The sequence below is a fragment of the Streptomyces sp. CHD11 genome (assembly GCF_018638295.1).
Lineage (GTDB): Bacteria > Actinomycetota > Actinomycetes > Streptomycetales > Streptomycetaceae > Streptomyces.
In genome coordinates this window covers 1-230,116 of record NZ_JABTTS010000007.1, presented here as the reverse complement: position 1 = coordinate 230,116, position 230,116 = coordinate 1, and the positions used below count along the sequence as shown (strand labels likewise).

Sequence of the window (230,116 nt, the reverse complement as noted above, 5' to 3'; positions counted from 1 at the left end):
GCAAGCACAGCCCGGTATCTCTGCTCGACAACCGACAACTCCACCAGAGCCAATCCCGGCCTCCTGCCACACGCCGCCACGACGTGCACAGAAAAGCCGATCACGGCCACCGTCAACCATCAGCTGGGATCGAAGTGTCAAGCATCTCCCGGGACCGGACAACAGCACCTCATCCCAATGGGATAAGACTTTCTCTCCTTCATCAAGGCCCGCGCACGGCGCGGGCGCGCGCCGCCTCTGCGGCGCGGCCTGCCTCCTGTCTTCGCCCCGGCTGGCCGCGCCCGGCGGCGCGCTCGGCGGCTGCGGGCACAAGTGGGAGACACCCTCTGTGGCTGGGGTGGCCGGCTCCACGGCTTTAGGCAGCCACTTTGGGGCGAGCCTCTAAGATCTTGGCCCCAACGTCGTGCTTTAACGGGCAGGTCCACAGACTGCCCGACGCGCGAAAGCTTACGGGGCCATAATCACTCGCCCCAAAGCAGCTCCAGCCCAAACCCGCTACGCCGACCTAACTCTGATAATGGCCCCGTTCTGCAAAGAAACTATGTCTCAATAAAGTGAAGATGCGGCGTGATCCATCACACCACCGATGACGGTCAGCGTTTGATGCGGGCACGCATGGCGAGGATTGCCAGACCCAAGAGGACCGGCTCAGTGAAGCGGCTGATCATTTCCGTATAGGTGCCAACGGTGGTGAGGTCCTGACCGCTGGACCGGAAGACCACGCTATTTAGGACCACTTGTATCGACTTGTCGAATCGCTCAGCAGTGAAGCGTTGAGCAGACGGCACGGTGAGCTCCGGTTCAGTCTTGTCCACTACCAGAGATACATGACCGCCACCAGCGGAGACGGCACCACTTGCGGTCTGCTTCGGAGATGAGTCAGGCAGTCCCCAACCCATCATCAGGAAGATCGTTACCAGCAGAGCGATAGCGAGCCAACCCAGTGCGCGGGAAGCCCGGAGTCCGTAACCGGAAAGGAGCCAGTACGCCCACAGCAGGCCCCGTTCGCCAGCCGGGGTGCTCGTGTGGTCATGGCGACGCATTTCCATCTCACCGTAGTAGAAGTCTGACGCCCCCGGCTCGTTCTTGCCGTCCTCGAACGCCTTGCGTAGCTGTCGATACAAGGCAGCGACGTCCTCCGGATCCGGAGAACGATTCGGATCAGAGTGATGTGGGCCAGTTCGCCACACTCGAGATGAAGGAAGTTGTCCTGTTGGCAAGGCGGGCTGGCCGGCTGCCACAGCGCGCCAATGGTGTTCCTCGGCAAGCGTCCGTCGCCGCGTCCATCGAACCGGGTTGAGGCCCATGCCAACAGGAGGCTGTCCGAAGACGGTGCGCCCTTCCAGACGGAGCTGGTCAAGGTGGAAGGCACCGAAAAACACGCATTCAGTCAGGTCCGTGTCGATGAGTACCAGGTGAGTTGCGTCCACTCCTTGAACTGATGTCACCCGTACCGAGGCGGAGTCGCTGGATAGCGATGACTCATCCAGCAGCTCCTCTTCCCCATGTTCATTATGAAAGTTGAACGGTGCAGGGTGAGCCGTAACAGCCACAGGGAAGGATAGGACCGCCTGAGTCAAATCTACGGACGCGTAACGAATTCGAAGTGTAGCCGTTGACTCCCACCGGGTACGCACAAAGCTTACGGCCCGTGCAGAAAGTTCAAATGTCACTGGTGCGGGAAAAACCGCCTCAGAGAGATCGAGGAGTCCACTGCATACTACCGGCCCAAAATTCGTCACTACGTCAAAGCGCGCCCCGACGAAATCTACTTCACCGGCAAATACAACACCATCAAACCGAGCGTTTCCATCGAAAGCAGCATTTCGGAAATCGGTCGCACCATTGAATTTTGATGCGTCAAACCCGGCTAGACCATTGAAAGTTGCCTCCGTGAACACGGCGGCACGCACGAAGTTCGCCCTAGAGAAACCAGCGTAGCGACCAAAGACTCCCTTACTAAATTCCGCGGTGTCTCCAAAATTTGCTCCTAGAAACGCGACGTTGCCCCTACACGTCACTCCATTAAAGAGTGCATCTCGAACGAAATCCGTCGCGGCGAAATCGGCACTACCTTGAAAGGTAGCCCCCCCAAAGTAGGCATTTGCAGTGAAGACTACTCGGGTGAAGCGGGCGTCACCATTGTAAGTCGCATCGACGAATCTTGCATTCTCACAGAAGGTGGCCATAGTGAATTCTGCGTGGCCATGGAAGATCACCCCGTCGAAACTTGCAACCCCAGAAAATGCTACTCCTTCGAAGTGCGCATCCTGGAAGTTCGCCCCATTGAGGCGAGCGTGACCGAAACGACATTCACCCGTGACGGGGTCGCGAAGAGAGCTCAGTAGAGAATTGAGCAAGTCCCTAGTAAAGGAGGTGCCGCGGTGATCGACGTCCGCACCCGGCACCAAAGTTGCCAGATAAGCGTCGCGGTCTGTCTCATTCAAGTGGGCAAGGCATGCAGTATGGCCGGGTACTTGTATGCCCTGACACGCCAGGGCCCGATCACATTGCGGCCACATCTGGGGATTGGCGCGGGTGGTGCTCGTCACGCAGCGACTCCTAGACTACAGAAAGTCAGGTAGGCTTACGGGGTAAACGGTAGTGTCTAACGACGGCCCGAATCCGCTCGCTGCGCAGACAGACCGTCCCATGAATGTGCAAGGCTAGAGCCGTGGCCCAGAATTAATCACCTGACGATTCCTAAGTCGCGACGAATGGCACGCCGGGCCTGAAGGTCCAAGTGCCGTACGGTTCCATGACCCATACCTAGGTGATAGGCGGCATTTTCAATGGAATAGCCATGGATGTGTACCAGTATCACGACATCATGCTGCTTTTCAGGGAGTGTCGTGATGGCCAGGAAGAGACGAAGGGTCTCCTTCACCTGCTTTCCCGGATCGACCGCGTCGCGCAGCGCTTCACTGTCAATGACAGACTGCATGAGCGCCTCGTCCCAGCCCCGGCCTTCGGCGAACTGGCGGATCCGGGCCTTCATCAGTTGCCAAGCACCTGCCTCCGGACTCGCCATTTTCAGCACGTCTGTCCAGTGTCTGAGCAGTTCCTCAAGCGCCAAGCTAACAGCGTCTGCGGCATCGGCCTCGGTGCCCAGGTAGGTACGCGCCCAGGCAAGATAGGCCGGGTAGTGCATGCGACAGAACGCTTCGAAGGCGCTCGGGCCAATCGGGGTTGAGACGCTTACCGCTGCGCTCGGCTCAGGGATGAGGCTGTAGCCAGCTTCGGAAGTGTTGTCCACCGTAACCTCCAAGGCAGGAGAGTTGTCCGGCGGGTTGTCCAGGTGGATCTCGGAGGCGAGCTGATCGAGTCGGTCAGCGCGGTCGTCCAAGTGCCGTGCAGCCTTTATAAGCGCCAGTTCGATGTCATCGGTAGTACCGCCCAACGCGTTCCGTAGGTCGGGTGCCACAGCCTGCGGAGGCGGGGAGCTATCCGTGTCCGGGCCGGGTACCTGACCACGGAGGCGTGCGAGTTCCTCCGTGAGAAGGTGAACTTGCTCGGCAGCCTCTTCGGCAAGTCGGTCGGCTTTCTCACGCTCGGCGCGAGCACGTTCTAGCTCGGCTTCCGCCGTGACACGCTGCTGCTCACTGCGCACCAGGTGCTCCTGCACCTCCTCCAACTCAACATGTACGGAGGAGGCATCGTGTATACGGTCGCGCTCTCGTACCAACGCGTCGATGTCCCGGTGCAGCTTGTCCACCATAGCCAGCAACACGAACACCATCTGGTTCGCTTCGTTACGCTCACGCTCAAGCTGTGACGCACGTTCCATCGCCCGCACCAGCTTGTCGGAGACCGCGATCGACCGTTGCTGCACGATGACAAGTTGGTTCTCAAGGGCAACGCCAGTGTCCGCCTCTTTAGGCGCATTGACGACCGCATGTCGACGGGCGGAATCCGCCTGAGCCAGGAGACGATCCCTGCCCACGGCATCCTGTGAGCAGACGTCAGCTATGGCCTCGATGAAGTCCCGGTGCAACCCGACGCCGGCTAAACGCTCGGACACCGTCGACCGGCTCGGGACCCGTCCGTCAGCGAAGTGCTCTGGAGTGAGCTTCCTGTGGACGTCGTCGACACGCATGCCCTCCCTGTCCAGCCACTGCCTCAGCACCTGAGCGACGGCGTTTGCCTCAACAGACGATCCCTTCAATGGCCCCCATGGCCGCGTCCGTCTGCCCCCACCGGCCACACAGTCCTCCTGTCCAGCGAACAACCCGGGTTATCCGGGCTTATCCCAGCGAAGCCCCGAACAAGTAGACCAGCCCTCAGCCACTCCAAGAACGTAAATCCGTCACCAACCATCCTGAACGCCCAGGAGCCCAGCCGATGAACACCGTCCAGCACCTCTTCGACCTCGCTCTCACGGGACTGCTCACAGAACTTCCCGTCCAGATCGTCACGGCAGGAGTAGCAGGAGCCACCACTCGGGCTTGGCGCAAGCGCCGCGCGTCGGCCGAAGCCGAGGGCGAGACGAGAGAGTAGCGGCTGGACCTCTGCTCGACGGCCGGCTTGCCCTGGATGCGGCCATCGTGATCACACGACGAATGCCAGGTAGTTCGGGGACGAAGGGATCGTGCCAGACACATGCCAGGTTGTACGGGGAGCGAAGGGGAAGAGCGGGGAATCAAGTGGCGCCCACCAGAGAGCCAGCGCCCATGGCCGCGGGCCAGCGAGGCGATGTGGGTAGGGAGACACGAGCTTCCCAAACTGATGGCTCAGGCTTCGTCGTGGCGGGCTGGCCGTCGTGGCTCTCTGGTCAACGGTGTTAGCAACGTGACTGAGGCCGGTGGGGTGCAGTGGAGCATACGCGTGCGTGGTCGGTCAGTGTTCTCGCCGTCGTGGCTGACTGTCGTCGGCTGAGGCACAGACGGGGCGCATCGCAGGTGCCGACCGTCAGTCAAGTGCGGCAGAGCTGGGCCGTCTCTGGGCCGTCCGAGGTCGCTCGGCAGTGGCCAATGACGACCAACGATGACCACCAAGCGCACGAGCCCACTGCCTCTGAGCAGGGAAAACGCAGGTCACCAAGATCCCCGGCAAGACCCAGGGCAAGAAGACACCTGTGAGCGAAGGGCCTTGACCACGTGTGGCCGCGCAGGTCACGAACAGCTGTCCAACAGCACAGCGTGTGCATCATGAGGCATGGGGATTGATCTGGAGCTGCACTCATCACGGCCGGCACGCAAGAACTGGCGTGCGACGCTCTTGCAGAGCTCCTACGGGCATGGCGACGCTCTGGCCGATGCGCTCGGCTCGCTTCAGCTCCTCGGCGTACCCGGGAGGCTCACTGCCGTCGATCTGTACGGGGATACGTTGATGAACGAGCAGGAGGCCGCAGCCGCCGTCCGTGAGATTGGCGATCTGAAGCAACGATGCAGTGACGAGCGTCAGCTCGCCGCATTGGACGACCTAGCGAGGATGCTGGGCGAGTGCGCAGCCACTCCAGGCAGTTACCTGTGGTTCGCGGGCGACTGAAGCTCGCATAGCGCCTGCTGGGTGAGTGTCTAATTGCGTGACAACCCCGACAGACAGCGGCGGACAAGCGCGGACGCCTGCGGACCATCGACGCAGGTGAGAGAGACACCAGCCCAAGGCAGCACCCCCACCCAAGTTGCTTCGGGACGAAGAGGTCATCAGTCAAGGTCTCACCGCCACGCTTCCGCCGGCGCGGCTCGCCCTGGTCGACGACATGGCAGCGTGGCTGAGGCCGGTGGGGGTGCGGCGAGGCATACGCGTGCGTGGTCGGTCGGTGCGCTCGCCGTCGTGGCTGACTGTCGTCGGCTGAGGCTCAGACACTCCGGGGCCCCAGCTCCGCCAAGGGACGTTCCAGGCGAAGGGACCGTGCCATTGGCAGCCAGATCCTGCGGGGAACCACAGAGAACAGCGGGGACTGGCCCCGGGTGCGACCAGGCTCCAACACCACTCCACCGCAGGTCGGCGCAGCAACCGCCGACAAGAAACTAAAGCTTCCAAGCTCAGGGCTCCGAGCTGGCACTACTGCTTCGTACTGCGCTAAGGCGGGCATCTATCCATCTATGGACCAGGGTTGGGCAGCGGTGCTCGGTGCTTTGACCGGAGCCATCGCCACCGGTACAGCAAGCACGCTGACTTGGTGGTCTCTGCGATGGCAACACCGAGCCCAATCGACTGCCGAACGGGATCGGTGGCTGCGCGAGAACCAACGGACCACCTATGCGCTTTATCTAGATTCCGCCCAAGCTGCTCTCGATGGTCTTGAGTCAGCAGGACGATGCCTGTCGCAAGCCGGCCCTGAAGTAGTGGACAGGGCGTACGAACAACTTAACGAAGACGTCGTCCCCCATGTCATTGCCGCCCGACGCACCCTCTGGTCAGTGCGTATCGACAGCCCAGAGACGGCGACAGCGGCCGCCGCCGAGCTATTCAACGCCGTTGACAGATGTCTCACTGCCGCAATGCAGTGGCGTTGGGCGTACGCGACCGAGAGCGCAGCACAAGAACTCCACCGCGCAAGCGAAACTTTCGATGCCGCCCTGAACACCGCTCACAGTCATGTCTACACCTTCACCAACGTTGCTCAGTCCGTTGTGCAGGGTGCGAGCAGTCTTGACGCCTCCTAACGACAAGACGCCCTTCGCCTCAACGTCGCACCACAAACGCAGCAGACCGGGCGGGCCGCGGCAGGGAATCACGGTGATAGCAACCTGGCCAGACGAGGGCCCAACACAGCCGTTCGCCCGGGGCATCGCCCCCACGGGGCACGCATAGAACGGGACGGGGAGGGGAGCCCGGGTCTGTGCTCGGGTTCCCCTCCCGCCGGGGAGGCCTGTCGAGGGCGGGCGCCGCTCACGCCCCCTCGTTCAGATGCTGCGTGGTTCGCTCGCTGCTAGGCGGTGACCGCGGCTGGTCGCGACGCGGAGGACATCTCGCAGGGCTCCGGTGAGTTCTTGTGCCAGGAGCTGCACTTCCTGCGGATCCGCGTCATCGTCGTCGAGGGTTTCGGAGGCCTCCTCTAACAGGTCTGCAGCCGAGTCGAGTTGGTCTGCCTCGATGCCGTCGGCCAAGCGGGCCATGAAGCCGCCCCAGTCATCGGTACTCAGGTAGCAGGGCTTGCCCTCCGATCCCGACCAAGGGAGGAGCCGCAGTTCATTACGTGCCGTCATCCTTGCCTCTGCCTTTCGTCGGTCGTGTGGTGGGTGGTGAAGACCACGTCGACGCGGTCCCCGGGGAACACCAGGTGGGCGGCTTCGACGATGCGGCCGGTGGGGTCGGTCGCGGCGCGGGTGATCGCGAGGACGGGTGAGGCTGAGCTGATCCGGAGGGCCGAGGTCTCGTCAGGTGTCGGCGGGCGAGCGCACACCGTCTCCCGGATGGTGGCCGGCGGTGGGCCGAGGACGGCAAATCTCGACACCGCCTCCCTACACACGGACTCGTCGTCGAACACCCCGGCCGGGACCAGGTCACGCGGGATGTAGATGTGGGCCATCCCGTGCGGGGCGTCTCCTTCGAGGCTGACGCAGAAGAACTCGGCGAGGAGGCTGCCCGTCGGCACCTTGAGCAGGGTCGTGAGGTGCCCGTGAGCCTGCACCGTCGTACTTCGGACCGAGACGCGCAGAGAGGCTTCGGCGGCGGTCCAGGGGTCCAGCGTGCCCCAGCCGCCGACGTACACCGTCTTGCGGTGAGGGCGGCGGACGAAGTTGCCCTTTCCGTGGATCTTGTCGACGAGGCCTTCGCCCTGGAGCACGGCCAGTGCGCGCCGCAGCGTGACCGTGCTGACCTTGTACCCGTCGGCCAATTCGGCTTCGGAGGGCAAGCGTTCGCCGGCCTTCAAGCCGCCCGCCGTGATCTTGCGTCTCAGTTCGTCGGCGATCTCGTGATGGCGGGAAGGCATGGCCTCCGTCACCGCCTTCTCAGCGGCCGTACGGCGAGGAGCCGGGTCCGCGTGTGGATGGTCAGCAGCTCGCCCGAGTCGAGGACCAGTTGCTTGGCTCCGCCCGGAAGCTGAAAGAGGTCGTGCACGCGGCAGGGCCGGCCGCCGAGTTGGATGATGTCGCCGCGTTGCACTGTGGTCGAGGTGATTTCGATGTGGGCGACCAGCATGCCGCCGGGGCTCCCGCCCTTCACCGGTTCACCTCCGTGGGGGCAGCCTGTTCCGCCACCAGGTGGCAAGGGCAGTCACAGCTCTCGTAGATGACGGGGAGGCCCACCGGGGGCGGAGCGGGAGCGAAGTCCGCACAGGCGAGGTGGGTTCCGATGCGGCAGTGGGCCGAGCGGTAGGGGACGGGCGAGGCGCTCGAAACGTGCGGTTGTCGGCGAGAAGACATCATCGGACCCCCGCGAGGGCCGACCAGGCTTCAGCCGACAGACGGGGAGAGACGACCACCGGACGGGGTCGGGCACGCTGCTCCCAGGCCAGAACGTACGGACGGACGAGCGCGACGTCCTCGCCCGCGAGCGAATACCGGCGCGGTGCGCTGTCGGAGGCGTCGGAGATACGGCACAGACTGAGCGTGGGCGCGTCCGGGGTGGTGGAGGAGCCTGGCAGGGGCGGTAACGAGCGGCGATGCCGGCCCTTTCGCCCTCTGGTGAGGGCGACAAGCTGGCGGATACGGTTGAGCACGCTGATCAGCTCCTATCGCTGATGGCCCGGTCCCCCGACATCGCCCGTCGTGGGGACCGTTTTGCGTACGACCGCCCAGAGGGTGCGGCCGTTCATGCTGGTGGCGAGGAGGCCGAAGCGGTCGGCTTCCGCCACCACGTCCAGGACCTCCCGCCATGACTCGGCGGAGAGCGCGTCCGGCACCTCCGCTTCCACCGACGTGTGCCGGGGGTGTTCCTCCACTCGCGTGAGCAGCCCGAGGGCGGACAGCCGGGCGGCGAGGGCCGCCGCGCTAACTCCCGAAGCGGGCACAGGGCAGCCTCCGTCACCAGCGATCACTTTGAGTGAAGCTAGTTAACTAGGTTAGAGCTAGTGGACTAGATTTTCCATATGTCTGAGCAGCCGCCCTATCTCCGCATCGCCGACGAACTACGGCGGCGGATCGCGGAGCACGTGTGGGAGCCGGGAGACCGCCTGCCCTCCCGCGCCCAGATCGGCGAAGAGTGCGGCGTGGGCGAGAACGTGGTCCGCCGGGCTCAGGAGTTGTTGATCTCCCAAGGCGTGCTGGAGGGTCGTGCCGGATCGGGCACGTATGTCGCCGAGCCGCGGCAGCGCGTACGGGTGGTCCGTTCCTCGGCGCGCGAGCAGCCCGACGGCTCGCCCTTCCGCGCGGACATGAAGGCCGTCGGCAGGCAAGGGGACTGGGAGAGCCGGACTGACGCCAAGGTGCCGGCGCCGGCGGAGATCGCGGCACGGCTCGGCATTGACGAGGGCGAGCTATGCGTCCGTACGACATACGAGTTCCTGGCGGACGGCAGGCCCGTGCAGCTGTCGACGAGTTGGGAGCCGTACGACCTTACGGCCGGCACTCTCGTCGTCCTCCCCGAGGGAGGGCCCCACGCAGGGGCGGGCGTCGTGAACCGCATGGCCGCGATCGGCATCACCGTCGGCCACGCAGTGGAGCAACCGGAGCCGCGGCAGGCGACCGCCGAGGAGGCGTCGCTACTCGGCATCCAGAAGGCCGCACTCGTCACGCACATCCGACGGACGTACTACAGCGACCAGGGGCGGCCCGTGGAGACGGCGGACATCGTCGTGCCCGCCGCTCACTGCGAGATCGTCTACGAGATCCCGATCAATCGCTAGCGGGACAAGGCCGCTGATGCCGTAACCCCTCGGCTCGTATCGTGGCCTCATGCGAAACGAGCGGCACGATGAGCGGCTGTCGGACGAAGAGTTGGAGCTGTTCCTCCAGTACCTCCACAGGTTCGCGAACCACGATCTTGACCTCTTCGCCCTCATGCAGGTAGGAGACCCTGAGCACCCCGCCTTCGTGTCCTTCAGCAGGAAACCGGAAGCGGGTGTCGAACCTTCGGCCTACCGGAGGCCGTAGACCGACTTCGGGCCCTGTCGAATGCGTGTCGACGGCAGGTGACGAGCTGCCAGGGGAAGGGGTTGCTGCCCAGGTCAGCGGCCGCTCGCGAGCGAACGCGCCAAGCGCCTTCTAAGCGCTTGGCCGCAGGTTCGAGTCCTGCCGGGGGCGCCCCACCTTCACCGGGGCCGTACAGGTCCGTTCCGGCGTTCACACGGAGCGCCGACAGCCCGGCATCCGGCACGGCCGTCGGGTCACCGGTACGACTGCCGGATCATCCGCCGGCACTTCCCTCCCTCCGTGCGCGTGATCGACAGCAATCCGCGACACGTCTCCCGAGCGCCGTGGACCGTGAGCACTTTTGACCGCATCGCCCATGATTGAGTGATTGCGTCCTAAATAGGTGGTTCCTGGTAATCATGGAGCGGTTCCCCGTCGCTGCGCCTTTCCCGGAGCCGCTCATGCGCACTGCCGTCATCGCCGCCCAGGACCCGCCCCGTACGGGGCACTCCGGGCCCCTTCCTCCAGCGCCGGAGCAGGCGGAGGAACACAGGCTCGTCTTCGGGGGATTCGCGTACACGTGCCGGATCGTCCGTCAACGAGCCCCGCGGACCGCGCCGTTGCTGCTGCTCGGCGGCTCGTCGCAGGACCGGTACTCCTGGCAGAGCCACGAGAAGTGGCTGGCGCCGCTGTGCACGCTGATCACCGTGGACCTTCCCGGCTACGGCGGTTCGGACTTCCTTCCGGCCGGCTACGACATCGACTTCCTCGCCGACGCGGTCCAGCACATGCTGACGGTCGTCGACATGCCCGAGGTGAACCTGTTCGGCGGCTGCTTCGGTGAGGTCGTCGGTCTGCGCTTCGCCCAGCGCCACCCGGAGTCCGTCCGCCGCGCCATCTTCGCCGCCGCGGCGATCCGGCTGCCCGAGCTCTACAGCGAGGCCGTGCCGCGGCTGTCCCGGACGCTCGCGCGGGGCGACATCGAGCAGGCCGCCGACGGGCTGGTGCGGCTGTTCATGTCCAACCCGGAGGCCGGCAGGGTCCGCAGGCACGCGGCCGTGGCCCGGCTGCTCCAGCACCAGTTCATGAACCAGACGCCGGACGACATCCGCAAGGCGGTCGAGCACAACACCCGGCTGATGACGCACGGCTGCTACCGGCCGCTGCCGGTCCCCGCCGTGCCGTCCCTGGTGTTCACCGGCGAGTACGACACCCTGTGCACCCCGCAGATGGGCCGGGAGCTCGCCGCGACGATGCCGGGGGCGTTGTTCACCACCGTCCGGGAGGCGGACCATCTGGTGACGGTCGAGCGCCGGGAGGAGTCGGCGGACCTGATCGCCCGGTTCTGTACCGACCGCCCCGTCGACGATCTGCCGTACTGCAACCGCGTCGAGGTCCCCCGCGCCCGCCGCGCTCCCGCCCCGGCCTGACGCCGGTCATGGATGAGGGCCGGAACCCGGTGTCGGGTTCCGGCCCTCATCCATGACCGGTACGACCGGCGAATACGCCAGAAGCGGCTGACGCGTCAGGACTTCTCGCCGGGAACGACCAGGGTGGACACGCAGGACATTCCGTGCGACCCGGTGCAGTTCTGCGCCGACTCGTTGTCGATGCGGAGCTTTCCGTATTCGTCGGTGGTGACCTGGTACTCGTGCTTCTGCACGCAGCGCGTGTCGCCCTTGCCGTCACCGGCGCACTGGACGGCGTTCTCGGCGCCCACGGCCTGGACGGCGCCGGCACCGAGCAGAGCGAAGCTTCCCAGGATCCCGACGGCCGTCGCGACGAACTTCTTCGAATTGATCATTTACCTTTTCCTCACGGTCGACCCCGCGGTCGGCGAAGTCTTTCTGCGTCCATATGCGGGCAGGCCCGGGGGCCCGGACATGACGCATCCGGGCCCCGGGCCTGCCCGATCACCTGATGGTGATCACTCGCCGCCCAGCGCGAGGCCGTTGGTGCAGTTCACGGCGTCGGTGTCGGAGTCCTCGACGTTGTTGAGACCCAGGATGGCCAGCGCGAGGTTGAGGTCGTCGATGTTGATGAGACCCTGAGTCGTGTTCTTCTGCGAGCACGCGTTGGTCTGCTTGTTGTTGAGTTCAGCGCTCGGCTCGTCGCCGGCGTGGCTGATACCGGCACCGAGGAAGCTGACGCTGCCGAGCATGGCCATCACGACGGCGGCCTTCTGGAACTTGCGCATTACCTCTCCATTTCTCGCGTTGACACAGTTCGAAATGAACCGGTCTCTGACAGTTGCCAAGATTAGGCGAATTCACTTCGTCAATCAGCGGGTGAAACGCCGAATCGCGGAGTTGCCTTGATTGGGCACGTGTGGCGCAATAGCGCGCCTAGGTGATCAGCGTAAAAGCTGACAATTCAATGGCGAGGGTCAGGACTTTCCGCGGTCCGTGGTCACGCTGGTCTCGCAGGAGATGCCGCCGGCCGAGGCGGAGCAGGCCGGCTCGGAGCCGCTGATGGCGTGGCGGACCGTCCCGTCCCGGTCGACCGTGAGCCGCTCCTCGGTCACCTGCACACAGCGGACGGTGCCCCTGCCGTCGTCGACGCACCCGCCGGGCCCCTCGGCACCGGCGGCCGGGCCGGCGCCGGCGCCGATCAGGGCGAAGCCGGCGAGGACTCCCGCGGCCGTGGACGCGATACTTCTCGACTTGATCATCTGTTGTCTCCCAAGGTCGCCCCCGGCGCCTGCGCGGCGGGCCGGTCATGGGCGTGCGGAACGGTCATGGAACCGGACAGGCCCGGGGCCCGGACATCTGCGTCCGGGCCCCGGGACCTGATTCGATCAGCTGAGCAGCGTCAGTCGTTGCCGCCGATGGCAAGGCCGTTGGCGCAGCTCACGGCGTTCGTGGTCTCGTCCTCGACGTTGTTGAGGCCCAGGAGCGCGGCGATCGGGACGTTGGCGTCGGTGACGTTGATCAGCCCCTGAACCGTGTTCTCCTGCGAGCACGCGTTGGCCTGCTTGTTGTTGAGCTCGAACTCCGGCTCGTCACCCGCGAAGCTGGTGCCGGCGCCGAGGAAGCCGACGCTGCCGAGCATGGCCATGACGACGGCGGCCTTCTGGTACTTGCGCATTACCTCTCCGTTTCTCGAGTGGACACGATCCGTAAGGGATCGGTCACTGACAGGTGCTAACGTAAGTGACCTTTGCGACTTTCGGTAGCCAAAACGCCCAAATGCGTATGTTTTCTGTGAAGACCCTGGTCAGAGCGGTATGGCGGCGCATCAGACGGCGGAATGGCGGCGCGTGGCGGGGTCAGCGTTCGCCACAAAGGTGGACCAAAGAGTGATCCCGGGACATACCCCGTGTCCCGGGCCGGTGTCCCGCGTTGATCGGAGAGTGCGGCCGCGCGTCATGCTGCCGCGCTTACCAGACCTAGTAAGGAGAACGTGATGTCTCGCATCGCGAAGGCTGCCACCCTGGCTCTCGGAACGGGCGCCGTGGTGCTCAGCGGCGCCGGAATGGCTTCGGCTCACTCCGGCGCCGAGGGTGCGGCGGTCCACTCGCCCGGCGTCGTGTCCGGCAACGTGGTCCAGGTTCCGGTCCACGTGCCCGTCAATGTGTGCGGCAACACCGTGAACGTGGTCGGCTTCCTCAACCCGGCGGCCGGCAACGTCTGCGTGAACGACTGACGCACCACCGGGACTTACGGCCACGGACGTCCGTCGTAGTACCCCGGGAGCCCCGGCCGCCTCGTGCGCCGGGGCTCTTCCCGTGCCCGCGTGTCATGGACCGCGAGCCTCCCTCCGAGGTCGAGCCTCGACCGTCCGAGCGGCACATCCGATTCCCGCCCGAGCGGCAAACGGAAATCGGCCCCCGGTGAGAACCGGGGGCCGAATTCCGCGGCATGGACTTCAGGCGCGCAGCCCCACATCACCGTGCACCGGCTTGGCCTCGTTCACGACGGCGGCCGCTTCCTTCGTGGTGCCGAGCAGCGAGTCCTGGTTGGAGTCGACGAGCGAGTCCGACTCGTACAGCGGCATGAGCTCGAAGGGGACCGCGGTGCGCAGGCCGGTGTCGAGGCCGGTGGACGCCAGGTCCGTGGAGTCCGCGGCATACGCGGGCGCGGCGACACCGGCGGCGATCAGGGACCCGGCAAGAACGGCGGCAGCCTTCAGGGACTTCATCGTGTTCCTTTCTTCGGCAACGCGGGGCGCCGGAGGGGAATTCTGTCGCCGTGCTCAACGATCCCCGGGCGGAGCGGAAACCGGGAAGCCGAAGATTGCCGAGTCCTCATATGAAATCCAAGAACGATTGATGGAACGATGGGCGCAGGGCTTGATGGGGTGCTTGATGGGGTGAATACCGCACCGTCACGGGTTTCAGGAGTTCGGCAGCAGAAGTGAGGGGAGTGCGGGGACCGTGGCCGGGCTGGTGCCGGCTGACGTGGCCGGCGCCGCTTCGACCGGTGCGGGCAGGGTGGTCACCTCGGTGGGCGTTCCCCCGGACGCCTCGACCGGCTCCTCGGCGGACGCCTCGACCGGCTCCTCGGCGGACGCCTCGGGGTCGGCGCCGAGCAGGGCGTCGAGAAGGTCGTCCACCCGGGTCAGCAGGTCGTCGGCCGCCGTCGGTTCCTGGGCGGGCGCGGACTCCTCGTCGGTCGCGGCCACCGAATCCTCTTCGGCGGCGGTCGCGGTTTCCTGGCCGGTGGTGGCCGCGGTGGCGTCCTTCGGCAGCAGCAGGTCGAGGAGGCCGTCGAGAGTCTCCCGTACGGCGCCCAGCGCCTCGTCCGCGAGACCGGTGGTCCCGGCGGCCGGCACGAGCAGGCCGGCCGCCGGGTCCGTGAGGGCCGGGGTGGTCGCGGGCGCGGCGGACTGTGCCGTCGACGACGAGGTGGCCGTGGTCACCGTCGTCATGGTGATCGAGGTCGAGGGGTCGTCGTCCGCCGCCCCGGCCACGGCGGCCCGCGCCGCCTCACCCAGCACCCTGGCCCGGTCGGGGGGAAGCTGGCCACCGTCCGCGGCGAGCACGGCCTTCACCAGGGCGACGACCGGGGAGAGGTCGCTCGGGTGCGCGTCGGCGGCCCGCGCCTGTGCGCGCAGCGCGGCGGCGGAGACCGTCCGGTCTCGCTCCGGTACCGAGTCGGCCGCCAGGGCGGCGGGGCCGGTGGTGGTGGCCAGAAGGGCGGCGCACAGGGTGCCGAGTGCGAGGCGCCGGGGCGGCAGAGCGCGCATGAAGGTTCCTTTCGCGGGGCTTCGGATCTTGTGCTCACCGTCAAAGCGCCGGAGACCCGCCGCAACCGGGGTGCGCCGTTCGGTGTCCCCCTTCACCCTCTTGCACGTTCTGCCAGATCAGGCGGTGTGCCGGGCTGGTTGCCACGCACCCCTCGCTTCACGATTCCAACACACTTGCCACCCTTAGCCGAATTTCGGTGAATTTGTCCGTTTGGTGACTAGAGTTGCGAACCTCCGAAGCACCCTCATGGGCGGACGCATCGCACTCGTCCCCGCTGCCTGGCGCCGCCACCTGTTCCGAAAGGCTCCGACGGTCATGCGCCAAACCCTGGGTCAGCTGCTTCGCCATGCGACGGTGGGCGTCCTCACCCTTGCCGCGCTGTGCGCGCCCTGCGGCCCCGCGGCCGCCGCGCCCCTCGCGCCCGCGCCGGAGGCGGACAGCATCGCCTTCGGCGAGCGCTACCGGGCCCTGCAGCACGGCAACATCGTGCGCGCCGCCAACTCCTCCGCCACCTGCCGTACCGCGGTCTCCTCGTGCCGCGGGGTGCAGGCGGGCACGGCGCACGGCGTGAACGGCGACTTCGACATGAGTTACATCGACGTCGACAAGGACCCGAACACCTACAACTCCTCCCGCGCGGAGGTCCGGCTGCCCGCCGGCTCGCGGGTCACGTACGCCCGCCTCTACTGGGGCGGCAACCTGCTCGTCGGCGAGCAGAAGCCGGCCGCGGACAACGAGCGGGTGCTGGTCGCCGAACCCGGCGGCGACTACAAGGAAGTGCTCGCGGACACCGTCGTGGGCCACCGCGTCGCGGACGGGGCGGACGCCTTCCAGGCCTCCGCGGACGTGACCCGGCTGGTGCGCGACAGCTCGCCGGGCATGTACACGGTGGCGCAGCTCAACGTGGCCGGCGGCAGGTCCGCGGCCGGCGGCTGGGGCGGCTGGACGCTGGTGGTGGCGTACGAGAACGCGGCCGAGCCGCTGCGGCACCTCAGCGTCTGGGACGGATTCGCGCCGCTGGGCTCCCGCGCGGGCGCGGAATTCCCGCTGCGCGACCTGCCGTTCGCCGCGGGCGCCGGGGGCCTGGTGGGAATGGTGGCGTACAACGGCGACCGCGGCGCCACCGGCGACTCCCTCGTCCTCACCGCGGGCGACGCCCCGGCCGTCGCGTTCGCCGACGGGGCCAATCCGGTCGACGACGTCCTCAACTCCAGCATCTCCGACCCCCGGGGCGCCGCCCCCGCGCGCGTGCCGGCGTACGCCAACACCCTCGGCTACGACTCCGATGTGTTCGACCTCGCGGGGGCCCTGCCGCACGCCGGTGACCGGGCCGTCTTCCGGCTGACGTCGCAACGGGACGCCGCGTGGGCCGGTGTGCTCTTCGCCGCCGTCGACGCCCGGCGGTGAGTGCGCCGCCCTCCGCCCCGACCACCTGCGTGAGTGAGGAAGCCGTGTTCGCGGACCTGTCAGTGCCCGGCCGCCGGCCGCGGGTCCTGCACCTCACCCAGCCCGTGGACGGCGGTGTCGCCCGGGTCGTGACCGATCTGGTCAGGGCCCAGCTGGCGGACGGTCTCGACGTCACCGCCATCTGCCCCGACAGCGCGCTCACCGGCCAGCTCCGGCAGCTGGGCGCGCAGGTACGGCACTGGCGGGCGAGCCGGTCCCCGGGCGCCTCGCTCGTCGGGGAGGTACGGGAACTTGCCCGGCTGCTCGACGACGTGTGCCCCGACCTGGTGCACGCGCACAGCGCGAAGGCCGGGCTCGCCGGACGGCTCGCGGTGCGCGGCCGGATCCCCACCGTGTTCCAGCCGCACGCCTGGTCGTTCGAGGCGGTGGGCGGCACCACCGCCGCCCTGGCACTGCGCTGGGAGCGGTGGGCCGCCCGCTGGGCCTCCCGGGTGGTGTGCGTGAGCGACGCGGAGCGCGCCACCGGTGTCCGCGCCGGCATCACCGGCCGGTGGACCGTCGTCCCCAACGGCATCGACCCCGAGCACTTCCGTCCCGCTCCCGCGGCCGCCGTAAGGGCCCGGCTCGCGCCGCTGGCCGGACTGCCCGCGCAGGCGCCGCTCGCCGTCTGTGTGGGCCGGCTGTGCCGGCAGAAGGGGCAGGACGTCCTGCTGCGGGCCTGGAGCGGCGTACTGCGCCGGGTGCCCGACGCGCGGCTCGTCCTGGTCGGCGACGGACCGGACCGGGACCGGCTGCGCGCGGCCGCCCCCGGGTCGGTCCTCTTCGCGGGCGCCGTCGCGGACGCCTCGCCCTGGTACCAGGCCGCCGATCTCGTCGTCCTGCCGTCCCGCTGGGAGGGCATGGCGCTGGCCCCGCTGGAGGCGATGGCCTGCGGGCGGCCCGTGGTGGTCACGGACGTCGACGGCGCCCGCGAGAGCCTGCCGCGTTCCTTCGCGGCCCCGTGCGTGGTGCCGCCCGAGGACCCCCGGGCCCTGGCGGAGACGGTCGGCGCGCTGCTGCTCGACCCGACGCTGCGTACGTCCCTCGGCGACCGGGGCCGCCGCCATGTGCTGTCCCTCCACGACGTGCGGCAGACCGCGAGGGCGGTCGCCGACGTCTACCGCGATCTGCTCGGCACCTGGCCCGCCGGGGCACGGGCGTGCCCGCACCGGACGGTCATCGGGGACGCCGAGGCCGACCGGACGACACAGCGCGTCGAGCCCTCCGAGCACAGGGAGTCCATCCACTCGTGACCGCCGAACGTACCGTGCCCTCCCCCGGTGTACCGCCGCGGGAGCACGGATCCTCGCCCGTCTCCGTCATGCCGCAGCGCGGCACCGACACCGACACCGGCCCCCGGCTGCCCGCCTCGCGGCCCCCGGCCCGGCCGGCCTCCCCCGTTCCGCTGCTCGTCGCGGACGGCGCCGCCGCCCTGCTCGCCGCGGGCCTGCTCGCCGGTACGCGGCCGCACCCCTCGCTCCTCGCGCTGCTGGTGCTGGCGTCGCTGCTGCTCCGGCCGCGCGCCGCCCGGCCACCCTGGCCGGGGCTCCTGGACGAACTGCCCGCCGTGTGCGGCGGTGCGGCGGTCGCCTGGCTGGCGACCGCCGCGCTGTGGGCGGCGTACCGGCCGGAGCAGACACTGTCCGCGTCCGCCGTGCTGAGCGGCCTCGCCGCGCAGGTGGCGGCGGGCTGCGCGCTGCGCGCGGCGGTGCACGGGCGGCGGCGCGCCGCGCTGCGGCGGCATCCGCAGGCCGCGCTCGTCGTCGGGCCGGTGGCGACCGCGCAGCGCGTGGCCGCCGCCGTGCTGCGCCATCCGCGGTGCGGGGTGCGTCCGGTCGGGATCGTCGCCGGTCAGGCGGACGGCGGCGAGGGCGTGCCGGTGCTGCGCACGGACGAGGAGGTCGAGCGGGCGGTCATCCAGAACGGCGTACGGGCGGTGCTCGCCGTCCATCCGTCGGTACGGGCCGAACAGGCGCCGCTGCTGCGGTCGCTGGCCGGTGCGGGGTGCGTGGTCTGGGAGGTCGACGCCGACCAGGCGCTCCACCCGGCGCGGGAGCGGCTGGCCGGGTTCGCCTGCCGCCGGCTGGACCTCGATCCGTCGCACGGGGGCGGCGCCGGCAAGCGGATGCTCGACATCCTGGTGTCGGGGACGCTGCTGCTGCTGGTCAGCCCGCTGCTGCTGGTGTGCGCCGTGACGCTGCGGATCTGTGACGGACCCGGTGTGGTGTTCCGGCAGGAGCGCATCGGCCGGGACGGACAGCCGTTCACGCTGCTGAAGTTCCGTACCCACCGCCCGGTCGACGAACACGAGTCGGCGACCCGGTGGAGCGTGGCCAACGAGAACGAGATGCGCCGGTTCTGCCGCATGCTGCGGCGCACCTCGCTGGACGAGCTGCTCCAGTTGTGGAACGTCCTGCGCGGCGACATGAGCCTGGTCGGCCCCCGGCCCGAACGTCCGTACTTCGTAGCCCAGTTCAGCCAGACGTACCCCGGTTACGCGGCCCGGCACCGGATGCGTACCGGCATCACCGGACTCGCGCAGATCCACGGGCTGCGCGGCGACACCTCCATCGAGGACCGCTGCCGGTTCGACAACGCCTACATCGACGACTGGTCGCTGTGGCAGGACGTCTGCATCCTGCTGCGCACCGCGGCCGCGCTGGTCCGGCCGACGGGGAGCTGACGCCACGTGAGCTGTGTCCCGCCGTCGTCCCCGCCGTCCCTGCCGTCCCTGCCGTCCCTGCCGCACCGGGCCGCCGCGCTCGGGCCGGTGCTGCCGCTGGTGGCGGTGGTCGCCCTGCTGGCGCTGCCGCCGACGGGGGACGGCGCGGGGCCCGCGGACGTGGTGTCCGCGCTGGTGGTGGGGTACTGCGTGATCCGCCTGGTGCGGGAACGCCGGCGGCCGCTGCCGCCCCGCGCGGTGGTGGTGCTGGGACTGCCCGTCGTGGGGCTGGCGTTCGCCGCCATGGGGGCGAGCTCGGCGGCGGCGGGTATCGGCGGCATGTGCCGCTATCTGCAGGTCTTCGTCCTGGTCCCGGTGGCGGTGCTGGTGCTGCTCCGGGGGCGGGCCGACGTCCGGGTGCTGGCCTGGTCGTTCACCGGACTCGCGCTGTGGCAGGGGGCGGTGGGGGTGCGGCAGTACGTCACCGGGACCGGCGCCTCCTACCAGGGCGAGACCATCCGGGCGGTCGGCACCTTCGGGGCGCAGGACGTGATGGGCATGGCGACGGCGGTGTCCCTGGGCGTGGTGTGCGCGGCCGGTCTCGCACTGGGCCGGGCGCCGCGGTGGCAGCGGACGGCCGCGGCCGGCTGTGCGCTGCTGCTCCTCCTGCCGCTGGCGCTGTCCTTCAGCCGGGGCGCCTGGATCGCGACCGTGCTGACCTGCGGTGCCCAGCTGGCGCTGGCGGGGCTGCGGCGGGCGCTGAAGGTGGGGGCGGCCGTGATCGCCTCCGCGGTGATCCTCATGGGCGGGTTCGGGGTCGGTACGGCGATGCTGCAGGAGCGGATCGACAGCATCACCCAGGTCGCCGACACCCCGGACCAGTCGGTGGTCGACCGGTACACCCTGTGGGCGGCGGCCGCCGGCATGTGGCGCGAACACCCATTCACCGGAGTGGGGTTGAAGGGCTTCCCCGAGTACCGCGACGGGCACGCGACCCTGGCGCTGTCGTCGGGCAGCGATATCGAGGGCGCGGGCGAGACGTACCACAGGCAGGCGCTGCTCTCGCCGCACAGCATGTATCTGCTGGTCCTGAGCGAGCAGGGGCTCGTCGGGCTGCTCACCCTCGCCGGCAGCTGGCTGGCGCTGCTGGTGTGCGCGGTACGCGGGCTGCTGCGGGCGCGCCGCCGGGACACCGGCCTCGACTGCGGCCTGATCGCCTGCGGCCTGCTGCTGTGGCAGCTGACCGACTTCGTGTACGGCGACATCGGCGGCCCCTCCACGGTGCTGACCGGTGTGGCCCTCGGCCTGACGGCGTGGTGGGCCTTTCCCCTCGGCGAACGCCCGGACACCGTCCACCCGGGCGAGGTCCCCGGGCGGCTCGAGGAGGCGGTGGCGCGATGACGGTCCTGCCCTCGCAGACCCCCGGCCCGCCCGCCCTCGGTCCCGGCGGCCTCAGGACCGACGGCCCTCCGTCCGACGGCCCCCCGCCCGCCGGTCCCGCCCCGGGCGCGCCCGAGCCCCGGGATCCCGCGCCGCCGCCCGGCCCGGCGGCGTCCCGGGGGTTTCTCGCGCGGGCCGCTCTGGTCACCGCGGCGCTGTCCATCGCCGGGTCGGTGCTGGGGCTGGTGCGTGACCAGTCGCTGGCGCGGCTGTTCGGCGCCGGGAGCGACACCGATGCCTTCCTCGTCGCGTGGACGGTGCCGGAGATCGCCGCCACGCTGCTGATCGAGGACGGGCTGGCGATCGCGCTGATCCCCGCGTTCAGTGTGGCGCTGGCGCGGCGCGCCCGGGGCGTGCCCGGGGATCCGGTGCGCGATCTGGTCAGGGCGACCCTGCCCCGGCTGTGCCTGGCCCTCACCGCGGTGGCCGCGCTGGTCGCCGCCGGGGCCCCCTACCTGGTCCGGGTGCTGGCGCCCGGTCTGTCCGATCAGCGTCTCGCCGTGGACTGCACCCGGCTCACCGCGCTCAGCCTGCTGGCGTTCGGCCTCGCCGGGTACTGCAGCGCCGCGCTGCGGGCGCACCGCCGCTTCTTCGCGCCGGCGGCGATCTATGTCGCCTACAACACGGGCATCGTCGCGATGATGTTCCTGCTGGGCGGGGAGTGGGGGGTGCGTTCCGCCGCGGTCGGGGTCGCGGTGGGCGGCGCTCTGATGGTGGCGGTGCAGCTGCCGTCGCTCTGCCGGCAGCTGGGCTCGCGCGCGCCCCGGCCCGCCGCCGCCGACGGGCCGGCCGGGGAGCCGGAGCGGCAGGTGCGGTTCGCCCTGATCGCCGCCGTGCTGCTGTTCGCGCTGTGCCGCCAGTCGCAGGTCCTCGTCGAGCGCTTCCTGGCGTCCTCCCTGCCCGCCGGGGCCATCTCGCACCTGAACTACGCGCAGAAGGTCGCCCAGATCCCGATGACGCTGTCGCTGATGGTGTGCACGGTCACCTTCCCGGTGGTGGCGCGTGCCCTCGCCGACGGTGACACCGCGCGCGCCCGGGCCCGTGTGGAGCGGGACCTGGTGCTGGCCTCCTGTGTGGTGCTGCTGGGCATGTGCGCGGTGGTCGCCTGCGCCCCCCAGATGATCTCGCTGCTCTTCCAGCGGGGCGCGTTCACCGCCGCCGACACCGCCGCGACGGCGGACGTCATGCGGGTGTACGCGCTCGGTCTGCTCGGCCAGACCCTCGTGGGGGCCTTCGTCCGCTGCTACTTCTCCGCGGGCCGACCCAGTTGGTACCCGGTGGGGGTGATGGCGGCGGGCATCGTCGTGACGTCGCTGGCCGGTGCCTCGACCGTGGACCGCTGGGGGGTGGCGGGGATCGCCGCCGCCAACGCGCTCGGTATCACCGTCACCGCCGTCCTGCTGCTGGCGGGCCTGCGGACCGGCCGCCGGGAGGCCGCCACCGGCGTCTCGGTGGGCGTCCGGGGGGTCCTGGCCGGGCTGACCCGGCCGGTGCTCGCCTCCGCCCTCGCCATCGCCGCCGGCACGTACGCCGCGAGCCGGTTCGCGTCACCGGCGGCGGCGCTCGCGGCCGGCTCGCTCACCGTGACCGCCGTCTTCGTCCCGCTCGTCCTGTCCGTCCTCGGCGCGTCCGCGACGCGTTCCGTACGCACCGTCACACGAAAGCTCACACATGGCCGCTCCCGTTGACTCCCCCGACACCGGCAGACCCCCGGCGCCCCGGCCCGGCCCCGTCCCCTGGGTGGCGATGTACCACTCGGTCGGCGACTGCTCGGACGACCCGTACCGCATCACCGTCACACCCGAACGGTTCGAGCGGCAGCTGGCGTGGCTGCGCCGGCGCGGACTGCGGGGCGTGTCCGTCGCCGACCTGCTCGCCGCGCGCGCCCGGGGCGAGGGGCGGGGCCTGGTCGGTCTCACCTTCGACGACGGGTACACCGACTTCCTGACCGCCGCCCTGCCGCTGCTGCACCGCTTCCACTGCGGCGCCACCCTCTTCGTCCTGCCGGGACGGCTCGGCGGTGACAACGAGTGGGACCCGATGGGCCCGCGCAAGCCGCTGCTGACCGCGGACGGCATCCGGCGCGCCGCCGAAGCGGGCGTGGAGATCGGCTCGCACGGCCTCACCCACGTCGACCTCACCCGCGCGGACGACGCCACCCTCGCCGCCGAGGTCATCGAGAGCCGCGCCCTCCTCACCGAGCTGACCGGCGCCCCGGTGCACGGCTTCTGCTACCCGTACGGCACGGTCGACGCCCGCGCGGCCGAGGCCGTCCGGAAGGCCGGCTACGCCTACGCCTGCGCCATCGACCCCGGCCCGCTGACCGGCCCGCACGCCCTGCCCCGCGCGCACGTGGGGCAGAACGACACGGCGCCGCGCCTGTATCTCAAGCTCCGGCTGCACCGGCTGCGCCGGCGCCCGGTGGAGGGCGTGTGATGAGGGCGCTGCACATCATCACCGGTCTCGGTGTCGGCGGGGCGGAGCAGCAGTTGCGGCTGCTGCTGCGTCATCTGCCCGTCGAGTGCGACGTGGTGACGCTGACCAACCCGGGCCCGGTCGCCGAAGGGCTGGGCGCCGACGGGGTCCGCGTGGTGCATCTGGGCATGGGCGGCAACCGTGACCTGTCCGCCCTGCCCCGTCTGGTGAAGGTGATCCGCTCCGGCGGTTACGACCTGGTGCACACCCACCTCTACCGTGCCTGCGTCTACGGCCGGCCGGCCGCCCGGGCCGCCGGGGTCCGCGCGGTCGTCGCCACCGAACACTCGCTGGGCGACTCGCAGATGGAGGGGCGGCGGCTGACCGCGGGGGTGCGCGCGCTGTATCTGGCGAGCGAGCGGCTCGGCTCGGCGACGGTCGCCGTCTCCCCGACGGTGGCCGACCGGCTGAGGCGCTGGGGGGTGCCCGCCCCGCGGATCGAGGTCGTCCCCAACGGCATCGACGTGGACCGTTTCCGTTTCGAGCCGGAGCGCCGCGAGCGCACCCGGCGGCGCCTCGGTCTGCCGCACGGCGCCTTCGTCGTCGGCGGCATCGGCCGGCTCGCCCGGGGCAAGCGGTTCGACGTCCTGATCCGGGCGCTGGCCCGGCTCCCGGAGGACCACTGGCTGCTGCTGGTGGGCGGCGGCCCCGAGGAGCACGTACTGCGCCGCACCGCCCATGAGGCCGGGGTGGCCGGGCGGGTCCTGTTCGCCGGGGAACGCCCCGCCGTCCCCGACGGCTCCCCCGGCCCTGATCTGCCCTCGCTGACCTCGGCGATGGACCTGTTCGCCTCCCCGTCCGCGGAGGAGGCCTTCGGGCTCGCGGCCGTGGAGGCGCTGGCGTCCGGACTGCCCGTGCTCTACGCCTCCTGCCCGGCGATCGAGGACCTGCCGCCGGCGGCCTCCCACGGTGCCCGGCGGGTGCGCGGCGGTCCGGAGGCGTACGCCCGCGCGATCACCGAGGTCCGGGCGGCGGGCCCGGTCCCGCGCACGGCCGCGGAGGCCGCCCGCCACTACAGCATCACCCGCAGCACAGCCCGCCTCATGGACGTGTACGCGGCGGCCGTCGCCGGCACGTCGACGTCTGCCGCACCTTAAGGGAGCAAGCTCGTCATGACCGACACCCCGACCCGTCGGCGCCTTCCGTCCCTGGACCGCGTCAAGAAGCTGCCGGCCTGGTCCGCGCTGGTGGCGGGCACGCTCGTCGGCGGACTGATCGGCGGCGCGTACGGCCTGCTCACGCCCGCCTCGTACTCGGCCACCAGCTATGTCGTCGCCGTGCCGACCGAGAACGCCACTCCGGACGCGGCCCGCGGTTTCGCCCAGGCGTACGGGCGGGTCGCGACGCAGCTCGCGGTGCTCGGTGACGCGCAGGTGTGGGCCGGGGTGCCGGTGCGGACGCTGCGGGACAGCGTGCGCACGGCGACCTCGCCGGACGCGCCGATGGTCTCCGTCACGGCCACCTCCGCGCGGGCCGAGCAGGCCGTCGACATGGCCAACGCGGTCTCGCGCGCGCTGACCCGGCACGCGGAGGACACCAAGGGCAGCACGCAGGTGCGGCTGGTGCAGTTCTCCCGCGCGGTGAAGCCGAGCGGGCCGGCGTCCGCGTCACCGGCGATCACCGTGCTGGTCGGGGCGAGCGGGGGCGGCCTGCTGGGCGGGCTGGCCCTGCTCGTGCGGCCGGGACGGGCCGGCCGGGAGGCCGACGATCCCATGCCCGCCGCCTCGGTGCCCGGCCCGGCCACCGCCGCCGACGTGCAGCGGTGACGGCGGTGAACCCGGCCGGGGGACGTCCCCGTCTAGCGGGTGCGCGACCACCAGTCGAAGCGCAGGCAGAGCTTCCCGCCGAGCCAGTGCTCCACCCAGCGGCCCAGGTCCAGCGGCGCGCAGTTCCGCGGCGGCAGCGGTCCCTCCGGCGCGGTCGGTGCCGGGGTGGCGTCCGGGTCGGCGTCATGGGTGCGGCCGTAGAGAAAGGACCGGTAGACGCGGGAGGAGTCCGGATTGTCGTCGCACTGCCACACCCCGTGCGGGCAGTAGTCGGTCACCGTGTTGTAGAGCGGCCGGTGCTCCTCCATCCACTCGAGCATGCGCCGCATGTACTCGGGATTGTCACCGTTGCGGAAAAGCCCCCACTCCGGATAGGAGATGGGCTTGCCGTGCGCCTTGGCGAAATCGACGTGGGCCTGGAGTCCGTAGGGTTCCTCGATCTGTTCGTCGAAGGACATCCCGGACGGCTGGTCGTAGGAATCCATTCCGACGATGTCGACCGTGTCGTCCCCCGGGTAGCACTCCGTCCAGGGGACGGCGTCCCGGCCCCGGCTCGGGGTGAAGTCGAACGTGAAGTTCTGGCCGGGTACCGCGCGCATGGTCCTGACGATGCGGTTCCAGTACTTCTTCCAGGATTCCGGGTCGGGACCGCAGCGGTGGGTGTACGTGACGCCGTTCATCTCCCAGCCGAGGACCAGGATCGTGTCCGGCACCTTCAGTGCGACCAGCCGCTCGGCGAGGGCACGGAAGTGGTGGTCGAACTCCCCGGCCGCGCCCCGCCGCAGCAGGGTGCGGACCTCCTCGTCGGAGACGCCCTCCTCGTTGCGCTCCTGCAGGGGGACGTTGAGGACGAGCATCCGGTCGTCCTCGGCGTTGCGCCAGTCCGCCCACGACTCGAGGAACTGGATGTCGCCCTCGATGTCGCTCCAGCGGTTGCCCGGCAGGTAGGTGTGGCCGACACGCAGCTCGGCGCCGCCCAGCCAGCGGCTGAGCTGCTGCATGCGGGCCACACCGCGGTCGTCGGAGGCGAGGAACGCGCCGAAGGCCGGGACGTCGCGGTCCTGCTCCTGGCCGGGCGGGGTGACCGACGGCGGGGTGAGCGAGGGCGGGTGGACGGGCGGGACCACGGGGGCCTCCGGTACGGGGACCTCCGGTGTGGAGATGTTCGGTGTGGGGACGGTGGGTGCCGGGACGGCCGGCGCGGCCGGGGGCTCCGTCGGGGCCGGCCGTGCGGGACGGGAGTCCTCGGCTCGCACCGCCCCCGCCGCGGGGCCGGCCGCCAGGGCGGCCGACACGATGACCGCCGCCGCGCCCACGGCCATTCCGCGGGCTCGGACCCGCCTGTGCTGTGGGGCCATTGGCTGTTCCTCTTTCTCGCTCGTCCGCCTTCTGCCTGACGCCTGACGCCTGACGCCTGAATCCTCGTTATTGACGACCAGTCATATGAAGTCAGTCATAAGAAATCCGACGGTGCCACTGTCACTGCGGCTTTCGAGTGCCGGAGTGACCCGTGCGGGTGAGCCGGTACCTGAAGAAAGTGAGAATGCGTGTCGCTGCTTGACACCGGGATCCCCGCCGTAGTGCTGCGGATCGACCGGAATCCCTTTCACCACGGAACGCTCGGGGCCGTACGGTCGCTCGGCCGAGCCGGCGTGGAGGTGCATGTCGTCGCCGACTGCGCGGGAAGCCCCGTGCGGCGCTCGCGGTACGTGCGCCGTCTGCACGCCCCGCCGGCCCCGGGGGCGAGCGCGGAGGAGATCCTCGCGGTGCTGCGCCGGGTGGCCGCACAGGTGGGGCGGCCGGCCGTGCTGGTCCCCATGGACGACGCCACCGCGATCGCCGCGGCACGGCTGCGCGGCGACCTCGCCCCGTCCTATCTGCTGCCCGCGCTGCCGGCCACCCTGCCCGAACGCGTCGCCGACAAGGCCCAACTGGCCACCCTGTGCGCCGCCGCCGGAGTCCCGCACCCCCCGACGCTGCTGCCCGACAGCCCCGGCCGGGCGGCCGAGGACGCGGGGCGCCTCGGGCTGCCGCTGGTCGCGAAGTGGAGCCGCCCCTGGCTGCTCCCTCCGGGCAGCGGACTGCGCAGCACCCAGCTCGTCCACTCCCCCCGGCAGGCCCGGGAGCTGCACGCGCGCACCGCCGAGGCGGGCAGTGCGCTGCTGCTGCAGTCGTATCTGCCGCCGGGCGAGGACCGGGACTGGTTCTTCCACGGCTACGCCGACCGCTCGGGGACCGTCCGCGCGGGCGGCTCCGGCCGCAAGCGGCTGTCCTGGCCGCGCGGCGCGGGACTGACCGCGGTCGGCCACTGGACGCCCAACGCCGAGGTGTGCGCGCTCGCCGAGCGGCTCACCTCGGAGCTCGGCTACCGCGGCGTCCTCGACCTCGACTTCCGCCGCTGCGCCGCGTCGGGCCGATACCACCTCCTCGACTTCAACCCGCGCCCCGGCGCCCAGTTCCGGCTGTTCGCGGACAGCGCGGGACTGGACGTCGTACGCGCCCTGCACCTGGATCTGACCGGCCGTCCGGTGCCGGAGGGCGAACCGGTGGCCGGGCGGGCGTTCGTGGTGGAGAACTACGCGCCGTTCGCCGCGCTGCGCACGCCGCCCGCCGGACGCGAACTGGCCTGGTACGCGGGCGACGACCGGGCCCCCGGCCGGGCGATGTGGGCCCTGTGGGCCCGCCATGTGTCCGGCCGGCTGCGCCGGCGACTGGTCGCGCCGGCTCCGGTACCGGCGCCGCGCCCGGTCCCCCGGGCGGCCACACCGCACCCGGCCTCCCCGACCTCCCCGACCTCCCCGACCGACAACGAGAAAGCGAGCAGCTGATGATGTACGACCTCCTGGTGGTGGGCGCGGGTCCGTACGGACTGTCGATCGCGTCCCACGCCGCGGCCGCCGGACTGAGCCTGCGCGTCTTCGGCCGTCCCATGGCGTCCTGGCGGGACCACATGCCCGCCGGCATGTTCCTGAAGTCGGAACCGTGGGCGTCCAACCTCTCCGACCCGTCCGGGCGGTGGAAGCTCGACGCGTACTGTGCCGAGCAGGGCCTGACGGCGCGTCACGCGGAGCCGATCCCGGTGGCGACGTTCGCCTCGTACGGCCTGTGGTTCGCCCGCAACGCCGTGCCTGCGGTGGACGAGCGCACGATCACCCGGGTCTCCTCCGGCGCCGACGGATTCACCGTGGTCACCGAGGACGGGGAGTCGCTGCAGGCGCGGACGGTGGCGCTGGCGGTCGGGGTGATGCCGTTCATCGAGGTGCCGGCGGCCCTGCGCGGACTGCACCCGACGCTGGTGACGCACAGCAGCCACCACAGCGACCTCGGCGGCTTCCAGGGCAAGGACGTCACGGTGATCGGCGGCGGCCAGGCGGCGCTGGAGACGGCCGCGCTCCTCGCCGAACAGGGCACGCGGGTACGGGTGCTGGCGCGCGCCGAGCGGCTGCGGTGGAACGATGTGCCGCCGGCCTGGGAGCGGTCCCGGTGGCAGTCGTTCCGGTCGCCGCACAGCGGGCTCGGCCCCGGCTGGCGCAACTGGTTCTACTCCGAGCGCCCCGGCCTGTTCCGGCGGCTGCCCGAGGCGACCCGGTCACGGATCGCGGCCACGGCGCTGGGTCCGGCCGGCGCGTGGTGGGTGCGGGACCGGGTGGAGCGGACGGTGGACCTGCTGCCGGGCCACGAGGTCACCGCGGCCTCGGCGGTGCCCGGCGGCCTGCGCCTGGACCTGACCGACAACGCCGGCGCCCGGCGCAGCCTGGAGACCGAGCACGTCATCGCCGCCACCGGTTTCAAGGCGCACCGCGAACGGCTCGGTCTGCTCTCCGCCGAGCTGCGCGGCTCACTGGCGGCGCTGCCCGACGGCTCCCCGGCGCTCGGCCACACCTTCGAGTCCTCGCACCACGGCCTGTTCTTCGCGGGTCTGGTGACCGCCTCCGGCTTCGGCCCCGCCATGCGCTTCGTGCACGGCGCGACGTTCACGGCGTCGACGCTGGTCCAGGGGGTGCGCCGGCGGCTCGGGGCGGCCCCGGTGCGCGGCACGGTCCCCGTACCGGGAAGCGGCAGCCGCAGCGGTGCGCCGTCCCCGGTGCGCGGCTGAGCCGGGCGGACACGTCCGTACGCGGTGGCCCGGCCGCGTGCCGTACGCGGCCGGGCCACCGCGTCCCGCGCGCCGAGCGGCCCCGTACAGACCACGACCGAGCAAGCCCACACGGACCACAGCCGAGCAAGCCCGCACGGACCGTGGCCGGTGAGCCCGCACGGACCGTGGCCGGGTGAGCGCGTACGGACCGTGGCCGGGTGAGCGCGTACAGCACAACGTCCCCCGGACCGGTGAGGTCCGGGGGACGTTGTGTGCGAGGGGTGCCGGGTTGGGCGTTCCGGCGGGACTCGGCCGGCTGCTAGCGGCGGGAGGCGACGCGGGAGCGGCGGTACAGCATCGCGCCGCCCGTGAGCAGCGCGGCACCGGCGGCCGAGGCCGTCAGCAGGCCGTCGCTGCCGGTCTCCGCCAGGTGCGGCGGGTTGCCGGGCTCCTCCACGGCCGGCGGCTCCTCCAGGGTGGGAGGCGTCTTCACCTTGGCGGGAGGCTCCGGCTTCTCCTTGTCCTTCTCCTTCTCCTTCTCCTCCTCCTCGTGACCCGACTCGTTGACGCAGGTGTTGTCACTGGCGTCGTTGAGCAGGGCGACGAGGTTGACGCTGTTGCCGCACGCGTTCAGCGACAGGTCGATGGGCGCCTGGATGACGTTGCCGGACAGCACACCGGGCGATCCCTCGGCGGCGCCCACCGCGTGCGCGCCACCGGACTCGGTGTGCGAGACACCGGACGCCGACTCCTTGTGCGAGGGTTCCGCCGAGCGGTCCGCGGACTTCTCCGACGCGTGGCCGCCGTCGGAGAGGTTGGCGCAGGTGTTGTCCGTCGCTCCGTTGAGCGCGGCGGCGCCGTTGACGCTGTTGCCGCAGGCGTTCACCGGCACGTGGACCGGGGCCTGCACGTTGTTCCCGGAGCCCACACCGGGCGAGCCCTCGGTGCCGCCCACCGCCTGCGCGCCGCCACCGGCGTCACCGTGCTTGCCGGCGTGGGAACCGCCGGAGCTGTTGACACACGTGTTGTCGTACGCCTCGTTCATCGCACCGACCGCGGTGACGGTGTTGCCGCACGCGTTCACCGGCACGTGGACCGGGGCCTGCACGTTGTTCCCGGACAGCACACCGGGAGAATCCTCGGCACCGCCCGCCGCGAACGAGTCGGCGAGGGCGGGCGTTCCGTACAGGGACAGGATGCCCGTGGCGGCCGCGGCCGCCGCGAACACTCCCCTGCTCAGGTTCTGTCGCAATGTGGTTGTCTTCCTGCTTGAAGAAATCGGGAGCGGCCACGCGTTCTGGCCCTCCGCTGCCGCATGGCCTACTCCTTCATCAACCCGACTCGGCGGAATCGGTTGCGCAGGTTCACCCGGTTGGCCCGCACACGTGCCCGGAGTCCGGGCTCGCGCGCGGCACCGTCAGGACACCACGTCCTTGCGCACGAACCCGCGGAACGCCAGCGCGAACAGCACCAGCGCGTACGTCACGGACACCGCCGCGCCCTGGATCATGCCGGACCACTCCGGGGTCGGCTGGACGGCGTCCGCCCAGGCGAACTGCCAGTGCGCGGGCAGGAAGTGACGCCAGTCGCCCAGCGCGGTGACGGCGTCCAGCACATTGCCGACGATGGTGAGCCCCACCGCCCCGCCGACCGCGCCGAGCGGTGCGTCGGTGCGGGTGGACAGCCAGAACGCGAGGCCGGCGGTGACCAGCTGCGACACGAACAGATAGGCGACGACGATCACCAGCCGCTGGGCCGCCGTGCCCGGGTCCAGCGCGCCGCCGGTGGGGATCCGCAGCGGCCCCCAGCCGTAGGCGGCCGTACCGACGGCGAGCGCCACCACCGGCAGCAGCACCATCGCGGAAAGGCTCAGCCCCAGTCCGACGATCAGCTTGGACCACAGCAGCCGCATACGGGGCACCGGCGCGGCGAGCAGATAGCGCAGGGAGGACCAGCCGGCCTCCGAGGCGACCGTGTCCCCGCAGAACAGGGCGACGGGGATGACCAGCAGGAAGCCGGCCGACACGAAGAGGTTCACGGCGGCGAAGTTGGCGCCGGACTCGGTGGCCGTGTCCATCAGGTTGACCCGGCCGCCCGGGCGGTCCGGATCACCGCCGATGGCGAAGGCGACCACCAGCACGAACGGCAGGAGGGCGAGGATCGCGCCCATGACGTAGGTGCGGCGGCGCTTGAGCTGGCGGGCCAGCTCCACCCGCAGGGGCAGGGTGCGTCCCGCGCGGTAGCCGTCGGCGACCTCGGCGGGGCCGGCGGCCGGGGCGGCGGGACCGGCGGGTTCGTCCCGCTCGCGCTGGGTGAGCGTGCTCATGCGGAACCTCCGATCAGGGTGAGGAAGGCGTCTTCGAGGCGCCGGTGCGGGCCGACCGACGCCACGGGCACCTCCAGCCGGACGAGTTCGGCGATCAGCAGCGTGGCGGTGCCGCCGGCGTCCAGCCGGACCAGCAGCCCCTCGTCGGTACGGACGGCCGAGGCGACGCCCGGCAGCGCGGCGATCTTCTCGGCGACCGGCTCGTCCACGGGCTCCTGGGTGCCGACGAGCAGCGTGTCGCCGGAGCCGATGATCTCCTGCACCGGGCCCGCCTGGACCAGCCGCCCGCGGTCCATGACCACCAGATGCGTGCACGACTGCTCGACCTCCGCCAGCAGATGGCTGGAGACGATCACCGTGCGTCCGGCGGCCGCGTACCGGATCATCACCTCGCGCATCTCGCGGATCTGCGGCGGGTCGAGCCCGTTGGTCGGCTCGTCGAGGATGAGCAGGTCCGGAAGGCCGAGCATGGCCTGGGCGATGGCGAGGCGCTGCCGCATGCCCTGGGAGTAGGTGCGCACCGCCCGGGAGAGGGCGTCCCCGAGGCCGGCGATCTCCAGGGCCTCCTCCAGGTGCGCGTCCCCGGGCGGGCGGCCGGTGGCCCGCCAGTACAGCTCCAGGTTCTCCCGCCCGGACAGATGCGGCAGGAAGCCCGCGCCCTCGACGAACGCGCCGACCCGGGAGAGCACCGGCGCGCCGGGACGGATGGCGTGCCCGAAGACCCGGATCTCCCCGTCATCGGGCCTGATCAGCCCCATCAGCATGCGCAGGGTGGTCGTCTTGCCCGCGCCGTTCGGCCCGAGCAGCCCGAGCACCTGTCCCTTCTCCACGCGGAACGACAGGTCCTTCACCGCGTACCGGTCCGAGGAGCGGGCGTACCGCTTGCTCAGGCCGGTGATCTGCAGCGGGACGTCGGCGAGTGCGGGGTCGGGGGCCGGGGCGGTGGTGCGCCGGCGGCCGGTCAGCAGCAGGAGCGCGGCGATCAGCGCGCCGCCGGCAGGCAGCCACACCACCCATGCGGGCAGCGGCGCGGCGGCGGTGCTCACGCCCGGCGCGGTGGGCACGGTGAGGTCGCTCCTCAGGGAGACGGTGTACGTCGCCGGGGCGGCCGGGGAGGCGAAGCCGAGGTCGGTGGAGGCGAGGACCAGGCGCAGCCGGTGCCCCTTCTCGACCTCGTGGTCGACGGCGGGCAGCGTGAGGGTGACGTCCTTGCCGGCCCTGGCGTCCTCGACCCGGACCGGGGCGACCAGCTGCGAGGGCAGCACCTGCTGACCGCCGTCCGGGCCGATGTCGTACACCTTGCCGAACAGGACGGCGTCGTCGCTGGTCGAGGTGACGTTCACGGTGACGGTCGGCGATCCGGTGATCCGCAGATCGCTGGTGAGGGGGGCGGACTCGAAGCGGGCGTACTGGCCGGGGAAGTCCAGCGCGATGCCGACGCCGAGCGCGGACAGCTGGGCGAGTCCTCCGGAGTCACCGAGGCCGGGCAGGGCGGAGATGGCGGGAGGACTGGCTCCGGCCGGGTTGTCGAAGCTCTGCTCCGCACGCCCGGTGAGGGGGAGGGGCCGGCCCTCGCCGGCCAGTCCCGGGTAGCGGTCGGCGCTCGCGCCGTTCAGCACGGCCTGTCCGTCGGTGGAGTCGACGCCTCCGGTGCGGGTGACGCGGAAGGCGGGCCCGGTGCCGACGCCGTCGTCGCCCTTCAGATGGCGGTCGAACCAGGCCCGGACCCGCTGTTCCAGCCGTTCCTTCTCCGGGTTGCCGCCGTCGTGCCCACCCGCGATCCAGTCGACGGCGACCGGAGCGCCATGGGCACGGATGGCCCGTGCGGCGGCATCGGCCTGGCCGAGCGGGAAGAGGGAGTCCGACTGGCCCTGCATCAGCAGTGTGGGCACGTCGATGCGGTCGGCGACGGCGGCCGGCGAGTGTGCCCGGAGCAGCTCGCGGGCCTCGTCGTCCGGTACTCCGGACTCGGCGACCCGCTGGTACATCTCGCACAGCGCCGGCTCGAACTTCTCGCATCCGCCACCGGTGTTGATGAAGAGTCCGGCCCACACCTTCTTGAACACACCGTTGGGGAAGAGCGCGTCGGCGAGGTCGAAGTAGGTGATCGAGGGCGCGATGGCGTCGACCCGGTCGTCGTGTCCGGCGCCGAGCAGCGCGATGGCGCCGCCGTACGATCCGCCGGCCATCCCGACCCGGGGGTCACCGCTCTTGTCGAGCCGCACCTCGGGCCGCCCGGCCAGCCAGTCGATCAGCCGGGAGACGTCGGCGACCTCCCCCTCCGGGTCGTTCAGCCCGATCTTCCCGGTCGACTTCCCGAAGCCGCGCGCGGACCAGGTCAGCACCGCGTACCCGTCCCGCGCGAGCTTCTCGGCCTGCTCCCGCACGTCCTCCTTGCTGCCGCCGAAGCCGTGTCCCAGCAGGACGGCGGGCCGGCGGCCGTCGGGGCCTGCGGTGAAGTAGGAGGTGTCGATCCGCACCCCGTCGCCCACCGCCATGACCCGGTCGGCGCGGCGCACCGCGGGTGCGTCGTCGGAGGCGACAGCGGTCCAGGTGCCGGCCCCGGCGAGCACGACGACGGCGGCCGCGGCGGCGATGACCCGTCGCGGCCGCCGTGACCACGGCGGTGATGAGAGCGGCCGTCGTGACCGCAGCCACCGCGATGGGGGCAGTCGAAGATCCATGCGTCAACCGTACGGGGTCCGCCTGTCCCCGAGTTGTCGACCGGAGACCGAACCCGGGGACCTCCCAGCGGCGTACGGAAGATCTTCCGTATACCGCGTCCGTGGTACACGGACGCGGATGAGGTGCCCGGGACGGCCGAGTCCGCGCAGCTCAGGTCACCACTCCCCGGCCGGGCCGGATTCCGGCCGGGCCGGCCGTAGTGCGGACGCACTAGAACAGGTGAGCGGCTGGTCCGGGGACACCAGGCCAGGACGGCTGCGGGGGACGATGCCCGCCGGGGCGCCCTGAAGGAAGTGTGGGAGGCGCGCGGGATCCCGCGCATTCCTCTTCGCAGTGGTGTCTGGAGTGATCAGCAGGTGGCGACTTTTCTCTACCGGGCCGGACGGTGGGCCTTCCGGCGGCGCCGGCTCGTGGGCGGTCTGTGGCTGGGTGTCCTGGTACTGGCCATCGCGGCCGGCGCCATGGCGCCGGCCGCGGAGGAGGAGGAATTCTCCATGCCCGGCACCGAGTCCCAGCAGGCGTTCGACCTGCTGGACGAGCGCTTCCCGCAGGGCAACTCCCAGGGCGCCGAGGCCCGCTTGGTGTTCCGGGCCCCGGACGGGCAGCGGGTGACGGCCAGGGAGAACAGGGCGGCCGTCGAGGAGACGGTCGGCTCGCTGGACGGGGGCGGCCAGGTCGCGTCGGCCACCGACCCCTATGAGACCGGTGCCGTCAGCGAGGACGGCACCATCGCCTACTCCACGGTCACCTACACCGCGGACGTCACCGACCTGACCGAGGCGACGAAGAGCGCCCTCGAGGACGCCGCGGACCAGGCCCGGACCACGGGGCTGACCGTCGAGATCGGCGGCTCGGCCCTGGACGCGGAGGAGGCGATAGGCGGTACGACGGAGATCATCGGCGTGGCGGTGGCCGCGGTGGTGCTGGTCCTGGCCCTGGGGTCGCTGGTCGCGGCCGGACTGTCGCTGCTGACCGCCTTCACGGGCGTCGGCATCGCCTTCGGCCTGGTCGCCGCGCTGGCCGTTCCGCTGGGCCTGACCTCCACCGTCGCCATCCTGGCGCTGATGCTGGGGCTGGCGGTCGGCATCGACTACGCCCTCTTCATCACCTCCCGCTACCGGGACGAGCGCGCCGAGGGCCGCGAACCGGAGGAGGCCGCCGGCCGGGCGGTGGGCACGGCCGGGTCCGCCGTCGTCTTCGCCGGCGCGACCGTCTTCATCGCCCTGGTCGGCCTGGGGGTCGTCGGAATCCCCGAACTCACCAAGATGGGCATGGGCGGCGCGGGCGCCGTGGCCCTCGCCGTACTCGTCGCCCTCACGCTGGTCCCCGCGCTGTTCGGCTTCTTCGGCCGGCGGGTCCTGCCCCGCGCCGTCCGCAAGGCCGCCCGGCCGGGAAGCGAGCACGCCCGCACCGCGGCCGGCCGGCCCGGACTCGGCACCCGCTGGGCGCGCTTCGTGCTGCGCCGGCCGGCCGCCGTGCTGCTGGTCGCCGGACTCGGCCTCGGAGCCGTGGCCGTACCGGCGCTGAGCCTCGAACTCGGGCTGCCCGGTGACGAGTCCAAGTCGGTGGAGACCACCCAGCGCCGCGCCTACGACCTGCTCTCGGAAGGCTTCGGCCCCGGGTTCAACGGCCCGCTGACCGTGGTGGTGGACCTGTCGGAGTCCGCCGACACCCAGGCCGCCGCGGACCTGGTCGTCGAGACCGTGGAGAGCGTGGACGGGGTGGCGTCGGCCGGTGATCCGGTGCTCAGCGAGAGCGGGGACACGGCCGTCCTCACCGCCGTGCCGGAGACCGCGCCGAACAGCGGCGAGACCAAGGACCTGGTGCACGCGCTGCGCGGCACGGCCCCGGGCATCGAGGCCGAAACGGGCGCCGGCGTCCTGGTGACCGGTATCACCGCGATGAACGTCGACATCTCCGAGGCGATGTCCGACGCCCTCATCCCCTATCTGATCGTGGTCATCGGCCTGGCGGTACTCCTGCTGATGGTGGTCTTCCGCTCGGTCCTGGTCCCGGTCAAGGCCGCACTGGGCTTCCTGCTGTCGGTGGGCGCCGCCTTCGGTGTCCTCGTCGCCGTCTTCCAGTGGGGCTGGGCGGCGGACCTGCTCGGTATCGAGCAGACCGGACCGGTCATGTCGCTGATGCCGATTCTCATCATCGGCATCGTCTTCGGCCTCGCCATGGACTACGAGGTCTTCCTCCTGAGCCGGATGCGGGAGACCTACGTCCACGGCGCGTCCCCCGGCGAGGCGATCGTCAGCGGATTCCGGCACAGCGGCCGGGTGGTGGCCGCGGCGGCGATCATCATGATCAGCGTGTTCGCCGGATTCATCGGGATGAGCAACCCGACCATCCAGACGATGGGCGTCGGCCTGGCCGCCGCCGTCGCCTTCGACGCCTTCGTGGTCCGGATGGCGATCGTGCCCGCGGTCCTGGCCCTGCTCGGCCACCGGGCCTGGTGGCTGCCCCGTATCCTGAACCGCGTGCTGCCGAATGTGGACATCGAGGGTGAGGCACTGGACAAGGCCGTCCCGGCCTCCTCGGCCGTGCCGGACACGACCGTGCCGGACCCGGCTCCCGGCGGCGGGCGCGTGCGGCGGCTCCCCGTCGGCCGTGACTGAGCGGGCCGTGAAACCGGGGGCCGGTGCTCCGCGACCACGCGCCGCGTGGTCGCGGGAGGCGGCGGTCACGGCGACGGCGTTCGCGCTCTGCCTGTTCGGCGGGGCGGTGCGGCTCGACGACACCCTGTCGGCGCCGCCCGCCGTCGCCTACGCCATCGCCGTGACGTCCTGTGCCGTGCTGCCGCTGCGGCACCGGGCGCCCCTGGCCACCCTCGCGGCCACGACCGCGATCGGCGTGCTGGCGCCGCTCCTGGACCTCCTGCTCACCCCGCTCGTCGTGGCCCCCGCCCTGATCACCTCCTACTCCTACTCGCTCGCCGCGCGGACCGAACGCCGCGCGGCGGGCGCGGTGTTGCTGGTCTCCGTGGCACTGGCCGTCTTCACCTCCCTGTCCGGGGACTTCTCGTGGAAGGACGCGAGCAGGATGGGGGTGATGGCGTTGCTTCCCCCGGTGGCCGGCGTGCTCGGTTACTCGGTGCGGAACCGGCGGGCCTACCTGGCTGCCGTGGAGGAGCGGGCCCGGCGGGCCGAGCAGAGCAGGGACAGCGAGGCGCGCCGGAGAGTCGCCGAGGAACGGGTGCGTATCGCCCGGGAGCTGCACGATCTCGTGGCCCATCAGATCACCCTGGCCAACGCGCAGGCCACGGTCGCCGCCCACCTCTTCGACACCCGCCCGGAGCAGACCCGCAAGAGCCTCGGGGAGCTCGTCGAGACCACCTCCGACGCGCTCGACGACCTGCGGGCGACGGTCGGCCTGCTGCGTCAGACCGGGGACGCGGCGGAGCCCGCCGAACCGGCGCCCGCGCTGTCCCGGCTCCCCACGCTTCTCGCCTCCTTCCGCCGCGCGGGTCTGGAGGTGTCGGTCCACCAGGAGGGCACGGCCAGGCCGCTTGCGCCGGGAGTGGACCTCACCGCCTACCGCATCGTCCAGGAGGCCCTGACCAACGTGACGAAGCACGCCGGCACCGGTAACGCCCGGGTGAGCCTCGTCTGGGACCGCGACCATCTGACCCTCACCGTCGCCGACGACGGGGGCAAGGGCTCCCGGACGACGCCGGCCGCGTCCACGCGGCCCCGTACGTTCACGGCGCCGGACCGGCCGCCCGGTTACGGTCTGATCGGCATGCGCGAACGTGCCACCGCGGTCGGCGGACTCCTCTCCGCGGGCCGGCGTCCGGAGGGCGGTTTCCTCGTCTCCGTCCAGCTGCCCCTCCCGCCCGCCAAGGACCACGACGCGGGGAACCGGCGACGGAGCGGCGACCACCGAGGGGCGGACGAGCCACGGAATGACGGAGTGACGGAGTGACAGACGGACGGACGAACGGACGAACGGGCGACAGTGAGGCCGGGGGCACTCCATGACGTACCGGGTGCTCCTCGCCGACGACCAGGCCCTGTTGCGCGGCGCCTTCCGCATGCTCCTCGACAGCGCCGACGACATCACCGTGGTCGGCGAGGCCGCCGACGGCAGGGAGGCGGTGGGACTCGCCCGGGAACTGCGTCCGGACGTGGTGGTCATGGACATCCGTATGCCCGAGGTGGACGGGCTCACGGCCACGGCGCAGATCTGCGCGGACCCGGAGCTGCGGGCCACCCGCATTCTGATCCTCACCACCTACGAGACCGACGAGTACGTCGCCCAGGCGCTGCGCGCGGGGGCCGGCGGCTTCATCGGCAAGGGCATCGGCGCCGAGGAACTGCTCGACGCCGTACGGACGATCGCCGACGGCGACACCCTGCTCTCTCCCACCGCCACCCGCTCCCTGGTGGCCCGTTTCCTGGCCACACCGGAGGCGGCCCCGCAGCACCACTGCGAACAGCTCGCCGCGCTCACCCCGCGCGAACGCGAGATGGTGGCCGCGGTCGCGACCGGCCTGTCCAACCAGGAGATCGCCGAGCGGATGTTCCTCAGCCCCTTCACCGTCCGCGCCCACGTACAGCGCGCCATGACGAAGCTGGAGGCCCGCGACCGGGCGCAGCTCGTCGTCATCGCCTACCGGACGGGCCTGGCCCACGCCGCCCCTCCGCGCTGCCCGCATCAGGTCACGGCGTCGTGGGGAACGCCGGCAGCGTCAGGGCCGAGTGGGCCGGTCGTGCCGTCGCGGACGGCAGGGTCACCAGGCCACGCAGCATCGCGTCGCGTTGCTCCAGGGCCCGCGCCGTGGTGGGGAAGAGGGTGGCCGCACCGTGGTCGACCAGTGCCTGGTTCATGGTGACGAACGCGCGGAGGTCGCGCTCGTAGGCGGCGAAGGCCGCCGTGTGGTCGCGGTTCGCGGCCAGGGCGCCGGCCAGCATGTAGGCACCGACCAGCGCGAGGCTCGAACCCTGCCCGGTCAGGAACGAGGGTGCGTGGGCGGCGTCCCCGACGAGCGCGACACGGCCGCTGGACCAGTGGGGCATACGGATCTGGCCCACCGTGTCGAAGAACAGGTCGTCCGCGTCCCGCATCGCGCCGACCATCCGGGGGATCTCCCATCCCGCGCCCGCGAAGACCGCGGCGACCAGGTCGCGCTGGACGCCGGGGTCCCGGAGGGCCGCGCGGGCCGGCGGCTGCGGCCGGTGGAAGGTCAGGAAGGCGTGCAGCTCGTCGTTGTCCCCGACGGCGTAGAGGGCCCCGGCCTTCCCCGGGGCGTTCCACAGCACGACCTCCCGGGAGAGCCCGAAGGTGTTCGGCAGGGTGAAGACGGCGAAGCAGTACCCGAGGTAGCGGTGGAACTGCTCCTCCGGGCCGAACAGAGCCTTCCGGGTGGCCGAGTGCATACCGTCGGCGCCGATCACCAGGTCGAACGTGCGCCGCCGCCCGCTGCGGAAGGCGACGTCGATCCCGTGCCCGGACCGGTCGAGGGTGTCGATGGAGTCACCGAACAGGAACTCCACGTCGTCGCGGACCGTCGCGTAGAGAATCTCGGCCAGGTCACCGCGGCGCACCTCGAGGTCCTGGCCCTCGACACCGCCCGCCACGGCACCCGGGGGGAGCGAGGCCACCTCGCCCCCGTCGGCGTCGAGGAAGGTGAGGCGACGCGAGTCGACGTGCGCGTCCCGCAGCCGGGGCAGGATGCCCATCCGCCGGACCACCTCCAGCGCGGTCCCGCGGATGTCGACCGGGTAGCCACCGCCGCGCAGTGCGCCCGCCTTCTCCACCACGGTGACCGCGCATCCGGCCCGGTGCAGCCAGTACGCCAGCGCGGGTCCGGCGATGCTGGCCCCGGAGACCAGGACCGTGCGCTGCGGACCATTGCGCTGCAGACCATGAGGTGTCATGCCTGGACTCCCTTTTCCCTCGTACGGACGAAAAGCAGTGCCGACGCCGCGACGAGGCCGGAGACGACGAACCCCGCGACGAACGCCGATTCGGCCGGCAGGCCCGTCACCGGCTCGCTCCCGGCGTCGAGGATCGCGCCGGCGACCTGGGCGCCCAGCGCGACACCGATCACGCGGGTGACCACGAGCAGACTGGTGGTGATGCCGATGTCCTCGGTCTTGATGGCGGTGGCGGTACCGGCGAGCAACGCCGTGGTGCCCAGTCCCGCGGCGAACGCGATCAGCACCTTCGCGAGGACGAGCTGCCACTGCGCGGAGTGCAGCGACGCCAGCGCGGTCATCGTGGCCGCGGCGACGACGGCGCCCACGACGACCACGGCACGGGGGCCGAAACGCCGCGCCGCGATCCCGCCGACGGAATCGCTCAGCACCCCGGCGACGGCTCCGGGCAGCAGGAACAGTCCGATGTCGGTGGTACTGGCTCCGAAGCCGTACCCGTCGGCCGGTGCCGCGAACATCTGCGGGAGCAGAAGGAGCACCATCCCGGTACTGGCGCTGATGACGAACGTGAGCACACAGGCCCGCCAGACCGCGGACTGCGCCAGCACGCGCAGATCGACCATCGGCGAGGCCGCCCGGCGCTCGACGACGACCCACCCGGTCGCGAGGGCGGCCACGACCAGCGCGACGGCACCGACCGCGAGCGGCGGCATGCCGCCGTCCCTCGTCACCGTCACGAGCCCGAGCATGAAGACGAGCAGCGTGCCGCTCAGCAGGACCGTGCCGGGCCAGTCGATCCCGTGGTCCGACCGGACCGGCGGATCATGCGGCACCAGCCGGGCCACGGCCGACGTCGCCACGATGACCGCGATCGTCGGCAGCCCGAACATCCACTGCCAGGACAGTCCTTCGGAGATCGGCCCGGCGAACAGCATCCCCACCATGCCGCCGCCCGTGAACAGCGCGACGACCAGCCCGATCGCCGCCTGAGACTCTCCTGCCGTGAGGTGCTTGCGCACCAGGATGAAGGAGAGGGGCAGCGCGCCCACCATGACGCCCTGCAGCACCTGACCGAACAACAGCACCGGCAGGCCCGGCGCCAGAGAGGCCATCAGACCGCCCACCGAGACCACGGCCATCAGCCGGACCAGTACCCGCTTCCCGCCGTAGCGGTCGCCGAGCTTGCCGGCGACGGGTGTGACGACCGCGCCGGTGACGAGGAGCGCATTGCCGATCAGCGCCCCTTCGGCGGCGCTGACACCCAGCTCACGTTGGAGCAGCGGCAGCGCGGGCTCCACCACCGACTGCAGGGTGCCGAGGGCGAGGGCCAGGACGCCGAGGGCACCGATCGCCGCCCACCCGATCCGGACCGGCGGAGCCACGACTTCGGGTACGGACGTCGTACTCACCGGCGCCCGCCCAGCAGCTCGAACACCTTCCGCGACGCGCTACCGCGTAAGAAGAGCCGCGGACCACCCACGAGCGGGCGCCGCCGAAGGGCCCACCGTCCGGTCCGGTATGGAAAAGTAGCCACCTGCTGATCACTCCAGACACCACAGGACATGAGGAACGCGCGAGATCCCGCGCGCCTCCCACACTTCCCTCCGGTGCCTCCCGCGGACATCGTCCCGCGCAGCCGTCCTGCCCTGGTGCCCCCGGACCAGCGACTCCCCGGCCCTGGTGCCCCCGCACTAGTCCCGCCCCGGCCCGGGACCGGACCCGGCGGCACGCCCGTGCCCCGCCTCCACGGAGCGTGGGGGCGGGGCACGGAAGGCCGGTGTGGCTCAGTGGTTGCGGGGGAAGCCCAGGTCGACGCCGGTGGGGGCGTCGGCCGGGTCGGGCCAGCGGGTGGTGACGACCTTGCCGCGGGTGTAGAAGTGCGTGCCGTCGTTGCCGTAGATGTGGTGGTCGCCGAAGAGGGAGTCCTTCCAGCCGCCGAAGGAGTGGTAGCCGACGGGGACCGGGATGGGGACGTTCACGCCGACCATGCCGGCCTCGACCTCCATCTGGAAGCGGCGGGCGGCGCCGCCGTCGCGGGTGAAGATCGCGGTGCCGTTGCCGTAGGGGGAGGCGTTGATGAGGTCGAGGGCCTCTTCGTAGGTCTCGGTGCGCAGGACGCACAGGACGGGGCCGAAGATCTCGTCCTGGTAGGCCGCGGCGGACGTCGGCACCTTGTCGAGCAGGGAGATGCCGATCCAGTGGCCGTGCTCGTGGCCGTCGACCGTGTAGCCGGTGCCGTCGAGGACCACCTCGGCGCCCTCGGCTGCGGCGCCGGTGACGTAGGAGGCGACCTTGTCGCGGTGGGTCGCGGTGATCAGCGGGCCCATCTCGGAGGCGGGGTCGTTGCCGGGACCGATCTTGATCTTCTCGGCGCGCTCGCGGATCTTCTCCACCAGGGTGTCGCCGATCGCGCCGACGGCGACGACCGCGGAGATCGCCATGCAGCGTTCGCCGGCCGAGCCGTAGGCGGCGGAGACGGCCGCGTCGGCCGCCGCGTCGAGGTCGGCGTCGGGCAGCACCAGCATGTGGTTCTTGGCGCCGCCGAGGGCCTGGACGCGCTTGCCGTTCGCGGAGGCGGTGGTGTGGATGTAGCGGGCGATGGGGGTGGAGCCGACGAAGGAGACGGCCTTGACGTCGGGGTGGGCGAGGAGGCGGTCGACGGCCACCTTGTCGCCGTGCACGACGTTGAACACGCCGTCGGGGAGTCCGGCCTCGGAGAGGAGTTCGGCGAGGCGGACCGAGGCGGAGGGGTCCTTCTCGGACGGCTTCAGGACGAAGGTGTTGCCGCAGGCGATGGCGAGCGGGAACATCCACAGCGGCACCATCGCCGGGAAGTTGAAGGGGGTGATGCCGGCGACCACGCCCAGCGGCTGGCGGATCGACGCCACGTCGACGCGGGTGGCGACCTGGGTGGACAGTTCGCCCTTGAGCTGGACGCTGATCCCGCAGGCCAGGTCGACGATCTCCAGGCCGCGCGCGACCTCGCCGAGGGCGTCGGAGTGCACCTTGCCGTGCTCGGCGGTGATCAGCTCGGCGATCTCGTCGCGGTGGGCGTCGAGCAGCGCGCGGAACCTGAACAGCACCGTGGTGCGGGTGGCGAGCGAGGACTGGCCCCAGCTCAGGTACGCCTCCTGGGCGGCGGCGACCGCGGCGTCGACCTCCTCGGCGGAGGCGTACGCGACCTTGGTGGTGACCTCGCCGGTCGCCGGGTCGGTCACCGGGCCGTGGTTCCCCGAGGCGCCTTCGGCGGTCTTGCCGCCGATCCAGTGGTTGACGATCTTCGTCATGACCGAGAACTCCTTCGCAGATGGCGGCGTCGGGTGGAGACGTGCCGTTCGTACAGCTCGTGCGGCTTGCGCGGGTCGTTCGTGCAGCTCCTGCTGCGTGCTCATGCGCTCAGGTCGCGGCGGTGGGCGCGGCCCTCGGGGCATGTCCTCATCCCACCAGTTCCGGGGGTCCGGGCGGGCCCGACACAGTGTCGGCCGTTCGGGTCTCCGAGTGGACAGGTGAGAGGCCGGGGGAACCTCCGGCGCGGGGCCGTGGCGGGCGGGGAGTCGTCGCTCGCACCTCGCTCCTGCCAAAGCGAGGCGGCTTTCCGCGCCGGAGGCGTTCAGTGGGGTGCCGGCGACGGGACCCCGGGGTCGAGTCGTGCGCCATCGCGGTCCCTCCTCCGGCTGGTCGGGCTCTGCCGCCGCTGCGGCGGCTCTCCCCGGTTTCTAGCCGGGGCGCGAAGCCCTGTCAATACTTTGTCCAGACATACGGACGATAACGTGACCGTATCTCGGTCAGCGGGAGTCCCGCGCCTCGCAGGGACGGACGACGGCTGACGGCTGACGGCTGACGGCCCGCAGTCAACGCGCCCCGCCGGAGAGCCGTAGTGCGCCCGTGCGTCACTCGTGTCACAAAAACGCCCGTGCTGTCACGGTCGTCACATCCGGGCGGGTCTTCCGTCACACCCGGCACACAACCCCTGCCCCGGCGTCCGGCGGTCTCGTTCACCGGGCACAACGCATGCCTGATCACCAGCGCGTCGCCCGGCTCCCCCTGACGGCCACCCCCGGCCGCCGCCGCGGTGCGCGCGGGGAGGTGCAACCATGACCGACCGACGGCTGTGGTCCTACAAGGACATCGCGGCACACATCAAGGTGCAGCCGGACACCGTCCGCTCCTACCGCAAGCACGGACTGCTGCCTCCGCCCGACCACGTGGAGGGCGGCAAGCCCTACTGGTACGCCGACACCGTCCGCGCCTGGGTCGCCGCCCGACCGGGCAACCGGGGCCGGAGAGGCGACTGACCTCCGTCGGGCCACCGGAAAACCGCTGTGCCCCGCCCGCCCTGGTGGGGCACAGTGCTGGGCATGAGCTTCGCCGTCAAACCCACCCTCACCGGCACCTCGACCGTGCTGCGCCCCTTCACCGGGGCCGACGCCGACGTGATGGGGGAGATCCTCGGGGACCCGGACGTCATCAGGTTCACCTTCGAGCCCTCCGACGGCCCGCTCACCCGCCAGGACCTGCGCGCCTGGTACGGCTCGCGGTCCGCGCAGCCGGACCGCCTCGACCTCGCCGTGACCGACCGGGCCACCGGCGAACTCGTCGGCGAGGTCGTCCTGAACGAGTGGGATCCGGACGCCCGCAGCTGCAACTTCCGCACGCTGATCGGATCGCGGGGCCGTGGCCGGGGGCTGGGCACCGAGGCGGTCCGGCTCATCGTCGGGCACGGTTTCGAGCAGCTCGGCCTGCGCCGTATCGAACTGGCGGCCTACGGCAACAACGTCCGCGCGCTGCATGTGTACGAGAAGGTCGGTTTCGTCGTCGAGGGTGTCCGGCGGGAGGTCCGGATGCGGGAGGGCGAGTGGACCGACGAGATCCTGATGGCGGTCCTCGACCGGGAGTGGGCGGCGCTCAGCTCCACGGCTCGATGACGGTGACGCCGGCGCCCCGGGCCGTGTCCATGGCCGCGAGGGCCGAGGGGGCGGTGTCCAGGCCGATCGTGGAGGTCACCAGGAGGTCGGGGCGGAGCACGCCCGCGCGGACCAGTTCCAGCATCGGCGGGTAGCTGTGGGCGGCCATGCCGTGGCTGCCGAGGAGTTCGAGTTCCAGGGCGACGGCACGGGCCATGGGGACGGGCGTGGTGCCCGTCGGCGAGGGCAGCAGGCCGACCTGGACGTGGCGGCCCCGGCGGCGCAGGCCGTTCACGGAGGCGCCGCAGGTGGCGGGTGCGCCGAGAGCGTCGAGGGAGAGGTGGGCGCCGCCGCCGGTGAGGTCGCGGACCGCCTCGGCCGGGTCCCGTACCGCCGAGGCGTTCACACCTTCCGCCGCGCCGAACCGCCGCGCCAGGGCCAGGGCTGCCGGTGACACGTCGACGGCGACGACCCGGGCGCCCGCGGCGGCCGCGATCATCACCGCCGACAGGCCCACCCCGCCACAGCCGTGCACGGCGACCCACTCCCCCGCCGCCACCCGGCCCCGCTGCACCACCGCCCGGTAGGCGGTGGCGAAACGGCAGCCGAGGGAGGCCGCGGTGGCCTGCGACATGCCGTCGGGGACCGCGACGAGGTTCACGTCCGCGTGATCCAGCGCCACGTAGTGGGCGAAGGACCCCCAGTGGGTGAAGCCGGGCTGGGTCTGCCGCTCGCAGACCTGCTGGTCGCCGGCCGCGCAGGCCGGGCAGGACCCGCAGGCGCAGACGAACGGGACGGTGACCCGGTCCCCGGCCCTCCAGCCGGTGACCCGCGCGCCGACCGCTTCGACGACTCCGGCGAGTTCGTGGCCGGGGACGTGCGGGAGTGCGATGTCCGGGTCGTGGCCCTGCCAGCCGTGCCAGTCGCTGCGGCACAGACCGGTGGCCTCGACGCGGACCACGACTCCGTGCTCCGCGGGTTCCGGGTCCGCGACCTCCCGCACCTCGGCCGGTTCCCCGTACCGCTCGAACACCACCGCCCGCATGACCGGTCCCGCCCTCTCGAAGATCGCCGCTTCCGGCCGAACGGTATCCCCGGGCGGGCGTACGGTCACGAGGGAGCCGGGGACGCCGCCGCGGGGCCGCGGCCCCGCGTCGTGGATTTCATACCCCCTAGGGGTATAGTCTGGAGACAGTGGCCCTCCGGGGCCCCTTCAGACAACCCCATCCCCCGCACCCCCACCCCCGCACCCGACGAGGAGCAATGACATGACCTCCCAGACCGAGACCCAGGGTTCCGTCACCACCGTGTACAAGGTGAGCGGAATGAGCTGCGGGCATTGCGAAGGCGCCGTCTCCGGTGAGATCTCCGAGCTCGCCGGTGTCAGCTCCGTGGCGGCCGTCGCCTCCTCCGGCGAGGTGACCGTGGTCTCCGCGGCCCCGCTCGACGAGGCGGCCGTGCGCGCGGCCGTCGACGAGGCCGGTTTCGAGCTGACCGGAACGCTCTGAGCAAGGCGCCGGCGCGGCCGTCCGAACCGGGGCCGCGCACCCACCCGGCGTGAAGCGGGCCGTACCGGCCACCCGTTCCCCGTGGCCCGCACGCGACGGCCCGCACGCCGGGGCCCGCCCGCCCCCTCCCGCACCGGTTCCCGGACGTCCCAGGAGTACGGACATGACCAGCACCACCACAGCCCCCGAGGCCCCGGCCGCCGCCGAGCAGCCGGCGGCCTCGGAGGTCGAGCTGCTCATCGGCGGGATGACCTGCGCCTCCTGCGCGGCCCGCGTCGAGAAGAAGCTCAACCGCATGGACGGCGTCACCGCCACGGTGAACTACGCGACGGAGAAGGCCCGGATCACCTACCCGCCGGGCGTCGAGGTCGCCGACCTGATCACCACGGTGGTGCGGACCGGCTACACCGCCGAGGAACCCGTGCGGGAGGCGACCGAGGAGGGTCCCGACACGCAGGCCGATCCCGAGACGGCCGTCCTGCGCCACCGGCTGGCCGTCTCCGCGCTCCTCGCCCTGCCCGTCGTCCTCCTCGCGATGATCCCGCCCCTGCAGTTCGACAACTGGCAGTGGCTCTCGCTCACCCTGGCCGCGCCGGTCATGGTGTGGGGCGCCGCGCCGTTCCACCGGGCCGCCTGGACCAACCTCCGGCACGGCGCGGCCACCATGGACACCCTGGTCTCCGCCGGCACGCTCGCCGCGTTCGGCTGGTCCCTGTGGGCACTGTTCCTCGGCGACGCGGGCATGCCCGGCATGCGGCACCCCTTCGAGTTCACCGTCTCCCGCGCCGACGGCGCCTCCATGATCTACCTGGAGGTGGTCGCCGGCGTCACCGTGTTCCTCCTGCTCGGCCGCTATCTGGAAGCCCGCTCCAAGCGCCGCGCGGGAGCGGCCCTGCGGGCGCTGATGGAGCTGGGCGCCAAGGAGGTGACCGTGCTCCGCGAGGGACGGGAGGTGCGGATCGCGGCGGACCAGCTGGTCGTGGGCGACCGCTTCGTCGTACGGCCCGGGGAGAAGATCGCCACCGACGGCACGGTCCTGGAGGGCTTCTCCGCCGTGGACGCCTCCATGCTGACCGGCGAGTCCGTGCCGGTGGACGTCACCGTCGGCGACACCGTCACCGGTGCCACGGTCAACGCGGGCGGCCGGCTCGTCGTCGAGGCGACCCGGATCGGCTCCGACACCCGGCTCGCGCGGATGGCGAAGCTGGTGGAGGAGGCGCAGAACGGCAAGGCCGAGGTGCAGCGCCTCGCCGACCGGATCTCCGGCGTCTTCGTCCCCGTGGTGCTGCTGATCGCGGCCGGCACCTTCGGGCTGTGGCTCGGCTCCACCGGCGACACGGTCGCCGCCTTCACCGCGGCCGTCGCCGTCATGATCATCGCCTGCCCCTGCGCCCTGGGGCTCGCCACGCCGACCGCGCTGATGGTCGGCACCGGGCGCGGCGCCCAGCTCGGCATCCTCATCAAGGGCCCGGAGGTCCTGGAGTCCACCCGGCGGGTCGACACCGTGGTCCTGGACAAGACCGGCACCGTCACCACCGGGCGGATGTCCCTCCAGCAGGTGTACACCGCCGAGGGTGAGGACGAGACGCAGTTGCTGCGGCTCGCGGGGGCCCTGGAGCACGCCTCCGAGCACCCCGTCGCGCAGGCGATCGCCGCGGGCGCCGAAACGGGGGTCCCCCCGCTCGAGCGAAGCCGGGAGTCGGGGAGGGCCGGCGCGCTGCCCGCGGTCGAGCGCTTCGAGAACGTCCCGGGGCGGGGCGTACGGGGGCGGGTGGAAGGCCATGAGGTGGCCGTGGGGCGGTTCTCCGGGCTCTTCGGCGGCGAACTGCCGCCCGAGCTGGCCCGGGCGAAGGACGAGGCCGAGCGGGCCGGGTACACGGCCGTGGTGGCGGGCTGGGACGGGGCGGCACGGGGTGTCCTCGCGGTCGCCGACACCGTGAAGGAGACCAGCGCCGAGGCGGTGCGCGCACTGCGCGCCCTCGGACTCGCGCCGGTCCTGCTCACCGGCGACAACCGGGCCGTGGCCGAGGCGGTGGCGAAGACCGTGGGCATCGACCGGGTGATCGCCGAGGTACTGCCCGAGGACAAGGCCGAGGTCGTACGGCAGCTCCAGGCCGAGGGGCGCTGCGTGGCCATGGTCGGTGACGGCGTCAACGACGCGGCCGCACTGGCTGTCGCTGATCTGGGTCTGGCCATGGGCACCGGCACGGACGCGGCGATCGAGGCGGGCGACCTGACCCTGGTGCGCGGCGATCTGCGGGTGGCGGCGGACGCGATACGGCTGTCCCGCCGGACCCTCGCCACCATCAAGGGCAATCTGGTCTGGGCCTTCGGCTACAACGTGGCCGCGCTGCCGCTGGCCGCCGCGGGACTGCTGAACCCGATGATCGCCGGTGGCGCCATGGCGTTCTCCTCGGTGTTCGTGGTGACCAACAGTCTGCGGCTGCGGGCGTTTCATTGAGGTCTCAAGTTGGGGTGTACCCCTGGAGTACGGTAAGACCCTCACATAAGCTCTTCACACGGCTCGCGCATCTTCCTTACGCTTGGGTCCCGTGAGAGCTTTGCGGCTCTTGCGTACCTTGAGGGGATGCGCAAGAGACGCAGATCACAGTGATCTGAACGTAACCATCGAAGGGGTTCGAAGGTCTAAGTTGGCGATGTCAGGCAACGTCTTGGGGGGCGTTTCCTGACGGTCCGGGGATGTCTTGGGGGACTTTTCCGGAGATTGCGTTGCCGGGGCACGTACCAGCCGGGGAGCTTTGAGCGGCCCTCCCGAACGTGCGTTGTCCCGGCAGACCGCACACCGACGAGTACGACGGGTTCAGGTCCGTCCGTGCTCACACAGCGATTCAGGCGCTGTTCTCACAGACGCCCGGCCGGATCCCGTGGGGGGAATCCGTACCGGGACATGGGAAGGCGCCCCGGTACGTCGGCCCGTGGGGGGACCGGCGGCCGGGGCGCCTTTCCTTTGCTGCGGTGCAACCCGTCCGAAGGGTCGTGGGCGACCGTACCCGCAGGTGTCAGCGCTGCTCGACCGGGACGAAGTCGCGCTCGACGACGCCCGTGTAGATCTGGCGCGGGCGGCCGATGCGGGAACCCGGCTCCTTGATCATCTCGTGCCACTGGGCGATCCATCCCGGGAGACGGCCGAGGGCGAACAGGACCGTGAACATCTCGGTCGGGAAGCCCATGGCCCGGTAGATCAGACCGGTGTAGAAGTCGACGTTCGGGTAGAGGCTGCGCGAGACGAAGTAGTCGTCGGAGAGCGCGTGCTCCTCCAGCTTCAGCGCGATGTCCAGCAGCTCGTCGGACTTGCCGAGAGCGGACAGCACGTCGTGCGCGGCGGCCTTGATGATCTGGGCGCGCGGGTCGAAGTTCTTGTAGACCCGGTGGCCGAAGCCCATCAGGCGAACGCCGTCCTCCTTGTTCTTCACCTTGCGGATGAAGGAGTCGACGTCACCGCCCTGGGCCTGGATGCCCTCGAGCATCTCCAGCACCGACTGGTTGGCGCCACCGTGCAGCGGGCCCCACAGGGCGGAGATGCCGGCGGAGATCGAGGCGAACATGTTCGCCTGCGAGGAGCCGACCAGGCGCACGGTGGAGGTCGAGCAGTTCTGCTCGTGGTCCGCGTGCAGGATGAGCAGCTTCTCCAGCGCGGCGACGACGACCGGGTCGAGGTCGTAGTCCTGCGCGGGGACCGAGAAGGTCATGCGCAGGAAGTTCTCGACGTAACCGAGGTCGTTGCGCGGGTAGACGAACGGGTGGCCGACCGACTTCTTGTACGCGTACGCCGCGATCGTCGGAAGCTTGGCCAGCAGCCGGGTGGTGGAGAGGTTGCGCTGCTGCTCGTCGAACGGGTTGTGGCTGTCCTGGTAGAACGTCGACAGCGCGGAGACCACCGACGACAGCATCGCCATCGGGTGGGCGTCGCGCGGGAAGCCCTTGTAGAAGTTCTTGACGTCCTCGTGCAGCAGGGTGTGCTGCGTGATGTCGCCCTTGAACGTGGCCAGCTCGTCGACGGTCGGCAGTTCGCCGTTGATCAGCAGATAGGCGACCTCCAGGAAGGTGGAGCGCTCCGCCAGCTGCTCGATCGGGTAGCCGCGGTACCGGAGGATGCCGGCCTCGCCGTCGAGATAGGTGACCCCGGATTTATAGGCGGCGGTGTTGCCGTAGCCGCTGTCCAGCGTCACCAGACCGGTCTGGGCGCGGAGCTTGCCGATGTCGAAGCCCTTGTCACCGACCGTGCTGTCGATCACCGGGTAGGTGTACTCGCTGCCGTCGTACCGCAGTACTACAGAGTTGTCGTCGCTCACGTCTTCCCTCACCGACGTTGTGCCTCATCTTCGAGGTGCCCTGACTGTCTCTACCATCCCCCACTTGGCTCAGGAGAGTGCACTCGGGGTCGACCATCGGGCCTATCGGCGGCACTGAGTGCCGCCAACTTCCCCATCCTGCCCGCTGCGTTCCGCTTCCGGAAGGCCTCTGTGACCTTCGTGACTCATTTGATCGATCATTTTTTGGTGACGGACCGCTCACGGCGGTGATTCACCCGTCCGTGAGGCGGGAACCGGCGAGCCGGAAGTCCAGCGCCGTGCACCGGCGGCCCGCCGAGACCGTGCGCACCGCCTGTCCGATCGCCTTGCGGGAGCCGACCAGGACGACCAGCTGTCTGGCCCGGGTGACCGCCGTGTAGATCAGATTGCGCTGGAGCATCATCCAGGCGCCCGTCGTCACCGGGATGACGACCGCCGGGTACTCGCTGCCCTGGGAGCGGTGGATGGTCACGGCGTAGGCGTGTGCCAGTTCGTCGAGTTCGTCGAAGTCGTACGGCACCTCCTCGTCCTCGTCGGTCCGCACCGTCAGGCGCTGGTCGACCGGGTCGAGCGCGGTGACGACGCCCACGGTGCCGTTGAAGACTCCGTTCTCCCCCTTCTCGTAATTGTTGCGGATCTGGGTCACCTTGTCGCCGACGCGGAAGACCCGGCCGCCGAACCGCTTCTCGGCGAGGTCGGGGCGGCCGGGGGTGATGGCCTGCTGGAGCAGCCCGTTGAGCGTGCCCGCGCCGGCCGGTCCGCGGTGCATGGGCGCGAGGACCTGCACGTCACGGCGCGGGTCGAGGCCGAACTTCGCCGGGATGCGGCGCGCCGCGACGTCCACGGTGAGCCGGCCCGCCTCCTCGGTGTCGTCCTCGACGAAGAGGAAGAAGTCCTTCATGCCGTCGGTGACGGGATGCTGCCCGGCGTTGATCCGGTGCGCGTTGGTCACCACGCCGGACTGCTGGGCCTGGCGGAAGACCCGGGTGAGCCGGACGGCGGGGACGGGGCTGCCGTCGGCGAGGAGGTCCCGCAGCACCTCGCCGGCGCCGACGCTGGGGAGCTGGTCGACATCGCCGACGAAGAGCAGGTGGGCGCCCGGGGGCACCGCCTTGACCAGCTTGTTGGCGAGCAGCAGGTCCAGCATGGACGCCTCGTCGACCACCACCAGGTCGGCGTCGAGCGGGCGGTCCCGGTCGTAGGCCGCGTCCCCGCCGGGCCTGAGCTCCAGCAGGCGGTGCACGGTGGAGGCCTCGGCGCCGGTCAGCTCGGCGAGCCGCTTCGCCGCGCGGCCGGTGGGAGCGGCGAGGACGACCCTGGCCTGCTTGGCGCGGGCCAGCTCCACGATCGAGCGGACCGTGAAGGACTTGCCGCAGCCGGGTCCGCCGGTGAGGACGGCGACCTTCTCGGTCAGGGCCAGCCGGACGGCGGCCTCCTGCTCGGCGGCCAGGTCCGTTCCGGTACGGCCCCGCAGCCAGCCCAGCGCCTTCTCCCAGGCCACGTCCCGGAACGCCGGCATCCGGTCCTCGTCCGCGCGCAGGAGCCGCCGCACCTGGGCGGAGAGGGCGACCTCGGCGCGATGGAAGGGGACCAGGTAGACGGCGGTGACGGGATCGCCGCCCTGGGGGTCGGGGACCTTCTCCCGCACGACTCCGGGGTCCTCCCCCTCCGCGGGTTCGGCGGCCAGCTCGGCGAGGCACTCGATGACGAGCCCGGTGTCCACCTGGAGCAGCTTCACCGCGTCGGCGATCAGCTTCTCCTCGGGGAGATAGCAGTGCCCCTGGTCGGTGGCCTGCGACAGCGCGTACTGCAGTCCGGCCTTCGCCCGGTCGGGGCTGTCGTGCGGGATGCCGACGGACTGGGCGATCCTGTCGGCGGTGAGGAAGCCGATGCCCCAGACGTCGGCGGCGAGGCGGTACGGCTGGTTCTTCACGACGGAGATCGAGGCGTCGCCGTACTTCTTGTAGATGCGCACGGCGATGGAGGTGGACACCTCCACGGTCTGGAGGAAGAGCATGACCTCCTTGATCGCCTTCTGCTCCTCCCAGGCGTCGGCGATCTTCCTGGTCCGCTTGGGCCCGAGCCCGGGGACCTCGATGAGCCGCTCGGGCTCCTCCTCGATGACGGTGAGGGTGTCGATGCCGAAGTGCTGGGTGATCCGGTCGGCGAAGACCGGGCCGATGCCCTTGACCAGTCCGGATCCCAGATAGCGCCGGATGCCCTGGACGGTGGCCGGCAGCACGGTCGTGTAGTTCTCGACGTGGAACTGCTTGCCGTACTGCGGGTGCGACCCCCAGCTCCCCTCCATCCGGAGGGACTCCCCGACCTGCGCGCCGAGCAGCGCACCGACCACGGTGAGCAGATCACCGGCGCCTCTGCCGGTGTCGACCCGGGCGACCGTGTAGCCGTTCTCCTCGTTGGCGTAGGTGATCCGCTCCAGTACACCTTCGAGGGTGGCGAGGCGGCGCTCTGGGGGGGCTGCGGCCCCGGCCGGGGACTGGTTGGGCATGATCCGACGGTACCGGTGCGGTGTGACAGGGGGTGTCCGGTCCGCAAACCCCGCGGACGGCCGGCCGGCGCGACCCGGGAAGGACCGCACCGGCCGGCTGCCGTCCGGCGCCGCTCAGGCGGGCACCCTCGAGAGGGCGCCCACGATCTCGTCGACCCGGGTCTTGGCGTCGCCGAAGAGCATCTGGGAGTTCTCCCGGAAGAACAGCGGGTTCTGCACCCCGGCGTAGCCCGCGGCCATCGACCGCTTGAAGACCACCACGTTCCCGGCCTCCCACACCCGCAGCACCGGCATCCCGGCGATCGGCGAGTCCGGGTCGTCGGTCGCCGCCGGGTTGACGGTGTCGTTGGCTCCGATGACGAGCACGACGTCGGTGGCGGAGAGGTCGTCGTTGATCTCGTCCATCTCCAGGACGATGTCGTAGGGCACCTTCGCCTCGGCCAGCAGCACGTTCATGTGGCCCGGCAGTCGGCCGGCCACCGGGTGGACGGCGAAGCGCACGTCGACGCCCTTCTCCTGCAGCAGCCGGGTCAGCTCCGCGACCGGGTACTGGGCCTGGGCCACCGCCATGCCGTAGCCGGGGGTGATCACGACGGACGAGGCCGACAGGAGGAGTTCGGCCGTCTCCTCGGCGGAGACCTCCCGGTGCTCACCGTGGTCCTGGTCGCCGGACGGGCCGGCCTCGATCCCGAAGCCGCCGGCGATCACCGAGAGGAAGGAGCGGTTCATCGCCTTGCACATGATGTAGGAGAGGTAGGCGCCGGAGGAGCCGACCAGCGCGCCGGTGACGATCAGCAGGTCGTTCTGCAGCAGGAACCCCGAAGCGGCGGCCGCCCAGCCGGAGTAGCTGTTGAGCATCGAGACGACCACGGGCATGTCACCGCCGCCGATGGAGGCGACCAGGTGCCAGCCGAGCGCCAGCGCCAGCACGGTGACCGCGATCAGCAGCCCGAGCGCGGGAGTGACGACGTACAGCACGGTGAGGACGACGAAGGCGGCGAGCGCGCCGACGTTGACGGCGTTCTTGCCCGGCAGCATCAGCGGAGCGGACTTCATCCGCGCCGACAGCTTGAGGAAGGCGACGACCGAGCCGGTGAAGGTGACCGCGCCGATGAAGACGCCGATGAAGACCTCGGCGTGATGGATGCCGTCCGCGTGCGAACCCGCCTCCAGGTGACCGTTCCAGCCGATCAGCACCGCGGCCAGACCGACGAAGGAGTGCAGCAGCGCGATGAGTTCGGGCATGCCGGTCATCTCCACCCGTCTCGCGGCCCACAGTCCGACGACCGCGCCGACCGCGACCGCGGACACCAGCACGATGACGGAGGCGGCCGGAGCGACGTCGGTGACCCGCAGGACCGTGGCGGCGAGCGCGAGCGTCATGCCCGCGACACCGTAGCCCCAGCCCTGGACGGCGCTCTCGTGCCGGGAGAGCCCGGCCAGCGCGAGGATGAACAGCAGGGCGGCGACCAGGTACGCCGCGCCGGAGGCCGAGAGGATGTCCATGTCGTGTCAGGCCTTCCGGAACATCGAGAGCATGCGGCGGGTGACGGCGAAGCCGCCGAAGATGTTGATCGAGGCGAGCAGCGTGGCGACGCCGGCGAGCACCAGCACCACGTTGTCGGACCCGGTCAGCTGCAGCAGTGAACCCACCACGACGATCCCGGAGATGGCGTTGGTGACCGACATCAGCGGTGTGTGCAGCGCGTGGTGCACGTGCCCGATCACGTAGAAGCCGACCACGGTCGCCAGCGCCAGCACGGTGAAGTGCTGGGTGATCTGCGACGGCGCGAACGCGTTGATCAGGAACAGCGCCAGCGCACCGGCGCCGACCAGGGCCGTCCTGACGGCCGGCGAGAGCTTCTTGCCCGCCTTCTGCTCCGCCCTCCTCTCCGGCGCCTTCGCCGTCGCGGCCGGGGCCGCCGACACCTGCACCGGGGGCGGCGGCCAGAGCACCTCCCCCTCGTGGACCACGGTCAGCCCGCGCTGCACGGTGTCCTCGAGGTCCAGTGCGACCTGGCCGTCCTTGGCGGGGGTGAGCAGCTTCATCAGGCTGACCAGGTTGGCGCTGTACAGCTGGGACGACTGCGCCGGCAGACGCGCCGGCAGGTCGGTGTAGCCGATGATCGTCACGCCGTTGTCGGTGACGACGACCTCGTCCTTGACCGTGCCCTCGACGTTCCCGCCCTGGGCTGCGGCCATGTCGACGATGACGCTGCCCCGTTTCATGGCGGCGACGTCGGCGGCCGTGATCAGCCGCGGCGCGGCCCGTCCCGGGATCAGGGCCGTGGTGATGATGATGTCCACCTCCGCGGCCTGCTCGGAGTAGATCTCCGCGGCCCGCCTGTCGTACGCCTCGGAGGTCGCCCTGGCGTACCCGTCGGCCGACTCCTCGACCGCGACGTCCACCGGCAGGTAGGCACCGCCGACCGACTTCACCTGGTCGGCGACCTCCGGCCGCGGGTCGGTGGCCCGGACGATCGCCCCCAGGGAGGCGGCGGCCCCGATCGCGGCCAGGCCCGCCACACCGGCTCCGGCGACGAGCACCTTGGCCGGCGGCACCTTGCCCGCCGCGGTCACCTGCCCGGTGAAGAAGCGGCCGAAGTGGTGCGCCGCCTCGATGACCGCCCGGTATCCGGCGATGTTGGCCTGGCTGGAGAGGATGTCCAGCGACTGGGCCCGGGAGATGCGCGGGACCACGTCCATCGCGAAGGCGTCGATCTTGCGCGCGGCCAGCGCCGTCAGCAGGTCGCCGCGGGCCGCCGGAGCCAGCGGGGCGACCAGCGTCGCCCCCTCCTTGATCCGGTGCACTTCGGAGAGTTCGGGGCCGTTCACCCGGAAGACCAGGTCGGCACCCCACGCCTGCCCGGACGTACCCACCGTGGCACCGGCTCCGGCGTACGCCTCGTCGGTGAACCCCGAGCCCTCACCCGCCCCGGCCTCGACCACCACCTCGTATCCCAGCCCGGTCAGCTGCTTGACCGTCACAGGCGTGGCCGCCACCCGGGTCTCTCCGGGTTTGGTCTCTCGTATCACTCCGATGAGCATCTTCGGCTCTCTTGTCTAGGGAGTCAGGGACACTGCTGTACAGATGCGCGAGGGACCGAAGTATTCCGGGTTCACCGGACGTACGACACGTGTGCCGTGCCACAGCACTCGCTGCCGGGGCAGGCAGGCGGCTGAAGAAGGCGCGCTGCCAGGGAAGCGGTGAGTGCCCTGGACGGTGGCCTGCAGGTCCCCATGGCTATCGCGGCGCCTGAGGCTTTCGGTGCCTGCCGGTCCCATGGCCGGGCTCGGTCAGCGGAACCGGCCTCGGGGCCGGAGTGGGCTCGGGGCTGGGAAACAGGATGCGCTTGGCCTCCGCGAGGTTGACCGTGAGGGCGTACGGCTCCCACAAGTACCCGTTCCACCACGGGATCACTCGTGGGGCGTCAGGAGTCAGATGTGCTCCCTGTGGACCGTCACCCCCGGTCAAGGGGACGGCACGGAGCCGTCCGACCTTGGCGGCACGGCGCTCGGCCCACCGCGACATCGGTTCGTCATCGGACAAGGCGATGCTCCCAGCGCAGCGACGGACTGCCCTCGACCCAGTACACGTGCGATCTGTCGGTGACGCGGAGCCGCACAGCCTCGATTCCCGGACTGCCGTGGTCCTGCCAGACCACGAGGGCGCGCTCGATGTCGTCCCAGAGGGCGACCGGGCCGCCTTGGCGTACGGTCCAGATCCCGCCGTCGACGATGAACTCGGCGAACGATTCCCGCTCGGCGTCGAAAAGGAACCGCAACGGTGCGCCATCGCTGCGAGTGGCTCGAACGAACTGAGCCCCGGGCGCCACAAGCTGTGCGAGGAAGGCGGGCATCCACTCCTCCAGGACATGAGGAGACAGCCGCGCCAAGCGGTCGGTGTCGGCGTAGGCGGTGCGGGCGGTGAGGTCTCCGGCCAGGGGTGTCATCGCCTGAGCCCGGGCCTGCATGAAAGAGGCGCGAGCGATGATCGCGCCTTCGGCGGTGCCGTCCTCACCGACGGTGACCTTCGCCAGGCCGGTTCCCCAAGGCCAGGAGCCGACCGTTCCGAGAATGACGCCACCGTGCTTCGTCTGCCGGACCCACGTGTACGGAATGCGGCGGACCGCGCAGGTGGCCACGACCCTGTCGTACGGTGCCCGCTGCGGGTGACCGAGGAGCCCGTCGCCCGTCACTGTCCACGTCGAGTGGCCGGCGGCTTCGAGGGCGGCATCGGCACGGGCCGCCACCTGGGGGTCGACCTCGATCGTGGTGACGTTGTCCTCACCGACGTAGTGGCACAGGAGGGCCGTCGAGTATCCGGTGCCCGTGCCGATCTCCAGGACGCGGTGTTCCGCCATGAGGTCCAGGGCCTCGATCATCCCGACGACGGTGGTCGGATCGGTGGAGGACGACGTGGGCACACCCGTGACGGGTTCGCCGGTTCCGTCGGCGGTGAGGTGGCCGTCGAGCTGGGTGGTGAGGGTATCGAGGCCGTACACGATCCTCAGCCACTCCTCCGGGTCGGTGTCGAGCGCGGTGACCGGCCGCCAGGTCCGCCCCTCGTCGATGAAGACGCCAGGGCGCAGGAACCGCTCACGGGGGACGGCCTCCACGGCTGCGCGCAGCCAGGGCGATTTCAGGACGCCGCTGTTCACGAGACTCACGGCCATACGACGCCGCTCGAATGCCGCGTCCGTCATCGGCGGTCTCCTTCCATGAGCAACCCGGCGAAGGCGGCGGACATCCCGAGGCCGGTCTCCGTCTCCAGCCATCCCCACTGGCCATTGGGATTCAGCTCCAGCCACCAGTAGTTCCCCTCCCGGTCCACCGCGAGATCGAAGCTCCCTGATACCAGCTCCAGGGAGTCCAGACAGGCGTGCAGTGCCTTGTCCACACGATCGGGGAGGCGTTCGACGGCATAGGTCAGGCTGCTGTAGTCCTGGCGCCAGTCCAACAGTTCGGAATCGATGCGCACGGCGAACGTGTGCCGGCCCGCGATCACGACGCGGACATCGGCTGCCTTGTGCACGCGAGCCTGGAACAGGTGCGGGGTGACCCGAACGCTGTCGTCGATCTCGTCGGCGGTGACGGGGGTGGCCCATCCGGTCACCGGCACTCCCTCTCGTCTGTACGGGGTCCACCGTAGCGTCTTGAAAATCGCATCCCGCTGGGCGCGGACGAACTCACGCGCTGCGTCAGGGTCGTTGGTGACAAGGGTCGGTGGGACCCTGAAGCCGAGCCGCCGGGCGAGCGCAAGCTGAGCAGGTTTGTAGTCGGCCGCGGCGATCCGCAACGGGTGGTTGACCCAGAGCGGGCCGGCCAAGGCGTAGAGAACACCCCCGAGTCCGTAGCGGACCTGCGCCGCCGCGAAGTGGGAGTCGTCAGGAGTCAGGTGGGAGAACGACGGCCACTGCGGACGGCGCCAGTACACCGACCGGACGCGTTCCAGATCGATAGTTCTCGACGGAGTGCGTACCTGCCCGGCCAGAGGGGCCGGACCAACACCGAACCGAGCCGAGACCGTGAGGTCTTCACCGATGTCGGCGGGGTTGAACCGGACCACCGGCACACCGCGTCGGTTCAGCTCCGTAATCACCATGTCGGCGGTGATGTCGTCCACCTCGGTGACCACCAGCACCGGCCTCGTCTCGGTCATGGTCATCAGTCCTGATTGCTGTCCTGGTCGTGCCCCTGGTCGTTCCGGGAGTCCGAGTTCGTCGTCGTGGAGGTCTCGGTACCGGAGCTGGTGCCGTGCTTACCCATCTCGACCACGTGACCGTCGCGGTCACGGAACACTCCGAGCTGGGTGGCAGGGTCGACAGCAACCGTGGCATGGGGCCTGCGGATGGTGGCCGGGTAGGGCGCCAGCCGGCTGACCCCCCACGGCCGCGCGAGGCAGGGAGGTGCGACGGAGGTGGGCATGGAACTACTCCTTCTGTTGCAGGGGGGGTTCTGCACAACATCGAGTGAGCCGACCATTGGGTTCCGGCCGTCGGACGGTGTGTGACCAGTGAATGACGATCCGTTACCTTCTTCCAGAGCGGACCCCGTGCATCTCCCTGGCGTTTTCCGGGCGCCAGCAGCGCGTTGGGGAGGTCGATCTTCCCTGAGAGGAGACCAATGCCATTGAGACGTCAGCGCTTGGCCGCTCTGCGGACCTCGCAGGGTTACTCCCAAGAGGAACTCGCCGAAGCGCTCGCGGTGGCCCCGTCCACCGTGATTCGGTGGGAAGGCGGCCGTGCCGCACCGCAGCCGCACCAACGGCCCAAGATTGCCGCCGTGCTGGGAGTCACCCTCTCTGAGCTGGAAGGGCTTCTCTTTGAAGGACAGCCGACCGGAAACGCCATGCTCCCTGACGCCCCGCTGCGCGGGAACGAGGACGATATGAAGCGCCGCGACGTCCTGGGTCTGCTCGCCGTCACGAGCGCGCTGGTCACCTTGCCCGGCCCGGACGACGCGTCCCGAGGACACACGGCGGCAGCCCTGCTGGAATCAGGGGACGACCTACACCGAAGCCTGTGGCGGGTCTACAGCCTCTCGGACTCCAAGCAAAGTGTCCTCCCGGCAGTCCGCAAGCAGCTCGACACCCTGACGACGGGGCTGGCCGAGGCGCGTACCGCGGCGGACAAGGTGAGACTGTGCGCGATGACGGCCGACGTCTATCAGCTCGCCGGCGAACTCTTCTTCGACGCCAACCGGTACACCGACGCCGCCCGGTGCTACACGCTGGCCGCCCAAGCGGCTCAAACCGGCGGTGATGACGACCTCTGGGCCTGCGCCATGACCCGGCACGCCTACGTCGAGCTCTATGCCCGCCGTGCGCCCGCTGCGCAACCTCTGTTGGCCGCCGCCGCCCGGATCGCCCAGCGGGGCGACAGCACCTTGTCCACTCGCCACTGGGTCGCCGCCGTCGAGGCTGAGGCGCACGCCGCCGTGGGAGACTTCGACGCCTGCACTCGATCCCTCGACGAAGCCGAGAAGGTGCACGTTCTCGACGGTTCCTCCCACAACGGCGGTTGGCTCCGCTTCAACGGCTCCCGTCTCCCCGAGGAGCGAGGAGCCTGCTACCTCCAGCTCGGCCGGCCCGACCTCGCAGAGAACGCGCTCACCTCTGCCCTCGCCCAGCCACTGTCGCTGCGCCGCCGAGCCGCCGTACTGAGCGACCTCGCCCTTCTCGGAGTCCAGAGGCGCGACATCGACCAGGTCGTCCACTACGCGGAGGCTGCGATCGGCTTGGCCGACCAGTCGAACTCGGGATTCATCGGTAAGAAGCTGGATGGACTCAGAGAGCGTCTTGCCCCGCTCGTGCCCGACGACCGCATCTCGCATCTTGATCACCGAATCGCGGCGCTTTCGCGTACCGCCTGACGAGAGGGACACACACATGAGTGACGGTCGAGTCTTCCGCGAGGCATGGATCGCCGGTGTGACCAAGCATTACCCGGGTGAACCGAAGCCCGGCTACGTCACGCCGTGGGAGGAGACGCCCGAGTGGGAGCGCGAGGCCGCCGCAGCCGTGTACGGGCAGGTCCGCGACTTCATCGAGGTCAGCGCAGGGCACGCCACACGGCTCACCCGTGAGCAGAAGGGCCGCTTCGTGGCGACCTGCTGGACCGCACAGATGTTCAAGCACTTCGAGAATCCGAAGCCCGGCTATGTCGCCGACTGGGCCGATCTACCGGGCTGGCAGCAGGAAACGGACGCGGACATCTTCGAACGCATCGAGCGGATCGAGTGATCCCTGAGGCGGCCCTCGGATCCCTTCACGTTCACCTTCCCAAGCGGCGCCGCGCTCTCGTCAGGGCTCCCCTGCGGCCGCTTTGCGGATCGGGGCGTGGGACGCGGACCCCGAACCGCCGCAGCCGCCACGGCCGTTCGCGGCAGGGGACGAGTCGGAGGACGGGCGGGGCCTCGCCCTGGTGCGGGCGTGCGCCGATGTGTGGGGGTGGCAGCCCCTGGCCAGGGACGGCAGCCGGGGCAAGTACGTGCGGTGCGAGCTGGGTGCCGCCTGAGGGCGGGCCTGTTCGGCGGAGCTGCCGGACAGGCCCCGAGCCGGTTTCCGTGCGGGCGCCCACACCCTTGCTACTGACCGGTCGGTCTGGTTTCGTACCGCCCTACGAGTGCGTGATCACGGAGACGCGAGGAGCAACGAGCGGCGTGGACCGGGGAACACAGACGAGGACCGGGGACTCCCTGCCGGAAGGACTCGGCCGGGCGATACGGGAGACCGCCAGTGCCATCGCCGTGCTCCTGGACGGCGCGACGGACATGACCGTTCCCGTACCGGGGCTGGAGTGGACCGTCGGCGAGACGGCCGCCCACCTGGCACTCGCCAACGGCCTGATGGCCGATGTCGCGTCCGGTCAGGAACGCGTCTACGGAGACGGCACACCGCAGAGTCTCGCGGCGGCCAACGCACGCAGTCTCGCCGAGTTCCCCCAGCGCGCGGCGGAACCGCTGGCCGCGATGATCGTGGAGCAGGCCGACGCGTTCCTGGACGCGATGGGCCGAGCCACGGCGGAAGGGACCGCGGGCCGGACGTTCCTGACCCCACTCGGTCCCATGGACCAGGACGTCTTCGCCTCGTACCTGCTGACCCACATGTTGGGCCACGGTTACGATCTGGCCCGTGGGCTGCGTCGGCCGCACATGATCGACGAGACGCGGGTCGGGCTGTGCCTGCCGTTCCTGAAGACGGCGATGCCGCGCGTCGCCGCCGCCTCCGCGCTGACGGCCCGTTACACCGTGCGCGTCCGGGGCGGCGAGACATTCGGCGTCACGTTCACCGACGGCACGGTCGAGGTGCTTCCCGACCCGCCGGAGCGCTCGGACTGCACCATTCTCACCGAGCCGGTCGCCTTCCTCGTCATGGCGCTGGGGCGTATGGGCCCGTGGCAGGCCATGGCACGCGGAGCCGTGTTCGCCCGGGGCCGCAAACCCTGGCTCGCCCTTCGCTTCCCCACTCTGTTCCACGTGCCCTGATCAGGGCGTTCCCTGTTCAGCCCGGCCGCTTCGCCGCGCGCCCGGTCGCTGTCCTCGGCTTCCATGAAACGGCGGCAGCGGAAGAAGCTCTCCCGGCGTCTCTTCGATGCGACTCCCGCAGGTGACATCGCCGGGGTGAAGGCCGCCCTGCGGGCCGGAGCCGACCCGGAGCGGAGGGACGGCGAGGGCGCCACCCCGCTTGCGAAGAGGGCGGGGACCACCCGCCGGTCACGATTCGGTTTCGGCCACCGGGTACCCCCTTGCCCTCCCTCGTGTAATCGATTCCAATCCTCCGTGTAATCGATTCCACGAGGAGGTGGAGCGGCGATGGCGAGCATCAAGGACGTCGCTGCCGAGGCAGGGGTGTCCGTCGCCACGGTGTCGCGGGTGCTGAACGGGCATCCGTCGGTCAGCGAGGACGCCCGCCGGCGTGTGACGGCCGCCGTCGAACGGCTGGGGTACCGGCCGAACGCCGTCGCCCGGTCGCTGCGCACCGATCAGACCCGCACCCTCGGCCTGGTCATCAGCGACGTGATGAACCCGTACTTCACCGAGCTGGCCCGCTCCGTCGAGGAGGAGGCCCGCGCGCTCGGGTACAGCGTGATCATCGGCAACGCCGACGAGCGGCCCGATCTCCAGGACCACCACGTGACGACGCTGCTGGACCGCCGTATCGACGGGCTGCTCGTCTCCCCCACCGACGGCGGGTCGCCCCGCATGCTGGACGCCGCCCGCACGGGCACGCCCATGGTCTTCGTCGACCGGTGGATTCCCGGCGTGGACGTGCCCGTCGTCAGGTCGGACGGGCGGGCCGCCGTACGGGATCTCGTCGCGCATCTGTACGGGCTCGGGCACCGGCGGCTCGCGATCATCGCCGGGCCGGCCGCCACGACCACCGGGCGCGAGCGCGTGGACGCCTTCCGTGAGGCGCTCGGCGTGTACGGGCTCGCCCTCCCCGACGCCTACATCGGCCAGGGCGACTTCCAGGCCGACAGCGGGCGCCGGGTCACCGAGGGCTTCCTCGATCTGGCCGAACCGCCCGAGGCCGTGTTCGCCGCCGACAACCTGATGGCGCTCGGCGCGCTGGACGCCGTACGGGCACGCGGGATGCGCGTCCCCGACGACATCGCGCTGGCCGCCTTCGACGACATCCCCTGGTTCGTGCACACCGATCCGCCGGTCACCGCCATCGCCCAGCCGACCCGGGAGCTGGGGCGGGCCGCCGTGTGCGCGCTGGTCGACCGGATCGGGGGGCGCACCGGTGCGTCCGTCACCCTCCCGGCCCGGCTGGTCGTCCGCCGTTCCTGCGGTGAGGCGGGCCCCGGGGGATCCCCGTCCACCCCGTCCCCCGTACGAAGGAGTACGCCGTGAGCAGCCGCAGTCCGGACGAGTTGCTGCGCATCGAGGGCATCCGCAAGACCTTCCCCGGCGTGGTCGCGCTCGACAGCGTCGACTTCGACCTGCGCCGGGGCGAGGTGCATGTGCTCCTCGGTGAGAACGGCGCGGGCAAGAGCACACTGATCAAGATGCTCTCCGGCGCCTACACGCCCGACGCCGGCCGGATCGTGGTCGGCGGCGAGGAGGTGCGCGTCCAGGGCGCGCAGGACTCCGAGCGGCTCGGGATCGCCACCATCTACCAGGAGTTCAACCTGGTCCCCGAGCTGACGGTCGCCGAGAACATCTTCCTCGGGCGGCAGCCGCGCCGCTTCGGGATGATCGACCGGAAGAAGATGGACGCCGACGCCGAGGTGCTGCTCGAGCGGGTGGGGGTCACGGTCTCTCCCCGTGCGCGGGTGCGTGAACTCGGCATCGCGCGGCTGCAGATGGTCGAGATCGCCAAGGCGCTCAGCCTGGACGCCCGGGTCCTGATCATGGACGAGCCGACCGCCGTGCTGACCTCCGAGGAGGTCGAGAAGCTGTTCGTCATCGTGCGGCGGCTGCGCGAGGACGGGGTGGGGATCGTCTTCATCACCCACCACCTGGAGGAGATCGCCGCCCTGGGAGACAGGGTCACGGTCATCCGGGACGGCCGCAGTGTCGGGCAGGTGCCCGCCGCCACCCCCGAGGACGAGCTCGTACGGCTCATGGTGGGGCGGTCCATCGAACAGCAGTACCCGCGCGAGCGTGCCGGCGCCGGGGACGCGCTGCTGACGGTGGAGGGGCTGACGCGGGACGGTGTCTTCCACGACGTGAGCTTCGAGGTGCGGGCCGGTGAGGTCGTCGGCATCGCGGGCCTCGTCGGGGCCGGACGGACCGAGGTGGTCCGGGCGGTGTTCGGGGCCGATCCGTACGACGCCGGGTCCGTGCACGTCGGCGGTGAGCGGCTGCGCGGTCACGACGTGAACGCCGCCATGGCGGCCGGGATCGGACTCGTGCCCGAGGACCGCAAGGGGCAGGGGCTGGTGCTCGACGCCTCCGTCGAGGAGAACCTCGGGCTCGTCACGCTCCGCTCCACCTCCCGCGCGGGCCTCGTCGACCTGAAGGGGCAGCACGAGGCGGCGGAGCGGATCGCCGGGCAGCTCGGCGTGCGGATGGCCGGGCTCGGGCAGCACGTGCGCACCCTCTCCGGCGGCAACCAGCAGAAGGTCGTCATCGGCAAGTGGCTGCTGGCCGACACCAAGGTGCTCATCCTCGACGAGCCGACGCGCGGTATCGACGTCGGCGCCAAGGTCGAGATCTATCAGCTGATCAACGAACTGACGGCCGCCGGTGCCGCCGTGCTCATGATCTCCAGCGACCTGCCGGAGGTGCTCGGCATGAGCGACCGGGTCGTGGTCATGGCGCAGGGGCGCGTGGCGGGCGAGCTTCCCGCCGAACGGGCCACCCAGGACACCGTGATGGCACTCGCCGTCAGCACCCCCCACAGCACCGACAGCAGCAAGGGAACGGAGGCCGACGGTGGCCACTGACACGCTCAAGAGCAAGCCGGGCGCGCAGGGCGGCGCCTCGGGCGGCCTGCGCCGCCTGCTCCTCGACAACGGCGCGCTGACCGCGCTGATCGTCCTCGTGATCGCCATGTCGGCGCTGTCCGGGGACTTCCTGACCGCCGACAACCTCCTCAACGTCGGCGTGCAGGCCGCCGTGACCGCGATCCTCGCCTTCGGCGTCACCTTCGTGATCGTCTCGGCGGGCATCGACCTGTCGGTCGGCTCCGTCGCCGCGCTGTCCGCGACCGTGCTGGCGTGGAGCGCGACCTCGGCCGGGATGCCGGACGTGCTCGCGGTGCTCCTCGCCGTCGCGACGGGCATCGCCTGTGGTCTGGTGAACGGTTTCCTCGTCTCGTACGGGAAGCTGCCGTCCTTCATCGCGACGCTGGCGATGCTGTCGGTGGCCCGCGGGCTGTCGCTCGTCATCTCGCAGGGTTCTCCCATCGCCTTCCCCGACCCGGTCTCCCACCTCGGGGACACGCTCGGCGGCTGGCTGCCGGTGCCGGTGCTCGTCATGGTGGTGATGGGGCTGTTCACCGCCTTCATCCTCGGGCGGACCTACATCGGCCGTTCCATGTACGCCATCGGCGGCAACGAGGAGGCCGCGCGCCTCTCGGGTCTGCGCGTGAAGCGGCAGAAGCTCGCCATCTACGCCTTCTCCGGCCTCTTCGCCGCCACCGCGGGCATCGTGCTCGCCTCCCGGCTGGCCTCCGCGCAGCCGCAGGCCGCGCAGGGCTACGAACTGGACGCGATCGCCGCCGTCGTCATCGGCGGTGCCTCCCTCGCGGGCGGCACCGGCAAGGCGTCGGGCACGCTGATCGGCGCGCTGATCCTGGCGGTGCTGCGCAACGGGCTCAACCTGCTGTCGGTCTCCGCGTTCTGGCAGCAGGTCGTGATCGGTGTGGTCATCGCACTGGCGGTGCTGTTCGACACACTGCGCCGCAAGGCGGGCGCGACCACCCCCGCGGCCGGGGCGTCCGGCGGCGGGAACCGGGGCAAGCAGGCCCTCACCTATCTCGTCGCCGCCGTGGTCGCCATCGCGGTCGTCGGCGCGACCTCGCTGCTGCACAACGGTTCCACGGCGGGCGGGACACAGAAGATCGGCCTGTCGCTGTCGACGCTCAACAACCCGTTCTTCGTACAGATCCAGGCCGGTGCCAGGGCGGAGGCGAAGAAGCTGGGCGTCGACCTGACGGTCACCGACGCGCAGAACGACGCCTCCCAGCAGGCCAACCAGCTGCAGAACTTCACCAGCGGCTCGCTCTCCTCCGTCATCGTCAACCCGGTCGACTCCGACGCCGCCGGGCCCGCGGTGAGCGGCGCGAACAAGGCGGACATCCCCGTCATCGCCGTGGACCGCGGGGTCAACAAGGCGGACACGGCCGCGCTGGTCGCCTCCGACAACGTCGAGGGCGGCGCGCTGGGCGCCAAGGCACTCGCCGAGAAGCTCGGCGGCGAGGGCACCATCGTCATCCTCCAGGGCCAGGCCGGCACCTCCGCCAGCCGGGAACGCGGGGCGGGCTTCGCGGCCGGGCTGAAGGAGTACCCGGGCATCAGGGTCGTCGCCAAGCAGCCCGCGGACTTCGACCGCACCAAGGGCCTGGACGTGATGACGAACCTGCTCCAGGCGCACCCCGACATCAACGGTGTCTTCGCCGAGAACGACGAGATGGCGCTCGGTGCGATCAAGGCGCTCGGTTCCAAGGCCGGGAAGTCGGTCCAGGTGGTCGGCTTCGACGGCACGCCGGACGGGCTGAAGGCGGTCGAGGCGGGCTCGCTGTACGCCTCTGTCGCGCAGCAGCCGAAGGAACTCGGCCGGATCGCCGTGCGCAACGCGTTGCGCGCCGCCGACGGCGAGAAGGTGGAGAAGATGGTGAAGGTTCCGGTGAAGGTGGTCACGGAGGAGAACGTGGCCGGCTTCGAGGGCTGACGCCGGGCGCGGAGGCGCGTGGAGGCGCGCGGCGGCTCCGGGGCGGCTCCGGGGCGGGCGGGTCGATGTGACCGCCCGCTCCCACACTCGGACCCACTCGGACCCACTGGGACTCACTGGGACTCACTGGGACTCACTCGGATCGGGGAGCGATTCATGTACGACTACGACCTGCTGGTCGTCGGCTCGGCCAACGCCGACCTGGTGATCGGTGTCGAGCGCCGGCCGGACGCCGGGGAGACGGTGCTCGGCTCCGACCTGGCCGTCCACCCGGGCGGCAAGGGCGCGAACCAGGCGGTCGCCGCCGCCCGGCTCGGCGCCCGTACGGTCCTGCTGGCCCGGGTCGGTGACGACGGGCACGGGCGGCTGCTGCTGGACTCGCAGCGGGCGGCCGGGGTGGACACGGTGGGCGTGCTGGTGGGCGGGGCGCCGACCGGGGTCGCGCTGATCACGGTGGACCCGTCGGGCGACAACAGCATCGTCGTCTCCCCGGGTGCCAACGGCCGGCTGACGCCTGGGGACGTACGGGCGGCCGCGAGCCTCTTCCACGCCTCCCGGGTGGTGTCCACGCAGTTGGAGATCCCGCTGGAGACGGTCGTGGAGGTGGTGCGGAGTCTGGTGCCGGGCAGCCGTTTCGTACTGAACCCGTCCCCGCCGCGGCCGCTTCCGGCGGAGGTGCTGGCGGCCTGCGATCCGCTGATCGTCAACGAGCACGAGGCGAAGGTCATTCTGGGCGACAGAGCCGGCGTGAGCGACCGACCCGAGGACTGGGCACGGCTGCTGCTGGCGAAGGGCCCGCGTTCGGTGGTGGTGACGCTGGGCGGCGAGGGCGCCCTGGTGGCGTCCTCGACAGGGATCACGAGGGTCCCGTCGGTCAAGGTGCACGCCGTGGACACCACGGGCGCGGGTGACGCGTTCACCGCCGCGCTGGCCTGGCGCCTCGGCGCGGGCGAGTCGCCGGCCGAGGCGGCGGCGTACGCGGCCCGGGTGGGAGCGGCGACGGTAACGAAGGAGGGGGCGCAGGTCTCCTTCCCGACGGCGGCGGAGGTCGCGTCGCTGTGAAGAAGCACGGGATCCTGAACCGGCACCTCTCCGGCGCCCTGGCCGAACTCGGGCACGGCGACGGGGTGCTGGTGTGCGACGCCGGCATGCCGATACCCGACGGGCCGCGCGTGGTGGACCTGGCCTTCCGGGCCGGGGTGCCGTCCTTCGCGGAGGTGCTGGAGGGGCTGCTGGCCGAGCTGGTGGTGGAGGGCGCGACGGCGGCGGCCGAGGTACGGGACGCCAATCCGGCGGCGGCGGAACTGCTGGCGGGCCACTTCCCCGCGCTCACCCTGGTCCCGCACGAGCGGCTCAAGGAGCTGAGCACCGGCGCGCGACTCGTCGTCCGCACCGGCGAGGCCCGGCCGTACGCGAACGTGCTGCTGCGGTGCGGGGTGTTCTTCTGAGCCGACCGTCGGACGCGAGGGCGGACGGACTTCGAAGGGGCCCGGTCCATCGACCGGGCCCCTTCGCTTCCCTCCCCTGCCAGGATCCCTCGAATCCCCCCGGATCCCCTCCCAGAAGTCCTGACACCGACTACGACCCGCGAGGCGGGGGAAGGGTTGCACGGCACGGCAACTGATTTCACCCGCGCGCGACGCATGTGGTGGAGTGCCGCGCGTGGGTCGGAGTGGGAGGGCCGGCCCGGGAACGCGGCTCATAGGCGCTGACGCAGCCGTCGCGTTACTGCCGGCGTGCGGCTTCGACCGCGCGGAGAACGGCGGCGCGCATCTCGTCACGGTGCGGTGGGTTTCTCCGCGACCAGACCGGCGCCTTCCAGTCGGCGGCAACGCCGAAGACCCGGTGCTTGCCGTCCAGCGTGGTGACGCGCATCGACGAGGTCCGGATGGCGGTCACGGACGAGACGCTGGACAGCGGCACGGTCCGTGCCTTGTTCGTCCAGTTGACGAACAGGTCGATCAGTTCGCCGCCGCCTGCCGGCCCGGCCGCGTCGACGAACCGGGCGAGCCATTGACCGAGAAGACGGGTGTCCAACGGGCCGTGGTACAGCCGCCTGTTCGTGAGGACGAGTATCCCGCCGACCAGCGCCAGTTCCGTACCGGGCACGAGAACTGCCCCCGTCTTCACGCACAGCACTTCCTCGCCGTCCTCCGGCGGCAACCTCACCCACAGCCCCATGGTCCCCCCTGACATCGACGTCGTCCCCATGACAACGCTGCCAAGGTAGCTCCCGCCAACCGCTGCGCGATACAACTCCGCGCACCGTAAGTCATGTTGACCGCAGAGTCGGTCAGGGGTTGCCGGGTGGCGCCTTCCTCCCGGTCATGTCCGGATCGCGTCACATCGCGATCAACAGCGTTGCGTCCGCAATGTGTTGTGCGACAGCATGTTCGAGCAAGGGTGTGATGTACGGGACGCACGGGGGTGGGACGCGTGAAGTTCGACATGGGGTCCACGACGCTGTCGGATCTGGGGCGGAACACGGTCGGTTCGAGTACCGACCTGGGCACGCTGATCCGGATGCTGATCCAGGCGGCGGAGCCGCTGGAGGGCAAGTTCAACGGGTCGGGGAAGGTCGCCTTCGACTCGTTCAAGACGCGTGCGGACGAGATCACCGCCGCGCTCAACGGGTCGCTCGCCGCGATCCTCGAGGGTCAGGGCGGGATGGACACCGCGTTCACGACCGGTGAGGGCGAGCAGCAGGACAACGCGCAGAAGAACATGGGGGCCGCCAACTTCGACGCGGCCCGCTTCGGCGCGCGCTGAGACACCGGCCGGACTGACGACACGAGACACAGGGGGATTTGAGCATGGGACAGAATCTGGACCGCCGTTCCTACGACACCGGTGCGTCGAGCGAGGTGCAGGGCGGACTGCAGGGAATCGTCGGACAGTTGGAGCGTGTGCTCGCCGACCGCGACAAGGCGGTGAAGGCGGCCATGGCCGACTTCCAGGCCGACGGGGTCTCCGAGGAGTACCACGGCAAGGAAGCGCGCTGGAACCGTGCGGCCACCGAGGTGCGCCAGATCATCCAGCTGGTGCGTACGACCCTTGAGGACAACGACGGAACGGCCCAGTCCACGATGGCCAAGGCGCGCGCGGCAGTCGACAACATCGGCTGAAGCGGGGCGGTGCGGAAGTACGGAAGTACGGGGAAACGGGGTCCGTATGACGGGGTGGGACATCTCGCCGTCCGGTGTGCAGGGCGTGCTGAAGAAGACGGCGACGGCGGCCGAGGGCCTGTCGAACACCGGGAAGGCGCTGCAGAAGACCATGCCGAGCGCCGCGAAGTCGGCCGGCACGATCCAGCAGGGCGGCGTGGAGCGCAGCGGCGTCCAGGGGCCGGTCGCGGCGGCGCTGGGTGAGTTCTTCACCGCTTACCAGGAGAAGTTGATGTACGTCGCGGTGCGGACGTCGAACTCTCTCAGCGGGGCGGCCGGTGCGACCAACGCGTATGTGAAGGGTGACCTGGAAATGGCCGCGCGGGCGCAGGCGAACGCGTTGAAGGAACCGAAGATCGACCTGCCGGGGGCTGATGGCGGGCAGCAGGGGGGCCGGTGAGCGCGACCCCGATCGACCCGCAGAACATTCCGCAGTTCACCGGGGATCTGGAGCAACTGACCACGGATCACATGCTGTTGACGGCGGAGGCCATCGCGTTCCGCCAGTCCGGCTCGGATGTCCATACCCGGTTCCAGGGATTGTCGGCGTGTTACACGGCTCCGGAGGCGGAGCAGTTGTTCGCGACGACCGCGCCGGTGGCAGCCAAGGCGGACGAGTTCGCCGATGACCTGGAGAAGGTCGCGGCGGCGCTCAGTTCGTACGAGGCGGAGATCCAGCCGCTCGTGGCGAAACTGAAGAGCCTCAAGCGGCGTGCGGAAACCTTCCGGCAGCAGATAGCGGGCGACGACGACTGGCGCGAGGACGAGGACAACGTCGAGCTCAACAACGACCTCGTGCACGACGTCAACACCACTACGGCCGCCTTCTGGCAGGCGGAGATCACCTGCCACAACACGATCACCGCCCTGGTGGGCGGTTCGACGCTGATCGTGGAGGACGGCGCGGAGAAACGCCTGCTGGAACGGGGCACCAAGGTCTACGGCTTCACCGCCGACCTGCTGAACCAGTCCGGGGAACTGCCCTGGGGCAGCACCGTGGAGAAGGAACGGCACGGGCTGGACTGGCTGGGCCACCAGGTGTGGGAGTTCGGCAAGGGCTTCGTCGTCGACGGGGTGTGGGGCACGATCCGGGGTCTGGGCACCCTGGTCGGTGTCGACGGCTGGGACGCGGCGGGCGAGGCGTGGAAGGGGCTCGGGAAGCTGGCGACCGGTGTGCTCATCACCGCCGTTCCCGTGGTCGGCGTCGCCTACTGGGCGATGCCCGAGGACAAGCTGCCCTCCTATCTGCGGGACTCCCGCAACACGGTCAAGGAGGCGGGAAAGGCGCTGGTGGCCTGGGACCAGTGGGGCGAGAACCCGGCACGGGCCAGCGGCGCCGTCACCTTCAACGTCCTGACGACCGTGTTCACCGGCGGTGCCGGAGCCGCCGCGAAGAGCGGCGCGGTGGCCCGCACGGTCGGCGCGCTCGGCAAGACGGCCCGGTTGGTCGACCCGATGACGTACCTCGGCAAGGCCGCCAAGTTCGGCACGGTCAAGGTCGCCGACCTGTTCGCCGGCCTGCGGGGCGTGCACGCGGGCGCGTACGACGACATCCTGTCCGGCGCGGGACGCGTCCAGCCCGACGGCAGCGTCGTACGGGCCGCCGACGACATGCCGGTCATCCGCGACAACATCGTGGAGTGGCCGGACGGCACCCGCCTGAACCTGGACGACGGCTCGGTCGTCCGCGCGGACGGGACGGCGGCGCCGGCGAAGGTCGAACTGTCGGTAGCCGACCGGAACCTGCTGGAGCAGAACCTGCGGCACGAGGAGCCCGCGCTCGTCGGGGCAGGCGACCGGGCGGGTGCGCATGCCACCGGGGGCACGGCGGCCCACGTCGGCGGCGACGCGACCGGGCGGGCCGGCGGGAACACGCCGGCCTCCGCCCACGTCGGCGAAAACACCGGGGCACGCGGCACGGACACGCTTCCCGCCCGCGACACGGGTGGGAACGCGACGGGAGGCGACGGGCCTTCGGGCAGCGGCGGGAACGACGGTGGCACGATTCCCGACCGGCACGGAGGGACCGGCGGCGGCCGCACGGGTGGGGACGGCTCCGGCGGATCACCCTCCGGCAGCCGCGATCCGCTGGATGTCGAACGCGAGGTCATGCACCGGCAGGTGGAACGGGCCAACAGCGACCCCGAGTGGTTCAAGGAGCACTACCGCGAGAACGGGTACCGGCGGGACACATCTGCCGAGGGTGGATACGGCCAGGCCGTACCCCAGCTCACGCTCAACCCGTTCGCGCCGCCGAAGTGGATCGCGGCCAGTGACATGCCTCCGGCGATCAAGGAAGACTATGTGAGCCGGGACCCGATCAAGGGCAAGCCTGCGGATCTCCCCGACACCACACGGGAGTACCTGGACGGCCAGGCCGCCAAACGGGACACGGCGGTGAAGGCCGACAAGGCGGCGGAGGACGCCCTCAAGGAGGCGGAGAAGGCCTATGCCGCCAACCGCACGGACGAGCTGGCCGCAGCGCGGGATCTCGCCGACAAGACGCACTCACCGCTCCACGGCGACGCCAACCGGCAGAGCGAACTGCTCGGCGAGTACGCGGCCGAGCGCCACGCCATCCCGGAGCACTACGCGGGCGCGGTGCGCCTGGACGACGGGGCGTTCGGCAACAATCGGTTCGACCAGGTGTACCGGACGACGGACGGCCGGTACGTGGTGGTCGAGGCGAAGGGGTCTACGACGGCCGCTCTGGGAACGCGTAAGGGGCACAGTGGGCGGTTGGTGACTCAGGGGACGAAGGAATACTTCGAGACCATTCTCCAGGAAATGAACAAAAGAGCCGAAAGGAGCGAAAAGAGAGGAAAGAGAACCGGAGATTCAAATCTGCTGGACGCAGCAAGGGCAGAACGCCAGCTTGCCGACGAGTTGGACACAGCTCTCAACACGAAGAAACTGGACTACGTCCTCGTAAAGGCTAAGCCCGACGGAGCCGACTACGGCGGCTATGAAATGCTGCGTTTCAAGGTCACAAAGTAAGGAAACTGCACGTGCAGACGAGGATTTCACGACCAGAACTAGAGGGCACCCACACAATTCCAGACACGTTCCGAGAGGAACTGAACACCCGTACGGTCGCGAAGGTTGAGGATCTCGAGGAGTATCCAGACAGCTTCGGCCGGGTCTTCAGCAAAGCCCTGAGCACGGCCAAGTTGCAGACTCTCGACGATCCCACCGCAGCCAAGCTGGAGACGTGGGAAGCGTGGGTCATGGCCATGCAGGTCGGGTCTGCCCTGTTCGCGTCGGCGACCGCTCCTGAGGGCTCGACCGTCGAGTGCGTGATTGCGCACCAGGTACGCAACATCCCGGCCGTGGGGCCCGCACACTTCACGGATGCCGGAACCTGGCTGGAAGCCTTCTGGCTCGCGGTCGTCTGCCGGGACCAGACGCGGATGACGCAGTTGTGCGAGGTGCCGGTCGAGACGCTGCGGGCCTCCGGCGCGGTCTTCGAGGAGTACATCTACCACTGGGTCGACGCCCTCCAGACGTACTGGCTGGAGCGGCCGGGGCTCGGGGAGAAGCTCGTCGCCGCGTTCGACGGGTCCGATCCGGACCAGCTTCGGTTCATGGACCGCGAGATGATGCTCAAGGTCCTGTATCCGCCGATCAATCTGTTCTACCGCTTCGCCGGCCGGGACGCGGAGCAGTTCAACGAGGCCCTGGTGCGGGGACTGGAACTGCACAAGGAGTACTGGACGGCGAGCGAGGAACGCCAGGAGACCGGCGACGGTGACATCCCCCTCGCGATCCTCGCCCTCGCCTGCCTCGCCCACGACGCCGGACTTCCCATCGAGGTCGAGTCGGAGTACCTGCCCGAGCACCTGCTCAAGCGCACCTGGCTCGGCGAATTCCCCACCTGACCCGACGTGAGGTGAATGATCAGCGTGTCCGCTCAGGAGTACGACAGTCAGCTGCTCGAATCCGTTTCCGTGCGGCGGCGGCGGTTGCGGGACGCCCTGTTGTTCGGGGCGCAGCGGCAACGGCGGGCCGTGGACGAGCGGTTGGGGAAGATGGTCGCCGGGATGGTGATCGCGGCCGTGCTGTGTGCGGGATGCGTGGGGTGGTCGTTCGTGTCGCATCGGCTGATGGGGCAGGACAGCCCGTACTCCCCAGGTGTTTCCACGCCCTCCAGTGGTCCTACAAGCCGGTGATAGGTTCGCGAACGTGATGTCTACGGGGGCCTTGAGCAGGGAAACGGCCAGTGGGCCCGCGGTGTTGAGCCGGGTCACGCTGGTCGGTGAGCGGCGGCGTGTCGACCTGGTGCTTCCGGCGCGGGAGCCGGTCGGACTGCTGCTGCCCGAGATCATGCGGGTGCTGGACGACCGCGCGGCGGGGCGGCCCGCCGTACGTCACCTCGTCACGGTGGACGGTTCCGCGCTCGATCACGACAGCACACTGGAGAGCGCGGGCATTCGTGACGGGGCCGTGCTGCGTCTGGTCCGTGCGGAGGACGCCCCGCCCGCTCCCGTCGTACACGACGTCACCGACGAGGTGGCCGAGGATCTCGGTCACCGGGCGTGGGTATGGGGGCCGGCCGCTCGGCGGGTCACGGCCGGTGTCGCGTGCGTGGGCTGGGTGGTGGTCGCCGCTCTGTTCGCGCGTGCGCAGTACGACCGGTCGGTCGTCGCCGGTGCCCTGCTCGCCGCCGCCGGTGCGGCAGCCGTCGCCGGAGCGGTCCTGGGTCGGGTGCGCAGGCACGCTCTCGCCGCGACCCTCCTGTGTGCCGGTGGCGCGCTCGGTGTACTGGGCGTGTGGAGCCTGGTCGACGACCTCGGGGGGTCCTCGGCGGGCGCTCTGCGGCTCGGTGGGGTAGCCGTCGTAGGTGTGCTGTTCCTGGCGCTGCTCGGGCTGTTCACGCCGCTGGGGCGGGGCGGGATCGTGGGCGCCGGTGCCGTGGCCGTGACCGCCGTCGGCTGGGAGGCCGCGATCGCCGTGCAGTCCGGCGCCGGGACCGCGCCGGAGCAGGCGCGGGTCGGGGCCGTGCTCGGCGTCGTCTGTGTGGTGGCGCTCGGGGTGCTGCCGCGGCTCGCGCTGATGGTGTCCGGGTTGTCAGGGCTCGACGACCGCCGGGCCGGAGGGGTCTCCGTCAGCCGTTACCAGGTGTCCGCCGCCCTGGCCGCCGCCCATCGCGGTCTGGTGCTCGCCACGGTCACGCTGGCCGGGTCCGCCGCCGCGGCCGCCGTACTGGCGCTGCGGGATCCCTCCGCGTGGACGGTGTCGCTGGCCGCGGTCGTCGCGGTGGTGCTGGCCCTGCGGGCGCGGGCGTTTCCGCTGGTCGCCGAGGTGGTCGTGCTGCCGGTCGCCGCGGCGTTCGTCGTCGTACGGCTGCTGCTGGTGTGGGCGGAGCGGGCCTCGGCCGCCGCACCGCTGGCCGTCCTCGTCGCCCTGGCGGTCCTGCCGCTCGCCGTGCTCGCTGTGGAGCCGGCCGAGCATGTGCGGGTGCGGCTGCGGCGCGCCGGTGACCTGCTCGAATCGGTGGGGGTCATCACGTTGCTTCCGCTGCTCGTCGGCGTGTTCGGTGTGTACGGGCGACTGCTCGACACCTTTGCCTAGGGAGCACGGCGGCATGACGCAGGGGCAGGACGGTCAGGGGCAGGAGCGGCCGCCGGCACGCGGCGCGGGCGGTGGCGACGGTGGCGACTGGCAGCGGGATGTGCTGCGGGAGCTGAGCGGGGGTGGCGGCTTCGGGAACCACGGGAACTCCGAGACCGCCGAGGGCTCGGAGCGCTCCGGGGACTCCGGGGACTCCGGGAGCAGCCACCCGGGCCCGGAGGCCCGGCCCGGGGAGTCCGCCTCCCCGCAGGCCGTCGGCGCCCCGCTCCCGGAGCGGCCCGTGGCACCGGCTCGCCCCGCCCCGGGTGCCCGCCTCCCGGCGGCCCCCGCCCCCGAGTCCGCACCCACCCTCGACCCCCGTCTCCTCCTCGCCCTGGGGCGTCCCCTCCACGGCGACTCCGTGTCCCGCCGCACCGGGAGGGTGCTGCGAGGGCTCACCTCGTCCGCGGCGCAGGACGTCGCCGAGCAGACCCGGATCGCCCGTGAGGTGCAGCAACCCGTCACCACGGGCCGGGTGGTGGCCGTCACCTCCATCCGGGGCGGTGTCGGTAAGTCCACCGTCTCCGCGCTGCTCGGGCGCACCCTCAACCACTACCGGCACGACCCGGTGCTGACCCTGGAGGCGGACACCGCGCTGGGCACCCTGCCGGTGCGCATGGGCGCCGAGGCGGTGCGCTGGACCTGTGCCGATCTCGCGCCGGTCCTCCAGCCGTCCATGAGCCTGACGGACGTGACCGGCTACCTGGTGCCGGTGTCCGACGGCGGCTGGCTGCTGCCCGCGAGCCGGGGCCAGGTCGGTCCGCCGCTCGACATGACGGCGTACCGCAAGGTGACGCTGGCGCTGCGCCGCTACTTCGCGGTGATCGTGGCCGACTGCGAGACGCTGCCCGGCGAGGTGGCCCGCACGGCGATGGACACCGCGCACGCCCGGGTCGTGGTCGCGCCGACCACGGCGGAGGGCGTCGACGCCACCCGTCAGGTGCTGGACTGGCTGGCCCGGCTCCCGCACTCGGCGCTGGCCACGACGGTCGTGGCGCTGATGTCGAGCACCCCCGACACGCTCCTCGACGAGAAGACCGCCGCCGGACATCTCAAGGAGGCCGGTGTCACCGTCGTCACCGTGCCGTACGACCGTCATCTGGCCGGCGGCGGCCCCATCCGTACCGATCTCCTGGCGCACGCCACGCGACAGGCCGCGCTGCGGCTGGCCGCCGAGGTGATGGAGCGCGCGGTGAGGGTGCGATGAGTACCCGGCCGGTCCTGCCCCGTCCCTCCTCCGTTCCGACCCGCTCCGGAGAGGTCCGTCCGTGACCCTGAGAATCGTCCACCGGCCCGCCCGCAGCACCCGGCCCGCCGGGCCCGCCCGGCCCCGGGCGGTCGAGGCGCCGCCCAACCTGCCCGAAGGGAAGATCGGCAACGCGGCCACCGCGCTGCTGCCGATGGCCGGCGTCATGGGTTCCGTGATCATGATGACCGTGATCCGCAACAGCCGGTTCGCGGTGGTGGGCGCGGTGGTGCTGGTCTTCGCGCTGCTGGGGGCCGTGGCGCTGTTCCTGTCGCAGCGCGGCAAGGCGCAGCGCACCCGGCGTACGCAGCGGGAGCGGTATCTGGAGTACCTGGAGGAGCTGCGGGAGGAACTCGGTTCCGCGCAGCGCCGGTTGCGCGACGCGCAGCGGGAGCTGAACCCTCCGCCGGCGGCCCTGTACGACCTGGTGCGGGATCCTGCCCGGCTGTGGGAACGGCGCCGCCGGGACACCGACTTCCTGCGGGTGAGGGTCGGTGTGGGGGACGTGCCGGTGCCGGAGCCGGCGATCGAGCAGAGCGGTTCCGGCGGGGTGCTGACGCCGCCGGACCCGTTCATGCTCAACGAGGCGCGTGCCCTGCAGCGCCGGTTCGCGACGGCCGCCGACATGCCCCTGACGGTGCCGTTGGACCGGGCGGGGAACGTCAGCGTGGTCGGCGACCGGGAGGACGTACTGCGGGTCGTACGCGCGCTGTTGACGCAGACGGCGGTGACGCACGCTCCCGACGACGTCGCGCTGGCGCTGGCCGTGCCCGGGGAGCGGATCGCCGAGTGGCAGTGGGCGAAGTGGCTGCCGCACGTGCTGGATCCGCGGGCGCACGACGGCCCGGTGACCGCCCGCCGTATCGCGCCCGACCTCGGGCAGCTGGCCGACCTGCTGCGGCACGAGCTGGGCCGGCGCTCCGCCTACGCGGCGGAGGTGCGGCGCGGGCTGGCCGACCGCGGCGCGCTGCGGCTGGCGGACCGGCTGCTGGTGGTGGTCGACGCGCACGGTGAGCCGGCGGCCGAACTGCCCCGCCCCGACTCGGCGGTGGGGCTGGCGGACATGGGCATCACGGTGCTGCACCTCCTGGGGGAGCAGGTGGACGAGCCGGACGAGGTGAGCGTGCGCATCACCGTCGACGGGGAGCGGGTGACGGTCGAGGACCTGCGCGCCTCCGCCGCCGAGGACGCCGCCGCACCGGCCCGCACCGCGGAGGGCACCGTCGACCCGGTCGGTGCGGCCGGGGCGGAGGGCATCGCCCGGCTGCTGGCCCCGCTGCGGCTCTCACCGGAGTCGGTCGCCGAGGGCAGCCCCGTCACCGGCCCGGTCGACTTCCCCGTGCTCCTCGGCATCACCGACCCCGCCCGACTCGACCTGTCCGCCCTGTGGAAGCCCCGCGGCGAACGCGACTTCCTCCGCGTCCCCATCGGCCTGACGGACCGCCACGAACCCGTCCTGCTGGACCTCAAGGAGTCCTCCCAGCTCGGCATGGGCCCGCACGGGCTGTGCGTCGGCGCGACCGGCTCCGGCAAGAGCGAGCTGCTGCGCACCCTCGTCCTCGCCCTGGCCGCCACCCACTCCCCCGAGGATCTCGCCCTCGTCCTGGTCGACTACAAGGGCGGCGCCACCTTCGCCCCCTTCGCCGAACTCCCCCACACCGCCGGCATGATCACCAACCTGGAGAACCAGGCCGGTCTCGTCGAACGCGTCCACACCAGCCTCGCCGGTGAGGTCAAGCGCCGCCAGCAGGTCCTGAAGGACGCCGGCAACGTCGCCGACATCGGGCACTACGCCGTGCTGCGCGCCACCGAGCGGCCGGACCTCGAACCGCTCCCGCACCTGTTCGTCGTCATCGACGAGTTCGGCGAACTCCTCACCGCCAAGCCCGACTTCATCGACCTGTTCCTCTCCATCGGACGCATCGGCCGCTCCATCGGCGTGCATCTGCTGCTGTCCAGCCAGCGCATCGAGGGCGGCAAGCTGAAGGGGCTGGACACCTATCTGTCGTACCGGCTCGGTCTGCGGACCTTCTCCGCCGACGAGTCCCGTACGGTCCTGGACACCACCGACGCCTTCCACCTCCCGCCCTTGCCCGGCTTCGGCTACCTCAAGGTCGACACCTCCACCTACGAACGGTTCAAGGCCGGCTACGTCTCCGGCGCCCACCGCGGCCCGGTGGCCCGGGAGCAGGGGGACGCCGAGCCGCTCGCCCTGCCCTATCCGGCGTACAACACCGGGGAGCGGCAGGAGGAGCCGGAGGAGAGGCCCGCGGCCACCCGGCGGGAGACCGGCCCGACCGTGCTCTCCCTCATGGTCGACGGGCTCGCCGGGGCCGCGCCCGCCGTACGGCGCGTGTGGCTGCCCCCGCTGCCGGACGCCGTCGCCCTCGACACCGCCGCCGGACCGGTCCGGGTGTCCGAGCACGGACTGCGCCTGGCACGCGCCGAGGGCGGGATGCGGGTGCCGCTCGGCGTGCTCGACGACCCGGCCCGGCAGTGGCAGGGCCAGTGGGTGGTGGACCTGACCACGGCGGGCGGTCATCTGGCCGTGATCGGCGGCCCCCAGTCCGGCAAGACCACCCTGCTGCGCACCCTCGTCCTGTCCCTGGCGCTCACCCACACCCCCCGCGACGTCGCCGTGTACGGCCTGGACCTGGTCGGCGGCGGGCTGTCGGCGCTCGCGACCCTGCCGCACGTCGGCGGGATCGCCGGACGGGCCGACCGGGAGCGCGCGGCCCGCACCGTCGCCGAGGTGCGCACCATGCTCACCGAGCGCGAGGAGCTGTTCCGCGAGCACGGCATCGACTCCGTCGACCAGTTGCGCCGGCTCCGCGACCGGGGCCGGCTGCCTCAGCTCGGCTCCACCGATGTCGTCCTCGTCGTCGACGGGTTCGGCGCGCTGCGCGACGACTTCTCCGACCTCGACGAGCCGGTCGCCGACCTGCTGAAGCGGGGCGGCGGCTACGGCATCCACGTGGTGGCGGGCATGCTGCGCTGGAACGACGTCCGGATCGCCACCCAGTCGCTCTTCGGCACCCGTATCGAGCTGCGCCTGAACGACCCCGCCGACTCCTCCGTCGACCGCAAGCTCTCCCAGACCCTCTCGCCGGACGTGCCCGGCCGGGTGCTCACCGACGGGAAGCTGTTCGCACAGGCCGCCCTGCCCCGTATCGACGGCTCGGCGACCACCGGTGATGTGGGCCCGGCCCTCGACACGGCCGCCCGGACCGTCCGCGCCACCTGGCACGGCGAGCCCGCCGCCCCGGTGCGGGTGCTGCCGGCCCGGCTGCCGGTGACCCGGCTGCCCTCGCCGGCCGCCGAACCGCGGCGGATACCCCTCGGCCTCGACCAGGACGCCCTCGCCCCGGTCACTCTGGACCTGTTCGGTGGCGACCAGCACCTGATGGTCCTCGGCGACAACGAGTGCGGCAAGACGAACCTGCTGAAGCTGATCGTCGCCGGGCTCGTCGAGCGGTACTCCGAGGAGGAGCTCGTCTTCGGTGTCTTCGACCCGCGTCGCGGCCTGCGCGGCGTCGTCCCGGAGCCCTACCGGGGCGGCTACGCCCACAACGCCACGCTCGCCGCCGCCCTCGCCACGGGCATCGCCGCCGAACTCGACAAGCGGCTGCCCGAGACCGCCGACCCGGACGCGCCAGAGACCGGCGAACCCGCCTTCAGCGGCCCCCGGATCGTCATCCTCGCCGACGACTACGACATCCTCACCACCGCCGGGCAGCAGCCGCTCGCCCCGTTCCTGCCGTACGTCTCCTCCGCACAGGACATCGGCCTGCACTTCGTCCTGGCACGCCGCACCGCGGGAGCCTCCCGCGCGCTGTACGAACCCCTGCTGACCACCCTGCGCGAGACGGGCACCACCGCCCTGGTGATGACCGGCGACCGCACCGAGGGACAGCTCTTCCCCGGCCTGTACGCCTCCCAGCAGCCGCCGGGCCGTGGCACCTTCGTCCGCCGCGGCCGACACCACCGACTCGTCCAGACCGCACTGACCGGTGAGGAAGGGGACACGCCGTGACCAAGGACCTCATCGCCCTCACCCCGAGGATGCCGGACGCCTGGGCCCTGCTGGCCGGCCTGTACGCGGGCGGACCCGAGGCCGAGGTGAGCCCGGCGTCCGGGGGTGCCGTACTGCGCCTGTGCGCCCCGGACGGCCGGCCCCTGGTGTCCGTGGAGGCCCCGCAGCTCGTCCAGGTCCCCGGGGAGGCCGAGCGGCTGCTCGGGCGGGACGTGCCCGTGCCGTTCTGGTGGACCGAGGTCAGGGCCTCCGGCGCCGTGCCCGGGGCCGAAAGGCTGGCGGCGTCGGTGTGCGGCCGGCTCGCCCTGCTGCTGGGCGGCGGCACCTGGCCCGGGCGAGCGGCGGGCACCGAGGTCGTGGACGTACGCGCGACCGCCGGGACCGGCGGTGGTGCACCGGTCACCGGCGGGACGGACGCGCGCACGACCACCGCACCGGACGGCGGGCGGCCCGCCACCGACGGGACGGCTGACGTGCACGCCGTCGCCGTACCCGAGGACGAGCAGCCGGTCGTCGACGTCCTCACCGCGACCACATCCGTCGTCCTGGCCGACCGCCCGGTCCTGGCCCTGACCACCTGGCTGTCCGAGGTACTGCGCGGCACCTCCGAGTCGGACCGCGCCCTGCAGATCGTCACCCCGCCGCACGTCCGGCTCAGCGCCCCCGCACGCGCCACCCTCCTCCAGGTGCCCAACCGCTGGGTCGTCCAGGACCCCGCACAGGGCTACTACGACGGGCTGTCCGGGACGGTACTGCGCTGGCGGGACGGGACGTTCACGCCCGCGCTCGGGGCGGACGGCACCGCCTCGGTCGCCGAGGCGTTCGGCCGGACGTCCCCGTCACGGGACCGGCAGCTCGTCGTGGCGTTCCGTACGGCGCTCCCCGCGCACGAGGACATCGTCCTGGGCGAGGCCCTGGAGGCGGCCTGGCGGGCACTCACCGGTTCCGCACCGGCCGGCTGGGGCACCGCGGAACCCGTCAATCTGCCCTGGTCACCGCGCCGGCTCACCGAACTGGCCCGCGACCGGGCCCCCGAGCCCACCCATCTGCTCGTGACGGGACATCCCGGCCGGCCGGCGCTGGCGTGGATCCGGGTCACGCGGACCACCGCGGGCGTCGAGCAGGACATGACCCTCACCATCGGATACGGGCAGGACGAGGAACCGCCCCTGGAGGCGATCACTCCGCTCGCCGAAACCCTCGTCGGGGAACACGGCCTGACGACGATGCTGGCCTCGGTGCGGCGGGGCCCCCGCGACCTCACCACGGCTCCCGTGCTCCAGGCGCCGCCCGTCCCGGTCGCCTTCACCCTGGGCGCCCGGGACGTACGGGGCATCGGGCTCACCCACGCCCGCCGCCCGCCCGTCGAGGTGCGGCCCGTCGTCCTGGGGCCCGCCTCCGCACCCGCCCTGCACTACCCGCTGGGCGACGGGTCCGACGCCGGTGCGCTGGTCGTGCTGCGTCATCTGGGGGCGCATCTGCGGGCCGGTGTGCCGGAGGCGGGGCCGGAGGTCTGAGGGTGCGCTCCGCGCGCGGCCGCTACCCCGCGTGCTCTGCGAACCGTGCCGCCGTCTCGGCGAGGACCTCGCGGCCGTCGCGGGCCCACAGGCCGTCGTTGAAGAGTTCGACCTCGATGGGGCCGGTGTAGCCGGCCGCCTCCACGTACGCCTTCCACTCCCGCATGTCGATGGCGCCGTCGCCGATCTGGCCGCGGCCGTTGAGGACGCCCTCGGGCAGCGGGGTGGTCCAGTCGGCGAGCTGGAAGGTGTGGATGCGGTCCTGGGCGCCCGCGCGGGCGATCTGGGCGGGGGCCTGGTCGTCCCACCAGACGTGGTACGTGTCGACGGCGACGCCGACCTGGTGGGCGGGGAAGCGTTCGGCCAGGTCGAGGGCCTGGGCGAGGGTGGAGACCACGCAGCGGTCGGAGGCGAACATGGGGTGAAGGGGCTCGACGGCCAGCTTCACTCCGTGTTCCCCGGCACAGGGGGCCAGTTCGGCGAGGGCGTCGGCGATGCGTTCGCGGGCGGCGCGCAGGTCCTTCGAGCCGGGCGGGAGTCCGCCGGAGACCAGGACGAGGGTGTCGGTGCCGAGGGCGGCCGCCTCCTCGACGGCGCGACGGTTGTCGGCGAGGGCGGCGGTCCGCCCGGCGGGGTCGCTCGCGGTCAGGAAGCCACCGCGGCAGAGGGTGGTCACCGCCAGAGAGGCGTCGCGTACGAGCTTGGCGGCCGCCTCCACGCCGTACGCCCGGACCGGCTCGCGCCACAGGCCGACGCCCGGTACGCCCAGGTCGCGGCAGGCGTCGACGAGTTCGGGCAGGGTGAGCTGCCTGACCGTCATCTGGTTGATGCTGAAGCGGGAGAGGTCCGCGGTCGTCATGGGGTCGCTCCGTACAGGTGCAGCAGGGTCCTCATGCGGTCCTCGGCGAGCTTGGGGTCGGGGAACAGGCCGAGGGTGTCGGCGAGTTCGTAGGCGCGGGCGAAGTGCGGCAGGGAGCGGGCCGACTGGAGGCCGCCGACCATCGTGAAGTGGGACTGGTGGCCGGCCAGCCAGGCGAGGAAGACCACGCCCGTCTTGTAGAACCGGGTGGGCGCCTGGAAGAGGTGGCGGGAGAGTGCGACGGTGGGGTCGAGGAGGGCGCGGAATCCGTCCGTGTCGCCCGTGTCGAGGACGCGGACCGCCTCGGCGGCCAGCGGGCCGAGGGGGTCGAAGATGCCGAGCAGGGCGTGGCTGAAGCCCTGGTCGTCGCCGGCGATCAGCTCGGGGTAGTGGAAGTCGTCGCCGGTGTAGCAGCGCACGCCCCGCGGGAGCCTGCGGCGCAGGTCGATCTCGCGTTGGGCGTCGAGGAGGGAGACCTTGATGCCGTCGATCCTGTCGGGGTGGGCGGCGATCACCTCCAGGAAGGTGTCGGTGGCCGCGTCGAGGTCGGCGGAGCCCCAGTAGCCCTCCAGCGCGGGGTCGAACATGGGACCGAGCCAGTGCAGGATCACGGGTTCGGTGGTCTGGCGCAGGAGGTGTCCGTAGACCTCGAGGTAGTCGTCGGGGCTCCGCGCCGTCGCGGCGAGCGCGCGGGAGGCCATGAGGATGGCCTGGGCCCCGGACTCCTCGACGACCGCGAGCTGTTCCTCGTACGCCGCGCGCACCTCGGCGAGGGTGCCCGAGGTGAGCTGGTCGGTGCCGACGCCGCAGGCGATGCGGCCGCCGGCCGCCTTCGCCTCGGCGGCGGAGCGGCGGATCAGCTCGGCCGCGCCCGCCCAGTCCAGGCCCATGCCGCGCTGCGCGGTGTCCATGGCCTCGGCGACGCCCAGACCGTGCGACCACAGGTGGCGGCGGAAGGCGAGGGTGGCGTCCCAGTCGACGGCGGCCGGTGAGTCGGGGGACACGTCCGCGTACGGGTCGGCCACGACGTGCGCCGCGGAGAAGACCCTACGGGAGGTGAAAGCGCTTCCGGGAGTGACGGTGCGGGGCTCGGTGCGGGGCTCGTAGGCGCGCAGGGTGCCGTTCGCGCCGGGCAGGTGGAGGGTCACAGGGCCACCTCCGGTACGTCGAGACGGCGGCCCTCCGCCGAGGACCGCAGGCCCAGTTCGGCGAGCTGGACACCGCGGGCGCCGGCCAGCAGGTCCCAGTGGTAGGGGGCGTCGGCGTGGACATGGCGCAGGAAGAGTTCCCACTGCGCCTTGAAGCCGTTGTCGAACTCGCCGTTGTCCGGGACCTCCTGCCACTGGTCGCGGAAGACCTCGGTGGCGGGGAGGTCGGGGTTCCAGACCGGCTTGGGGGTGGCGGAGCGGTGCTGGGCACGGCAGGTGCGCAGGCCGGCGACGGCCGATCCCTCGGTGCCGTCGACCTGGAACTCGACCAGTTCGTCGCGGTGGACGCGCACCGCCCAGGAGGAGTTGATCTGGGCGATCGCTCCGCCGTCGAGTTCGAAGACGCCGTAGGCGGCGTCGTCGGCGGTGGCGTCGTAGGGCTTGCCGTTCTCGTCCCAGCGCTGCGGGATGTGGGTGGCGGTGAGGGCGGTCACGGACTTCACTCGGCCGAACAGTTCGTGCAGCACGTACTCCCAGTGCGGGAACATGTCGACGACGATGCCGCCGCCGGCCTCCGCGCGGTAGTTCCAGGAGGGGCGCTGGGCGTCCTGCCAGTCGCCTTCGAAGACCCAGTAGCCGAACTCGCCGCGCACGGAGAGGATCCGGCCGAAGAAGCCGCCGTCGATGAGCCGCTTCAGCTTGAGCAGGCCCGGGAGGAAGAGCTTGTCCTGGACGACGCCGTGCTTGATGCCCGCGGCGTTGGCCAGGCGGGCGAGTTCCAGGGCGCCGTCGAGGCCGGTGGCGGTGGGCTTCTCGGTGTAGAGGTGCTTGCCGGCCGCGATCGCCTTCCTGAGGGCCTCCTCGCGGGCGGAGGTGACCTGGGCGTCGAAGTAGATGTCGATGCTGTCGTCGGCGAGGACCGCGTCCAGGTCGGTGGAGACGTGGTCGAGGCCGTGGCGTTCGGCGAGCGTCCTCAGCGCGTGCTCGCGGCGGCCGACCAGGACCGGCTCCGGCCACAGCACGGTGCCGTCGCCGAGGTCGAGTCCGCCCTGCTCGCGCAGGGCCAGGATGGAGCGGACGAGGTGCTGGCGGTAGCCCATGCGCCCGGTCACACCGTTCATGGCGATTCGCACCGTCTTGCGTGTCACGTCGTTCCCTTCGTACGCGGACCGCGCGCCGCGTACGCCCCACCTGTCACGCGGCGGGGCCGTCGCGGGGCGGGTGACTGGTGAACGTCACAGCAAGCGCTTTCTATACAGGGAGAAGTTAGCCCTTGGGCGGCGGTCGGGACAAGACCGTCGCGCGGCCGACTTGTTCGAGGGGGCGAACAAACGGGCGTGGAGCCGTAGGGTCTGCTCGGAACGACGACGAGACGCGCGACCGGAGGACGAGACATGACGGTGACCCTGGCGGACGTGGCGGCGCGCGCACAGGTCTCACCCGCGACGGTGTCACGCGTGCTCAACGGGAACTATCCCGTGGCCGCGTCCACCCGGGAGCGGGTGCTGAAGGCCGTGGACGAACTGGACTACGTGCTCAACGGACCCGCGAGCGCCCTGGCCGCCGCCACGTCCGACCTGGTCGGCATCCTGGTGAACGACATCGCCGACCCGTTCTTCGGGATCATGGCGAGCGCCATCCAGGGGGAGATCGGAGGGCCGGGTGGACGCGCGGGCGGGGAGAGACTCGCGGTCGTGTGCAACACCGGGGGCTCGCCCGAGCGTGAACTGACCTATCTCACCCTGCTCCAGCGGCAGCGGGCGGCGGCGGTCGTACTGACCGGCGGCGCGATCGAGGACGCCCCGCACCGGGCGGCGACGGAGGCGAAGCTGCGGAAACTGGCGGAGGCCGGGACGCGGGTGGTGCTGTGCGGGCGTCCGCAGGCGCCGGAGACCGGGGCGATCGCGCTGACCTTCGACAACCGGGGCGGGGGGCAGGAACTCACGGAGCATCTGCTCGGGCTGGGGCACCGGCGGCTCGGGTACATCGCGGGGCCCCTGGAACGCACGACGACACGTCACCGGCTCGAAGGGCATCGGGCGGCGCTGGCGGCGCACGGGGTCGAGGAGGATCCCCGGTGGACCGTGCACGGGCAGTACGACCGGCGGTCGGGGTACGAGGCGACGCTCGAGCTGCTGCGGCGGGATCCGTCGCTGACGGCGGTGGTGGCGGCGAACGACTCCGTCGCGCTGGGGGCGTGTGCGGCGCTGCGGGAATCGGGGAGGCGGATTCCGGACGATGTGTCGGTGGCGGGGTTCGACGATCTGCCGTTCAGCATCGATGTGGTGCCGGCGCTGACGACGGTGCGGTTGCCGTTGGCGGAGGCGGGGGGTCGGGCGGGGCGGATCGCTATGGGGCGGGAGGAGGCGCCGCCCGGGGGGATCGCGGTGGTGCGGGGGGAGTTGATGGTGCGGGGGTCTGTGGCGGGGCCTCGGGGGTGAGGGGTGGGGTCGCGGGTGGCGGGTGCGGGATGCGCAGTTCCCCGCGCCCCTGGATCCGTGCGCGGCGTTGTGGTGAGGTGCGCAGTTCCCCGCGCCCCTGGATCCGTGCGCGGCGTTGTGGTGAGGTGCGCAGTTCTTCGCGCCCCTGGATCCGTGCGCGGCGTTGTGGTGAGGTGCGCAGTTCCCCGCGCCCCTGGAGGGGCGTGGTGAGGTGTCGCGTGGATGCTGGCGCCCCCGGCGGTGGTGTGAGGGCGGGTGCGGGTGGGTTGCGGCTTGGCGCGCAGTTCCCCGCGCCCCTGGAGGGGGCTTGGTGAGGTGTCGCGTGGATCCTGGCGCCCCCGGCGGTGGTGTGGGGGCGGGTGCGGGTGGGTTGCGGCTTGGCGCGTAGCTCACCGCGCCCCTGGAGGGGGCTTGGTGCGTGGTTTCCCGCGCTCACGGAGTCGCTCACGGAGTAATGAGGGGGAGTCGGCCCGGGTGGTCGCGGGTAGTGTCCGTTTTTATGAAGCTGGCGTTCTCCACCCTCGGTGTCCCCGGCCTGCCCCTCGCCGACGTGCTGGGTCTCGCGACCGCGCACGGTTACCACGGCGTCGAGTTGCGCGCCCACCCCGAGGAACCCGTCCACCCGGGCCTCACTCCCGTACAACGCGCCGATGTCGCCGCCGGGTTCAAGGCGGCCGGCGTCGAGATCCTGGGCCTCGCCGGATACGTCCGGGCCGCCGCGCCCGGTGAGGACGATGCCGTCATCGGGGAGATCCGGGCCCTCCTCGACCTCGCCCGGGACATCGGCGCGCCCTTCGTCCGGGTCTTCCCCGGCGGTGGCGACGAGCAGACCGCGGAGGAGGCGGACGCGACGGCCGCCCGGCGGCTGGGTACGGCCGCCGAGTACGCGGCCGACCTGGGGGTACGGATTCTGCTGGAGACGCATGACTCGCACCGCACCGGGGCCGACGCGATGCGGGTGCTCGGTCTGGTCGGGCACCGGCAGGTGGGTGCGCTGTGGGACGTGATGCACACCTGGCTCGGCGGTGAGCAGCCCGTGGACAGCTTCGCGGCGCTCTCGCCGCACCTCGGCTATGTCCAGGTCAAGGACATCGCCTCGGCCGACGACACGACCCCGCTGCCGCTCGGTGCGGGGGTGCTGCCGCTGGCCGAGTGCCTGGAGGTGCTCTCCCGGCACGGCTGGGACGGCTGGCTGTGCTGGGAGTACGAGAAGCGGTGGTACGCGGACGCCGCGCCGCTGCCCGGACTGCTGGCGCCCGGGCGCGAGCATCTGACGCGGCTGCTGACCGAGTCGGCGTAGTCCCTCCGGGTCGGGGCGGGTGCGGGTTTCGGCGTGGCCGGTCGCGCAGTTCCCCGCGCCCCAGGGGTTTCACCGCCCCGCGTCCGGGTTGCCGCTGCTCGCTCCGGCCGGGATTCCCTTGTGACGGAGAGCCGGCGGCGGTGTGGCCGCGGGCCGGCGTGGTGTCACCGAGGCCAGGGCCACCCCGCCCACCAGCAGGGCCGCCGCCCACCATCGCAGCGGGGTCATCGACTCGCCCAGGAACAGGGCGGCCGAGGACATGCCGAAGACGGGGACGAGGAGGGAGAAGGGGGCGACCGTGGAGGCGGGGTGGCGGCGCAGCAGCCAGCCCCAGGCACCGAAGCCGAAGACCGTGGCGACCCAGGCGACGAAGAGCACCGTGCCCGCGCCCTGCCAGTCCAGGGAGCGAAGCGCGTCCAGGTCTCTGGACGGGCCCTCCAGGAGGAGGGAGAGGGCGAGGAGGGGGAGGACCGGGACGGTGCTCACCCAGATCATGAAGTTCAGGGCGTCCGGGGGCGCCGCCTTGCGGGTGAGGATGTTGGAGACTCCCCAGCAGGCGGCCGCCGCGACGACCAGGGCGAACCCGAGGAGCGGGCCCGAACTGCCCTCGTCGACCGCCGCCACGCCGATACCGGCCAGCGCCACGGCCATGCCGGCCAGACGGACGCGGGAGAGGCGTTCACCGAGGAGCGTGAAGGCGAACAGGGCCGTGAACACCGCCTGGATCTGGAGCACCAGGGAGGACAGTCCGCCCGGCATGCCCGCGTCCATGCCGACGAACAGCAGCCCGAACTTGGCCACCCCGAGCGCCAGCCCCACCCCCACGATCCACTTCCACGCCACCTTGGGCCGTCCCACGAGGAACACCGCCGGCAGCGCGGCGACGAGGAAGCGCAGGGCGGAGAAGAGCAGCGGGGGGAAGTGGTCGAGCCCGACCTCGATGACGGTGAAGTTCACTCCCCAGACGGCGGCGACGAGGACGGCGAGGAGTATGTGGGCAGGTCGCATGCATCGAGGATCACCGCCGACCACAGTTCAGCACCATCGATGATTCCTGCATGGTTGGATGAAGCATCGCTAATCTGTGAGGCGTCGCCGATCGACGGTGGTGACGCGTCGCCGGCCATCGACGGGGAGCCGCCGCCATGCTCGACCTCCAGCGTCTGCGCGCCCTGCACGCCGTCTCGGTGCACGGCACCGTCGGTGCCGCCGCCGTGGCGCTCGGGTACACCTCGTCCGCCGTCTCCCAGCAGATCGCCAAGCTGGAGCGGGAGACGCGGACGGTGCTGCTGGAGCGGGAGGGCCGGGGCGTACGGCTGACCGACGAGGCGCATCAACTCGTGCGTACCGCGCGGGAACTGATCGCGATCGTGGAGCGGGCGGAGACGGAGCTGGAGGAGCGGCGCGGGGTGCCGGCCGGGCGGCTGGCCATCGCCGCGTTCGCGTCGGCGGCGCGCGGGCTGATGCCGTCCGTGCTGGCCGACCTGGCCCGCAGGCATCCCGCGCTCGACACCCGGCTGACGGAGATCGACCCGCACCTCTCCGTGGACCTGGTCGCCAAGGGCGCGGTGGATCTCGTGGTCGCGCACGACTGGGACATCGCGCCGCTGCCCGCCCCGGCGGGGGTGGAGCAGGCGGTCATCGGGGACGATCTGTGCGATCTGCTGGTGCCGGGAGATCATCGCTTCGCGGGGCGTACGGCGGTGCGGCGGGAGGAACTGGGCGGGGAGCGGTGGATCTGCCAGCCGCCGGGGCGGGTCTGTCACGAGTGGCTGATGCGCACCCTGCGCACGGCCGGGCACGAACCGGAGATCGTCCACCAGGCCGACGAGAACCCGACACTGGTCGCCCTGGTCGCGGCCGGGCTGGGCATCGCGCTGATCCCCCGGCTGGGGCGCGGCCCGATGCCCGAGGGGGTGGTGGAGGTGCCGCTCGACCCCATGCCCGTACGGCGGCTGTACGCGCTGTGGCGCACCGGGGCGGCGCGCCGTCCGGCGATCGCGGAGACGGTCCGCACACTGGGCGAGCACTGGCCCGCCGCGTCGGCGCACTGACCGCGGCCGACCCGTCGGCTCCGCGGCCCACCGCAGGGGCCGGCCGTCGTCCACGCCACACCGGTCCGGACGCGGTCGCCCCGCGTCGGCGTCGGCGGGGCGTCACGATGGGACTCGAGGGGCTCCTGGCGGTCGGCGGCAGAGGCGTCGGCGTGGCGCCCTCTCTGCCGCCGACCGCCAGGAAGCCCTCACCGGTTGCTGCGCATTCCCTTGACTGGCAGAAACTTCCCGGATATTGGTGACGTCCTGGCAGTTTCCTTCAGGGAAGCTTCCAGAGGATGCCCTTCAGTGAATCCCGGTCCCCCCGCGGATCACCTTCCAAAGGAGCGCACGTGCCCGACAGCAGCACCGGAAGCACGGGAAGCACCGCACGTCCGTCCAGACGTACCGTTCTCGCCGCGACGGCGGGCGTCACCACCGCCCTGGCGGCCGGCGGCACCGTCCACGCGGCCACCGGCCCGCACGGCCCCGACGACAAGAGCCTGCGCGCCCTGATCTCCCGCATGACGCTGGAGGAGAAGGTCGGGCAGCTGTTCGTGATGCGGGTCTACGGGCACTCCGCCACCGATCCGGACCAGGCCGACATCGACGCCAACCTCGAGGAGATCGGGGTCCGCACGGCAGCCGAGCTGCTGGCCAGGTACCGGGTCGGCGGCATCATCTACTTCGCGTGGGCGCACAACACCCGTGCCCCGCACCAGATCGCGGATCTGTCCAACGGCATCCAGAAGGCCTCCCTCGGCCTGCCGCGCGGCCTGCCCGTGCTCATCTCCACCGACCAGGAACACGGCATCGTGGCCCGCGTGGGACAGCCCGCCACCCTGCTCCCGGGGGCGATGGCCGTCGGGGCGGGCGGTTCACGGGCCGACGCCGGCGCCCTCGGCCGGGTGGCCGGCCGCGAACTGCGCGCGCTGGGCATCCGGCAGAACTACTCCCCCGTGGCCGACGTCAACGTCAACCCGGCCAACCCGGTCATCGGCGTCCGCTCCTTCGGTTCGGACCCGGAGGCGGTCGCGCGGCTGGTCACCTCGGAGATCAAGGGGTACGAGACGTCCGGCGTCGCCTCGACGGCCAAGCACTTCCCCGGCCACGGCGACACGGTCACCGACAGCCACGACGACCTGCCCTACATCCACCACACCCGCGAGCAGTGGGACGAGCTGGACGCGCCGCCGTTCCGGGCGGCGGTCGCCGCCGGCATCGACTCGATCATGACCGCCCACATCGTGGTGCCGGCCCTCGACGGCTCCGAGGACCCGGCCACCCTCTCCCACCCGATCCTCACCGGCATCCTCCGCGACGAGCTGGGCTATGACGGGGTGGTGGTCACCGACTCCCTCGGCATGGAGGGCGTACGCACGAAGTACGGCGACGACCGGGTGGCGGTGCTGGCCCTGAAGGCGGGCGTGGACCAGCTGCTCAACCCGCCCTCCCTGGACGTCGCGTGGAACGCGGTGCTGAACGCCGTGCGGGACGGTGAGCTGACCGAGGACCGGCTGGAGGAGTCGATCCTGCGGGTGCTGCGGCTGAAGGCGCGGCTGGGCCTCTTCAAGGACCCGTACGTCTCCCACGCAGGCGTCGACCGCACCGTCGGCACCCGGGCGCACCTGGCCACCGCCGACCGGATCACCGAGCGCACCACGACCCTGCTGGTCAACGAGGGCGGCCTGCTGCCGCTGTCCCGGCGCAGGCAGCCCCGGCTGCTCGTGGTCGGCGCGGACCCGGCCTCCCCGTCCGGCACGACGGGCCCGCCCACCGGGGTCCTCGCGGACGCCCTGACCGGGCTGGGCTTCACGGCCACCGCGCTGTCCACCGGCACGGCACCGTCCGGGGCGACGATCGCCAAGGCGGTGGCGGCGGCGCAGGACGCGGACGCGGTGATCGTCGGGACGTACAACGTCAGCGCCTCCAGCAGCCAGAAGACACTCGTCGAGCAGCTGCTGGCCACCGGGAAGCCGGTCGTCGCGGTCGCGATCCGCAACCCCTACGACGTGGCCCATCTGCCCGGGGTGCAGGCGTATCTGGCCTCGTACTCCTGGACGGACGTCGAACTGCGGGCGGCGGCACGGGTGATCGCCGGCAGGGTGAACCCGCGCGGGACCCTGCCGGTGCCGGTGCAACGGGCGGACGACCCGGCGGCGGCGCTGTACCCGGTCGGGTACGGGCTGAGGTTCTAGTCCCGTACGGACGAGCCCCACCCGTACACAGCCGGGCGTAGCACCCGTACGTCACACACCCGACGCACTGCACCCAAGGTGCGCAAACCACACCACATCGCTGGCGTGATCCGGTCCGCCGGGTCACGCTGGTCGGGGGTGTGCGGGGGATGACGATGCACGTGAGAACCAGGTGGTGGGGGTCACCGGCCGTGTGCGCGGTGGCGTGCGTGGCGGTGGTGTGCGCGGCCCTGCTCACCGGCTGCCAGCGCGCGCCGGGCGGTGGAGTCGACGGGGAGGGACGGCTGGGCGACCGGACCGCCACGGGGCCGCCGGTGCCGGTGCGGACGTCCGGGTACGGGGCGGTCTTCCTCGCGGTCGGCGAGTGCAGTTCCTTCGGCCGGACCAGCTTCACCGAGGTGTCCTGCGCCGGTGAACGGGCGGCGGCCCGGGTCGTCGCCCGCCACGACGGGACGGCGCGGAACGGGCCGCGCTGCCCGGCGAGGACGGATTTCGTGCTGCACATCAGCGAGCAGCGCCCTGCCCGTGAGGACGGCGACGGGGCGGTGCCGCGCGGCTACGCCTGCATGCGTCACCTCCAGCCGCCGCACCCCGGGGATCCGGGCGGCGGGGGCGGACCGCGCACCATCGTCGGCGACTGCGTCTACGGTTCGGGCGACGGCAAGGTCCGCGAGACCGCCTGTGACGGCAGCGGCGTGTACCAGCCCGAGTTCGAGGTGACGAAGGCCGTGGACGCCCGGTCGAAGTGCCCGGCGTCCACGGCCCTCTACGTCCGGCTCGGCGGAACAGCACCGGTGGGCTGCGCCCGCCGGGTCTAGTCCCGCCCGGTCCAGACCCGTCCGGCACAGGTCCCGTCCGCGTCCTACGGCCGCAGCGTCCGCTGCTGTTCGACGTCCCGCTTGTCGAGCTTCGCGTCGAACTTCGCCAGCGGCTTCGCGGCCGCCGGGTTCTCCTGGACCGCGGTCGGGGCGACGTCCGCCCAGTCGAGGATGCGGGCCGTGGCGAACGCCTTCTCCTTCGCGACCAGACCGGCCACGTTCGCGCCGTGGTTCATGCCGGGCGCGGTGAACACGTACGAGTCACGCGCGCCGTGACCGACCCGGAACGGCTCGGCGCCCCACGGATCGTTCTCGCCGTAGACGAACAGCATCTGACGGGCGTTGTGGCGGACCCAGGTGTCGACGTCCCGCATGACCCACGGCTGGAACTTCATGTCGATGGAGCGGGGCACGAAGTTGCGCGGCGGCTGGTAGCCGTAGCGGACGTACTTCCTCTCGATGTGCGGGAAGTGGATGGTCGGCGCGCCCAGCTGCGTACCGGCCTGGTAGTAGTACGGCGTGTACGGGCTCAGGCCCTGGTCCGTGTAGAACGAGAAGCCGGAGATCGTGTCGACCGAGGTCCAGATCTCCTCGTCGGTGGCGTTCTTCGCGTCCGCCGGGATGTCCGCGCAGTCGGCCACCGTGCTGTACTGCCAGAAGCCCCACACGTAGTCCAGGACGACGGCCTCGTAGGCCCGGTCCAGACTGCCCACGGTGTCGAAGGTGTAGCCGTTCTCGGCGGCGGCCGCTTCGTACTTCTTCTTCAGCGGCGCCCGGCGCACCAGCGCCTCGCGCTGCACCCCGTTCAGCCGGTCGCGGCACTCCTTGGTGCCGACCGTGCGGAAGAAGCGGTCGTAGGCGGAATCCTCCCTGTTCACCACGTCGTTGGGGGCGACGTAGGCGACCACGCCGTCCATGTCACGCGGGTAGAAGCGCTCGTAGTAGGTGGCGGTCATGCCGCCCTTGGAGCCGCCGGTGGAGATCCAGTTCTCGGAGTAGATCTTCTTCAGGGCCTTGAAGATGCGGTGCTGGTCGCCGGCGGCCTGCCAGATGTCCAGCTTCGACCAGTCGGCCGGCTCGGGCCGGGACGGGGTGAAGAAGCGGTACTCCATGGAGACCTGGTTGCCGTCCACGATCTGGGTCGGCTCGGCGCGCCGCGGCGTCGTGGAGACGCTGTAGCCGCCGGTGTGGAAGACGGTCGGCCGCGCGGTGTCCTTGTGCAGCACGGTGATCCGCTGCTGGAAGGTGCCCTTGGCGGGCCTGCGGTGGTCGACCGGCTGGGTGTAGTTGAGAACGAAGAAGCGGTACCCGGCGTACGGCTTCTCCTCGATCAGGCTCATGCCCGGAACGGAGAGCAGCCTCTCCTTGATGTCAGCGGTGCCGGCCTCCGGCTCGGCGGCTGTGGCCGCCCCGGCCGTACTCAGTGTGCCTATGAGCACCGTGAGCGCCAGCAGCCATCTGAGCGCCTTGCGCATGCGCACTCCCCTGTGAGACGGATGTGCGCCGGAAGGTATCGGACCAACTCGCCTCAGCAACAGGGGACCTAGGGATAACCCTCGATCGGCGCGGTGTCCGTCAGCAGAGGATCCAGCCGGAGCTGACCGACACCTTGCCCACGCTGCCCTTCACCCACACACAGCGGCGTCCGGCGTGTACGGTCACCGGGCCCGCGTGGTACTTGTAGCTGCCCTGGTCGACGACCGGCCGGCCGCCGCGCGCCCGTACGCTCACCGACATCTTCCGCTTGGCGCCCGGCTTCCCCGCGACGGTGACGGCGCAGACATAGCCGCCCCGTTTGTAGACGGCCACGGACCCGGTGGAGATCGACAGGGTGCGCATCTTGCGGCCGGGGCAGTTGGCGGCGGCCTGGGCCCCGGCGGGCGTGGCGACGGCGAGCAGCCCGGAGGCGGTCAGCACCGCGAGGCCCAGCGCGAGCCGCCGGTGTATCGCTCCACTGCCCACGGTCGTCCTCCCGTACCGCGCCCAACTGTGTACGCGTGTACGGACGCTTGGCGTAGCCCCGATGGTTGCGCGGGGTACTCGCCCCACCTGCGCGGGGCCCCACCTGCGTGCCCGCCCCGCGCGCCGGGGGCGCTCCTCATGCCGGCGCGGGCACGTCCTCGCCGACGAACGTCCGCCACAGCGCGGCGTACGCGCCACCGAGCCGGAGCAGTTCCTCGTGGGTGCCGTCCTCCGCGACCCGTCCGTCGTCCATGACGATCACCCGGTCGGCGCGGGCGGCGGTGGTGAGGCGGTGGGCGACGACCAGCGTCGTGCGGCGGCCCGCCAGGCGGTCGGTCGCCTGGTTGACCAGGGCCTCGGTGGCGAGGTCCAGCGCGGCCGTGGCCTCGTCGAGGAGCAGGACGTCCGGGTCGACCAGCTCGGCCCGGGCCAGCGCGATCAGCTGGCGCTGGCCGGCGGAGAGGTTGCGGCCGCGCTCGGCGACCTCGTGCAGGTAGCCGCCCTGCAGCGTGGCGATCATCTCGTGCGCGCCGACCGCGCGGGCCGCCGCTTCGACCTCGGCGTCGGTGGCGTCCGGGCGGCCGTAGGCGATGGCGTCGCGGACGGTGCCCGGGAAGAGGTACGCCTCCTGCGGGACGACGCCGAGCCGGTGCCGGTACGCCGTGAGGTCCAGGTCCCTGAGGTCGGTGCCGTCGGCGGTGACCCGCCCGCCCGTGGGGTCGTAGAACCGGGCGACCAGCTTGACCAGGGTGGACTTGCCCGCGCCGGTCTCGCCCACGAAGGCGACGGTCTGTCCGGCGGGGATGGTGAGGTCGATGCCCTCGAGCGCCGCCTCGCCGTCCCCGTAAGCGAAGCGCACGTCCTCGAAGGCGATGTCTCCGCGCAGGGAGGGGACGGGGAGCGGCTTGTCGGGCTGCCGTGTGGAGGTGGGCTCCCGCAGCAGCTCCTGGATGCGGCCCAGCGAGACGGACGCCTGCTGGTAGCCGTCGAAGACCTGGGAGAGCTGCTGCACGGGCGCGAAGAACAGGTCGATGTACAGCAGGTACGCCACCAGTGAGCCGATCGCCAGCGTGCCGTCGTCGACCCGGCCGCCGCCCACGACCAGCACCGCCACGGCCGCGACCGACGACAGGAACTGCACGAACGGGAAGTACACCGAGATCAGCCACTGGCCCCGGATACGGGCGCTGCGGTAGCTCGCGCTGCGCTCGGCGAACCGGCGCCCGCCGTCCCCCTCGCGGCGGAACGCCTGGAGGATCCGCAGCCCGGACATCGACTCCTGCAGATCGGCGTTGACGCCGGAGACCCGCTCCCGCGCCAGTTCGTACGCCTTCACGCTGGACCGGCGGAAGAAGTACGTGCCGACGATCAGCGGGGGCAGGGTGGCGAAGACGATCAGGGCGAGCTCGATGTCGATGACCAGCAGGGCGCCCATGATGCCGAAGAAGGTGACCACGGAGACGAACGCCGTGACCAGGCCGGTCTGCAGGAACGTCGACAACGCGTCGACGTCCGTCGTCATCCGGGTGGTGATCCGGCCGGTCAGCTCGCGCTCGTAGTAGTCGAGCCCGAGCCGCTGGAGCTGGGCGAAGATCTTCAGCCGCAGCGAGTACAGGACGCGTTCGCCGGTTCGTCCGGTCATCCGGATCTCGCCGACCTGCGCCGACCACTGGACGAGCACGGTGAGCAGCCCCAGCAGGGCGGCCGCCCAGACCGCGCCGAGGGCGGCCTGCGTGACGCCCTGGTCGATGCCGTGCCGGATCAGCACCGGCAGCAGCAGCCCCATGCCGGCGTCCACGGCGACCAGGCCGAGGCTGACGAGGAGCGGTGTGCGGAAGCCGCGCAGGAGGCGTCGAAGGCCGTAGGAGTCCTCGGCGCGGACCGCGCGGGCCTCGTCGACGTCGGGGACGTCGTCCGCCGGGGGCAGCGCCTCGACCTGGGCGAGGAGTTCCGGGGTCGCGGGGGCGTCGGCCAGGGCGGTGTCCCTGGGTTCACGGTCGCCGGTCCACAGCCGGGGGGTGACCCCGCGTTCGGCGTCGAATTCGGCGTCCAGCTCCGCGCGGACGGAGGTGTCCTCCTCCTGCGGCCCCGCGGGCGGTGTGTGGCCGGGCGAGACGCCGCCGAGCTCGTCGGGGTCGGTGAGCAGCCGGCGGTAGAGGGCGGAGCGCCGCTGGAGCTCCGTGTGGGTGCCGATGTCGGCGAGCCGGCCGTCGTCGAGGACGGCGATGCGGTCGGCGAGGTTGAGGGTGGAGCGGCGGTGGGCGATCAGCAGCGTGGTACGGCCGCGCATCACGCTCTTCAGCGCCTCGTGGATCTCGTGCTCGACGCGGGCGTCCACGGCGGAGGTGGCGTCGTCCAGCACCAGCAGGCGCGGGTCGGTGAGGATCGCGCGGGCCAGGGCGACGCGCTGGCGCTGGCCGCCGGAGAGGGTCAGTCCGTGCTCGCCGACGGTGGTGTCGTAGCCGTCGGGCAGTTCGCTGATGAACCGGTCGGCCTGGGCGGCGCGGGCGGCGGCGGTGATCTCCTCGTCGGTGGCGTCCGGGCGGCCGTAGGCGATGTTGGCGCGCACGGTGTCGGAGAAGAGGAAGGAGTCCTCGGGGACCAGGCCGATGGCCGCGCGCAGGGACTCGGTGGTCAGCTCGCGGACGTCGTGGCCGCCGACGAGGACGGCGCCGTGCGTGACGTCGTAGAAGCGCGGCAGCAGGAGGGAGACGGTGGACTTGCCGGAGCCCGAGGCGCCGACGACGGCGAGGGTCTCGCCGGGGCGGATGTCGAAGCTGAGGCCGTCGAGAACGGGCCGGGAGGGTTCGTAGCCGAAGGAGACGTCGTCGAACTCGACGGTCGCCGGGGCGTCGGCGGGCAGTTCCCTGGTGCCGTCGGTCAGGGACGGCTCGGTGTCGATCAGGTCCAGGACGCGTTCGGTGGCGGCGCGGGCCTGCTGGGCGACGGTGAGGACCACGGCGAGCATCCGGACCGGGCCGACCAGCTGGGCCAGGTAGGTGGAGAAGGCGACGAAGGTGCCCAGCGTGATGTGACCGCCCACCGCGAGCCAGCCGCCGACCGCCAGCATCGCCACCTGGCCGAGCGCGGGGACGGCCTGGAGGGCCGGGGTGTACCGGGAGTTCAGGCGGACGGTGCGCAGCCGCCCGGCGAACAGCCGCCGTCCGACCTCGCGCAGCTTGCCGGTCTCCTGGTCCTCCTGCCCGAAGCCCTTCACCACGCGGACGCCGCCGACCGCGCCGTCGACGACTCCGGCCACGGCGCCGGCCTGTGCCTGCGCGTACCAGGTGGAGGGGTGCAGCCGGACGCGGCTGCGCTTGGCGATCCACCACAGGGCGGGGGCGACGGCCAGGGCGACGGCGGTCAGCGGCAGGGACAGCCACGCCATGATGACCAGGGAGATCAGGAACAGCAGCAGGTTGCCGATGGTCATCGGCAGCATGAAGAGCAGGCCCTGGATGAGCTGGAGGTCGCTGGTGGCACGGCCGACGACCTGCCCGGTGGACAGCTCGTCCTGACGTCTGCCGTCGAGCCGGGTGATCGTGTCGTACATCTCGGTGCGCAGGTCGTGCTGCACGTCGAGGGCGAGCCGGCCGCCGTAGTAGCGGCGGATGTAGGTGAGGACGTAGACGACGAGCGCGGCGCCGACGAGCAGGCCGGCCCAGGTGGTCATGTTCCTGGTCCTGTCGCCGATGACGTCGTCGATGATCACCTTGGTGATCAGCGGGACGAGCGCCATGACGGCCATGCCGCCGAGGGAGGAGCCGAGTGCGAGGACGACGTCCTTGCGATGACGCCAGGCGTACCCGGTCAGTCGTCCTGCCCATCCCCGTTGCGGTGTCACTCGGGTGCCCTCCGATCGTCCTGATCTGCCGCAAGGCACCAACGCGGGCCGCGGCGGATTTCATCCCTCCGCGACAGCACGGGATGTACGCGCAGAGCGTAGTGACAGGTTCTCGTCACGCAATCGCCACGCTCCCTCCACTCACCTGACCGCATGTGCATGCCACTCTCGCGGGTATCTCCCCTGTGCAACCCGCGTAGATCGGACACCCCACATGCCCGCGATCCGCATACGCCGCCGCAACGCGGTGGCACTCGCCACGGCCGCCGTCCTCGCCGGCCTCACCGCCCCCGCCCTGACCCCCGCGGCCACGGCCAGCACCACGGCCACCACGGCCACCACGGCCACCTACGACGACGCGTACTACGACGGCGCCGCCGGCAAGACCGGTGACGCCCTCAAGAACGCCCTCCACACGATCATCAGCGACCAGACCAAGCTGTCGTACTCGGCGGTCTGGGACGCCCTGAAGGTCACCGACCAGGACCCGGGCAACAGCGGCAACGTGATCCTGCTGTACTCGGGCCTCTCCCGCGGCAAGTCCCTCAACGGCGGGGACACCGGCGACTGGAACCGCGAGCACGTGTGGGCCAAGTCCCACGGCGGCTTCGGTACCTCCACCGGCCCCGGCACCGACATCCACCACCTGCGTCCCTCGGACGTCCGCGTCAACGGCGTCCGGGGCAACAAGGACTTCGACAACGGCGGCAGCGCCTTCACCGACAGCGGCGGCAGCCTCACCGACTCCGACTCCTTCGAGCCCCGGGACGCCGTCAAGGGCGACGTGGCCCGCATGATCTTCTACATGGCGGTCCGCTACGAGGGCGGCGACGGCTGGGCGGACCTGGAGGTCAACGGCCAGGTCGACAACGGCAGCAACCCCTACATGGGGAAGCTCTCCGTCCTCAAGTCCTGGCACCAGGAGGACCCGCCGGACGCCTTCGAGCAGCGCCGCAACGACGTCATCCACGACTCCTACCAGCACAACCGCAACCCGTTCATCGACCACCCGGAGTGGGTCGAGTCGATCTGGTAGGCCCCGCCGGGGCTGAACTCCTCCACTCGGAGAGGGGGAGTTCAGCCCGCCTTACCGGACATCACCCATCCAGAGCCGCCGCCCCAGCTCGTCGAGGTCCGCCCGCCGTTCCTCGTACTCGGGCAGCGCGGTCCGCAGCAGCCGCCAGAAGTCCTCCCGGTGCCCGGACACCTTCACATGGGCCAGTTCGTGGGCGATGACGTAGTCGATCAAATGCATGGGCAGCTGGAAGAGCGGCCACCCGAGACTCATCAGACCCTTGGCGCCCGCCCCGGCCTGCGGCGGCCGGTAGGAACCCCATCGGTTCCCCAGGTCCCGCACGTCGAGTTCCGGCTCGGTCACCCCCATGCGGGCCGCCCAGGGCTGAGGCTCGGGCCCTACCGAAATCAGCGCGTGATCATGGCCGAGAAGGGTCAGTAGCTGTCGATGTGCAGCGCCTTCTCCACGAACTCGTGCACGTCCGTGTAAGGGTCCCTGTCCCACTTGCCCACATGCGCCGCGTGCCGGCCGTTCATCCGCTCGGCGTTCTTCCGAGCCGCCTTGTAGCGGCCCAGGACCTGATCCGGCAGGACGACCTTGGGGGTCTTGGCGTCCTGGGAGCCTCGCTGGAACGGGAGCCGGCCGGCCGCCCCGTCGCACACCCCACCGAACGAGCCGCTGACCGGTTTGTAGTGCGCGAGGCGCCACACCTCGAAGCACGGATGGGAGAAGGCGACGCCGATGCCCGCCCTCTCCGCCTCGTCCAGTGCGTCGCGGACGTACGTGTAGTTGTCGTGGTCGAAGAGACACCAGAACTGAGGCAGGTACTTGGCCGCCAGATTGGCCCGCTTCGCCTTGCGGTCCTCGTCACGCTTCAGCCTGATCGCCTGCTCGACGAGGTCGAGCGGCTTACGCCCGCTGTCCGCCTTGCGGTTGGCGATGTGCATCTCCACCGGGACTTCGTCGGCGAGTGGGACGCCCCGGTCCTTGAGGATGTCCAGATACGAGGGTTCGGTCACCTTGCCCTCGGTGAAGATGAAGACCTGGCGCTTACGCTGCCCGCCCCGCCGGGCCGGACGCTCCCACGAGTCCCTGCCCTTCTGCGCCCGCCCCATCAGTCGCGCCCCGCCCCGTCCGCTCGCTCGCCTGTCCCGTCGTACGCGCCGGCCTCACGCGCCACCAGCAGCCGCCGCGCGATCTGCCCCTCCAGGAGAGCCGGAACCCCGCCGAAGGCACCCGCGAGATAGGACTGTGTGAGGTCCTCGTCCTCGCCCGGTTCCGCATCGGTGAGCGGATACAGTTCGGTCGCCCCGTCCTTGTCCTTCTCCGTCAGCCACACCTGCGCCGGGTCGAGGAGCCGCTCGCCGCTCGGGGTGGTGAGCACCGTCGCGTCGTGCGACGTGAAAACCAGCTGGGCGCCCTCGGGGTTCGCGTACGGGTCGTGGAAGAGCCGGACGACCTCGGCCGCGAAGCGGGAGTGCAGGCTGGCGTCGAGTTCGTCGACGAGGAGGACCGCGCCCTCGTCGAGGGCGAGGAGCAGGGGGCCCAGGAGGGCGAACCAGGACCGGGTGCCGTAGGACTCCTCCCGCCAGTCGAAGGACACGTCCCCGGCACCCGAGTGGTGCGTCAGCTTCACCGTGTCCCGGCCCGGCCCGTCCTTGACGACCGTCGCTCCCGTGATGCCGAGGTCGGCGACCCTCAGAAGCTCCTGGATCCTGGTGGCCCTCGGGCCGGACAGCTCCTTCGTGGTGTATCGCGCGCGCTCGTCCCGCTCGACCTCCGGGCTGATCATCCAGAAGTTGCGGCGGAACCAGTGGAACAGCGGGGAGAGCTGCGGGTGGTTGTCCGTGCCGGCCGTGGAGAGCAGCAGCGCGTTCGGCCGCGTACGCCGTACGAGCTGGGCCCGGTCCTTGACCCGTCCGCCGGGCCACTTGAAGACGTCCGGCCGGGAGGCGTCGCGGTCGAGCCATTCCTGACGGTGGCCGCGCGGGTAGCTGTGCAGCCATTCCGACTCGACGCGCTTGGCGCCGAGCTCGAAACCGTACGTCCAGCGGACCCCGTCGATGACGACATCGACCTCGAAGAACGAGGGTTCGCTCTCGCTCTTGGGGTCCAGGGAGAAGACGTGACGCGGAATACCGTCGTAAGAGGCCCAGTGCGCGTAGGAGTTGAGGACCGCCTTGCTCATGTCGGTCATCGCGCTCAGCACATTCGACTTCCCGGAGGCGTTGGCCCCGAAAATGCCGATCAGCGGGAGCACCGAGAGGGATCCGCCGCCCGCGAGTTCCACCGGTTTCCCCGATGCGTCCTGTCCGTCGCCGGACGCGACGAAGGACAGCTCCTGCTCGTCCCGCAGGGACCGTACGTTCGCGACGCGGAATCTCAGTAGCAAGCCGCCCTCCTCTCCGTGGTCAGGGTAGTCGCCGCGCAGGACGACAGCCCGGCCGGGAAGCCCGCGACCTCACGGAACATACCGTCGGCAGGATCGCTTCCGCAGCCGATCGAGTGATCGACATCGTGCGCACCCCGCTCCCTCAGAGCGGGAAGAGCGCTCCGGAGGACAGGCGCAGGTGTCGTCGACGGCGGGGGTCAGGGTGGCTGCCGACCGCCCTGACCGACGTCCTCCCGCCGTCCTCACGCCGGGTAGGGGGCCGCCTCGCGGGCCGTGCGCAGTGCACCGGCCCACCAGGACAGCTGCTCCAGCAGGCTCTTGGCGTAGCCCGGGGCCTCCGGGTCGAGCGGGCGGCCGTCCTGCCAGTTGGCGTAGTACAGCGGGAAGGCGAGACCGTCGCGGATGGTCACCGCGTGCAGTTCGGTGAGCACGTTCTCCAGGTGCAGCACCGCGTGCCGGCCGCCGGCCGCGCCGCCGTAGCTGACGAAGGCGACGGGCTTCGCCGCCCACTGGGTGTAGTGCCAGTCGATGGCGGCCTTCAGGGACGCCGGGTAGCTGTGGTTGTACTCCGGTGTGACCACGAGGAACGCGTCGGCGCCCTGCAGCGCCGCCGTGAGCGGGGCCATGGCGGCGGGGCGCGGATAGGAGTCGGCCGCGAGCTTCGGGTGGGCGTCCGGCAGCGCCGTGGGGATGTCGAAGTCCGCCAGATCGACGATCTCCACCTCGAAGCCGCCGTGCCGGCGGGCCTGCTCCGCGACCCACGAGCCCACGACGGGACCGAACCGTCCCTCACGGACGCTGCCGACGACGACCACGAGCTTGTGCTGGGTGTTGTTGTCCATGCCCTCCACCCTGGAAGCAGGACGCGGACGCAACCAGACCGTGCTCAGGCTGGCCCCGACAGGGCCACCCTGAGCCCTCCGCCAGGGGCGGGGTGCCGTCCTATGCTCGGGGCCATGGGGACACCGCTGGGCGACTTCATCCGGGTCAAGCGCGACAGCATCCAGCCGGAGCAACTGGGGCTGCCCGATCACGGCCGCCGCCGCTCGCCGGGACTGCGCCGCTCGGACGTCGCCGCGCGGGCCGGTGTCAGCGTCGAGTACCTGACCCGTATCGAGCAGGGCCGGGACCGCAACCCCTCGGTGGCCGTGCTGCACGCCCTCGGTGACGCGCTCGCCCTGAACACGGCGGAGCGCGAGCACCTGCGCTACCTCGCGAAGGTCACCGGCGACGAGTGCACCGGTCATCTCGGCCCCGAGCCGGCCCGCCGTGAGGTCCGCCCGTCCGTGCGGGAGACCCTCCGCCTGCTCGAACCGGGCATCGCGGTGGTGACCAACCGGCTGGGCGACCTCCTCGCGTGGACCGGGGCGTACGAGGCCGTGACGGACGGTACGGGACTGCTGGACGGCGACGCCCCGAACCTCACGCGGTACGTCTTCACCGACGCCCGTGCGCAGACCTTCTTCGACGACTGGGACGCCGTCGCCGACGAGCAGGCGTTCGACCTGTGGCTCGGCCCGAGGATGGAGAACGCGGAGCGGCTCGCCGCCGAGCTCGCCCCCGCGGCCGGCCCCGAGTTCACCCGGCGGCTGAACTCCCACGTGGTGCCGCCGCGCGGAGAGCTGCGGCTCAGCCACCCCGCCGGGTACGCGCTCCGGCTGCGCCGGCAGACGCTGGACCTCCCCTCGGACCTCCAGCAGCTGCTCGTCCTGCTGCCCTTGGACGAGGAGACGGCCCGCGCCGTCGGCCTGCTGCGCGAGCGTTCGGGTCACGGCAGGCTGCGGGCCATCTCGTAGGCCCCGCTCAGTCCAGGTGCGTCGGCGCGAACATCCGCAGGACGGCGGGAAGGACGACGACCGACGGACCGGGGGCGGACAGGGCCTTCGCGAGGTCCCGCTCCAGGGATTCCGGGGTGGTGCGCAGGCCCGGGACGCCGAAGGACTCGGCGAGGGCCACATAGTCGGGGCGGGTCAGTTCCGTTCCCGTGGGCTCGCCGAACGCGTCGGTCATGTACTCGCGGAGGATGCCGTAGCCGCCGTCGTCGACGATCAGCCAGGTGACGTCCAGGTCGTACTGGCGGGCGGTGGCCAGCTCGGCGATCGAGTACAGGGCACCGCCGTCACCCGAGACCGCGAGGACCGGGCGGGTGGGGTCGGCGACCGCCGCGCCGAGGGCGGCCGGGAAGCCGTAGCCGAGGCCGCCCGCGCCCTGGGCGGAGTGCACATGGTTGGGGCCCATGGCGTCGAACGCGGACCAGGCCCAGTAGGCGAGGATCGTCATGTCCCAGAAGGACGGCGACCGGGTGGGCAGGGCGCGGCGGACGGCCGTCAGCACCTGCTGTTCCAGGGTGAGTTCCTGAGCGGCGATCCGTTCGCGCACGCGGTCCAGCAGGTTCCGTACACGCTCGGGGGCGTCCGCGTCCTCGCGGGGTTCCACCGTCTCCAGGAGCGCCTGGAGGGCCAGGCGCGCGTCGGCGTGGATGCCGAGGCCCGGGTGGTTGGACTCCACCTTGCCGAGGTCGGCCTCGATCTGGATGACCTGACCACGGGGCGTGAAGGTGTGGTAGTTCGAGGAGAGTTCACCGAGACCGGAGCCGACGACGAGGAGGACGTCCGCGTCCTCGAGGAAGTCGGTGGTGTGGCGGTCCTCCAGCCAGGACTGGAGCGACAGCGGGTGGGTCCAGGGGAAGGCACCCTTGCCGCCGGGGGTGGTGACCACCGGGGCCTGGATCCGCTCGGCGAGCTGCCGCAGTTTGCCGGAGGCGTCCGCACGGACCACTCCCCCGCCCGCGATGACCGCCGGACGGTCGGCGTGCGCCAGCAGGTGGGCGGCGAGGGCCGTGAGTTCGGGGCGCGGGGGCAGTTCGTCGGGGGTGGCGTCCACCGCCGTCACCACCGGCAGGACCGTCTCCGCGGCGAGGACGTCCTGCGGGATCTCCACCCACACCGGCCCGTGCGGCACGGTCAGCGCCGACTTCCACGCCTCCGCGATCGCCGAGGGGATCTGGGACGCCGCGCGCACCGGGTGGACGGACTTGACCACGCCGCGGAACGACGCCGACTGGTCGGGGAGTTCGTGCAGATAGCCGTGACGGCCACCGCCGAGGCCCGGCGTCGGGACCTGGCTGCTGATGGCCAGCACGGGCGCGGAGGCGGCGGCGGCCTCCTGGAGCGCGGCCAGGGAGGTCAGGGCGCCCGGCCCGGTCGACAGCAGCAGCGGGGCCGCCTCACCGGTGATCCGGCCGTACGCGTCCGCCGCGAAGGCGGCGTTGTTCTCCATCCGCAGGCCGACGTAGCGCAGGCCGGAGCGGCGCAGGGCGTCGAACACGGCGAGGGCGTGCTGGCCGGGCAGGCCGAAGACGGTGGCGGCGCCGAGCCCGGCCAGGGTCTCCACGACCAGGTCTCCGCCCGTGCGGCCGGGGGGAGGGTTCAGCGCGGCCTCCGTCTGTGCGGCGGTCGGGCGGAGCTCCAGGTCGTGGTCGTGAGTCACTTGGCGCGGGCCTCTGCAATCTGGCGGGACATGATCGTGGTCAGCTCGTACGCGGTGTGCGACGCGGCGACCGAGGTGATCTCGGCGTGATCGTACGCGGGCGCCACCTCGACGACATCCGCGGAGACCAGGTTGCAGGAGGCGAGTCCGCGCAGGATCTCCAGCAGTTCGCGGGAGGTCATGCCGCCGGCCTCGGGGGTGCCGGTGCCGGGGGCGTGGGCGGGGTCCAGGCAGTCGATGTCGATGGAGATGTACAGCGGGCGGTCGCCGATGCGCTGCCGCAGCTGGTCGGCGACCTCGTCGGCGCCCCGGCGGTAGACGTCGGCGGAGGTGACGATGCCGAAGCCCATCTTCTCGTCGTCGGTGAGGTCCTGCTTGCCGTACAGCGGGCCGCGTGTGCCGACGTGGGAGAGGGCGGAGGTGTCGAGGACGCCCTCCTCCACGGCCCGGCGGAAGGGGGTGCCGTGGGTGTACTCGGCGCCGAAGTAGGTGTCCCAGGTGTCGAGGTGGGCGTCGAAGTGGAGCAGGGCGACGGGGCCGTGCTTCTTCGCGACGGAGCGGAGCAGCGGCAGGGCGATGGTGTGGTCACCGCCCAGGGTCATCAGGCGGGCGCCGGTGCCGAGCAGGTCGTCGGCGGCGGCCTCGACCGTCTCCACGGCCTCGTTGATGTTGAAGGGGTTCACGGCGATGTCGCCGCCGTCCGCGACCTGCGCGAGGGCGAAGGGGGAGGCGTCCTGCGCGGGGTTGTAGGGGCGCAGCAGCCGGGACGCCTCACGGATGGCGTTGCCGCCGAAGCGGGCGCCCGGCCGGTAGGAGACGCCCGAGTCGAACGGCACGCCCACGACGGCGACGTCGGCGCGGCCGACCTCGTCGAGGCGGGGCAGCCGGGCGAAGGTGGCGGGCCCCGCGTACCGCGGCACGCGGGAGGAGTCGACGGGGCCGCGGGGCGTCTCGTTGCTGCTCATGGGGTGCTGCCTGCTTTCCTTCGGCTTCGCCTTGCGTACGTTCCGACCATAAGAGGGCGGGAAGCCTCTGCGAAGTGTACGTTTCATCCATTCGTGCCGCACGGAGTGGAGGAAGTGTCCAGCATGCCGGATCCCATGGCCCCGCCGACGCCGCCCGTGCCCCTGGAGGCGCTCCTGGCACGCGAGGACCTCGGCCTGCGCCGGGTCGCCGGACCCGACGATCCCGGCACGGTGGTCCACTGGGCGCAGACCTCGGAGATGGCGGACCCGTACCCGTATCTGCTGGGCGGGGAGCTGCTGCTGTCGGCGGGTGTGCACATCCCGGAGGGGGCGGGTGCCGGCTACTTCGACGCCTATGTCTCCCGGATCGTCGCGGCGGGCGGGGCGGCGCTCGGTTTCGGTCTGGCGCCGGTGCACGAGAAGGTGCCGACGGCGCTGGCCGAGGCCTGCGAGATGCGCGGGCTGCCGTTGCTGGAGGTGCCGCCGGGGGTCACCTTCTCGGGGGTGGCGCGGGCCGTCTGGCAGCTGATGGCGCAGGCCCGAACGGCGGAACTGCGCCGGGTCACCGAGGCCCAGCAGGGTCTCGCCACGGCAGCGGCCCGCCCCGACCCGGTCCGCCCGGTGCTCCACCAGCTTGCCCAGCGCCTCGGCGGCTGGGCCGTGCTCTACGCCCCGGACACCACGGAGGTCGCCCACGCGGGCACCGCCCCGCCACCGCAGGCGCGGGCCGCCCTGACCGCCCTGGCAGGGGTGGTACGCCCCGTTCCCCGACCGGCTGCGGGCAGCAGTGCCTCCTCCGTGGCGACGGGGGTCCCCCCGCGCGAGCAAGGCCGGGAGCAGGGAAAGGCGGGCGGTGGGGGCGGTGGGGGGCCCGCCGCTCCGGCGGAACCGGAAGCGGGCAGGACAACCTCCGATCGACCGCGCCCCACACCGGCCGGTGAAGGCGGCCCCGCCACTGCGCCGAAACCCGAAGCAGGCAGGGTTCCCGGCGACCGCCGGCCGGTGGCGCCTCCCGCCTCCCCCGCCCCCGCCTCGGCCAGTGACACCGCCGCCGGCAGCCACCTCGCCACCTACGCCCTCGGCTCCGGGAACGGCTTCGTCCTCGGCGTGGCCTCCCCCCACCGCAACCCCGGCGACCACACCATCGCCTCCGTCGGGGCCGCCCTGCTCTCCCTGCTCACCGGCCGGCAGCCGAGCGGCGCCGCGGCCCGCTCCTCCGCGCTCGTCCGGCTGCTTCTGGGCACCCCGCCCGAGGACGTGGTCCCCCTGCTCGGGGCCGAGCGGTGGCACGTCGTGCACGCCCGGCCGGACGGCCCCACCGGGCCGGACCCGCTCGCCGTCTCCGCGCTCGGCACGGCACTCGGCTCGGACCTGGTGGACCCGTCGGGCGAGGCCGTACGGGTCCTGGTGCCGGCCGGCCGGCCCGTCGGCCCGCTGCCCGGCTGGACCCTCGGTGTCAGCCCCGCCGCCCCGCCCGACTGGCCCGCCGCCGACACCCGGGCTGCCCGCGCCCTGGCCCGGGCCCGCGCCACCCGCGTCCCGCTGGTCCGGCACGGTGACCGCCCCGCCCTGACGGACCTGGTCCCGCCGCCGGACGCCGACGCCCACGCCAGGGCGCTGCTCGCCCCCATAGCGGACGCCCCCGCCCTCACCGACACCCTGCGCACCTGGCTGTCCCTGCACGGCAGTTGGGACCGCACGGCGGTGGCGCTGTCCGTGCACCGCAACACCGTGCGGCAGCGCATCGCGCGGTGCGCGGCGCTGCTGGCGGCGGACCTGGACGACCCGGACGTACGCATGGAGCTGTGGTTCGCGCTGCGCCGCACCTGAGAGCGGCGCGCTGAGTACCGGTACGCAGTCGTGTGAGTACGTGACGCACATCCCAGCGCGCGATGCGCCAGGGACGCCCACGGGGCGCTGCTTCACAATGGGGGCATGCCGATACCCGGGACACCCAGCCGCGCCGAACTCGTCGAACACCTGGTCGCCACCCGCATCGCGGGCGATGTCGCCACGCCGCGCGAGAACAACCTCTCCCACTACCGCAAACTGGCGAACGGCGACCGCCACTTCTGGCTCGGCCTGGAGCTCGGTGACCGCTGGACCGACGAGCAGGACGTGCTCGCGGTGATGGCGGAGCGGGTCGGCGTGAACGACGATGCCGAGCACCGGTACGGCCAGGACACCATCGACCCGGAGCTGACCGTGTCCGGCCTCGAACGCATGGCCGGACGGCTGCGCAAGGCGGCGGAGGGGAAGCAGCGGGTGCTGTTCGCCACCGGGCACCCGGGCGGTCTCCTCGACGTGCACCGCGCGACGGCCGCGGCGCTGCGGGCGGCCGGCTGCGGGATCGTGGTCATCCCGGACGGGCTGACGACGGACGAGGGCTATGTGATGCAGTTCGCGGACGTGGCGGTGCTGGAGCACGGTGCCACGCTGTGGCACACCCATTCGGGGGAGCCGATGAAGGCCATCCTGACCGCGTTGGAGCGCGAGGGCCGCCCGCTGCCCGACCTGGTCGTCGCCGACCACGGCTGGGCGGGCGCCGCGGGCCAGTACGGCGTGGACTCCGTCGGCTACGCGGACTGCAACGACCCGGCGCTGTTCCTCGGCGAGGCCGAGGGCACCGTGCAGGTGACGGTCCCCCTCGACGACCATGTCACCAGCCCCCGCCACTACGACCCGATGACGGCGTATCTGCTGGCGGAGGCCGGCCTGGCGCGGTGAGACGCCTCCGCCGGCCGGGTGCGGGGGACACACCCGGCCGGCGGGGGCAGCCGGTGGACGCGCGGATCAGTTGACGAACGGGACGGCGTCGGCGGCGTCGGCGTGCCAGTTGGTGGCGATGGGCCGGTCGACCGTGGCGGTGTCGGGCAGGCGGAGGGTGACCGCGTTCTCCTCGTCACCGGCGACCGAGAGGTGGAGCCGGTCGAACTGGATGCCGTGGTTGTTGTTGGTGCTCTTGGGGCTGATTCCGGCGTAGGCGACGGTGGAGCCGGCCAGGACGACGTCGTCGCTGACGCTGTGCTCGGCGGGCGAGACCGCGGTGTCGGGGGAGGAGCCGAAGGAGGCGGAGGGGAACACGCCCGCCAGGTGGCAGATGATGCCGGGCCTCGCCTTGGCGGTGATCAGGTAGTAGCCGCCCGCCTGCGTCTCGCTCGTGACGGTGAAGGTCAGGTCGCTGGTCGCGCAGGGCTGGGTGCGGTGATCGCCGCTGTCCGCGGCGGCCGTGGTGGTGGCGGTGGCGCCGAGGGCGAGCGTGGCGACGGCGGCCAGGGCCAGGCGGGCGGAGCGGGTGGCGATGCGCGAACGCATGGTGGTCTCCATGGTGTGACGTGGTGGATCTGCCGGCGGGCTGCCGGGATGACCGCAGCTTGTGCCGTGATCCGTCCCACCCGCCACATCGAACGCCCGGCACGGGACGCCGGAACGCTGGAACAGCCTCTGACCAGCATGGATACCGACCGCCTGGAACGCTCCACCGGGACACGAACCGGCCGTTCGAGCCCGCGCGGGACACCCGCCGGACAGAACGGGCGACACGCGCCCGGCGCCCGGGGATCACACGATCACACCCTGGCAGCGGCCCGCCGGTCCGGAACGGATGGCCCCGCACGGGGTGCACGGCGCCACTCACCCGGGGCGCCGCTTCCGTGCCTCGTGAAGTGAGGAGAACGCCGGGGCCGGGTCAGGGGCGCGGGACCCGGACCACGCCCTCCTGGATGACCGACACCGCCAGACGGCCGTCCTGCGTGTAGATGCGGCCCTGGCCGAGGCCCCGGCCGCCGTGGGCCGACGGGGACTGCTGGTCGTACAGCAGCCACTCGTCGGCGCGGAACGGGCGGTGGAACCACATGGCGTGGTCCAGGGACGCCCCGACGACATCGCCGACGGCCCAGCCACCGCGTCCGTGGGCGAGGAGGATGGAGTCCAGCAGCGTCATGTCGGAGACGTACGTGGCGAGGACCACGTGCAGCAGGGGGTCGTCGCTGTCGAGCTTGCCGCTGGTGCGGAACCAGACCTGGGAGTGCGGGTCGCGCGGCTCGCCGAAGCGGCCGTAGGGAGGGTCCTCGACGTGGCGCAGGTCGACCGCCGCGCGGGCTCCGAGGTAGCGGTGCACGATCTCGGAGGCGAGGTGCGGGTAGCCGCGCAGCCGTTCCTCGGACGTGGGCAGTGTGTCCGGGTCCGGTGAGGCCGGCATCGGCGCCTGGTGGTCCAGGCCCTCCTCGTACGTCTGGAAGGACGCCGAGAGATGGAAGATCGGCTTTCCGTGCTGGACGGCGACCACCCGCCGCGTGGTGAAGGAGCGGCCGTCCCGGATCCGGTCGACGGTGTAGACGATGGGCGCGCCCGGATCGCCGATGCGCAGGAAGTACGCGTGCAGCGAGTGGGCGGGCCGGTCGGCGGGGACGGTGCGTCCCGCGGCGACCAGTGCCTGCGCCGCCACCTGCCCCCCGAAGACGCGGGGGACGGCGGAGGCGCGGGACCGGCCGCGGAAGATGTTCTCCTCGATCTGCTCGAGGTCGAGCAGATCGAGGAGATCCTGAAGTGCCTGACTCATGGAATCAGTTGTATACGGCAGGGATTTCCGGGGCCTTACAGACCCATGTCCTTGGCGATGATCGACTTCATGATCTCGCTGGTGCCGCCGTAGATGCGGTTGACCCGGTTGTCCGCGTACAGGCGGGCGATCGGGTACTCGTTCATGTAGCCGTAGCCGCCGTGCAGCTGGAGGCAGCGGTCGATGACGCGGTGGGCGACCTCGGTGCAGAACAGTTTGGCGCTGGCGGCCTCGGCGGGGGTGAGCTCGCCGGCGTCCAGGGCCTCGGTGGCGCGGTCGGCGACGGCTTCGGCGGCGTCCACCTCGGCCTGGCAGGCGGCCAGTTCGAACTTGGTGTTCTGGAAGTGGGCGACCGGCTTGCCGAAGACCGTGCGCTCCTGTACGTACTGCTTCGCGAAGCGGACCGCGGCCTTGGCCTGCGCGTAGGCGCCGAAGGCGATGCCCCAGCGCTCGGAGGCCAGGTTGTGGCCGAGGTAGGAGAAGCCCTTGTTCTCCTCGCCGAGGAGGTCCTCGACCGGCACCTTGACGTCGACGAACGCCAGCTCGGCGGTGTCGGAGGTCTTCAGGCCGAGCTTGTCGAGCTTGCGGCCCACCGAGTAGCCCTCGGACTTGGTGTCCACCGCGAACAGGGAGATGCCGTGGCGGCGGTCCTCGGCCGTCGGGGCGTCGGTGCGGGCGCAGACGATCACCTTGTCGGCGTGGACGCCGCCGGTGATGAAGGTCTTGGCGCCGTTGAGGACGTAGTGGGAGCCGTCCTCGCTCTGCCTGGCGGTGGTCTTCATGCCCGCGAGGTCGGAGCCGGTGCCCGGCTCGGTCATCGCGATGGCCCACATCTCCTCGCCGGAGGCGAACTTCGGCAGGAAGCGCTTCTTCTGCTCGTCGGTGGCGAGCATCTTGAGGTAGGGCAGGGCGAGCAGCACGTGCACGCCGGAGCCGCCGAACTGGACGCCCGCGCGGGCGGTCTCCTCGTAGAGGACGGCCTCGAACTTGTGGGTGTCCATGCCCGCGCCGCCGAACTCCTCGGGCACGCTGATGCCGAAGATGCCCAGTTCACCGAGCTTGTAGTAGAAGTCGCGGGGCGCCTGGCCCGCCGCGAACCACTCGTCGTAGACCGGGACGACCTCGGCCTCGATGAAGGCGCGGATGGTCTCCCGGAACGCCTCGTGATCCTCGTTGAAAACCGTACGGCGCACGGGCGCCCACCTCCACGTACCTTTGGCATGTCTAAGCGCTTGCTCAGATCAAAGGTACCGGCGGGTATCCACAGCCGTCCAGAGCGGGAACCCCGTAACGCTCGTCACTCCGCCGGGCGGGACGGGTCCGACACGGCGAGTGACGGGCCGGTGCCCGTCCGGCGACGGGACGGCGCGCACCGCCGCCGGGTCAGCGCGCCCCCGCCGCCGCGAAGGCCCCCCGCGCCATCCGGTGCAGCAGTTCGGCGGTTCCGGCGCGGCCGGGCAGGGACCCGGGGCGGGTGAGGTGGGGGGTGGAGTTGAGCAGGCCGAAGACCGAGTGCACGGCCGAGCGGGCGGCCGGTTCGGGCAGCTCCGGGTACAGCTCGCGGACCACCCCCACCCACAGCTCGACGTACTGCCGCTGCAACTGGCGCACCAGCTTGCGCTCGCTGCCCGGGAGGCGGTCCAGCTCACGGTCGTGCAGGGTGATGAGGGGGCGGTCGTCGAGCGCGAAGTCGATGTGTCCCTCGATCAGCGAGTCGAGGACCGCCTCGGGGGCCGGCTCCTCCCCGGCCTCCTTCAGCCGCTGCTTCGCGCCGGTCAGCAACTGCCCGCTGATCCCCACCAGCAGCTCCGCGAGCATCGCGTCCTTGCCCGCGAAGTGCCGGTAGAGCCCGGGGCCGCTGATGCCGACCGCGGCCCCTATCTCGTCGACCCCGACACCGTGGAAGCCGCGCTCGGCGAAGAGCCGGGCGGCCTCCTTGAGGATCTGCTCACGGCGGGTGGGGGCGTCGGTTCTGGTGGCCATGAAGACGATTCTAGACAGGGAGGTTAGCGGTCGTTAACCTGGAGGAAGTGCGTTAACGCTCATTAACAAGGTGAGGGGACCCGCAGGATGCATGAGGCACCGGAGCTTCACAGCGATGGGGGTGCCCCCGCGCGAGTTCCTTCGAGCGTGGGGGACGATCCCGCGTCGGAGGCCTTTCGGGCCAACGAGGAGGCGCACCGCGCCCTCGTCGGAGAGCTGCGCGGCAAGCTGGCCGCGGCGGCGCTCGGCGGCGGCGAGCGGGCGCGGGCACGGCACACCGCGCGCGGGAAACTCCTCCCGCGCGACCGTGTGGACACCCTCCTCGACCCCGGCTCGCCCTTCCTGGAGCTGGCCCCGCTGGCGGCCGACGGGATGTACGAGGGGCAGGCACCGGCGGCCGGTGTGATCGCCGGGATCGGCCGGGTGAGCGGCCGGGAGTGCGTGGTCGTGGCCAACGACGCCACCGTCAAGGGCGGCACGTACTACCCGATGACGGTGAAGAAGCACCTGCGCGCCCAGGAGGTGGCCCTCGACAACCGGCTCCCCTGTGTCTACCTGGTGGACTCCGGCGGCGCGTTCCTGCCGATGCAGGACGAGGTGTTCCCGGACCGGGACCACTTCGGGCGGATCTTCTACAACCAGGCCCGGATGTCCGGCGCCGGCATCCCGCAGATCGCGGCGGTGCTCGGCTCCTGCACCGCGGGCGGGGCGTACGTCCCGGCGATGAGCGACGAGGCGGTGATCGTCCGGGATCAGGGCACGATCTTCCTCGGCGGCCCGCCGCTGGTGAAGGCGGCCACCGGTGAGGTGGTCACGGCGGAGGAGCTGGGCGGCGGCGAGGTCCACTCCCGGGTGTCCGGCGTGACCGACCATCTCGCGCAGGACGACGCGCACGCGCTCAGGATCGTGCGCACCATCGTCTCCACGCTTCCCGCGCGGGGTCCCCTCCCCTGGTCCGTCGAGCCCGCCGTCGAGCCGAAGGTGGACCCGGCGGGGCTGTACGGCGCGGTGCCGGTCGACTCCCGCACGCCCTACGACGTGCGCGAGGTCATCGCGCGGGTCGTGGACGGCTCCCGTTTCGCGGAGTTCAAGTCGGAGTTCGGGCAGACCCTGGTCACCGGCTTCGCCCGGATCCACGGCCACCCGGTGGGGATCGTCGCCAACAACGGCATCCTGTTCTCCGAGTCCGCCCAGAAGGGTGCCCACTTCATCGAGCTGTGCGACCAGCGCGGCATCCCGCTGGTGTTCCTGCAGAACATCTCGGGTTTCATGGTGGGCCGGGACTACGAGGCGGGCGGTATCGCCAAGCACGGCGCCAAGATGGTCACCGCGGTCGCCTCCACCCGCGTCCCGAAGCTGACGGTGGTGGTCGGCGGGTCCTACGGGGCGGGCAACTACTCGATGTGCGGCCGGGCGTACTCGCCCCGCTTCCTGTGGATGTGGCCGAACGCGAAGATCTCGGTGATGGGCGGCGAGCAGGCGGCCTCCGTCCTCGCGACCGTCAAGCGGGATCAGCTGGAGGGGCGCGGCGAGGAGTGGCCGGACGAGGACGAGGACGCTTTCAAGGCCCCGATCCGTGCTCAGTACGAGCGTCAGGGGAACGCCTACTACGCGACGGCCCGTCTCTGGGACGACGGCGTGATCGACCCGATGGACACCCGGCAGGTGCTGGGCCTGGCCCTGACCGCGTGCGCCAACGCGCCGCTGAGTGACCCTCAGTTCGGCGTCTTCCGGATGTGAGGGGACCCCTGACGATGAGCCTGACGATGACTGAGCAGATGTTCGAGACGGTGCTGGTGGCCAACCGTGGCGAGATCGCGGTCCGTGTCATCCGCACGCTGCGGTCGATGGGCGTGCGCTCGGTGGCCGTGTACTCCGACGCGGACGCCGACGCCCGGCACGTCCGGGAGGCCGACACGGCGGTACGGATCGGACCGGCGGCCGCCGCCGAGAGCTACCTGTCGGCGGAGCGGCTGACCGAGGCCGCCGCCCGCACCGGCGCGCAGGCGGTCCACCCCGGATACGGGTTCCTCGCCGAGAACGCCGCCTTCGCGCGGGCGTGCGCCGAGGCGGGTCTGGTGTTCATCGGGCCTCCGGCGGACGCGATCTCCCTGATGGGCGACAAGATCCGCGCCAAGGAGACGGTGAAGGCGGCCGGAGTACCGGTCGTGCCCGGCTCCAGCGGCAGCGGGCTGACGGACGGGCAGCTCGCCGAGGCCGCCCGCGAGATCGGTGTGCCGGTGCTGCTGAAGCCGTCCGCGGGCGGTGGCGGCAAGGGCATGCGGCTGGTGCGGGACGCCTCGGCGCTCGCCGACGAGATCGCCGCCGCGCGGCGCGAGGCCCGCGCCTCCTTCGGTGACGACACCCTGCTGGTCGAGCGGTGGATCGACCGCCCCCGGCACATCGAGATCCAGGTGCTGGCCGACGGACACGGGGGCGTGGTCCACCTGGGTGAGCGCGAGTGCTCCCTCCAGCGGCGCCACCAGAAGATCATCGAGGAGGCGCCCAGTGTGCTCCTCGACGAGGAGACCCGGGCCGCGATGGGCGAGGCGGCGGTCCAGGCGGCCCGCTCCTGCGGCTACCGGGGCGCGGGCACGGTGGAGTTCATCGTCCCGGGCAGCGACCCGTCGTCGTACTACTTCATGGAGATGAACACCCGCCTCCAGGTGGAGCACCCGGTCACCGAGCTGGTCACGGGGCTGGACCTGGTGGAGTGGCAGCTGCGGGTGGCGGCGGGCGAGCGGCTGCCGTTCGGCCAGGAGGACGTCCGGCTGACCGGTCACGCGGTGGAGGCCCGCATCTGCGCCGAGGACCCCGCCCGGGGTTTCCTCCCCTCCGGCGGCACGGTGCTGAGGCTCCGCGAACCGCAGGGCGACGGCGTGCGCACCGACTCCGGGCTGAGCGAGGGCACGGAGGTCGGCAGCCTCTACGACCCGATGCTGTCCAAGGTGATCGCGTACGGCCCCGACCGGGCGACCGCGCTGCGCAGGCTGCGTGCCGCGCTCGCGGAGACGGTGACGCTGGGCGTGCAGACCAACGCGGGATTCCTGCGGCGGCTGCTGGCGCACCCGGCGGTGGTGAGCGGTGACCTGGACACCGGACTGGTGGAGCGCGAGGCGGAGGGCCTGGTGCCGGCCGGGGTCCCCGAGGAGGTGTACGAGGCCGCCGCGGCGGTCCGTCTGGAGGCGCTGCGGCCGCGGGGCGGGGGCTGGACGGACCCGTTCTCGGTGCCGAGCGGCTGGCGCATGGGCGGCACCCCGAAGCCGGCCGTCTTCCACCTGCGCGTCACGGACCCGGTGGAGCACACCCCGCGCGGCGCCCACACCGTCACCGGCGACCGGGTGTCGGTGACGCTGGACGGCGTCCGGCACACCTTCCACCGTGCCGCCGACTGGATCGGCCGGGACGGCGACGCCTGGCATGTACGGGACCACGATCCGGTGGCCGCGTCCCTCACCCGGGCGGGTCAGGCGGGCGCCGACTCGCTGACCGCGCCGATGCCGGGCACGGTGACGGTGGTGAAGGCCGCCGTCGGGGACGAGGTGGCGGCAGGACAGAGCCTGCTGGTGGTGGAGGCGATGAAGATGGAGCACGTCATCTCCGCCCCGCACGCCGGCACGGTCACCGCGCTGGACGTGGCCCCGGGCACGACGGTCGCCATGGACCAGGTGCTCGCGGTCATCGCACCCCTGGAGGAGGAGACGGCGTGAACACCCCCGAACTCGGCCTGCCCATGCCGGTACCGGCGCGGGGACTGCCCGCGCGGGTGCGGATCCACGAGGTGGGCGCCCGCGACGGCCTGCAGAACGAGAAGGCGACCGTCCCGACGGCCGTCAAGGCGGAGTTCATCCGCCGGCTGGCCGCCACCGGTCTGACCACGATCGAGGCGACCAGCTTCGTGCACCCCAAGTGGGTGCCGCAGCTGGCGGACGCGGAGGAGCTGTACCCGGCGGTGTCCGGCCTGCCGGTGTCGCTGCCGGTCCTGGTGCCCAACGAGCGCGGCCTGGACCGCGCGCTGGCCCTGGGCGCCCGGCGGGTCGCGGTGTTCGCCAGTGCCACGGAGTCCTTCGCCAAGGCCAATCTCAACCGCACGGTGGACGAGTCGCTGGCGATGTTCGAGCCGGTGGTGCGGCGGGCGAAGGCGGCGGACGTCCACGTCCGCGGCTATCTGTCGATGTGCTTCGGCGACCCCTGGGAGGGCGCGGTCCCGGTCCCCCAGGTGGTGAGGGTGTGCCGGGCCCTGCTGGACATGGGCTGCGACGAGCTGAGCCTGGGCGACACCATCGGGGTGGCCACCCCGGGCCATGTCACGGCCCTGCTCACCGCGCTCACCGCGGCGGACGTCCCCGTGTCCGCACTCGGTGTGCACTTCCACGACACCTACGGCCAGGCGCTGTCCAACACCCTGGCCGCGCTCCAGCGGGGCGTCACCACGGTCGACGCCTCGGCCGGCGGCCTGGGCGGCTGCCCGTACGCGAAGTCCGCCACCGGCAATCTCGCCACCGAAGACCTCGTGTGGATGCTGCGGGGTCTCGGCATCGACACCGGGGTCGATCTCGGCCGTCTGGTCGCCACGAGCGTCTGGATGGCCGCGCACCTGGGCCGAACCAGCCCGTCCCGCACCGTACGAGCCCTCTCCCACCAGGAGTCGTGAAGGACCATGGACCACAAGCTCTCCCCCGAACTGGAAGAACTCCGCCGCACGGTCGAGGAGTTCGCGCACGACGTGGTGGCGCCGAAGATCGGCGACTTCTACGAGCGGCACGAGTTCCCCTACGAGATCGTGCGGGAGATGGGCCGGATGGGCCTGTTCGGACTGCCGTTCCCGGAGGAGTACGGCGGCATGGGCGGGGACTACTTCGCCCTCGGAGTGGCCCTGGAGGAACTGGCGCGGGTCGACTCCTCGGTGGCCATCACCCTGGAGGCGGGTGTCTCGCTCGGCGCGATGCCGCTGCACCTCTTCGGCACCGAGGAGCAGAAGCGCGCGTGGCTGCCCCGGCTGTGCTCGGGCGAGATCCTGGGCGCGTTCGGTCTGACCGAGCCGGACGGCGGCAGTGACGCGGGCGCGACCCGTACGACGGCCCGGCTGGACGAGTCGACGGACGAATGGGTCATCAACGGCACCAAGTGCTTCATCACCAACTCGGGCACGGACATCACCGGACTGGTCACGGTCACGGCGGTCACCGGCCGCAAGCCGGACGGCAAGCCGCTGATCTCGGCGATCATCGTCCCCTCCGGCACGCCGGGCTTCACGGTGGCGGCGCCGTACTCGAAGGTCGGCTGGAACGCCTCGGACACCCGGGAGCTGTCCTTCGCCGACGTCCGCGTCCCGGCAGCCAACCTCCTCGGCGAGACGGGCCGCGGCTACGCCCAGTTCCTCCGCATCCTGGACGAGGGCCGGATCGCCATCGCCGCGCTGGGCACGGGGCTGGCGCAGGGCTGTGTGGACGAGTCGGTCAAGTACGCCAAGGAGCGGCACGCGTTCGGGCGGCCGATCGGGGCCAACCAGGCCATCCAGTTCAAGATCGCCGACATGGAGATGAAGGCCCACACCGCGCGCCTCGCCTGGCGCGACGCGGCGAGCCGGCTGGTGGCCGGTGAGCCCTTCAAGAAGGAGGCGGCGCTGGCCAAGCTGTACTCCTCCACGGTCGCGGTGGACAACGCCCGTGACGCCACGCAGATCCACGGCGGCTACGGCTTCATGAACGAGTACCCGGTGGCCCGCATGTGGCGTGATTCGAAGATCCTGGAAATCGGCGAGGGCACGAGCGAGGTCCAGCGGATGCTGATCGCACGGGAGTTGGGTCTCACGGACTGACCCCGCAGCACGCCGTCGAGCGGCCCGTGTCCACGGCGGCGCGGGCCGCCGGTCCGCTCACGTGACCCGAATCACGGCGCAGGACCGGCATTTCGACCGTGCGGGACGGGATGCGTACCGGCCGACCCCTGGACAGATCATGAGGTTAGGCTAACCTAAGCCTGATTCCAGCCAAGGCCGGCTCCGTACGCACGAAAGCAGACCCTGTCATGTCGAACGCCAGAACCGCCCGCTTCTCCCGTCGGGGACTGCTCGCCGCCGGTGGCGCACTCGGTCTCGGTGCCGTGCTCACCGCCTGTGGGGACGACGACGCGAAGGACGGCGGCTCCGACGCGAAGGGCGCCGGCGACGCGAAGTCCGGTCCGTGGTCCTTCGAGGACGACCGCGGCACCACCGTGAAGCTCGACAAGGTCCCGACGAAGATCGTGGCGTTCACCGGTGTCGCCGCCGCGCTGTACGACTACGGCGTCGAGGTGAAGGGCGTCTTCGGGCCGACGAAGACGACGGACGGCAAGGCCGACGTGCAGGCCGGCGACATGGACGTCAGCAAGCTGACGATCTTCGGCAACAAGTTCGACAGCTTCAACGTCGAGCAGTACGCGGCCTTCGGGCCCGAGGTGCTCATCAGCACCACGTTCGACGAGGCCGGTTCGCTCTGGTACGTCCCCGAGGCGTCCAAGGACAAGATCGCCAAGCTCGCCCCGAGCGTGGCCGTCTCCGTCTACGACCTCCAGCTGCCGCAGCCGCTGCAGCGGATGGCCGAGCTGGCCGAATCGCTGGGCGCCGACATGAAGGCGGCCAAGGTCGTCGAGGCGAAGAAGAAGTTCGAGGCCGCCGCCGAGCGGCTGCGCAAGGCCGCGAAGGCCCGCCCGGAGATCAGGGTGCTGGCCGGTTCCGCCGCACCGGACGTCTTCTACGTCTCCGGCTCCAACTTCTCCATCGACCTGGAGTACTTCAAGGCCCTCGGCGTGAACATCGTCGAGCCCCCGGAGGACGCCAAGAAGTCGACCGGCGGCTGGTTCGAGACGCTGAGCTGGGAGAACGTCGACAAGTACCCGGCCGACGTCATCATCATGGACGACCGCGCCTCGACCATCCAGCCCGCCGACATCTCCGAGGCGACCTGGAAGAAGCTCCCCGCGGTCAAGGCCGGCCAGGTCATCCCCCGCTCCCCCGAGCCGATCCTGTCCTACGACAAGTGCACACCGCTGCTGGACAACCTCGCCGAGGCCATCGAGAAGGCCAAGAAGGTCGGCTGACCCCGTCCTCCCTCTCTCCCCGGAGCCCACAGCCGTGACCACCGCCGTAGCCGCCCCGTTCCGCTTCTTCGCCCTTCAGGTCGCGCGGACGAGGCGGCTCGGTCCGTCCCTGGTCCGGGTCACCTTCAACGGCCCCGAGCTGCGCGACTTCCGCTCCGACGGGCGCGATCAGTCCCTGTCGCTGTTCCTGCCGCACCCGGGCCAGAACGAGCCGGCGGTGCCACTGGAACTAGGCTGGGGGTCCCCCCGCTCGAGCGAAGCCGAGAGTGGGGGAGGCTGGTGGCAGGGCTGGCGCGAACTCCCCGACGACGTCCGGGCGGTGATGCGCTCGTACACGCTGCGGGAGCTGCGCGCCGACGCCGGGGGGCACACCACCGAGATCGACATCGACTTCGTGCTGCACGGCGTCACCGGGGAGGGCGAGGTGTCCGCCGGGGCGGGCCCGGCCTCCCGCTGGGCCGCCCGCGCCGCCGCCGGTGACCGGGTGCTGCTGCTCGGCCCCGCCCTCCCCGACAACCGGGCGATCCGCTTCCGGCCGCCCGGGGACACCGACCTGGTGCTGCTCTGGGCCGACGAGACCGCGCTGCCCGCCGCCGCGGCCGTCCTGGAGACCCTGCCGGCCGGTACCCGCGCCCGGGTCTGGCTCGAGGTTCCCCGCTCCGGGGACATCCAGGACCTGACGACCGGCGCCGACGCGGAGATCACCTGGTTCGTCCGGGACGAGGCGACGGACGCGGGCGCGGACGCGGCCCCGGACGCGGGCGCGGGCCCCATGGCCCTGGACAGTCTCCGCGCCGCCGAACTCCCTTGCACCGAGAGGCCGTACGTCTGGATCGCCGGGGAGGCCGGCTGCGTGAAGCAGCTGCGGCGGCACTTCGTCGGCGAGCGCGGGATCGACCGCCGGCGGGTGACGTTCGTGGGGTACTGGCGTCGCGGGCTGACGGAGGAGCAGCTGCGCGAACAGGGTTGACGAGCGCGTGACTTGACGCCTGGTCACTTCCGCGACGGAAGTGACCACAGTCACGTCCGAGGCGGGAATACCCGCGTGATCATTAGGTTAGGCTAACCTAAGTTCCGCACTTGGTCAGCTCCCCGCACCGGACCGTCCCCACCGGAGGACCCCCACATGCGCTCGCACCTGCTCAACGACACCACCGCGGAGCAATACCGTCGCTCCGTGACCGAGGGAGTCGAGCGGGTGGCCGCCAAACTCGCCACCGCCCAGCGGCCGTTCACCGGCATCACGGTCGACGCCCTCGCTCCCCGGATCGACGCGATCGACCTCGACCGGCCCCTGCACGACACCGCCGCGGTGCTGGACGAACTGGAGGACGTCTACCTCCGGGACGCGGTCTACTTCCACCACCCCCGCTACCTCGCCCACCTCAACTGCCCGGTCGTGATCCCGGCCGTGCTCGGCGAGGCGGTGCTCTCCGCCGTCAACTCCTCCCTGGACACCTGGGACCAGTCGGCCGGCGGCACCCTCATCGAACGGAAGATCGTCGACTGGACGACCGCCCGCATCGGCCTCGGCCCAGCCGCCGACGGCGTGTTCACCTCCGGCGGCACGCAGTCCAACCTGCAGGCGCTGCTGCTGGCCCGTGAGGAGGCCAAGACCGGCGACCTGGCGGCGCTGCGCGTCTTCGCCTCCGAGGTCAGCCACTTCAGCGTGCAGAAGTCCGCGAAGCTGCTCGGCCTCGGACCGGACGCGGTGGTGCCGATCCCCGTCGACCACGACAAGCGGTTGCGGACCGTCGCCCTCGCCCGCGAACTGGAGCGCTGCGCCGAGGCCGGCCTGGTCCCCATGGCCGTCGTCGCCACCGCCGGCACCACCGACTTCGGCTCCATCGACCCGCTGCCCGAGATCGCCGGGCTGTGCCAGCGGTACGGCGCCTGGATGCACGTGGACGCCGCCTACGGCTGCGGACTGCTCGCCTCGCTGAAGTACCGCGACCGCATCGACGGCATCGAGCGTGCCGACTCCGTCACCGTCGACTACCACAAGTCCTTCTTCCAGCCGGTGAGTTCGTCCGCCGTGCTGGTCCGCGACGCCGCCACGCTGCGGCACGCCACCTACCACGCCGAGTACCTCAACCCGCGCCGCATGGTGACCGAGCGCATCCCCAACCAGGTCGACAAGTCCCTGCAGACCACCCGCCGCTTCGACGCCCTCAAGCTGTGGATGACCCTGCGCGTGATGGGCGCGGACGGAATCGGCGAGCTCTTCGACGAGGTCTGCGACCTGGCGGCCGAAGGCTGGAGACTGCTGGCCGCCGACCCCCGCTTCGACGTCGTCGTCCGGCCGAGCCTCTCCACCCTCGTCTTCCGCTACATCCCCGCGGCCGTCACCGGCCCCGCCGACATCGACCGCGCCAACCTCTACGCCCGCAAAGCGCTGTTCGCCTCCGGCGACGCGGTGGTCGCGGGCACCAAGGTGGCGGGGCGCCACTACCTGAAGTTCACCCTGCTGAACCCCGAGACCACGACGGCCGACATCTCCGCCGTCCTCGATCTGATCGCCGGCCACGCCGAGCAGTACCTGGGAGAGTCCCTTGACCGCGCTTGCTGAAGCCCCGGACACCACCTACGACTTCGTGGGCATCGGGCTGGGCCCCTTCAACCTCGGCCTCGCCTGCCTCACCGAGCCCATCGACGAACTCAGCGGCGTCTTCCTGGAGTCCAAGCCGGACTTCGAATGGCACGCCGGGATGTTCCTCGACGGAGCCCACCTCCAGACCCCGTTCATGTCGGACCTGGTCACCCTCGCCGACCCGACCTCCCCGTACTCCTTCCTCAACTACCTGAAGGAGAAGGGGCGGCTGTACTCGTTCTACATACGCGAGAACTTCTACCCGCTGCGGGTCGAGTACGACGACTACTGCCGCTGGGCCGCGGAGAAGCTGAGCAGCATCCGCTTCGGCACGACGGTCACCGAGGTCACGTACGACGAGACCGACGGGGTGTACGCGGTGGCGACGGCGACCGGGCGCACGTACCGCGCCCGGCATCTGGTGCTCGGCACCGGAACCGTGCCGTTCGTCCCGGAGCCGTGCCGCGGCCTCGGCGGCGGCCTCTTCCACACCGCGCAGTACATGCGGCGCAAGACGGATCTGCGGACGAAGAAGTCGGTCACGGTCGTCGGCAGCGGGCAGAGCGCCGCCGAGATCTACTACGAACTGCTCTCCGAGATCGACGTCCACGGCTACCAGCTCAACTGGGTCACCCGTTCCCCGCGGTTCTTCCCGCTGGAGTACACCAAGCTGACCCTGGAGATGACCTCCCCGGACTACATCGACTACTTCCGCGCCCTGCCCGAGGAGACCCGCTACCGGCTGGAGAAGCAGCAGAAGGGCCTGTACAAGGGCATCAACTCGGAGCTCATCGACGCGATCTACGACCTGCTGTACCAGAGACACGTCGAGAGCGGCGACCGGCCGGTCCCCACCCGCCTGCTCACCAACTCCAGCCTCACGAACGCCCGGTACGAGGACGGCGGCTACACGCTCGGCTTCCACCAGAACGAGCAGGGCAAGGACTTCGAGATCCGCACCGAGGGCCTGGTGCTGGCCACCGGCTACCACTACGAGCCCCCGGCCTTCCTCGACCCGGTGCGCGACCGGATCCGCTTCGACGGCCACGGCCGCTTCGACGTGAGCCGTGACTACGCCGTCGACGTCACCGGCCGCGGCATCTTCCTGCAGAACGCCGGCGTCCACACCCACAGCGTCACCAGCCCCGACCTGGGCATGGGCCCGTACCGCAACGCGACCATCATCCGCGAGCTGCTGGGCACCGAGTACTACCCGGTCGAGAAGACCATCGCCTTCCAGGAGTTCGCGGTATGAGCGGGACGAGCATCGGCACGTTCACCGTCCGCCCCCTGGACCCGCTGAAGGACGCGGAGCTGCTGCACCGCTGGGTCACCGACCCCAAGGCGGCGTTCTGGATGATGCAGGACGCGGGGCTCCAGGACGTCGAGCGCGAGTACACGCGCATCGCCGCCCACGAGCACCATCACGCCCACCTGGGCCTGCACGACGGCGAACCCGCCTTCCTGATGGAGCGCTACGACCCCCGGTACGTCGAACTCGCCGGCCTGTACGACCCCGAGCCCGGCGATGTCGGCATGCACTTCCTGGTCGCCCCCACCGACCGCCCGGTCCACGGCTTCACCAGGGCGGTCATCACCGCCGTGATGGAGGAACTCTTCGCCGACCCGGCCACCCGGCGCGTCGTGGTCGAACCGGACGTGGGCAACAAGGCCGTGCACGCCCTGAACGAGGCCGTGGGCTTCGTCCCCGAACGTGAGATCGACAAGCCGGAGAAGCGCGCGCTGCTGAGCTTCTGCACGCGCGAACAGTTCGAGGCCGCCCGAGGAGTTTCCGTATGACCCTGTCCGACGCCGTGGCGCACCTGTCCCCCCACCGCTGGGCGCGGGCCAACCGCCTGCTGATCCGCAAGGCACTCGCCGAGTTCGCGCACGAGCGGCTCATCACTCCGGAGGCCACCGGCGACGGCCGGTACGCCGTCAGCAGCGACGACGGCCGGACCCGCTACACCTTCACCGCGACGCTCCGCGCCCTGGATCACTGGCAGGTCGACGCCGGCTCGATCACCCGCCACCGGGGCGACGCCGAACTCGAGCTCGCCGCCCTGGACTTCTTCATCGAGCTGCAGAAGTCCCTGGGCCTGAGCGACGACATCCTGCCGGTGTACCTGGAGGAGATCTCCTCCACCCTCTCCGGCACCTGCTACAAGCTCACCAAGCCCGAGATCACGTCCGGTGAGCTGATCGACGCCGGGTTCCAGGCCATCGAGACCGGCATGACCGAGGGCCACCCCTGCTTCGTCGCCAACAACGGACGGCTCGGCTTCGGCGTCCACGAGTACCGCGCGTACGCGCCGGAGACGGCGCGTCCGGTGAGGCTGGTGTGGCTGGCCGCCCACCGCTCACGGGCCACGTTCACGGCCGGCGCCGGGATCGAGTACGAGTCGTTCATCCGCCAGGAGCTGGGTGAGGAGACCGTCGAGGGCTTCCACGCCGTCCTGCGCGAGCAGGACCTGGACCCCGCCGACTACCTCCTGATCCCCGTCCACCCCTGGCAGTGGTGGAACAAGCTCTCGGTCACCTTCGCCGCCGAGGTCGCCCGCCGGTATCTGGTCTGCCTGGGCGAGGGTGACGACGCGTACCTGGCCCAGCAGTCCATCCGTACCTTCTTCAACACCTCGCACCCCTCGAAGCACTACGTGAAGACGGCGCTGTCCGTCCTCAACATGGGCTTCATGCGCGGACTGTCCGCCGCGTACATGGAGGCGACCCCGGCGATCAACGACTGGCTGGCGCGGCTCGTCGACAGCGACCCGGTGCTGCGGGACACGGGACTGACGATCATCCGTGAGCGGGCCGCGGTCGGCTACCGGCACCTGGAGTACGAGCAGGCCACCGACCGCTACTCGCCGTACCGCAAGATGCTGGCCGCGCTGTGGCGCGAGAGCCCGGTGCCGTCCCTGGAGGGCGGCGAGTCGCTCGCCACCATGGCGTCCCTGGTCCACGTCGACCACGAGGGGGCGTCCGTCGCGGGCGCGCTGATCGAGCGCTCGGGCCTCGCCCCCGCCGAGTGGCTGCGGCGCTACCTCCGGGCCTACTACGTCCCGCTGCTGCACAGCTTCTACGCCTACGACCTGGTGTACATGCCGCACGGTGAGAACGTCATCCTCGTCCTGGAGGACGGCGTGGTGAAGCGCGCGGTCTACAAGGACATCGCCGAGGAGATCGCGGTGATGGACCCGGACGCGGTACTGCCCCCGGAGGCCGGCCGCATCCGCGTCGAGGTCCCGGACGACACGAAGCTCCTGTCGATCTTCACGGACGTCTTCGACTGCTTCTTCCGGTTCCTGGCCGCGAACCTCGCCGAGGAAGGGGTCCTGGACGAGGACGCCTTCTGGAGCACGGTCGCGGAGGTCACCCGCGACTACCAGGCGTCGGTGCCGGAGCTGGCCGAGAAGTTCGCCCGGTACGACATGTTCGCCCCGGAGTTCGCCCTGTCCTGCCTGAACCGCCTCCAGCTCCGCGACAACCAGCAGATGGTCGACCTGACGGACCCGTCCGGCGCCCTCCAGCTGGTCGGCACCCTGAAGAACCCCCTCGCGGGGTTCTGACCCGCGAACAGGCGAGCGCCCCGGAGACGGTCCTCCGGGGCGCCCGCCGGCACGGGCGGGCCGCCTTCCCCGACGGCCCCGGAGGGTGGGCTTCGCGGCCCGTGCGGAAGGCGCGGGCGTCGGCATGCGCGCGCGTAGTACTCCTGTGGGTGTCGGACCCGTCCGCTCTCTTCCGGAGCCACCGACGGCCGTTCGCCGTCGATGTGCTGGGACACCGCTGACACCTCGCCGAAGTGGTATAGACCGCCCTTCCGCGGTGGCGATGAAACAATCCCCCCATGGCGGAAATCATCCAGAAGGACGGTACGTGGACCTTCGACGGGGAAGCCCTGCGGCTGACTCCCGGCCGGGACAAGAATGTCGGCCTGCTGCGCGAGACTTTGGGTGAACTGGTGCTGCCCCTCGGGGCGTTGGCGGGAATATCGTTCGAGCAGGGCAAGAAGGCGGGGCGGCTCAGGCTGCGGCTGCGCGAGGGTGCCGACCCGCTGCTGCAGGCGGCCGGCGGCCGGCTCACCGAGCCGCACGACCCCTACCGGCTGATCGTCGAATCCGACCGCTCGGGGGTCGCCGAGTACTTCACGGAGGAGGTGCGCACCGCCCTGCTGCTGGAGCAGGTCCCCTCCGACCCGGTCGGCGCGTACCTGCTGCCCGGCCCGTCCGTGCCGCTGTCCGCCTCCGCCGGGGACGGCACGGTGAGCTTCGACGGCGAGCGCGTCCGGCTGGAGTGGAACTGGAAGACGGAGGACGCGAAGGCCGCCGCCGGCACCCGCACGCTCGCGCTGACGGATCTGACCGGCGTGCAGTGGCAGCCCGCGTCCGGATGGGAGAACGGCCACCTCCGCTTCAGCGTGCGCAACGCCCCCACCGACGCGCCCGCCAAGTACGACCCCAACTCGGTGGAGCTGTGGGGCTTCAAGAAGGACCCGCTGATGGCTCTGGTCGCCGCCGCCGTCCAGGCCCGCCTGCCGCATCCCGCCGCACCCGCCGACGAGCGCCCGCAGGAATCCGGGGCCGGGCGGCAGCCGGCCCTCCCCTCCTCCGAGGACGACCACGACGCCCTGTTGCGCAGACTGCGGGAGCTGGGCGAGCTGCACCACTCCGGGGTGCTCACCGACGAGGAGTTCACCCTCGCCAAACAGGCGATCCTCAAGCGCATGTAGCACCCACCCGCCAGGGCCTGCCCGATATCGGGCACGATTCTTGCGATTCGGCCGCCGGTACCTCAGGATCATCGGGTGCACGACGAACTTGTTGATCACCTGACGCGGTCCACGCCCCTCAGCCGGGGCGAGGCGCTGCGGGTGGTCCAGGACGTGCTCGCCTACTTCGACGAGACGACCGAGGAGTACGTCCGTCGCCGCCACCGCGAGCTCCAGGCCCAGGGCCTGGTGAACGCGACGATCTTCGAACGGATCGAGGCGGACCTCAGATACCGAGCGGTGGCACCGCCCGAGCTCTCGCTCCGGCAGCTGCGCCGCATCGTCTACGGCTAGGAACTTACGTATGTGCGGAATCGTCGGATACATCGGCAGGCGTGAGGTCGCTCCGCTGCTGCTCGAGGGCCTGCAGCGCCTGGAGTACCGCGGCTACGACTCGGCGGGCATCGCCGTGACGTCCCCGAAGACGGCCGGCCTGAAGATGGTCAAGGCCAAGGGCCGGGTGCGCGACCTCGAGGCCAAGGTCCCGGCGCGCTTCAAGGGCACCACCGGCATCGCCCACACCCGCTGGGCCACCCACGGCGCCCCCTCCGACGTGAACGCCCACCCGCACCTGGACGCCGGGGGCAAGGTCGCCGTCGTCCACAACGGCATCATCGACAACGCCTCCGATCTGCGCCGCAAGCTGGAGGCGGACGGCGTCGAGTTCCTCTCCGAGACGGACACCGAGGTCCTCACCCACCTCATCGGCCGCTCGCAGGCGGAGAAGCTGGAGGACAAGGTCCGCGAGACCGTGCGCCTCATCGAGGGCACCTACGGCATCGCCGTCCTGCACGCCGACTTCCCCGACCGCATCGTCGTCGCCCGCAACGGCTCCCCGGTCGTCCTCGGCATCGGTGAGAAGGAGATGTTCGTCGCCTCCGACATCGCCGCGCTGGTCGCCCACACCCGGCAGATAGTCACCCTCGACGACGGCGAGATGGCCACCCTCAAGGCCGACGACTTCCGCACCTACACCACCGAGGGCACCCGCACGACCGCCGAGCCGACCACCGTGGAGTGGGAGGCGGCCTCGTACGACATGGGCGGCCACGACACCTACATGCACAAGGAGATCCACGAGCAGGCGGAGGCCGTGGACCGCGTGCTGCGCGGCCGGATCGACGACCGCTTCTCCACCGTGCACCTCGGCGGCCTCAACCTGGACGCCCGCGAGGCGCGCCTGATCCGCCGCGTGAAGATCCTCGGCTGCGGCACCTCGTACCACGCCGGCATGATCGGCGCGCAGATGATCGAGGAGCTGGCCCGCATCCCCGCCGACGCCGAGCCGGCCTCCGAGTTCCGCTACCGCAACGCGGTCGTGGACCCCGACACCCTGTACATCGCGGTCTCCCAGTCCGGTGAGACGTACGACGTGCTCGCCGCGGTGCAGGAACTCAAGCGCAAGGGCGCGCGGGTGCTGGGCGTGGTCAACGTCGTCGGCTCCGCGATCGCCCGCGAGGCGGACGGCGGCGTCTACGTGCACGCCGGCCCCGAGGTGTGCGTGGTGTCCACCAAGTGCTTCACCAACACCACGGTCGCCTTCGCGCTGCTCGCCCTCCACCTGGGCCGCACCCGTGACCTGTCGGTGCGCGACGGCAAGCGCATCATCGAGGGGCTGCGCCGCCTCCCGGGCCAGATCGCCGAGATCATGGAGCAGGAGGAGGAGATCAAGAAGCTGGCCCTGGAGTACGCCGAGGCCCGCTCCATGCTCTTCATCGGCCGTGTCCGGGGCTACCCGGTGGCCCGTGAGGCCTCCCTGAAGCTCAAGGAGGTCTCCTACATCCACGCCGAGGCCTACCCGGCCTCCGAGCTCAAGCACGGCCCGCTGGCCCTGATCGAGCCGGCCCTGCCCACGGTCGCGATCGTCCCGGACGACGACCTGCTGGAGAAGAACCGCGCGGCGATGGAGGAGATCAAGGCCCGCAGCGGCCAGATCCTCGCGGTCGCCCACCAGCACCAGGAGAAGGCCGACCACACCCTCCTCGTCCCCAAGAACGAGGACGAACTCGACCCCATCCTGATGGGCATCCCCCTCCAACTCCTCGCCTATCACACGGCGTTGGCCCTCGGCCGCGACATCGACAAGCCCCGCAACCTCGCCAAGTCGGTCACAGTCGAGTAAACCACCTCAAAATACCGGCGTCCCGCTGCGCTGCCCCACCCCGGGAGCAGCGCAGCCCCCGCCCACCCGACCCCAGAGGCGCGGAGAACCGCGCGCCCAGCCCCCACCCACCCGCACAAGCCGGACCCCGGGCATGGGCCTCCACATACCGCCCGACCTGGCCGACACCCCACCCCCTGACCGACACGGCCGGCCCAACCCCCCAGGGACGCGGGGAACTGCGCGACCAACCCCCACCCACCCGCACGGACCGGACCACGGCCACCGCCCTCACGTGACACACGCGGGCCCCGTGGACGACCTACGGGATGACGACCACCGGCCGCTGCGCCCGCTTCGCCAGCCTCCCCGCAACCGACCCGAACAGCCGCCCCACGAGACCGTGGGTGGAGCCCACGACGATCGCGTCGGCGGAGTACTCCCGTCCCACCTCTTCGAGTTCATGGCAGATGTCCCCGCCACGCTCGACCAGGATCCACGGCACCTCGGCCAGATAGTCCGCACAGGCCAGCTCGAGTCCGAGCACCTCCGTGCGGTGGTCCGGGACGTCCACGAAGACGGGGGGTTCGCACCCCGCCCAGACCGTCGTGGGCAGCCGGTTGGCGACATGGACGATGATCAGGCCGGAGCCGAGCCGCCGCGCCATGCCGATCGCGTACGCGAGGGCCCGTTCACTGGAGGTGGAACCGTCGAAGCCGACGACCACTCCGTGCCGGAAGGCGGGGTCGCAGGGGTGGCGTGGCTCCTCCGCCGCCAGGGGTTCGGCCGCCGTCGGATCGGCGACCGGCCGCTTGCGGTCCGCTGGTTCGAAGAATTCGTGACCGGCCATGGCTGTCTCGGGGGTGTGATCCTTCTTTGGGGACGACAGTGTGCGGCGGAGCTGTGTCCGGGAATGGTCTTCCCAACCCCATACCCCCAAGGGTACGGCGCCACGCCTCCTCAGCCCAGACCCGCGCACACCGGCGGACGGGTTCCCCGGAGCATGCCCGAGGGGCCGCCCGTCACGCAATGGTTGCTGCCCTGTACAGATGGTTCGCGCGCGGTCCACGCGGGCTTCGCTCGGCGGCACCGGCGACACTCGGCGACGGGAACGGCCCCGTTCCAGGCCGTTCCGCCGGATACGCAGTGACCGACGAGCGGGCCGTGCGTTGAACCCCGTTAACCGCACCACAGGGAGCATCCCATGTCCGGACCGGGCCCCGCCCCCGAGCGGAAGTGTGCGGCGCCGCCCTCCGGGGACCCGGCGGGCGAGGTCGTCCGCTGGGCGGCGTTCGGCTGTCTGCTGGTGCCGGTGGTCCTGCTGTGGTGCGGCTCCCCCCTCGGGGGCCCTCGGCGCGGCTGCCGGCCCGGCGGCCGTCACGGGCGCCTGCCTGCTGTTGATGCGACGCTCCCAGCAGGCCGCCGCCCGGCCGCCGTCCGGGGAGCCGGTGCGCCGGCGGGGCGCGCCTGGACCGAGCGGAACCGGGACCCGGGCGGGCCCGTCACACCATGGCGGGGACACACCGGTCGACTGACCGGTTTCCGTGCTCGCGCCCGTATCTTTTCAGCCAACTTCCGGCCGGTGCGCATCCCCTGGCGCGACCACCCCCCAACCCCCGTTCGACCTGCACGGAAAGGGTCCCACAAGCCCCGCGCACCCTACGGGGATTGGCCACCGCGACGAGGCGCACTTCCCTGCACGCCCCGCGAGTGCAACGCTTCGTGATCGAATGCTTTACGCCAAGTTGCCAAGTCGACAATGTGCCGAGTGACGAACTCGCCACCCGAGCACAACCGGACACAGTAGATTCGATCTTGACGTCGTACGGCGGGGGACTCGTGCAGGACCGAGGGGAAACGTGCAGGAGCGACACAACCGAGGAGCCGCGACCACCGAGGGGGGCTTAGCAGTATGAGCCACGACTCCACTGCCGCGCCGGAAGCCGCGGCCCGGAAACTCTCCGGGCGACGCCGCAAGGAGATCGTCGCGGTGCTGCTGTTCAGCGGCGGCCCCATCTTCGAGAGTTCCATTCCGCTGTCGGTGTTCGGGATTGACCGCCAGGACGCCGGCGTACCGCGCTACCGCCTGTTGGTGTGCGGGGGCGAGGACGGCCCGCTGCGGACCACGGGGGGCCTGGAACTCACCGCGCCACATGGCCTGGAGGCGATATCCAGGGCGGGCACCGTCGTGGTGCCGGCCTGGCGGTCCATCACCTCGCCGCCACCCGAGGATTCGCTCGACGCGCTGCGCCGGGCCCATGAGGAGGGCGCCCGCATCGTCGGGCTGTGCACCGGCGCCTTCGTCCTCGCGGCGGCGGGACTGCTGGACAGCCGGCCCGCCACCACACACTGGATGTACGCGCCGACGCTGGCGAAACGCTATCCGTCGGTGCACGTCGACCCACGGGAGCTCTTCGTGGACGACGGGGACGTCCTGACGTCGGCGGGCACCGCGGCCGGCATCGACCTGTGCCTGCACATCGTGCGCACGGACCACGGCAACGAGGCGGCCGGCGCGCTCGCCCGCCGCCTGGTGGTACCGCCGCGCCGCAGTGGCGGTCAGGAGCGCTACCTCGACCGGTCTTTACCGGAGGAGATCGGCGCCGACCCGCTCGCGGAGGTCGTCGCCTGGGCGCTGGAGCACCTCCACGAGCAGTTCGACGTGGAGACGCTGGCGGCACGCGCGTACATGAGCCGTCGTACGTTCGACCGCCGCTTCCGCTCGCTGACCGGCAGCGCGCCGCTGCAGTGGCTGATCACCCAGCGGGTGCTCCAGGCGCAGCGACTGCTGGAGACGTCGGACTACTCGGTGGACGAGGTGGCCGGGCGTTGCGGCTTCCGCTCACCGGTGGCGCTGCGCGGGCACTTCCGGCGTCAGCTGGGTTCGTCCCCGGCCGCCTACCGGGCCGCGTACCGCGCGCGGCGTCCCCAGGCCGACCGGAACCAGGACAGCGAGGCCGCCGCGCACGGCCAGGGGCCCGTCCCGTCCGGCCAGCCGGGACACGCCGGGCACTCACTGCCGCCGACGCTGCACCCGGACAGCCCGCTGCCGCACCAGTCCCGCCGCACGGCGGCGGCCAGCGCCCTGGGCCCGTCCCTGACGGCCTCGGCGCACGGCGTCCCCGGGCAGCGCAGCGCGCCGTGAGGTGACAACGTCACCCGACGGGCCGGAGACCCCTGGTCTCCGGCCCGTCGCCGCGTACAGCCCCGGCCGCCGCGCCCGGCGCCGGACGCGCACCCGCACCCGCACCCGCACCCGGCCGCTCCACGCCGTCGCGGTCACCTCGGCCCGCCCGACGCAGGGGGACATGGCCCCGTCCGGTCCGGTACAGCCCGGTCCGGCCCGGCCCGGCCGCAGCGCCCTGTGATGTTCACACCGACATCGTTGGCATGACCACCGGGTCCGCGCGGCGAGCCGAGCCTTAAGGTGAGACATATGAACGATCGCATGGTGTGGATCGACTGCGAGATGACCGGCCTCTCGCTGTCGGACGACGCACTCATCGAAGTGGCCGCCCTCGTCACCGACTCCGAGCTGAACGTGCTCGGCGAGGGCGTGGACATCGTCATCCGCCCGCCGGAGCGGGCCCTGGAGACGATGCCGGAGGTGGTGCGGGAGATGCACACCGCGTCCGGCCTGCTCGACGAGCTGGCGGACGGCACGACACTCGAGGACGCCGAGCGGCGCGTCCTGGAGTACGTGAGGGAACACGTCAAGGAGCCCGGCAAGGCCCCCCTCTGCGGCAACAGCGTCGGCACCGACCGCGGCTTCCTGCTGCGGGACATGCCGACCCTGGAGGACTACCTGCACTACCGCATCGTGGACGTGTCCAGCGTCAAGGAGCTGGCCCGCCGCTGGTACCCGAGGGCGTACTTCAACAGCCCGGACAAGAACGGCAACCACCGCGCCCTCGCCGACATCCGCGAATCCATCGCGGAACTGCGCTACTACCGCGAGGCCGTCTTCGTACCCCAGCCGGGACCCGACTCGGACACCGCGAGGAAGATCGCCGCCAAGCACGTACTGCCTGCTCAGTAGCGGCATCGCAGGGCCCCGGAAGGCACTCGCGAAAAGCCGTGCGCGAGCACCCCTTCGGACCCTGTACACTTTTTCTCGGCCGGTCGGAGAAGTCACTGACCTCGACGACAAGGCCATGGTGGGTGTAGCTCAGCTGGTAGAGCACCTGGTTGTGGTCCAGGATGCCGCGGGTTCAAGTCCCGTCACTCACCCTCACCGTTCAGCCGGTGGCCTTCGCGGAGGTCACCGGCTGAACTCGTTCCCGCGCCGGGCGCGGCGGGCCGGCACCCTGGCGCCGGGCATCCCGCGCGTCACGACGACGCGCGGCCCACCAGTTCCGTGGCCAGCACCATCTGCCGCCGCTCCAGCCCGCGGGACACGGCCGGCCGGCGGTCGGCGACCTCGGCGAGCAGCAGGTCGATCATCGCGCGGCCCATCTCCACGATCGGCTGGCGCACGCTGGTCAGCGGCGGATCCATGTGGCGGGCGATGGCCGAGTCGTCGTAGCCGACCAGCGCCACGTCGTCGGGGATGCGGCGGCCCGCCTCCCGCAGGGCCTGACGCGCGCCGGCCGCGGTGACGTCCGAGGCGGCGAAGACGGCGTCCAGACCCGGCCGGCGCTCCAGCAGCGCCGCCATCGCCCGCCGGCCGCCCTCCTCGGAGAAGTCACCCGGCTCGATCAGCAGCTCGTCCGCCTCGTGGCCCGCCTCGCTCAGCGCCTCGCGGTAGCCGTCGATGCGCCGCTGGGCTCCGTACACATCCAGTCGGCCGGTGATGTGGGCTATGGTGCGCCGGCCGCGGCCGATGAGATGCTCGACCGCCTGACGGGCGCCGCCGTAGTTGTCGGAGTCCACCGAGGCGAGGGTCTCCGCGGCCGAGCGGGGTCCGCTGATCACCGCGGGGATCTCCAGCCGGGACAGCATGTCCGGCAGCGGGTCGTCGGCGTGCACGGAGACCAGCAGCACCCCGTCCACCCGGTGGGCGGCCAGGTAGTCGGCGAGCCGCTGCCGCTCCCGGTCACTGCCCGCGAAGATCAGCAGCAGCTGCATCTCGGTGTCGGAGAGCGCCGCGCCGACACCCCGGAGGATGTCGGAGAAGTACGGCTCGGCGAAGAAGCGGGTCTCCGGCTCGGGCACGACCAGGGCGATGGCGTCCGTACGGTTGGCGGCCAGCGCGCGGGCGGCCGTGTTCGGGACGTAACCGAGTTCGGCGACCGCCGCCTCCACGAGGGCACGCGTGGCGTCGCTCACCCGGGGCGAGCCGTTGATCACCCGGGAAACCGTGCCCCGGCCCACCCCGGCGCGCGCGGCCACCTCTTCGAGGGTGGGTCGGCCGCCGCTTCGGCCCCGCGCTCCGTGGCTTGCCATCGGCTCCGCCTTCCTTCGTATGTCACGCTGGCCTGGAATGTAACAGCCCCGGTGAAGGCGGTGACCGCCACCGGAAGGCCGGCGAGCGGACCGCGAGGTTCCGAACGGGGGACCGCGGCGGCAAGTTAACAGGCAGATAACTGAACGCACTTTGCCTCGTCTGCTCCCTTGACACCCCCGCCCGGACCCGCGACTCTTCAACACATCACATGTGGGAGCGCTCCCACGGTACCTGACACATACACAACCCGCACGTTCCCCGCCCGAGCCGCAACGCGCAGAATACGGTCCAACAACGCCGTTGGCCGGGGGGTCGGCACGTCAGGGCAACAGGAGGACGCAATGCGAGCACGTACCCTCCCCTTCTCCCGTCAGCGGTCGGGCGGGGGGAAGCCCATCGCCCGCAAGGCACTGGCCATCGCGGCTGTGGTGTCGCTGGGCACCGGGCTGCTGGCCGGCTGTGCCGACGACGGCGGAGACGACTCCGAATCCTCGTCGGGCGGCGGCGAGGGCAAGACCACGATCACCCTGGGGCTCTTCGGCACCATGGGCTTCAAGGAAGCCGGACTCTACGACGAGTACGAGAAGCTCAACCCCGACATCAACATCGAAGAGAACGTGATCGAGCGCAACGAGAACTACTACCCGGCGCTCGTCAACCACCTGACCACCAACAGCGGCCTGATGGACGTCCAGGCGATCGAGGTCGCCAACATCGCCGAGGTGGTCGGCACCCAGGCGGACAAGTTCGCGGACATGTCCAAGGTCGAGGGCGTCAAGAAGGACGGCTGGCTGCCCTGGAAGTGGGAGCAGGCCACCACCAAGGACGGCCAGACGATCGGTCTCGGCACGGACGTCGGCCCGATGGCCATCTGCTACCGCAAGGACCTCTTCGAGAAGGCCGGCCTGCCGGCCGACCGCGAGGAGGTCGGCAAGCTGTGGGCCGGCGACTGGAACAAGTTCATCGCGACCGGCGAGAAGTACAAGAAGGCGGCCGGCGAGGACACCGTCTTCATGGACTCCCCCGGCGGCCTGCTCAACGCCGTCCTCAGCAGTGAGGAGGAGAAGTTCTACGACGCCTCCGGCGAGGTCATCTACAAGACCAACCCGGCCGTCAAGGACGCCTTCGACCTGACCGCGGAGGCCGCCGAGAAGGGCCTGGTCCAGTCGCAGACGCAGTTCCAGCCGGCCTGGGACACGACCATCGCCAAGAGCAAGTTCGCCACCGTCGCCTGCCCGCCGTGGATGCTCGGCTACATCAAGGGCAAGTCGCAGCCGGACTCCGCCGGCAAGTGGGACGTGGCCGTCGCGCCGAAGTCCGGCAACTGGGGCGGCTCCTTCCTCGGCGTGCCGAAGAGCGGCAAGAACGTCGAGGAGGCGCAGAAGCTGGTGGCCTGGCTGACCGCGCCCGAGCAGCAGGCGAAGCTGTTCAAGGTGCAGGGCAGCTTCCCGAGCGCCCCGGCCGCGTACGAGAGCGCCGAGGTGACCGGTGCGAAGAACGAGATGACCGGTGACACCCCGATCGGCACGATCTTCTCCGAGGCCGCCAAGCAGATCCCGGTCCAGGTCATCGGCCCGAAGGACCAGATCATCCAGCAGGGCCTGACGGACAACGGCGTCATCCTGGTGACGAAGGGCAAGTCCGCCAAGGAGGCCTGGGACACGGCCACCAAGACCATCGACAACAACCTGGACAAGTGACCCGAATGGCCACCCGCTCCGACTCCGCCGCGTCCCCCGTCAAGGGGGGCGCGGCCCCGGGCCGTCCGCCCGGCGGCTCCTCGCCCGACAAGGAAGCGAAGCGCCGGGCGAAGCAGTCCCGCCGCTGGCAGCGCGACGCACGCTGGAGCCCGTACACGTTCGTCGCGCCGTTCTTCCTGCTGTTCGCCGCCTTCGGCCTGTTCCCGCTGATCTACACGGGCTGGGCCTCGCTGCACCAGGTGGAGCTGACCGCCCCGACCGACATGGACTGGGTCGGGCTGAGGAACTACACCCGGATCTTCGACGACGACTTCTTCTGGAACGCCGCGCAGAACACGGTGACCATCGGCCTCATCTCGACGGTCCCGCAGCTGATGATGGCCATGGGCATCGCCCACATCCTCAACTACAAGCTGCGCGCCTCGACCTTCTACCGGGTCGCGATGCTCGCCCCGTACGCCACCTCGATCGCCGCCGCCACCCTGGTGTTCGTACTGCTCTACGGGCGTGACTACGGCATGATCAACTGGGCGCTGGACCTCGTCGGCATTGATCCGATCGGCTGGCAGGACGACAAGTGGCCCGGCCAGTTCGCCGTCTCGAGCATCGTCATCTGGCGCTGGACCGGCTACAACGCGCTGATCTACCTGGCCGCGATGCAGGCGATCCCGCAGGACCTGTACGAGTCGGCGGCGCTGGACGGCGCCAGCCGCTGGAAGCAGTTCCTGCACGTGACGCTGCCGTCGCTGCGCCCGACCATCCTGTTCACGGTGGTCGTCTCGACGATCGGTGCCAGCCAGCTCTTCGGTGAGCCGCTGCTGTTCGATCCCAACAAGGGGGCGTCCGGCGGCGCGGAGCACCAGTTCCAGACGCTCGGCCTGTACCTGTACGAGCAGGGCTGGGTGAACCAGCACCTGGGACGCGCCTCGGCGATCGCCTGGACGATGTTCGCGATCCTGATCGTCATCGGCATCATCAACCACGTCATCTCGCGCCGGCTGCGCGCCAGCAGTTAAGGAGTTGTGGCCGTGACGACGACTGTGACGCCCCCCGACAACACGCCCGCCACCAAGCAGAAGCGTCCGCGTCTGCCGAAGTCCGCGCGGGCGGGAGGCACGCTGCACGGCGGTCCGATCGCGTACGCGATCCTGATCGTGTTCACGCTCGTGTCGCTGTTCCCGCTGTTCTGGACCGCGGTCGCCGCGTCCCGGGACAACCAGCGCCTGGCGGACACCCCGCCGCCGTTCTGGTTCGGCTCCAACCTGTTCAAGAACCTGGAGATCGCCTGGACCGAGGCCAACCTCGGTGAGGCGTTCCTCAACACCACGATCGTGGCCGGCACCTCCGCCGTGACCATCGTCGTGCTGTCGACGATCGCCGGGTTCGCCTTCGCCAAACTGCGCTTCAAGGGGCGCAACATGCTGATGCTGATCGTCATCGGCACCATGATGATCCCGCCGCAGCTCAGCATCATTCCCCTGTACATGGTGGTCGCCAAGCTCGACTGGACCGACCAGTTGCAGGCCGTCATCTTCCCGTCGCTGGTGAGCGCGTTCGGCGTGTTCTTCATGCGGCAGTACCTGATCCAGGCGCTGCCGGACGAGGTGATCGAGGCCGCGCGGGTGGACGGCGCGGGCAGCTGGCGGGTGATCTGGCACGTGGTGTTCCCGGCCGCGCGGCCGGCGATGGCCGTGCTCGGCATGCTGATGTTCGTGCAGGCCTGGAACGACTTCCTGTGGCCGTTCCTGGTGCTGACCCAGACCGGCAATCCGACCGTGCAGGTCGCGGTAGCGGGCCTGGGCCGCGGTTTCACCCCGGACCAGTCCCTGATCATGGCGGGTGCGCTGCTGGGCACGCTGCCCCTGCTGCTGGTCTTCGCGATCTTCGGCAAGCAGATCGTGGGCGGCATCATGCAGGGCGCCGTCAAGGGCTGACGTCCACTCGTCCCCGTATGTGTCGCGGGGGCCGGGTCACCGCCGCCCCGGCCCCTCCCTCACCTTCCCCTGCCTTGCGCAGTGGTCCGTCTCACGTATCCGTCGGTCCTCCACGACCATCTATGGGAGCGCTTCCATGTCTGACTCCGCAACGCCGGCGACCCCGGTGACCTTTCCTCCCGCCTTCCTCTGGGGCGCCGCGACCTCCGCGTACCAGATCGAGGGAGCGGTGCGGGAGGACGGGCGCACGCCTTCCATCTGGGACACCTTCAGCCACACACCGGGCAAGACCGTCGGCGGCGACACCGGTGACATCGCTGTCGACCACTACCACCGCTACCGCGACGACGTGGCGCTGATGGCGGACCTCAACCTGGACGCCTACCGCTTCTCCGTCTCCTGGTCGCGGGTGCAGCCGACCGGCCGCGGCCCGGCCGTGCAGCGCGGACTGGACTTCTACCGCAAACTGGTCGACGAGCTGCTGGCGAAGGACATCAAGCCGGCCGTCACCCTCTACCACTGGGACCTGCCGCAGGAGCTGGAGGACGCGGGCGGCTGGCCCGAGCGTGACACCGCGTACCGCTTCGCGGAGTACGCGCAGATCGTGGGCGAGGCGCTCGGCGACCGCGTGGAACACTGGATCACGCTCAACGAGCCGTGGTGCAGCGCCTTCCTGGGCTACGCCTCCGGGGTGCACGCGCCCGGCCGCACCGACCCGGCGGCCGCGCTGAAGGCCGCCCACCACCTGAACCTGGCACACGGCCTGGGCACCAGGGCGCTGCGCTCGGTGATGCCGGCCCGCAACCAGATCTCGCTCAGCCTCAACACCTCGGTGGTGCGGCCCCTCTCGCCGAGCGACCCGGCGGACCGGGCGGCCGCGCAGAAGATCGACGACCTGTCCGGCGGCATCTTCCACGGCCCGATCCTGCACGGCGCATACCCGGAGACCCTGCTGGAGGCGACCTCGACGCTCACCGACTGGTCCTGCATCGAGGACGGCGACCTGGACCTGATCCACCAGCCGCTGGACGCCCTCGGCCTCAACTACTACACGCCCACCCTGGTCTCGGCGGCCGATCCGGACGCCAAGGGTCCGCGGGCCGACGGGCACGGGGCGAGCGAGCACTCGCCGTGGCCCGCCGCGGACGACGTCGCCTTCCACCAGTCGCCGGGCGAGCGGACCGAGATGGGCTGGTCGGTCGATCCGACCGGTCTGCACGAGCTGATCATGCGCTACCAGCGTGAGGCACCCGGGCTGCCGCTGTACATCACCGAGAACGGCGCCGCCTTCGACGACAAGCCGGACGCCGACGGCAGGGTGCACGACCCCGAGCGCGTCGCGTACCTGCACGGCCACCTGTCCGCGGTGCGCCGGGCCATCGCCGACGGCGCCGACGTGCGGGGCTACTACCTGTGGTCCCTCCTGGACAACTTCGAGTGGGCCTACGGCTACGACAAGCGCTTCGGCGCGGTGTACGTCGACTACGTGACCCAGCAGCGCACCCCGAAGTCCAGCGCCCTGTGGTACGCGCGTGCGGCCGAGGCGGGGCAGCTCCCGGACCCCGAGGGCGTCTGATCCGCTTCGGATCCGGAGCACCTGACCTGCTCCGGGTCCGGAGGACGGGGGACGCGGGTACGGGGGGCGGGGCGCGGTGCCCTGGGGGGGGTGCCGCGCCCCGTCCGCCTGTCCGGGCCGCCCTGCCCTGCTCGCCCGGGGGAGTGCCGCGCCGCCCCGTCCGCGTGTCCGGCTGCCACCGGACGCACGGGTGCCCCGGCCGGGTGGGGAGTGGACCGGCCGGGGCACCCGCATCGCCGTTCTTCGTGACGGCTCGTCGCCGCACCGGTTCCCGGCGGTCAGCCTGCCTCCGGGAGACGGCCGGTGATCCCGGGGTGCGCTCAAGGAAGGGATCGGGACCGGTTGAAGGACACGCCCAGCCGGCCAGGTCTGCGCCGTCGCACGGTCCCCCGGTGCCCGCGCCGCCGGGGTGACCGCTCGCGCGGGTCGAGCTGGATCCAGATGCGCACCTCGGTCCCGCCGAGCACCGACGAGCCGATCCGTACGTCCCCGCCGGTGGCCTCGGCGAGCCGGCGCACGATGTCCAGGCCGAGCCCGGTCGAGCCGTCGCTGCCGGAGCCCTTGCCGCGGGCCATCGCCGCGTCGGGGTCGGGTATGCCGGGGCCCGCGTCGGAGACCAGCACGATCACCGCGTCCTCGCCGTTGTGCACGTCGACCGCGAACGCGGTGCCCTCGGCGGTGTGCCGGAAGACGTTCCCGAGCAGCGCGTCGAGGGCGGCGGCCAGGTCGGAGCGGGCCACGGGTATGCGCACCGGCCGGTCGGCGCCGGCCATCCGCCATTTACGGCCCTCGTCCTCGGCGAGCGCCGACCAGAACTCCATCCGCTCGCGGATCACCTCGGCCGCGTCGCACCCCGCGCCGGGCCCCGCGGCGGCCGTCTGCGGCTTGGCGTCGCGGGCGGTGCGGATGATGGTGTCCACCTCGCGCTCCAGCTGCTCGACCGCCGCCCGGGTCTGCTCGGCGGCCGGACCCTCGCCGAGGGATGCGGCGTTGAGCCGCAGCACGGTCAGCGGTGTCCGCAGCCGGTGGGAGAGGTCGGCGGCCAGCTCCCGCTCGTTGGCCAGGAGTTGGACAACCTGGTCGGCCATGGAGTTGAACGCCACTGCCGCCAGCCGCAGTTCGGTCGGCCCCGTCTCCCGGACCCGCGCGCCCAGCTTCCCCTCCCCCAGTTCGTGCGCCCCCTCGACCAGCCGCTGCGCGGGCCGCACCATCCGCACGCCCAGCCGGTCGGCGACCGCGACCGAGCCGAGGATCAGCGCGACCCCGACGGCGGCGAGCACCGCCCAGGCCGTACCGACTCCGTTGGTGACCTCGGACTCGGGGACGAACACCTCGACCACGGCGATCTCGCCGCTGCTGAGCGCGACCGGCTGGAGCAGCGTCGAACCGCCGGACACGGTGGAGGTGGAGGCGCGGCCCAGCTCCCGCACGGCCGCGATGTCCTCGGGGGCGGCCCGCCGGCGCCCCATCTCGAGGGCCTCGCTGCCCTCCTCGGCCGGTATGTGCACGGCCATGCCGGTGTCGGATCCGGTGGACGCGACGACGCGTTCGAGCTGGTCGCGGTCGGTGGTGATGGACAGCGCGGGGGCGACGGCCGCCGCCTCCCGCTCGGCATTGGAGAAGGCGCGGTCGCGGGCCATCTCCCGGATGACCAGACCGAGCGGCACCGCGAAGGCCACCACGACCATCGCGGTCACCGCCAGCGACACCTTGACCAGGGCCCACCTCATCGCGGCGGCTCCGCTCCGGGCATCCCCGGCGCCTGCGGCGTCTGTGCGGCGGGCGGCTCCAGCTTCACGCCGACACCGCGCAGGGTGTGCAGATAGCGGGGCCGGGCGGCGGTCTCCCCCAGCTTCCGGCGCAGCCAGGACAGATGGACGTCTATGGTCTGGTCGTCGCCGTAGGACTGCTGCCACACCTCGGCGAGCAGTTCCTTGCGGGCGACGACCACGCCGGGCCGTCCGGCGAGGAAGGCGAGCAGGTCGAACTCACGGCGGGTCAGGTCAAGCCGGGCGCCGTCCAGTTCGGCCTGGCGGCGCAGCGGGTCCACGGTCAGTCCGCCGACCCGGATCACCGGCGAGGGAGCGCTCTCACCGCCGCCGGAGCGGGCGCGGCGCAGCACGGCCGCCATCCGGGCCGACAGGTGTTCCACCGAGAACGGCTTGGTCAGGTAGTCGTCCGCGCCGGCGTTCAACAGCCGTACGACCTCCGTCTCGTCGTCCCGGGCGGTGGCGACGATCACCGGGACATCGGTGATGCCGCGCAGCATCTTCAGCGCCTCGGAGCCGTCGAGATCGGGCAGCCCGAGGTCCAGCACGACCACGTCGAAACGGATGTGGGCGACCTCGCGCAGCGCCTCGAGCGCCGTGCCCACACTGCGCACGGTGTGCGAGGCGTCGGTAAGCTGCCGGATCAGCGCCGAGCGGACGAACGGGTCGTCCTCGACCACGAGAACACTTGCCATGGGCGGCACCGTACGCCACGCCGGGCGAGGTCCGCCGGGGCCTGTGGACAACTCCGGATACCTCCGCGGGCACGACACCCGCGGGGCTCGTGGGGCAGTATGGGCCGACGATGCGCAGAGGACTCGTACACGTACTGGCCTGGCTGCTCGCCACGGGCGCGGCGGTCACACTGTCGTGGTGGGGTGTCAGCACCGTGATGGAGGGCACCGCCTACGACCCGCCCCGCGCCCTGCCCATCGCGGCGGCGGGCCACGATGACGCGGACGGCTCGGACGGCTCGGACGACGAGAAGTCGCAGGCGCTGTCGTCGTCGACGCGGCGGCCGTCCCCGGCATCCTCGAAGGACGCGGAGCAGTCGCGCGAGCCGTCGGCCGGGCCCGACGCCCCGTCCCGGAAGCCGGAGCCGGAGTCCTCCCGGACCACCGCGCCCGCGAAGCCCCCCGCCCCGCCCCCTCCGGCGGCCTCCGGTGAGGTCAAGGGCTATGACACCAAGGGCGGCCGGGCGGTCTTCGACCTCGGAGAGACGTCCGCTTCACTGGTGTCGGCGACCCCGGGGGCCGGCTGGTCGATGCAGGTGTGGAAGACGGAGACGTGGATCCGGGTGGAGTTCTCGGCGGGCGCGGACCGGGTGTCGGTCTTCTGCACCTGGCACGACGGCCCGCCGCGGGTGGAGATCGGAACGTACTGAGCCGCCGTCGCCGACGGGACCGTGGCGGCGGCGTTCGCGTCGGTCGGCGGCGTTCGCGTCGGTCACCGGCGGAAACGGAACGCGGTCTCAGCGGAAGACGGACGCGGGCGGTGCCGGTGACGCGACCGCTGCGGCATCCGTCACCGGGTTCGCCCCGCCGGTGAAGTCGAGAAGTTCCCGGCCGTGCAGGACCCGGCCCGGTTGCGGATCGGAGGCGGCACGGCGGGTCAGTTCGGCGACCGGCAGGGGTGCGTCGGAGGCGACCAGGACGGCGTTGCCGAAACGCTTGCCGCGCAGCACCGCGGCGTCCGCGATCAGCGCGAGTTCCCCGAACCGCGCGGCGGCGGTGGCGATCTGACCGCGCAGATGCGCGAGCGGCGGCCCGTCGGCGAGATTGGCGGTGTAGACCCCGCCGGGGGCGAGCGCCCTGCGGACCTCGTCGAGGAACTCGGCCGAGGTCAGATGGGCGGGGGTGCGGGCCCCGCTGAAGACATCGGCGACGACGAGTCCGGCCCAGCCGTCCGGCACCTTGGCGAGCCCTTCGCGGGCGTCCGCCGAACGCACCCGTATGCGCGCCCTGGCGTCCAACGGCAGTTCCCGCCGCACCAGTCGCACCAGCGCCGCGTCCCGCTCGACGACCTGCTGGGTGGAGCGGGGGCGGGTGGCCGCGACGTACCGGGCGAGGGTGAACGCGCCGCCGCCGAGGTGCACGGCCCGCAGCGGCTTTCCGGGCGGTGCGGCGAGATCGGTGACATGGCCGAACCGGCGCTGGTACTCGAAGGAGAGGTACGCGGGGTCGTCCAGGTCGATGTGGGACTGCGGGGCGCCGTCGATCAGGAGGGTCCAGGCCCGCGGCCGGTCCCGGTCGGGGATCAGCTGGGCGAGTCCGCCGTCGACGTTCTCGATGACGGTCCGCGCACCGCCACCGCCACCGCCGTCGCCCTGCCCACGCCCACCGCTCCTGGCCCGTCCCATTCCGCCATTGTCCCAGGTGCCGGCGCACGGCCCGGGGCCCCCGCCCGTACGACAGGACAACGGCCACCCGCCGACGCCGACGAACCGGCTCCCCGCAGGCCCTCGGCAAACCCACCCGGGAGGCGGGCCCGCACAGTGTTGTCCGGAGGCCGTCCGCACACGTACTCCGGCGGCCCGGACGGGCTCACGCGCAGCCGTCGGCCGCCTCGATCATGCGCTGCGCCTCGCCCAGCGCCTCCCGCAGCACCGCGGGGTCCGTCGCCAGATCCGCGTCGCCGGGCGGCAGCAGCCAGTCCGCGCCTTCCACCGGCGGCTGGGGCTCCGGGTTCAGCCGCAGCCCGCGGCCGTCGGTCTCCGTACAGGTGCTGCCCGGTACGTCCCAGGCGGCGGCCGTCCCCGGCGGCACCAGGAAACCGAGGGTGGCACCGCCGTCGTCGTGCAGCACCGGGCCCATCCCGTCGGCGGCCGCGCGCCGCAGGATGTCGACCGCCTCCAGGCCCTGCCGGGCCGGCACCGTGACCACGTCACAGTCGGCAGGCAGCGGATCTAATGGGTCATCACTCCGACTGGTCATCATCATCCCGGCCTCCACCACACACACGATCCCTGCTTGGACGAGCGGGTCGGGAGTCGGGCGGCTCCCGGTCCACAGAGTCCAACGACCCGGGATGTCAACGGCTACGGCGAAAGTGCGCCGCAAAGGATGGCAGTTCATGGCAGATCGTGGATGACATATCCGTTTTGTAGCCAAACTCTGCGTGGTGACTCCGTCACAGCAGGTACGTTCTAGCCCGCCGGAAACAGGGTGGCACACGGACAACCCACCCCATTCCGGCATGGTTCGACGGTTCGCAGAGAGGACCCGGCCATGGCGTCGTCAACGGTGCCCTCGTCCACGCCCGACCGGCCCCCGCGGCCGAACCTCGTCTTCCGGCAACTGCGCGGAGCGCGCTCGCCGGCCGAGTTCGCCGCAGCGGTACGGCGGGCCGCCCACGAGATCGACGAGCGGGTCAGCTGTGACGCGCGTTACGTCTACAGGGTGGAGGCGGGCGAGATCCGCTGTCCCAACTACGCCTATGAACGGGTGTTCCTGCACATGTTCCCCGGCCGCACGCTGACCGACCTGGGCTTCGCGCCCCGCTCGTCGGTCCGCGGACGCCGGACCGGGACCGCCGGGGACCTCCCGGCGGCCCGCACCGAAGGACCGGCGAACGCCACGGGTGAGACCAGCGGGGCGTGCGAGCCGTATGAGACGCAGAACCGGTACGACACGTACGACCCGCACGACCACGAGGAGAGCGACGTGCTGCGTCGCGCATTCATGACCAGCGGCGGCGCCACGATGGCCGCCGCCTCGCTGAGCCCTTACGGGTTCGCCTCCGACGCCTCGGCGCCGCAGCGCGCCGTGCGCCGCGCGGGGGCGAGCGACGCGGGCGCCCTGGAGGAGGCCGTCCGCCGGATCCGGCTGCTGGACGACCGGCACGGCGCGGACGGTCTCTACCGCCGCGCGGCGGCCCCCCTGCGCGCCGCGTACGCGCTGCTGGACGCCGGGGTGGCCCGGCAGCGGACGGCGGACCGGCTCTACTCCGGCGCCGGTGAGCTGGCCATCTCGGTGGGCTGGCTGGCGCACGACTCCGGCCGTTTCGACGACGCCCGCTCGCACTATGCGGAGGCCCTGGCGACCGCGCGGGTGACCGGTGATCCGGGCCTCGAGGCGCACGCCTTCTGCAACACGGCGTTCCTCGCGCGGGACGCGGGCCGCCCCCGGGAGGCGGTACGGGCGGCGCAGGCGGCCCAGCGGGTGGCGCGATCGCTCGGCTCGCCCCGGCTGATGTCACTGCTCGCCCTGCGCGAGGCGGGCGGCTGGGCGGGCCTCGCCGACCGCACCGGGTGCGAGCAGGCGCTGGTCCGCGCGGGGGCGTACTTCGAGCGCGGGGCGGCGGAGGCGGACCCGGAGTGGATGAGCTTCTACGGGGAGGCCGAGCTGGAAGGCCTGGAGGCGCAGTGCTGGTCGACCCTGGGCGACTGGCCGCGGGCGGCCCGGCACGCACGCCGTGCGGCGGAACTCCAGGACCCCCACTTCACCCGCAACATCGCGCTCTACACGGCCGAGCTGGCGGACGACCTGGCCCGCGGCGGCTTCCCGGACGAGGCGGCGGCAGCGGGCATGCGGGCTCTGGACCTCCTCGCCGAGGTCCAGTCCTCCCGCGTCCGCACGATGCTGGCAGGCACCTCCCGCGTCCTCCTCCCCCACCGCCGGGCCTCAGGAGTCTCGGCCTTCCTCGACCGCCACGCTTCCCTCCCCCGAGCAGTCTGACCCCCACGCCACCGCGACCCCCCGCACACAACCACGCACTCCCCGCCCCACCGCGGGCAGTCGTGCCTCCCCCAGTGCCTTGAAGGCCTGGGAGGTACCCCCAGGGCGGCACGGGTGGGCGCGGCGGCACCCCGCAGACGCCGGGCCGCGCAACACCCCCGCCCAGCACCAACACCGGGCACCGGGTAAGCACCAGCCCGACGGCCGGGCAGCTCACGCAGCCAGATGCCCCTGCTCGTTCCACGTCTCGATCGCGGGCTCCCCATAAGCCCACCCCAAGATCGACAACGACGTCGGATTCAGCCGCACCCGCGCCGCGAAGTCCAGCGGCAGTCCCAGCCACCGCGCCCCGATCGACCGCAGAATGTGCCCGTGGGCGAACACCAGAACATCCCGGTCGGCCGACCGCGCCCAGCCCACCACCTCGTCCGCACGCGCGGTGACCTCCGCCAGGCTCTCCCCCTCCGGCACCCCGTCCCGCCAGATCAGCCACCCCGGCCGCCCCGCCCGTATCTCCTCCGGCGTCATCCCCTCATACGCCCCGTAGTCCCACTCCATGAGCGTGTCCCACACCACCGCCCGCTCCCCGAACCCGGCCAGCTCGCACGTCTCCCGCGCCCGCACCAGCGGACTGGTCCGCACCTCGACCCCCGCCAGCCCGTCGAACGGCGCACCCCGCAGCCGCTCCCCCAGCAGCTTGGCCCCCCGCCGCCCTTCCTCCAGCAGCGGTACGTCGGTCCTGCCGGTGTGCTTGCCGGACAGCGACCACTGCGTCTGTCCGTGCCGGGCCAGCAGGATGCGCGGTGCCATGGGGAGACCTTCCTGACATTCACGTAATTCGCAAGCGGAGTCCCTCCATCATCGCGCACCCTGGTCAGGGGCAACCCGGCGGGAGATCTCTGCGTCTATGAGGGCCGAGGGCGTCTCACGGGGGACGTGCAGGACACCGTAGAGTGACGGGCCGCCGAACGAGCGGCGTACGGAGACGAAGGGGGAGCGATCGGATGCCGCACACCGAGACACCGGGCACCGAGGCGGTCCCGGCGACCCGGCTGCGCTGGTGGACGGAGCTGCCGCTCCTGGTCCTCGTGTACGCCTGCTACTCGGCGGGGCGGCTTGTCGTACGAGGTGACGTCTCCGACGCCGTGGACCACGGCCTGGGGATCCTGCGCATCGAGAAGGCGCTGTTCCTCAACGCCGAGAGCCCGCTGAACCGTCTCTTCACCCGGGAGCCGTGGATCGGCATACCCGCGGACTTCTGGTACGCCTCGCTGCACTACATGGTCACCCCGGCCGTCCTCGTCTGGCTGTTCCGCTCCCACGCGGTGCGCTACCGGGCGGCCCGCACCTGGCTGATGACCTCCACGTTCATCGGCCTGATCGGCTTCACCCTGCTGCCCACCTGCCCGCCCCGGCTGCTCGACGCGAGCCACGGCTTCGTCGACACCATGGCCCACTACAGCTCGTACGGCTGGTGGGGCGGCGAGGCGAGCGCCCCGCGCGGACTCGGCGGGATGACCAACCAGTACGCGGCGATGCCGAGCCTGCACGTCGGCTGGGCCCTGTGGTGCGGTGTGATCCTCTGGAAGTACGGCCGCACCCGCCTGACGAAGACGGCCGCCGTCGTCTACCCGCTGGTGACCACGATCGTCGTGATGGGCACCGCGAACCACTACTTCCTCGACGCGGTCGCGGGCGCCGCCGTCATGGGCGCCGGCCTGCTGCTGGCCCCCCGCGTGATGCGCTGTGCCGACCTGGCGAAGGCCCGCTACCTGCCCCGCGCCGCGACCGTCCCGGTGGCCTCGTCCGCCACACATTCCACGATTGTCAGTGCCGGATGCCAGACTTCCGCGGGTGAGCGAATTCCACGGCAGCGGCACCCCGAACCGCGGTACGGACGAGAAGCCGGACCGGGTGCCTCCCCCTCGGACGCGGACGAAGACGCTCCGGCACCGGCTCGCTGAGCTGCGCGGCCCGGAGGTGCAGGCCAAGGCGCTGGACGCGCGCGCCCTGGCCGCCCTCGCCGCCAACCCGGGCTGCAGACGGCGCGCGATCCTGGACGGCGCCGGGGTGGACAAGGGGGCCCTGGCGAGCGCGCTGGGCTCCCCGTCGGTCTTCGGCCAGTCCCAGTTCGCGTTCGTCCGGGGCAACGCGTTCGAGGCGAAGGTCAAGGCGGACGGCGGTACGGAGCTGCTGCGCCTCGCCCACGAGAAACTCGACCGCGCGGCCGAGCCCCCCACCGAAGCGCGCGTGCCCGACCTGACCGCACAGGGCCCCCAGGGCCGGACGGCCCGTACCGAGCTGGCCCTGCGCGAGGCCGCGACCGAGGCACCCGGCGCGTGGACACTGCTCGACCACCCCATGCTCGCCCTCGACGTCGCGGGCTCCCCCGCGTTCCTGGAGCCGGACGCGGTGGTGGTCCACCCGGACGGCAGCTGGACGGTCGTGGAGATCAAGTCCTTCCCGATGCTGGACGGCGCCGCGGACCCGTCGAAGGTCGGCGCGGCGGCCCGACAGTCGGCGGTGTACGTGCTGGCCCTGGAGCAGGTCGCCGCGCGCCTGGACCCCGCCCCGCGCGTCCGGCACCGCATCCTGCTGGTCTGCCCCAAGGACTTCTCCAACCTCCCCACCGCCTCCGCCGTGGACGTCCGCAAGCAGCGCGCGGTGACCGCCCGCCAGCTGGACCGGCTCACCCGCATCGAGGAGATCGCCGACACCCTCCCCGAGGGCACCTGCTTCTCCCCGGAACTGCCGGCCGAAGAACTGACCGAGGCGGTGGAGACGGTCCCGGCGGCCTACGCGCCGGAGTGCCTCTCCGCGTGCGAGCTGGCCTTCCACTGCCGGGACCGCTCCCGCGCGGACGGCGCGGTGACCTCGCTCGGCCGCCCCGTCCGGGCGGAGCTGGGGGGCCTGACGACCGTCGAGGACGTACTGGCCGCGGCCCGCGGGGAGGCCGGCGACCCCGACGACCCGGCGGTGGCGGCACTGCGGCGCGCGGCAGCCCTGCGCGCGGAAGCACTGAGCGGTGCGCGCCCGGAGGTGGCCCCTTGTCCCTGATCACCACCCTCGCCCGCCTCGAGGCCGTCAGCACCGGCCGCGCCCGGCCCACCGCCACCGTCCGGCACCGGCACCTCGCGGAACACCCCCTGGTGTTCGTCCCCCTCACCACCGCCGGCGAGGCGGGCGCCCCGCTGGGCGCACTGGTGGGCACCGACCGGCACGCACCCCGCCTCCTCGCCGTCCCTCAGCCCCGCGACCGCGACCTGCGCTTCGCGTTCCTCGCCGAGCTGGCCGACGTGGTCCTGCCGTACGTCGACGGCTTCGCGGACACCGTGGAGCCCGCCGAGCGCTCCGAGACCGACCCGGAGACCGGCAAGCGCGTCAAGGTCGAGGTCGAGCTGTGCGCGGACGCACCCCAGCTGATCGTGCCGAGCAGGGCGGGCATCGACCTCGTACGCCTGCTCGGCCGCTCGATGCGCTTCCGCCGCACGGCGGAACAGGACCCGGAGACCCCGTACCCGGCACCACCCCGCGTACCACTGCTGGGCCGCTGGCTGACCCACTTCGGCGAACGCGCCCGCGTCCCCGGCTCGTCCCTCCTCCTCGCCATGACGGACGTCCTGGGCCGGCACTGGGCGACCGGCCAGTCCACGCTGGAGGACCAGCACCTGGGCGCCCTGCTCGCCTGGATCGCCCCACCCGAGGGCAGCTCCGGCGCGGAAGCCGCACAGCGGGCCGAACTGGCGCGGGACGCGTCCGGCCAACTCCTCTGCCCACCCGCGGGCCCGGCAACCGACCCGGCCTTCGACAACAAACTCCTCGCCCCGGCGATCGAACGCTACGACCGCGCCCGTACGGCACTGGCGGCGGCGGAGGACGGCCTGGAGGCAGACGACCGCCTGGCCGCCCTGACCACCGCCGAACAAGAAATCCGCGCCCTGGTGGAAAGCCGCACCCTGCCCACCTGGAACGCGGTGTGGCAGGGCCTGGACCTCCTCCGGCACCTCCCGGAGGGCACACGCGTCGAGGAACGCTGGACCCGCGACCGCTGGTCCTTCACCAGCCACCGCGACCGGGTGACCGCGGGCGAACCACCCCAGCCCCGCCGCGACGACGCGGTCACCGCCGCGAACAAGCTGGCCACACGCGAGCGCGAACAGTCCCGCCTGGAAGCACAGGAAGCATTGGACGACCCACTGGTGATGGCATCCCGACGCCTGTCCGGAGAAGCGTTCGCCGGCGAGGTGGTCGACGTGGTGATGACGTACACCGAGACCAAACGCCCGAGCCCCCGCCCTCTCCTCACCCTCCGCACGGACGACACCCCCCACCTCGGCGAGCGCGCGAAGGCCTACCGCTCCCTGAACGGAAAGCCACAATCCACGGAATTCGTAGGCTACGAGGACGGTCCCGAACCCGGTCTCCTCACCCTCCGCATCCTGGACAAGATGGGCCGGGGCAAGGAGCCGGAGGAGGGATCGGTCCCGGAGAAGGGCGACCGCCTCTGCTTCACCCTCTTCGAACACGAACCGCGCGGCGGAGCCAAACTCCCCGACCCGGAGGAAACCCCGTGGACCCACGGCGGCCCACCCGGCGAGGAGCCCGTGCCCGAGCCCGCCGACGCGATGACCGAGGAGGACGTACTGTGACCGCCCCTGTCGAGGAAACAGCGTTCGACCCCGGCTCCGCGGCCACCCGCGCCACGGACGCGATCCTCCACGACACGCTCCACGGCACCGCGCGCGGTGTGGTCGTCGACTCCCCACCCGGCGCCGGCAAGTCCACCCTGGTCGTACGCGCGGCCCTGGAACTGGCGGAGGCGGGCCGCCCGCTGATGGTGGTGGCGCAGACTAACGCCCAGGTCGACGACCTGGTCCTCCGCCTCGCCGAGAAGAACCCCGACCTCCCGGTGGGCCGCCTGCACAGCAGCGACACCGACCCCTACGACAAGGCGCTCGACGCCCTGGACCACGTCCGCAAGTCCTCAAAGGCCGCCGACCTCACCGGCCTGCCCGTCGTCATCTCCACGGCGGCGAAGTGGGCCCACGTCAAGGGCGTAGAGCCCTGGCAGCACGCGATCGTGGACGAGGCCTACCAGATGCGCTCCGACGCCCTCCTCGCCGTAGCCAACCTCTTCGAGCGAGCCCTCTTCGTAGGCGACCCCGGCCAGTTGGACCCCTTCTCCATCGTCGGCGCGGAGCAGTGGGCAGGCCTCTCCTACGATCCCTCGGGCTCAGCCGTCACCACCCTCCTGGCCCACAACCCCGCCCTCCCCCAACACCGCCTCCCCGTCTCCTGGCGCCTCCCCGCGTCCGCGGCCCCCCTGGTCTCCGACGCCTTCTATCCCTACACCCCGTTCCGCAGCGGCACGCAGCACATCGACCGCGCCCTCTCCTTCGGCGTCCCGTCGGACGGCTCGCCCCCCGACCAAGTGATCGACGAGGCAGCGCAATCCGGCTGGGGCCTCCTCCAACTCCCCGCCCGCCACACCCCCCGCACGGACCCGGAAGCAGTCCAGGCGGTAGCCCTCACCGTCCGCCGCCTCCTGGACCGCGAGGGAGCATCAACCTCCGAACGCTCCCCCACCCCGACCCCTCTCACCGCGGACCGCATCGCCGTAGGCACCGCTCACCGCGACCAGGCAGCGGCAATCCGCGCGGCACTGGCGGAACTCGGCGTACCGAACGTGACGGTCGACACGGCAAACCGCCTCCAGGGCCGCGAGTACGACGTCACCGTCATCCTCCACCCCCTCTCCGGCCGCCCCGACGCCACCGCCTTCCACCTGGAAACCGGCCGTCTCTGCGTCCTGACCTCCCGCCACCGCCACGCCTGCATCGTCATCTGCCGCGAGGGAGTAACCGACCTCCTGGACGACTACCCGTCCACAGAACCGGTCCAGCTGGGAACCCTGGTCAAATTCCCGGACGGCTGGGAAGCCAACCACGCGGTGTTGGCGCACCTGGCGGAGCACCGGGTGGACTGGCAGCCCTGACCGTCCACACGATCTCTATGCCGTCGCTTGCGTGTGGCGCCGGCCGCCGAGGTCAATCAACCGGACCTGCCCTACTGAAGGCCAACGCAAAAAAAGCCCCTCCTACTCCGCACGAAAGGCTCCATCGCAGAGCGCTCGTCGCGCCAGAAATCCCGATAAACAATCCTAAAAACACCACAATGGCGATCACTATCCGCACCGACTGGGCAAGGGCCAGGTAACGAACAATCCCGTCACTCAGCCAGACGGAAGGCCGATTTATTCGCACTTCTCCTCCAGCTTGCCCTCGAAACGTAGCTGGCGGGAGCCAGCCCCATCAGCGGACTTCCGCGGCCTCATAAACTGCCGTTGAACTGCAAAAATACAAGTGTTTTGCCGTCACGGCAGCAATGTGAGAGCCCGGACGTGTTTGGCACGAACGACGCTGAAGTGTCGGCGATCCAGGGTCGCGATCCGCTCCACCCCGAAGCGTTCGGCCACGGCGATCACCGAGGCATCAACGCCGCCGAGAGGGAAGTCCGCGTACTGCAGGACGAGCTCACCCATCCGCTCCAGGTCGGCAGGGGTGAGGTGGACCAGCTCGAAGGTTCCCTTGGCGACCTCGGAGAGGAAGGCGGCTTCCAGCTTGGGCCAGCGTTCCAGCAGCCAGCACACCTCGGTCAGCACAGGGCTGGGGAGCAAGCGGCGGCCGGTCATCGAGACCAGTAGCGACGCACTCTCCGCGTGGCGGCGGTCGCCGGCGTTCAGGGCAGCGGCGAGAGGGCCGGTGTCGAGGACGATCGCGCTCACGCCTGGTCGCCGAACCGCTCACGCATCCGTTCGCGGATATGGTCGTCGTGACGCTCGGCCAGGTCCTCCGGCCCGTTGACCGCCCCAATCAGCGCCAGCAGGCCCGCAGGGACAGCCTGCCCCTCAGCAGGGCGCGGTGGGAGCCCTTCGGCGGCCTGGGCAAGCTCCTCGTCCTGCGTGACGAGCAGGCGTAGGCGACGTACCTGGTGCGGCGTGAGCCGGTCCACCAAGTGGTGCATGTCCTCATAGTCGAATGCTGCGGTCACCTGGCCAGTCTAGACGCGGGAGCACCCGTCGCGCCGCTGCCTCCCAGAGCTTCACCCTGCCCCGGCCCACTGGCAGAGCGCCGACCGACCCGGACGGCCCCGGCTCAAACTCCCGGATGGCTGGTCTGCTCCACCACGTGTCGGCCGCATCGGGCCCTCCGGCCGCTCAGCTGTTCAAGGGTGCTGTCTCTACGCGGCCAGGGGGCGAGGTCGGACACGCGGGCAGACGTCGGCAGCTGTCCTCACTCGGCGGGTGTGCCCAGCCGATCCGGCTCGAAGGCCACCGCACCGAGATCGACGCCTTCACCGGCGAGGTCGGCACTGGAAACACGTTGTCCGGGAAGACGAGCTGGCGCCGTACGAACTCGCCTTGCGCACCGGCCTCCGCAAAGGCGAACTCGCCGGCCTTCACTGGGAAGACCTCGCCCTCCCCACCGCAGCGGAAGGCGCGAGTGCTATCGGCAAGGGCGAGCTCCCACCAGCAGAACGTCGGCGGGGAGCTCACAGCAGTACCCCTTTCAACACTTCCTCCGGTTCCACGTCCACAGAGCGAGAGAGCACCCACGAGGTGCGAGCGCACACGCCGACAGCGATCTCTGCTGCGTTCGATGACACGAGTCTGGTCGCGTATGCACGGCCTCTCGTAGGACCGCGAAGAAGATGTCCGGGCGGTCGACAGACGCTGCCGCTGCGTCAGTTGCCTCCCGGAACCTCGGTGGGTATGCCTGGCATACCGACGCACAACCTCGCGATCTGGGACGAGCTCAACACACCCTGGAAGGCCCACACAGCGGACACTGTGCCGGGCCAGTACTGTCCCCATGTGCGCGGCCCCGTCATGGCCCGGCTGAGCTGCATCGGCTGTGCCGACTTGACCGAGCCAGCGCTACCGCGTTCCGCTTGAATTCTTTGAGCAGTCCTTCCGCTTCGCCACCTTGAATACCTTCCCCTGGATACGAAAAACCCAGCGTACAGGTGTCGGAATTTTGGGGGTCGCTACATCGCCCGAGCCGCCCTCATCGTCCCGCAAATCGAACACGGCCGCACCGCCTGAACGAAGATCATCAAACGTCGCGAGGCGTTGCCGAAAAGGACTCAATCACTCCACTGGGGAATCAAGAATAGACCCATTTCGAAGGTCCACGCGCACTCCTGGACTGTCCATTTGGAATATCATCACACTTTCGTCCGCCCAGTGCACATCAGTGACAACATCTAGACTCACATGCCAATCAATCTCGCCACTGCCACACACAGCAAACAGTCCGATTTCAGCAAGAACGATCAGCCTATCCAGGTGAGAGATGTACCTGAAGCTGTCGAATTTCGAACCGAGATCGATCTCCCGATCGATGGTCATACTGGACGAAATGCGATAAAGGTTCGAGTTGCAGCCGATCCAACGCGCCCGACCCCATTCGTTACCTAGGATCGTAGGGGATTCGAATTCTGAATCCATTTGAATCCCTACAGTCGACCTTTTGACACCTTTTCCGGATTCATCAGCCAAGGAGAATACGTACACGAACCCCGATCCAGATCCATACTCGTTCGCAATGTCCAAGTCGGCAGACAATGCGGCGCGCGCTTCTCCTGGACTGGACCAGACTGAGCATTCCATTGCATCTTTAGCGAACGCAATCGTGAACATCGACACGGCCACCACTTACCTTCTGTATCTCGAATTTGATCCGTACAACTGCCCAGTGATCAATTTATTGCCGTCCCAGATGGTTTCCGTTTTGAGCATTCCGTCGGGCCCCTGCAAGAGGCCCTCTCTCACGGTGCGCCCATTCTCCTGAACCCGCACCACAGAGCTGGAATCGCTGAACACATCGTCAAGATGCTGCGAGAATAGTGTACGCCCCCCGACGTTATCTCTGATCCCAATCCGATTCAGCTGACTGGCCATGTCACCGCTTCGCTGAATGTTGTGAGCATTCCCGGTAGCGTTCCCGAAAAAGTACTCCAGCTTGGTGCCAATTTCAGGGCCGGCGAGTCCCTCGAGTGTGCCACTGATCGATTTCCCAGATGCGGCTGCTCTGGTGGCGGCTGCTCTTGCCGTTAGGCGCCCCCAGCCTGCGCCAACGAGGTAGAGAACATCCGTGACGACGGCTTCTATGCAGTCACCCTTTCCGCTGAAGCAGTTAATGTTCGCTTGGACGCCGAACGGATCGTTGCCGGTCGGCTCAAGCAGGCCTGCATCGTGAGCGACACCGCAGAAGTTTGCATAGTTGGAACCGTCACTTCCGGTAACCTGGCACAGCCCGACAGTCCACTTGTGCAGTGCTTCGTCGTAGGTATCACCGGGGAACATAATACCCCTGGCCACCATCTCCTTTTCGGTAGGAATGAGAACCCCCTCGACAAGGAGGTGGCCGCTGTTGTCTGTAGTAACGGGATCGGTTCCGCCATCGCAGTTGCTGGTGCAGGGGTGCTGCGTTTCTGAATAATCTGCGGCTTCGTTGGGGCGTCCGTTGCCTTCGGTTCCGTCGTTGCGTTTCGGACAGCCTGTGCCGTCACCATTGCCACCACATGCCAGGCCAAGCCCGGTCGGGTCGGTGAAGGCCAGTGGGTTCTGGGCTGCGTAGGTGTAGCCGTTGAGGGTTTGTGGTTTGTCGAGTTCCAGGAGGGGGTCGACGCTGATGAAGCGGCCGGTTGACGGGTCGTATTCGCGGGCGCCGAGGTGGGTCAGGCCGGTGGTCTTGGTGTCGTCGGTGCCGCCGACGAAGCCCTTCGTGCCTGGCCAGTCCGTCGGTGCTGTGCCGCGGACGCCGCCGAAGGGGAGGGTGCGGCGATGGGTGAGCTGCTGGGTGGCGGTGTCGATGGCGAGCTGGGCGGTGCCGTGGTGGTCGGCCAGGGTGATGGAGACGCTGCCGTCGTCCTGCTGGACGGCTTGGTGGCCCCCGCCGAGGTCGAAGTAGCGCGTGGCTTTCGGGGTGGTGGATCCCTTGGCCAGGGTGATTTCGGTGGCGCCCAGATAGAGCGTCGTCTCGGTCGGTGTCCGGGCGATGAGGCGGTTGCCCTCGGTGTCGTAGAGGTATTCGGTGACCTTGTCGCTGCTTCCCTCCACCGGCTCGGTGACCTTGGCAAGGTGTCCTTCGGCGTCCCAGGTGAGCTTCTGGGTATCGCCGGCAAGCGTGCGAGTCGCGGTGTTGCCGGCTTCGTCGTAGGTGTAGGTGTCCTTCGACTCTCCCGTCGGACCCGCTGTGGTGACCGAGGTCAATGTGTGTGGCTGAGCATTGGACGCGCCGGGGTAGGTGTAGGTGCGGTTCGTGTCCGCGGCCGTGTTGCCGGTGACATCGTGGATGACTTCGGTCTGGCGGTTGCCCGCTTTGTCATACGTGTACGAATGCCAGTAGGGAGCAGGACCGCCCAAAGAAGTGCCCCTGGGGGCGGTGGAGCAGGTCGGAACGGCCTCGGTCCAGGCTTCGGTCAGGCGACGCAGTCCGTCGTAAGTGAAGCACTGGGTGTCGGTACCGGACCGGGACACGTCCGATACGGACAGGACGTTGCCGGCTTCGTCGTAGCGGTAGGTGTTGTGCTGGTCGACGCCGTCTATGCCCTGACGGTCGACGCGCGAGGTGGCCAGGCGCTGTGTGCCCCACTCGTAGGTGTTGTTGGCTTCGACATTCGTACTGCTCCCGTGGGACAGTTCGTAGGTTTTGGGCTTGCCTGTGGGGCTGTAGCTGACGGTGGATCCGATGCTCTGACTGTTGCTCGTACCGACGAGGCGCAGGGTCTCGTCCTCGTATGTGTACGAGGACGTGGCAGCGGGCAGGCTGCCGGCTTTGGGGTAGCCGGTGGCTTGCACCTTCCCCGAGACGTTGTAGGTCGTGCCACTCAGATAGGTGCCTTGCAGAGCCCCTTCGGCAGCGGGGATCGTGATGGAGGTGCGTTGCGGGCGGTAGAGGCGGTCGTAGGCGACGACCTTGCTGGTGTAGGCGTTTCCGTCGTCGTACCGGGTGGACTCGGCGAGGTGGCCCTTGGCGCCGCTGATGGTGTCGTAGACCCACTCGGCGCGAAGGGGCCCGGTGGTTGAGGCCTCGCGGAGTTCCGTCTGCCGGCCGAGACCGTCGTAGGAGTACCACAGGGATGGCGCGTCGGCGTCGGGGCGGGAGTCGTCGGTGTGGATGAGCTGGCCACGGTCGTCGTACTCGCTGACGGTCGTGCCTTTGTCCGGGTCGACGGACTTGGTCTGCCTACCGAGCAGGTCGTAGGTGTAGGTCCATGCATTGCCGGCCGGATCCATGATCTGGTCCCGCTCGCCGCGCGGTGTGTACCGGTAGCGGGTCGTGTCGTAGGCCGCGCCGGCGCTGCGGGCGTGGTGCTGGCGCAGTTCGGTGGTCTGGCCGCGGGCGTCGGTGAGGACGGTGGTGGCCGTGCCACCGACGGGCGGGATGGTGGTGACGCGGTCGCCGCCGTACAGGGTCTTGGTGACTCCGAGGACGGTACCGCCGTCACCGTTGCCGGCGATCTGCCTGGCCTCCACGGGCCTGCCAAGTCCGTCGTAGGCGGTGCGGTTCTGTGTCTCGACGCTCAGGGCTTCGCGCGGAAGCAACAACACGGTGGAGGGCGCGTCGACGATGTAGTAGGTGGCGAACTCACGGGTGACGAGGCCACGTTCGTCATAGAAGGTGTCCGTGAGCAGGGCTCCGCCGTCCGGGCCAGGGTCCTGGGTCTGTCGTGGCCGCAGAAAGCCGTCGTAAAGGACGTACGACGTGCTCTGCACGCTCCTGTTCCCGAGCGTCTTGGTGCCGACGGCGACGGGCTTGTCCTCGGCGATCGTGTACGTGAACTCGTAGGTAGGAGTCTGATCGGTTCGACGGTCGGTCAGCCAGACCTTCGATGAGCGGCCCAGCGCGTCGTAAGCGAAATTGGTGACCTTGCCGTTGGTGTCGGTCTGGGTCAGCGGCAGTCCCCGGAGGGCCTCGTGGGTGGTGGTCGAGGTCTGCGCCGTGGACGTGTCGCCCGGCGTTGCGGGGGGTGTGGTGGTTTTGACGGTGGTGGGGAAGCCGGTGGTGGGCGTGCGTACCGTGGTGGTGGTGCGGCCGTCGTCGCGCGGGGTGCGGGTGAGGGTCCCCTCCGTCGTCACTGTGAGGTTCGCGGTGAGGTCGGTGGTGGTGAGAGTGCGGCCGTATCCGTCATGGGTGGCGCCTGATTCGAGATAGACGGCGGTGGTGCCGTCGTACTTCTTCAGCACCGCGGTGGCTGTGGCGTCGCCCTTGCTGGGTTCCGCGCCGTAGGAGCCGCCGTCGTAGGCGGAGCGTACGTCGGAGATCACGTCTCCCGGGCGGCTGGGGGTGGTGCCGCATCCTGTGGAGACCGTCTCGACCCGGGACGGCAGCCCGAGGATGTTCTTACTGGTGTTGGCGGTGTAGGTGGTGCGGGTGCAGGTGTTGTCGTTCGCGTCGCTGTTGTCGCCGTGGTCATCCACCTGTACGACACGACCGGCCACGGTGTCGTAGGTGGTGGCGGAGGAGGTCGTGCGCCACTCGGCACCTGCGCCGTCGTCGAGTGAGGTCCAGGCGCGGCTGTGCGCGGTGCCGGTGAAGTTGGCGGTCACCGTGCCCCAGGAGCGCTCCTTCTTCGCCGTCTGGTGGTGCCACGGCCGGTTGACCGTCTTGCCCAGCACCTTGCCGCCAGGACCGGAGTACGTGACGGTCTTGTAGGCGAAGCCCGCTGCCGACTCGTGGTCGGTGATCGGGTCCCCTTCGCCGGCGTCGAGAGAGACGCTGACGTCCTTGGTGCCGCCCGAGGCGTTCTTGCGGTCGCCGTCCATGCCGCGCAGGAAGTAGCTGTCCTGCTGGGACTTCATGGCCGGGGCGCCACCCTGACCGCCGGTCTGAACCCGCACATGCCCATAACCGCGCCACTGGGACCAGGTCTTGAACTTCTCCTTCGTCAAACCGTCGTCATCGTCGTAGTGCCAGGCGGCGCCGCCCAGGTAGCTGTAGTTAGTGACCTGGTCGGGAGCTCCGCCGGTGCGGTCGGTGGCGGTCACTGAGGTGACGACGTACTTGTTGAACCACTGCAGTTCGGGATCGTCGCTGGCGCTGCCGCCGATGTACTGAGGGAAACACCGGGTGGTGTTGGTCTCAGGGGTCGGTAGCGCGCTGAAGGAGCAGGTAGGTGCGGAGTAGTTGACGTCGATCTGACCGCCTGTTTCGTCCGCGACCGTGGACAGGCGGTCCTTGACGAAGGGGGGATAGCCGTCGCCGGTCTCGTCCAGGCGGTTTTCGAGCTGCGTGTAGGCAAAGGTCGTCTTCGGCAGCGTGATGGCCGGGGTGGCGGTGGGACCGGTGTGGCCGGTGCGCTGAAGGGAGTCGAGCAGCAGCTGGTAGTCGGTGTCGGCCATACCCCAGCGGTGGGTCAGCTTCCAGGAGTCGACGTCCTGGTAAGTGCTGCCACTCAGGACCTGGGTGGTGACCTGGGTCAGGCGTTTGGTGGTGAAGAAGGCCGGCGACAGGCGTCCCTGGTCACAGTCCTCGCCAGCGTCGCAGTCCAGGTCCCAGGGGGTGTCGTACCAGTAGGCCGAGTCGGCGTCGATGTCGGAGCAGGTGGTGTTCGAGTCCTTCAGGCAGCGTTCGCCGTTGGTGAAGGTAACCTTGGCCAGCGGCTTGGTCCCGTAGAGCGAGGACGACTTCAGGCCGTATTCGATGCGGTCGAGGGTGCCGCCGCGTACGTAAGGGGTGCCGTCCTCGGCCTCCAGGTTCCGGCCGTAGTAGTTGCCCTCCTTGTCGTAGAAGTAGGTGACGGCGTTGCTGTGGGTGTCCACGACGTAGTCGAGGTTCCAGCGCCAGCCCTGCTGGCACCAGGAGTCCGCGAACGTCCCGGCGTGGCAAGGCTCGCCCGCGTCGTCGCCGTAGACCGGCACGGTCCAGGTGGAGTCGGTGGTCTCCTTGCCGTCCGACCAGCCGGGAAGCCGGTGGTAGCCGAAGTAGTACTGGGTGCCGTCCGGGGTGGTGACTCTCCAGTACTCGCCGTCGTGGGTGCCGTTCGCCCTGCCGGACCCGCGGAGCCGATCGATCTTCGTTCCGTCGTCACGCTTCAGCTTCCACTTGTCCGTGCCGTCGGGCACCAGCTCGCCGGCCCTGCCGTTCAGCGACAGGTAGGCGTTGTCATAGGCCCAGCACAGGTCGCCCGGTTTGTTGATGCCGTCGTCCGCCGTCTGCCCGTCATCGGCGCAGGGCTTGTAGCGGCGTTCGATGAATCCGGGCCACAGGTCGAACCCGTCGCCCGCCCAGGATGCCTGGTTGTTGGTGTTGCCGGTCCGTCCGTCGATGGAGCCGGAGGAGTAGGACAACCCGACGTTCGGGGTCAGGCCACCGGGCACGTCAGGCACCGGCATGTTGTGGGACCAACCGAAGTCACCGGTGTTGAGGTCGGTGTTCCAGGTCGCTGACGCCGAGAGCGAGGTGGCCTTGTAGTCGCCCTTCGCGCTCTCCGTCGCGGCCACGGCGGCCAGAACGGTGGGAGCGGTCGTACGCAGGGGCACGCTGGACGCGGTGAGAGTCTGCTTCTCGAGATTGTTGACCGTCTCGACGGGCTTTACCGCACGGCAGGCCTGCCTGTCGGGTGTGGTGAGCACGCAAGCAGGGAGCTCCACCAGGGTCAACCGGGAGGCGTAGCCGCCGCCGTATGCTCCGGCAAAAGAGGAGTAGTCCACTGTGCTACGGATCCGCCCTGCGTGGGCCGGGGTGTCCTTGCCGCGCAAGGTGAAGAGGACACCGTCGATCCCGGCCCGTTCGGACGCCTTGCGGCTGAGAACGCGCGTTTCGACACTGCCGCGAGCGCTCTTTGTACCGGCTGCTGTTGCCCCGGCATCCAGGGTCAGCGGTGTTCCCGGGACACGGACGCCCTGCGTGCTACGTGTCTTCGCAGAGGGCTCGGGCAGATCCGCCGACACCACCGTCGCCTTCGGCCAAGCGTCCTCGGGTGCTTTGGCGGGGGTGCGAGGGCCCTTGGTCAGGGTGCGCGGTTTGGTCTTGCCCGTGGTCACGGGGATGGGCTCTTCGAACGTTGCGGGGACGGCCGGCACGTCGTCGCCGACAGCGGCGGCGGGCTGCGTCACTGCTTGGAGGAGGGTCCCGACCATGAGGGCGGCCGAGGCCAGTGCTACACGTCGCCGCAGTGCCCGAAGCGGTTTGGCGAATCTGCCGTTCATCCTGTCTCAGTTCCTTCGTCTCGCTTCGGGCCGTCCTGCCCGGCGGCACAGGGAATGGGCTGTGGGTTGGTCTGGCGACCAGAGAGGCCGTGTCGGGGCCAAGGCCAGACCACGGCACTGTTTCTGTCAGAGGTCTCCAACGGGAACCTCGGTGGGCATGCCGGGCATGCCCAAGGCCAGCTGCTGGATTTGGTCTCCCGTGAGCACACCTTGGAAGGCCCACACGTCGGACACGGCACCCGGCCAGTAGTCACCCCAGGTGTTGGTCCCGTTCTTGGCGCGGCCGAGCTGCATCGGCTGTACCGACTTGAACGAGAGCACGTCGTCCGCCCAGGAAAACCGGTCCTCACAGGCGGTGTTGTCGGATTCACCATCACCGTCGTCGTCGGCACAGGCGACTTCCTCAAGCTCGCCATTGACGTACAGCGAGAGGTGCTTGGCGAAGCCGTCGTAGACGACAGCCAGGTGTGTCCACTCGGTGGGGCTGAAAAACCGTCCGTTGTCGACATGGTCAACCGTGGCTTCTGTGGAGTCGGCCGTTGCCATAGCGATCCGCCAGCGGCCGGGGTCGACATCCGGGGTCGCACTGGGTTCGTATCGGACGGTGAAGGCGCTCTGGGCCGTACCAGGCACGCTGAGCAGTGCAGCCCTGCTGCTGGGGAGGGCAGCTGCCTGGGCCCACGCGGAGACCGTGAAGCTTGCGCTGGTGTCGACCGGAACAGCCGACGTCACGCCATAGCCGTCGATGCCGTCGAGGTCGACGCCGCCATCGACCCATCCGGAGCCGAGGGTCGCACCGCCGTTCAGTGTCATGTCGTTGCCCGACGCGGACGCATCCGGGGTGGTCAACGGGGTGCCGGACGCTGTTTCGAAGGTCCACCGGCTCTTGAGGAGGGGCCGCTGCTTGAACATCTGCTGCACCTCTTCGGCGGAGACCGGCCGGTCCTGTACCCGTACGTCGTCGACGGTGCCGGGGAAGAAGTACTGCGTGGCTCCGCTGAAACTTCCGGCTCCGATGTACATCGACCTGTCGGCGTAGAAGGGGCTGTTCTGGGTGACGGAGCCGGCCTTCGTGCCGTTCACGTACAGGGTGAGGGTGTTGTCGTCGGTGTCGTGCACGCCGACCAGGTGTGCCCACTCCCCGGCATGGGCCTTCGCGCCGGTGGGCTGCATGACACGGGCGATGCCCGCGTCCGCCGAGTCCGCGGTGTACTGGGCGAAGGCCCACTGCTGGGCGGCGGCGGAGTAGTACAGCTCCATCCCGGGCCGTTCCTTGCCGGCCTGCAGTGCCACCACGCCGCTCTGGGACGACAGGGAGTCCAGCTTGGCCCAGGCCGAGACGGTGAAGCTGCGGAAGGTGTTCACGTGCGGGGCGCTGGTCTCACCGATTTTCCCGTAGCCGGTGGTGCCGTCGAAGTGGGCGGCCTTCCCGGCGACTCCCGGCACACCGGTGGTGACCGTCCCGTGGTAGGTCGCCGGGATCACTTCGCCGTGTCCGACGATCTCTGTCGCGTCGGCTGCCTCGTCCAGGGGGAACACCGCGATCGCGGGCGGGCCCGGGTCGCCGACGGTCTGCTTCGCATGCAGCTGGGTGACTTCACTGTTCTCCAGTTGCCGGCTGAAGATCTGCACGTCGTCGATGGCGCCGGAGAAATAGTTGCCGGGCGTCCCGCTGTAGGAACCGGCCCCGATCCGCAGACCGCGGCGGGCGTTCCAGGGGGTCGACCATGCCTTCTCGCCGACCAGTTGGCCATCGACATACAGGCGCAGCCGGTCCAGGGTCGCGTCGTAGGAGCCGGCGACGTGCGTCCACTTGCCCACCGTGACCGGGGCGGGCGTGGCGGCCTTCGCCATGACCGATGTGGCACCGGCGGCGTCCGACGAGTGCTGGTTGAACACCCAGCCGTGGACCGGGGAGTAGTAGAGCTCGGAGCCTGCCATGATGTTGCCCGGCTGGGTCGCCACCACCATCGAGTGGGTGGGCTGCTCGTCGAAGTTGACCCATGCGGAGACGGTGAAGCCCTGGTTGGTGTTGACCGGTGAGAGGTCGGTGTCGGCGTAGCCGTCCGTACCGTTGAACCGCACCGCCGTGCCTACGGCGCCTTCGACTCCGGCGGTGGTGCCGCCGAGGAGTTTCAGGGTGCGCGGGGGTGTGGATCCCTCCGCCTGACTCGCCCCGGCGCCCTCGTCCATCTGCCATGTCGCGCGGTCGGGCTGGCCTGCCTTGACCCGGTACTGGTAGGTGCGGATCTCGCTGCCGTTGCCGGCGGAGTCGAAGGCCTGCGCCGTGAAGAAGTTCACGCCGGGCTCGGCCGGCAGCACCTTCGCGATCCGTGCGGCGCCACCCGAGGTGGTGATCTTGTTCCTGGAGGTCGGGTCACCGTTGATGCCGTACCAGTACGTCGTCACGTCCGAGTTGACCCCGTCGACGGTGAACGACCCGTACTGTCCCACTCCGTCGTACCAAGGATCCTCGGGGTTGGACGGATCCGACTCCGGGTACTCGCCCGAGTTCACCGTCGGTGCCTGCGGCACGCTGGTGTCGTAGACGAAATAGCACGCCGACGCAGCCCCCGCATGCGACCACGGCGAGTACTGCGCACCGTCGAAGACCCGGGCGTACCACCTGACGGTCTTGTTCTTCGGGATCGACGACGGCAGGGAAATCGCGAACGACGACCCCGACGCCTTGCCCGCCGCGCGGGTAGGACTCCACGATCCCCCGTCCCACTGCGCCTGGAACTGCACGCCGACGTTGTCACCGTCGGGATCCGTGACGTTGTTCGCCCGGATCGTGCCGAGAGTGCGGACACGGGCGAGGGAGGACGGGGTCTTGCACGTACCGCCGTACTGCATCGTCAGCTGCGACATCTTCAGCTGGGACGGCGGACGGTTGTACTTCACCCGCAGATAGGCGTCGTCCGAGAACCGCTTCCAGCCGTAGCCGTCGCTCTCACTCGACGCCCGCAGACCGAAGGTCATCGTCGACCACTTGCCGTTCGCGGCCTGCTGTACCGCCGACCTCACGTCGAACTCGGCGTCCTTGGCGGCGCACCCGTCGTACCCGTACGCGAAGCTCTCGGTCTTGAGGTGGTCTATCCAGAAGCCCGAGGCGTTCTGGGAGTCCCATGTGGTGGACGAACTGATGTTCTTGGTACGCCACAGTTGCACGCCCCTGTCGGAGCATGACGCCGACCAGGTGTTGCGTACGACGAACTCGGCCGACAGGATGCTGCGCCCCGCGAACTTGGAGACCGGAACGCGGTAGAAGAGGCGCTTGGTGTCATGGGGCGCGCAGTAGTTCCAGTTGCAGTAGCCCAGGCCCGAGTCGGAGTCACCGTTGAACTTCCACTGGGGCGAGTTGGCCCAGTACTTGGAGACCATGGTCCATGCGGTGGCCTTGGGTGTGTACCACTGCGGGTCGATGAAGACCGGGTACGTGGTGTCCTCGCCCTTCAGGACATCCGCGTCCGGCGTCAGGACCAGCTCGTCCTGCCCGTTCGCCACCTCGACCCCGACGGGAGCGAGCTTGCCCGACTCCCCCGCGCCCGGCTGATCGCCCGACGCCGCTGCCGCGCCGGCCGACGCGCTCCTGCCCTCCGCCTTCTCACCTGCTGCCGCCTTGCTCGGTTCCGCGCCCGCCGGGCTCTCCCCCGGGCTCGAATCCCACATCATCGGCCGCGGGGCCTCGAAGACCGGCGACTCGGCTCCCTTGTCGAGCGCCTGCAGTCCGCCCTCTTCGGTCTCCTCCACCGACAGGCCGCGTGCATCCAGTTCCAACCGCAACTGGGCGAGTTCCGGGCTCGCGGCCGCCTCTGCCGACTTGACCACCAGCAACTGGGTGAAGCCGTCCTGCTGCGCCGTCATCCGCAGATCGACATCCGGCAGCACCGACGGGTAGGTGGCGACCGGTCCCGCGACCTCGGGCTTCGGCAGCGGCGTCGGCCAGGTCAGGCTCAGCTCACGCCCGGCGCGCTCCATCCGCACCAGCGGGCCCTGTCCTCCGCCGGAGAACTCCAGATCGATCGTCGATGCCTCGGGGGCGATGGTGCCCTCGTTCGTGGCCGTCAGGTCGGTGTCGATCCGCTCCCAGCCACCGCCGATGCGCGTCCAGACAGGACGCAGGTACTCGCGCGCCTGCAAGCGGCCGTCCGGGGTCGCGAAGACCTCGCTCGCCTCCCCGCGCAGCGACACGATCTCCACGGCCTCGCCGGTCTTCTTGGCCTTGGCCAGCGCTTCGGCCTCCGTGAGGCCACCGGCGTCATGGCCGGCGGTCCTCGCCGCGCTTCTCGGCGGAACCGGCGAATCCGGCACACCGGCCACGGCCTCACCGGTCAGCGCCGGAGCCGACCCGACGGCCAACGCTGCGCCCATCAGGACGCCAATGGCCCTGGTACTGCCTCGACTTCGGCCCCACATCCCCGCCACACCCCACCCACAGAGCCCACACAGTTGCCTTCCGTACCCCACCTCGTTACCGAACGTCAGGTCAACGGGTAGCAAACGGACAATGGCGGCGCGGATTCATGTAGCGCACGTGATGATCGTTACGTTTGGGAATGGGTACGTAAGGCTTGATCACGCTATGGCTGGGTGTGTGGCGTGACACTTCCCAAGACGGCAGGGCGCCACCTCACGGGAGACGCTGGGGCGAAGCCCGGTCGACGCAATCCGCCCCTTCGCCCGATCACTCCGCGCGGCTCCCCGATGTCACGTCCGGGCCCAGTTCGCACCAGATGTACTTGCCCCGGCTACCGTCCCTGACCAGCGGTTGCCAGCCCCATACGTCGGCGCACGTTCTGATCAGCGCCAGCCCTCGACCGTCCTCCCGGTCGACGGTCAGGTCCAGCGGCTGCGGTGGCTCAGGCGGAGAGGGGTCCGCGTCCCACGCGCCCAGCCTCAGCACGCCGGCCTCCGACCAGCGCACCCGCAGGGCGGCAGGGCCCTTGGTGTGACGTACGGCGTTCGACACCAGTTCCGTTGCGAGGAGTTCGGCCACGTCGACCAGGCGGATCAGGCCGTGCATGGTCAGGATCAGGCGGAGGGTGCGGCGGCAGATGGTGACGGCGCGGGTGTCGTTCGGGATGGAGAGGGAGTACTCCCACGGGTCGTTTTCGGGCATGCGAATTCCTGTCCGATCGAGGGGCTGGAGGAGGGGCCGGTGTCATTGCCGCATCCGTCACGGCAGGACAGAGCGGTGCACTTCCAGACCATGCATCGCGCAACGTAGGCGATGCGTGACTGAAAGTAGGGCATAGATTTATTACTCAGCAAGCCGTTCGCGTAATCTGCCCCCGAACGGGTCGCCCGACCACAGCCACTGAGGCGAGGAGGAAGCCATGCCGCCCAGACGGCAACCCACCGCGCGCCAGGCACGGTTGGGCACGGAGCTGCGGAAGTTGCGCGAAGCGGCGGGACTCAAGGCCACCGAGGCGGCAGGCCTGCTCGGCGTGAACTCCGTACAGATGAGCCAGATGGAGTCCGGCGTCGCCGGTGTGAGCGAGGAACGGCTACGACGTCTCGCTGCCCACTACGCGTGCTCCGACAGCGAGTTACTGTCAGCGCTCGTGGTGATGGCAGCCGGCCGTACCCGCGGCTGGTGGGAGGAGTACCGGGGCACGCTGCCCAACTCCTTCCTGGACCTATCCGAGCTGGAGCATCACGCCTCCCTCCGGTGGGACGTCGACTTTCTGCACATCCCGGGCCTGCTGCAGACCGAGGACTACGCGCGGGCGCTCTTCTCCTACGTGAGCCCCGACTTCCCCGAGAGCGAGAGGGCTCGTTGGGTGGAGCACCGTATGCGACGCCGCGTTGTCATCGACCGTCCTGATCCGGTGCCGTATGTGGCGGTCATCCACGAAGCGGCTCTTCGTATCCGCGTGAGCAGCCGTCCCGCCTCACGCGCCCAACTCGTCCGCATCGTGGAAGTGTCCGAGGCCGACGCGGTCACCGTTCGTGTCATCCCCTTCGACCTGGACGGTTTCGGCGGGGCCGGAAGCGCCATGGTGTACGCGGGTGGTGCCGTCCCTCAGCTGGACACCGTGGTGCGTGATGGGCCGAACGGCACGGTGTTCATCGACGCGGCGGCACAACTGGGCCACTTTCGAACGCTCTTCCATAAAGTGGAGGCAGCATCGCTCGAACCTGGGCGTTCGCGTGACTTCATCCACCGGCTGGCGAAGGAGCTGTGAAGTCCGTCATGACGACCCCTGACATCTGGAAGAAGTCGTCCTACTCGGGCGGCGGTGAAGGTAACGCCTGCGTAGAGATCGCCCACCGCCACCCCCACATAGCCGTCCGCGACTCCAAGGCCCCGGACCGGGCCACGCTTACCTTCCCCACCACCGCGTTCAGCGCGTTCACCGCCCATCTCGGCAGTCTCAAGGCACCCGACGTGGAATGAACCCGTCGGCAGACGCGGCCGCGAGGCACCCATGTGACGACGTTCGAGCCTGACTCCGGCAGGCCGCCGACCATGCCGACTCGGAGGACCAACAAGGTTCCCTCACAGGGCGGTTGAGTAGCTGTACTTATGCCGGGATGTCAGGGCGCGTTGAGGATGGCGGCACCCCCGGGACGGCTGCGAGAGTCGGACAGTCGGGGCCTTGGAGATGAGGAGCCGCTGATGTCGTCCTTCCCCGCGTCCGTCGGATCACCGGACGGCACACTGTCGATCCCGGACCGTAGTCGCCGTCGACTGCCCGCCGTCCTCGCGGTCCTCGTCGCAGGGGCGCTCGTGGTGTCGGCGTTCGGCGCCAAGGACCCGACGACCTGGGTATTGGAAACGGTGTGGGTGATGGTGGGCCTGCCGATGGCGGTCCTGCTGCGCCGGCGGTTCCCGCTGAGCGGTCTGCTCTGTGGCCTTCTGGCCGTCCACGCCATCGTCCTCATCGTCGGCGGGCACCACACGTACGCGGACGTTCCGGCCGGTGACTGGGTGCGCGACTGGTTCGGCCTGGAGCGCAACCCGTATGACCGCTTCGGGCACCTCATGCAGGGATTCGTCCCGGCGATCCTGGTCCGGGAACTTCTCATCCGGACCTCGCCTCTGCGCGGCAGCCGCTGGCTCGCCCCGCTGACGGTGTGCGCCTGTCTCGCCTTCAGCGCCGTCTTCGAGATGCTGGAGTGGCTCGCGGCCGTGACCGGGGGACAGGCGGCCGACGCGTTCCTCGGGACGCAGGGCGACGTCTGGGACACGCAGTGGGACATGTTCTGCGCCCTGATCGGCGCCACCGCCTCGCTCCTGTTCCTCCGACGCCCGCACGACCGCAGCCTTGCCCGCCTGGAGGTGCCCGCGAAGGCCTGAACGACGCGGCGGCGCATCTGGTCACTTCGGAACGCTCTTCCAGCACGGGGGCGGGGGTGCAGAAGGCCACCCCCCGACCACGGCGTCGACGCCCTCTTGCGCGGGCGCGGGACAATGGACGGTGGCCCGCCTACCGGGGGTCGATCGCGAGGCAAGTGGAGGAGACCTCATGGCGGAGCACGCGCCGCGCCGGGAGCAGCCGCGGCTACGGCCCGCGCCCCTGTTGTTCGAGCCCGCGGAGGCGGCCTCGGATCCCGAGCACTTCTTCGATCTGGAGTCGATCGAGGATCCGCGCGCGCTGCTGGAGCGGGCGACCGAGCTGACGCTCGCCTTCCGGGCCGCCACGGACCGGGCGACCGAGTTCCAGGCGATGGCGGCGGCCCAGCTGGCCGATCCCCGGCGTTTCGACCGGCTGACGACGGCGGACATCGCCGAGCGCGCCGAGTGGACCGAGGACTACGCGAAGAAGATGGTCGAGTTCGGGCGGGAGCTGCTTCGCGGCGGGGACGGGTTGGGGCGCACGGACCCCGCGTGAGCCGCGCGGCGGCGCACGCTCGAACGGGCGTGGCATATGCCGGGTGGGCAGGATACGCGTTCGTCCGGCTACACGTCAGCAGTTCGGGCAACTCTGCGGAACCGTTCCCTCACACACGGTAGATGTATGCGTCATGAGCAGCACACGGAATGTCCCCGACGTCAGCGGTGTCACCCCGGACGGTGCCGCCTGGCTCGCCTCGGCCGGAACGTATCCGCGCAGCACGCTCTCGCTCTGGGGGGAGCGGCCGGGCGCCCCGCTGGTGCTGCCCTGCGGTGTGGTCTTCGACGTGGTGAGCGTCCCCGCGGTCTTCGGGCGGCGGATGCTGGACCGGATGTGGGAGGAGGGGCCGGGCTCCGGTCCGGTGGCCGAGTTCCGCGCGCGGATGCTGCTCTTCGCCCCGCCCGGTACGGCGCAGCGGCTGCCGGCGCTCCTGGAGTGGGAGGAGTGGGGTGCGCGCGGCGCGCGGACGGACGGGGTGCCGCCGCTGCTGTGCCACGGCGCCGGTGACGCGGTGACCGTCCCGGCCCTCGTGCCCGCCGAGCCCGTGGGGCCCATGCCCGCCGCCCGCTGGCTGGTCGCCCCCGATACGCGTCGTCCCTGGCTGCCGGGCCCGGAGGTGCTGCTGTGGGCGGCCGTGCGGGCGGCCCGCGCGGCCGTGCGGATATCGATTTTTCCTCCCCCGGATCGTGGTGCTAATGTCTACGACGTCAGCAGGCGCCGCTAGCTCAGTTGGTTAGAGCAGCTGACTCTTAATCAGCGGGTCCGGGGTTCGAGTCCCTGGCGGCGCACGACATGAGTGAGGCCCCTCGCGCAAGCGGGGGGCCTCACTCATGTCCGGTCGTGCCCGGCCGCGTCCGGATTCATCCCGTGGTGATCTTCACCGTCCAGGCCCCCGAGGCCGTACGGCCCTCGACCTCCACCCGTACGGAGGTACCCGGCACCGTGAAGCTCTCCCCGGCGGCGACCGGCGCGTCGGCGAGCGGTGGGTAGACGGAGTCCTCCCAGCAGGCCTCGGTGTGCGGGTGGGCGTCGATGACCTCGACGGGTCCGCGTCCGGAGCGGGTGTCGGCGCTCACCCGGTAGACCAGCACCCCCTCCCGGCAGGCCGCCGCGTCGTTGCCGACCGGCCCGCGCACCTCGAAGGCGAGCGCGGTGTCGGCGCCGGTGCGGACGACCGCCAGCTTGGTGCCGCGCCCGAGGCCGAAGGACGGCGCGCCCGCCGCGCCGGTCACCGGTGTTCCCGGTCCCGCGCCCAGCGGCTCCAGCGTCAGCCGCACCGGTCCGGCGTCCTGTACGCAGCGCACCTGGCGGGGTTCCAGCCAGCCCAGTTTCCATTTGTGCCAGCCGAAGAGATCCGGCGCGAGCGCGAACTGGCTGCCCATCAGATCCCAGTCACCGACGTGGGTGTCCCAGTCGCCCTTGCCGTCCACCGGGCGGTGGTACAGGTCGGGCAGGTCGAAGACGTGGCCGGTCTCGTGGGCGAGGACGAGCCGGTCCGGGGGGTGGTTCTCGAAGACCGTGACGACCCGGCGGATGTCGGTGCCGTCGGCGCGCAGCGGGCGGTCCAGGTTGACGACCTTGGTGGCGTCGGAGTCCACGCCGGGCGCGTCCGGGTCGGCGACGAGGTAGACGATGTCGTAGCGCGAGTAGTCGACGTACCGGTCGGTGACGGCGAGCGCGTCGCGCAGGTAGGCGGCGCGGTGGGCGACGGTCCAGTCGCGCTGTATGGCGTACTCGGTGGAGGGGCGCGGCATGCGGATCCACTGGCGCAGGGGGTGCGGGCGCAGGGTGAATCTGCCGTAGGAGGCCCGCTGGAAGAAGCGGCTGGTGGCGGGGAAGTGGTCGGCCGCGAGTTCGGCCGGGGTGGTCAGGGGGTGGGAGTCGGGGAAGGAGAGGAACACCATCACCGCGTCCAGGGTCCGGGACGGGCGGGGGTAGGCGGCGTTCCAGGTGTCCAGGCCCTCGGAGTGGTGGGCGTCGGTGCGGGTGAGGGCGCAGGGTGCCGCGGAGAACGGCCCGGTTTCGGAGGGGACGTTCAGCATGGAGGTCGCCGCGAGCGCAGACATGGTGGTGCACATCGCGGCGGTGCTGCGCAGGCGGGGGCGTGCGCCGGGGGTACGGGCCGGCCAGAGCGGTGGCCGGGAAGGGCGGCCGGGGCGCCGGAGCCGTGCGGCCCAACGGGCCGACGGGGCCAGGCGGGCCAGGCGGGCCAGGCGGGCCAAGTGGGCCAAGTGGGCCAGAGGGGCCGACCACGGTCGTGCACCCGATCGGACCGACCACCGCCGCGCACCCGATCGGGCCGGCCACCGCCGCGCACCCGATCGGACCGACCACCGCCGCACATCCGATCGGGCCAGAAGCCGCCGTACACCCGATCGGGTGAGCCGGTGTCGGACAGCCGCACGTGCGAGCCGGCTCCGCAGTGCCTCACGACCGAGTCCTCCCGGGGTGAGCTGACGCGGCACGGGGACCTCCGGGAGACGGTTCGCGGGATACCGCACCCCAGATTGTGATGATTTGTCATACCGCGCTCTGTTCAACTGCACCAGACGGGTGAGAATGGCGGAAACCCGAGCGTGGCCGTACGGAGTCGGGCGGGGTCGACACCTCGTTCACTCACGGAACGTCACAACTGGTCGGAGGCCCGCAGAAGCCGTCCACCCGTGAGCAGAAACGATCGGGCAGAGATGCGGATCCGCACGGAAGACCGGACAGTGACTGGAAGGCCCCGGCGCGGGCCTCTATGATCGGCACACTTCCTGGTACTGAGACTTTCCTGCACGGACAGCGGCGGACAGCGATCGAGTGCACTGCGGGAGCGAGTGGTGAGCGGAACGTCCGAAGGGCCGGCGCCCGCGACTGAACTCGACCGGTCGATCGTCACAGAGAGTGAGATCATCACGTCTGCCGGTACCGAACCCACAGCCCTGCTTTCTCCCCCACCTCTGTCGTCCTCCGCTGCCTCAGCGGCCCCGCCGTCACCCCTCTCCTACCGCTCCGCCTTCGCGGCCGCGCCGCTCGCCATGGCCGTGGTGGACCGTGAGGGCCTGGTGACCGGTGCCAACACCGCCCTCGCCGGGCTGCTGGGCCGCGACCCCGACACGCTGACCGGCGCCGTCGCCGCCGACCTGGTGGACCTGACCTCCGACGCCCGCACCTGGCACGCCTACCGGGAGATGCTGCACGGACGGCGGGCGCGGCTGCGCTGCACGCGCCGGCTGAAGCATCCCGAGGGACACGCGCTCTGGGTGCGGGTGACCGTCGCCCCGCTGCCCGCGGACGACGGGGGCGTACTGCTGTCGGTCGCCGACATCAGCGACCACCGTGAGCTGCAGGAACGCCTGCGGCACGTACGGATGCACGACCCGGTGACCCGGCTGCCCAACCGCACCCTGTTCTTCGAGCGGCTGACGGCCGCGCTGGAGGCGGGGGCGTACGAGGAGAGCGGCACCGGCCGGATCGGGCTGTGCTACCTCGACCTGGACGGGTTCAAGGCCGTCAACGACACCCTGGGCCACCGCGTCGGCGACCAGTTGCTGACCGCCGTCGCCGAACGGCTCGGGCAGTGCGCGAAGGACGCCGCCAGGGCCGGGACGCCGCTGGTCGCCCGGCTCGGCGGGGACGAGTTCGCCCTGCTGGTCGAGGACTCCACCGGAACCGAACAGCTGGCCGATCTCGCCGAGGCGCTGCTCGACGCGATCCAGGCGCCCTTCGACCTCGACGGCCGCAGGCTGTCGGTCTCCGCGTCGATCGGAGTGGTCGAGCGGCATGCCGCCGGGACCACGCCCACCGCGCTGATGCAGGCCGCCGACACGACGCTCTACTGGGCGAAGGCCGACGGGAAGTCCCGCTGGACCCTGTTCGACCCGGAGCGCAACGCCCACCGGGTGACCCGCCAGGCGCTCGCCTCCACGCTCCGTCCGGCCATCGACCGGGGCGAGTTCGCGCTGGAGTACCAGCCGCTGGTGGGCATGGAGGACGACCGGGTGCACGGTGTGGAGGCGCTGGTCCGCTGGAACCACCCGCGGTTCGGCACCCTGACGCCGAATCGGTTCATCTCCCTCGCGGAGGAGGACGGCTCGATCGTGCCGCTCGGCCGCTGGGTGCTGCGCACCGCCTGCCGTCAGGCCCGCGCGTGGCAGATGGAGCACCCGGACGAGCCGCCGATCTTCGTCAGTGTGAACGTGGCGGTCCGTCAGGTGTGGGACTCCGACCTGGTGGCGGACGTCGCCGACATCCTCGAGGAGACCGGCCTCGCACCGCGGATGCTCCAGCTGGAGCTGACCGAGTCGGCGGTGATGGGCTCCTCCGGCCGGCCGATCCAGACACTGAAGGCGCTCAGCGACATGGGCGTACGCATCGCCATCGACGACTTCGGCACCGGCTACTCCAATCTGGCCTACCTCAGCCGGCTGCCCGTGTCGGTGCTGAAGCTGGACGGTTCCTTCGTCCGCGGCTTCCAGATCGAGGACCGTGACGCCCAGGCGAGCCCGGCGGACGAGGCCATCGTCGAGGCGATGGTGCAGCTCGCCCACCGGCTCGGACTCACCGTCACCGCGGAGTGCGTGGAGACCTCGGCGCAGGCGACGAGGCTGCGCCGGATCGGCTGCGACACCGGTCAGGGCTGGCTGTACTCCCGGCCGGTGCCACCGGACCGCATCTCCGAGCTGCTGGGCTCGCCCGGGGTTCCCGGGGTTCAGACCGGCGTGGGCAATCCGTAGGCGTCGGCGATCAGCTCGTAGGAGCGCAGGCGGATGTCACCGCCGTGCGCGTTGGCGGTGAGCATCAGCTCGTCGGCGCCGGTGCGCTTCTGCAGCTCGTCGAGGCCGGTGCGGACCTCGTCGGCGGTGCCGTGCACGACGTTGGCGTTCCAGGAGTCGACGAACTCCCGCTCCGTCGGGGAGAAGTCGTACGCCTCCGCCTCCTGAGGCGTCGGTACGAGCCCCGGGCGGCCGGTGCGCAGCCGGACCATGTTGAGCGCGGCGGCGAGCACCTGGCGGCGGGCCTCCTTCTCGTCGTCCGTCGCCAGCGCGGAGACGCCGATCACGGCGTAGGGCGCGTCGAGGATCCCGCTGGGGCGGAAGGACTCCCGGTAGAGGTCGAGGGCCGGGACCGTGTTCTGCGCCGAGAAGTGGTGGGCGAAGGCGAAGGGCAGGCCGAGCACGCCGGCCAGCCGGGCGCTGAAGCCGGAGGAGCCGAGCAGCCAGACGGGCGGGCGGTGCGGGGACTGCACGCCCCCCGGGGAGGTCGCCTGCACCGGGCCGGGCACGGCGTGGATACGCGCGTAGGGGTGGCCGTCGGGGAAGTCGTCGTCCAGGAAGCGGGTGAGCTCGGCGAGCTGCTGGGGGAAGTCGTCGGCGCCCTCGTTCAGCCGGTCGGTGCGGCGCAGGGCGGCCGCGGTGGCGCCGTCGGTGCCGGGGGCGCGGCCGAGGCCGAGATCGATCCGGCCCGGGGCCAGCGCCTCCAGCGTGCCGAACTGCTCCGCGATGACCAGCGGCGCGTGGTTGGGCAGCATGACCCCGCCGGAGCCGAGGCGGATGCGCTCGGTGTGGGCGGCGAGGTGGGCCAGGATGACCGCCGGGGAGGAGGAGGCCACGCCCGGCATGGAGTGGTGCTCGGCGACCCAGTGGCGGTGGTAGCCGCGGGACTCGGCGAGACGGGCGAGGTCGACGCTGGTCCGCAGGGCGTCGGTGGCGGTCCGGCCGGCGCCGACGGTCACCAGGTCCAGCACGGAGAGCGGGACGGGAGCGGTGCCGTGGGCGGTGCCCCGGATCTCCTCTGCGGGGTCTGCGGGCATGGTGGGGCGCCTCCTGTGGTGTGACGATCGCTGCGTGGCGTAACGGGCGACGGCCCCCCGGATATTCCACACCCCCGCCTCCGGCCTACCGGCCGCCCTGCCGCGTTGCCGCCGTGCCGCCCTGCCGCCCTGCCGCGTTGCTGCCGTGCCGCCCTGCCGCCCTGCCGCCCTGCCGCGTTGCTGCCGTGCCGCCCTGCCGCCGTGCCGCCGTGCCGCCGTGCCGCCCTGCTGCCCTGCTGCGCTGCTGCCCGGCGTACCCGCCGCCCCGCTTCTCCGGTGTACCGGTCGCCCTGTCTTCCGGCGTACCTCAACTCCGCTCACCCGCCGTACCAGCCGACCCCACCGCCCAGGCGTACCAGCCCGAACCCGCTTCCCCGGTCTACCAACCGCCCCCGCCGTACCAGCCGACCCCGCCACCCAGGCGTACCAGCCGAACCCACTTCCCCGGACGACCGGCCGAACCCGCTCTCCCGGCGTACCAGCCGGCCACCCCACCGCCCTCCCCGACCGGTGTGCGTGTCCGGCGATCATGCGATAAGATCGTCCTGCTCGCTGAGGGGTTCGCCCCCGTAAGTGATCACGCGTCGGTGGTCCAAGGAAAGACGCCCCGCTTCCTGCGGGGAGGTGCAGGTGCAAGGCCTGCCCGGCGCTCCACGAGAACCCCGGCCCCGCCTCGGCGGGACCGGGGTTCTTTCATGCCCGGCGCGTGTCCGGTGCGCGGTCAGGCCTGCACGATCGGCTCCCGGGTGAACAGTGCGCCCAGTTGCGGGGCGTTCACGCGGCGGTCGGCCAGGCGCAGGCACTCCCACGCGGAGACCTGGTTGGCGGTGAGGACCGGCTTGCCCAACTCTTTCTCCAGGGCCGGGATGTGGGCGACCGTGTGCAGGGCGGTGTCGGGCAGCAGGAGGGCGTCGGCGTCGGGACTGTCGGCCGCGCGGGCCAGGGCGAACAGTTCCTCCTCGCCCCAGGTGCCGACCTCCGCCGCGGTGATGATCCCGGAACTGCGCACGCCGGTGACCTCCGCGCCGCCGGCCCGCAGGAACTCGGCGAAGAGCAGCGCCACGTCGTCCGGGTAGGTGGCGCCGACGGCGACCCGCCGCGCCTCGATCTCGCGCAGCGCGTGCACGAAGGCGAAGGACGTGGACGAGGCGGGCAGGCCGGCGGCCAGGGCGAGGTTGCGCACCTGCTGGTGGGCGCCGTCCCAGCCGTGGACGAAGCTGCCGCTGGTGCAGGCCCACACCACCGCGTCGGCGCCGGAGAGCCGTAGCTGCTGGAGGCCGGCCGCCAGCCGTTCGGGCGCGCCCATCCGCAGCAGCGCGTCCACCCGGTGGGCGTCCTCGCCGATGTCCGTGTGCACCAGGTCCACCCGGACGTCGCTGCCCAGCAACTGCTCGATGCGCGGATAGTCGTCCTCCGCGGAGTGGCCCGGATAGAGGAATCCCAGTGCGGTCATGACCAGCCTTCCTGCTGCTTCTCTTCCGACACGTCCGGTAAGCCGGGCACGTCCGGCAGTACGGAGCCGGACGTCTGGCCCGGCAGTACGGTCCCGGAGCGCGCCGACGCGTCGATCAGCGCCTGATACGGCCCCACCGCTCGTGTACCCAATCGGCGCAGCGCCGCCCACATGGTCACCTGGTTGGCCGAGATGACCGGGATGCGCAGCTCCGCCTCCAACTGGGGGATGACGTCGTAGGTCGGGAGGTTGGTGCAGGACAGGAACAGCGCGTCGGCCGCGCCGAGCCCTCCGTGGGCCGCCGCCAGCCGGGCCATGTCCACCACCTCGCGGTAGGTGACCTTCCAGATGTGCCGGGTCAGGCCCATGTAGGCGCAGCCGGTGACGGTGACTCCGGCCCGCGCCACGTAGTCCTCCAATGCCCGGGTGACCGACACGGTGTACGGGGTGACCAGGGCGACCCGGCGCACGTCCAGTTCCACCAGCGCTTCGAGGAGTGCGCCGGAGGTCGTGATGGCGGGGACCGCGCCGGCCCGGCTCATCGCCTCGCACATCGCGCGCTCGCCGACGATCCCGCCGACGAAACTGCCCGACGTACAGGCGTAGGCCACGACCTCGGGGGTGACCGCGGTCAGGGTGCGCACGGCGTCGCCGAGGGTCTCGTGCTCGCTGACCAGCCGGGCGAGGTCGAGGCTCACCTCGACCGGCACGTACGGCGTGCGGGTGAGATGCAGTGACACGTCGTCCGGGATCCAGCGCCACAGCTCCCGGTCCAGCGCGAAGTCGAAGGGGGCGACCACACCGACACCGCGCTGCGGGCCGGGGCCGCCGAGAAAGGAGACGTCCATATCAGCACCGGCCTCACGCTGGGAGACGAGCACACAGAGGATCGCGGGAACGCCCGTGTTGACGACGTTAGGTTCGGGTGCGAGCGTGGTCAATCCGCCCGGGTCACCCGCCGGTCAACACCTGGTTAACTCGTCGCGACCGGCCGCCGCCGGGGAGCGGCACGGAGCCGAAGAACCTGGAGGCTGGGCCGCTCATGACCATCCCCACGCTGCTCGTGCTGGACGCCGATCCGCTCCCCCGTCTCGGCCGGCTGACCGGCCGGGTCAGGATCGAGCACGCCGACGCCTCGACCCTCGCCGGCCTGCTGCCGTCCGCGGATGTGCTGCTGGTGTGGGACTTCACCTCGCACGCGGTGCGGGAGGCGTGGCCCGGTGAGGGGCCCCGGCCGCGCTGGGTGCACACGGCGAGCGCGGGCGTGGACCATCTTCTCTGTCCGGAACTCGCCGCCTCCGACACCGTGGTGACCAACGCGCGGGGGGTCTTCGACCGGCCGATCGCCGAGTACGTGGCGGCCCTGGTGCTCGCCTTCGCCAAGGACCTGCCGCGGACGCTGGAGCTGCAGCGGGAGCGGACCTGGCGGCACCGGGAGACGCGCTCGGTCGCCGGGACCCGTGCCGTGGTGGTCGGTTCGGGGCCGATCGGCCGGGCGATCGCCGGCACGCTCGAGGCGCTCGGGGTACGGACCGCGCTGGCCGGACGGACCGCACGGGCCGGTGTGCACGGCCCGGAGGATCTGGACCGGCTGCTGGCCGGCGCGGACTGGGTGATCGCCGCCGCACCGCTGACCGAGGGGACCCGGGGGATGTTCGACGCCCGCCGGTTCGGGATGATGCAGCCGTCCGCGTACTTCGTCAACATCGGCCGGGGGCAGCTGGTCGTGGAGGAGGCGCTGGCCGGGGCGCTGCGCGGGCGGTGGATCGCGGGGGCCGCGCTGGACGTGTTCGAGACCGAGCCGCTGCCCCAGGGCAGCCCGCTCTGGGATGCGCCGGGGCTGGTCGTGTCGCCGCACATGAGCGGGGACACGGTCGGCTGGCGGGACGAACTCGGACTTCAGTTCGTGGAGTTGTTCGAGCTGTGGGCGGCGGGTGAGCCGCTGGCGAACGTGGTCGACAAGCAGCGTGGGTATGTACCCGGTCACTGACGTGCGTACGTGAAAGGGAGGCCGGATGTCCGAGCTCACCGGGCTGACCGCGGTAAGGCTCCTCGACGGTTACCGCGGGGGCGAGTTCGGCCCCGTGGAGGTGACCCGGGCGGCGCTGGAGCGGGCGGAGGCGATCCAGCCCCGGGTGAACGCGTTCGTGCGGCTGTTCGCCGAGGAGGCGCTGGAGCGGGCCGCCGCCTCCGAGGAGCGGTGGCGGCGCGGGGAGCCGTGCGGGCTGCTGGACGGGGTGCCGGTCACGGTGAAGGACATCCTGCTGCTGCGCGGCGCCCCGACGCTGAAGGGCTCGCGCACGATCGACCCGGCCGCGGGCCGCTGGGACGAGGACGCGCCGTCGGTGGCCCGGCTGCGGGAGCACGGGGCGGTGTTCCTGGGCAAGACGACGACCCCCGAGTTCGGCTGGAAGGGGGTGACGGACTCACCCCTCGGCGGGATCACCCGCAATCCGTACGATCCGGCGCGTACGGCGGGCGGGTCGAGCGGGGGCGCGGCGGCGGCCGTGGCGCTGGGCGCGGGGCCGCTGGCGCTGGGCACGGACGGCGGAGGGAGTGTCCGTATCCCCGCCGCGTTCTGCGGGATCTTCGCGCTGAAGCCGACGTACGGGAGGGTGCCGCTGTATCCGGCGAGCGCGTTCGGCACGCTGGCGCACGTCGGTCCGATGACCCGGGACGCGGCGGACGCGGCGCTGCTGATGGAGGTGATCGGCGGGCCGGACTCCCGGGACTGGTCGGCGCTGGGCCCGGCGCCCGGCGCGCTCCCGGAGGGTCTGGCGGGCGGGGTGCGCGGGCTGCGGGTGGCGTACTCGCCGTCGCTGGGCGGGCAGGTGAGGGTGGATCCGGAGGTGGCGGCCGCGGTGCGGCGGGCGGTGGAGTCGCTGGCCGGACTCGGCGCGTACGTCGAGGAGACGGACCCGGATCTCACCGATCCGGTGGAGGCCTTCCACACCCTGTGGTTCGCCGGCGCGGCGCGGGTGACCCAGCACCTCACGCGGGAGCAGCGCGGGCTGCTCGACCCCGGGCTGCGGGAGATCTGCGGGGCCGGTGCCCGGTACTCGGCGCTGGACTATCTGGCCGCGGTGGACGTGCGGATGGACCTGGGCCGCCGGATGGGTGCCTTCCACGACACCTACGACCTGCTGGTCACCCCGACCGTTCCCGTCACGGCGTTCGAGGCGGGCGCGGAGGTGCCGAAGGGGTCGGGCCACCGCCGGTGGACGGGCTGGACGCCGTTCACCTATCCCTTCAACATGACGCAGCAGCCCGCCGCGACGGTGCCCGTCGGCACCGACGCCGCCGGGCTGCCGATCGGCCTCCAGCTGGTGGCCGCCCGTCACCGGGACTCCCTGGTCCTGCGGGCGGCCCACGCACTGTACGAGGCAGGGGTGGCCACCGGCGTCACGCCCGCCGGAAGCTGAGCGTCTCCCCGGCCGCTCCGGTGCGCCACAGGTCGTTGCAGCCCTCCGCCATGGCCGCGAGGCCGTCCACCACCTCGCCCCAGACGATGCCGGGCACCCAGCCGACGTCGCCGTTCAGCAGCAGGTTGTTGCGTTCGTAGAACAGGGCCAGGTCCACCAGGGTGGTGCCGGGGCGGACCTCGCGGTCGTAGCCGTAGGACGTGGTGCCCAACTCGGTCCCGGCGAAGGAGAAATAGCACAGATCGCCCGGAATGGGCGTGACCGTGGGATTCTCCAGCGGCGGCTCGGATGCGGCGAAGGGAGGGAAGAGGGCGTAGATCTCGTTGCGCGCGTATTTGGCGTGGTACACGTCGCCGCCGAGGGGGAGCGCGTCCCAGACGGCCGCGCAGGTGACCGGGGCCCGGTCGTCCAGTAGCCGGGCCGTGCACGTGATTTTGCGCCTGACCAGCGAGACTTCGATGTAGCGATCAGCCATGCCTCCATGGCAGTGCCCCGGGGCCCCGGGGTCAAGGGTGCCGGGCCGAGGTATCGGACTGAAAAAGATCGGCATAACCCCACCGGCTTCGGGTAGCTGCGCGCCCATGGCTCCACCACACAGAACCCCTCCATGGGGCATATCCGACCAAAGGTCCGAAACAGCCGGGCCCACTCGCCGGTCGCTGCTCGCGGGGGTCGCGGCGCTCGGCGCGGTGGGTGCGGTCGGCTGCTCGCGGGTAGCCGCCGGATCCGACGTGGAAGGCGGCGATCTCCTCGAACGGCTCAGGGCACAGGGCGTGGCCCGGCTCGGTATCGCCGGTGAGATTCCCTTCGGGTACATCGACAAGGACGGTGATCTGACCGGCGAGGCCCCGGAGCTGGCGAAGGTCATCTTCAAGCGGCTCGGCGTGGACCGGGTGCAGCCGGTGCCGACGGAGTTCGGCTCCCTCATCCCGGGGCTGGCGTCGCAGCAGTTCGACATCGTGGCGGCCGGGATGTACATCAACCCCGACCGCTGCGAGCAGGTCATCTTCTCCGACCCCGACTACCAGATGCTCGACGCCTTCATCGTGCGCAAGGGGAACCCCCTCGGGCTGAACGACTACAAGGACGTCGTGGCGAAGAAGGCCAAGTTCGCGACCGGCACCGGCTACGCCGAGATCGCCTACGCGGTGGAGGCCGGGTACAAGGAGAGCGACATCCTCATCGTGCCCGACCAGGTGGCCGGCCTGAACGCCGTCGAGGCCGGGCGCGTGGACGTGTTCGCGGGGACGGCGCTGACCGTCCGTGAAGTGGTCAAGAAGTCCGGCAGGACCGAGGCGACGGAGGCCTTCCAGCCGATCGTCGACGGCGAGCCGCACACCGACGGCGGCGGTTTCGCCTTCCGTCCGACCGAGACGAACCTGCGGGACGCCTTCAACGTCGAGCTGCACAAGCTCAAGAAGAGCGGCGAACTGCTGCGGATCCTCAAGCCCTTCGGTTTCACCGAGGACGAGATGACCGATCTGACCGCGAAGGAGCTCTGCGGCGGATGACATCCGGACTGTGGGAACTGGTACTCCAGGGCACCTGGGTCACGATCCAGCTGCTCGTCTTCAGCTCGCTGCTCGCGGCCGGCGTGTCCTTCGTGGTCGGTATCGCCCGCACCCACCACCTGTGGATCGTCCGCTTCCTCGCGGGCGTCTACACCGAGGTGTTCCGCGGGACCTCCGCGCTGGTGATGATCTTCTGGGTGTTCTTCGTGCTGCCGCCGGCCTTCGGCTGGCAACTGGTGCCGATGTGGGCGGGCACGCTGGCACTGGGCCTGACCTACGGGGCGTACGGCTCCGAGATCGTGCGCGGCGCGCTCGGCGCGGTCGACCCCTCGCAGAAGGAGGGCGGCATCGCGCTCAGCTTCACGCCGTGGCAGCGGATGAGGCTGATCATGCTGCCGCAGGCGGTGCCGGAGATGATCCCGCCCTTCTCCAACCTGCTGATCGAGCTGCTCAAGGGCACCGCGCTGGTGTCGATCATGGGTATGGGCGATCTGGCGTTCAGCGGCAATCTGGTGCGCCTCGCGCTGCAGGAGAGCGCGGAGATCTACACGTACATCCTGCTGATCTACTTCGTGATCGCGTTCCTGCTGACGCGGGTGATGCGCGGTCTGGAGAAGAAGCTGAAGGCGGGCGTCGGGAAGACGCCACCGAAGCGCAAGGCCGCCGCTCCTGAGCCGGCCGGGATCGGGGGTGTCCGATGAAGTGGGACTGGAGCGCGGTCTCCGACTTCATGCCGCACTTCTGGGACGGTCTGCTGGTCACCCTGCAGATCCTCGTCCTCGGGTCGCTGGTGTCGTTCGCCCTCGGCCTGGTGTGGGCGCTGCTGATGCGGGTGCCGTCGCGCTTCGTGACCTGGCCCGTCGGGGTGGTCACGGAGTTCGTCCGCAACACCCCGCTGCTGGTACAGCTGTTCTTCCTCTTCTACGTGCTGCCCGAGTGGGACATCACCTTCTCGGCGCTCACCACCGGTGTGGTCGCCATCGGCCTGCACTACTCGACGTACACGATGCAGGTCTACCGGGCCGGCATCGAGGGGGTGCCGGTCGGCCAGTGGGAGGCCGCGACGGCACTGAGCCTGCCGGTGAAGCGGACCTGGACGGCGGTCATCCTGCCGCAGGCGATCCGCCGGGTGGTCCCCGCCCTCGGCAACTACGTGATCTCCATGCTGAAGGACACGCCGCTGCTGATGGCGATCACGGTGCTGGAGATGCTCGGCGAGGCACGGCTGTTCTCGCAGCAGAACTTCCAGTTCACCGAGCCCCTGACGGTGATCGGCCTGGCCTTCATCGTCATTTCCTACCTGGCCTCCCTTGCCCTGCGAGCCCTGGAGCGACGCCTTGCCCACTGACACTGTCCCCAATCCCGAGAAGAGCCCCGAGCGCAGTACCGGTGAGCTGATCCGCTTCGAGCAGGTCACCAAGCGGTTCGGGGAGAACACCGTCCTCGACCACCTGGACTTCTCCGTCGACGCGGGCAAGCACGTCACCCTGATCGGCCCCTCCGGGTCGGGCAAGACGACGATCCTGCGGCTGCTCATGACGCTGCTCAAGCCCGACGAGGGCACGATCACCGTGGACGGCAAGAAGCTGTTCCCGGCCTCCGAGAAGGAGCGGCGGGAGGCGCGCAAGCAGATCGGGATGGTGTTCCAGCAGTTCAACCTGTTCCCGAACATGAGCGTGCTGCGCAACATCACCGAGGCACCGGTCACCGTGCTCGGCATGTCCAGGGACGAGGCCGTGGAGCGGGCCAAGGGGCTGCTCGACATGGTGGGCCTGGCCGACAAGTGCGACGCCCGTCCGGCGCAGCTCTCCGGCGGCCAGCAGCAGCGCGTGGCGATCGCGCGGGCACTGGCGATGCGGCCGAAGGTGCTGCTCCTGGACGAGGTGACCTCGGCGCTCGACCCCGAGCTGGTCGCGGGCGTCCTCGACCTGCTGCGGGACATCGCCCGCACCACCGACATCACCATGCTCTGTGTGACCCACGAGATGAACTTCGCCCGGGACATCTCCGACCAGGTGCTGATGTTCGACGCGGGCCGGGTCATCGAGACGGGTCCGCCGGAGCAGATCTTCAACGAGCCGGAGAACGACCGGACGCGGGAGTTCCTCAGCGCCATCCTCTGACCACGGCGCGTATCCGCGGAGGATCCGCGGTGCGGCTGTGGTACGGCTGCGGCTGAGGCGCGGTGCGGGCGCGGGCACACGCCCGAGGTCCGCGCCGTGGGTCATTCCGCTGGCATATGCCAGCGGGTCGGCGCCGCAGTTGAGAGGGCCGTAATCTTGTCAACCCCCGCCCGCCGGATGCCGTTTGACGGCTATGGTGGAGGGGATTCGCTGACCGGATTACGGCCCCGAACGCGAGCGCAGGGGGAAACCGTGGCGCTGAGGCACGAGCCGACCGTGTCGTACCACTCGGTCCAGGACGCCCTGCGCGCCCTGGAGACGGTGGCGCGGCGCGACACAGGAGTCACCGACACCGAACTCGCCCGTGAGACCGGCATCCCCGCCGAGCGGCTGACCACCCTGCTGCGGATGCTGCGCCGCGAGGCCTACGTCGAGCAGATCGCCGACGGCGCCTATGTGACCGGAGCGGCCTTCACCCGCCTCTGCTCCGCCGAGGGACACGACCGGGCACTGCGCGACAGGCTGCAGCGCACGCTGGACCGGCTCCGCGACTCCGTGGGCGCCGCCGTCTACATCACCCGGTACGTGGACGGAGAGGTCGAGGTCACCCAGTACGCCGACGGTCCGGCCACACCCAAGGTCAACGAGTGGGTGGACTTCCGCTCCTCCGCGCACGCCACGGCGATGGGCAAGAGCCTGCTCACCCAGCTCGACCACGACGGCCGGCGCGACCATCTCGCCCGGCACCGGATGGCCCGGCTCACCTCGCGCACCATCACCAGCGACCGGCTGCTGCTCTCCCGGCTGGCATCGCAGCCGCCCACGGTGCCGGTGCTGGACCTCCAGGAGTACGCGGTGGGCACGGTCTGCGCGGCCGTCCCCATCACGGCCGGTTCCTCGGCCGGCTGCCTGGCCCTGTCCCTCCCGGTCGAGCACGCCCACCGGCTGCGCCGGGCCGCCGACACCCTCAACCGCAACGCGGCACCGGTCCTGCTCTCGCTGACGATCTAGACGGTCCGGGGGACGCGGGAACCGGAGAACCGGTCCGGCCGGTGGGTGGCCGGTCGGTGGCCGGTGGCCGGTGGCTGGTCGGTGGCCGGTGGCTGGTCGGTGGCTGGTCGGAACCACCCTCCCGGAGCGGGTATTATTTTTCCGTCGCCGACCGCGCGAGCGGACGGTGGGAGTCATGCGCCGCTAGCTCAGTTGGTTAGAGCAGCTGACTCTTAATCAGCGGGTCCGGGGTTCGAGTCCCTGGCGGCGCACCTGGAAGGGCCTCTCGTGGGAGCGAGAGGCCCTTTGACGTGCGGGTGACGCGGTGTTCCCTGCGGTACTCAGAACGTGACGTCGGAGCAGGCGTAGAACGCGTTGCCCGTGTCATGGATCGTCCACACCGCGAGGATCACGTGGTGGCCGCTGAGCCCGGACGGCAGACGGCCGCTGTGCGACAGCGTCGCCGGCGGGCGCTGGCCGTTGTAGGGCACCGTCAGGAACGGTGTCAGGTTGAGGTCGGACCGGGCCAGGTTGTGGTTCTGGTTCCAGCCCGGCCTGGTGACGTAGTACTTGAAGTCGGTGGTGGCGTGCATCACCGTGAACTGCCACCGGAAGGTGTAGTTCTGGCCGCCCGACACCCGGGTGGTGGGCCAGGCGCCGCCCGAGGGGGTCCGCGGGCTGTCGAGCTGGCCGAACCGCGCGTTGTTGGCCGAGCAGAGCTGCCCGTCGGCGGCGCCCGAGGCGGGGAAGCCCTTCGGGCCCTCGACGCTCTGCGGCTCCCACTGGATGGATCCGCAGTTGGTGACCGTGCCGTTCTGGCAGAGCTTCTGCCTGCTGATCGGCAGATCGGTGTAGCCGTGGCCGCTGGCACCACCGGAGGAGAGCACGAGTGCTCCGGTCGTGGCCAGTCCCACCGCGGCTGCGTACAGCTTGGTCCGTCTTGTGCGCATACTGCCGCTCCTGGAGAACGTGGGGGTTTCAGTGAGCCGTGCAGGTAGGTCTAGACCAAGTTCAGATTATGGGGGCGCATTGAGCATGTCCATACCAATCACAGGAGCTGTTCCCCGGCCGCCCTCCGTACGCGTTCCCGGCATCGGCCGCGTCCCTCACGGCCCCGAATCGCTCCGGCCCGCGCAGAACGCCACCGTCAGGTCCTTCACCAGCGCCTTGCGTTCGCAGTCGTCCAGCTCCACCAGCCCCCGCATCGTCAGCCGGGTCACCGTGTCCTCCACCGAATCCACCACCGAGCCGAGCACGGTCGCCCGGTGCTGCGCGTCCAGCGCGGCGATCCGCCGCCGGTGCATCGCCGCCGCCACCTCGGGCGCGTACTCCACCCGCACCGGCCGCACCGCGAACACCTCCACCCCCACCGGCTCCGCGTCCGCCGCCACCAGCCGGGTCAGCGCGTCCTGCGCCGCCTCCACCACGCCCCGCCCCGCGCCCGGCGCGGCCACCGGCACCCGGGGCAGCGCGGCCTCGACGCACTGGCGCAGATAGGTCTCGTGGTCCTCGACGGCCAGCACCGCGCGAGCGGTGTCCCGTACCCGCCAGACCACCAGCACGGTCACCTGCAGCGCGACACCGCCCCGGTCGGCCGCGGGCATCGGCTCACCGCGCCAGTGCCGCAACCGGACGTCGACCCGCCGGCGCAACAACAGGGGATTGACCCACAGGAGTCCGGTCCGCCGTACGGTGCCCCGGTAGCGGCCGAACAGGTCGAGCACCCAGGCGCGGCCGGTCCGGCCGCGGGCCAGCCCGCCGAACCCGAACAGCGCGAGGGCACCGGCCGCCGCGTACGCGGCCCACTGGGCGGGGCCGGGACCGGGCGCGCCGGACCGCGCGGTGATCCCGAGCGCCTCCGCCGCGAGGGGCGGCATGACGCCCGCCCACCACGAGGCGGCCGCGCAGCCGGCGGTCCCGCACAGGCCGGCGAGCACGCCCGCGGCGCCGGGGAGCACCCGGGCCGGCCGCTCCACCAGGCCAGGGTCCACCCGGGGGATGGCCGGACGGGGTGGCTGCGCCCTGCCCGGCGTATCCGGCCGGGCGGCCGGCCGGTGGGCGAGGAGCGCGGAGCCCGGTCGCACGGGGGGTGCGGCGTCGGAGGCGTCCGGGTGGGCGGTGTCACGGTCGTCGTGACCGGGGTCGCCGGTGTGGTCCGCACGACGGATGTGGTCTGCGCGGAAGAGCAGGTGGATGGGGATCTCGGTGGTGGACCCGGCGTGGATGAGCCGGACCGGACGGGTGACCGTCGCACCGCCCGAGGACTCCCCGGACCCGGTGAGCGGCTCGGGGATGGGCCCGGGGGCGTGTTCGGGAATGGGCCCGGGGGCGTGTTCGGCAATGGGCCCGGGGGCGTGTTCGGCAATGGGCCCCGGGGTGGGCTCGGGAATGGGCCCCGGGGTGGGCTCGGGGATGTGTTCGGGAGTGTGGGACGTCGTCGTGGTCATGCGTGCCTCCAGCCTCCGCGCCAGATGCTGCACATCGAGGGACTCGGACTGTGGGTCAGGAGAAGAGGCGGCGCCAGGTCTCCGGGCCCGGGGTGCCGTTCGCCGCGCCGCCGCGCCAGCCCTGGGCGCGCTGGAAGGCCTCGACGTTGCGCCGGTCCTCCTCGCCCCAGCGCGGACCCGGCCCGTCGGTGTAGTGCCGCCCGAACCCCTTGGCCACCAGTTGCCTGCCCAGCCGGGTGACATGGTCGTTCTCCGCGCCGGAGCGGAACGGCCCCCGGCCCGGACAGCCCGGAACTCCGTGCGAGGAGGGAACGGACGACCGGCCGCCCGTCCCGTAAGCGGAAGGGGAAGATGACGCTCCGGACGGGAGGTCCCGGCCCTCGCCGGTCACCGGCGGCCGCCCCGCCGTCGGTCCCGGCGGACCGCTCCCCGCCGCTCCCCGCCGCCCCCGCGCCTCCTGGAACGCCCGGTCCGTCCCGCGGTCCGCGTCCCCGCGAGGCGGGCCCGGCGGGGAGCCGTGGACCGGTCCGGCACCCCTGTTCACGAGCAGCGCGCGAAGTTTCGTGAGGAATGCGCTGTCCACCCCGGGGCTGAAATGCGCCACGCCGGGGAGCGAGGTCCAGGACGGCAGCGAGGCCGCCGGCTCGCCCGCACCGCCCGCCGTGCCGCCGGTCACCCCCTTGTAGCGGTACGGCACATAGCGCGCGGAGTTGCTCCAGTAGGCGTAGGGAGTGGTCGCTCGCCGGGTGTGCGGGCTGGTCTGCTCGTAGGCCACGTACCGGGTGCGCGCGGAGTCCGCCCAGCCGCCGAACAGGACGACGTGCGACCCGTTGTAGGGGTCGGCGGAATTGTGGAAGAGCAGTATGTCGCCGGGCTGTAGTTCGTCCTTGCCGATTCTCTCCGCGTGCTGTGCCAGGCTGCCGGTCCATTCGTTCCCCGGCAGATTCCAGGCCATCGACACATAACCCGAACAGTCCTGCCGGTAACCGTCGGACCAGAATGAGCTCACGCTGTACGGAACCTTCCGCGTGACCCAATTCTGGGCGCGTTCGATGATGGCCGCGCGGGTGATCGCGGGCGCCCGCACGGACCCCGGAGGCCGCGGGGGCGGGGCCGGCCGGCCGTCGGGGCCGTGCAGCGGCGCCTGCCGTCCTTGAGGCGTCCCTGGCTCCTCACCTGCGGTGACACCGGTCTCCGCGGGCGGCCGGCCGTGCGGGGCGGCGACCGCGGGGGCGGCGGGGACAAGGGGGGCGCCGATCGCGGCGGACGCCAGGGCGGCCACGACGAGAGCGGTCCGGCGTGCCGCCGGGTGCCCCGGGGAGCGGCCGGCCGGGGAATGCGGCAGCACGCGCCGCCAGTGCGCACAGCCCGGACAGTCGCAGTCACCGGCCGGATCGAATTCCTCGAATACCGGAGACCCCATGCGATTCCCCTCACACTCCCGGCCGATTTCTCCACGGCTGTGCACGACGGCCAGTGTCGCAACGGTCCGGCGCACGCGCATGTTGACGGTCCGAATGATGTAAAGGCACCGCGAACCGGCCGTCCGGGGGTACGGGCACGAGGTCCCGCGCCCGCCCCGGGATGGTCCGGGGCACTCTCCGGGGTCCTGTAGAGTTGCCCCGTCAGCGCGCGCCGCTAGCTCAGTTGGTTAGAGCAGCTGACTCTTAATCAGCGGGTCCGGGGTTCGAGTCCCTGGCGGCGCACCGACCCGACGGGCTCCTCGTGCAGACGAGGGGCCCGTCGGTTTTGGCCGGATATCCTCTCGCGCCCGTTGAGCGGAACCCTCTCGTCCCACGTATGGGACAAGGGCCCCACCGGCCTCACCGGGCGTCACATTAGTCGCCTATGTCCGGTGTACACCGCGTTTCACACCTTGCGATCATGATGAACACCGTAGAACCTGGTCTCTTCAAGAAGCTGCGGGTTCGCGGCGGTTGGGGGGCACGGAACCGGTTGCCCACGGAGCGGGCCGAGGGGCCCGTCCGGAAAGTGATGCCGAGGGGGCGTCCTGCAACCGGAAGAGCGCCGCGGCGTGTCTATAAGGTGTGGATGACGTGGTGACAGCGGTCGACCACTGACACGCCCGTGAAGGTCGAGGGGGACCGACACGGACGGAAGAAAGCGACGAAACACGCGCGGGAGCGTGTGTGGGGGGATGACTCATGACGTCGACGCCGACGGGCGCCCGGAAGGACGATGACCCGTCCGAGACCACCCAGCTCAGGGTTCCTGCCCATCGGACAGGGAACACCGGCACGTTCCGCCGGATCAAGAAGACGCTGCCGAGATACGACTACGAGCACTACAGCCGGCTCGCGGGTCCCCTCACCCAGCCCGATCCGAACAAGCCCTACAAGGTCGAGTACCGCTCGCTGATCGGCCAGGAGCCGCACCGCATCCGCATCGCGCTGATGCTCATCGCGGCCCCGGTGCTGTCGCTGGTGCTGCTGGTGTGGCTGCTGCAGCCCTCGCACTGGACCGAGCGGGACTACGTGGAGTTCGAGTGGCTGCCGGCCCTCGACATCGTCATGCTCGTCTCGATCGGCCTGATCGAGTTCTTCCGCTGCATGAACGTGCTGTCGAACGCGCACGCCACCCTGGTCGCCCGTGACCCGGTCCCGGTGGTGCCGGAGACCGGCACCCGTGTGGCCTTCCTCACCTCGTTCGTGCCCGGCAAGGAGCCGATCGAGATGGTGACGAAGACCCTGGAGGCGGCCGTCAGGATCCGCCACCGGGGCACCATGCACGTCTGGCTGCTCGACGAGGGCGACGACCCCGAGGTGAAGGAGGTCTGCGCCCGTCTCGGCGTGCGCCACTTCTCCCGCAAGGGCGTCGCCAAGTGGAACCAGAAGAAGGGCGCCCACCGCGCCAAGACCAAGCACGGCAACTACAACGCCTGGCTGGACGCGCACGGCGACGACTACGAGTACTTCGCCTCGGTCGACACCGACCACATCCCGATGGCGAACTACCTGGAGCGGATGCTCGGCTTCTTCCGAGACCCGGACGTCGGCTTCGTCATCGGCCCCCAGGTCTACGGCAACTACGACAACTTCGTCACCAAGGCCGCCGAGTCCCAGCAGTTCCTCTTCCACGCCCTGATCCAGCGCGCCGGCAACCGCTACGGCTCGCCGATGTTCGTGGGCACCTCCAACGCCGTACGCATCAAGGCGCTGAAGCAGATCGGCGGTCTGTACGACTCGATCACCGAGGACATGGCGACCGGCTTCGAGATGCACCGCCACAAGAACCCGGCGACGGGGAAGAAGTGGCGCTCGGTCTACACCCCGGACGTGCTGGCGGTCGGCGAGGGTCCCAACGCGTGGACGGACTTCTTCACCCAGCAGATGCGCTGGTCGCGCGGTACGTACGAGACGATCATCGGGCAGTACTGGAAGGGCTTCTACTCGCTCCCGCCGAGCAAGCTCTTCAACTACACCATGATGATCATCTTCTATCCGATGGCGGCCCTCAACTGGATCCTCGCGGCGATCAGCTGCGCGCTCTTCCTGGGCCTGGGCGCCTCGGGTGTGAACATCGATCCCGCGGTCTGGCTGATGCTCTACGGCAACGCCTCGGCGCTGCAGATCGGCCTCTACATCTGGAACCGCCGCCACAACGTCTCGCCGCACGAGCCGGAGGGCTCCGGCGGCGTGGCGGGCATGGTGATGTCCGCGCTGTCGGCCCCGCTCTACGCGAAGGCGCTGATCGACGCGGTCCTGCGCAGGAAGAGCAAGTTCGTGGTCACGCCCAAGGGCGACTCGGCCAGCCCGGACACCTGGTTCGGGACCTTCCGGTACCACTGGTACTTCATCGCGATCTTCGTCGGCTCCATCGCCGCGGGCTTCGTCTACGGACACTCGCACCCGGCGATGGTCATCTGGGCGACCTTCGCCCTGCTCATCACCGCCGCGCCGATGTTCGCCTGGCGCCACGGCATGCGGCAGGACCGGAAGAAGCCCGGTGCCCACGCGGGGGGACGGCAGCCGGAGGCCGCGGACGCGCCCCGGACGCAGGAGCTGCCGCAGATGCCGCAGCAGTACGCCGCGCAGCAGCACCCGCCGCATCAGCCGCATCAGCCGCAGGACCGGCCCAGCTGGGCCGGCTCCCACGGCGCACCGGGCGGATCGGGCGGCCCCGAAGGGCCGGGAGGCCCCGGGGGCGGCAACCCCGGAAACGACCAGACCATGCAAATCGCCCTGGGTGGACTTGGGGGACGTAAGGAATGACTGACCGTGCAGGCCGCCGCCGCGCCCGTCGGATCGCGATAGGCACGGCGGTGGTACTAGCGCTGGCCGGGATGAACGGTCCGTGGCTGTACCGCTTCGGCACCGAGAAATACCACCAGTACAAGATCAACCAGCCTGAGTACAAGGCCGCGAACGGCAAGTGGGAGACCGTCGAGTTTCCCGAGGAGTACCGGCAGAACACCATTCACGCGGCGCTGCTGCGCACCGGCAAGGTGCTGCTCGTCGCGGGGTCGGGGAACGACCAGGACAACTTCGACGCCAAGCGGTACGACACCCGGATCTGGGACCCGGTCAAGGGGACCATCAAGAAGGTGCCGACACCCACCGACCTGTTCTGCACCGGCCACACCCAGCTGGCCAACGGCAACCTGCTCATCGCGGGCGGCACGAAGCGGTACGAGAAGCTCAAGGGTGACGTGAAGAAGGCGGGCGGCCTGATGGTCGTCCACAACGAGAACCCGGACAAGCCGATCACCCTGCCGGCCGGCACCAAGTTCGTGGGCAAGGAGAACGGCAAGACCTTCGTCTCGAAGGACCCGGTGCTCGTCCCGCGCGCGAAGAAGAACTTCGACCCGGAGACCGGGGAGTTCCTGGGCAACACCCCGGGCTACGGCCGTACCTACGTCGAGGCGCAGAAGAACGGCAACAAGTACGCCACCGGCACCCAGGACAACTACACCGTGCGGGGCCTGAAGGGCGAGGACGCGAAGAACACGTACGGCATCGCCGAGAAGCTCGCCCTGGACAAGAAGGACTTCCAGGGCATCGACGACGCCTTCGAGTTCGACCCGGTCGCCGAGAAGTACATCAAGGTCGACCCGATGAAGGAGTCCCGCTGGTACCCGACGCTCACCACCCTGAGCGACGGGAAGATCCTCAGCGTCTCCGGCCTCGACGACATCGGCCAGCTGGTCCCGGGCAAGAACGAGGTCTACGACCCGGAGACCAAGAAGTGGAGCTACACCGGCAAGGTCCGGCAGTTCCCGACGTACCCGGCGCTGTTCCTGATGCAGAACGGCAAGATCTTCTACTCGGGCTCCAACGCGGGCTACGGGCCGGACGACGTGGGCCGCGACCCGGGCGTCTGGGACATCGACACCTACAAGTTCAAGAAGGTCCCCGGCCTCAGCGACCCGGACATGATGGAGACGTCCAACACGGTGCTGCTGCCGCCGGCGCAGGACGAGAAGTACATGGTGATCGGCGGCGGCGGGGTCGGCGAGTCCAAGCTGGCCAGTGAGAAGACCCGGATCGTCGACCTCAAGGCCGACGACCCGAAGTTCGTCGACGGCCCCTCGCTGGACAAGGGCACCCGTTACCCGCAGGCCTCGATCCTGCCCAACGACGACGTGCTGATCTCCGGCGGCTCGGAGGACTACCGCGGGCGCGGCGACTCCAACATCCTCGAGGCGAGGATCTACGACGCGGAGGCGAACGAGCTCAAGCGGGTCGCCGACCCGCTGGTGGGACGCAACTACCACTCGGGCTCGATCCTGCTGCCCGACGGCCGCCTGATGTTCTTCGGGTCCGACTCGCTCTACGCCGACAAGGCCAACACCAAGCCGGGCGAGTTCGAGCAGCGCATCGAGATCTACACGCCGCCCTACCTGTACGGCGAGGAGGGGCAGCCCGAGCTGTCGGGCGGGCCGGAGACCATCGAGCGCGGTGAGTCCGGCACCTTCACCTCGAAGGACGCGGCCGCCATCGAGAGCGTCCGGCTGATCCGGCCGAGCGCGTCCACCCACGTCACCGACGTGGACCAGCGCTCCATCGCGCTGGACTTCGAGGCGGAGGGCGACAAGCTCACCGTGACGGTGCCGGAGAACCGGAATCTGGTGCAGTCGGGCTGGTACATGCTCTTCGCCAACACGGGCGACGGGACGCCCAGCAAGGCGCGGTGGGTGCAGGTGCCGTAACGCTGCGCTGGCTGCGCTGGCTGGGGGGGGTGTTGGGGCGGGGGTTCTGCTGCGGGTCCGGTGGGGGCCGGTCGCGCAGTTCCCCGCGCCCCAGGAGGGTGCGGGTGCGTGGTGGTTGGTCGCGCAGTTCCCCGCGCCCCAGGAAAGTGCGGGTCCGGTGGGGGCCGGTCGCGCAGTTCCCCGCGCCCCCGGAAGGCGCGGGGGCGTGGTGGTTGGTCGCGCGGTTCCCCGCGCCCCTTGGGGCGCGGGGAACTTGCGTTAGCTGGAGCCCTTGGCCAGTTCCAGGGCGTAGGCCTCCCACCATTGGCCGGCCTGGGGGCCGCCCTTGCACTCGCCGTCCGACTCTCCCGGGCGTTTGATCCACAGGTAGGCGTCGACGAGGGGGTCGGCCGTCTTGACGGTCGGGGTCTCGCCGAGCGCGCGGCCGGGCGGGTTGCACCAGCGTTCGTCCGGGGCGCCCTCGGTGTAGGGGCCGTTGCCGTTGCGGCTGGTGTCGATGACGAACGGCTTGTCGCCCACCTTGGCGGAGAGCTGCTTGCCGTAGGCGATGGAGTCCTCGGTGGAGTAGAAGTTCGACACGTTCACCGAGAAGCCGTCGGCCTGGTCGATGCCCGCCCGCTTGAGCGGGTCGAAGATCTGGTCCGGGTTGCCCCAGCCGGCGTTGCCCGCGTCGAGGTACACCTTCGTGTTCTTCAGGCCCTTGAGCTTGGCGACGGCGCCGCTGAGCAGGTCGTAGCGCTCCTCGTGGAACTGCTCCGGGGTGCAGCCGTCCACCAGGTGCAGCACCGCGTCCGGCTCGAGGATCACCGTCGCCGACCGGTCTCCGATCCCCCGGGCGACTCCGTCGACGAAGTCGCGGTAGGCGTCACCGTCGGGGGCACCGCCCTGCGAGTACTGGCCGCAGTCGCGGTGCGGGATGTTGTAGAGGACCAGCAGCGCGGTGCGCTCGGCCTTCTCGGCCCCCTCGGTGTGATCGCGGGCCTGCTCCTCCGGGTTCTCCGGGCTGATCCACTCGGCGACGGGCTGCTCGGCGATCTTGCGGATCTGCTCGGCCTCCGTCTCCTTGCCGTCCTGCCGCAGTTCGGCGACCTTGCGCGCGGACAGACCGTCGGGGTTGACCCAGAAGGGGTCGTTCTCCTTCGGCTGCTGCGTGATGCCCGCGCCGGCCGCCTCGCCCCGGCCGTCCTCCTCGCCGTCACCGTCGCCGGACGAACATCCCGTGATCAGCAGTGCCGCCCCCAGCACCACTGCGGACGCCCGCCTCCCGGCGAACGCCCCGACCCCCCTGCTGCCGTACATCCAACCCCCCTTGGGTGCACTTGTTCCATGTGTGCGGAGCCCCAATCCTGGCATACGTGCCACGACCGCCACGAAGCCGAGCCCGCCTTGTCCACCGGCTGTTACAGCCCGCCCTCCCGGTCCGGTCCGCCCGGTGTGCGTCAACCCCTGGGCGCGGGCTCGGCTTTCGGCCTGGAGTCGCAGCCGCGAGCACCGGCCCGCCACCGGTCACCCGGGGACGCAGCGCGCGCCCGAGGGCCGTCACCACGTCCGCCCGCTCCGCGTGCCGGGGCTCAGGCGCCGGCCGGGTACGCGGAGACGATCACGGGGGCCGTGCAGGCGCCGGCGGGCGCCGGGGCGGAGCTGCCGCCGCAGGTGATCAGGCGGAGTCCGGCCCGCCGCCCGTCGCCGGGGGGAGCGGAGATCTGCCGGGCGTCGGCCGCGTCCCGGCCGGCGGCCCGGACGTCCTCCACGGTGAAGGTGACGACCTCGCCGTCCGCACGGACCACCCGGATCTCCTGACCGGCGGCGACTCCGGCCCCGGTACCGGCCGGTCCCGCCATCAGCGCGGTGCCGGACGCGCCCGGGGCCGCCCCGTCCGCGTACCAGGCGACCGAGCCCGTCCGGCCGGCCGGCTTCAGGGCGCCCTGTTCGTCGAGGTCACGGGCGACGACGGGTGCCTGGATCCCGAGAGCGGGGATGTCGAGACGGCGGGGTGCCGCGCCGTTGACGGCGGCCGGTTCGGGCCGGGGCGGCCGCCCGGCCGCCGCCATGTCGCCGGTGACGGGTCCGGCGGTCCCGGCGGGTACGCCGTCCGGCCCACCGCCGCCCCACAGCCACAGCCCGAGCAGCAGCACCAGCCAGGCGACTGCGGCGAGCAGCCGCCCGGTGCCGGACGGGAGCCGTTCCTGATCCCCCTCACCCGCACGGAGGGTGACACGCTGCGAACCCATCGTGAACCTCCAGACACCTGGAGGGTCCCCCGAAGGGCCCGGCCCCGCATCCTCGCGCCCACGACGATTACTCCGTACGGGTGAACCTCGTCAGATCAGGTCGACGAGGTCCGCGATGGAGTCGACGACCTTCGACGGCCGGTACGGGAAGTTCTCCACCTGCTCCGGCCGGGTCAGGCCGGTGAGCACCAGGAACGTCTGCATCCCGGCCTCGATGCCCGCCAGGACGTCGGTGTCCATGCGGTCGCCGATCATCGCGCTGCTCTCGGAGTGGGCCCCGATGGTGTTGAGCCCGGTGCGCATCATCAGCGGGTTCGGCTTGCCCGCGAAGTAGGGCTGCTTGCCGGTCGCCTTGGTGATGAGCGCGGCCACCGCGCCGGTCGCCGGGAGGGGGCCCTCGGCGGAGGGGCCGGTCTCGTCGGGGTTGGTACAGATGAAACGGGCGCCGTCGTTGATGAGGCGGACCGCCTTCGTCATGGCCTCGAACGAGTACGTCCGCGTCTCGCCCAGGACCACGTAGTCGGGTGCGTGGTCGGTGAGGATGTAGCCGATGTCGTGCAGCGCGGTGGTGAGCCCGGCCTCGCCGATGACGTACGCCGAGCCGCCGGGACGCTGGTCGTCCAGGAACTGGGCGGTGGCGAGCGCGGAGGTCCAGATGTTCTCGATCGGGACCTCCAGTCCCATGCGGCGCAGCCGGGCGTGCAGATCGCGTCCGGTGTAGATCGAGTTGTTGGTGAGAACCAGGAAGGGCTTGCCCGACTCGCGCAGCTTCTTGATGAAGGCGTCGGCGCCGGGAATCGGTACGCCCTCGTGGATCAGCACCCCGTCCATGTCGGTGAGCCACGATGCGATCGGCTTGCGGTCTGCCATGTGCGGGATCTCCTGCCCTACGCGGTCCTGCGTGCGCCCCAGCCTAAACAGACCCGGATCACGAGGGAACGGCCGCTACCGCTCGGCGCGGGGGTAGCGGGGCCCACGGGCTCCCGCCGGCACCGGATGCACCGTGCCGGACCGAGCGCGTTCCTGCTGGTGCCGAGGGTTCCCGGCCGCGGAAACTGCGGGTGGAAGGCACGCCCTCTTGGCTCAGCGCCTTTTTTGCTTCTTCTTCTGCGGCTGCCCAGCCTTTTGATCCGCCTGAGCCGATGACGACCCGGACGCAGATGCCCTGGACCCTGACCCCGATGTCGCCCTGGACCGTGCAGCGGTTGACTGGACGGTCAAAAGCCTGGCATCGACCGGGTTCTGGTTCGCGCGTTCCGGTGAATGGGAATCCGGAGGAGTCGCGGCCTGAACTGCCAGACTTGGCGGGATTGCTTCGGGTCGATAATTCTCCGGTGCATGATGATAATTATATGCCTGGATATAATAAGGGTACATATCCTGCATTTCCGCAACGTTGCGGTCATGCTGCTCGCGACCTTCAGGACTGTGGCTGTTTTCCAGCGCCATGTTGTCCATCTGCAGTGCTAGATATGTCTGTTCCATGGCATCGAAGTTCATGGGATCCCTCAGGTCCATGAACTCGTTGTGCCAGAGGGGGTTGTTCACGGAAGGGTCCGGCTCGGCGTCAGGCATATCGACGTCGTCTGTCATGGCTACTCCTTCGGTACGGGGACATGGGAGAGCGTCACCAGGCACGGCCGCCTCGAATAGACCCCATCGGCCCCGCGGCCGGAGCCCTCCCGGCCGTCGGCAGCGCTTGAGTGTCCCGCCGACAGATGTCAACGCACGCGGGAGGCGAGCCGGTTCAATCCGGAGCAGGAAGGCCCGCAGGGAGCCGGCCTTCCTGCCCGTTCCGCCGCCCGAACACCGGCGCGAGTACCAACTGGGCGGCGTCCTCGGCAATCGCCCGGGAAGTGCTCCTCACCGGGACCGCCGCGTCCCCGGTGCGCCGGGACCGTGCGTCCAGTACCGCCCGTACCCCCCTCACGAACACATCCCGTTCCGCCTCGACCGTCCGGCCCCCGAGCAGAACGCAGTCGATGTCCAGCAGCCCCAGCAGATTCGCCGCGCCGACGCCGAGCACCCGCGCCGCCTCCTCCGTCTCGCCCCGAGCCACGGCACCGAGGCAGAGCGCCTCCACGCACCCCCGGTCACCGCATCCGCACACCGGCCCGTCCAGTTGGATCACCTGGTGCCCGAACTCCCCCGCCCCGGTCCTCGCCCCCCGGTACACGCTCCCCCCGATCACCAGCCCCGCCCCCAGCCCCGTACCGAGGTGCAGATAGGCGAAGGAACCCCCCTCGCCGCCCACCGCAAGCCCCAGCGCCGCCGCGTTGGTGTCCTTGTCGACGGCCACCGGCATCCCCAGCCGCTCCGCCAGCGCGTCCCGCAGCGGAAAGCCGTCCCACCCGGGAAAGCCGGTGACCCGGTACAGAACGCCCGTCGCGTGATCGAGCGGCCCCGGCAACGCGACCCCGGCCCCCAGCGGTGCCCGCCCCCCGGCCACACCCGTCCGCGGCGCCACGTCCGCCCGCAACTCCTCGACCACCCCGGCCACCCCGGCCAGTACGGCCTCCGCCCCCGCGCCCAGGTCCAGCGGAGCCCTCCGCCGGGCCACCACCGTCCCGTCGAGGTCGACCAGCACCGCCCGCGTCTCGTCCCGGTCCAGGTGCACGCCGACCGCGTGCCCCGCCTCCGGCACCAGGCGCAGCACCGTGCGCGGCTTGCCGCCGGTGGACGCCCGGCGGCCCGCGTCCGCCGCGAGGCCGTCCTCCCGCAGCCGCGCCGTGATCTTGCTGACCGCCTGCGGGGTGAGCCCGGTGCGCTCGGCGAGTTCCAGCCGGCTGATGCCCTCCGCTCCCGCCGTCCGCAGCAGATCCAGCACGAGCGCGGTGTTGTGGCTGCGCAGGGCGAGCAGATTCGCCCCCAGCTGCCCGCCGACGCTGCCCTCGTTCGTCCTCTTCACCCGCCCATTCTCCCCGCCACTTGCACTTTGGCAACAGCGTTGCCAAAGTAGGAGCATGACTGGCACTCCCCTCCGCGTCGGCCTCGTCGGCTACGGCCTCGCGGGCTCCGTGTTCCACGCCCCGCTGATCGCCGCGACCGAGGGCCTCGCGCTCGACACGGTCGTCACCTCGAACCCCGAGCGGCAGCGGCAGGCCCGCGCCGGGTTCCCGGACGTGCGCGTCGCCGCGGCCCCGGACGAGCTGTTCGCCCGCGCCGGTGAGCTGGACCTGATCGTCATCGCGTCCCCGAACAGGACGCACGTCCCGCTCGCCACCGCCGCGCTCGAGGCCGGCCTGCCGGTCGTCGTGGACAAGCCCGTCGCCGGCACGGCCGCCGAGGCGCGCGGGCTGGCGGCACTCGCCGAGGAGCGCGGCCTGCTCCTCTCCGTGTTCCAGAACCGCCGCTGGGACAACGACTTCCTCACCCTGCGCAAGCTCATCGCCGACGGCGAACTCGGCGACGTGTACCGCTTCGAGTCCCGCTTCGAGCGCTGGCGCCCGCAGCTCAAGGGCGGCTGGCGCGAGTCCGGCGACCCCGCGGAGATCGGAGGCCTGCTCTACGACCTCGGCAGCCACGTCGTCGACCAGGCACTCGTCCTGTTCGGCCCGGTGAGCTCGGTGTACGCCGAGACGGACACCCGCCGCGAGGGCGCGCGGACCGACGACGACACGTTCATCGCGCTCACGCACGCGAGCGGCGTCCGCTCCCACCTCTACGTCTCCGCGACCACGGCCCAGCTCGGCCCGCGCTTCCGCGTCCTCGGCTCGGAGGCCGGCTACGTCAAGCACGGCCTCGACCCCCAGGAGGCCGCCCTGCGCGACGGCCTGCGCCCCGGCACCGCCGGCGGCGCCGACTGGGGCACGGAGCCCGAGGACCTGTGGGGCCGTGTCGGCTCCGGCGAGTCCCCGGTGACCGGCGGCGGCCGCCCCGCGCCGACCCTCCCCGGCGACTACCCCGCCTACTACGCGGCCGTGGCGCGGGCCCTGCTGTCCGGCGGCCCCAACCCGGTGACCGCCCTGGAGGCGGCCGCCGCCCTCGACGTACTGGAAGCGGCCCGACGCTCCGCGAACGAGAAGGTGACGGTGACCCTGTGACGACTCCCGCCCCGACCGTGGAGGAACTGGAGGCGCAGGAGCGCCGTCTGGTCTTCGAGCGGTTCACCCACGACGACGCCTGGGCCCTCGGCTGCCTCCTGGTGGAGAGGGCGCGCGAGCGCCGGGCCCCCGTCGCCATCGACATCCACCGCTCCGGCCAGCAGCTCTTCCACGCCGCGCTGCCCGGCTCCGCGCCCGACAACGACGCGTGGATCGCCCGCAAGCGCCGGGTGGTGGAGCGCTACGGCTCCGCGTCGTACCTGGTGGGCGCCCGCCACCGCGCCAAGGGCACGACCTTCGAGGACTCCTCCCGCCTCGATCCCGACACCTACGCGGCCCACGGCGGCTCCTTCCCGATCACGGTGAAGGGCGCGGGCGTCATCGGCGCGATCACGGTCTCGGGCCTCCCCCAACTGGAGGACCACGCCATGGTGGTGGAAGCCCTGGAAACCTTCCTCACCCCCTAGGCCCTCAGGGGCGCGGGCGGCTGCGCGAACGGGGTGGGGGTCTGCGGGCGGGGCAGGGCCCCGTCACGCACCACGGGACTCACCGGTACAGCACGGCCCGCTCCACCACCCCCCACGTCGTACTCGTCACCACGTACAGCGCGGCCGCCAGCGGCATGACGGCGACGGTGACGAGCGTGAAGAAGGACATGAACGGCATCGCCTTGCTCACCGCGGCCAGCCCCGGCACCTGCTGCCCCTCCTCCGCACCGGACAGGGCGGCGCCGGCGGCCGTCATCCGCCGGGAGAGCCGGAAGCTGAACCAGGCGACGACGGTGACGACCGCGAACAGGACGACGTACACGAGCCCGGCCCCGCCGAACGCCCCGCCGTCGCCGAGCGCGTCCGCCCACCGTCCGCCGAGCGGCGCGTCCGACAGCCGGTGACCGAGGAGTTCGTTGGCACGTCCGCCGACGGTCGTGCTGGAGAACAGGTGGTACAGCAGGAAGAACGCGGGCAGCTGAAGCATGCTCGGCAGGCATCCGGACAGGGGCGACACCTTCTCCTTGGTGTGCAGTTCCAGCACGGCCCGCTGGAGCTTCTCGGGGTTGCGGACGTGCTTGCGGCGCAGTTCGGCGATGCGCGGCTGGAGCGCGGCCCTGGCCTTCTGGCCGCGTGCGGCGGCCCGGGAGAGGGGGTGGACGAGGAGGCGTACGAGCGCGGTGAACAGGACGATCGCGGCGGCCGCGGCGGCGGCGCCGAACAGCGGCTGGAGCAGGTCGGCCAGGTGCTCGACCAGGCTGGCGAAGACGGACATGGGTGAGCCCTCCGGGGGGTCTCGTCGTGCCGGACGTGAGGAATGGCGGCATGACGACCCGCAGCGGGGCGCGGTGGAGAAGGGTGCTGAGGAAGTGCCCTACGCGTGCCCTACGCGGCGGTCGCCGGGAGGGCGTGTCCGGGCGCTCGGGGCCGGGTGCGTCCCCTGGCGTCGGGGTCGCGCTGGGGCAGGAAGGCGGTACGCCGGTCACGGTCGCGGATGGCCGTGCGCACCCGGGTGCGCGGCACGGTGGGCGCGCAGCGCGCGGCGACGACCGAGCAGACGGTGAGCGCGGTGCCGGCGGCGGCGGTCGCGGCGATCGCCACATCGACCACGGAGAGACCCCCGGCGGTCGGCAGCAGGATGAGGAGAACCTGGAGCAGCGGGAAGAGCACGGTGAGGACGGACCGCCCGGTCACCCGATGACGTAGCACCGCCCGCCCCTCCCCCTCGTCGCCGCGCACACTTCCGCCTGTACGAAGTTATACCGGACCCACGGTCCCACCGGGCCCGGCGATCCCGGCTCCGGCACCACCACAACGTCCGGCCCGGCTCAGCGGTTCCGCCGTCCCCGGGACCCACCGCTCTCTCACCTCTGTCACCCGCCGGCAGTACCGTGTCACCCATGCGCCCCGACACGCCTGCCGAAAACGTCGACCACACGGCTGAAGCCGCCCTCCTGGAGCGGACCGCCGACCGCTACCCCGAGGACGCCGAAGCCCTGCTCCTGCGGGCCGCCGCACACCGCGAGCTCTCCGGCGACCGCCCCGCCGCGACCGCCCTCTACGACCGCCTGCTCGCCTCGGACGCGGCCCTGGACCAGCCGTTCCTGGTGCGTGCCCTGAAGGCCTCGAACCTCTGGGAGTACGGACATGAGGCGGAGGCCCGCGCGATCATCACCGGCATCCGCATGGCGGCCCCGCGCGACCCGGCCCCGTGGCTGATCGTCGCGGAGTCCCTGGAGTCGCACGACGAGCTGGAACAGGCACACGAGACGTTCACGCAGGCGGTGCGCCTGCTCCTGACCGGCCCCGGACCCGGCACCTCCCCCGCCGCCGACGGGCCGAAGCCCCCGCGCACCACCCACCCGCTCCTCTTCGGCCGCCACCGCGTCCGCAGGATGCTCGGCGCGGAGCACGACGCGTGGGACGCCCTGGCGGACACCGTCCACACCCTTCCCATCACCCTGGACGAACTCCACGACCCCAAGCGCGTCTGGTCCCTGGGCTCGGAGAACCCCGTAGAGCTGGAGGCGGAGATCATCCGCCTGCGCGCCGAGCTGGGCGCCTACCGCGAGGCCCTGTCCCGCCCGTTCCCGGTCGCGGTCCTGCACTGGCCGGCGACGGAACTGACCGAACTGACGGAGGCGTACCCGTCGCTGGCCGAGGAGTACCCGTCCTATGACGCCCACCTGGCGACGATAGAGGCGGACCTGCGCGAACTCGCCTCCTCCGGCACCGGGAACCTGGGCATCGTCACGGGCACGGTCCCGTCGTACGAGGCCTTCGCCGCCTCGGAGCTCAGCTCCCCCGAGGATCCGTCCCTCCTCCCCCAGTACGCGACGACACTGGCGGCCCGCGGCCGGGCGGTGGCGTGGCCCCCGGAGCAGACGGCACCGTGCTGGTGCGGTTCGACACGGACGTACGGGGAGTGCCACGGCGCGTGACGACTCGCCGGGGCGGAGACCCGCGGGTCAGGCCGCGGTCCGCGCGCCGACGGCCACCCGCTCGCCCGGGGCGCACCGGACCAGGCGCGCGCCGTGGCCGCGGCGCCCCGCCTCCGCGAGGAAGTCCTCCAGCGGGGAGCGGAAGACCGTGTAGTCGTCGTAGTGGACGGGCAGCGCGCGTCGCGGGCTCAGCAGGTCGAGCAGATCGGCGCCCTGCCCGGCGTCCATGGTGACCACCAGGCCCCCGGGCAGGGTCGTACCGCCGAGGTGCAGGACCGCCAGGTGGATGTCCGGGTACCGCACGGCGATCTCACGCAGGCCGTCGTACATCAGGGTGTCGCCGGACAGATAGAGAACCAGCCGGATCTCCCCCGAGCGGTCGCCGAACTCCAGCATGCTGCCCATCACGGGCGGCAGCAGGGCCCGCAGCGGGCCGGGCGCGTGGCGGCCCGGCAGCGAGGTGACGCGCACCGAGGAGTCCCCGTGCCGCAGGGTGTGGCTCTGCCAGGTACGCAACCCGGTCGCGCGGCGGAAGCCGTGCAGGCCCTTCAGCAGTCGGGCACCGTGGGGAGTCGTGACGAACGGCAGGCCCCGGTCCAGCCCGCGCCGCGCCACCCGGTCGAAGTGGTCCCCGTGCAGATGCGAGAGCACGACGGCGTCCAGGTCCTCGTGCGGCAGGTCCGTCACGCCCAGGGCGGGCTCGGTCAGCCGGCGCGAGACCAGCCCGTAGCCGAGATGGGCGAACTGCCCGCGGTGCAGGAAGTTCGGATCGGTCAGCAGCGTCAGCTCCCCGTAGCGGATCAGCAGGGTGGCGTTGCCGATGAACAGGATCTCCGCAGTGCCCTCGGGCGGGTTCTGCCGCACGGCCGGCTCCCTCCGTCGTTCGCGAGCCCCCGTACGCCCCGAGTACGCGCCGACGCCAGGCCTACACCCGTGCGCCCGCGTCGGCCGGCTGCCTCGCGGCCCGTCGGCTCGGCTCGGAGGGGAGGCCTCGTGGGCCCAGCCCCGCTCACCATCACGCTCGTCGTGGCGGCCGCCACGGCGCGGGCGCCCCGCCTGTCATGACGTCGCCGCCATGGACGGAGCAGAGGCGCCAGGACACCGGCCGTCGGTCACAGGGTGACGACGATCTTCCCCTGGGTGTGGCCGCGTTCGGACTCCCGGTGCGCTGCGGCGATCTCCTCCAGCGGGTAGGTCGCGGCGAGATGGGGCGTGAAGCCGCCCCGGGCGCCCAGCGCGGCACCCTCCGCGAGCACCGTGGAATCGTTCTCCGCGTAGAGGTGCCGTACGCCGAGTTCGCCCGCGCGGGCCGCGTCGGCGACCGTCACGACGCGGTCGGCGCCCCCGGCGATGGCGACGAGGTCGGGGAGCGAGCCGGAGGCGGCCGTGTCGAACACCGCGTCGACTCCCGCCGGGGCGAGTGCGCGGACCCGGTCGGCCAGCCCCTGGCCGTAGGTGGTGGGCAGGGCTCCCAGCGTGCGCAGGTAGTCGTGCTTGCCCGTACTCGACGTGCCGATGACGGTGGCGCCGCGGGCCACCGCCATGGCGACGGCGGCGCTGCCCACCCCGCCGGCGGCCCCTTCGATGAGGAGCGTGCGGCCGGACAGGTCGCCGAGCGCGTCGAGCCCCCGGCCGGCGGTGGCGACGGCCAGTCCGGCACCGGCGGCCTGCTCCAGCGTCCACGCGTCCGGTACCGCGGCCCAGGCGGTCAGCGTGGCGTACTGCGCGGTCGCCCCGAAGATGCCCCCGAGGCCGAAGACCCGGTCACCGACGGTGACGCCCGTGACGCCCTCGCCGACCTCGTCCACCACACCGGCGGCGTCCCGGCCGGGGACCGCCGGGAAGTCGACGGGGAAGTGCTCACGTACCTCCCCCGAGCGCAGCTTCCAGTCGACGGGGTTGACGCCGGCTGCGGTGACCTGGATGCGGATCTCGCCGGGACCGGCGTGCGGCTCCGGGATGTCCTCGATGACCAGCACATCGGCGGGGCCGTAGTCGTGGTAGCGGGCAGCACGCATCGTTACTCCTTGATCGATATCGCTTGCTTCGGAAACTAACTTAGAGTCCAACGCTTTCCATGGCAAGTATCAGAGAGTCACTTGCCATGGAAAGTGCCACCGCGCTACGATCACGCGTGTGGAAGCGAATCATGAGCTGGCCCCGGCCGAGGCGGAGACGTGGGAGTCGCTGCTGTCGGTGCTCCTCTGGCTTCCGGCAGCGCTGGACGGACGGCTCAAACAGCAGGGCCTGAGCCATCACGAGTTCCTGATCCTGTGGTGCCTGACGCAGCACCGGGGCCGTGCGCACACCATGAGTTCCCTCGCGGAGCTGTCCCGCGTCACCCCGTCCCACCTGTCCCGTATCGCGTCCCGGCTGGAGAGGCAGGGCTGGCTCGTCCGCGAGCCGGACCCCGCGGACGCCCGCGTCACGATCGCCTCACTCACCGAGGCGGGGTCCCTGAAGTACGCGGAGGCGGCGCCCTGCTACTACGAGACCCTCCGCGAGCACCTCTTCGGCCGGCTGACCGAGGAACAGGCCACGCAGCTCGGCGGAATCACCGCATGCATCGCGCAGTCCCTCGATTCCCGCGCGGGCTGAGCCGGTCGCCCCTGCTGGACCCGGAAGCACCCGCCAGGTACGGGCTCGCCCGGCACCACCGCTCAGCGGCCCCGTCCGCGATCAGCGCACCTCACCGGGCGCGGCCGCGGTGGCCCGCAGCAGATTCCGCACCAGCTCGAAGTCCGCCTTCTGAGCTCAGCCCAGCACAGCCGACACAGCCTGGTGAGGGCGATTCGACAATTCCGCACGCCGCGTGCGCACGGACGGCCAGTCCTCTGGCCACACCCGGATGGACATGAAGTCCCTGCGGCCGCAGTTCAGCTGGTCACCTACTACCGCCTCGCCCCCCAGCCTTTTTTTGCGCTCCGCCGTAACCACCCTGCGCGCCATGGTTGTAACCGCCGTAACCACCCTGCGCGCCATGGTTGTAACCGCCGTAACCACCCTGCGCGCCGTGGTTGAAACCGCCGTAACCACCCTGCGCGGCCCTGGCTGTAGCGGGGTCCTGGCTGTAGTTGTCGCCAGTAGTAGCGGTTACGGGGAGGAGACTCATACCGGCGTCTCGGCCGATGAGAGACTGCGGACCGCCCGAAGGACCGCTGCCGTAATACGAAGGCAAGTCACCGGCAAGCTGTTGCGAGGAGTAGCCGGGCTGACCGCCATAGCCGGGCTGACCGTAGTTCTCGCCAGTAGTAGCGGTTACGGGGAGGAGACTCATACCGGCGTCTCGGCCGATGAGAGACTGCGGACCGCCCGAAGGACCGCTGCCGTAATACGAAGGCAAGTCACCGGCAAGNTCGCCAGTAGTAGCGGTTACGGGGAGGAGACTCATACCGGCGTCTCGGCCGATGAGAGACTGCGGACCGCCCGAAGGACCGCTGCCGTAATACGAAGGCAAGTCACCGGCAAGTTGTTGCGAGGAGTAGCCGGGCTGACCGCCATAGCCGGAGGGCTCGCCGTAGCCGGAGGGCTGTGGATCGAACCCTCTAGCTTCCCTTAGTTTTTGATGATCCAGGCCGGGGTATTTGCTAGGGTCCTTCTCCGCTTCTCTTACCCACTGACTGAGGGTTTTTTGCTTCATTCCCCTTTCGCTTGGATTCCCCTTTACCCAATCTGATTCATTATACTGCCTTACGAATTCTGGTTGACTTAGATTAGAGAGCGCCCACTCGTTCAAGAAATCGACTCTTTGCTGGTCACTGAAGACCCTACGCCCGAGGTTTTGTTCTTGTAGTTTTTGATGATCCAGGCCGGGGTACTTGTCAGGGTTTTTCGCCGCGTCTGCTATCCAATCATTGAGGGTCCTGCGATTTATCGCCCTTTCGCTGGGATTTTCCTTTGTCCATTTCGAATCGTTATGCCCCTCTACGAAACTTGTCCGACTTAGGCCGGAGCGCGTCCACCCATTCAGAATGACGACCTTCTGTTGGTCACTGAAGTTACTATACCGACGCCCGGATTCTCGCTCTTGCAGTTTTCGGTGATCCAGGCCGGGGTATTTGCCAGGGTTTTTCGCCGCGTCTTTCGCCCACTTATTGAGAGTCTGGTACTTAATTTCCTCTTCGGCGGAACTCCCCCTTGTCCAACCTGATTGATTACGCTGCTCCACGAACGCCTTTTGATTTAGGCCGGAGTCCAACCATCCGTTCAGGAGATCAACCTTCTTCGCCATACTCTGTGGTGACATGCGTTTTCCTTAAGATTGAGGTGAAGCTTTTATGACCTGTTGGATTCATGAAGGCTCGAGTCGAGCTTGACGGGTCGCTTACTAAATAGGGGTAGCGTTATTCAAAAACGTGTTGCATATGATTGTGCTGCGTTGAGCTGTGTCTGGGTTGTGTTCCAGATGCGGTTACAGATCGCGGCTGGCCGCGCGGTCTTTTACTGCCCCACACATGAGGCTGCGGTCGCAGTCGTCCGTGTGATCGGAATAGTTCAGTGCAGGTCGGCAGTACTTGGGTGCCGCCATGTCAGGCATGTCTACTTCTAGCGGATTGTCTACTGTTGATGGATATCTCATCTGGTGAGCCATCTCAGCATGTTCGGTAGTCAGGCGCCTCTTCCATCGGTAGAAGTGATCCGCCCTGCACCGGCGGCGGCCCGCGTATCGGACTCCATGAGAGAGTGCCCCTTTCGTCTTCCGGGCGTGGCCCCGGCAGGAGTACCTCTATGTACCCCTGCCAGGACAACGCAGGGCACGCCGGAGCGGTTCACGTTCAGCTTCGGTGCTCCGCCGAACGCGGCTCCAGGCTTCCTCGGAGCACTCGCCGCCTTGGACGACCATGTCGCGACCCACTTCCACCAAGGTCACATCCACTGCTTGACGGCGGACGGCCGGCCCGTGGGGCTGACGATTCTCGACGTGCCGACCATCGACCTGATGTCGATCGACGTCGGCCGCCACCGCCAGGGCCTCGGAAGAGCGCTTCTCTCCCATACCGAGGAGATCCTCTTCACCCAGTGCAGGGAACTCCGCCTCGAAAGCTCCGCCGACAACACAACGGCCAACGCCTTCTACGCGGCATGCGGCTGGCCGGTGACGAAGCGGCTGGACTCGGCAACGCCCGCCAAGATCGAACTCGTCAAGCACCGCTCGCCGAAAGCCACCCGGTAGCGGGCCCGTCCGCGATCAGCACACCTCACCGGGCGCGGCCGCGGTGGCCCGCAGCAGATCCCGCACCAGCTCGAAGTCCACGCTCTCCGGCTTACGGAACCGCAGACACCCCTTACCCATGTCCTGCCCGGCCAGCCGCTCCTCGAAGGCCTCCCGGACATCACTGCGCATGAGGTAGAAGGAGATGTACTGCTTCTGACTCGCGAAGGCGATCTCCGCGGCCCCGCCCCGCTGGTACGTGGGCATGCCGTACGCCATGACCTCGTCGAACCCCTTGAGTTCCGCCTGGCACAGCCGGCGGAGCCGGGTCAGGGCGTCCCGACGCTCTTCTGGCACCTCGGCCAGGTAGGCATCGACGTCCTGCGCTGCACTGTGCACCATGCGTCGAGTCTATGGGGGCCAGGCTTTGTCGATCCCGTAAAGCGCCACCTTAAGTCGCGTGGCCAGACCCCTTCCCCTCCCAATACCTCCGGTGATAGCCGAGGTACTCGGGGTGAACACGGTGGCCGTCCTTCACAGTAAGTTGCGGCAGGAGCGTCACCCCTGACAGGTCTGCCCGCACTATGACGGACCCGTTCTCATCCACTGCGACCGCACCGACATCGAGTCGGACGTGGCAGTTAGGGCAGAGACACAAGATGTTGGGCTCAACGTCGGGCCCGTGGTGGGGTCTACCCAGAGGCCGTATGTGTGCGCCCTGGCTGAAAGGGCTACCGTCCGGTCCCGTCAGACGCAGACCGCACAGCTGACACTCCCCTTCATAGAGTTGCTTGATCCGTTGCGCGGCAGCCGTGTCCCGGATAAGACGGCGCACTCGCATGCTGCGAGAGCGCGGGAACTTCTCTACGTGGGTTGGCTCGTCGTCAAGTTCTTCGAGCACATCGATGAGGTGACGTTCGACCGGGGCCTGCGCCTGATTCGACTCGGGCAGACGCCGCAGGTCAAACTGACAGATCTCGATCGGCGATCCATCTGGAGCCGGTTGCTTGGAAGACGTCGTACGCACGTCTGCAATCTCGTACAGACCGTCGTACCTGTAGGAGTTGGACGGCGAGTACCGCGAATCCCCCTTATACCCCCGAATCACGCGGATGGGATACTTCCGCTCATAGCTGAGCAAGAGGGCAGCATTGTCCTCATAGGACCACGACTGACTGCGAAGCAGCCTGCCTGCGGAGTCCTTGTCCTTCCCTTCAGAAGCCCCCGTGTATTGGATCTGCTGCCAGCCATCTTCGTCGTCCACGTAGCCGCCGTGCAGGACGATCGCATCGCCGACCTTGCTGCCGTCCTTGTCGAACAGCCAGGAGATACCTTTCTGGTTCGTCTGGTGCAGTTGCGCACGCTGCACATCTCTTCGCCGATGGAAGACCGTACCGACAGGCACGCCCGCTATATGCCCGATGACGCGTTCGATTCTCATCCATCCATACTGGATCGAGGCTGATCGTTTTTAGCCCAACTCCCCTCTATTGCAGTCAAGTCGCGACCGATCAGGGCACCGTGTCGGCCAATCTCACCCTGGACTGTCAGAGCTCTCTGTTACACATGACCCGAGTTGTCCAGCTTGATTGAAGGAGTCCGTGTGTCTGAGATGGAGGGTCTGCCCCAACCCGCCGCGGGCCTCTATGAGCAACTGATCACGCTCCGTTTCGAGCAGAAGCTGCAGCAGCTCTCCCAGCTTGGCTGGTATCCGTTGAGTGAAGCGGTGGGTTCGGAGTCGGTCCCGCACGTGCTCGCGCGGCACGTCTCCCGTGCCGTGCGCCGCGTTCTTCAGAACCTGCCCGATGAGAAGCGTGTGCACGCGGCCAACCACATCCTGGAGTCCATCGGCACGCTGAAGGGTGCCCAAGATTGGGTGGACCTTGTCGCAGACGGCCCTCAGCAGCTCCTAGCAATCACGCGGCAGGAGGCACCCGGAGTCTTCGCCGTACGCCCTGGCATCCCGCTCTCGGAGACGGCGCTCCTCACCAACTCACCCGAGGACCCCAGCCTCGGATTCGAACTGCGCGCAGAGCTGGCTACGGCCGACCGCGTGGATCTCCTGTGCGCCTTCGTCAAGTGGCACGGCCTGCGGGTCATCGAGCGATCCTTGCGGGCAGCTTATGATCGTGGGGTCCCGATAAGGGTTTTGACCACGACGTACATCGGCGCGACAGAGCGGCGAGCCTTGGACCGATTGGTCGAAGACTTCCGAGCAGAAGTCAAGGTCAACTACGAGACTCGCTCGACACGGCTCCATGCCAAGGCTTGGCTATTCCGACGGGACAGCGGTTATGACACCGCGTACGTCGGTAGCTCAAATCTGTCGAAGGCCGCTCTTCTCGATGGCCTGGAGTGGAACGTTCGCCTGTCCTCCGTAGCCACGCCCGATGTGATACGGAAGTTTGAGGCGACGTTCGAGTCGTACTGGAATGACCCGTCCTTCGAAACGTATGACCCTCACCACGACGGCAGCCGTCTGCAAGAAGCGCTGGCAGTTGCTGGCGGTTCACCTTCAGTGGGCCGGGGCATCACGCTATCCGGCCTCGAGGTACGGCCGTATCCCTTTCAGCGGGACATGCTTGAGCGCCTCGACGTCGAGCGTGAGGTTCACGGTCGACACCAGAACCTCTTGGTAGCGGCAACCGGCACGGGCAAGACCGTCATGGCTGCACTTGACTACAAGCAGCTCCGCGAAAGACATCAGCGCGATTTGCGGCTCCTGTTCGTCGCTCATCGCAAGGAGATCTTGCAGCAGTCGTTGCGGACCTACCAAGATATTTTGCTTGATGCGAACTTCGGGGAGTCCCTGTGTAGCGGAGAGATCCCCGAGCGCTGGACACATGTCTTCGCTAGTGTTCAGTCACTCAACGCACGGGCACTTGATCGTCTTACTCCCGATCACTTCGACGTCATTGTGATCGACGAGTTCCATCACGGAACGTCACCGACCTACCGAAAGATCATCGATCACTTCGAGCCGATGGAGCTGCTGGGGCTGACTGCCACGCCAGAGCGCACAGACGGCAAGAATATCCAGGAAGAGTTCTTCGACGGTCGTATCGCCGCCGAGATGCGACTGTGGGAAGCCCTAGACAACAAGCTTTTGTGCCCGTTCCACTACTTCGGCATCAGTGACACCACCGATTTGACCGACGTGGAGTGGAAGCGCGGAGCGTACAACGTCTGCGCGCTCAGTAACGTGCTGACGGGCAACAAGGTACGCGCTGGCCTCGTCGTCAAAGCCGTCGAGGAGAAGGTGGCCGAACCGAGCCGCATGCGGGCGTTGGGTTTCTGCGTCTCCGTCGCTCATGCGGACTTCATGGCGGAGTCATTCCGCTCGGCTGGCTTCGACGCCGTCGCGGTATCCGGGGAGACGCCGGCCGATCAGCGGCGGCAAGCGCTCGCGGATCTGCGCTCTGGAGCGCTCCAGGTGGTCTTCTCGGTCGACCTCTTCAACGAAGGCGTCGATGTCCCGGATGTGGACACACTGCTCCTCCTCCGTCCGACGTCGAGCGCGACGGTGTTCCTTCAGCAGCTCGGCCGCGGACTACGGCGCTCCGACAACAAGGCTGTCTTGACCGTGTTGGACTTCATCGGCCAGCACCGTAAGGAGTTCCGCTTCGAGACCCAGTTCCGCGCCCTCACGAACCTGACGCGTAAGCGGCTCTTGGACCACATCGAGCACGACTTCCCAAAGCTTCCCTCCGGCTGCGAGATCGTGCTGGAGGAGAAGGCGAAGCGCACCATCATCAACAACATCAAGGATCAGCTCAACGTCAACGTCACCACGCTGGCCCGTGAAGTAGCCGACTACGGAGAGCTTCTTCTCCGCCGATACCTGGAGGAAAGCAGCCGAGACATCAAGGAGGTGTACCGAGGGAGCGGGAACTCCTGGACGGGCCTGCTCCGCCGCTCCGGCTTGCGTGACCGCGAAGCGCCTGAAGGGGAGGCCGCCCTCCTCAAACGAGTGCCTGCCTTCCTCCATGTCGATGATCCACTGCGCGTGGCCGCGTACACACGCATGCTCGAAGACGACGCTACCCCCTACAGCACCCTCGATGAGCAAGGTAAAGCGTACGCCCGCATGCTGTTCTTCCAGATCTGGCCGCTGGGCGGCGTCACGAGGAAGGGCTTTGCGAATTACGACGCCGGGTTCTCCACTCTCCGAAAGTATCAGGCGTTCCGTAGCGAGCTACGCCAAGTACTGGCGTACAACCTCGCCCATACCGAGCACGTACCCATTCCTCTCCTCGGCGTGGCCGGCGACCGGGGTATCCCTTTGACCGTGCATGCCTCCTACAGTCGAGAGGAGATCCTCCCTGCACTCGGCCAGGCGGACATTGGAGGGTTCATGCCCGGTGACTTCCGTGAGGGCGTGAAGTGGTGCGAGTCGATCGCGACAGACGCGCTTCTCATCACCCGGGAGAAAGATGAGAAGGACTTCTCCCCGCAGACTCGCTACCACGATTTTGCACTGAGCGAGACCCAGTTCCACTGGGAGTCCCAGAACCAGATCTCCGAGACATCCCCCACTGGGCTGAGGTACCAACATCACGCCGTTCAGGGCAGCCATGTGTTGCTGTTCGTCCGCCGCTACAAGACCACCGACATAGGCGGTGCTCAGCCGTGGATGCTCCTGGGGCCTGCTGAGTACCAGAGCCACGAGGGCAGCCGGCCGATGGCCATCACCTGGAAGTTGAAGCACGAACTCCCGGCGGATGTGCTGTCATACGCCAAGGCGGTTGCTGCAAGTTGACCTTCAGCGAGAGGTAAGCTCTGCATCCAGTTCAGCTTCGAAGTGCGTCTGGGCGCGGTCCAGAATCGCCTCCGGGTCATGGCCGTGAACCTGTAGCCAGTGCAACAGATCAGAGATGACATCGATGGCGGCTGCTTCTGCGGCCATGCCGCCCAACCGACTTCGTCTGGACGTGCTGAAAAGCGCACTATCACCGTAGGAGCTCAGCACCCACGCAGCTCGCGTTACGCGTGCACTCCTCCCGTGCCGCTCCGAGGTAGCCGGAGCGGCGGCGAGCTCGCACCACGTCACCTTGCTGTCTCCATGCAGTTCGACGCCCCAGCGTTCAGTCAGGGCGTCAACCAGCGCCATACCTCGTCCGCCCTCTGCGTCGTCGCTCGCCTCCACGAGCATGGGAAGCGCACGAGTGTCCGGGTCTCGTAGTTCGATGCGGAGGCAGGTGCCTCTCAGGGAGACAGTGAGGCTAGCGGGGGTGCCGCGGCCGACGTGCGTGATCACGTTGGACACAATCTCGCTGACACATAGCTGAGCCGAGTCGCTGAGCTCTCGCAGGCCCCAGTCACTGAGCCGGGTCCGCACGAGATCACGCAGGACTGACACTTCCTTTGGTTCCGCAAGAAACGGGACCCCCCAGGATGCCAGGGGGATGTTGGCGGATTCGTCCACGGTTGTACTCCTGCCTGGGACACGATGGTTACTCCTTGAAAGTCGTCCCACACTTAGAGTTGCATCGAAACTCTCAAAATGAAACTCTCACTCCAGAGTTGCGGGAGTGCGGCATCACCGCACGCGCCCCCAGCGCACACCGCATTGCCGTCTTCCCGGCGGGCAGCAACGATCAACAGGATGGACAGGAAGGGCTGTGCCATGGCAGTTGGACCCACCACCCGAAGGCGCCAACTGGGTGCCGACCTGCGCCGACTCCGTGAACTGAAAGGGCTGACGCTAGAGGAAGCAGGAGCCCGAGTCGGTATCTCCAAGGCAACCCTCAGCCGCTACGAAACCAAGGGAGGGACGGTCAAGTGGCCAGCCGTCGACGCCCTGTGCCGTGAGTACGGAGCGACAGACGAAGAACGTCTTGCACTGGTCGAGCTGGCCAAGGGGTGCAAGATTCAGGGCTGGTGGCGGTCCCTCGCCGACCCCATCCCCGAGTCCATGAACCTCATGCTCACCCTTGAGGACGAGGTCGTACGCGAGGACCACTACGCCTGCATGTACATCCCCGGCCTACTCCAAACCCGCGCGTACGCTGAAGCCGTACACCGCGCTTCAGAGGTTCAGTGCGAGGAGCGCGAGGTCCAACACATGGTCGACATCCGCATGAAGCGGCAGGAGTTGTTGGATCGACAAGAGCCACCGCGCATTTGGGCAGTGATCGACGAGGCAGCCCTTCGACGACAGGTTGGCGGTGCGGAGGTCATGCGTGAACAACTGGGACGCCTGCTCACATTGGCTGGACGGCCACATATCAACGTGCAGGTGCTCCCGTTCGCCTGCGGCGCTCACGCAGCGACCGTCGGCAGCTTCGCCTTCCTTCGTGGCCAGACCTCCGAACTGGACGTGGTGTACGTGGACCTCCTTGGCGGTGGGCTGTTCATGGAGAAGACGGAGGAACTGGAGCGTTATAGGTTGGCGTTCGAGTACCTCAGCGCACAGGCGCTCGATTTCGAGTCCTCCAACGACCTCATCTACCGGATCAGCAAGGAGCCCTGATGGCGGATGTGTCACAGCCCACCTGGTTCAAGTCCTCCTACAGCGGCGGCAGCGGCACCGAGTGTGTCGAATGTGCGTTTGCCGAGCACGACACGCTCGTACGCGATTCCAAGAACCGCGAGGGCTCTGTCATCAGAGTGGACCACAGCTCCTGGACGTCTTTTGTTCAGGAGATCCGCCGGAAGTAGCTCTCCCACCCTTCAGGGCAGGCATGCAGGGCACTCTGCGTAGGAAGAGGGGAGCCAAGACGTGGATGATCTCGGGCGTAGAGCACGCAAACCTCCTGTCCCGGCGCCGTTGCCCTTGAGAACCATTGGCGAGGTCCGGGCCGCCCTGCGGTCTGGACACGCCTCCCCCGGCGACCAGGAATCCTTCGAAGCCGATCTTCAGCGCGCGCTGGAGACCTCGTCGGAGACGGACCTCTCCGCCGTCGCCGCCGTAATCGTCGACTACCGGGGCCGAATTCGCCTCCGCCAGGACCCTGACTTCAAGATCGCCGTCCAGGAAGGCCTCGACCTCGCGGCGCAGCTGAAGCAGCAAAACCCACCCAGTAGAGGCGAGACGGCGCGTGGCTGACGGATTGCCGTGTGGCCCACAGCAGTTGAAGGGGCAGAATTCGCTGACGTCACACAGCCCCAGTGTCTACCCGGTACACGATCTTCCCGTCGAACTCGGTGAAGCCCAGCCGTCGGTAAAAGGCTCGCGCCCGGGGATTGTCCCGGTCCGTCATCCACTCCACCCGGCTGCAACCGGGCCGTGCCGCGGCCAGCGCGCGTAGCTCGTCCATGACGCGGGAACCGACACCATGGCGGCGGAGCGTGTCGCGGACGTAGAGCTCTTTCAGGAACAGCGAGTGGGAGGACCCGGCGGCCGGCCAGAGGAAGGAGTAGGCGGCGAGGCCGACGAGTTCTCCGGTCGCATCCTCCACGACCAGTGCGGAGGCAAGGGGCGGTGAACCGAACAGCGCCTCCTCGACCTGTGTCCGGCGTTCTTCCACCGGCTGGATCTCGGTCGAGCCGTAGAACCGCTCGATCTCCTCGATCAGGTCGGCCAAGGCGATATGCGAGGGGCACACGGCCGGGCCGGCCGTGGCGTGTGTGTACGCGCCGTCTCCGCCGACCCGGCCGTGGCCCTCGTCCTTGTAACGCCTGCCGAGCGAGGCCTTCTCCGCTTCCGTCCGGCGCTCCATCGGCGCCCGCAGGAAAGCTCCGCCGACACTGAACAAGATCGGTGTCGCGCAGCCGGCCTGGGTGCTCAATGACAGCCCGTCTACGGGCGCACAGGGCGTGGCAGGGGCTGGCGCCAGTCGCCCAGGGTCGTGAGGAGGAATCGGCGGGCGAGAGGGCGGATGTCGTCCCATGCCGGATCGTCGGCCAGGGCGTCGGCCCAGAGGCCGGCGCGGCGGGCGGCATCGATCTCGCCGAGGCGTTGGCCGATGGCCCGGAGATCGGGCAGATTTCCGGGCTCGAAGGCTCCGCGCTCCGCGAGGCATTCGGTAACCCGGCCGAGGAGTTCCAGCTCTTCGACGACGTCCTTCGTCTCCACCTCACGCTCGCTCAGCCAGGCAAGCTGATCGTCGGTGTCGGCTGCGAGGAGGGCCATGAACCGCAGCGTCCGGGTACGAAGGTTTGCGTCGCCCAGATGATTCACACACGCAGGATCGCATCCTGGGCCCGCAACCGCGTTCGATGGCACGGAAGGGCCATTACTCCGGCGGGGCACACGCGGGAGGCGTACGCGCGAGTGGGTGCGCCGCCGTCGGACAGTGCCAGACAGCGGTGCCTCCCGAAGTGGTGAGCATCTGCTGTCGTGCACTGACCCTCGCTCGACTTCTGTCCGTCTCTGACGCTGAGATCCGTGGAGACCCTGCTCCGAAAGCCCGATGTCCGGCCGCTCGTCATCCTTCGACGACGCGACCGGTCTCCGCCGTGTCCGCGAGGAAGTTCAGGTTCACGTCGATCAGGCGGTCGAGTTCTGCTCTGGCGGCGACCAGGCTGCCTATCGTGGACGAGATGCGGTGGCGTTCCTGGTGCATCGCGGTCAGGGCGATCCGGGCTCTGTCCGGGTTGGGTTCCGTCATACAGGGGACCATCCGGGCGATGGTCCTGCTGGACATTCCGGCGCCCAGGAAAGCCTGGATCAGTGCCACTCGCCGGACATGGTCATCGCTGTAGCAGCGCTGCCCGCTCGGGGTCCTTTCACAGGCCAGCAAGCCCTGCTGCTCGTAGTAGCGCAGGGATCGGGGACTCACTCCTGTCCGGGCGGACAGTTCACCGATCCGCATCCCAACCCCTCGGAGCTCCCTGTGCGTCGGGCCGCAACGGCTTGCCCTTGACACCGATGTGAGGGTCTACGTTACGCCCATGGCCGGCGACCTCGCGCCAGAGCGTTCGGCGGCCGGCCTCCCGAGTCCGTGAGCACGCGAAGGGGAAATCCATGATCAAGTTCGCTTTCATGATCAACCGTCTCGACGGTATGTCCTTCGAGGACTTCGTCGAGTATCACCGGGACCGTCACGCCCCGCTGTTCACCTCCATTCCGGAAGCGCGGCAGTACGTGAAGAAGTACGCCGTCTCCCACCCCGTGGCCGCCGAGGGCTACCCGAATCCCGCCTACGACGGCCTCACGGAAATATGGTTCGACAGCTGGGCCGATCACGACGCGTTCTTCGCCTCCACGCGTTACAAGGAGTTGGTGAACCCGGACGAGAGCAGGTTCATCGATATGGATTCGGTGGCAGTGATGGTCACCGAGGAGAGAGTCGTGATCTGACGCCTCGGGGCTGCGCGTCCCACCAGTACTGCGGAGCAGCGCGCCGGATCAGCAGGTGTGATCAACCCGCTCGAGGCTCGAGGGGTGTGCCGCATCAGCGGGATCTCGCCGCCGCCGGTCGGTGTCGGGGCGCCGGACATGAGTGATCCGGGGTGGCTCAGAGGTCCTCCATCGCCTTCGCGAGGTCCGGGTCGTCCATGCCGGGGAAGGCGTATCCGTCGGTCTCGTGCCACGGGACGTCGAGGTCGTCCATGTGTACGTGCCACCGCGCTCCCGGCAGGGCACGGCGCAGTTCGGTCACGGAGCCCAGGACGTGCGTCAGCACCGGAAGCAGGTGGGTGGGGTCCGAGGGCAGCTTCGTGGATCCGGCCAGGATCTCGTCCGGCTCGCTGCCGCCGCCGCCGTAGAGGTGCAGGCCTTCCTCGTCGTCGTACGGGAACGACGCCGTGCGGGCGGCGACGACGCGTCCGACGGCGGCGGTCTCGTCGTCCGTCAACGGGGTGGCACGGGACGCGGAGTAGTAGAGGGAGACGCTCATGGCCGGAGTGTAGGCAGCGGGTCCGACAGGTACGTCGTGGATGCCCGTGATGTGGTGCGTCAGCGAACCCAGGGGGTGGGGGCACAGCGGGGGCGCCGGCCGCGCCTGTCGCGGCGATCAGGCAGACGGTCCCGGGGGGAAGGACACCGCCGGCGTGCGGCCGGGACGGCGGCACCGCCCGGCGTGCGCCCTGGGTGCCGAGATCGGTGGGCAGTCGCCGCCGGTCCGGTGGCCGGGGCGGGCGTCCCGCCGGCTCCGACCGCGGGGGCGGAGCCGGATGCCGTCCGCTCCCGGGGCCCCGCGGCCCGCCGGCCGGTCTAGCCCATGCTTTTCGCGCCGTCCAGGGACTCGCGGATGATGTCGGCGTGGCCGGCGTGCTGGGCGGTCTCGGCGATGATGTGCATCAGTGTCCTGCGGGCCGACCAGCGGGCGTCGGCCTCGAACCAGGGGGCCTTCGGCAGGGGCCACGCGGCGTCCAGGTCGGGGAGGGTGGCGACCAGTTCGTCGGTGCGGCGGGCCACCTCGGCGTAGTCGGCCAGGACGCCGGCCAGTGTTTCGCCGGGCAGCATCCGGAACTCCTCGTCCCGCCGGGCCCAGTCCGCCTCGGTCATGGCCGTGAAGTCCCCCATGGCCGACGGTCCGTCCACGATGAAGTCCGCCCAGCCTCGCTCGACCGAGGCGACGTGCTTGATCAGTCCGCCCAGGCACAGCGCGCCGGCGGTGGTCCGCAGACCGGCCTGCTCGTCGGTCAGGTCTCGGGTGGTGAAGCGGAGGAAGTGGCGGTGGTTGGCCAGAACTTCCAGCAGGTCGGCTCGCTCGCCGGTCACCGTCGGGGTCTCGGCCGATTCGGGGGTGGTCAGCTCGTCGACAGCCATGATGGGGCCTTTCGGTAGGACTGCTCCGTCGGTTCGAGGACCACACTAGAAGCCAATGCGGCCAGATCCCGTCCTAGAAGGGAGGGGAGGTTCGGTCGGTCAAGTCGTCGCTGAGGAACGGCAGTTCGGTACGGGCAAGCGGATGCCCAGGCAGCGCACGCAGCGCACCGTCCGGTTCGGTGGAGGGGTGCGAGGAGCCCCCGGTCTCCCCCGCGGCCGGAGCGGATACAACCATCGCGGCCGATCGCGAGTCAGAGCAGGTGCGATGAGCCGAAAGCCCTCGCACGACCGGGCCATAGGTATGACATACGATGCGCGCGCCCATTGTGAAGATCACATAAAGGACGTACACGCCATGGCAATCGCAGGCCCGCCCCGTTCCCTTCGCGGCATATCCGCAGTGGTCGCCCTGCTCGCCATCGGCGCGGTGGGGTGCTCCGAGGTGGCGGAGAGCGCCAAGGACGGTGCGAAGAAGGTGGCTCGTCAGCGCTCGGTGTTCTCGCTGGACATCGGCGACTGCTACAACCCGAACGGCAAGGCCGAGGGGACGGCCCTCACCGTCGAGGTCGTCCCCTGCGACGAGGCGCACCAGGGCCAGGTCGTCGGCGAGTTCACCCTCGACAAGGGCGACAAGTACCCCGGCGAGGCCGGTGTCTCGGGGGTCGCGGACGAGCGCTGCCCGGTCGAGGCGCAGAAGTACGCCCCGGACACCTGGGCGCTCCCCCGGGGCGTCGCCCTCTTCCACTACACCCCGACCGCGGAGAGCTGGGTGACCGGTGACCGCGCGGTGAGCTGCACCTACACGGCGGAGACGGGCACCCTGAGCGCCTCGCTGGGCACCGCGGAGTCGCTCGAGCCGGCGCAGACCACGTACCTCACGGGTTCGAACGCGGTGTACGAGACCCTGTGGGCGACCCAGCCCGTGACGGGCGAGGTCGAGAAGGACCTGGCCGGCTACAAGGCGCAGGCCAAGGCCGTCGCGGCTGCCCTCGAGACACACGTCGGGAACCTGGGCGACATCGAGGGCACCGAGGTCGGCAAGCTCCGCGCGGCGCTGACGAAGGCGGCCAGGAGCTGGAAGACCGCCGCGAACGCGGCCGACGCCGACGCCTTCTACCTCGCCTACGATGCGGCGCACACCGGGATCGACCCGAACAAGTCGGTCGCCGCCCGCAAGGAACTGGGCCTTGCCACCACGGTCCCGGCCGACGAGGCCGAGGTCTGGGCGGTCTGAAGCCCGTCGGACCGGGTGCGGCTCCTGGACCACCGCCCTGTTCGCGTTTCCCCGGTGCGCGGGTCTGCGGGCCCGCGGGCGTGCGGGCCCGCGGGCGTGCGGGCGTGCGGAGGTGCGGGCGTGCGGAGGTGCGGGCGTGCGGAGGTGCGGAGGTGCGGAGGTGCGGAGGTGCGGAGGTGTCGCGAACGCTCGCACGCCGGTGCGGCCGGACGCCCGGTGCGCGGCCGTCCGTCAGGGGCGCAGGAGGGTGTTGAGGCGGGCGGCGCGGCGGGTCAGGTGATCACGTTCGGCGAGGTCGGCTGCCTGGTGCGCCGCTTCGGCGTAGAGCCGGGCCGCCGTCGCCAGGTCGCCGTCACGTTCGTGGAGGTGGGCCGCCACGGCGGTGTGGCGGGGAAGCGAGTCGTCCAGTTCCGCGAGCGCGGCCAGGCCGGCGCGCGGGCCGTCGGCCTCGCCGACCGCGACCGCGCGGTTGAGGCGGACGACGGGGCTGCCGGTGAGGCGGACGAGTTCGTCGTACCACTCGACGATCTGCACCCAGTCGGTCTCCTCGGCGGTGGGCGCGTCGGCGTGGAGTGCGGCGACGGCGGCCTGGGCCTGGTACTCGCCGAGCCGGTCCCGGGCGAGGGCCGACTGCAGGATCGTGATGCCCTCGCTGATCATGCGGGTGTCCCAGCGGCCGCGGTCCTGCTCGGCGAGCGGCACCAGGCTGCCGTCGGGTGCGGTGCGGGCGGCGCGCCGGGCGTGGTGGAGCAGCATGAGGGCGAGCAGGCCCGCCACCTCTGGGTGGTCGACCCGGGCCGCGAGCTGCCGGGTGAGGCGGATGGCCTCGGCGGCGAGGTCGATGTCGCCGGAGTAGCCCTCGTTGAAGACCAGGTAGAGGACGCGCAGCACGGTGGCGACGTCGCCGGGGCGGTCGAAGCGGACGCCGGAGACGGTGCGCTTGGCTCGGCTGATGCGCTGGGCCATCGTCGCCTCGGGCACCAGGTAGGCGCGGGCGATCTGGCGGGTGGTCAGGCCGCCGACGGCGCGCAGGGTGAGTGCGACCGCGGAGGAGGCCGTGAGGGAGGGGTGGGCGCAGAGGAAGTAGAGCTGGAGGGTGTCGTCGACGGCGGGCGCGGGCCCGGGTGCCGGTTCCTCGTCGACGCGGTCCTCGCGCCGGCGGCGGGCGGCGTCCGCGCGGGTCCGGTCGAGGAACTTGCGCCAGGCCGTGGTGATCAGCCAGGCCTTCGGGTCCCGCGGCGGGTCGGCCGGCCAGACGCGGACGGCCTCCACCAGCGCGTCCTGTACGGCGTCCTCGGCCGCCGCGAAGTCGGCTCCGCGGCGGACGAGAACGGCGAGGACGCCCGGGGTGAGGCTGCGGAGCAGGGCCTCGTCCATGGGCGGGGTCACTCCGTGATGGTGGGCGGCACACCGTAGAACGGACGCAGCTCGAGCCACTCGTGGATCGGCTTGCCGCCCGCCCCCGGGGCGGCCGAGAGTTCCCCGGCCAGCTCGACGGCGCGGTCCTGGCTGTCGACGTCGATCACCATCCAGCCGGCGATGAGGTCCTTGGTCTCGGCGAACGGGCCGTCGGTGACCGGCGGGCGCCCCTCACCGTCGTACCGGACCCACATCCCCTCGGGCGCGAGCGCCTGACCGTCGACGAACTCACCGGTCTTCTCCAGCCGGGCCGCGAAGTCGTTCATGTACTGGATGTGGGCCGAGATCTCCTCCGGCGTCCACTGGTCCATGCGCGTGTCGTTCACCGCGGCCGGTGCGCCGCGGTAGTGCTTCAGCAGCAGGTACTTCGCCATGGTGGTTCTCCTCGGTGCGGTGCGGCCCCATTGTGGTCGCGTTCATCCGGGGGACGGAGCCGGCCGCGGGTTCTCGACATCGTGTCCCGGGATTTTTCCGCGGATTCCGTCACGGCGTCACGGACCCCGTCGGGGAGTCGCCGGTCCCGCTACGGCGTCGTCGTGATCCGCCGTACCGCCTCGCGGGTCAGGTCGCGCCCGGGTGGGCTGTCGTCAAGGGCCCGGTGGAGGGTGAGGCCCTCGATGAACGCGTCGAGCCGGCGGGCCGTGGGCGGGGGGAAGTGGTGTTCCAGGAGATCGCGGCTGCGCCTCATCCAGCGTCGGCACAGGGCGCGGTAGGGCTCGTGGCGGGCGGCGAGGGTGTAGAGCTCCTGCTGGAGGATCAGGTCGCGGCGGGGGCCCTCGGAGAGGGTGTGGATGAGGTCGGTGACGGCCTCGCGGGCCTGGTCGGGGGTGGTGGCGGCGGAGAGGTGCTGTTCGAAGAGGGTCACCACGTGGTCGGAGTAGCGGGTGAACGCCTCCAGCAGCACGTCGTCGATGCCGGTGAAGTGGTACGTCATCGAGCCGAGCGGGACCTGGGCGCGGGCGGCGATCTTGCGGTGGGAGACGCCGGCGACGCCTTCCTCGGCGATCAGGTCGAGGGTGGCGGCGATGATGCGGTCCCGGCGGTGGGGGTCCGTGTGTCCGGTGGCCATGGGGTGGGCGCCGCGCCGTCAGAGGGTGCGGACCGGGCGGGCCGGATTGCCCACGGCCACGACGTCGGCGGGGATGTCTTTGGTGACCACCGCGCCGGCGCCGATGACCGCGTTGTCGCCGATGCTCACCCCGGGGCAGACGATGGCTCCGCCGCCGAGCCATACGTTGTCCCCGATGGTGATGGGCAGCGCGGCCTCGAGCTTGTCGCGGCGCGGTTGCGGCTCCACGGGGTGGGTGGGGGTGAGGAGCTGGACGCCCGGACCGATCTGGCAGTCCTCGCCGATGGTGATCCGCGCGACGTCCAGGGCGGTCAGGTTGTAGTTGACGAAGGTACGGGCGCCGATGCTGATGTTGCTGCCGTAGTCGACGTGGAGCGGCGGGCGTACGTCGATGTCCTCCCCGGCGCAGGCGAGCAGTTCGGCGAGGATCCGCCGGGCCTCGGCGGGGTTCTCGACGTAGGCGGCCTGGTAGCGGGTGGTGAGCCGCATCGCCTGCCGCTGCCGGCGGGTGATCTCCGGGTCGTCGGCGATGTAGAGGTCGCCGGCGAGCATCCGTTCGAGGTGGGTGCGCGGATCGTCCGCGAAGTGGTCCGTCGACATGCGTACGATCGTACGCTCGCGGGCCCCGTCCGCGGGGTCGGTTCGGCTCGGCCCGCCCGCTGCGTGAGGGCGGCCGTCGAACGGTTTCCGGGCCGGGCGGCGAGATCTTGTGACGGCGCGGCCCGGGGCCTGGTCCGGGACCGACGCTCTGGGGGGTGGGGGTGTGGGGGGGGCCGCGGGACGCGCCTGCGCGGGTGGCGGGGTCAGGTGCTGATGCGCCCGCGGCTGCCGTCGCCGGCCATCCGGATGCGGCGCGGCTTCGGCTGCCCGGTCACCGGTATGCGCGGGGCCAGACCTGCGGCCTCGGACCTCGGGGGGTGTGTGCCCGGGGCCGCGGACGGGAGTTAGCCTCGGAGCCGGTGAGATCCGCCCTTACCGGGCGTGGCGGCAGGAGGCAGACAGGCATGGCGAGGGTTCCCGGTGCGGTGTGGGCGGCGAGCGGGCTCGTCGGCGGGTACGGCGTGGCCCGCTGGACGCGGCGGCGGGAGCTGGGCGGGGTGGTACTCGCCGCCGCCGGCGCCGCGGCCGCGCGGCAGTGGCGGGAACAGGCCGGCGGAGCGGCCGCGGGAGCACTGTCGGCCGCGTATGTCGCCGCCTTCGCCGGGTCGCATCCGCTGGCGAGGAAGGTCGGCGCCTGGCCCGCCGTGTTCGGGGTGGCGGGAGCGGTGGCGCTCACGTCGTGGGTGGTGGCCGACCGGCGGGGGTGAGGCGCGCGGGGAAGGCGGGTGCTGGTGACAGGGGCAGGGCAGCCCCCCTGTGGCGGCGGCGGTAGGCGCGCGCGGGACGGTAGGCGCGCGGGACGGTAAGCGCGCGGGACGGTAAGGCGGGATCGGAGCGGTAGGCGGGATCGGTGCCGCCAACCGGCCGGACCCGGGCCGCACCGCGGGCCCCGGCGGCGAGCGGGCAGGGCCCCGGCCGTGCCGTGGCGCCCGGACCGGCTGCCCGGGGCGCCACGGCTCACGGCCGAGCCGCGGGACTCAGTAGCACCTGTCCTTGTAGGTGATCTTTATCGTGTCCGTCTGGGTGCTCTTGCCGTCCGTGGCGTAGATCTCGGCGGTGTACTCACCGACGGGCGCCGGGTTCAGTTGCACGAAGAGCCAGCCGTTGACGGTCAGGGCACCGTCCTCGGGGTCACGCTCGTTCGTTCCCGGGGGAATGGTGTCGGAGTCCGTCATGTAGGAGCCGGGCGGCAGGTCGCGGATGCCGGTCTTGATGGGGGTCGACCAGGTCCCGGACACCGGGGCGAAGGCGTAGGTGAACCATGTGCCCTGGGTGCATATCTGCTGCCCCTCGGCCTCGAGGTTCCATGTCGGCGTCGAGGCGGACGCGGGGGACGCGCCGAGCAGCGGCAGGCTCAGGGCGGAGAACAGGCCGAGGAGTAATCCGGCCCCACGGTGGCTTGCTTTCATCGATACCTCCTGATTGAGGGCGTGGGGGCGCTTTTGAGGCGGTACCACTTCGCCGTGCCGCCCGCTCCACAAAGGCGGCGGCAGACGCAGAGAGTGTCACTCCGGGGCAACCTTCGGACAAGGGGTTTGTTGCACTTTCAAGAACCTGTGGCCTGATGTCGTCACCGGATGTCCGGCAAGGCTCTTTATGCGGGCATGAGGTGGGGAGGTTTCGCCCCCGCCGCCCCTTCCCGTCCCGGCCCCGGGGCCGCTGCCCCCGGACCCGCGCTCCTCGAACGCCGGAGGGGCTGATTCCAGCCCGGTCACCTCCCCGCCGACTCCCCTACCGGCTCCCCCGCCGGTTCCGCCGCCGACAGCGGGGTCGCGATGTCCTCCAGGGAACGGCGTTCCGCCCTCACCGCGAGGAACGCGGCCACCAGCCCCGCCGCGCACATCAGACCCGCGCCGATCTGGAAGGCGAGCACCGTGTCGGCGACCTTCCCGGTGTTGGTGAGCTCGGCGAAGATCAGGGGGCCGCTGATGCCGCCCGCGGCGGTGCCGACCGCGTAGAAGAAGGCGATGGACATGGCCCGCGTCTCCATCGGGAAGATCTCGGAGACCGTCAGATAGGCGCTGGACGCACCGGCCGAGGCGAAGAACAGGACCGCGCACCAGCAGGCCGTCATGGTGGTCGCGCTCAGCGAACCCCGGTCGAAGAGCCAGGCCGTGCCGAACAGCAGGACACCGGAGAGCAGATACGTCCCGGAGATCATGACCCGGCGTCCGAGCGTGTCGAACAGTTTGCCGAGCAGCAGCGGGCCCAGGAAGTTGCCGGCCGCGATGACGGCGAAGTAGTAGCCCGTGCTGCCGGACGGCACGTCGAAGAACTGGGCGAGGATCGCGCCGAAGCCGAAGGTGATGGCGTTGTAGAGGAACGCCTGGCCGATGAAGAGGGAGAAACCGAGGGCGGACCGCTTGCGGTACCCGACGAAGACCGTCCGGGCGATCTCGGTGAACGTGGTGCGCCTGCGCTGATGGATCGTCATCTCGCCCTCGGCGGGAGGCAGCGGTTCGCCCGTCTCCGCCTCGATGCGTGCCTCGGCGTCCCTGACGATCCGTTCGGCCTCCTCCTCCCGGCCGTGGATCAGCAGCCACCGCGGACTCTCGGGGACGTGACGCCGTACGAGGAGGATCACCAGGGACAGAACGGCTCCCAGGGCGAAGGTCAGCCGCCAGCCGACGTCCGCCGGGAAGATCGAGGTGTTCAGCGCGACGATCGACAGCAGCGCGCCGCCGATGGCTCCCAGCCAGTAGCTGCCGTTGATGATCAGGTCGACGCGCCCTCGGTGGTACGCCGGGATCAGCTCGTCGATCGCGGAGTTGATGGCCGCGTACTCGCCGCCGATGCCGAACCCGGTGAGGAAGCGGAAGAGGAAGAACCACCAGGTGTCGAAGGCCACCGCGGTCAGCGCGGTGGCGCCGAGATAGACGGCGAGAGTGATCAGGAAGAGCTTCTTGCGGCCGTAGATGTCGGTCAGCCGCCCCCAGAACAGTGCCCCCGTGCAGGCGCCGGTCACATAGAGCGCGGCGGAGATCCCGGTGATCTGCCCGGACGTGATGTCCAGACCGCTGCCCGGTTCCGCCAGCCGGGCGGCGATGTTGCCGACGATCGTGACTTCCATGCCGTCGAGGATCCAGACGGTGCCCAGACCGATGACGATGGACCAGTGCCAGCGCGACCACGGAAGACGGTCGAGGCGCGCCGAGATGTCGGTCGTGATGGTGCGCCCCGCCGCGGGCCGCGCTGTCGCCATGGGGTGCCCTCCTCAGGGAAGCGGACTTCCCGTCGGATGCCCCCGAAACCGCGCCGTATTACGCCCCCGGGAGCCCGCGCCTCACACCCCCGGAGCCCGCGCCCCACGCCCTCCGGAGCCCGTGCGCTACACCCCCAGCGCCCGCGCCACCGTGTAGATCACCAGGCCGGCCAGCGAACCGACCACCGTGCCGTTGATCCGGATGAACTGCAGGTCCCGCCCGATGTTGGCCTCGATCTTCTTCGTGGTGTGCTCGGCGTCCCAGCCCGCCACCGTGTCCGTGATCAGGGAGGTGATCTCCCCCCGGTACGTCGTGACCACGTACACCGCCGCGCTCTCCAGCCAGCCGTCGACCTTGCCCTGCAGTTTGGGGTCGAGCGACATACGGGCACCGAGGGAGAGCAGTGAGGCGCGCACGCGCAGCCGCAGCTCGCTGCGCTCGTCCTCCGCCGCGGACACGATCATGGAGCGCACGGCGGTCCACGCGGAGGCGATCAGGTCCTGGACCTCGCCGCGGCCGAGGATCTCGCTCTTGAGCCGCTCGATCCGGGCCCGGGTCTCGGTGTCGGACTGCAGGTCGGAGGCGAAATCGGTGAGGAAGCGGTCCAGGGCGCCGCGCGCGGGGTGGGCCGGCATGTCGCGCATCTCGGTGACGAAGCGCAGCAACTCCTTGTAGACGCGCTCGCCGACCTTGCGGTCCACGAATCTGGGAGTCCAGCCGGGAGCGCCGCCGTGGACGGCGTCCATCACGGTGTCACCGTGCAGGACCAGCCAGTCGTGCGCACGGGCGACGATCACGTCGACGGCCCGCTTGTGGCCGCCGTCGGTGACGATCTTCTCCAGCATCTTGCCCATGCCGGGCGCGATCTCTTGGGCGTCGGCCCGGCGGGTGATGGCCTCGCCGACCACCGCCTGGACGTCGGAGTCGCGCAGCACGGTCAGCGCGCCGCGCAGGGCCGCGGACAGCTCGGCGGTCACCCGGTCGGCGTGCTCGGGGACGGCGAGCCAGGCGCCGAGGCGGCTGCCGATGCCGACGGCACGCAGCCGCTCGCGGACCACGCCCTCGGAGAGGAAGTTCTCACCGACGAACTCGCCCAGGGAGACGCCGAGCTGGTCCTTCTTCTTCGGGATGATCGCGGTGTGCGGGATGGGCAGGCCGAGGGGATGGCGGAAGAGGGCGGTGACGGCGAACCAGTCGGCGAGCGCGCCGACCATGCCGGCCTCGGCCGCGGCGGCGACATAGCCCGCCCAGGCGCCGGCGCCCCGGTGGGAGGCCCATTCGGTGAGGACGTACACCACCGCGACGAACAGCAGCAGGCCGGTGGCGGTGAGCTTCATCCGGCGTACACCGCGGCGCTTTTCCTCGTCCGCGGGGCTGAAGGTGTTCATCGCGCGGTTCGTGAAGGCGCCGGGCCGGGCATGCTGGGCATCGGTGTGGCGGGGCGCGGAATCGGCTGGTGGCGCCTGCTCGTCCGGTGCCGCCGGTCCTGTGCTCCCCGCCGGGTCCGGCGTCCGCGCCGATTCAGTCCGCTTCATCCGCTCCACCCGCTCGGTGATCCCTCACACATTGTCCCTTCCTGACCGACTCCTGGAACGGAACAGGAGTTCCCGGCGTCTGTCCGGACGGGGATTGTCCAGGGGAATCACCTAAGGGTCCCTCCCCCCAGCCTTCCCGGCCCATCGCTCATCATGGGTTCATCAGATCGGAGCATCGAGTACCGGGCTCCCGTCTCTTGAGGAGAACAACAGCATGACCCGGGGTCGTGACGGGGGCGCGGGTACGCCTCCCGCCCAGCAGCGCGCCCTGCTCGCCGCGGTCGTCGCCGCGATACTGGCGGTGTCCGCGGCGATCTACGTCGGCGTCGCGGCCGATGACGGTGCCGGGCACCGTGCCGCCGTCGCCGGTGGTCAGGGCGACTCGGCCATCGTCGGCGGCTCCGGTGGCTCCGGCGGCTCCGGCGGCTCCGGCGGCTCCGGCGGGCGCAACGACCCGGCCGCGCCCGCCTCCACCGGCACCTGGGTCAGCTCCTGGGCGGCCGCCCCGGTCGGCGGCGAACCCGGCACCGAGCCGGCGGGCCTCGCGGGCCGCTCCGTGCGCAACGTCGTCCACACCAGCGCGGGCGGCAGCGGTGCCCGCGTCACGCTCTCCAACCTCTACGGGCAGTCCCCGCTGACCATCAGCCACGCCTCGGTCGCCGTCTCCGCGGACCCGGACACGGCGGCGGCGCTCGTCGACAGCATGCGGCAACTGACGTTCACCGGGAACCCGTCGGTCGTCATCCCGGCCGGCGGGCAGGTGATCAGTGACGTCGTACGCATCGCCGTACCGCGCGACGGGGACGTGCTGATCACCACGTACTCCCCCGCCGCGTCCGGGCCGGTCACCTACCACCGGCACGCGCGCCAGATCTCGTACGTCGCCGACGGCGAGCACACCCGGGACGTGACCGGGACGGTGTACACCGGGCACAGTTCGGTGTGGCGGTATGTGACCGCGCTGGACGTCCTGAGCAACGACGCAAACGGGACGGTCGTCGTCCTCGGCGACTCGCTGACCGACGGGATCTCCTCCACGACCGGGGCGAACGGCCGCTGGCCCGACGTGCTGTCGGACCGGCTGCGGTCGGCGGCCGAGTCCGGGCGGGACGTACCGCGGTACAGCGTCGTCAACGCGGGGATCAGCGGGAACCAGGTGCTCGCCGACGGGCTGGGGCGGCCGCCCGGGAACACGAGCGGGCTGAACCGGTTCGAGCGGGACGTGCTGGCGCGGACGAACGTCAGGGTGGTGGTGATCGTGCTCGGCATCAACGACATCCTGCGTACGCCCGGAACCGCTGATCCGCAGCGGATCGTGGGAGGGCTGGAGACGCTGGTCGAACGGGCGCACGCGCGGGGGCTGCGGGCCGTGGGGGCGACGCTGATGCCGTTCCGTGGCCACGGGGGGTACACGGAGGAGCGGGAGGCGGTACGACAGCGGATCAACTCGGAGATCCGGGCGGGGGGTGTCTTCGACGCGGTGGTCGACTTCGACGCGGCGGTGCGGGACGGGTACGACCCCCGGCGGCTTCGGGTGGAGTACGACTCCGGTGATCATCTGCATCCGAGTGATCGGGGGTATGTGCGGATGGCGGAGGTGTTCGAGCTGGATGCGGTGAAGGGTGGGGCTCCGGCGGAGCTGTAGGGGGTGTGGGGGGGGTGTGGGGGGGGTGTGGGGGGGTGTGCCGGTGGGTTTTTTCGCCCCCGCCGCCCCTTCCCGTCCCGTCCGGGGGGGGGGGGGGGGGGGGGGGGGGGGGGGGGGGGGGGGGGGGGGGGGGGGGGGGGGGGGGGGGGGGGGGGGGGGGGGGGGGGGGGGGGGGGGGGGGGGGGGGGGGGGGGGGGGGGGGGGGGGGGGGGGGGGGGGGGGGGGGGGGGGGGGGGGGGGGGGGGGGGGGGGGGGGGGGGGGGGGGGGGGGGGGGGGGG

193 protein-coding genes, 5 tRNA genes and 3 pseudogenes are annotated in these 230,116 nt (G+C 70.7%); 109 read left to right on the top strand and 92 right to left on the bottom strand.

Features of this window, described 5'->3' with window-relative positions; translation table 11 throughout:
- Positions 1 to 593: 593 nt before the first annotated feature.
- Positions 594 to 2,552: a pentapeptide repeat-containing protein gene (locus tag HTV45_RS09785; protein WP_308309375.1), complete on the bottom strand. Its 1,959-nt coding sequence runs from the start codon at positions 2,550 to 2,552 to the stop codon at positions 594 to 596.
- Positions 2,553 to 2,689: 137 nt separating this feature from the next.
- On the bottom strand, positions 2,690 to 4,096 hold the full coding sequence (locus HTV45_RS09780) for an RNA polymerase sigma factor (protein WP_215205262.1): 1,407 nt from the start codon (positions 4,094 to 4,096) through the stop codon (positions 2,690 to 2,692).
- Positions 4,097 to 4,341: 245 nt separating this feature from the next.
- Here HTV45_RS09780 and HTV45_RS09775 point away from each other — a divergent pair, with 245 nt between their 5' ends.
- Together HTV45_RS09775 and HTV45_RS09770 are read left to right on the top strand one after the other, a co-directional pair.
- Entirely contained in the window at positions 4,342 to 4,497 is a 156-nt protein-coding gene (locus HTV45_RS09775) for a hypothetical protein (RefSeq protein ID WP_215205261.1), read from the top strand.
- A gap of 657 nt (positions 4,498 to 5,154) precedes the next feature.
- Complete coding sequence (locus HTV45_RS09770; RefSeq protein WP_215205260.1) at positions 5,155 to 5,487, top strand: hypothetical protein; 333 nt, start codon at positions 5,155 to 5,157, stop codon at positions 5,485 to 5,487.
- Between the two features lie 1,364 nt (positions 5,488 to 6,851).
- Here HTV45_RS09770 and HTV45_RS09765 read toward each other — a convergent pair.
- From HTV45_RS09765 to HTV45_RS09750, 4 genes are all read right to left on the bottom strand, one after another.
- Positions 6,852 to 7,154, bottom strand: a complete 303-nt coding sequence (locus HTV45_RS09765; protein WP_215205259.1) for a hypothetical protein — start codon at positions 7,152 to 7,154, stop codon at positions 6,852 to 6,854.
- Positions 7,151 to 7,882, bottom strand: coding sequence for a GntR family transcriptional regulator (locus HTV45_RS09760; protein ID WP_251691823.1), 732 nt, complete (start codon positions 7,880 to 7,882; stop codon positions 7,151 to 7,153). The genes HTV45_RS09765 and HTV45_RS09760 overlap by 4 nt, the downstream gene beginning before the upstream one ends.
- Before the next feature lie 8 nt (positions 7,883 to 7,890).
- Positions 7,891 to 8,115, bottom strand: a complete 225-nt coding sequence (locus HTV45_RS09755) for a hypothetical protein (protein ID WP_215205257.1) — start codon at positions 8,113 to 8,115, stop codon at positions 7,891 to 7,893.
- A gap of 508 nt (positions 8,116 to 8,623) precedes the next feature.
- Positions 8,624 to 8,902: a hypothetical protein gene (locus HTV45_RS09750; protein ID WP_215205256.1), complete on the bottom strand. Its 279-nt coding sequence runs from the start codon at positions 8,900 to 8,902 to the stop codon at positions 8,624 to 8,626.
- 78 nt (positions 8,903 to 8,980) lie between these two features.
- Here HTV45_RS09750 and HTV45_RS09745 point away from each other — a divergent pair, with 78 nt between their 5' ends.
- From HTV45_RS09745 to HTV45_RS09730, 4 genes are all read left to right on the top strand, one after another.
- On the top strand, positions 8,981 to 9,736 hold the full coding sequence (locus HTV45_RS09745) for a GntR family transcriptional regulator (RefSeq protein WP_215205255.1): 756 nt from the start codon (positions 8,981 to 8,983) through the stop codon (positions 9,734 to 9,736).
- A 49-nt stretch (positions 9,737 to 9,785) separates the two neighbouring features.
- The gene (locus tag HTV45_RS09740; RefSeq protein ID WP_215205254.1) at positions 9,786 to 9,983 is read left to right on the top strand and encodes a hypothetical protein; all 198 of its coding nucleotides are present in this window, start codon (positions 9,786 to 9,788) and stop codon (positions 9,981 to 9,983) included.
- Positions 9,984 to 10,050: 67 nt separating this feature from the next.
- Positions 10,051 to 10,133 (top strand) — tRNA-Arg (locus HTV45_RS09735).
- A gap of 290 nt (positions 10,134 to 10,423) precedes the next feature.
- Complete coding sequence (locus tag HTV45_RS09730) at positions 10,424 to 11,392, top strand: alpha/beta fold hydrolase (RefSeq protein WP_251691822.1); 969 nt, start codon at positions 10,424 to 10,426, stop codon at positions 11,390 to 11,392.
- A 95-nt stretch (positions 11,393 to 11,487) separates the two neighbouring features.
- On the opposite strand, the gene HTV45_RS09725 is transcribed toward HTV45_RS09730, so the two are convergent.
- The 4 genes from HTV45_RS09725 to HTV45_RS09710 all read right to left on the bottom strand — a co-directional run bounded on the left by HTV45_RS09725 (position 11,488) and on the right by HTV45_RS09710 (position 13,049).
- Positions 11,488 to 11,766: a hypothetical protein gene (locus tag HTV45_RS09725; protein ID WP_215205252.1), complete on the bottom strand. Its 279-nt coding sequence runs from the start codon at positions 11,764 to 11,766 to the stop codon at positions 11,488 to 11,490.
- Positions 11,767 to 11,889: 123 nt separating this feature from the next.
- Positions 11,890 to 12,159, bottom strand: coding sequence for a hypothetical protein (locus tag HTV45_RS09720; protein ID WP_215205251.1), 270 nt, complete (start codon positions 12,157 to 12,159; stop codon positions 11,890 to 11,892).
- A gap of 189 nt (positions 12,160 to 12,348) precedes the next feature.
- Positions 12,349 to 12,633: a hypothetical protein gene (locus HTV45_RS09715; RefSeq protein ID WP_215205250.1), complete on the bottom strand. Its 285-nt coding sequence runs from the start codon at positions 12,631 to 12,633 to the stop codon at positions 12,349 to 12,351.
- A gap of 140 nt (positions 12,634 to 12,773) precedes the next feature.
- Positions 12,774 to 13,049 carry a hypothetical protein gene (locus HTV45_RS09710; RefSeq protein ID WP_215205249.1) on the bottom strand — a complete coding sequence of 92 codons (276 nt, stop codon included), beginning with the start codon at positions 13,047 to 13,049 and terminating at the stop codon, positions 12,774 to 12,776.
- Between the two features lie 318 nt (positions 13,050 to 13,367).
- Between HTV45_RS09710 and HTV45_RS09705 the strand changes: the two genes are divergently transcribed.
- Positions 13,368 to 13,607 carry a chaplin gene (locus HTV45_RS09705; RefSeq protein ID WP_215205248.1) on the top strand — a complete coding sequence of 80 codons (240 nt, stop codon included), beginning with the start codon at positions 13,368 to 13,370 and terminating at the stop codon, positions 13,605 to 13,607.
- A gap of 222 nt (positions 13,608 to 13,829) precedes the next feature.
- On the opposite strand, the gene HTV45_RS09700 is transcribed toward HTV45_RS09705, so the two are convergent.
- Both HTV45_RS09700 and HTV45_RS09695 read right to left on the bottom strand, forming a co-directional pair.
- The gene (locus tag HTV45_RS09700) at positions 13,830 to 14,102 is read right to left on the bottom strand and encodes a hypothetical protein (protein WP_215205247.1); all 273 of its coding nucleotides are present in this window, start codon (positions 14,100 to 14,102) and stop codon (positions 13,830 to 13,832) included.
- Positions 14,103 to 14,297: 195 nt separating this feature from the next.
- Complete coding sequence (locus tag HTV45_RS09695; protein ID WP_215205246.1) at positions 14,298 to 15,149, bottom strand: hypothetical protein; 852 nt, start codon at positions 15,147 to 15,149, stop codon at positions 14,298 to 14,300.
- A 316-nt stretch (positions 15,150 to 15,465) separates the two neighbouring features.
- Between HTV45_RS09695 and HTV45_RS09690 the strand changes: the two genes are divergently transcribed.
- The 8 genes from HTV45_RS09690 to HTV45_RS09655 are packed head-to-tail and all read left to right on the top strand — an operon-like array spanning position 15,466 to position 24,939.
- A complete protein-coding gene (locus HTV45_RS09690) occupies positions 15,466 to 16,557 on the top strand; it encodes a DUF3344 domain-containing protein (protein ID WP_215205245.1) in 1,092 nt (363 codons plus the stop codon).
- Positions 16,558 to 16,586: 29 nt separating this feature from the next.
- Positions 16,587 to 17,849: a glycosyltransferase gene (locus HTV45_RS09685; RefSeq protein WP_308309370.1), complete on the top strand. Its 1,263-nt coding sequence runs from the start codon at positions 16,587 to 16,589 to the stop codon at positions 17,847 to 17,849.
- Positions 17,846 to 19,279 carry an exopolysaccharide biosynthesis polyprenyl glycosylphosphotransferase gene (locus tag HTV45_RS09680; RefSeq protein WP_215205244.1) on the top strand — a complete coding sequence of 478 codons (1,434 nt, stop codon included), beginning with the start codon at positions 17,846 to 17,848 and terminating at the stop codon, positions 19,277 to 19,279. The genes HTV45_RS09685 and HTV45_RS09680 overlap by 4 nt, the downstream gene beginning before the upstream one ends.
- A gap of 39 nt (positions 19,280 to 19,318) precedes the next feature.
- Complete coding sequence (locus tag HTV45_RS09675) at positions 19,319 to 20,659, top strand: O-antigen ligase (RefSeq protein WP_251691853.1); 1,341 nt, start codon at positions 19,319 to 19,321, stop codon at positions 20,657 to 20,659.
- Positions 20,656 to 22,386, top strand: a complete 1,731-nt coding sequence (murJ, locus tag HTV45_RS09670) for a murein biosynthesis integral membrane protein MurJ (protein WP_215205243.1) — start codon at positions 20,656 to 20,658, stop codon at positions 22,384 to 22,386. The genes HTV45_RS09675 and murJ overlap by 4 nt, the downstream gene beginning before the upstream one ends.
- Positions 22,370 to 23,134, top strand: a complete 765-nt coding sequence (locus HTV45_RS09665) for a polysaccharide deacetylase family protein (RefSeq protein WP_215205242.1) — start codon at positions 22,370 to 22,372, stop codon at positions 23,132 to 23,134. Before murJ ends, HTV45_RS09665 begins: the two co-directional genes overlap by 17 nt.
- A complete protein-coding gene (locus HTV45_RS09660) occupies positions 23,134 to 24,270 on the top strand; it encodes a glycosyltransferase (protein WP_215205241.1) in 1,137 nt (378 codons plus the stop codon). Before HTV45_RS09665 ends, HTV45_RS09660 begins: the two co-directional genes overlap by 1 nt.
- A 15-nt stretch (positions 24,271 to 24,285) precedes the next feature.
- Positions 24,286 to 24,939, top strand: coding sequence for a lipopolysaccharide biosynthesis protein (locus tag HTV45_RS09655; protein ID WP_215205240.1), 654 nt, complete (start codon positions 24,286 to 24,288; stop codon positions 24,937 to 24,939).
- A 32-nt stretch (positions 24,940 to 24,971) separates the two neighbouring features.
- On the opposite strand, the gene HTV45_RS09650 is transcribed toward HTV45_RS09655, so the two are convergent.
- Entirely contained in the window at positions 24,972 to 26,297 is a 1,326-nt protein-coding gene (locus HTV45_RS09650) for a glycoside hydrolase family 26 protein (protein ID WP_215205239.1), read from the bottom strand.
- A 189-nt stretch (positions 26,298 to 26,486) separates the two neighbouring features.
- Here HTV45_RS09650 and HTV45_RS09645 point away from each other — a divergent pair, with 189 nt between their 5' ends.
- The gene (locus HTV45_RS09645; protein WP_215205238.1) at positions 26,487 to 27,767 is read left to right on the top strand and encodes an ATP-grasp domain-containing protein; all 1,281 of its coding nucleotides are present in this window, start codon (positions 26,487 to 26,489) and stop codon (positions 27,765 to 27,767) included.
- 2 nt (positions 27,768 to 27,769) lie between these two features.
- Positions 27,770 to 29,035, top strand: coding sequence for an NAD(P)-binding domain-containing protein (locus HTV45_RS09640; protein ID WP_215205284.1), 1,266 nt, complete (start codon positions 27,770 to 27,772; stop codon positions 29,033 to 29,035).
- 301 nt (positions 29,036 to 29,336) lie between these two features.
- Here the strand turns inward: HTV45_RS09640 and HTV45_RS09635 are convergent, their stop codons facing one another.
- The 3 genes from HTV45_RS09635 to HTV45_RS09625 form a co-directional block, all read right to left on the bottom strand.
- Positions 29,337 to 30,269 carry a chaplin gene (locus HTV45_RS09635; protein WP_251691821.1) on the bottom strand — a complete coding sequence of 311 codons (933 nt, stop codon included), beginning with the start codon at positions 30,267 to 30,269 and terminating at the stop codon, positions 29,337 to 29,339.
- Between the two features lie 165 nt (positions 30,270 to 30,434).
- A complete protein-coding gene (locus HTV45_RS09630) occupies positions 30,435 to 31,343 on the bottom strand; it encodes an ABC transporter permease (protein WP_215205237.1) in 909 nt (302 codons plus the stop codon).
- On the bottom strand, positions 31,340 to 34,027 hold the full coding sequence (locus HTV45_RS09625) for an alpha/beta fold hydrolase (RefSeq protein WP_215205236.1): 2,688 nt from the start codon (positions 34,025 to 34,027) through the stop codon (positions 31,340 to 31,342). The genes HTV45_RS09630 and HTV45_RS09625 overlap by 4 nt, the downstream gene beginning before the upstream one ends.
- A 357-nt stretch (positions 34,028 to 34,384) precedes the next feature.
- Between HTV45_RS09625 and HTV45_RS09620 the strand changes: the two genes are divergently transcribed.
- The 3 genes and pseudogenes from HTV45_RS09620 to HTV45_RS09610 all read left to right on the top strand — a co-directional run.
- Positions 34,385 to 36,649 (top strand): MMPL family transporter, encoded by a 2,265-nt coding sequence (locus HTV45_RS09620; protein ID WP_215205235.1) that lies wholly within the window; start codon positions 34,385 to 34,387, stop codon positions 36,647 to 36,649.
- A 7-nt stretch (positions 36,650 to 36,656) separates the two neighbouring features.
- Complete coding sequence (locus tag HTV45_RS09615; protein WP_215205288.1) at positions 36,657 to 37,955, top strand: sensor histidine kinase; 1,299 nt, start codon at positions 36,657 to 36,659, stop codon at positions 37,953 to 37,955.
- A gap of 52 nt (positions 37,956 to 38,007) precedes the next feature.
- Positions 38,008 to 38,673: pseudogene (locus HTV45_RS09610) on the top strand (response regulator); the annotation flags it as partial.
- Positions 38,674 to 38,692: 19 nt separating this feature from the next.
- On the opposite strand, the gene HTV45_RS09605 reads toward HTV45_RS09610, so the two are convergent.
- From HTV45_RS09605 to mmsA, 3 genes are all read right to left on the bottom strand, one after another.
- Entirely contained in the window at positions 38,693 to 39,910 is a 1,218-nt protein-coding gene (locus HTV45_RS09605) for an FAD-dependent monooxygenase (protein ID WP_215205234.1), read from the bottom strand.
- Positions 39,907 to 41,319: an MFS transporter gene (locus HTV45_RS09600; protein WP_308309365.1), complete on the bottom strand. Its 1,413-nt coding sequence runs from the start codon at positions 41,317 to 41,319 to the stop codon at positions 39,907 to 39,909. The genes HTV45_RS09605 and HTV45_RS09600 overlap by 4 nt, the downstream gene beginning before the upstream one ends.
- 375 nt (positions 41,320 to 41,694) lie before the next feature.
- Positions 41,695 to 43,197, bottom strand: coding sequence for a CoA-acylating methylmalonate-semialdehyde dehydrogenase (gene mmsA, locus HTV45_RS09595; protein ID WP_215205233.1), 1,503 nt, complete (start codon positions 43,195 to 43,197; stop codon positions 41,695 to 41,697).
- A gap of 807 nt (positions 43,198 to 44,004) precedes the next feature.
- Here mmsA and HTV45_RS09590 point away from each other — a divergent pair.
- Both HTV45_RS09590 and HTV45_RS09585 read left to right on the top strand, forming a co-directional pair.
- Positions 44,005 to 44,205 (top strand): AlpA family transcriptional regulator, encoded by a 201-nt coding sequence (locus HTV45_RS09590; RefSeq protein WP_215205232.1) that lies wholly within the window; start codon positions 44,005 to 44,007, stop codon positions 44,203 to 44,205.
- 63 nt (positions 44,206 to 44,268) lie between these two features.
- The gene (locus tag HTV45_RS09585; RefSeq protein ID WP_215205231.1) at positions 44,269 to 44,835 is read left to right on the top strand and encodes a GNAT family N-acetyltransferase; all 567 of its coding nucleotides are present in this window, start codon (positions 44,269 to 44,271) and stop codon (positions 44,833 to 44,835) included.
- Here the strand turns inward: HTV45_RS09585 and HTV45_RS09580 are convergent.
- A complete protein-coding gene (locus tag HTV45_RS09580) occupies positions 44,816 to 45,859 on the bottom strand; it encodes a zinc-dependent alcohol dehydrogenase family protein (RefSeq protein ID WP_215205230.1) in 1,044 nt (347 codons plus the stop codon). The two genes, HTV45_RS09585 and HTV45_RS09580, sit on opposite strands and share 20 nt — an antisense overlap.
- 223 nt (positions 45,860 to 46,082) lie before the next feature.
- Between HTV45_RS09580 and HTV45_RS09575 the strand changes: the two genes are divergently transcribed.
- Positions 46,083 to 46,322, top strand: coding sequence for a heavy-metal-associated domain-containing protein (locus tag HTV45_RS09575; RefSeq protein ID WP_215205229.1), 240 nt, complete (start codon positions 46,083 to 46,085; stop codon positions 46,320 to 46,322).
- 163 nt (positions 46,323 to 46,485) lie between these two features.
- A complete protein-coding gene (locus tag HTV45_RS09570; protein WP_215205228.1) occupies positions 46,486 to 48,783 on the top strand; it encodes a cation-translocating P-type ATPase in 2,298 nt (765 codons plus the stop codon).
- A gap of 559 nt (positions 48,784 to 49,342) precedes the next feature.
- Here HTV45_RS09570 and HTV45_RS09565 read toward each other — a convergent pair.
- The 8 genes from HTV45_RS09565 to tgmA form a co-directional block, all read right to left on the bottom strand.
- Positions 49,343 to 50,635 carry a citrate synthase gene (locus tag HTV45_RS09565; RefSeq protein WP_215205227.1) on the bottom strand — a complete coding sequence of 431 codons (1,293 nt, stop codon included), beginning with the start codon at positions 50,633 to 50,635 and terminating at the stop codon, positions 49,343 to 49,345.
- 232 nt (positions 50,636 to 50,867) lie between these two features.
- Entirely contained in the window at positions 50,868 to 53,144 is a 2,277-nt protein-coding gene (locus HTV45_RS09560; RefSeq protein ID WP_215205226.1) for an ATP-dependent RecD-like DNA helicase, read from the bottom strand.
- A 114-nt stretch (positions 53,145 to 53,258) separates the two neighbouring features.
- A complete protein-coding gene (gene pntB, locus HTV45_RS09555; RefSeq protein ID WP_215205225.1) occupies positions 53,259 to 54,650 on the bottom strand; it encodes a Re/Si-specific NAD(P)(+) transhydrogenase subunit beta in 1,392 nt (463 codons plus the stop codon).
- A 6-nt stretch (positions 54,651 to 54,656) separates the two neighbouring features.
- Complete coding sequence (locus tag HTV45_RS09550) at positions 54,657 to 56,192, bottom strand: Re/Si-specific NAD(P)(+) transhydrogenase subunit alpha (protein ID WP_215205224.1); 1,536 nt, start codon at positions 56,190 to 56,192, stop codon at positions 54,657 to 54,659.
- Positions 56,193 to 56,388: 196 nt separating this feature from the next.
- Complete coding sequence (locus HTV45_RS34185) at positions 56,389 to 56,676, bottom strand: DUF6087 family protein (protein ID WP_251691848.1); 288 nt, start codon at positions 56,674 to 56,676, stop codon at positions 56,389 to 56,391.
- A 7-nt stretch (positions 56,677 to 56,683) separates the two neighbouring features.
- Positions 56,684 to 57,850, bottom strand: coding sequence for an ATP-grasp peptide maturase system methyltransferase (gene tgmC, locus HTV45_RS09545; protein ID WP_215205223.1), 1,167 nt, complete (start codon positions 57,848 to 57,850; stop codon positions 56,684 to 56,686).
- Positions 57,847 to 58,806: an ATP-grasp ribosomal peptide maturase gene (gene tgmB / locus HTV45_RS09540; protein ID WP_215205281.1), complete on the bottom strand. Its 960-nt coding sequence runs from the start codon at positions 58,804 to 58,806 to the stop codon at positions 57,847 to 57,849. The genes tgmC and tgmB overlap by 4 nt, the downstream gene beginning before the upstream one ends.
- Before the next feature lie 5 nt (positions 58,807 to 58,811).
- A complete protein-coding gene (gene tgmA, locus HTV45_RS09535) occupies positions 58,812 to 59,072 on the bottom strand; it encodes a putative ATP-grasp-modified RiPP (RefSeq protein WP_215205222.1) in 261 nt (86 codons plus the stop codon).
- A 219-nt stretch (positions 59,073 to 59,291) separates the two neighbouring features.
- Here tgmA and HTV45_RS09530 point away from each other — a divergent pair, with 219 nt between their 5' ends.
- The 9 genes and pseudogenes from HTV45_RS09530 (at position 59,292) to rbsD (ending at position 68,437) form a co-directional block, all read left to right on the top strand.
- Positions 59,292 to 60,518, top strand: coding sequence for a helix-turn-helix transcriptional regulator (locus tag HTV45_RS09530; RefSeq protein WP_251691820.1), 1,227 nt, complete (start codon positions 59,292 to 59,294; stop codon positions 60,516 to 60,518).
- A 16-nt stretch (positions 60,519 to 60,534) separates the two neighbouring features.
- A complete protein-coding gene (locus HTV45_RS09525) occupies positions 60,535 to 60,888 on the top strand; it encodes a hypothetical protein (protein WP_215205220.1) in 354 nt (117 codons plus the stop codon).
- A gap of 82 nt (positions 60,889 to 60,970) precedes the next feature.
- A pseudogene (locus HTV45_RS09520) lies at positions 60,971 to 61,162 on the top strand (ATP-binding protein); the annotation flags it as partial.
- A gap of 145 nt (positions 61,163 to 61,307) precedes the next feature.
- Complete coding sequence (locus HTV45_RS09515) at positions 61,308 to 62,132, top strand: maleylpyruvate isomerase family mycothiol-dependent enzyme (RefSeq protein ID WP_215205219.1); 825 nt, start codon at positions 61,308 to 61,310, stop codon at positions 62,130 to 62,132.
- Between the two features lie 327 nt (positions 62,133 to 62,459).
- Positions 62,460 to 63,503, top strand: coding sequence for a LacI family DNA-binding transcriptional regulator (locus HTV45_RS09510; RefSeq protein WP_215205218.1), 1,044 nt, complete (start codon positions 62,460 to 62,462; stop codon positions 63,501 to 63,503).
- Positions 63,500 to 65,041 carry a sugar ABC transporter ATP-binding protein gene (locus HTV45_RS09505; protein WP_215205217.1) on the top strand — a complete coding sequence of 514 codons (1,542 nt, stop codon included), beginning with the start codon at positions 63,500 to 63,502 and terminating at the stop codon, positions 65,039 to 65,041. Before HTV45_RS09510 ends, HTV45_RS09505 begins: the two co-directional genes overlap by 4 nt.
- Positions 65,031 to 66,989 (top strand): substrate-binding domain-containing protein, encoded by a 1,959-nt coding sequence (locus tag HTV45_RS09500; RefSeq protein WP_215205216.1) that lies wholly within the window; start codon positions 65,031 to 65,033, stop codon positions 66,987 to 66,989. The genes HTV45_RS09505 and HTV45_RS09500 overlap by 11 nt, the downstream gene beginning before the upstream one ends.
- Before the next feature lie 156 nt (positions 66,990 to 67,145).
- A complete protein-coding gene (locus HTV45_RS09495) occupies positions 67,146 to 68,051 on the top strand; it encodes a ribokinase (RefSeq protein WP_215205215.1) in 906 nt (301 codons plus the stop codon).
- Complete coding sequence (gene rbsD / locus HTV45_RS09490) at positions 68,048 to 68,437, top strand: D-ribose pyranase (RefSeq protein ID WP_215205214.1); 390 nt, start codon at positions 68,048 to 68,050, stop codon at positions 68,435 to 68,437. Before HTV45_RS09495 ends, rbsD begins: the two co-directional genes overlap by 4 nt.
- Before the next feature lie 277 nt (positions 68,438 to 68,714).
- Here the strand turns inward: rbsD and HTV45_RS09485 are convergent, their stop codons facing one another.
- Entirely contained in the window at positions 68,715 to 69,185 is a 471-nt protein-coding gene (locus tag HTV45_RS09485) for a hypothetical protein (RefSeq protein ID WP_215205213.1), read from the bottom strand.
- A 240-nt stretch (positions 69,186 to 69,425) separates the two neighbouring features.
- On the opposite strand from HTV45_RS09485, the gene HTV45_RS09480 reads away from it, so the two are divergent.
- The 10 genes from HTV45_RS09480 (at position 69,426) to HTV45_RS09435 (ending at position 82,559) form a co-directional block, all read left to right on the top strand.
- Positions 69,426 to 69,758, top strand: coding sequence for a hypothetical protein (locus HTV45_RS09480; RefSeq protein ID WP_215205212.1), 333 nt, complete (start codon positions 69,426 to 69,428; stop codon positions 69,756 to 69,758).
- A 44-nt stretch (positions 69,759 to 69,802) separates the two neighbouring features.
- Complete coding sequence (locus HTV45_RS09475; protein ID WP_215205211.1) at positions 69,803 to 70,114, top strand: pore-forming ESAT-6 family protein; 312 nt, start codon at positions 69,803 to 69,805, stop codon at positions 70,112 to 70,114.
- 46 nt (positions 70,115 to 70,160) lie between these two features.
- Positions 70,161 to 70,553: a DUF6507 family protein gene (locus tag HTV45_RS09470; RefSeq protein ID WP_215205210.1), complete on the top strand. Its 393-nt coding sequence runs from the start codon at positions 70,161 to 70,163 to the stop codon at positions 70,551 to 70,553.
- On the top strand, positions 70,550 to 73,150 hold the full coding sequence (locus HTV45_RS09465) for a hypothetical protein (RefSeq protein WP_215205209.1): 2,601 nt from the start codon (positions 70,550 to 70,552) through the stop codon (positions 73,148 to 73,150). Before HTV45_RS09470 ends, HTV45_RS09465 begins: the two co-directional genes overlap by 4 nt.
- A 173-nt stretch (positions 73,151 to 73,323) precedes the next feature.
- Positions 73,324 to 74,031, top strand: a complete 708-nt coding sequence (locus HTV45_RS09460) for an immunity 49 family protein (RefSeq protein ID WP_251691818.1) — start codon at positions 73,324 to 73,326, stop codon at positions 74,029 to 74,031.
- 15 nt (positions 74,032 to 74,046) lie between these two features.
- Positions 74,047 to 74,322 carry a hypothetical protein gene (locus tag HTV45_RS09455; protein ID WP_215205208.1) on the top strand — a complete coding sequence of 92 codons (276 nt, stop codon included), beginning with the start codon at positions 74,047 to 74,049 and terminating at the stop codon, positions 74,320 to 74,322.
- A gap of 16 nt (positions 74,323 to 74,338) precedes the next feature.
- Positions 74,339 to 75,724, top strand: a complete 1,386-nt coding sequence (gene eccD / locus HTV45_RS09450) for a type VII secretion integral membrane protein EccD (protein WP_215205207.1) — start codon at positions 74,339 to 74,341, stop codon at positions 75,722 to 75,724.
- Positions 75,725 to 75,737: 13 nt separating this feature from the next.
- Positions 75,738 to 76,970: a MinD/ParA family protein gene (locus HTV45_RS09445; protein WP_251691816.1), complete on the top strand. Its 1,233-nt coding sequence runs from the start codon at positions 75,738 to 75,740 to the stop codon at positions 76,968 to 76,970.
- A 61-nt stretch (positions 76,971 to 77,031) separates the two neighbouring features.
- Positions 77,032 to 81,042 carry a type VII secretion protein EccCa gene (gene eccCa / locus HTV45_RS09440; RefSeq protein WP_215205206.1) on the top strand — a complete coding sequence of 1,337 codons (4,011 nt, stop codon included), beginning with the start codon at positions 77,032 to 77,034 and terminating at the stop codon, positions 81,040 to 81,042.
- Positions 81,039 to 82,559 carry a DUF6177 family protein gene (locus HTV45_RS09435; protein WP_215205205.1) on the top strand — a complete coding sequence of 507 codons (1,521 nt, stop codon included), beginning with the start codon at positions 81,039 to 81,041 and terminating at the stop codon, positions 82,557 to 82,559. The genes eccCa and HTV45_RS09435 overlap by 4 nt, the downstream gene beginning before the upstream one ends.
- A gap of 22 nt (positions 82,560 to 82,581) precedes the next feature.
- On the opposite strand, the gene HTV45_RS09430 is transcribed toward HTV45_RS09435, so the two are convergent.
- From HTV45_RS09430 to HTV45_RS09420, 3 genes are read right to left on the bottom strand one after another with little or no spacing between them, the layout of a single operon-like run.
- Complete coding sequence (locus HTV45_RS09430; RefSeq protein WP_215205204.1) at positions 82,582 to 83,418, bottom strand: sugar phosphate isomerase/epimerase; 837 nt, start codon at positions 83,416 to 83,418, stop codon at positions 82,582 to 82,584.
- A complete protein-coding gene (locus HTV45_RS09425; protein WP_215205203.1) occupies positions 83,415 to 84,566 on the bottom strand; it encodes a dihydrodipicolinate synthase family protein in 1,152 nt (383 codons plus the stop codon). Before HTV45_RS09425 ends, HTV45_RS09430 begins: the two co-directional genes overlap by 4 nt.
- Positions 84,563 to 85,714: a Gfo/Idh/MocA family protein gene (locus HTV45_RS09420; protein ID WP_215205202.1), complete on the bottom strand. Its 1,152-nt coding sequence runs from the start codon at positions 85,712 to 85,714 to the stop codon at positions 84,563 to 84,565. The genes HTV45_RS09425 and HTV45_RS09420 overlap by 4 nt, the downstream gene beginning before the upstream one ends.
- Before the next feature lie 246 nt (positions 85,715 to 85,960).
- Here HTV45_RS09420 and HTV45_RS09415 point away from each other — a divergent pair, with 246 nt between their 5' ends.
- Entirely contained in the window at positions 85,961 to 87,007 is a 1,047-nt protein-coding gene (locus HTV45_RS09415; RefSeq protein WP_215205201.1) for a LacI family DNA-binding transcriptional regulator, read from the top strand.
- A 499-nt stretch (positions 87,008 to 87,506) separates the two neighbouring features.
- A complete protein-coding gene (locus tag HTV45_RS09410) occupies positions 87,507 to 88,307 on the top strand; it encodes a sugar phosphate isomerase/epimerase (protein ID WP_215205200.1) in 801 nt (266 codons plus the stop codon).
- 69 nt (positions 88,308 to 88,376) lie between these two features.
- Here the strand turns inward: HTV45_RS09410 and HTV45_RS09405 are convergent, their stop codons facing one another.
- A complete protein-coding gene (locus tag HTV45_RS09405) occupies positions 88,377 to 89,315 on the bottom strand; it encodes an EamA family transporter (protein ID WP_251691814.1) in 939 nt (312 codons plus the stop codon).
- 137 nt (positions 89,316 to 89,452) lie between these two features.
- Between HTV45_RS09405 and HTV45_RS09400 the strand changes: the two genes are divergently transcribed.
- The 3 genes from HTV45_RS09400 (at position 89,453) to HTV45_RS09390 (ending at position 93,356) form a co-directional block, all read left to right on the top strand.
- The gene (locus HTV45_RS09400) at positions 89,453 to 90,361 is read left to right on the top strand and encodes a LysR family transcriptional regulator (RefSeq protein WP_215205199.1); all 909 of its coding nucleotides are present in this window, start codon (positions 89,453 to 89,455) and stop codon (positions 90,359 to 90,361) included.
- A 332-nt stretch (positions 90,362 to 90,693) separates the two neighbouring features.
- A complete protein-coding gene (locus HTV45_RS09395; RefSeq protein WP_215205198.1) occupies positions 90,694 to 92,538 on the top strand; it encodes a glycoside hydrolase family 3 protein in 1,845 nt (614 codons plus the stop codon).
- A 149-nt stretch (positions 92,539 to 92,687) separates the two neighbouring features.
- Positions 92,688 to 93,356, top strand: a complete 669-nt coding sequence (locus tag HTV45_RS09390) for a hypothetical protein (protein WP_251691810.1) — start codon at positions 92,688 to 92,690, stop codon at positions 93,354 to 93,356.
- Positions 93,357 to 93,400: 44 nt separating this feature from the next.
- On the opposite strand, the gene HTV45_RS09385 is transcribed toward HTV45_RS09390, so the two are convergent.
- From HTV45_RS09385 to HTV45_RS09375, 3 genes are all read right to left on the bottom strand, one after another.
- Positions 93,401 to 94,831 carry a S28 family serine protease gene (locus HTV45_RS09385; RefSeq protein WP_215205197.1) on the bottom strand — a complete coding sequence of 477 codons (1,431 nt, stop codon included), beginning with the start codon at positions 94,829 to 94,831 and terminating at the stop codon, positions 93,401 to 93,403.
- Between the two features lie 100 nt (positions 94,832 to 94,931).
- Entirely contained in the window at positions 94,932 to 95,318 is a 387-nt protein-coding gene (locus tag HTV45_RS09380; protein ID WP_215205196.1) for a hypothetical protein, read from the bottom strand.
- Between the two features lie 136 nt (positions 95,319 to 95,454).
- Positions 95,455 to 99,162 (bottom strand): ABC transporter ATP-binding protein, encoded by a 3,708-nt coding sequence (locus HTV45_RS09375; RefSeq protein ID WP_215205195.1) that lies wholly within the window; start codon positions 99,160 to 99,162, stop codon positions 95,455 to 95,457.
- A 214-nt stretch (positions 99,163 to 99,376) separates the two neighbouring features.
- Here HTV45_RS09375 and HTV45_RS09370 point away from each other — a divergent pair, with 214 nt between their 5' ends.
- Complete coding sequence (locus HTV45_RS09370) at positions 99,377 to 100,198, top strand: endonuclease I family protein (RefSeq protein ID WP_215205194.1); 822 nt, start codon at positions 99,377 to 99,379, stop codon at positions 100,196 to 100,198.
- A 51-nt stretch (positions 100,199 to 100,249) separates the two neighbouring features.
- Here HTV45_RS09370 and HTV45_RS34180 read toward each other — a convergent pair whose 3' ends face one another.
- From HTV45_RS34180 to HTV45_RS09355, 4 genes are all read right to left on the bottom strand, one after another.
- Positions 100,250 to 100,681: a M48 family metallopeptidase gene (locus HTV45_RS34180; RefSeq protein ID WP_308309358.1), complete on the bottom strand. Its 432-nt coding sequence runs from the start codon at positions 100,679 to 100,681 to the stop codon at positions 100,250 to 100,252.
- Complete coding sequence (locus HTV45_RS34175; protein WP_251691806.1) at positions 100,612 to 101,292, bottom strand: RloB family protein; 681 nt, start codon at positions 101,290 to 101,292, stop codon at positions 100,612 to 100,614. Before HTV45_RS34175 ends, HTV45_RS34180 begins: the two co-directional genes overlap by 70 nt.
- Positions 101,292 to 102,569 carry an ATP/GTP-binding protein gene (locus HTV45_RS09360; RefSeq protein WP_215205193.1) on the bottom strand — a complete coding sequence of 426 codons (1,278 nt, stop codon included), beginning with the start codon at positions 102,567 to 102,569 and terminating at the stop codon, positions 101,292 to 101,294. The genes HTV45_RS34175 and HTV45_RS09360 overlap by 1 nt, the downstream gene beginning before the upstream one ends.
- 242 nt (positions 102,570 to 102,811) lie before the next feature.
- A complete protein-coding gene (locus tag HTV45_RS09355; RefSeq protein ID WP_215205192.1) occupies positions 102,812 to 103,411 on the bottom strand; it encodes an NADPH-dependent FMN reductase in 600 nt (199 codons plus the stop codon).
- A 114-nt stretch (positions 103,412 to 103,525) separates the two neighbouring features.
- On the opposite strand from HTV45_RS09355, the gene HTV45_RS09350 reads away from it, so the two are divergent.
- On the top strand, positions 103,526 to 104,365 hold the full coding sequence (locus HTV45_RS09350; protein WP_215205191.1) for a helix-turn-helix domain-containing protein: 840 nt from the start codon (positions 103,526 to 103,528) through the stop codon (positions 104,363 to 104,365).
- Positions 104,366 to 104,372: 7 nt separating this feature from the next.
- Here HTV45_RS09350 and HTV45_RS09345 read toward each other — a convergent pair whose 3' ends face one another.
- Together HTV45_RS09345 and speB are read right to left on the bottom strand one after the other, a co-directional pair.
- Complete coding sequence (locus HTV45_RS09345) at positions 104,373 to 106,058, bottom strand: thiamine pyrophosphate-binding protein (RefSeq protein ID WP_215205190.1); 1,686 nt, start codon at positions 106,056 to 106,058, stop codon at positions 104,373 to 104,375.
- Entirely contained in the window at positions 106,055 to 107,023 is a 969-nt protein-coding gene (speB, locus tag HTV45_RS09340) for an agmatinase (protein WP_215205189.1), read from the bottom strand. Before speB ends, HTV45_RS09345 begins: the two co-directional genes overlap by 4 nt.
- 123 nt (positions 107,024 to 107,146) lie before the next feature.
- Between speB and HTV45_RS09335 the strand changes: the two genes are divergently transcribed.
- Both HTV45_RS09335 and HTV45_RS09330 read left to right on the top strand, forming a co-directional pair.
- Entirely contained in the window at positions 107,147 to 108,853 is a 1,707-nt protein-coding gene (locus HTV45_RS09335) for a PucR family transcriptional regulator (RefSeq protein WP_215205188.1), read from the top strand.
- Positions 108,854 to 108,958: 105 nt separating this feature from the next.
- Positions 108,959 to 109,750 (top strand): phosphatase, encoded by a 792-nt coding sequence (locus tag HTV45_RS09330; RefSeq protein ID WP_215205187.1) that lies wholly within the window; start codon positions 108,959 to 108,961, stop codon positions 109,748 to 109,750.
- Between the two features lie 66 nt (positions 109,751 to 109,816).
- On the opposite strand, the gene HTV45_RS09325 is transcribed toward HTV45_RS09330, so the two are convergent.
- The 4 genes from HTV45_RS09325 to HTV45_RS09310 form a co-directional block, all read right to left on the bottom strand.
- Entirely contained in the window at positions 109,817 to 110,338 is a 522-nt protein-coding gene (locus tag HTV45_RS09325; RefSeq protein WP_215205186.1) for a DUF4232 domain-containing protein, read from the bottom strand.
- 373 nt (positions 110,339 to 110,711) lie between these two features.
- On the bottom strand, positions 110,712 to 111,584 hold the full coding sequence (tesB, locus tag HTV45_RS09320) for an acyl-CoA thioesterase II (RefSeq protein WP_215205185.1): 873 nt from the start codon (positions 111,582 to 111,584) through the stop codon (positions 110,712 to 110,714).
- 35 nt (positions 111,585 to 111,619) lie between these two features.
- Positions 111,620 to 112,777, bottom strand: coding sequence for an acyl-CoA dehydrogenase family protein (locus HTV45_RS09315; protein ID WP_215205184.1), 1,158 nt, complete (start codon positions 112,775 to 112,777; stop codon positions 111,620 to 111,622).
- 190 nt (positions 112,778 to 112,967) lie between these two features.
- Positions 112,968 to 113,567, bottom strand: coding sequence for a TetR/AcrR family transcriptional regulator (locus tag HTV45_RS09310; protein WP_215205183.1), 600 nt, complete (start codon positions 113,565 to 113,567; stop codon positions 112,968 to 112,970).
- 147 nt (positions 113,568 to 113,714) lie between these two features.
- On the opposite strand from HTV45_RS09310, the gene HTV45_RS09305 reads away from it, so the two are divergent.
- The 13 genes from HTV45_RS09305 to glmS all read left to right on the top strand — a co-directional run bounded on the left by HTV45_RS09305 (position 113,715) and on the right by glmS (position 130,127).
- Entirely contained in the window at positions 113,715 to 115,307 is a 1,593-nt protein-coding gene (locus HTV45_RS09305) for a carboxyl transferase domain-containing protein (protein WP_215205182.1), read from the top strand.
- A gap of 38 nt (positions 115,308 to 115,345) precedes the next feature.
- Positions 115,346 to 117,277 carry an acetyl-CoA carboxylase biotin carboxylase subunit gene (locus HTV45_RS09300; protein WP_215205276.1) on the top strand — a complete coding sequence of 644 codons (1,932 nt, stop codon included), beginning with the start codon at positions 115,346 to 115,348 and terminating at the stop codon, positions 117,275 to 117,277.
- A complete protein-coding gene (locus HTV45_RS09295; protein WP_215205181.1) occupies positions 117,274 to 118,221 on the top strand; it encodes a hydroxymethylglutaryl-CoA lyase in 948 nt (315 codons plus the stop codon). The genes HTV45_RS09300 and HTV45_RS09295 overlap by 4 nt, the downstream gene beginning before the upstream one ends.
- Before the next feature lie 6 nt (positions 118,222 to 118,227).
- Positions 118,228 to 119,388 carry an acyl-CoA dehydrogenase family protein gene (locus tag HTV45_RS09290; protein WP_215205180.1) on the top strand — a complete coding sequence of 387 codons (1,161 nt, stop codon included), beginning with the start codon at positions 118,228 to 118,230 and terminating at the stop codon, positions 119,386 to 119,388.
- 209 nt (positions 119,389 to 119,597) lie between these two features.
- Complete coding sequence (locus HTV45_RS09285; protein ID WP_215205179.1) at positions 119,598 to 120,647, top strand: ABC transporter substrate-binding protein; 1,050 nt, start codon at positions 119,598 to 119,600, stop codon at positions 120,645 to 120,647.
- A gap of 34 nt (positions 120,648 to 120,681) precedes the next feature.
- A complete protein-coding gene (locus tag HTV45_RS09280) occupies positions 120,682 to 121,617 on the top strand; it encodes a siderophore-interacting protein (protein ID WP_215205178.1) in 936 nt (311 codons plus the stop codon).
- Positions 121,618 to 121,773: 156 nt separating this feature from the next.
- Positions 121,774 to 123,216, top strand: a complete 1,443-nt coding sequence (gene desA, locus HTV45_RS09275) for a lysine decarboxylase DesA (RefSeq protein ID WP_215205177.1) — start codon at positions 121,774 to 121,776, stop codon at positions 123,214 to 123,216.
- A complete protein-coding gene (locus HTV45_RS09270; RefSeq protein WP_215205176.1) occupies positions 123,200 to 124,492 on the top strand; it encodes a lysine N(6)-hydroxylase/L-ornithine N(5)-oxygenase family protein in 1,293 nt (430 codons plus the stop codon). Before desA ends, HTV45_RS09270 begins: the two co-directional genes overlap by 17 nt.
- Positions 124,489 to 125,037, top strand: a complete 549-nt coding sequence (locus HTV45_RS09265) for a GNAT family N-acetyltransferase (protein ID WP_215205175.1) — start codon at positions 124,489 to 124,491, stop codon at positions 125,035 to 125,037. The genes HTV45_RS09270 and HTV45_RS09265 overlap by 4 nt, the downstream gene beginning before the upstream one ends.
- On the top strand, positions 125,034 to 126,806 hold the full coding sequence (locus HTV45_RS09260; RefSeq protein ID WP_215205174.1) for an IucA/IucC family siderophore biosynthesis protein: 1,773 nt from the start codon (positions 125,034 to 125,036) through the stop codon (positions 126,804 to 126,806). Before HTV45_RS09265 ends, HTV45_RS09260 begins: the two co-directional genes overlap by 4 nt.
- 278 nt (positions 126,807 to 127,084) lie before the next feature.
- Positions 127,085 to 127,966, top strand: coding sequence for a DUF4429 domain-containing protein (locus tag HTV45_RS09255; RefSeq protein WP_215205173.1), 882 nt, complete (start codon positions 127,085 to 127,087; stop codon positions 127,964 to 127,966).
- Positions 127,967 to 128,041: 75 nt separating this feature from the next.
- Positions 128,042 to 128,299: a hypothetical protein gene (locus tag HTV45_RS09250; protein WP_030217181.1), complete on the top strand. Its 258-nt coding sequence runs from the start codon at positions 128,042 to 128,044 to the stop codon at positions 128,297 to 128,299.
- Positions 128,300 to 128,309: 10 nt separating this feature from the next.
- Positions 128,310 to 130,127, top strand: a complete 1,818-nt coding sequence (gene glmS / locus HTV45_RS09245; protein ID WP_215205172.1) for a glutamine--fructose-6-phosphate transaminase (isomerizing) — start codon at positions 128,310 to 128,312, stop codon at positions 130,125 to 130,127.
- A gap of 301 nt (positions 130,128 to 130,428) precedes the next feature.
- Here the strand turns inward: glmS and HTV45_RS09240 are convergent, their stop codons facing one another.
- Positions 130,429 to 130,956, bottom strand: a complete 528-nt coding sequence (locus HTV45_RS09240; RefSeq protein ID WP_215205171.1) for a universal stress protein — start codon at positions 130,954 to 130,956, stop codon at positions 130,429 to 130,431.
- A gap of 1,062 nt (positions 130,957 to 132,018) precedes the next feature.
- On the opposite strand from HTV45_RS09240, the gene HTV45_RS09235 reads away from it, so the two are divergent.
- From HTV45_RS09235 to HTV45_RS09225, 3 genes are all read left to right on the top strand, one after another.
- Positions 132,019 to 133,251, top strand: coding sequence for a helix-turn-helix domain-containing protein (locus tag HTV45_RS09235; protein WP_215205170.1), 1,233 nt, complete (start codon positions 132,019 to 132,021; stop codon positions 133,249 to 133,251).
- 291 nt (positions 133,252 to 133,542) lie between these two features.
- Positions 133,543 to 134,145, top strand: a complete 603-nt coding sequence (gene orn, locus HTV45_RS09230) for an oligoribonuclease (protein WP_215205169.1) — start codon at positions 133,543 to 133,545, stop codon at positions 134,143 to 134,145.
- Between the two features lie 118 nt (positions 134,146 to 134,263).
- A tRNA-His gene (locus HTV45_RS09225) sits at positions 134,264 to 134,336 on the top strand.
- A 99-nt stretch (positions 134,337 to 134,435) separates the two neighbouring features.
- Here HTV45_RS09225 and HTV45_RS09220 read toward each other — a convergent pair.
- The gene (locus HTV45_RS09220; protein WP_215205168.1) at positions 134,436 to 135,491 is read right to left on the bottom strand and encodes a LacI family DNA-binding transcriptional regulator; all 1,056 of its coding nucleotides are present in this window, start codon (positions 135,489 to 135,491) and stop codon (positions 134,436 to 134,438) included.
- A 342-nt stretch (positions 135,492 to 135,833) separates the two neighbouring features.
- On the opposite strand from HTV45_RS09220, the gene HTV45_RS09215 reads away from it, so the two are divergent.
- The 4 genes from HTV45_RS09215 to HTV45_RS09200 all read left to right on the top strand — a co-directional run bounded on the left by HTV45_RS09215 (position 135,834) and on the right by HTV45_RS09200 (position 140,702).
- The gene (locus tag HTV45_RS09215) at positions 135,834 to 137,192 is read left to right on the top strand and encodes an ABC transporter substrate-binding protein (RefSeq protein ID WP_215205167.1); all 1,359 of its coding nucleotides are present in this window, start codon (positions 135,834 to 135,836) and stop codon (positions 137,190 to 137,192) included.
- A gap of 5 nt (positions 137,193 to 137,197) precedes the next feature.
- Positions 137,198 to 138,208 (top strand): carbohydrate ABC transporter permease, encoded by a 1,011-nt coding sequence (locus tag HTV45_RS09210; protein ID WP_215205275.1) that lies wholly within the window; start codon positions 137,198 to 137,200, stop codon positions 138,206 to 138,208.
- A gap of 12 nt (positions 138,209 to 138,220) precedes the next feature.
- On the top strand, positions 138,221 to 139,126 hold the full coding sequence (locus HTV45_RS09205) for a carbohydrate ABC transporter permease (protein WP_215205166.1): 906 nt from the start codon (positions 138,221 to 138,223) through the stop codon (positions 139,124 to 139,126).
- Positions 139,127 to 139,262: 136 nt separating this feature from the next.
- A complete protein-coding gene (locus HTV45_RS09200; RefSeq protein ID WP_215205165.1) occupies positions 139,263 to 140,702 on the top strand; it encodes a GH1 family beta-glucosidase in 1,440 nt (479 codons plus the stop codon).
- A 320-nt stretch (positions 140,703 to 141,022) separates the two neighbouring features.
- Here the strand turns inward: HTV45_RS09200 and HTV45_RS09195 are convergent, their stop codons facing one another.
- Together HTV45_RS09195 and HTV45_RS09190 are read right to left on the bottom strand one after the other, a co-directional pair.
- Positions 141,023 to 142,432 (bottom strand): HAMP domain-containing sensor histidine kinase, encoded by a 1,410-nt coding sequence (locus tag HTV45_RS09195; protein WP_215205164.1) that lies wholly within the window; start codon positions 142,430 to 142,432, stop codon positions 141,023 to 141,025.
- A complete protein-coding gene (locus tag HTV45_RS09190) occupies positions 142,429 to 143,166 on the bottom strand; it encodes a response regulator transcription factor (protein ID WP_215205163.1) in 738 nt (245 codons plus the stop codon). Before HTV45_RS09190 ends, HTV45_RS09195 begins: the two co-directional genes overlap by 4 nt.
- Before the next feature lie 110 nt (positions 143,167 to 143,276).
- On the opposite strand from HTV45_RS09190, the gene HTV45_RS09185 reads away from it, so the two are divergent.
- Positions 143,277 to 143,855, top strand: a complete 579-nt coding sequence (locus HTV45_RS09185; protein WP_215205162.1) for a hypothetical protein — start codon at positions 143,277 to 143,279, stop codon at positions 143,853 to 143,855.
- Between the two features lie 87 nt (positions 143,856 to 143,942).
- On the opposite strand, the gene HTV45_RS09180 is transcribed toward HTV45_RS09185, so the two are convergent.
- Positions 143,943 to 144,830, bottom strand: a complete 888-nt coding sequence (locus HTV45_RS09180; RefSeq protein WP_215205161.1) for a spermidine synthase — start codon at positions 144,828 to 144,830, stop codon at positions 143,943 to 143,945.
- Positions 144,831 to 145,014: 184 nt separating this feature from the next.
- The gene (locus tag HTV45_RS09175; RefSeq protein WP_215205160.1) at positions 145,015 to 145,410 is read right to left on the bottom strand and encodes a hypothetical protein; all 396 of its coding nucleotides are present in this window, start codon (positions 145,408 to 145,410) and stop codon (positions 145,015 to 145,017) included.
- A 288-nt stretch (positions 145,411 to 145,698) separates the two neighbouring features.
- Between HTV45_RS09175 and HTV45_RS09170 the strand changes: the two genes are divergently transcribed.
- Entirely contained in the window at positions 145,699 to 147,147 is a 1,449-nt protein-coding gene (locus tag HTV45_RS09170) for a tetratricopeptide repeat protein (RefSeq protein WP_215205159.1), read from the top strand.
- Between the two features lie 213 nt (positions 147,148 to 147,360).
- On the opposite strand, the gene HTV45_RS09165 is transcribed toward HTV45_RS09170, so the two are convergent.
- The gene (locus HTV45_RS09165; protein ID WP_215205158.1) at positions 147,361 to 147,957 is read right to left on the bottom strand and encodes a histidine phosphatase family protein; all 597 of its coding nucleotides are present in this window, start codon (positions 147,955 to 147,957) and stop codon (positions 147,361 to 147,363) included.
- Positions 147,958 to 148,151: 194 nt separating this feature from the next.
- Between HTV45_RS09165 and HTV45_RS09160 the strand changes: the two genes are divergently transcribed.
- The 4 genes from HTV45_RS09160 to HTV45_RS09145 are packed head-to-tail and all read left to right on the top strand — an operon-like array spanning position 148,152 to position 153,142.
- Positions 148,152 to 149,111: a phosphatase PAP2 family protein gene (locus tag HTV45_RS09160; RefSeq protein ID WP_215205157.1), complete on the top strand. Its 960-nt coding sequence runs from the start codon at positions 148,152 to 148,154 to the stop codon at positions 149,109 to 149,111.
- Complete coding sequence (locus HTV45_RS09155) at positions 149,062 to 150,204, top strand: hypothetical protein (protein ID WP_215205274.1); 1,143 nt, start codon at positions 149,062 to 149,064, stop codon at positions 150,202 to 150,204. Before HTV45_RS09160 ends, HTV45_RS09155 begins: the two co-directional genes overlap by 50 nt.
- Positions 150,195 to 151,796 carry a hypothetical protein gene (locus HTV45_RS09150; protein WP_215205156.1) on the top strand — a complete coding sequence of 534 codons (1,602 nt, stop codon included), beginning with the start codon at positions 150,195 to 150,197 and terminating at the stop codon, positions 151,794 to 151,796. Before HTV45_RS09155 ends, HTV45_RS09150 begins: the two co-directional genes overlap by 10 nt.
- A complete protein-coding gene (locus HTV45_RS09145; RefSeq protein WP_215205155.1) occupies positions 151,793 to 153,142 on the top strand; it encodes an AAA domain-containing protein in 1,350 nt (449 codons plus the stop codon). Before HTV45_RS09150 ends, HTV45_RS09145 begins: the two co-directional genes overlap by 4 nt.
- A gap of 378 nt (positions 153,143 to 153,520) precedes the next feature.
- Here the strand turns inward: HTV45_RS09145 and HTV45_RS09140 are convergent, their stop codons facing one another.
- The 6 genes from HTV45_RS09140 to HTV45_RS09115 form a co-directional block, all read right to left on the bottom strand.
- Positions 153,521 to 153,931, bottom strand: coding sequence for a type II toxin-antitoxin system VapC family toxin (locus HTV45_RS09140; protein WP_215205154.1), 411 nt, complete (start codon positions 153,929 to 153,931; stop codon positions 153,521 to 153,523).
- Positions 153,928 to 154,197 carry a hypothetical protein gene (locus HTV45_RS09135; protein ID WP_308309342.1) on the bottom strand — a complete coding sequence of 90 codons (270 nt, stop codon included), beginning with the start codon at positions 154,195 to 154,197 and terminating at the stop codon, positions 153,928 to 153,930. The genes HTV45_RS09140 and HTV45_RS09135 overlap by 4 nt, the downstream gene beginning before the upstream one ends.
- Before the next feature lie 1,099 nt (positions 154,198 to 155,296).
- On the bottom strand, positions 155,297 to 155,854 hold the full coding sequence (locus tag HTV45_RS09130) for a hypothetical protein (protein ID WP_215205153.1): 558 nt from the start codon (positions 155,852 to 155,854) through the stop codon (positions 155,297 to 155,299).
- A 9-nt stretch (positions 155,855 to 155,863) separates the two neighbouring features.
- Complete coding sequence (locus tag HTV45_RS09125) at positions 155,864 to 162,364, bottom strand: RHS repeat-associated core domain-containing protein (RefSeq protein WP_251691801.1); 6,501 nt, start codon at positions 162,362 to 162,364, stop codon at positions 155,864 to 155,866.
- A 126-nt stretch (positions 162,365 to 162,490) separates the two neighbouring features.
- Positions 162,491 to 166,738: a LamG-like jellyroll fold domain-containing protein gene (locus HTV45_RS09120; protein WP_251691800.1), complete on the bottom strand. Its 4,248-nt coding sequence runs from the start codon at positions 166,736 to 166,738 to the stop codon at positions 162,491 to 162,493.
- A gap of 313 nt (positions 166,739 to 167,051) precedes the next feature.
- A complete protein-coding gene (locus HTV45_RS09115; RefSeq protein WP_215205152.1) occupies positions 167,052 to 167,486 on the bottom strand; it encodes an ATP-binding protein in 435 nt (144 codons plus the stop codon).
- Positions 167,487 to 167,703: 217 nt separating this feature from the next.
- Between HTV45_RS09115 and HTV45_RS09110 the strand changes: the two genes are divergently transcribed.
- The 6 genes from HTV45_RS09110 (at position 167,704) to HTV45_RS09085 (ending at position 170,996) form a co-directional block, all read left to right on the top strand.
- Complete coding sequence (locus HTV45_RS09110) at positions 167,704 to 168,555, top strand: helix-turn-helix transcriptional regulator (protein WP_215205151.1); 852 nt, start codon at positions 167,704 to 167,706, stop codon at positions 168,553 to 168,555.
- Between the two features lie 8 nt (positions 168,556 to 168,563).
- A complete protein-coding gene (locus HTV45_RS09105; protein WP_215205150.1) occupies positions 168,564 to 168,767 on the top strand; it encodes a DUF397 domain-containing protein in 204 nt (67 codons plus the stop codon).
- A 222-nt stretch (positions 168,768 to 168,989) separates the two neighbouring features.
- Positions 168,990 to 169,670 (top strand): DUF2238 domain-containing protein, encoded by a 681-nt coding sequence (locus tag HTV45_RS09100; protein WP_215205149.1) that lies wholly within the window; start codon positions 168,990 to 168,992, stop codon positions 169,668 to 169,670.
- A gap of 169 nt (positions 169,671 to 169,839) precedes the next feature.
- On the top strand, positions 169,840 to 170,205 hold the full coding sequence (locus tag HTV45_RS09095) for a hypothetical protein (RefSeq protein ID WP_215205148.1): 366 nt from the start codon (positions 169,840 to 169,842) through the stop codon (positions 170,203 to 170,205).
- 133 nt (positions 170,206 to 170,338) lie between these two features.
- Positions 170,339 to 170,932 (top strand): hypothetical protein, encoded by a 594-nt coding sequence (locus HTV45_RS09090; RefSeq protein WP_215205147.1) that lies wholly within the window; start codon positions 170,339 to 170,341, stop codon positions 170,930 to 170,932.
- A tRNA-Lys gene (locus tag HTV45_RS09085) sits at positions 170,923 to 170,996 on the top strand. The genes HTV45_RS09090 and HTV45_RS09085 overlap by 10 nt, the downstream gene beginning before the upstream one ends.
- 72 nt (positions 170,997 to 171,068) lie before the next feature.
- Here HTV45_RS09085 and HTV45_RS09080 read toward each other — a convergent pair.
- Positions 171,069 to 172,286 (bottom strand): M6 family metalloprotease domain-containing protein, encoded by a 1,218-nt coding sequence (locus HTV45_RS09080; protein WP_215205146.1) that lies wholly within the window; start codon positions 172,284 to 172,286, stop codon positions 171,069 to 171,071.
- Between the two features lie 747 nt (positions 172,287 to 173,033).
- Here HTV45_RS09080 and HTV45_RS09075 point away from each other — a divergent pair.
- A complete protein-coding gene (locus HTV45_RS09075; protein WP_215205145.1) occupies positions 173,034 to 174,929 on the top strand; it encodes a bifunctional diguanylate cyclase/phosphodiesterase in 1,896 nt (631 codons plus the stop codon).
- On the opposite strand, the gene HTV45_RS09070 is transcribed toward HTV45_RS09075, so the two are convergent.
- The 3 genes from HTV45_RS09070 to HTV45_RS09060 all read right to left on the bottom strand — a co-directional run bounded on the left by HTV45_RS09070 (position 174,905) and on the right by HTV45_RS09060 (position 178,306).
- Positions 174,905 to 176,005 carry an LLM class flavin-dependent oxidoreductase gene (locus HTV45_RS09070; RefSeq protein WP_215205144.1) on the bottom strand — a complete coding sequence of 367 codons (1,101 nt, stop codon included), beginning with the start codon at positions 176,003 to 176,005 and terminating at the stop codon, positions 174,905 to 174,907. The genes HTV45_RS09075 and HTV45_RS09070 overlap by 25 nt on opposite strands.
- A gap of 721 nt (positions 176,006 to 176,726) precedes the next feature.
- Entirely contained in the window at positions 176,727 to 177,458 is a 732-nt protein-coding gene (locus tag HTV45_RS09065) for a decarboxylase (protein ID WP_215205143.1), read from the bottom strand.
- Positions 177,455 to 178,306 (bottom strand): aspartate/glutamate racemase family protein, encoded by an 852-nt coding sequence (locus HTV45_RS09060; RefSeq protein WP_215205270.1) that lies wholly within the window; start codon positions 178,304 to 178,306, stop codon positions 177,455 to 177,457. The genes HTV45_RS09065 and HTV45_RS09060 overlap by 4 nt, the downstream gene beginning before the upstream one ends.
- 194 nt (positions 178,307 to 178,500) lie before the next feature.
- Here HTV45_RS09060 and HTV45_RS09055 point away from each other — a divergent pair, with 194 nt between their 5' ends.
- Entirely contained in the window at positions 178,501 to 179,448 is a 948-nt protein-coding gene (locus tag HTV45_RS09055) for a D-2-hydroxyacid dehydrogenase (RefSeq protein WP_215205142.1), read from the top strand.
- 25 nt (positions 179,449 to 179,473) lie between these two features.
- Entirely contained in the window at positions 179,474 to 180,880 is a 1,407-nt protein-coding gene (locus HTV45_RS09050) for an amidase (RefSeq protein ID WP_215205141.1), read from the top strand.
- Here the strand turns inward: HTV45_RS09050 and HTV45_RS09045 are convergent.
- Positions 180,861 to 181,355, bottom strand: coding sequence for a DUF3830 family protein (locus HTV45_RS09045; protein WP_215205140.1), 495 nt, complete (start codon positions 181,353 to 181,355; stop codon positions 180,861 to 180,863). The two genes, HTV45_RS09050 and HTV45_RS09045, sit on opposite strands and share 20 nt — an antisense overlap.
- A 106-nt stretch (positions 181,356 to 181,461) precedes the next feature.
- Here HTV45_RS09045 and ehuB point away from each other — a divergent pair, with 106 nt between their 5' ends.
- From ehuB to HTV45_RS09015, 6 genes are all read left to right on the top strand, one after another.
- A complete protein-coding gene (gene ehuB, locus HTV45_RS09040) occupies positions 181,462 to 182,391 on the top strand; it encodes an ectoine/hydroxyectoine ABC transporter substrate-binding protein EhuB (RefSeq protein WP_215205139.1) in 930 nt (309 codons plus the stop codon).
- A complete protein-coding gene (gene ehuC / locus HTV45_RS09035; protein ID WP_215205138.1) occupies positions 182,388 to 183,092 on the top strand; it encodes an ectoine/hydroxyectoine ABC transporter permease subunit EhuC in 705 nt (234 codons plus the stop codon). The genes ehuB and ehuC overlap by 4 nt, the downstream gene beginning before the upstream one ends.
- Positions 183,089 to 183,739, top strand: coding sequence for an ectoine/hydroxyectoine ABC transporter permease subunit EhuD (ehuD, locus tag HTV45_RS09030; RefSeq protein ID WP_215205137.1), 651 nt, complete (start codon positions 183,089 to 183,091; stop codon positions 183,737 to 183,739). Before ehuC ends, ehuD begins: the two co-directional genes overlap by 4 nt.
- Complete coding sequence (gene ehuA, locus HTV45_RS09025; protein ID WP_215205136.1) at positions 183,729 to 184,514, top strand: ectoine/hydroxyectoine ABC transporter ATP-binding protein EhuA; 786 nt, start codon at positions 183,729 to 183,731, stop codon at positions 184,512 to 184,514. Before ehuD ends, ehuA begins: the two co-directional genes overlap by 11 nt.
- 252 nt (positions 184,515 to 184,766) lie before the next feature.
- Entirely contained in the window at positions 184,767 to 185,525 is a 759-nt protein-coding gene (locus tag HTV45_RS09020) for an IclR family transcriptional regulator (RefSeq protein ID WP_215205135.1), read from the top strand.
- 177 nt (positions 185,526 to 185,702) lie between these two features.
- Positions 185,703 to 185,776 (top strand) — tRNA-Lys (locus tag HTV45_RS09015).
- Positions 185,777 to 185,845: 69 nt separating this feature from the next.
- On the opposite strand, the gene HTV45_RS09010 is transcribed toward HTV45_RS09015, so the two are convergent.
- The 3 genes from HTV45_RS09010 to HTV45_RS09000 all read right to left on the bottom strand — a co-directional run bounded on the left by HTV45_RS09010 (position 185,846) and on the right by HTV45_RS09000 (position 188,960).
- Entirely contained in the window at positions 185,846 to 186,454 is a 609-nt protein-coding gene (locus HTV45_RS09010) for a lytic polysaccharide monooxygenase (RefSeq protein ID WP_215205134.1), read from the bottom strand.
- A gap of 156 nt (positions 186,455 to 186,610) precedes the next feature.
- Entirely contained in the window at positions 186,611 to 187,951 is a 1,341-nt protein-coding gene (locus tag HTV45_RS09005) for an SPFH domain-containing protein (protein ID WP_251691798.1), read from the bottom strand.
- A gap of 55 nt (positions 187,952 to 188,006) precedes the next feature.
- Positions 188,007 to 188,960 (bottom strand): peptidoglycan-binding protein, encoded by a 954-nt coding sequence (locus HTV45_RS09000; RefSeq protein ID WP_308309336.1) that lies wholly within the window; start codon positions 188,958 to 188,960, stop codon positions 188,007 to 188,009.
- A 623-nt stretch (positions 188,961 to 189,583) separates the two neighbouring features.
- Here HTV45_RS09000 and HTV45_RS08995 point away from each other — a divergent pair.
- From HTV45_RS08995 to HTV45_RS08985, 3 genes are all read left to right on the top strand, one after another.
- A tRNA-Lys gene (locus HTV45_RS08995) sits at positions 189,584 to 189,657 on the top strand.
- A 459-nt stretch (positions 189,658 to 190,116) separates the two neighbouring features.
- Complete coding sequence (locus tag HTV45_RS08990; RefSeq protein ID WP_215205132.1) at positions 190,117 to 192,183, top strand: glycosyltransferase family 2 protein; 2,067 nt, start codon at positions 190,117 to 190,119, stop codon at positions 192,181 to 192,183.
- Positions 192,180 to 194,120: a galactose oxidase-like domain-containing protein gene (locus tag HTV45_RS08985; RefSeq protein WP_215205131.1), complete on the top strand. Its 1,941-nt coding sequence runs from the start codon at positions 192,180 to 192,182 to the stop codon at positions 194,118 to 194,120. Before HTV45_RS08990 ends, HTV45_RS08985 begins: the two co-directional genes overlap by 4 nt.
- Positions 194,121 to 194,378: 258 nt before the next feature.
- Here the strand turns inward: HTV45_RS08985 and HTV45_RS08980 are convergent, their stop codons facing one another.
- From HTV45_RS08980 to HTV45_RS08960, 5 genes are all read right to left on the bottom strand, one after another.
- Positions 194,379 to 195,419: a glycoside hydrolase family 6 protein gene (locus HTV45_RS08980; protein WP_215205130.1), complete on the bottom strand. Its 1,041-nt coding sequence runs from the start codon at positions 195,417 to 195,419 to the stop codon at positions 194,379 to 194,381.
- Between the two features lie 272 nt (positions 195,420 to 195,691).
- Positions 195,692 to 196,351, bottom strand: a complete 660-nt coding sequence (locus HTV45_RS08975) for a sortase (RefSeq protein WP_215205129.1) — start codon at positions 196,349 to 196,351, stop codon at positions 195,692 to 195,694.
- Between the two features lie 90 nt (positions 196,352 to 196,441).
- On the bottom strand, positions 196,442 to 197,221 hold the full coding sequence (locus HTV45_RS08970) for an HAD-IIA family hydrolase (RefSeq protein ID WP_215205128.1): 780 nt from the start codon (positions 197,219 to 197,221) through the stop codon (positions 196,442 to 196,444).
- Between the two features lie 213 nt (positions 197,222 to 197,434).
- Positions 197,435 to 197,944 (bottom strand): hypothetical protein, encoded by a 510-nt coding sequence (locus HTV45_RS08965; protein WP_215205127.1) that lies wholly within the window; start codon positions 197,942 to 197,944, stop codon positions 197,435 to 197,437.
- Between the two features lie 154 nt (positions 197,945 to 198,098).
- Positions 198,099 to 199,223 (bottom strand): ROK family transcriptional regulator, encoded by a 1,125-nt coding sequence (locus HTV45_RS08960; RefSeq protein WP_251691829.1) that lies wholly within the window; start codon positions 199,221 to 199,223, stop codon positions 198,099 to 198,101.
- Between the two features lie 91 nt (positions 199,224 to 199,314).
- Between HTV45_RS08960 and HTV45_RS08955 the strand changes: the two genes are divergently transcribed.
- Positions 199,315 to 200,394 carry a Gfo/Idh/MocA family oxidoreductase gene (locus HTV45_RS08955; protein WP_215205125.1) on the top strand — a complete coding sequence of 360 codons (1,080 nt, stop codon included), beginning with the start codon at positions 199,315 to 199,317 and terminating at the stop codon, positions 200,392 to 200,394.
- Positions 200,391 to 200,861 (top strand): heme-degrading domain-containing protein, encoded by a 471-nt coding sequence (locus tag HTV45_RS08950; RefSeq protein WP_215205124.1) that lies wholly within the window; start codon positions 200,391 to 200,393, stop codon positions 200,859 to 200,861. The genes HTV45_RS08955 and HTV45_RS08950 overlap by 4 nt, the downstream gene beginning before the upstream one ends.
- A gap of 79 nt (positions 200,862 to 200,940) precedes the next feature.
- Here the strand turns inward: HTV45_RS08950 and HTV45_RS08945 are convergent, their stop codons facing one another.
- Complete coding sequence (locus tag HTV45_RS08945; RefSeq protein WP_215205123.1) at positions 200,941 to 201,657, bottom strand: membrane protein insertase YidC; 717 nt, start codon at positions 201,655 to 201,657, stop codon at positions 200,941 to 200,943.
- A 110-nt stretch (positions 201,658 to 201,767) separates the two neighbouring features.
- The gene (locus tag HTV45_RS08940; RefSeq protein ID WP_215205122.1) at positions 201,768 to 202,091 is read right to left on the bottom strand and encodes a DUF6412 domain-containing protein; all 324 of its coding nucleotides are present in this window, start codon (positions 202,089 to 202,091) and stop codon (positions 201,768 to 201,770) included.
- Positions 202,092 to 202,282: 191 nt separating this feature from the next.
- Between HTV45_RS08940 and HTV45_RS08935 the strand changes: the two genes are divergently transcribed.
- A complete protein-coding gene (locus HTV45_RS08935) occupies positions 202,283 to 203,323 on the top strand; it encodes an SEC-C domain-containing protein (RefSeq protein ID WP_215205121.1) in 1,041 nt (346 codons plus the stop codon).
- A gap of 27 nt (positions 203,324 to 203,350) precedes the next feature.
- Here HTV45_RS08935 and HTV45_RS08930 read toward each other — a convergent pair whose 3' ends face one another.
- Together HTV45_RS08930 and HTV45_RS08925 are read right to left on the bottom strand one after the other, a co-directional pair.
- On the bottom strand, positions 203,351 to 204,187 hold the full coding sequence (locus HTV45_RS08930) for an MBL fold metallo-hydrolase (RefSeq protein WP_215205120.1): 837 nt from the start codon (positions 204,185 to 204,187) through the stop codon (positions 203,351 to 203,353).
- 248 nt (positions 204,188 to 204,435) lie between these two features.
- Positions 204,436 to 205,341: an NADP-dependent oxidoreductase gene (locus HTV45_RS08925; protein ID WP_215205119.1), complete on the bottom strand. Its 906-nt coding sequence runs from the start codon at positions 205,339 to 205,341 to the stop codon at positions 204,436 to 204,438.
- Between the two features lie 118 nt (positions 205,342 to 205,459).
- On the opposite strand from HTV45_RS08925, the gene HTV45_RS08920 reads away from it, so the two are divergent.
- Together HTV45_RS08920 and HTV45_RS08915 are read left to right on the top strand one after the other, a co-directional pair.
- Positions 205,460 to 205,921, top strand: a complete 462-nt coding sequence (locus HTV45_RS08920) for a MarR family transcriptional regulator (protein ID WP_215205118.1) — start codon at positions 205,460 to 205,462, stop codon at positions 205,919 to 205,921.
- Positions 205,922 to 208,154: 2,233 nt separating this feature from the next.
- Positions 208,155 to 208,496, top strand: coding sequence for an N-acetyltransferase (locus tag HTV45_RS08915; protein ID WP_251691796.1), 342 nt, complete (start codon positions 208,155 to 208,157; stop codon positions 208,494 to 208,496).
- Positions 208,497 to 208,511: 15 nt separating this feature from the next.
- Here the strand turns inward: HTV45_RS08915 and HTV45_RS08910 are convergent, their stop codons facing one another.
- Both HTV45_RS08910 and HTV45_RS08905 read right to left on the bottom strand, forming a co-directional pair.
- On the bottom strand, positions 208,512 to 208,877 hold the full coding sequence (locus HTV45_RS08910; RefSeq protein WP_215205117.1) for an iron chaperone: 366 nt from the start codon (positions 208,875 to 208,877) through the stop codon (positions 208,512 to 208,514).
- 49 nt (positions 208,878 to 208,926) lie between these two features.
- Complete coding sequence (locus HTV45_RS08905; RefSeq protein WP_215205116.1) at positions 208,927 to 209,916, bottom strand: YDG/SRA domain-containing protein; 990 nt, start codon at positions 209,914 to 209,916, stop codon at positions 208,927 to 208,929.
- Positions 209,917 to 210,087: 171 nt separating this feature from the next.
- On the opposite strand from HTV45_RS08905, the gene HTV45_RS08900 reads away from it, so the two are divergent.
- The gene (locus HTV45_RS08900; protein ID WP_215205267.1) at positions 210,088 to 213,234 is read left to right on the top strand and encodes a DEAD/DEAH box helicase; all 3,147 of its coding nucleotides are present in this window, start codon (positions 210,088 to 210,090) and stop codon (positions 213,232 to 213,234) included.
- A gap of 3 nt (positions 213,235 to 213,237) precedes the next feature.
- On the opposite strand, the gene HTV45_RS35015 is transcribed toward HTV45_RS08900, so the two are convergent.
- Positions 213,238 to 213,381 carry a hypothetical protein gene (locus tag HTV45_RS35015; RefSeq protein ID WP_308309379.1) on the bottom strand — a complete coding sequence of 48 codons (144 nt, stop codon included), beginning with the start codon at positions 213,379 to 213,381 and terminating at the stop codon, positions 213,238 to 213,240.
- A gap of 177 nt (positions 213,382 to 213,558) precedes the next feature.
- Positions 213,559 to 213,900, bottom strand: a pseudogene (locus HTV45_RS35010) (ATP-binding protein); the annotation flags it as partial.
- A gap of 201 nt (positions 213,901 to 214,101) precedes the next feature.
- Between HTV45_RS35010 and HTV45_RS08890 the strand changes: the two are divergent.
- The 3 genes from HTV45_RS08890 to HTV45_RS08880 all read left to right on the top strand — a co-directional run bounded on the left by HTV45_RS08890 (position 214,102) and on the right by HTV45_RS08880 (position 215,523).
- Entirely contained in the window at positions 214,102 to 214,947 is an 846-nt protein-coding gene (locus tag HTV45_RS08890; RefSeq protein WP_215205265.1) for a helix-turn-helix transcriptional regulator, read from the top strand.
- Complete coding sequence (locus HTV45_RS08885) at positions 214,947 to 215,135, top strand: DUF397 domain-containing protein (RefSeq protein ID WP_215205115.1); 189 nt, start codon at positions 214,947 to 214,949, stop codon at positions 215,133 to 215,135. The genes HTV45_RS08890 and HTV45_RS08885 overlap by 1 nt, the downstream gene beginning before the upstream one ends.
- 61 nt (positions 215,136 to 215,196) lie before the next feature.
- The gene (locus HTV45_RS08880; RefSeq protein ID WP_308309328.1) at positions 215,197 to 215,523 is read left to right on the top strand and encodes a DUF6247 family protein; all 327 of its coding nucleotides are present in this window, start codon (positions 215,197 to 215,199) and stop codon (positions 215,521 to 215,523) included.
- A 49-nt stretch (positions 215,524 to 215,572) separates the two neighbouring features.
- Here the strand turns inward: HTV45_RS08880 and haaN are convergent, their stop codons facing one another.
- From haaN to HTV45_RS08865, 3 genes are all read right to left on the bottom strand, one after another.
- Positions 215,573 to 216,136, bottom strand: coding sequence for a cyclophane-containing RiPP N-acetyltransferase HaaN (gene haaN / locus HTV45_RS08875; protein WP_215205114.1), 564 nt, complete (start codon positions 216,134 to 216,136; stop codon positions 215,573 to 215,575).
- Between the two features lie 80 nt (positions 216,137 to 216,216).
- Positions 216,217 to 216,597 carry a hypothetical protein gene (locus HTV45_RS08870; protein ID WP_215205113.1) on the bottom strand — a complete coding sequence of 127 codons (381 nt, stop codon included), beginning with the start codon at positions 216,595 to 216,597 and terminating at the stop codon, positions 216,217 to 216,219.
- Positions 216,598 to 216,844: 247 nt separating this feature from the next.
- The gene (locus HTV45_RS08865; protein WP_215205112.1) at positions 216,845 to 217,231 is read right to left on the bottom strand and encodes a MerR family transcriptional regulator; all 387 of its coding nucleotides are present in this window, start codon (positions 217,229 to 217,231) and stop codon (positions 216,845 to 216,847) included.
- A 152-nt stretch (positions 217,232 to 217,383) separates the two neighbouring features.
- Between HTV45_RS08865 and HTV45_RS08860 the strand changes: the two genes are divergently transcribed.
- On the top strand, positions 217,384 to 217,719 hold the full coding sequence (locus HTV45_RS08860; RefSeq protein ID WP_215205111.1) for an EthD domain-containing protein: 336 nt from the start codon (positions 217,384 to 217,386) through the stop codon (positions 217,717 to 217,719).
- 157 nt (positions 217,720 to 217,876) lie between these two features.
- On the opposite strand, the gene HTV45_RS08855 is transcribed toward HTV45_RS08860, so the two are convergent.
- Together HTV45_RS08855 and HTV45_RS08850 are read right to left on the bottom strand one after the other, a co-directional pair.
- Positions 217,877 to 218,257 (bottom strand): hypothetical protein, encoded by a 381-nt coding sequence (locus HTV45_RS08855; RefSeq protein WP_215205110.1) that lies wholly within the window; start codon positions 218,255 to 218,257, stop codon positions 217,877 to 217,879.
- Positions 218,258 to 218,574: 317 nt separating this feature from the next.
- The gene (locus HTV45_RS08850) at positions 218,575 to 219,132 is read right to left on the bottom strand and encodes a DinB family protein (protein WP_215205109.1); all 558 of its coding nucleotides are present in this window, start codon (positions 219,130 to 219,132) and stop codon (positions 218,575 to 218,577) included.
- Positions 219,133 to 219,487: 355 nt separating this feature from the next.
- On the opposite strand from HTV45_RS08850, the gene HTV45_RS08845 reads away from it, so the two are divergent.
- Positions 219,488 to 220,366 carry a septum formation family protein gene (locus HTV45_RS08845; RefSeq protein WP_215205108.1) on the top strand — a complete coding sequence of 293 codons (879 nt, stop codon included), beginning with the start codon at positions 219,488 to 219,490 and terminating at the stop codon, positions 220,364 to 220,366.
- Between the two features lie 231 nt (positions 220,367 to 220,597).
- Here the strand turns inward: HTV45_RS08845 and HTV45_RS08840 are convergent, their stop codons facing one another.
- From HTV45_RS08840 to HTV45_RS08825, 4 genes are all read right to left on the bottom strand, one after another.
- Complete coding sequence (locus HTV45_RS08840) at positions 220,598 to 221,743, bottom strand: RNA polymerase sigma factor (protein WP_215205263.1); 1,146 nt, start codon at positions 221,741 to 221,743, stop codon at positions 220,598 to 220,600.
- Positions 221,744 to 221,751: 8 nt separating this feature from the next.
- Positions 221,752 to 222,159, bottom strand: a complete 408-nt coding sequence (locus HTV45_RS08835; RefSeq protein WP_215205107.1) for a YciI family protein — start codon at positions 222,157 to 222,159, stop codon at positions 221,752 to 221,754.
- Positions 222,160 to 222,308: 149 nt separating this feature from the next.
- The gene (locus HTV45_RS08830; protein WP_215205106.1) at positions 222,309 to 222,854 is read right to left on the bottom strand and encodes a TetR/AcrR family transcriptional regulator; all 546 of its coding nucleotides are present in this window, start codon (positions 222,852 to 222,854) and stop codon (positions 222,309 to 222,311) included.
- An 18-nt stretch (positions 222,855 to 222,872) separates the two neighbouring features.
- Complete coding sequence (locus HTV45_RS08825) at positions 222,873 to 223,454, bottom strand: sugar O-acetyltransferase (RefSeq protein WP_215205105.1); 582 nt, start codon at positions 223,452 to 223,454, stop codon at positions 222,873 to 222,875.
- 404 nt (positions 223,455 to 223,858) lie between these two features.
- Here HTV45_RS08825 and HTV45_RS08820 point away from each other — a divergent pair, with 404 nt between their 5' ends.
- A complete protein-coding gene (locus HTV45_RS08820) occupies positions 223,859 to 224,161 on the top strand; it encodes a hypothetical protein (protein WP_215205104.1) in 303 nt (100 codons plus the stop codon).
- A gap of 270 nt (positions 224,162 to 224,431) precedes the next feature.
- Here HTV45_RS08820 and HTV45_RS08815 read toward each other — a convergent pair whose 3' ends face one another.
- The 3 genes from HTV45_RS08815 to HTV45_RS08805 form a co-directional block, all read right to left on the bottom strand.
- Positions 224,432 to 224,863, bottom strand: coding sequence for a DUF5980 family protein (locus HTV45_RS08815; protein WP_215205103.1), 432 nt, complete (start codon positions 224,861 to 224,863; stop codon positions 224,432 to 224,434).
- 302 nt (positions 224,864 to 225,165) lie between these two features.
- Entirely contained in the window at positions 225,166 to 226,656 is a 1,491-nt protein-coding gene (locus HTV45_RS08810) for an MFS transporter (RefSeq protein WP_215205102.1), read from the bottom strand.
- Positions 226,657 to 226,782: 126 nt separating this feature from the next.
- Entirely contained in the window at positions 226,783 to 228,201 is a 1,419-nt protein-coding gene (locus HTV45_RS08805; protein ID WP_215205101.1) for a DUF445 domain-containing protein, read from the bottom strand.
- Between the two features lie 205 nt (positions 228,202 to 228,406).
- On the opposite strand from HTV45_RS08805, the gene HTV45_RS08800 reads away from it, so the two are divergent.
- The gene (locus tag HTV45_RS08800) at positions 228,407 to 229,837 is read left to right on the top strand and encodes an SGNH/GDSL hydrolase family protein (protein WP_215205100.1); all 1,431 of its coding nucleotides are present in this window, start codon (positions 228,407 to 228,409) and stop codon (positions 229,835 to 229,837) included.
- Positions 229,838 to 230,116 lie beyond the last annotated feature (279 nt).

Coding starts and splice junctions, on each gene's coding strand:
- HTV45_RS09780 (WP_215205262.1), bottom strand. CDS start 4,096: ATGCGTGTCGACGACGTCCACAGGAAGCTCACTCCAGAGCACTTCGCT.
- HTV45_RS09775 (WP_215205261.1), top strand. CDS start 4,342: ATGAACACCGTCCAGCACCTCTTCGACCTCGCTCTCACGGGACTGCTC.
- HTV45_RS09770 (WP_215205260.1), top strand. CDS start 5,155: ATGGGGATTGATCTGGAGCTGCACTCATCACGGCCGGCACGCAAGAAC.
- HTV45_RS09765 (WP_215205259.1), bottom strand. CDS start 7,154: ATGACGGCACGTAATGAACTGCGGCTCCTCCCTTGGTCGGGATCGGAG.
- HTV45_RS09760 (WP_251691823.1), bottom strand. CDS start 7,882: ATGCCTTCCCGCCATCACGAGATCGCCGACGAACTGAGACGCAAGATC.
- HTV45_RS09745 (WP_215205255.1), top strand. CDS start 8,981: ATGTCTGAGCAGCCGCCCTATCTCCGCATCGCCGACGAACTACGGCGG.
- HTV45_RS09740 (WP_215205254.1), top strand. CDS start 9,786: ATGCGAAACGAGCGGCACGATGAGCGGCTGTCGGACGAAGAGTTGGAG.
- HTV45_RS09730 (WP_251691822.1), top strand. CDS start 10,424: ATGCGCACTGCCGTCATCGCCGCCCAGGACCCGCCCCGTACGGGGCAC.
- HTV45_RS09725 (WP_215205252.1), bottom strand. CDS start 11,766: ATGATCAATTCGAAGAAGTTCGTCGCGACGGCCGTCGGGATCCTGGGA.
- HTV45_RS09720 (WP_215205251.1), bottom strand. CDS start 12,159: ATGCGCAAGTTCCAGAAGGCCGCCGTCGTGATGGCCATGCTCGGCAGC.
- HTV45_RS09715 (WP_215205250.1), bottom strand. CDS start 12,633: ATGATCAAGTCGAGAAGTATCGCGTCCACGGCCGCGGGAGTCCTCGCC.
- HTV45_RS09710 (WP_215205249.1), bottom strand. CDS start 13,049: ATGCGCAAGTACCAGAAGGCCGCCGTCGTCATGGCCATGCTCGGCAGC.
- HTV45_RS09705 (WP_215205248.1), top strand. CDS start 13,368: ATGTCTCGCATCGCGAAGGCTGCCACCCTGGCTCTCGGAACGGGCGCC.
- HTV45_RS09700 (WP_215205247.1), bottom strand. CDS start 14,102: ATGAAGTCCCTGAAGGCTGCCGCCGTTCTTGCCGGGTCCCTGATCGCC.
- HTV45_RS09695 (WP_215205246.1), bottom strand. CDS start 15,149: ATGCGCGCTCTGCCGCCCCGGCGCCTCGCACTCGGCACCCTGTGCGCC.
- HTV45_RS09690 (WP_215205245.1), top strand. CDS start 15,466: ATGCGCCAAACCCTGGGTCAGCTGCTTCGCCATGCGACGGTGGGCGTC.
- murJ (WP_215205243.1), top strand. CDS start 20,656: ATGACGGTCCTGCCCTCGCAGACCCCCGGCCCGCCCGCCCTCGGTCCC.
- HTV45_RS09665 (WP_215205242.1), top strand. CDS start 22,370: ATGGCCGCTCCCGTTGACTCCCCCGACACCGGCAGACCCCCGGCGCCC.
- HTV45_RS09660 (WP_215205241.1), top strand. CDS start 23,134: ATGAGGGCGCTGCACATCATCACCGGTCTCGGTGTCGGCGGGGCGGAG.
- HTV45_RS09655 (WP_215205240.1), top strand. CDS start 24,286: ATGACCGACACCCCGACCCGTCGGCGCCTTCCGTCCCTGGACCGCGTC.
- HTV45_RS09650 (WP_215205239.1), bottom strand. CDS start 26,297: ATGGCCCCACAGCACAGGCGGGTCCGAGCCCGCGGAATGGCCGTGGGC.
- HTV45_RS09640 (WP_215205284.1), top strand. CDS start 27,770: ATGTACGACCTCCTGGTGGTGGGCGCGGGTCCGTACGGACTGTCGATC.
- HTV45_RS09630 (WP_215205237.1), bottom strand. CDS start 31,343: ATGAGCACGCTCACCCAGCGCGAGCGGGACGAACCCGCCGGTCCCGCC.
- HTV45_RS09625 (WP_215205236.1), bottom strand. CDS start 34,027: ATGGATCTTCGACTGCCCCCATCGCGGTGGCTGCGGTCACGACGGCCG.
- HTV45_RS09605 (WP_215205234.1), bottom strand. CDS start 39,910: ATGACACCTCATGGTCTGCAGCGCAATGGTCCGCAGCGCACGGTCCTG.
- mmsA (WP_215205233.1), bottom strand. CDS start 43,197: ATGACGAAGATCGTCAACCACTGGATCGGCGGCAAGACCGCCGAAGGC.
- HTV45_RS09590 (WP_215205232.1), top strand. CDS start 44,005: ATGACCGACCGACGGCTGTGGTCCTACAAGGACATCGCGGCACACATC.
- HTV45_RS09585 (WP_215205231.1), top strand. CDS start 44,269: ATGAGCTTCGCCGTCAAACCCACCCTCACCGGCACCTCGACCGTGCTG.
- HTV45_RS09580 (WP_215205230.1), bottom strand. CDS start 45,859: ATGCGGGCGGTGGTGTTCGAGCGGTACGGGGAACCGGCCGAGGTGCGG.
- HTV45_RS09575 (WP_215205229.1), top strand. CDS start 46,083: ATGACCTCCCAGACCGAGACCCAGGGTTCCGTCACCACCGTGTACAAG.
- HTV45_RS09570 (WP_215205228.1), top strand. CDS start 46,486: ATGACCAGCACCACCACAGCCCCCGAGGCCCCGGCCGCCGCCGAGCAG.
- HTV45_RS09560 (WP_215205226.1), bottom strand. CDS start 53,144: ATGCCCAACCAGTCCCCGGCCGGGGCCGCAGCCCCCCCAGAGCGCCGC.
- pntB (WP_215205225.1), bottom strand. CDS start 54,650: ATGGACATCCTCTCGGCCTCCGGCGCGGCGTACCTGGTCGCCGCCCTG.
- HTV45_RS09550 (WP_215205224.1), bottom strand. CDS start 56,192: ATGCTCATCGGAGTGATACGAGAGACCAAACCCGGAGAGACCCGGGTG.
- HTV45_RS34185 (WP_251691848.1), bottom strand. CDS start 56,676: ATGTCGCGGTGGGCCGAGCGCCGTGCCGCCAAGGTCGGACGGCTCCGT.
- tgmC (WP_215205223.1), bottom strand. CDS start 57,850: ATGACGGACGCGGCATTCGAGCGGCGTCGTATGGCCGTGAGTCTCGTG.
- tgmB (WP_215205281.1), bottom strand. CDS start 58,806: ATGACCGAGACGAGGCCGGTGCTGGTGGTCACCGAGGTGGACGACATC.
- tgmA (WP_215205222.1), bottom strand. CDS start 59,072: ATGCCCACCTCCGTCGCACCTCCCTGCCTCGCGCGGCCGTGGGGGGTC.
- HTV45_RS09525 (WP_215205220.1), top strand. CDS start 60,535: ATGAGTGACGGTCGAGTCTTCCGCGAGGCATGGATCGCCGGTGTGACC.
- HTV45_RS09510 (WP_215205218.1), top strand. CDS start 62,460: ATGGCGAGCATCAAGGACGTCGCTGCCGAGGCAGGGGTGTCCGTCGCC.
- HTV45_RS09495 (WP_215205215.1), top strand. CDS start 67,146: ATGTACGACTACGACCTGCTGGTCGTCGGCTCGGCCAACGCCGACCTG.
- HTV45_RS09485 (WP_215205213.1), bottom strand. CDS start 69,185: ATGTCAGGGGGGACCATGGGGCTGTGGGTGAGGTTGCCGCCGGAGGAC.
- HTV45_RS09475 (WP_215205211.1), top strand. CDS start 69,803: ATGGGACAGAATCTGGACCGCCGTTCCTACGACACCGGTGCGTCGAGC.
- HTV45_RS09470 (WP_215205210.1), top strand. CDS start 70,161: ATGACGGGGTGGGACATCTCGCCGTCCGGTGTGCAGGGCGTGCTGAAG.
- HTV45_RS09455 (WP_215205208.1), top strand. CDS start 74,047: ATGATCAGCGTGTCCGCTCAGGAGTACGACAGTCAGCTGCTCGAATCC.
- eccD (WP_215205207.1), top strand. CDS start 74,339: ATGTCTACGGGGGCCTTGAGCAGGGAAACGGCCAGTGGGCCCGCGGTG.
- HTV45_RS09445 (WP_251691816.1), top strand. CDS start 75,738: ATGACGCAGGGGCAGGACGGTCAGGGGCAGGAGCGGCCGCCGGCACGC.
- HTV45_RS09430 (WP_215205204.1), bottom strand. CDS start 83,418: ATGACGACCGCGGACCTCTCCCGCTTCAGCATCAACCAGATGACGGTC.
- HTV45_RS09415 (WP_215205201.1), top strand. CDS start 85,961: ATGACGGTGACCCTGGCGGACGTGGCGGCGCGCGCACAGGTCTCACCC.
- HTV45_RS09410 (WP_215205200.1), top strand. CDS start 87,507: ATGAAGCTGGCGTTCTCCACCCTCGGTGTCCCCGGCCTGCCCCTCGCC.
- HTV45_RS09405 (WP_251691814.1), bottom strand. CDS start 89,315: ATGCGACCTGCCCACATACTCCTCGCCGTCCTCGTCGCCGCCGTCTGG.
- HTV45_RS09400 (WP_215205199.1), top strand. CDS start 89,453: ATGCTCGACCTCCAGCGTCTGCGCGCCCTGCACGCCGTCTCGGTGCAC.
- HTV45_RS09390 (WP_251691810.1), top strand. CDS start 92,688: ATGACGATGCACGTGAGAACCAGGTGGTGGGGGTCACCGGCCGTGTGC.
- HTV45_RS09385 (WP_215205197.1), bottom strand. CDS start 94,831: ATGCGCAAGGCGCTCAGATGGCTGCTGGCGCTCACGGTGCTCATAGGC.
- HTV45_RS09370 (WP_215205194.1), top strand. CDS start 99,377: ATGCCCGCGATCCGCATACGCCGCCGCAACGCGGTGGCACTCGCCACG.
- HTV45_RS34175 (WP_251691806.1), bottom strand. CDS start 101,292: ATGGGGCGGGCGCAGAAGGGCAGGGACTCGTGGGAGCGTCCGGCCCGG.
- HTV45_RS09355 (WP_215205192.1), bottom strand. CDS start 103,411: ATGGACAACAACACCCAGCACAAGCTCGTGGTCGTCGTCGGCAGCGTC.
- HTV45_RS09350 (WP_215205191.1), top strand. CDS start 103,526: ATGGGGACACCGCTGGGCGACTTCATCCGGGTCAAGCGCGACAGCATC.
- speB (WP_215205189.1), bottom strand. CDS start 107,023: ATGAGCAGCAACGAGACGCCCCGCGGCCCCGTCGACTCCTCCCGCGTG.
- HTV45_RS09335 (WP_215205188.1), top strand. CDS start 107,147: ATGCCGGATCCCATGGCCCCGCCGACGCCGCCCGTGCCCCTGGAGGCG.
- HTV45_RS09330 (WP_215205187.1), top strand. CDS start 108,959: ATGCCGATACCCGGGACACCCAGCCGCGCCGAACTCGTCGAACACCTG.
- HTV45_RS09325 (WP_215205186.1), bottom strand. CDS start 110,338: ATGCGTTCGCGCATCGCCACCCGCTCCGCCCGCCTGGCCCTGGCCGCC.
- tesB (WP_215205185.1), bottom strand. CDS start 111,584: ATGAGTCAGGCACTTCAGGATCTCCTCGATCTGCTCGACCTCGAGCAG.
- HTV45_RS09310 (WP_215205183.1), bottom strand. CDS start 113,567: ATGGCCACCAGAACCGACGCCCCCACCCGCCGTGAGCAGATCCTCAAG.
- HTV45_RS09300 (WP_215205276.1), top strand. CDS start 115,346: ATGTTCGAGACGGTGCTGGTGGCCAACCGTGGCGAGATCGCGGTCCGT.
- HTV45_RS09290 (WP_215205180.1), top strand. CDS start 118,228: ATGGACCACAAGCTCTCCCCCGAACTGGAAGAACTCCGCCGCACGGTC.
- HTV45_RS09285 (WP_215205179.1), top strand. CDS start 119,598: ATGTCGAACGCCAGAACCGCCCGCTTCTCCCGTCGGGGACTGCTCGCC.
- desA (WP_215205177.1), top strand. CDS start 121,774: ATGCGCTCGCACCTGCTCAACGACACCACCGCGGAGCAATACCGTCGC.
- HTV45_RS09265 (WP_215205175.1), top strand. CDS start 124,489: ATGAGCGGGACGAGCATCGGCACGTTCACCGTCCGCCCCCTGGACCCG.
- HTV45_RS09260 (WP_215205174.1), top strand. CDS start 125,034: ATGACCCTGTCCGACGCCGTGGCGCACCTGTCCCCCCACCGCTGGGCG.
- HTV45_RS09255 (WP_215205173.1), top strand. CDS start 127,085: ATGGCGGAAATCATCCAGAAGGACGGTACGTGGACCTTCGACGGGGAA.
- glmS (WP_215205172.1), top strand. CDS start 128,310: ATGTGCGGAATCGTCGGATACATCGGCAGGCGTGAGGTCGCTCCGCTG.
- HTV45_RS09240 (WP_215205171.1), bottom strand. CDS start 130,956: ATGGCCGGTCACGAATTCTTCGAACCAGCGGACCGCAAGCGGCCGGTC.
- HTV45_RS09235 (WP_215205170.1), top strand. CDS start 132,019: ATGAGCCACGACTCCACTGCCGCGCCGGAAGCCGCGGCCCGGAAACTC.
- orn (WP_215205169.1), top strand. CDS start 133,543: ATGAACGATCGCATGGTGTGGATCGACTGCGAGATGACCGGCCTCTCG.
- HTV45_RS09220 (WP_215205168.1), bottom strand. CDS start 135,491: ATGGCAAGCCACGGAGCGCGGGGCCGAAGCGGCGGCCGACCCACCCTC.
- HTV45_RS09215 (WP_215205167.1), top strand. CDS start 135,834: ATGCGAGCACGTACCCTCCCCTTCTCCCGTCAGCGGTCGGGCGGGGGG.
- HTV45_RS09210 (WP_215205275.1), top strand. CDS start 137,198: ATGGCCACCCGCTCCGACTCCGCCGCGTCCCCCGTCAAGGGGGGCGCG.
- HTV45_RS09200 (WP_215205165.1), top strand. CDS start 139,263: ATGTCTGACTCCGCAACGCCGGCGACCCCGGTGACCTTTCCTCCCGCC.
- HTV45_RS09195 (WP_215205164.1), bottom strand. CDS start 142,432: ATGAGGTGGGCCCTGGTCAAGGTGTCGCTGGCGGTGACCGCGATGGTC.
- HTV45_RS09190 (WP_215205163.1), bottom strand. CDS start 143,166: ATGGCAAGTGTTCTCGTGGTCGAGGACGACCCGTTCGTCCGCTCGGCG.
- HTV45_RS09185 (WP_215205162.1), top strand. CDS start 143,277: ATGCGCAGAGGACTCGTACACGTACTGGCCTGGCTGCTCGCCACGGGC.
- HTV45_RS09180 (WP_215205161.1), bottom strand. CDS start 144,830: ATGGGACGGGCCAGGAGCGGTGGGCGTGGGCAGGGCGACGGCGGTGGC.
- HTV45_RS09175 (WP_215205160.1), bottom strand. CDS start 145,410: ATGATGATGACCAGTCGGAGTGATGACCCATTAGATCCGCTGCCTGCC.
- HTV45_RS09170 (WP_215205159.1), top strand. CDS start 145,699: ATGGCGTCGTCAACGGTGCCCTCGTCCACGCCCGACCGGCCCCCGCGG.
- HTV45_RS09165 (WP_215205158.1), bottom strand. CDS start 147,957: ATGGCACCGCGCATCCTGCTGGCCCGGCACGGACAGACGCAGTGGTCG.
- HTV45_RS09160 (WP_215205157.1), top strand. CDS start 148,152: ATGCCGCACACCGAGACACCGGGCACCGAGGCGGTCCCGGCGACCCGG.
- HTV45_RS09125 (WP_251691801.1), bottom strand. CDS start 162,364: ATGAACGGCAGATTCGCCAAACCGCTTCGGGCACTGCGGCGACGTGTA.
- HTV45_RS09120 (WP_251691800.1), bottom strand. CDS start 166,738: ATGGGCGCAGCGTTGGCCGTCGGGTCGGCTCCGGCGCTGACCGGTGAG.
- HTV45_RS09115 (WP_215205152.1), bottom strand. CDS start 167,486: ATGCCCGAAAACGACCCGTGGGAGTACTCCCTCTCCATCCCGAACGAC.
- HTV45_RS09110 (WP_215205151.1), top strand. CDS start 167,704: ATGCCGCCCAGACGGCAACCCACCGCGCGCCAGGCACGGTTGGGCACG.
- HTV45_RS09105 (WP_215205150.1), top strand. CDS start 168,564: ATGACGACCCCTGACATCTGGAAGAAGTCGTCCTACTCGGGCGGCGGT.
- HTV45_RS09100 (WP_215205149.1), top strand. CDS start 168,990: ATGTCGTCCTTCCCCGCGTCCGTCGGATCACCGGACGGCACACTGTCG.
- HTV45_RS09095 (WP_215205148.1), top strand. CDS start 169,840: ATGGCGGAGCACGCGCCGCGCCGGGAGCAGCCGCGGCTACGGCCCGCG.
- HTV45_RS09090 (WP_215205147.1), top strand. CDS start 170,339: ATGAGCAGCACACGGAATGTCCCCGACGTCAGCGGTGTCACCCCGGAC.
- HTV45_RS09080 (WP_215205146.1), bottom strand. CDS start 172,286: ATGTGCACCACCATGTCTGCGCTCGCGGCGACCTCCATGCTGAACGTC.
- HTV45_RS09070 (WP_215205144.1), bottom strand. CDS start 176,005: ATGCCCGCAGACCCCGCAGAGGAGATCCGGGGCACCGCCCACGGCACC.
- HTV45_RS09065 (WP_215205143.1), bottom strand. CDS start 177,458: ATGACCGCACTGGGATTCCTCTATCCGGGCCACTCCGCGGAGGACGAC.
- HTV45_RS09060 (WP_215205270.1), bottom strand. CDS start 178,306: ATGGACGTCTCCTTTCTCGGCGGCCCCGGCCCGCAGCGCGGTGTCGGT.
- HTV45_RS09055 (WP_215205142.1), top strand. CDS start 178,501: ATGACCATCCCCACGCTGCTCGTGCTGGACGCCGATCCGCTCCCCCGT.
- HTV45_RS09050 (WP_215205141.1), top strand. CDS start 179,474: ATGTCCGAGCTCACCGGGCTGACCGCGGTAAGGCTCCTCGACGGTTAC.
- HTV45_RS09045 (WP_215205140.1), bottom strand. CDS start 181,355: ATGGCTGATCGCTACATCGAAGTCTCGCTGGTCAGGCGCAAAATCACG.
- ehuB (WP_215205139.1), top strand. CDS start 181,462: ATGGCTCCACCACACAGAACCCCTCCATGGGGCATATCCGACCAAAGG.
- ehuC (WP_215205138.1), top strand. CDS start 182,388: ATGACATCCGGACTGTGGGAACTGGTACTCCAGGGCACCTGGGTCACG.
- ehuD (WP_215205137.1), top strand. CDS start 183,089: ATGAAGTGGGACTGGAGCGCGGTCTCCGACTTCATGCCGCACTTCTGG.
- HTV45_RS09010 (WP_215205134.1), bottom strand. CDS start 186,454: ATGCGCACAAGACGGACCAAGCTGTACGCAGCCGCGGTGGGACTGGCC.
- HTV45_RS09005 (WP_251691798.1), bottom strand. CDS start 187,951: ATGACCACGACGACGTCCCACACTCCCGAACACATCCCCGAGCCCACC.
- HTV45_RS08990 (WP_215205132.1), top strand. CDS start 190,117: ATGACGTCGACGCCGACGGGCGCCCGGAAGGACGATGACCCGTCCGAG.
- HTV45_RS08985 (WP_215205131.1), top strand. CDS start 192,180: ATGACTGACCGTGCAGGCCGCCGCCGCGCCCGTCGGATCGCGATAGGC.
- HTV45_RS08980 (WP_215205130.1), bottom strand. CDS start 195,419: ATGTACGGCAGCAGGGGGGTCGGGGCGTTCGCCGGGAGGCGGGCGTCC.
- HTV45_RS08975 (WP_215205129.1), bottom strand. CDS start 196,351: ATGGGTTCGCAGCGTGTCACCCTCCGTGCGGGTGAGGGGGATCAGGAA.
- HTV45_RS08970 (WP_215205128.1), bottom strand. CDS start 197,221: ATGGCAGACCGCAAGCCGATCGCATCGTGGCTCACCGACATGGACGGG.
- HTV45_RS08965 (WP_215205127.1), bottom strand. CDS start 197,944: ATGACAGACGACGTCGATATGCCTGACGCCGAGCCGGACCCTTCCGTG.
- HTV45_RS08955 (WP_215205125.1), top strand. CDS start 199,315: ATGACTGGCACTCCCCTCCGCGTCGGCCTCGTCGGCTACGGCCTCGCG.
- HTV45_RS08945 (WP_215205123.1), bottom strand. CDS start 201,657: ATGTCCGTCTTCGCCAGCCTGGTCGAGCACCTGGCCGACCTGCTCCAG.
- HTV45_RS08935 (WP_215205121.1), top strand. CDS start 202,283: ATGCGCCCCGACACGCCTGCCGAAAACGTCGACCACACGGCTGAAGCC.
- HTV45_RS08925 (WP_215205119.1), bottom strand. CDS start 205,341: ATGCGTGCTGCCCGCTACCACGACTACGGCCCCGCCGATGTGCTGGTC.
- HTV45_RS08910 (WP_215205117.1), bottom strand. CDS start 208,877: ATGGTGCACAGTGCAGCGCAGGACGTCGATGCCTACCTGGCCGAGGTG.
- HTV45_RS08905 (WP_215205116.1), bottom strand. CDS start 209,916: ATGAGAATCGAACGCGTCATCGGGCATATAGCGGGCGTGCCTGTCGGT.
- HTV45_RS08900 (WP_215205267.1), top strand. CDS start 210,088: ATGGAGGGTCTGCCCCAACCCGCCGCGGGCCTCTATGAGCAACTGATC.
- HTV45_RS35015 (WP_308309379.1), bottom strand. CDS start 213,381: ATGGCCGCAGAAGCAGCCGCCATCGATGTCATCTCTGATCTGTTGCAC.
- HTV45_RS08890 (WP_215205265.1), top strand. CDS start 214,102: ATGGCAGTTGGACCCACCACCCGAAGGCGCCAACTGGGTGCCGACCTG.
- HTV45_RS08885 (WP_215205115.1), top strand. CDS start 214,947: ATGGCGGATGTGTCACAGCCCACCTGGTTCAAGTCCTCCTACAGCGGC.
- haaN (WP_215205114.1), bottom strand. CDS start 216,136: ATGGAGCGCCGGACGGAAGCGGAGAAGGCCTCGCTCGGCAGGCGTTAC.
- HTV45_RS08865 (WP_215205112.1), bottom strand. CDS start 217,231: ATGCGGATCGGTGAACTGTCCGCCCGGACAGGAGTGAGTCCCCGATCC.
- HTV45_RS08860 (WP_215205111.1), top strand. CDS start 217,384: ATGATCAAGTTCGCTTTCATGATCAACCGTCTCGACGGTATGTCCTTC.
- HTV45_RS08855 (WP_215205110.1), bottom strand. CDS start 218,257: ATGAGCGTCTCCCTCTACTACTCCGCGTCCCGTGCCACCCCGTTGACG.
- HTV45_RS08850 (WP_215205109.1), bottom strand. CDS start 219,132: ATGGCTGTCGACGAGCTGACCACCCCCGAATCGGCCGAGACCCCGACG.
- HTV45_RS08845 (WP_215205108.1), top strand. CDS start 219,488: ATGGCAATCGCAGGCCCGCCCCGTTCCCTTCGCGGCATATCCGCAGTG.
- HTV45_RS08840 (WP_215205263.1), bottom strand. CDS start 221,743: ATGGACGAGGCCCTGCTCCGCAGCCTCACCCCGGGCGTCCTCGCCGTT.
- HTV45_RS08835 (WP_215205107.1), bottom strand. CDS start 222,159: ATGGCGAAGTACCTGCTGCTGAAGCACTACCGCGGCGCACCGGCCGCG.
- HTV45_RS08830 (WP_215205106.1), bottom strand. CDS start 222,854: ATGGCCACCGGACACACGGACCCCCACCGCCGGGACCGCATCATCGCC.
- HTV45_RS08825 (WP_215205105.1), bottom strand. CDS start 223,454: ATGTCGACGGACCACTTCGCGGACGATCCGCGCACCCACCTCGAACGG.
- HTV45_RS08820 (WP_215205104.1), top strand. CDS start 223,859: ATGGCGAGGGTTCCCGGTGCGGTGTGGGCGGCGAGCGGGCTCGTCGGC.
- HTV45_RS08815 (WP_215205103.1), bottom strand. CDS start 224,863: ATGAAAGCAAGCCACCGTGGGGCCGGATTACTCCTCGGCCTGTTCTCC.
- HTV45_RS08810 (WP_215205102.1), bottom strand. CDS start 226,656: ATGGCGACAGCGCGGCCCGCGGCGGGGCGCACCATCACGACCGACATC.
- HTV45_RS08800 (WP_215205100.1), top strand. CDS start 228,407: ATGACCCGGGGTCGTGACGGGGGCGCGGGTACGCCTCCCGCCCAGCAG.